This is a genomic window from Spirosoma endbachense, from assembly GCF_010233585.1.
Lineage (GTDB): Bacteria > Bacteroidota > Bacteroidia > Cytophagales > Spirosomataceae > Spirosoma > Spirosoma endbachense.
This window is the reverse complement of sequence record NZ_CP045997.1, coordinates 2,559,049-2,748,068: the sequence shown is the minus strand read 5'-3', so window position 1 is coordinate 2,748,068 and position 189,020 is coordinate 2,559,049. Positions and strand designations below refer to the sequence as shown.

The window sequence follows — 189,020 nt, the reverse complement described above, 5'->3', positions numbered from 1 at the left end:
GAAGCCTTAGGCATCCCCCAGGCGCCCTTTTGCTGCGTATGTATTGCGCTACTACAATTTCTTGTGTATCTTACCGTGCACCATGAGTCACCTCATGATGCAGTTTCTCCCTGTAGGTCAAAGAACATATGAACCCGTTGGTTCATGTGGAGAATAACGGATTCGAACCGTTGACCCCCTGCTTGCAAAGCAGGTGCTCTAGCCAGCTGAGCTAATCCCCCATATTTTCAGTGTGCAGTTGGCGGTTAGCAGTATGCATACAAATTGCTTACTGTTAACTAGTTACTGCCAACTGATTTGTGGGCCTGCGTGGACTCGAACCACGGACCTCTACATTATCAGTGTAGCGCTCTAACCACCTGAGCTACAAGCCCAGCACTTTGCATATTGACATCAATGGTAGCACCTAATGGCTCCAGAAAGGAGGTGTTCCAGCCGCACCTTCCGGTACGGCTACCTTGTTACGACTTAGCCCCAGTCGCCGAGTTTACCCTTGACCGACTCTTACCTCGGTCTTCAGGTCCCCCCAACTCCCATGACCCATAAATGTTTACCTATAAAACCAGGTGATTTCATAGGACCGTGCGGGTTTACCCCAGCTTTCGCCGGGCTATCCCCCAGTATGAGGCAGGTTGCTTACGCGTTACGCACCCGTTTGCCACTGACCTTGCGGCCCGTTCGACTTGCATGTATTAGGCCTGCCGCTAGCGTTCATCCTGAGCCAGGATCAAACTCTCCATCGTAAATATTTGTGTGATTAAACGAGTTAATCACGTTGTCATTAGCCTTATTTGGTGCTAACCTATTTGATGTCAATACGTCAAAGAACTGTCTCTCTTTCGAGATGGTGGCCAACCGTTGTTGGCCTTTCTTATATTTCGGAGTGCAAAGGTACTACACTCTATCTTTCTTGTCAAGGAAAAGTTGAAATTTTATTTTAACAACTTTTCAAAGCCCTATATTTAACTCATTGATAAAAAGACTGTTATCTAATTTAGAAGACCGTCTTTCCGTGTTTGGGAGTGCAAAATTAGGAGACTTATTTTCTTAATGCAAGTCTTCCGCAAAACTTTTTTTTAAATAATTAGTCCGCCTGTAGGAATGAATAAGCGAAGTGCCTGGGAGTCACATAGGTTTCCTTAATTGTACGTGCAGAAACCCAGCGATATAAATTTAAAGCCGATCCCGCTTTATCGTTCGTTCCCGACGCTCGCGCTCCCCCAAATGGCTGTTGTCCTACTACTGCTCCGGTTGGCTTATCGTTAATATAAAAATTACCGGCGGCATTCTGGAGTGCTTTCGAAGTATGTTCGATCACATATCGATCCTTCGCAAAAATGGATCCCGTCAATGCATAAGGCGAGGTACTATTTACAATCTGTAGAATAGATTCGAACTCCGATGGTTCATACACATAAACTGATAATACCGGCCCGAATATTTCTTCACACATTGTTCTGTAGTTCGGATCATTTACCTGAAGCACGGTTGGCTCGATAAAATACCCCTTAGAACCGTCGTAGTTCCCTCCTGCCACGATTTTTACCTGATCACTCTGTTTAGCGGCATCGATATAAGCTGTGATCTTTTTGAACGAGCGTTCGTCAATAACGGCATTGATGAAGTTGGTAAAATCTTCAGTTACGCCCATTTTTATCTCGCTCAGAAACTCTTTTACTTTCGTTTCGATAGCCGGCCAAAGCGATGATGGAACATAGGCGCGTGATGCAGCGGAGCATTTTTGCCCCTGATATTCAAATGCTCCGCGAACCAGGCCGGTGGCTACTTCATCGGCATCAGCGGACTCATGAACAAGTACGAAGTCTTTCCCTCCTGTTTCACCAACGATCCGTGGATAGGATTTGTACTTGTGTATGTTCGCGCCAATTGTACCCCAAATCGCTTGAAATACGCCAGTACTACCCGTAAAGTGTATGCCTGCAAAGTCAGGATGGTTAAAAATTATATCGCCCGCTACTGGGCCATCAACATAGATCAGATTTATGACGCCATCGGGTAAACCTGCCTCCATTAACACCTCCATAATAACTTTAGCCGATAGAACCTGCGTATAGGCTGGTTTCCACACTACGGTATTCCCCATCATAGCGGCCGATGTGGGTAAGTTGCCGGCAATAGCGGTAAAATTGAAGGGAGTCAGGGCAAAAACGAATCCTTCGAGGGGACGGTACTCCAGTCGGTTCCAGACACCCGGCGAAGAGTTTGGTTGCTGCCGGTAGATATCCGTTGCATAGTGGACATTGAATCGTAGAAAATCGATCAGTTCACATGCAGAGTCGATTTCAGCCTGAAAAGCGTTTTTCGACTGACCAAGCATTGTTGCAGCATTGATTCGTGCCCGATATGGTCCAGCGAGTAGATCAGCCGCTTTTAGAAAAATGCTGGCCCGGTGCTCCCAGGATAAACTCGCCCAATTATCTTTTGCAGCTAATGCGGCTTCAATTGCCTGTTCAACATGTTGAGCATCGCCTTCATGAAAATAGCCGAGTGTATGCTGATGATCGTGGGGTGGAGCTACCCGGAGTTTACGGTCTGTTCGAACCTCCTGGCCACCGATGTACATGGGAATGTCTGTTTCTACCGAGCGAAAATCCTGCAAAGCTTTTTTCACTGCTTCGCGCTCTGCAGAACCAGGACGATACTCTTTTACCGGCTCATTAACCGGCGTTGGAACGTTGAATAATCCAAATGACATAATTGATTGCTGATTACGAGACGTTTTGTAGTTTTTTTGCAAATATCATCCTGCACTTCGACTATTTCGACTCTTTTCTGTTGTGAAGTTTATTGGTCTGTAAAGGTACGTATTGGCCTACTTATCCACTAATCCACATCACTTTTCCACATTTTCAATGGCTTAAGTTCGATTCATTGAACTGATTTACCGTACTTTGTAGCCTTATTTTGCCTTTTCATATGCGTTTTTATAGCACGAATAATCCTCAGACTACTGTTTCTGTTGAGGAAGCCCTTTTTCACAGCCTACCTGCTGATAAAGGGCTGTATATGCCAACCCCTCTACCTCATTTAGGCACTGGTTTTTTCGAAAAAATTGCTGGACAGTCTTTAGCAGATATTGGATTTGAGATCAGCAAGGCACTGTTTAGTGATGATATAAGCACGGCTGATCTGGAAAATCTTACGCATCAGGCTTTTCCATTCGATACACCAGTTGTTGATCTGGAGCCAGGAAAAACAAGTGTTCTGGAGTTGTTTCATGGCCCATCGCTGGCTTTTAAGGACGTTGGAGCTCGTTATATGGCAGCATTAATGTCTTATTATTCAGGCCGTAACGATAAAGAAGTAAATATTTTGGTAGCGACTTCGGGCGATACGGGCGGGGCTGTTGCAATGGGCTTCCACAATGTTCCTGGCGTTCGCGTTTCAATCCTTTACCCTTCTGGTCGGGTTAGCGATCTTCAGGAAAAACAATTGACAACGCTTGGTGGCAATGTTCAGGCATTTGAAGTAGATGGATCTTTCGACGATTGCCAGGCGATCGTGAAGGAAGCATTCGTCGACACTGATCTAAACACTCATTTGTCGCTTTCCTCTGCGAATTCGATCAATATTTTCCGATTGATTCCACAGGGGTTTTATTACGTTCGGGCATACGGTCAGGTACGTAAATCTGGGAAACCCGTTATTTTTTCAACGCCCAGCGGAAATTTCGGTAATCTTAGTGCTGGTGCTATGGTTCAACAAATGGGCTTGCCTGTTGCTCATTTTGTGGCAGCAACTAATCTAAATCACGTGGTGCCGTCTTACATAAAAACGGGAGTGTATACGCCTAAAGCCTCCATTGCGACGATCTCGAATGCGATGGATGTGGGGAGTCCAAGCAACTTTGTTCGTTTGGCTCAGCTCTACGGCAATGATTTTGATCGTTTCAAAGAAAACGTTTCAGGTTATTTTTATGACGATGACGAGACACGAGCGGGGATGAAACGCATCTATGACCAATTTGGCTATGTCGCTTGTCCTCACACAGCAATTGGTATTCTGGGTTTACAACACTACCTGCTCGACAGTAATAACGATTATACGGGTGTTGCATTAGCTACGGCTCACCCTTCAAAATTTAAGCCTTTAGTTGAAGCGGTATTGGGGCAACCTGTTCATGTTCCTGACAGGCTGGCCAGTTTAGCTGGTCGAGATAAAAAAAGTATTCGCATTCCTGCTCAATATGAGGCTTTTAAAGAGTCACTGCTTCATACAGTTCTCTAAAAGTTATCCACAAAAAAGGCCCGAAATGCACAATTTCGGGCCTTTTTTGTGGATAACTTTTCAGGAAATCAATTAACGGTATCACCTCGTAAGGCTCTGAACCGCTTACGAGACTCAGCTCCGTAGATACTACCTGGATATTGTGTTAATACTTTTTGATAGGCTTCCATGGCAGCTGTCTTATCTTTTAAACGCTCTTCATATATTTTCGCCTGCGTAAACAGGGCATCATCCCCTAATATGTCAGTTGAGTAGCTGGCTGTTATCTTTTTTAAGTCTTCAAGTGCTTCGGTATTCTTACCTTGCTTCATGTATGTATTCGCCCGAAGCCAGAGAATTTCATCGGCTAGTGGATGATCAGCATATTTCTTCCACATTTCATTGAGCGCTTCAATGGCTTCATCTGTTTTATTCTGGAAGAGTAGCAAGTCAATTCCGGCATATTCCCGCATTGCGGCTTCAGTACTGTCCATGCCGGTGTTATCCACAATTAATAAACTTAACTGCTCGGCATCGTTGGCTATTTCTCGTGATGTAGCCAGTTTAAGTACATCCAAAATATCTTTAGCCACGGCCAGATTTCCCCGATAGTAGTGAAGTTTTGCGTTTTTAAGCTTGGCTTCATACCCTAACAATTCTTCTTTCTGCGATTTTTCAACCTGAGAGTACAACAGCGTCGATTCCCAGGGCTCACCTTTCAGCAGATAGATATCCCCTTTGTCAAGCTTACAACGATCCACAAAATTTTTGTCGGTTTTTCCCAACTCAATGGCCAAATCCAGCACAGTTAGCGCAGTGTCTTTGCTGTCGAGATAATTTCCGTATAGATTGGCCGTGCTCCGGAGCGCTTCAAGTGTTTTAACGTTTGTCCCGATCTCCTGAAGCATTTTTTGATAATCACCAATCAGCTTACGGATTTCTACCTTATCGACAGGATACGTGTTTTTTACCTGTTCTTCGCGGGCCTGGATAACTAACCGGCGTGCGAATGGATACAGCTGACCCTGTGGATAGGTAGTGGTTATGTATTCGAATGATTCGGCGGCTGTTTTGTATTCTTTGTTGTTCATCGCCAGCATTCCCAGGTCATAAACGCGGCTACCGTTCAATTTTACGCGTTTATCCGTTGCTTTTTCCTGTAGCAACGCCCGGCCGAATTTTTGTTTCTGCACAAAGTACCAGATCAATAATTCATTATAGGAAAGCTCATTGGGTTCCAGCTGAATTTTGCTGTATAACGCTTTTTCCACAAGTGGCTCATCTTTTGTGTTGATAAATCCTTGTAGTGCGGCCAATACGGTTTCTTTTTTATCAGGCTGTTTGCCGGTCGTTATAATTTCATTGATCGATTTTTCAGTTTGACCCGTCGCCCTGTAAAGGCCCATTAGATCCTCGCTGTAGGCCGTAGGCTCCTTACTGACCTCTCGGGCCATCTCGAGCGCCCGGACCGCCCAGCGAGGCTCTCCTGCTTCGTTGAAGGCACTGGCGATCCGTTCGAGCTTGCTGGTCGACGATTTGCTGGATTGTAAGGCGGCCGTGTATTGATTGCTCGCCAGGACTGTATCGCCCTGCTGGGTGGCGAGTTGCCCAATGAGCAATTGGTAGTATGCCCGGTTGGGTTCGTCGCTGCGCTCCTGCTTGCGCAAATATTTTACGGCCTCCTCTGCCTTGTTACTTTTTTGCAGGCTATTCACATAGCGGGCCAGGCGAACCCAGGTCACATCAGTTTTTAACAGCTTCGCATATTCGTTGGCGGCTTTTTCAAATTCGCCCGCTTTAAAATATTCTTCGGCCAACGTCGCTCCCCCCTGCCCCCAGGCGAGTCCGGCTGACAACAGCCACATCAGCGCAATAATGACTTTTGACCTTATTAACATTTTATATAAAAGCTTTTTAAAGAAACGTTATTATAACCATTAGCTATGTGGAAATGTGTACAAATAAGTTGTCCACTGATGAAGATACAGAATGTGGATAAGAACCGCAACATATCCACTCACTGTTTTCAAGTTATCCACTTATAACCATCTTATTCTTAGGTAAATAACATTTTATCCACATTTTATGTGCAATACGAATGTGGATTTGTGAATAATTTCTGTACACAATTTTGAGTGGGGAAATTGTGTGGGTTCAATCGTGATATGTAGTTGTTTCTCCACATCAACAGGCCGAAAAAAAAGTGATGTGGATTACTTCGATATTCATCCACATCACTTTCAGTCCTTATAAACAATTTATCCACTTGTAAGCCAGAGTTATACACATGGTTATTCACATAAAACTTTAACTTTTTTAATTTAGAATTGACCTTTACCTGTCAACCGAAAAAATGGCCATTCTGCTTAGAATCAGCGCAATTATCAGGCCTTCTTAAATAGATAGATTAAACTGGATGAGTTGCCTGTTTGTTTGGCTTGCTGATTAGAGGTAAGTCCTACCCGCACACTTCTTAGATAATCTGTTTTGCCCGTCTTGTAACGCGTGCTAAGCATAGCAATATAGAAAGCATCAAACACCATTGGCTTCTGCTCAATTAATGTCAGGCCATGCTTCTCAAATAACGGCTTGATGGTCGATGGAGTGAAATGTTGTAAATGACGAGGCACATCATAGGCTGCCCAATATTCTTTAAAATAGTGCGCATCGTAAGAATCAGAATTGGGAACGGCGATCAATAATGTTCCCTTCGGACTAAGTAATTTATTCAGTTGGGGCACTGTCTCATTGAGGTCAGGAATATGTTCGAGCACATGCCATAAGGTAATTATGTCGAAAGGTAGTGCCCCGGCCAATACCTTAAGATCAGGCTGGATGTCGGCTTCTAATTTTTTTTGAGCAACAGCGCGAGCATCTGGATCTGGTTCCATACCTGATACTTGCCAGCCTCCCTGTTTACAGGTATCGAGGAACGCACCAGTGCCACAACCTACGTCGAGAATTCGGCCTGGCCCACCATTAAGCTTTTTGATGAGATTTAATTTTGACCGAAGCGTGTAATTACGGACTAACCGATAAGCCGTATTTATTAGGCCACTGCTCTCGTCATTGTGTGATACATACTGCTCCGATTTATAATATAATCCAATCGTTTTTTCGTCGGGCCGAGGGTTGGTCAATCTAAAACTGCAAGTATCGCATTGCTCTATGGTAAAGTTTTGATTGCTGACCAAATAATCTTTACAAACTAAAAAGGGAGTAAATTTTGTACTGCCGCAGACTGGGCATGAATTGACGGTTTCCAAGTTAGCGAGTTAAATTGTGTGAAAACAAAAAGGCGCTGATTGCAAAGAAAGCAATCAGCGCCTAATTAATTAACGGCCCATATAGACCAGAAGAATTGAAACATCAGAAGGGCTTACTCCGCTGATGCGGGATGCCTGACCAATCGTTGCTGGCCGAAGTCGCTTCAATTTTTCCTTTCCCTCAAATGATAATGCTTTAAGGCGGTCGTAATCGAATGTGGGATTAATTGCCAGACTTTCCCATTTATCTAATTTCTCGGCGTTCAGTTTTTCCCGATTGAGATAATCTTCATACTTGATTTCGATTACTGTTTGCTCAATCGTCTCCTCCCCTACCCCAGGTATTTCTGGCAGGAGGTTCAGCAGTTCTTTTACGTCGGACTGATCAATTTCTGGCCGTTTGAGTAAGGTATACAGACTGCTTTTTTCGCGCAACGGCGAACTTCCCTTAGTCTCTAACCAACCATTTACATCTTCGGGTTTGAGCTTTGCTGTCCGGATTGCTTCGGTTAGCTGAGCGATCCCATCCCGTTTGGTAACCATAGATTCATACCGTTCCTGCGATGCCAATCCGATTGCGTACCCCTTTTCAGTGAGCCGTAAATCGGCGTTGTCCTGACGTAACAAGGTGCGATATTCTGCCCGGGATGTAAACATCCGATACGGTTCTTCCGTCCCTTTAGTTATCAGGTCATCAATCAGGACGCCGATATATCCCTCCGACCGTTTGATTGTAAACTCAGCTTCTTCATTCTTATTTCGATGCGCATTAATACCAGCCATCAGTCCCTGGCAGGCTGCCTCTTCATAACCAGTTGTCCCATTAATCTGTCCAGCAAAGAACAGATTTTTGACCAATTGTGTCTCTAGCGTTGGCTTTAACTGAGTTGGCGGAAAGAAATCATATTCTACAGCGTATCCGGGTCTGAACATTCTCACGTTCTCAAATCCGGGTATTTTTCGTAATGCGTTATACTGAACGGTTTCAGGCAATGAGGTTGAAAAACCATTTACATACACTTCAACAGTATCCCAACCTTCTGGCTCTACAAAGATTTGATGTCGATCTTTATCCGCGAATCGATTGATTTTATCCTCCACCGATGGGCAGTAACGAGGCCCAAGTCCTTTGATCCGCCCCGTAAACATCGGTGATTTTGCGAAACCAGTCTTGAGCTCATCATGAACTGCCTGGTTCGTATAGGTGATCCAGCAACTGCGCTGTTTCGTTAATGCTGGCGTATTCGTGTAGGAAAACTTGCCGGGTTTTTCATCACCCAATTGTTCTTCCATCAACGCATAGTTCAGGCTCCGACCGTCTACACGAGGAGGAGTTCCGGTTTTCATCCGGCCCGATTCAAAGCCCAGACTAACCAACTGTTCGGTTAAACCGGTTGCTGATCGTTCGGCTGTTCGTCCCCCACCAAAAACTTTTTCTCCGATAAACATCCGGCCGTTTAAGAATGTGCCATTCGTCAACACAACAGCTTTGGCAAAAAAATCCACTCCCAAACTTGTTCTCACACCAGCAACCTGACTGTCCTTTACAAGTACTTCATTTACTGTATCCTGCCAGAAATCAATATTTCTGTTTTCTTCCAGCGCTTTTCGCCATTCTGAGGCAAATACATTTCGGTCGCTTTGGCATCTTGGACTCCACATGGCTGGACCTTTCGAACGATTTAGCATTCGAAATTGGATCATGCTTTTGTCACTTATGATTCCTGATAAACCACCCAGTGCATCTACTTCTCGTACAATTTGTCCTTTTGCAACTCCGCCCATGGCTGGGTTGCAGGACATCTGGGCAATGGTCTGCATGTTCATCGTAATGAGCAGAACCTTAGAACCCATTGTGGCAGCAGCACTGGCTGCTTCACAACCGGCATGCCCTGCCCCTACTACAATGACATCGTATGAAGAAAACATTTTTTGAAGACTTTTGAAAAATGTTTCACGTGGAAACTTTTCACAAAATTGATGAAAGTTGTTGAAAAGCGAAAAACGTGAGGTTGATTAATAGTAAGGCAACAAAAAACCGTCAGCCTTTGTGCCAGACTGACGGTTAAAAGATGAGTTTAACTATTTACTTACTTTTTGCAAATACTGGTTCGCTTCTTTTTTATAGAAGAGATTATAGTTGGGAGTTACTGACCGAAGTACTTCTACCTGTTTGGTCTTATTCTGTAAATTGGTAGAATCAAAGAAAGCAGGGGTGCTATGCTTTGTTGATTTGGCAGCTTCAGCTTGTCGTTTTGGATCTTCTTCCTGTTGTTTTAACGCTTTTTCAGATTCAAGTAAACGGGTTAAAATTTCGTTCTGACGGTTAATAGTATTTGGATTCACCCGCTTGTTCACTAAATCTGTTTCGGTTTCATCCATTTTTTCCATCAAATCTTTAACCTGCTTTTCTTGTTGCTTACCCGCTTCTGTTCCCTTTGAACTCTCCTCTAATTTCTTGAGCATATTTCGAATCATAGCTTGCTCAGCAGCCATTTGAGAAAGTTCTTCTGACAATCCCCTACCCGATTTGCCACTTTTCTGGAGTTGCTGCATTTTAGCGTTAAGCTGTTTTTGCATCTCACCCATACCACTTGGATTCTCGCCTTTCTTGCCGCCTTTCCCCTTTCCGGGCATAGCCATAGCATTCATTTGCAGTTGCATATTCTTCAATACATCGCTCAGCATAAGGGCAAGATTATTAATAGATGTCATGGCAAACTGCTGTTTGGAAGCGGCCATACTTAGCCGACGATCCCGTAGCTGCTGGACACTTTCGTCCATGTACGACTTCATATTTGTCAACTCTCGGGTAACGAACGACTGAATTTGGACAACCCGACTAGCCAGTGCATTGAGACTATCTTCAATGATTTTGGCATCATCCTGAAGCTTTAACTGCTCCTGAGAAAGCTTTGTAACGCGAGGGTCCTGAAGGCTCATACCCCGAAAATCTTTCATGACGCGCTCCTGACCAAATGACAGCGTTATCAGGTTTTCAAGGATATTACGAAGATCATCCATGTTCTCCTGCATCTCCTGCATCTCCGATGATTCCATCGACTCTTTCATTTGCTTACTCATCTGACGCATCGATTTGGCCGATTTACTCTGCGATGAAGCTGCTTTCTTACCCTGGTTTTGCTTCATCTGCTTCATAGCCTCTTCCATTTCTTTCTCAATCTCCTTTTGATCCTGCTCCGAAGATTCTGGTTTATTGAGATCGTCTTTCTCTGCTTGTTTTTCCAGCTCCTTTAGTTGCTCTTCTGTGTTCTTAAAATCTTCCTGAGACTTTTCCTGTTGTTTGTGCTGGTCCTCAGAAGTCTCATTTTTCTTCGCGTTTTCTTCGGCTTGCTTGTCTAATTCATTGGCCTGTTTTTCCAGATTCTCAGCAATATTATTAACCTTTTGCTCCAACTGCATTTGCTTGAAGAGCTTCAGGGCCCGATCTAGGTCGCGCTCCAGATTACGTTCTTTCCGGCTTAATTTATCAAGCATTTCAGACGCTTTCTCATCTTGTTTACGCTCTAGTAACTGCTTCAACTGCTCATATAATTGCTTCGATTCCGGGTCGAGCAACTCATTGAAGAGTTTTTGCAACTGCTGCATTTTATCCTGCATTTCCTGATTTTTCTCAGCAAAACGCTGTTGCGTGTCGTTCGTCTTCTGGAATTGTTCCTGCAGTTTCTGAACCTCTTTCATCAATTCTTCTCGCTTCTGAAGAATGTCCTGCAACTGTTTTTTGTCCTGGAAGTCAGAGGACTTTTTCGTGCGCATTCTATCTTCCATGGCAGTCAGCTCTTTTTTGATTGCCTGGGTTTTGCTTAACGCATTATCGATCTGTTGCTCGGTTTTCTCGGCCGACTGATCGACCTGCTTCTGAATCTCAGCGTTAGAGGGTATAACAAAATTCAGCTGATTTGAACGACTTGATTTAGGACCGTTCACACCATCATTATCCCACACCTGAACAAAGTATTCCAGGCGATCCTCCTGACCAAGCTTTAAGCTGTCGAGCGACCAGTTATAAACAAAGTTCTGTGAGGTTGTTGACCGGTTAACGGGGATGTCTTTACTGTACTGGGGTGAGGCCTTCCCGTTACGAGTGATCTTATAATTCAATCGCATTTTTGAAAACCCGTAATCATCTGAAACCAGACCGGATAACGCGATATAATTGTAGGTTACCGTGTCCTGAATGCGGTCAACGGAAATTTGTGGAAAACGATCAGGAATAACCTGAACATTGTACTGAATGGTTGACGGGGTTGCAATCTGTCCATTTTTTAACGAGACTGTATAAGTGGCATTTTGCATCAATCGCCGATTCACAGTAAATGTATTGGCCTCAGCCAACCGTGCCGGTGTCGCTTTTGTATCGGTATTAAACCGTAATAAAAGTGAGTCTGTATGGTCAGCGGCAAACTCCCAGTTAACTACCGTTCCTTGGGGGACAAGCAGATTTCCAACATTAGCTAGTTGTTCGGTAGGCTTATTCAAGTAAGCAGGATAATCGAGTCTTACGTTGAACGAAAGGACAGCAGGCCGATCAATGAGAGAAATTTTGTAGGCAGGAGAGTTAAAACCCGATGCTTCTAAATGAAAGTTCAGATCTCTCTGGAGGTTATCAAAATTATAGGTAAACCGATCTCCTTTCTGATCAAGTTTAAAGCGAGTGCCGTTTGTTACTACATAAACTGCCTGAGGCAATGCATCGCCCTTTAATTTAACAGAAAGCGGAAAGTCTTCATTTCGGAATGCCTTCATCGATTTGTTTTGAATAACAAATTGAAAAGGAGCTTCTTCTACAAACTCTTCATTATAATTTACCAAACGCGTCGAAGAGTTTGTAAAAAAGGTAGGGTTTATCAACAGTATCAATAAGATCAGGGCAAGCGGTGGTATTGCATATTTCAAAAACTGCCGGTTCCGGCTAATCTGAATCGCATTGGCAAAACGATTAATTAGCAACTGTTGCGAGCGCTGATTCAAACTTGCCTGAAGCAAATCACTTTGATCAGAGGAGATACGCTGAAGCTGTAATGTATTCAGCAGCTTATCCCCTACCTCAGGGAAATAGAGCCCGATTTGTCGGGCAGCTTCATCGTTCGACAATGGTTTATTAAGCCCATATAGGCTCATAAGTGGCCGTACCACGAGCATGTATAAACCCGCAAGTACAGTCAGCAGAAAGCCGAAAAATAAGATTCCTCGACCTACCGAGTTGAATCGCCCGATGAATTCGGCGGTATTGATAAGTAAGTATCCACTTCCAAGCAAGGCAACAAAGAATAAAACGCCTTTGACCAATTGATTCTGGAAGTAGCGTTTTTTGTATTCTTCAATGCGTTGCACTAACATCGTGTAAGAGTTTGACGAGTGCATAGGTATTCAGGTTGAGCGGTTAAACTAGTTCAGACTGGAAGTAGGAAATCACATGTTCTTTCAAAAAAATCTCTTGCGTTAATAAATCAGCATGCGGAATTGGCTTCATCAATGTCCATTGTGGCCAGCCATCTTTGTCATAACCCTCGAAGGTATAATAACCTGACTGGCTCAAAACCCGACAAACAGCAATGTGCATTAAGTCCTGTTTTACTTCTTTCGAAAATCGTCGGGGGCCCTTCCCCAGCTCTTGTACGCCAATCAAAAACAATACGGCGTTGAGGTCTACGGGGCGCTTGCCAACCAAAATTTCGAGTTGGTTAAGCAGCTCATCCCAAGCCTCATTTATATTTTTTATATCCACAACAATCTAGGCAGTTATTGTTCTCTCTAATTTACAACGATTTCTTTTAACTAACGAACAATCACCATGTTTCGGTTTATTCGGACGCTTGTAGCTGACTTTACGGACCTGCTTTTTCCTGTGCTCTGTCTCGGTTGTAGCCGGTCTTTGGGTGATAACGAAAAGTTACTTTGTACACACTGCCGAATTAACTTACCAGAAACAAATCAACATCGTCTGCCCTATGATCAAAATCTCCTCAATAAGTTCGCCGGAAAAGTCCCTATACATTTTGTGGCTTCTTTTGTCCTCTACTCAAAGGCTGGTACAGTACAAAAACTAATCCATCAGATTAAATATAAAGGCCAAAAAGAAGCTGCAAAAGAAATAGCTGGCTGGTACGGTTATCAACTCAAATCGGAAAGTGAACTGATAAAAGAAATAGACGTAATAATTGGTGTTCCGTTGCATAAGAGTCGCTTACAACAACGGGGTTATAATCAGGCCGATTGGATTGCCGAAGGACTTTCTGAAGCACTTAACGTTCCTGCCAGAACCGATATACTTATTCGGAAACGGTTTAAAGAATCACAAACCCGGAAGAATCGTCTGGAACGATGGGAAAACGTAAAAACAGTATTTGCCGTACCAAATCCAGAAGAAATTGAAGGGAAAAATATCGTTATTGTCGATGATGTATTAACGACGGGATCGACTATAGAAGCCTGTGCAATTGAGTTGTTACGAGCTGGTTGTAAATCAGTTGGGGTATTGACTCTTGCGACGACGCGTTAACTAGAACTGTTTTCAGAGACTATCAACAAAAAAGCGGCCATCCATTGCTGAATGACCGCCTTACTATTTGGTAAGTTGTCTGTTTATTTGTTTCGGCCAACACCGATCATAGCACAGCGGAAACCAATCATTGCAGTAGCTGAATCCTGATCCAGGAATCGGCGAGTCCCTGGTGATAGCCAATAGGCAACGTCGTTCCACGAACCGCCTTTATAAACTCTTAGTTTGTCATCAATCAACGACTGCTTATTCTTGGAGTCGTAATTCTTGGCCTCATCCATATAGCCGTTCCGGCGAATCGGGTTCAGGTCATTTACATCCTGATAGGATAGCGGACGATAAACGTCGTATACCCATTCGTTTACGTTACCGGCCATGTTGTAGAGCCCAAAATCATTGGCTGGATAAGAATAAATCTCAGCTGTGATAATAGCACCATCGTTTGAGCGGCCAGCAATACCGGCATAGTCACCGCGTCCACGCTTGAAGTTAGCCAGCATCTGGCCCTGTTTGCGGCCTTTCTTTGGATTCCGGACCGAAGAACCATCCCAGGGGTAAATCCGCTGATTAATTTGATTCTCGTCCATGTATTGCGTTCCAATCAGGGCTTTGGCAGCATATTCCCACTCGGCTTCGGTTGGTAACCGATAATCGGGCAGCACCATGCCACTTTCCAGGCTTGGTTTTGGCGGAGCTGTCGATGCAGTTGCTTCAGCAAGTGCAGGTTCTGCTTCTTTTTTTGATTTACGCTTCAGCGAGAAACCGCCCCCTTTTTTCTTGGTTCCACCTTTTGCCAGTTCGTTATTGACGGCATTCGACCGCCAAACAGCGTAATCACTAGCCTGTACCCACGACACACCCACAACTGGATAATATCGGAAAGCTGGATAGCGAAGATATTGGGTAACGTACGAATCGTTGAACGAGAGCGGGTTTGCCCAAACAGTCGTATCAGGCAATGCTGCTTTTACTACTTCTTCCGAAGAATCGCGCGTGATTGCGTTCAAATATTCGAGATAGTGAACGTTTGCGATCTCAGTCTCATCCATATAAAAAGACTGGATCGACACTGTGCGCTCCCGGTTATCGCGGCTATTCATTACATCTTCTTCGAGAGCACCCATCGTGAACCGGCCACCTTCAACAAAAACGAGGTTTGGACCAGCTTTCTGTCCCGCAAATTTCTTTACCTGAAAACCGTCTTTCTGGTTGTAAGCAATCCCCGTCGCCGTACTCTTCTTCCCTGGCTGCACGCTGGTCGGGTGCTTGGACTTACAAGATGCAAGGGCCGCCATTGCCAGCAGCACATAAGCCACTCGTTGCAGGTGATACTTTTGAATCATTGCTCTATTTTGTGTAAAACGTAGGTGCAAAAATAATTTAAGATAAAGGATTTAAGACACACGATGAAAGACTTTCGGATTATTTGATTGATTATACGTCTTTTATCTGGTCTTACCTCTCTCTTTTGCTACTATTCACTTGTTAAATTCCCCATTATTTCATTAAGCTGCTCAACAGAGTATACGTTGTTGTGCGTAATAACAAGGCGGTTTTTCGATTCCTTCAACGAACAGTGGGCCGGATTTCGTTTAATGTATTCAATTACCTTGCCAAACTGATCGGATTTGAAGAAGTCATCATTCCCGTTAGAAACGAAGTAGCCTTTAAGGATATTATTCTTAAGCGTCAGTTTTTCAAGGTACAACCGTTCGGCTTTCCAGCGAACGTTAACCAATTTGATTAGATTTTCGACCTCTTCCGGCATTGGACCGAAGCGATCGAGTATTTCCTGGTGAAATGCCTGCAATTCTTCGGTGTTCTGGATACTGTCCAATCGGGTATAAAGCGCCAGTCGCTCAGAAATATTGGAGACATACCGTTCAGGAATAACGACTTGCAGGTCGGTTTCAATGACGGTGTCGGGCAGAGCCAGCCTCAAGTCGCCAGGCTTCGTCTCAAACAGATCTTTAAATTCATTTTCGCGCAGCTCCTGAACGGCTTCATCCAATATTTTATGATACATCTCAAAACCGAGATCGTTCACAAAGCCGCTTTGCTCGGCTCCCAGCAAATTTCCGGCACCCCGAATGTCGAGGTCGCGCATGGCAATTTTGAACCCTTCGCCCAAATCCGAAAAATCTTCAAGTGTCTGAAGGCGTTTCCGGGCATCTGACGTCATAACAGAGGGTGGGGGCGTAAGCAGGTAACAAAATGCTTTCCGGTTAGAGCGCCCTACCCTACCGCGCATCTGGTGGAGATCGGATAAGCCGAAGTAATGTGCATTGTTGATCAGAATCGTATTGGCGTTTGAAATATCCAGTCCAGACTCAATAATATTGGTGGATACCAATACATCATAATCGCCCTCAATAAATCGCGTCATTACCCGTTCCAGCTTATCGCCATCCATTTGACCATGCGCAACGCCGATGCGTGCTTCGGGTACAAGCCGCAGAATCAGATTCCCAATCGATTCGATATCATTAACCCGGTTATGAACAAAAAAAACCTGGCCACCACGCCGAATTTCATAACTGATCGCATCACGGATGATCGTTTCGTTAAACGGATGTACCTCTGTCGTAACCGGCTGGCGGTTAGGCGGGGGCGTAGCAATGACCGAGAGGTCGCGGGCACCCATGAGCGAAAAATGGAGCGTGCGCGGAATGGGCGTAGCTGTGAGTGTTAGTACGTCTACTTCAACCCGCATTTCTTTCAGCCGATCTTTGGTTTTAACCCCAAATTTCTGCTCTTCATCAATCACTAAAAGCCCTAAATCCTTGAATTTGATGTCTTTATTGACAATTCGATGGGTTCCAATGAGAATACCGATTTCGCCTGAGCTAACACCTTTCAGAATTTCTTTCGTTTGGGCAGCTGTTCGGAATCGGTTGATGTAATCAATTTTTACCGGGAAATCGGCCATTCGCTCACTAAACGTCTTAAAGTGCTGCATGGCCAGAATGGTTGTAGGCACCAGCACAGCTACTTGTTTGTTGTCCGTAACGGCCTTGAAAGCGGCACGGATGGCAATTTCTGTCTTGCCGAAACCAACATCACCACAGACCAGCCGATCCATTGGGTGTGGCTGTTCCATATCGTCTTTAACGTCGTTAGTCGCTTTGGCCTGGTCGGGCGTGTCCTCATATAAAAAGGATGATTCAAGTTCAGCCTGCAAAAAACTATCCCGACTGTAGGCATAACCGGGTGCGGTTCTACGTTTGGCATATAGGGCAATCAGTTCGCGGGCAATGTCTTTTACCTGCTTCCTGACACGCGATTTTTTCTGTTCCCACTCCTGCGAACCAAGTTTACTCATGGTTGGCGGGCCGCCTTCCTTGCCACTATACTTCGCAATCTTGTGTAGACTGTGGATACTGACTAACAGAATGTCATTGTCTCGGTAAATGAGCCGAATCGCTTCCTGCTCATTCCCGGCATGGTCTACTTTCTCTAAACCAGCAAAACGGCCAATACCATGATCGACGTGGGTAACGTAATCGCCCGGCTGAAGTGTCTTTAATTCGCGGAGGGTCAGCGCCTTAGACTTTGAAAACTTGTCCTGAACACGGTATTTGTAATAGCGGTCAAAAATCTGGTGATCTGTGAAGCATGCGATTTTAAGTGCCTCATCAATAAATCCCTCACGCAAACCAACACTCATTGGCTGAAACTTCACGAATGGGTCAAGTTCCTCAAAAATGGTCCGAAGGCGGTCGAGTTGTTTGAATGATTCGGCTGCAATGATATTGGTAAAACCCTTTGACTGATTTTCGCCCAGTACATCGACCAATCGTTTAAAATCTTTGTTAAACGACGGTTGCGGTTTGGAGCTATACTGCTGTCTGCCTTCGGTTTTGAAGTAGAATTTACGGCCAAACTCAACCGTGCGGAACGTTTTTAGTTCATTTAAAAACGTTCGGCGGGTTTCAAACAGGTCACCAGGGTCAGCTACAATCTGAATTCCTCCGCTGTTTGCCAGAACTGTCGCGAAACTCTGTTCAGCTTTTTCAAAGCATTTCTCGATGATTTCGAGCGTAAACTCAGCATCTTTTGCCCAGATAGTCGTGCCTTCAGGCAGGAAATCGAAAAAAGGTTCGCGGGTTTCCTGGGTGAGCTTAGTTTGAATATTGGGAATAATATTGATGAAGTCGACGGGATCGGTAGAAAGCTGTGACTCAGGATTGAATTTGCGGATACTTTCGACCTCGTCGTCGAATAAGTCAATCCGAAACGGAAACTCGCTGGCAAATGAAAACACATCAATGATTCCCCCACGCACCGAAAACTGACCAGCTTCATATACAAAGTCCGTTTTTTCAAACTCGTAATCGTTAAGTAGTTCTGCAACAAAACTGGTATCCAGCTTCTCTCCTACCCGGATGGTCAGTGTGTTGGCCTGCAACGATCGCTTATTTATAACTTTCTCCGACAGCGCTTCCGGATAGGTCACCATCAGTAGTCCATCCTTCGGAGCCGGATTGAGCTTATTCAGGACTTCAGCCCGCATCAGTACATTCGCATTCTCGACCTCTTCATACTGATAGGGTTTCTTGTATGACATCGGGAATAGCAACACCTCACGTCCAAGCAGATTTTGCAAATCGTTGAAAAAATAAGCGGCTTCGTCCCGGTCAGTCAGGATATACAAGTGATTGCCACCAACCGATTTATAGATGGATGAGGCTAATACGGCATCCAGACTCCCTGCCAGACCTTTGATCTGCAAGCGTTGCGGCTCGCTTGTTGGCTTATGACTGAAGGGTTCGGCTAGCAGTTTTATATAACTATCGTCGGCATACAGGCCGAGCAATTCTTCTGGTTTCAAGCGACGTTCAGGTTGGAATGAGCAAACACGAAAAGCCGCTGGAAGGGTATTCCGGCGGCATACTAGTGTAACAGCAGGTACTCAAAATTTGTTGCGTTTAGATCTTATTTCAACTCCGACATCAGCTTATAGTCGATATTTTCCTGTTCCAGCAGCTTCCGGATTCGACTACTATCTTCAAAGACAATAATTATTTCTTTTTTCTCGGTTGTTTCATCGTCGTCATCGACCCATTTCCAGTCTTCGGCCGTAGCATCCAGAATACTTAACACACTCCCTAATTTCGCTGGGTCGCGTTCCTTACTGATAAACTCGTTACTGCTGGTTACGTAAATAACGATCCGTTCATCTTCCAGCCACTGCAAATCGTTGAGGGAGTCGTTGAGGGCATCCAGGTTAAAACCGAAGTCAGGGATCTCCAGCAGGTCGGCAATTTCCTCGTAAAATTGACGAAGTGTTTGCGCCTTTTTGCCATCGATATGAGCTATAAAATCAGTTGAGAAAAGGACTTCAAGCTCTCGCTCTGACTGACAGATAAGTATGTTGGGAGTCATGTGTTTCTTATAAATTGGCAGTTCAACTGTGCATAAAAAAATGTTTCCACGTGGAACTGATAATCAAACAGTTATAAAATTATGTAACCAGTTAAAACCCGGTTACTTATGCATATTTGGGTAAATGATGCCTGCAAAAGTACAATTTACAGGACAAGAAAAAACCCTTCGTGAAGAAGGGTTTTCAATTCATTTAGTTCAATGAGAACAATGGAATTCGGGCGGCCACCATATTGTGAAACATCAATTCGGTGATCATCGGTGTCATATATTTTATTAGCGGAAACTCCGAGATTGACTCCATAACTTCCAGCTCCGAATCGGCTTTGAAGATGCACCATAATTTCTGGCGATCTACAGAAAGTGAGTATGAGAGCAGGAAGCCTTTTTCCATTAATTCCTCCACTTTGAGCCGTTGGGCAGGAATCCGGTTTGTGAACCCATCATCCATAACAGCCGGAAGGTCAAATTCAACCATATACTGGCTCATAGGCAAATTTGTTAAATGTTGGCCGGACGATTAACTGTCGGCTATCAGCAAATTAACAATGTTTAGCTCATCTTCGTTAATTGTGTGCGGAAAATTTGGATACAATTTTGCCGTAACGCTAGCTCCCATCTGTTGAAATACGCGCTCTGATTCCAGAACACGCTCTTTTGGTATGTGAGCATCCCGATCACTACAGCCTAAAAAAATCGGTGTATTCCCGAAAGATCCCTCATACTGGCGTGGCGTTTCATCAGGTCCGATCAGTCCGCCACTGAGCCCAAATACGCCACCATACTCGGTAGCGTTACGAGCTACGAACTCCAGCATCAGACAGGCACCCTGCGAAAAACCGAGCCAGTAAATCTGGGGTAGCTTAAAATTAAAGTCAGCTTGTAACCGACCGCGCAGGTTTGCCAACACTTCGAGACCCGATGACAGATAGGGTTCGTTTTCCTGGATTGGTCGTAAAAATGAATAGGGATACCAGGTATTACCCTGTGCTTCGGGCGCGATAAACGCGAAATCCTTATCAGTAATGTATTGAGATAACGATAGAATATCACTCGCTGACCCGCCCCGTCCATGAACCATGATCATCACTTTCGATGCTTCTTCGAGCGGCTTACCGGCAGTTCGGATGTTATTCGGGTTGTGAATCATAACCGTATAAATGCAAAGGTATATTTTAAACGGGGAGCCAAAAGGACACAGAGAAATTACTTTATAAACCCTGTGCGTCTTTTGGGCTCCCTGTTCATCAATTTATTTTATGATAATCTTCGGTAATTCAGCTTCCAGCGCTGCCCGACGAGGTTCGTATTGAGCGGGTAATTTAAGGTTTGTTCCCAGTTCAGAAACAGGCTCATCGACGGCAAATCCAGGAGGGTTCGTGGCTACTTCGAAAAGAATACCACCTGGCTCACGGAAATAAATGCTGTTAAAATAGTTACGATCCTGCACAGGTGTGACATGATAGCCAGCAGTTAGCAATTGCTCCTGAAGGATCAGTTGCGTTTCATCGGTATCGGTCGAGAAAGCGACATGGTGTACCGAACCTGCGCCCTGTAACGACCGCACATCAGTAGGTGAATGCAGGACGTCTACGTAGTTTCCCGAACCGCCATTAGCGGCTTTAAACCGGAAACGGCCTTCCTCCTCTCCTACCAGTGTATGCTGTAGATTTTCGGTCAGCAGTTTTATGGTTCGATCCGGATTTGATTCGTTGAGGGTAACGGTATGAAAACCACGCACAGCAAACTCAGCCGGAATTCGGCCGTTGTCCCAACCGGGGCGCTGATCATCGTCATTAAAGACTAGTTCAATACCCATGCCATCAAAATCTTCGAAGCGCAGATAGGTTTCCGAAAAACGTTTGTACGGACCAGCATAAGGAATGTTACGTTCATGCAACCGGTCCATCCAGAAACGAAGTGATGCGATTGGTGCCGAAAAGGCTGTGTAGGTCAACTGGCCAACTCCCTTCCGACCGCGTGGTAAATTGCCATACGGGAAGAAAGTCAGTATCGTTCCTGGCGAACCTGTCTCGTTACCATAATATAAATGATAGACATCCGGAGCATCAAAATTGACCGTCTTCTTTACTAACCGAAGACCCAGAATGTCTGTGTAATAATCAACATTTTTCTGTGTATCGCCTGCCAGCGTTGTAACGTGGTGAAGTCCGTTTATGAGCGTTTCCATGAATTTGAACGTGGTTAACTGGTTAATTAATTTCTAGTTTGAATTTTAATGTTGCTACATTTAATGTATATACAATTAAATATAGCAAAGAGTTCAACAAAAAAACCCGAGACGATAAGTCCCGGGTTTTGAGAAAAGGTAAGGGTATACATTGCGATCATTATTCCATCAGGAATGGATAATCCTGCTGCATATACACATCTTTAAATGCTTCTTCAGGAGAAGGATAAGGTGACTCTTCAGCAAATTTAACTGACTCCTCAACGATACCTTTGATCTTCTGATCAATAGCAGCAAGCTCTTCTTCTGTTGCGTGACCAAACTCTAGAATTTGACCCTTTATATGCTCGATAGGGTCACGTTGCTTGTATTGTTCAAGCTCATCTTTTGTCCGGTATTTCTGTGGGTCGGACATCGAATGACCACGATACCGATACGTGCGAAACTCTAAGAAAGTAGGACCTTCACCAGCACGAGCGCGTTCAGCTGCGCGGCTAACCGATTCGTGAACCGCTTCAACGCTCATCGCATCGACTGGCTCGGACGGCATATCATACGCTTCTGCGAGGGTATATAAATCAGTTACGTTCGAGGTGCGGGCAACGGATGTTCCCATTGCATAACCATTGTTCTCGACAACGAAAATAACCGGCAGTTTCCAGAGCATCGCCATATTGAACGCTTCGTGCAAGGCGCCTTGCCGCACAGCACCATCGCCCATGAAACAGATGCAGAGATTGCCAGTCTTATTATATTTCTCGGAGAAGGCAATTCCAGCTCCCATCGGAATCTGCGCACCAACGATACCATGACCGCCAACGAAGTTAACCGACTTGTCGAAGATGTGCATGGAGCCCCCTTTACCTTTTGAGGAGCCGGTTTGTTTTGCAAACAACTCTGCCATGATGGCTTTTGGATCAGAGCCTAAGGCCAGTGGGATACCATGGTCACGATAGGCTGTAATCCATTTGTCATCTTTAGTGAGGGCCGAATAAGACCCAGATGAGCAGGCTTCCTGACCAATGTAAAGATGGCAGAAACCCCGAATTTTCTGTTGTCCGTAGAGCTGTCCGGCTTTCTCTTCGAATTTGCGCTGTAACTGCATAGATTCATACCAGTACATATAGCGCTCTTTGGGGTGCTGTGTTTTTGCAGCTGCTGGAGCTTTGCCGTTCTGTTTTGCGGTTGTTCCCCGCTCGGATTTCTCTTTGACGCTTGCCATGAGGAATGAGTTCAATATAAATCAGCAATCGCTTTTAGCAACTTGATGAGACTCTGTTTACCTAACAAACCGCCTGTATCTTTGTTGCCAATATCAATTGCTCATGTAGTACACTTAACTGAATGAGCGATTAACTGCTGCGAAATTACGCATTATAGCGTTATGCAATACACCTATGCACCTGGAAAAGCTGAGCCTGACCAATTTTAAGAACTATGAAGATGGCCGGTATGCGTTTGGACGACAGGTGAATGTGATTGTCGGGCCAAATGGTAGTGGTAAAACGAACTTATTAGATGCCGTTTATTTTCTGGCATTAAGCAAAAGTGCGTTTCAGAGTCAGGATGCGTTGAGTATTCTGCATGATGCCGACTATTTTATTATTGATGGTATTTTTGAAGAACTCGAACGTACTGTACAAATTACCATTAGTTTACAGCGGGGGCAGCGGAAGGTATTGATGGCCGACAAAAAGCCGTATGAACGCATCAGTGAGCACATCGGTCGTTTTCCGGTCGTGCTGGTTGCTCCCAATGATACAGACCTCGTGCGAGAGCATAGCGAAGACCGTCGTCATTTCTTCGACGGCGTATTATCGCAGCTCGATGCTGAATACCTTCGTAATTACCTGACCTATCAGCAGGTGCTCAAGCAGCGGAACAGCCTGCTAAAACTCTTTGCCGAACGAAATCAGGTCGATAACGATTTGCTGGACACCTACGACGAACCCTTGCTGGACCTGGGACAAAAAATACACGACCGTCGCCAACAGTTTGTAGAAGAGTTCCTACCTAGCTTCCAGGCACACTACGCGTATCTGAGCGACGACCGGGAGGTTGTCAGTATCGTGTATGAATCGGAGGTTAGCAATCCGGACTTTGCCGAAGAGTTTCGCCATTTTCGTCGGCGCGATACGGTTTTGCAACGCACCACGATGGGCGTTCATAAAGATGATTATGCCTTCATGATCGGTGATCGTTCGGGCGAGCCGGTTGCTCTGAAAAAATTTGGCTCTCAGGGACAGCAGAAAACATTCGTCATTGCGCTGAAGCTGGCCCAGTTTGATCAATTGCAGGCCGAGAAAGGCGTTAAGCCAATTTTGCTTCTGGATGATATTTTCGACAAACTTGATGACCGACGCATCGGCAAGCTCATCAAGCAGATGGATGAAGGCGCATTCGGCCAGCTATTTATCACCGACGCCCGCCCGGAGCGTACGCGCGAATTACTTACCAATGTGAAAGCTGATGTGCGTTTCTTTCAGATTGGCGAATAGTATTTTTTCTATACAGGCAACTCGCCCGGTTTCTTTAATCTACTCTTTCTATCCCCGGAATACGGTCCGAAGAGCCGCAAGTTCATCGGGCTTTTTCGGCGGTTCACTCCGGTATTTGGGCCGTTCGTCATATAACCAAAAATAAGCCGGAAACTCCGAACTATATTTGAGTTTCCAAAGTTCACCCCGTAAAAGTTCTATTTTCACATAATGAAAGAACGAATTCTGGCGGAGACTGAGCGGTTGTTTTGGAAGTATGGAGTTCGATCCGTAACGATGGAAGATATAGCCAGGCAACTCGGCATTTCGAAGAAAACCATCTATCAGCATTTCGCTGATAAGGAACAGATTCTTTATCAGGTTATGCGGGACAAGATGGTTAAGAATCAATCGGAAATGGAATGCATGACCATTAAGACAGACAATCCAGTTGAGGAAATTCTGCATGTATTGACAATGATGCAGAAACATGCCGATCAGGTCAGTCCCAATTTATTGATTGATATTAAACGTCACTATCCACAGGCATTTGCGTTGTTCCGGCAGTATAAAGAACAACATATTATGCATTCTATTCTTGAAAATATACAAAAAGGTATTTCTCAAGGATTGTATCGATCAGACATTAATCCAACCCTTTTAGCCCGTTTGCGGGTCGAACAAATTGAGCTAGCATTCAACAATGAAATCTTCCCCACAGACCAGTATACGATGCTGGAAATTCAACATGAACTGATGCACCATTTTGTGCGCGGCATGCTGACAGAAAAAGGATTTATCATTTACAACCAGTACGTTAACCACCACAGTTATGATAACAAGGAGTACCAAGCGGACAGTAATGATCTGGCTCCTCAGCCTGCTGAGTAGTCCGGGTTTATTGTTAGCTCAGGACCGACAGAATTTTTCGCTGAATGAAGCGATTCGGTTTGCCGTAGAACACAACATCAATGTTAAAAACTCGGTGCTGGATGCTCAGAGCGCCGAAGGTCGTATTCGGGAACTGAGAGGTGTTGCACTTCCTCAGGTTAGTGCTTCTGGCCAGGTAATGGATAATCTGATTATTCAGCGCGTGTTTCTACCGGCAGTCTTTTTCGACCCTAAGGCATCACCAGATGCACCGGCCGTTCCAGTACAGTTTGGCGTAAATTACTCGGGAAGTTTAACGGGCAATCTTAGCCAGCTCTTGTTTGATGCGTCGTATCGACTGGGGTTACGGGCAGCTGATACCTATCGGCAGCTGGCGCAGAAAAATATTATGGCTTCGAAAGTAACCGTTGCTGAACAGGTGGCCAAAGCCTATTATAGTGTGCTGGTTAATGAGCAGCAATTGAAACTGCTGGATCTGAACATCAGTCGGGTCGATACACTCTATCAAAATACGCTCGGCCTGAATAAACAGGGTTTTGCCGAAAAGATCGATGTGAGCCGACTTGAAGTGCAGGTCAATAACCTGAAAGCGGAGCGGCAGAATGTGCAGAACCTGATCGAGCTGAGCTATTATCTGCTTAAGTTTCAGATGGGCCTTGGCATAAACGACAACATTGCGCTAACGGAAGACATAAAGGACATCGACCTTGACGAAGTAGAACGGACAACGGTTCAGCCAGTAACTGAACAATTTGACTATAATCAACGGATTGAGTTTGCCACATTACAATCGCAAATCGAACTGGCTGATCTTGACGTTCAGAGCGTAGCCAAACGCTATTATCCAACATTGTCGGCCTTTGCCAATTACGGCTACAATACGGGTAGGAATCAATTTAGCCATTTATTCACCGATGCCTGGTTTAACTCATCAGCTGTAGGAATCAACTTATCGATTCCAATCTTCGATGGCTTTCAGAAGCGTTACCAGGCTCAGCAAAAGCGGTTTACGTTGCAGAAAACGCAGAATAGCAGTATTCTTTTAAAGAACTCAATTGATCTGCAAATTCGTCAGGCGTCGGTAACGATCAAAAACAGTTTACAAACGTTGCGAACACAAAAACGCAATGTTGAACTGGCAAAAGAGGTTGCCCGGGTAACCAAGATTAAATATCAGGAGGGCGTTGGCTCAAACATTGAGGTGCTGGATGCTGAAAATTCGTATCGGCAGGCGCAGAATAACTACTTCGTGTCGCTATACAACTTTTTGCAGACGAAAGTGGATGCCGATAAGGCTAGCGGTAAATTGTATTCTGGCCAGTAACCACCCCATAACACCCCTCCCACAACACGACATAAAAATAGATCTACAATGAAAGCATATTATGCCATTGCCATAGCAACAAGCCTGTTAATAGCTTGTTCGCAGGAGAAAAAATCAGATTTGCAGGGTAAGCGTGATGAGCTCGCTGATCTGAAAAAACAGGAAACCGAGCTGGCGACAAAGATCAAAACCCTGGAGGGCGATCTGGCAAAACTCGAGCCCAAAAAAGAAGAAGAAGCCCGCGTTAAAGATGTTACGGTAGCTCCTGTTTCGGCCACGACATTCCGCCACTTTGTTGAATTACAAGGTACGATTGACGCAAAAAATAACGTGCAGGTTTCGCCGAAGTCGGGCGGGGTCATTACGGCTGTTTACGTCAAAGAGGGTGATAATGTTCGGGCTGGATCAGCCATTGCTCAGGTCGATGATCAGATTTTGCGGGAGTCGATCTCCGAAGTGAAAACCCAGTTGTCACTGGCAAACACGGTGTTTGAAAAGCAGTCTGCGCTCTGGAAACAACAGATCGGAACGGAGATTCAGTATTTACAGGCTAAAAACAGCAAGGAATCGCTGGATCGCCGTTTGTCAACGCTGAACGCCCAATTGGGTCAGTCTACGGTTACGGCGCCAATTTCGGGCGTTATCGATCAGGTAAGTGTAAAGGTTGGGCAGTCGGCGGCACCGGGTATCGGTTTAGTTCGGGTCGTCAATCTATCGCAGCTCAAAGTGGTTGCCAAAGTATCGGATACCTATTCGGGTAGCGTACGAAAGGGAGATGCCGTTATGGTTCGTTTTCCGGATTTAAACCGGGAGTTGAATTCGCGCATCAGCTTCGTGTCAACGACTGTCGATCCACTGAGCCGGACGTTCACGATTGAAGCTCCCCTCCCATCCGATAATAGCCTGAAGCCAAACATGCTGGCACAGATAAAAATCAATGACAAAACCTTGGGGAATGCTATTGTTATTAACCAAAACCTGATTCAAAGTACAGAAAGTGGACAACTGGTTTATGTGGCGGTCAATGAAGGAGGCAAGAAAATAGCAAAAGCACGGACAGTGAAAACGGGTGAATCTTACGGAGGCAAAATTGCGATTACGCAAGGGTTGCAGGCGGGCGATCAGATCGTTACTGCCGGGTACCAGGATTTAGTTGACGGACAACCAATCAATTTCTAAGTGAGGTTTCAGTTTACGGTTTTTCAGCTTTTAGGTTGATAATCGGGCATTTAACTGAAAACTAAAAACTCATTTTTTTATGAAATTTGAACATTATAAAACCCTCGGATTCACCAACTGGTGTGTGGAGAACCGAACGGCGATTTACATTTTCACCTTCCTGATTACACTCGGTGGGCTGTTTGTGTACAATAATCTGCCGAAGGAGCAGTTCCCGGATATCAAAGTGCCGCAGGTGTACATCAATACGGTGTACGTAGGAACAGCTCCTGCCGATATCGAAAATACAATCAACAAGCAGATTGAGAAGCAATTGAAGTCCATTTCGGGCGTGAAGCGAATCAAATCGAATGCGTTGCAGGACGTATCGGTCATTCTGGTTGAATTCAACCCGGACGTGCAAACCGCCGAAGCTTTGCAGCGTGTTCGTGATGCCATCGACAAAGCGAAACCTGATCTACCGCAAAAACTCGACTCTGGACCGACGGCACAGGATGTGAACTTCTCCGAGTTCCCGATCATGAACATCAACATGGCCGGTAATTTCTCGCTGAAGCAACTCAAAGAATATGCCGAAGACTTACAGGATGCTATTGAAGCCATGCCTGAAATTCGGCGCGTGGATATTGTAGGCGCATTGACGCGGGAGATTCAGATCAATGTCGACCTTCCCCGAATGCAGTCGGCGGGTCTGGCATTCACGGATATTCAGCAGGCCGTTCAGGGCGAAAATATCAACGTATCGGGTGGAGAACTGAACGTCGATGGTGTTCGCCGGACAGTGCGGGTGAAAGGTGAATTTACGGATGTAGATCAACTTCAGAACCTGCAAATCCGTACGGCGACGGGTGCAACTGTGCGGCTTGGTGATATTGCCGAAGTACGGGACAATTTTGAAGAGCAGCAGGATTTTGCCCGTCTGAACAACAAGTCGGTTATAACTCTGAACGTTATTAAGCGCTCGGGAGCTAACCTGCTATCGGCGGCTGATAATATCGAAAAAACCATTGAAGAATACCGGGATACCCGTTTTCCGCAGGGGCTTGATGTGAAGGTCACCGCAGATTCATCGGAACCAACCCGCGAAAATGTCAATGACCTGATCAATACCGTTGTATTAGGTTTCATCTTCGTGGTACTGATCCTCATGTTCTTTATGGGGGTTCGCGATGCCGTTTTTATTGGATTATCGGTGCCACTGTCGGCGCTGGTAGCGTTTGTGGTTATGCCGGTGGTCGGCCCCGTTGTTGGAACGGCCTTTACCCTGAATACCATTGTCTTATTTGCGTTCCTGCTTGGCTTGGGTCTGGTGGTCGATGATGCCATTGTGGTTATCGAAAACTCGCACCGACTCTTTAACGAAAACAAAGACTGGAACATCAAACAGGCCGTAAAGGCAGCCGCTGGTGAGGTATTTGTACCGGTGTTCTCCGGAACGCTGACGACAATTGCGCCGTTTTTTCCGCTGCTTTTCTGGCCGGGTATTGTGGGCGAATTCATGAAGTTTCTGCCTCTGACGCTCATTTTAACCTTGTTTGCTTCGTTGTTTGTGGCGTATGTGATTAACCCGGTTTTTGCCGTCACATTCATGAAGCGGCACGAAGACGATAACCACGAAGACAAACAGAGCTTTGATGAAATCAAACGTCCGCTCATAATCATGACGGTGCTGGCGGGCATTGGCTACGTGATCGACCGGGGTATTGGCAACTTGTTCTTGTTGTTCATTATCCTCTACGTGTTCAACCATTACATACTGACCCCAAGATTGATTACGCCTTTTCAGGAGCGGTTGCTACCGGGTCTGAAGAATGGATATCGTCGCTTGATCTCATGGATTTTAACCGGTTGGAGGCCTGTAATTGCGATTCTGGCAGCCTTTAGTCTGCTGATTCTGACGTTCTTTATTACAGGAATTGCGCAGCCCAAAGTTATCTTTTTCCCGAGCGGTGAGCCCGACTACATTTACGTTTATAATGTAATGCCTGTCGGAACTGACGCACGCGTCACGGATTCGGTAACCAGAGTGATCGAAAAGCGAGTGTTTAAAGTTCTCGCCGATAATAACGCTACCGATGTGGTGAACTCCGTGATCTCTAACGTCGGTAAAAACGCGGGCGACCCATCAAATCCTGACCGATCTGCCACACCTCAAAAATCGAAAGTGACAATTGCGTTTAAAGGGAACGAAGAACGAAAAGGGATCTCTACTGATTCGCTGCTGGCCAAAGTTCGGGTTGCCATGAAAGGCTTACCGGGTAGCGAAATTTCGGTAGAACGCGAAGCCAACGGTCCGCCAACGGGTAAACCAATTGCCATTGAAATTGCGGGCGATGATTTCACCGAATTGAGTGCACTGGAAAAACTAGTCCGGCAAAAGATTAGTAAGTCTGGCATTAAGGGAATAGATCAGCTCAAATCCGATCTGATTACGAATAAACCCGAAATTGTTATCGACATCGATCGCGATAAAGCCGAACGGGAAGGTATTTCGTCGGCGCAAATAGCGATGGCCATCCGGACTGCATTGTTCGGACTGGAAGTATCGAAGTTCCGGGATGCGAAGGACGAATATCCGATTATGGTTCGGTTGAAGCCCGACGACCGTAGCCAGATTGACCGACTACTAAGCCTGAATATCGTGTATCGCGACATGGTAACGGGCGGGCAATTGCGGCAGGTTCCGATTACATCAGTAGCCAATATCAGCTATTCGACGACGTTTAGCCAGATTAACCGCAAAAACCAGCAGCGTATCGTTACCTTAAGTTCTGACGTGGTGACGGGCTACAATGCCAATGAGATTGTGGCTGAAATTCAGCAGCTTGTGAATGATATGGAAGTGCCGAATGGCTACACTATCAAAATGGGCGGTGAACAGGAAGACCAGCAGGAGTCGATGAACTTCCTGGTTTCTGCTTTCGGTATCGCTATTTTGCTGATTTATCTGATTCTGGCAACGCAGTTTAACTCAGTGGTAAAGCCATTGATCATTTTTACGACGATTCTGTTGTCGCTGATAGGGGTATTGCTGGGCTTCATCATTACCGGAAAAACGTTCTCAGTTATCATGTCCGGGGTTGGTATCATTGCGCTAGCCGGTATTGTGGTGAAAAACGGTATTCTGCTCATTGAGTTCATTGAGGAATTGCGCGGGCGGGGTGTTCCGCTGCGCGAAGCCATCATTGAAGCGGGCGGTATTCGTTTGACGCCCGTATTGCTGACAGCTTCGGCTGCCGTTCTGGGGCTGATTCCGCTGGCTTTTGGTCTGACTATCGACTTCGTTACGCTCTTCCGTGATTTTGACCCACACATGGTTATTGGTGGCGATAGCTCTGTATTCTGGAATATTCTAGCCTGGACAATCATCTACGGTCTGACGTTCTCAACTGTGCTGACACTGGTCATTGTACCGTGTATGTACTGGGTGAACGAGCGAATCCGGATGAAGTGGTTTGGTAAGAAAGATCCTGCACTGGAGCGCAGAAAGCAACTTGAAGAAGAATTAGTTTAGGGTCAGTAAACAGAAAAACAGCAGGGAGCACAACGTTTAATACTGTGCTCCCTGCTGTTTTTCTGTTTTTAAACTATTGCAACCAACCATGCGTTTGCCATACATCCATAAGAGCCCCCTATGAATCGTACAGCCTTATTTTTTATTCTGCCGGCAATTTTATTGCTCATTGATACGTACGTCTATCAGGCGATCAAAACGCTAAGCCGATCAGCCAGTGAAAGCACCCAACGAACAATTGCGCTCATCTATTGGGGCTTTACAGCCTTATCAATTCTATTATATGTAGTCATGCAGTTTTTGCCGCCTGACTCCATAAGCCGGAATACGCGTACATTCCTATGGGCAGCCATCGCCATTCCGTATTTCTCGAAAATTTTCGCCGTATTAATCATTTTCATTGACGACATCGGGCGATTTTTCCGGTGGATAGTCTCCCTGTTCTACAAGCCGGAAGTTCGTGAGGCAGTTGAGGATACGACCACCAAGACTTTACCGGCCACCGATGCGATTCCCCGTTCGGAATTCCTGATGAAAACAGCTCTGGTTGTTGGAACAATTCCGCTGGTAGGTTTTACATGGGGTATTTTGTCGGGAGCGCATGATTACCGCATTCGTCGTGTTAAACTCCCGCTGAAAAACCTGCCTTCAGGATTCAATGGCATGACCATAGCCCAGATTTCGGATATTCATTCGGGTAGTTTCTTCAATAAAACAGCCGTGCGGGGGGGCGTTGAGATGCTCCTCGGGCAGAAACCCGATATTATCTTTTTTACGGGTGATCTGGTCAATAGCCATGCCGAAGAGGTAAATAGTTATATCGACGTATTTGATAAGCTGAAAGCTCCATTGGGTGTTTATTCGACCCTTGGCAATCATGATTATGGCAAATATGTGCAGTGGCCGAGCGCCCAGGCCGAACGGCAGAACGTTATGAATGTGGTTGCCGCCCATAAACAGATGGGCTGGAATATCATGATGGATGAGAATAAGATTCTGGATATGAATGGCGATAAACTTGCCCTCATCGGTGTACAGAATCTGGGTTTTGGCCCGGCGGCCTTACGGGCAGGTAATCTGGCCAAAGCCTATCAGGGTACCGAAGAATATCCGGTAAAACTTCTTTTGTCACATGATCCAACGCATTGGGATGCTGAGGTTCGGCCAAAATATCCTGATATCGACATACAGTTCAGTGGTCATACCCACGGGGCACAGTTTGGTGTAGATCTTGGCGATGTAAAATGGAGCCCTGCGCAGTATTTTTATAAACAATGGGCTGGATTATATCAGGAAGGTAATCAACGGTTGTATGTTAACCGGGGATATGGCTACATCGGCTATCCTGGGAGAGTTGGAATTCTGCCAGAAATCACAATTTTTGAGTTAATAAAGGCTTAATCCGGTGAACGTGAAAAATGGGTAACTTGTGTGCGCAAAGCAGACAGCTTACCCATTTTTCATGGACTCGCTTAACTAATGCCTTACTCATTCAGTTACCTTAATCTACTAAACAAATAATCACCAAACACTCATGAAAATCGTTTTCATAACCGGACTTTCGTTTTTTATGTCGCTTGTTTCCTGGCTGACTCCAAAGCAGGAAGAGACGAAAATTCCACTTTGCCATACAAGTGGTAATGACATGTCGGTAATGGCGGCTGATCCCGCTTTTCAGCGCCTGCATGAAGCTCCCCTACCCTTTACCTACACGGGTGCTGGCGAGATGGTCAAATTTTCGACCCCCGATGGTCAGTCAGCCAATGGGTTTTTATTGAAAGCCAAAAAGCCATCAGACAAATGGTTGTTGGTGTATCAGGAATGGTGGGGACTGAATGACAACATCAAGCAGCAGTCTGAAACGTTCTACAACGACCTTAAGGATGTAAATGTCCTGGCAGTTGATATGTATGATGGAAAGGTTGCGACCGAACCCGCAGAAGCTGGCAAGTTAATGCAGGGTGCCAATAAAGATCGGCTTGGCAGTATTATGAAAGGGGCAATTGCCTATGCAGGTCCAAAAGCTGAATTTGCCAGCGTAGGCTGGTGCTTCGGTGGTATGCTGTCGCTGCAATCGGCTATTCTGGAGGGCAAGCAGGCTAAAGGCTGCGTAATGTATTATGGTCGCCCTGAACAGGACGTAGAGAAGCTGAAAACGCTTGAAACGGACGTGCTGGGTATCTTTGGTAGTCAGGACAAAGGCATTACTCCAGAGTCGGTAAAGATGTTTGAAGAAAATATGGGAAAAGCAGGTGAAAAAGTGACCGTGAAAATGTATGATGCTGGTCACGGTTTTGCTAACCCCAGTAATCCGATTTACAATAAAGAAGCCGCTGCCGATGCCTATAAACTGGCATTAAGCTACCTGAAAGGGAAGCTGAAGGCGTAATCAACCTAGTCGAGTTTTATTAAAAAGGCCTGTTCATACAACTATGTTCAGGCCTTTTTAATAAAACTTTAACCACAATATCTTCGTTTTAATTAAACGCAATGGGTGTAGGCCTGTCTAACTTACAAATCGGGTGAAAGCCCACCATGGCGATGAAAACGACAAAATGGAGTGCATTGGTAGCTGGTCTTTTGTTGGGAGTAGCTACTGTTAGTTTCGGTCAGGGATATGGGCCTGGATACGGTCAAACATATCCGAATAATGGCTATAATCCGAACTACCCGAATGGGTACGGTAATGGATATGGTCAGAATTACCCGAATCCGAATTACCCAAATGGCTATGGTCAGAACTACCCGAATGGAAATGGCTATAACCCGAATTACCCAAATCCATATGGTCAATATGACCAGTATGGTCGGCCTTATCCGCCAGTGCAGCCTCCGGTCGTGCTTGTTCCGCCACGGGTTGTGCTTGCTCCCCCGGTCGTTGTAGCACCACCAATCGTTGTCCGGCCCTATGCAAATTATGGGTATGGTTATGGACACCGAGCCTGGCGTGGTGGTTACGGTAGACGACGTTGGTAAACGGAGTCGACCTCAAACCAAACGGTTAATAGATGGTTCAATAAAAATAAACAGTGAACAGAAATCATGAAAACTATAAAATTAATGCCTATCCTAATGGCTGGTTTACTGGTTGTTCTGATGGCAAGCTGTGGTCCCGCTTATGTAAATACAGGAGTTGGCTATGGCCCTCGTCCTAATTACGGCTATGGCTATGGTTATAGCCCTTATGGTTATGGATACCGCCCCTATGGCTACTATCGCCCACCAGTGGTAGTAAGGCCACCGGTAGTAGTGCGCCCGCGTTATTCAGGACCGCGTTACTACAATAGCCCAAACGCCCGTCAGGGCTATGGAAATAATGGTGGTGGTTATCGGGGCGGAGGACGCGCCAGAGGTCCGAGGTAATCGCCATTAACCAGCAATAAAAAATCCCGGTACTGTCGAGTATCGGGATTTTTTATTTTTCTATCGAATCTTACCTTGACTGGTTTAAATAGTGGCTGTAATCACCTGATTCAATGAGTGTTTTATCTTCTGACGGGTGATTATAAAGGTATACCCAACAATCGATAAGGGTGCCTTTACAACGAACGGGAACAATCGCCCGAATATATTCGGTTGGTGACTCAAATTCTGATCCAACTCCTTCATAATAGTCCAGATAAGTGAGCACTGTTTCGCTGTTTTTACGGATATCATACACGGTTCCCCGTACTGTTGCTGAGCTGGTTCGGTCATAAACAGCACCCGGATAACTTCCCAGATCGAGAAGCTGACCCGGAAACCAGCCGTCGCCCATATAGTGGGCGCGTTGACGAAGATATTGGGAAAATGCGTTGTCAAAAGTTGGTCGCAGCGTACCATACACGAACAGAAAAGTAGACGTATCGCTCATAATAAGCTAAATAATAGATTTTTAGCCATATTTGCGACTAAGAGCACCAAATTTGCGTTATGGACAAAACAGGTTGAGGCTATGAAAAAGACGAAAATACTTTTACTGACCGCCGTGTCACTGATATTGCTTGAGGTGCCTATCGAAACAATGGCTGCTGCCAGTAAGAATACCACCGAAACAACAGCCATTGGGCGTAAGCGTAAAGGGTATAAACCCAAACGTGGAGGCCTGTTTAACACCGGATTATTTCGAAAGAAAAACCCCTGTGGTTGCCCGAATCATTAAGCAATTGTTAAGAAATAGGATTTATATTATAGTTAGGCCCTCCCTTGGGCCTTTTTTCGTTTTATTAGTTGTAAAATTCTGTGTTTCAGCGTAAAATTTTGTATCTTTGCGGCAAAATTAACTGTCTGGACTGTGATTCGTGTGATTGTTATGATTACGCTGATCTGGATCGATCATAGTTCATCAGGATAATCAGAAGACTATCAGTTCAGGACTGTATGCAAGCAATACGCAACATAGCAATCATCGCCCACGTCGACCACGGTAAAACTACCCTGGTTGATAAAATTATTCATGCGTCTAAGCTCTTTCGGGATAATCAGGAATTTGGCGACCTGATCTTAGACAATAACGACCTGGAACGGGAACGGGGTATTACCATCGTTTCTAAAAACGTATCGGTTCGCTACAAAGACGTTAAAATCAACATTATCGACACACCGGGCCACAGTGACTTCGGCGGTGAAGTTGAGCGCGTTCTTAAAATGGCCGATGGCGTTTGTCTGTTGGTGGATGCCTTTGAAGGTGCCATGCCGCAAACACGCTTTGTGTTAGGTAAAGCGCTCTCATTAGGGCTGAAACCCATCGTCATTATCAACAAAGTTGATAAAGAAAACTGCCGCCCCGACGAAGTACACGAACAGGTATTCGATCTGATGTTTAACCTGGGTGCCACCGAAGATCAGCTCGACTTCCCAACTGTTTACGGTTCGTCGAAACAGGGATGGATGGGGCCGGATTGGAAAACACCAACCGATAACATCACGTATCTGCTCGATACGATTGTTGAACACATTCCGTCGGCTCCGATCAGAGAAGGTCTGCCACAGATGCAGATTACTTCGCTCGATTATTCGGCTTTCGTTGGTCGGATTGCTATTGGCCGCGTACACCGCGGAACGCTGAAAGAAGGTGCCAATATGGCCCTTGTAAAGTCAGATGGATCGATCAAGAAAGTTAAAATAAAGGAATTACACACCTTCGAAGGGTTGGGTAAACTCAAAGTATCGGAGGTTCAGTGTGGTGATATCTGTGCGGTTACGGGTATTGAAGAGTTCGAAATCGGAGATACACTGACTGATGCTGAGACGCCAGAGGCACTTGATCGGATTTCGGTGGATGAGCCGACCATGAACATGCTGTTCACGATCAATAACTCGCCATTCTTCGGTAGAGAAGGAAAGTTTGTGACCTCCCGTCACCTGCGCGACCGGCTTTACAAAGAAATCGAGAAAAACCTGGCTCTGCGCGTCGAAGCAACTGATAGTGAAGACCGGTTCCTGGTATATGGTCGTGGTATTCTTCACTTGTCGGTATTGATCGAAACCATGCGTCGTGAAGGATACGAATTGCAGGTTGGTCAGCCACAGGTTCTTTACAAGGAAGATGAGAATGGCCACAAACTGGAACCCGTTGAGATCCTTGTTGTCGATGTACCGGAAGAGACTGCTGGTAAAGTAATCGAACTGGCTACGCAACGGAAAGGTGAACTGCTGATTATGGAACCGAAAGGCGATTTGCAACACCTGGAGTTTGAAATTCCGTCGCGTGGGTTGATCGGTCTGCGCTCGAACGTGCTGACTTCTACATTTGGTGAAGCTGTCATGAGCCACCGTTTCAAAGAATATCAGCCCTATAAAGGTGCAATTCCGGAGCGGATAAACGGTTCGCTGATTTCAATGACCAGCGGTGTAGCTACGGCTTACTCCATTGATAAACTTCAGGATCGGGGCTCTTTCTTTGTTGAACCCGGCGACGAAATTTATACGGGTCAGGTAATTGGCGAGCACAATCGCCAGAACGATATCGTTGTAAACGTGCAAACGGCAAAGCAATTGACCAACATGCGGGCCTCTGGTTCGGATAATAACGTTAAGATTGCACCGAAAATCTCGTTTTCTCTCGAAGAATCAATGGAATACATCCAGAAGGATGAATACCTGGAAGTAACGCCAAAGGCGATGCGAATCCGTAAAATCTACCTGGATGAGAACGAGCGCAAACGCAATCAAAATAAGTTCGCGATGGCATAGCCTGCGCTGAACTAACCTGATACTAAAAAAGCCTCTCAGAATATTCTGAGAGGCTTTTTTAGTATTGGTTATTACCTAAAGAGGTTGCACTAATCGAAAGGCAACAGTCTGTTTGATGTTATCTGGAACAACTTTGGGTGTCGTAGCATAACCAGAATTCGATAAGGCGGCTTGTGCGGTAACATATGCGGTCTGTCGGTGAGTGTGGCGATAACCTGCTACAAAGAGCGTTATCCCAACTACAATCATGGCCATTTTTCTCATAACGTTTTTTATAGCACTCAAAAGTTGAATTTCACTTGTAAACACCGTCGGTTCTAACACCACTGCCTCACTGGCCCTAGAATCTGGAAACTGCCCACCAAAGCCACGTGATAAGCCGCCTGTTGCCTGTTGGTTAGGTTCAGTGGGAAGAACGTCCCAATTTTCCTGCTGATGAGAATGCCAGTATACAGACTCCATAGTTCTTCTCTTTAGTTCGTTAGCTTATCGTTTGATTGCGAACACCCGTCAAGGTTTAAGACAATAAAACATATTGAACCGTTGTAACCACTTGAAAATATTTTCCTGAAGCAGAATTGCTCTGGAAAAATAGATCCTGTTCCACTAATAGCCCCTATAAATCAGCGCAATTGAAGTCAGAGACCGGAACCTATAACACAGCAGATCCACGAATTGTTAAGACACCTGTGTTAACGGTATATAGTGAGACGCAAAATAGTCATTTGGTCATCCTTAAAAGCTAATTCCTAATCGAACGGTCATTCGATTATAGACCCGCGTTTCATGTTTGGCGAGTTCATTCCAGAATAGTGGTTTATCTGCCTCTGCTTCCTGACGTTTATAGCTTAGTGACATAATGAAATTGGCGCTGGTTGGCTTTCCAACCCGGAAGCCAATACCCGGCGAAATCACCCAGCCACCCGTTGTTTTATAGCCGGTAGGGTCTTCATTCAACCAGGTAAACCCCCAACCTGTATCGAGGCTTGAGAACACCCGCAGATTTTTCTGTCCCGGCCGGGCAAGGTCATATCGGACACCGGCGCACACGGGCATGATCAATGCTGAATTATACCAGTCAACCCCGATCGTACTGCCAATTGCTAAGCGTGGCCGTAACTGAACACCGTTAAATGACTGAGCAGTGAGATTAACCCGCTTCGCTACTGATTCAGCGGCTTGTATGCCATATCGAACCTGCCCAAAAGAAGCGCCAAACTCCGTCATGTTCGTAAAAACGGGCTTGAATCGCTCGGGTTGCCCAGCGACTAGTGTAGGCACTAACCCCAACAGCATGAGTAGTATCTTTTTCATGGTAGCAAAAGGCGATTTAGTAAGGCCGGCTTACCGCAATTTTGCTGATCTGCCGCAACTGGGCCGGATTCGTATAATCGAACTGGTAGAGTCCGTCGCGACCGATCATGAGCAGTGTTTTGTCAAGCGGAATCACATCGTAGGCATTCATGCCGGTCAGATGCTCCCGTTGTTTGATATCCAGAGCCGATTGCGCATCGAACGTTTTTAAGCCGTGCACACCTTCGCAGATAAAAAGATTGGGAAAATCAATGCCTATGCCGTGTGGATTCTGCATCGGATAACTTTTAAGCAACCGTGGATTCGTCAGACTGGTTATATCGACAACGTCTAATTGATTGGTAAAACCGCCACATTGCGTCCCATCGCGGAGGGTCACGTAGGCAATGTTATCATGAACCACAACCGGGTCGCATACCCTGGCGTGCTGAAACGTAGATAAATGGACGGGATTGGCCGGGTTCGCATTGTCATAAATATGCATGCCTGTCTGTGAGCCGATAAACAATTTATCCTTGTAGGGGAAAATAGTTTCTATGCCCCAGCCCATAGAAATGCGACTACGAGGTGTTGGTTTAGCCGCATTCTGAATGTTGAACAGTTGCATATCTGACTGACTTACCGTATACAGAAAATTGTCGTAGAGGGCAAATCGGGCCATTGATCCGGCTGTCCCATTGGTATTTGGCGCCGATGGGCTTTTTGATGAACTATTGAGCGCATCAAAGACAAAACAGTTTGGACAGTTGTTCGCCCACTGCCCTACGGCATCGCAATCGGTTTTAACGGTTTCTGTTACGTATTCGACCCGTTGGTCGCTTAACATAACGGTTTGTGGATTGACACTCCACGAACCACCCTCAAACTGGCCGCTGGAGAAAATAGACTCTACACGACTCACCTCCTGGGGGTGGGTTGGATCGCTGATATCAAAGGCTACCAGATCCATGTAGCTATCGGCGTAGAGGATATTGTTTCGGACAGCCATATCGCCATTCCCCGGAATGCGCAAAAATGCTACCGGCTGTGGCGATGCAGGATTTCTGTTATCAATGAGATGAATTCCTTCTTTGATCTCGTTGATGAACAGATAGCCGTCTTTGGTATAAATCTTGCCGGGGTTCTGTAACGTTCGGGCGCCTTCGACACGGACACCCTCGCGAACCTGGCGCAGGGTAAGCGTAACGGGTATAAAGCGTTTAAATGTGCGGGTTTCTTCGCATTTGTCCGTGCAACCTGTTAACGCAAAAATAGATAGTACGAACAGGAAAAGTAAACGATTCGCTTTCATAGGCTTAAGGAGTTGAGGTTTTAATTGCAAGACCCTCAACGTATTGAAAGCGTTGGCGCGGTCTACAAATAAAATTACCCGGCTGTCCTGATTACGGCCGGGTAATATTGATCTTACACAAAAAGTTAGCAATACTTAGTCAAGATTTGCCAGTTAGAAATTGCTATAAATCATGGATACTATCGGCTACTGGCTACCGATTATCGACTGTATTCATACGTTGCTCCATCAGCAATGGCAACACCCCTTGGGCTGCGTTCTGACAGAAATAATTTGTTTTCCGATAGCCGAAACGATTGCTGCGTCGTATCGGTCTGATAATAAATTAAGCCGTCACTAATGCCACCATTCGGAAATGCATAGGTGTAAGCGCTGGTTTGAACAGGAATCCCATTTCTACTTTGCTTAAAGCTACCATTAACAAACGAAATCGTCTCGGTATAACCTGCTTCGGCTGGTGTGACTGTTTTCTGGGTCAGCCCATACGTTATTTTTGTAAGGTTCCAATCACCTTTTAATGGCGATTCTGGAAACACGCATCCACAGACAGGTTGCTCCGAACAACTGAATATCAGTGCTATAAGAACGAGCGAAGAAAAGGCAATTCGTAAGCGATTCATGGGGTCAGGACTTTTTTGTAGACTAAAACACCCGCTTTCGGCCCACCGTGGTAAAGACGGAGCTGGGTTTCGGTTGGTGACTCGAAACGGGCTACAGTCTTCAGCTTAGCGTAGTAGTCCTGCTCGAACTGCATCGCTGCGGGCGGACCAGCCTTTTCCGTACTTACTACTTCATTGATCTGCATTGTGCCGTCAATAGTGGCAAACATCCGTGCTGAATACTCATTGACCGATGATTTTCCGCTTGCTAAATAAGGTGTTATATCAATGGGCGGGTTTCTCGTATCATAAGCAAACTGCAACGTGATGGCGTAGGAAGAATCAGGTTCGATCAGCTTCCAGGTGCCAACCAAATTTGCCAATAATGGAGCAACTTCAGTCTCCCGTTTGCCACATCCAATGGTCATGACAAGAATGAGCAGGGAGATGATTAAGCCGTTTTTCATGAATTCGTTTTTGTTGGATCTGCAATTTTCCCAACAAATAACACAGTTCCTGAGGTTTTTTCATGAATAACAAACACAAATGGTCGATCACAGAGCTTAGGAATTGGCATTGACGTTGTAGAAATGCCTCCCGTTGTAACAGCAGCCGCTTCCGTACCTTTCTCATCAACAGCAACAAACGTGTTCTGCTTCACAAAGCTGAGCGTTAAGCCACCGTTTGCGTTCATTTTTGTAAAATCAGCATGATCGGTGAAGGCCGTAGGCATTCCCATACCACTCAGTACACTGTTTAATTTGACTTCATAGGTCAACGTAAACTTTGGTAGGCCAAAATCCAGCACGCCTGCCGCCATATCCTTCTGGAGTTGAGTCCAATCCGAGCCACTGAAATTTTGCAACAGATTATCAGCAGTACTGGATTCGGCCGGTAACAGAACCGTCATGGCGTATTTATCATCACCATAGGGCAGCTCGAACGCCGAATACGATTGTCGAAAAGCCTGGCGTATTGTGCTGTTGAGCCGCATCATGCGTACTGTTGTTTCACCACCCGAGGCCAGCTTGAAAGGCGCGTCGATGGTCTGTTCGGGCTTAAACTGGGTTTTCCAGTCACCCTTAAAATAAAGTGCATTCAGCAGAAACATGACATTATCAGGCTGAATCTGGTCGATTACTTTAGGAATTCGACCATTCGTTTTCTCGCTGGCCCAGGCATTGATTTTACCAACTGTGCTCGGATCATCAAAATTCTGCGCCGAAACCTCAGCCTTAAATTCCTGTTTCAATACATCCTGAAAAGACGTTGCTACCTGAAACGTATTTCTATACCAGACCGAATTGGCTAGTGAAACGGTTACTTTCGGATCGACAATGGGCAGATTTTCCATTAAATTCTGATACGTTTTATTGGCTTCTGCCAATGTCTGCGCATCCAGTTTCAAGGTTTTCTGAATCTCCTGAGCTGTCTGTCCATTCGCACCGTTCAAAATCATGCCGAGTGCGATATGAAGGCTTAGTGGAGAGATAAAAACGTTTTTAGCCTGTCCTTCCTGGGCATTTACCCGTTTCGCCAGATCGAAAGCAAACTGAGTAGTCTGATTTGCGAAAGGAGCTGATACGCGCAGATCGCCGGTTGGTGCATCAGGCGAAGGAGAAACAACGCTGTTCGTGCAACCAACGGCCGTTACTAAAACACCAGTTATAACAGCAGCCAAACTTGAAAAAAGGGTCGTTTTCATAAATGATTGGTTTAAGGGATGCGTTTTTGCCCTACAGTGGCCAGTTGTAAGGCAAAATCCGCCATGGATTATTAGTTACACTCTTTAAATGCATTTCGCTGGGCTCTTAAAGCCTCAACAAGCGGTTCAAAACCCGGAATGGTACTGTTATACTCAAACGTAACCCGGTGTTTCTGATCGCCAACCTGAAGCTCTATGTACTCGGCTCCCCCATCAGCGCAGTCGGGGCAACCAATTCGTTCGGGCTGTTTATTGAAGTTATCCACATTTGCCAGCGCTTTCAGCGCATTCCAGTCAGCCTGACTAATTGTAGTCTGACAGGTTTTGGCTGGGTTTTTTGGCACCCTGCTCGATTCTTTGCGCGTTAGTGTGACTGATGTGCCACTGAAATCATAATCAGATACGCAATAGCCCACACACATCCCGAATGACGTTCCGGTGTGAATCGTCAAGTCATCGGCTACCTGCTCCGTTTGCGGAGAAATGCTCGTACAACCGCCGAGTACCGCAAAGAGCACTATATTGATGATGCGAAGTTTCATAGTCGTATGCTTTAAAAATGATAATTAAGCCCAAAACTCATTCCTGCCGAAGTTGGAGAGCTCTGCACCTGTGACTGTGGTCGGGTACTTTCTCCTAACGTGGGCTGATACATACCGGCCAGCGATGCCGACCAGCGACCTGATGGCCGGTATCGGAACCGGGCTCCCATGGATGCAGCCCAGGATACTGGTCGATAAACGCCATCTTTCCCGGTTATAACAAGATCATCGCCAATCGTGTTGCGCACAAAAATATTGGTTAACAAACCGCCCAGTAGTGCCATGCTCAGGCGTTTGTGTGGGCGTAACTGATAACCCAACTGGATCGGTAGCTGAACAAATTCAAAATTGTTCGCCAACTCTTGCTGGTATGGGTTGCTATAATTCTGAAAACCGTTAGCAGCCGCCAGGTTGTCGTAATTGGCTTTGGGTACATTACTAACCGATGCACTGCTAAGCATTCCAATACTTACGCTATTTCGCACAGCGTTTGCATACAAATTACCTGCTGACGAAGCCCGATCGGTGGCAGTTGTTACTAAACTTATAGTCGATCCTCCGCCAGATTGACTTGGACTTTCAACGGTTGAATGACCGGATAGATAACCAATGCCCGACTCTAGCGACCAATGGTCAGATAGTTGAACACCGGCGCCTGCCTGATAGGCTACCGAGAAATTAGCCCGGTTGTTAATTGTAGGCTGACTGCTTTTGGAGGCATTTGAAAATGCGGCTGTTTGCGTCGAACGAAGCGAAACAGAAGGATTGAATGATCCCGGCATCATACTAACCGAAGCCCACACTTCCCGGGATTCACGCTTTGACTTGGTTTCTTCTGGCTCTAATGGCAGTTCGGCTGGCCGGAACCACACGATCCGTTGAATTCCCGATAATGACCGCAGCTTCATGGGTCGCAGGGCGAGTTTTTCGATTATCAGTCGCTGCGCCTGATCAGCCTCGCTGATACTCATGACACTTGCCGGAGCTGATGTTGTAAAAGCCACAGAAGCAGCCTCCTGCCCCGGTTGTTGAATGAGACCGCTCTTAATTCGGCCTGATCCCTTCGTAATAGCTCTGGAACTAAACCGTTGCTCCTGAGCTGGATTGTATGACCGATTCGGTCGATTGAAATGCTGAGCAACCAAGGGCTGATCAGCAGCGGGTTTTGTTATGGATGATGCTTTTTGTTGAATTGCCAGCGGATTGCTTGTACTTTCTGGATTATTCGCGCGCTTTTCTACAGCGGCAAGCGCTCTTGCTGGTTGATGAGTAGACGGCTTATTTACTGGTGAAGTGGCCAGGTGATCAGGAGCCGTTTGCGGTTGTTCCTGCTGAATAGACCGTTGTGTCCGGGCAATTGGTTGGTTCACCGGTTGGGTACCTGTCAGCCACCAGCCAACTAAAAGTACAGCCACCGCAGCCGCAACACCAAGTCCCCAGGTAAATGGTTTTGACGAAAGTAAACTCCCCCCCCAGAGTGGTAAAATCCGGGAGTCTTCTGATTCATCTAACCGACGTTCGATGGCGTTCCACACACGGGGTGGTGGTGATTCGGAGGCTTCGTCGAAAGCCTTTCGCCAAAAATCGTCCGGTATGTTTTTATCTAATTCATCCATCTCATTAGTATTAGTCACTAGGGTCGACCCAATGCAGGATGCCCATCTGATTGTAGTTTCTGTTGTAAGAGACCCCGAGCGCGGGCATATTGCGATTTCGACGTTCCTTCAGCAATGTCGAGCATTTCAGCAATTTCGGGGTGGTTATAGCCTTCAATAGCATATAAGTTAAACACCGTTCGGCAACCGGGCGGCAGCTCCTGAATGAGTTGTAGCAAATACTGGTAATTCAGGGATGGCAAACTTTCATCGGCCTGAGGAAGTACCGGAGCCAGGTCCTGCACATCAGCGGTATTTTCCCAGGGCTTTAACTTTCTTAGTTGCTTGAGGGCAGTATTAATAACTATACGTTTCAACCATGCTTCCAGCGGACATTCGAATCGGAATGAATCAATGTATCGGTAAATCTTTACAAACGAATCCTGCAAAACATCTTCTGCTTCGTCGGGATCACGGATATACCGTTTGCAAACGACAAAGAGCTTCCCCGCGAATCGCTCATAAAGCTGTCGCTGCACAATCCGGTCCTGTCGTCGGCATCCTTCGACTAATGCGTATTCATCCTGCATATCCTGTTGACAAACCTAATGACCTCCCTCTCAATGAAACAGTTGGAATGAGAGAAAAATTTTTCCAGAATTTGAGAAAAATGACAGTAAAAACTAAAATAGGATAATTTTTACCGGATAAGTTAATAAACGTATCTTTGAAAAATCCTTACTATTGAGCTACTATGAATCGTCGCAACGCCATCCGATACTCGTTGGGTGCCGGTTTAGTGGGGCTTTCTTCCCCGTCCTGGCCAACGGAAGCTCCCCAAAAGAGCCGTTTCAGAATTGGTGCCTGCGACTGGTCGATTGGTCCGGCGGGTGATTCAAATTCATTTGCGATGGCCAAAAAAATTGGTCTTGATGGCGTTCAGGTTAGCTTAAACACAAAGGCTGATTATGAACATCTTCGTCGCCCCGATGTCCTGCAAGCACATAAGGAAGCCGCTCATCAGGCAGGAGTAGACTTCAGTGGTCTGGCCATTGGTTTACTCAACGAAATTCCGTACAAGTCAGATCCCCGAACCGAAGCCTGGGTGCAGGATAGCATTGATGTTGCCAAATCGTTAGGGGTAAAAAATATTCTGCTGGCGTTTTTCTCGAATAATGACTTGAAAAACGATTCGAAAGGCACAAAAGTTGTTATTGAGCGATTGAAAGCCGTTGCGCCAAAAGCCGAAAAAGCAGGTATTGTGCTGGGTATTGAGTCGTGGTTATCGGCTCCGGAGCACCTGGCCATTCTGGAGGCTGTGGATTCTCCGGCCGTAAAAGTCTACTACGACGTTTGTAATTCGTCGGTGATGGGCTACGATATTTTTAAAGAGATTCGGGATCTTGGAAAAGACCAGATCTGCGAATTTCATTTGAAAGAAAATGGCTTTCTGCTCGGCAAAGGTAAAGTAGACCTGATGAAAGTCAGACAAGCGCTGGACGACATTGGTTACTCGGGCTGGCTTCAACTGGAAGGTGCAGTGCCGCCGGGAAAACCGATGCTGGAAAGTTATATCGAAAATAATAAGACTGTGCGATCGCTGTTTGTGTAGAGAGTAACCGTTATGAGAACAACCTTTTCCTTTTCGGCTGGCCCACTTTTCCTGGCAACAGCTTGTTTGCTTTATCTGGCTGGTCAATTAATTCGGCAGCCAAACTCCACTGGAGCATCTTCGCCCGAGAGCGAACCAATCCGGCAACGTAGTATTGTCGTCGGTGCCGATTCGAACACATTGTATGTACCCGATGACCTGGAAGCCACCTTGTGGGCTGAGGCTCCGATGTTCTATAATCCGACCAATATGGATATTGATGCCAGAGGTCGGGTTTGGATTACGGAGGCCGTGAATTACCGAAAATTCAATAATAAGCCGGAAAAAAGGCTCGATCACCCTGAAGGTGAGCGTGTCATGATTCTGGAAGATACCAATGGTGATGGAAAAGCGGATGCCAGTAAGGTGTTCGTGCAGGACCCGGATCTGGTATCACCACTTGGTATTGCTATTATTGGTAATAAGGTTATCGTATCGTGCTCGCCGAATGTAGTGGTTTATACCGACGAAAACGGAGACGACAAGCCCGATCGGAAAGAAGTGTTGCTGACCGGATTTGGTGGTTTAGATCACGACCACTCACTTCATGCCGTGGTAGCGGGCCCCGATGGCAAGTATTATTTCAATACGGGAAATGCTGGGCCGCACGTGGTAACTGATAAAGACGGATGGACACTTCGATCCGGTAGTTTATACGTCGGAGGAACGCCCTATAATAAGATCAACCATGGTAATCAGGTCAGTGATGATGGCCGCGTTTGGACGGGTGGTATGGCCCTACGCGTCGATCCCGACGGCTCGGGCCTGAAAGTTATGGCGCACAACTTCCGGAATAACTACGAAACGGCGCTCGACTCGTATGGCAACATGTGGCAGAACGATAACGACGATCAGGTGGTTGCCTGCCGCACAAGCTGGCTTATGGAAGGGGCTAATGCGGGCTATTTCAGCAGTGATGGCACTCGCTATTGGCAGGCTGACCAGCGCCCCGGCCAAACGATCCCAACGGCTCACTGGCATCAGGAAGATCCCGGTGTCATGCCTGCGGGCGACATTAGCGGAGCCGGATCACCAACCGGCGTGGTTGTGTATGAAGGCGACGAACTTGGTGCCCAATACCGGGGTATGCTGCTGAGCGCTGAAGCTGGCCGAAATGTTATTTTTGGCTATAAGCCTGAACCGTGGGGAGCCGGTTTCCGGCTGCCGCGCACAGACTTTATCAGTACATTTCCCAAAGTCGACGATAATTACAAGTGGAATGATGTTGAGAAAGATACACGCAAATGGTTCCGGCCAAGCGACGTGTCTGTTGGGCCTGATGGAGCCATCTACATTGCCGATTGGTATGATCCCATTGTGGGGGGGCACCAGATGCAGGATTCTAAAGGCTACGGGCGTATTTACCGGATTACGCCCAGAGGAAAAAATCTCAAAGTCCCTAAAATCGACCTTAAATCAACACAGGGGCAAATTGCTGCCTTGCTCAGTCCTGCCGTTAATGTTCGAATGCTGGGTTTTGAGGCACTTCAGGAACAGGGCGACAAAGTCGTCGAGCCAGTAATGGCCCTGTTGTCGTCGCCCAATCCGTACCATCGGGCGCGGGCAATTTTCTTACTGGCTCATCTTGGCTCTGAGGGCCAATTTGAAGTTGAGCGGCTGCTAAAAGCTATTGATGCGCCCGTACGGCTGATAGCCTTGCGGGCCTTACGGAGCATTACCCCGGAAAATTCGAAGAGCAATCCGGCGCTAACGGCATCGCAACGGGCTCTCCTACCCCTGCTCGGAAACCTTTCCCGTGACCCAAGCGCGGCTGTTCGGCGTGAAGTAGCCATTGCGTTACGAGATGTTCCGTTCGCCGATTGTCGACTTATGTTGCTGAACCTGGTCAAAGGCTACGACGGGCAGGATCGCTGGTATCTGAATGCATTGGGGCAGGCTGCCGATGGAAAGGAGGAAGCCCTCATGGCCGATCTGCGGCAGACCATGCCTGAGAATCCGGTTGAGTGGGATCAGCGCACGGCTAATCTGGTTTGGGAACTACACCCCGCTTCGATGGTTTCATCGCTGAAAAAACGAGCCGAAACACCAACCCTCACCGCTGATGCGCGTCGTCAGGCCATAGTCGCATTGGGCTTTATCAAAAGCCTGCCAGCCGCCAAAGCAATGGTCGATTTAACGAAATCGGCGGATAAAGAGATCGCTGATCAGGCAAACTACTGGACTGGTTTCAGACGCGGAAACGATTGGGCTACGCTTCTAAACTGGGATGAAGTCATGCCCATAAAAATAGCGGCTGAGGAACAAAAGATGCTGGATAAACGGCAGCAACTACTCGATGAACATGTGACAGACGCCGAAAAGCGAAAACTCGCGATCGAAATGTCACGCGATGCCGAAGGCGCTAAAGTGCTGATTGGCCTGGCGGCCGATAATAAATTGTCGTATGATTTAATCAAAGTTGCCGGACCCGGTATTCGTACGAATAAAGATCAGACAGTTCGTACAATGGGTAAAGAATATTTCCCCTGGAAACAGCAATCACCAACGGCTTCTGCTACGGCCGCTGTCGTTACTCCTTCTACGCCAGTTGTTTCGAGCCAAAACGAACCAGCTAAAACAACGGTAAGTGAGCCAATCGCACTTAAAATAGCCAATTCGTCAGAACCAGATTCGCCGATTGCTAAAATAGCGATGCTAACAGGTGATGAACGGGCAGGCCGAACCGTCTTCAGAGCGAATTGTATCACCTGCCATCGGCACGGTCAGCAGGGAAATGATATCGGGCCTGACTTAACCCAGATTCACCAGAAATTTGATAAAAATGGGCTACTGGATGCCATTATTAATCCAAGTGCTGGTATCGCATTTGGTTATGAACCCTGGCTCATTACCACTAAAGGTGGGCAAACCTACTACGGTTTTCTGGTTAGCGATGGAGAGCAGTCCGTTGTCATAAAAGGTCTCAAGGGGCAGAAACATTCAATTCCAACGAATCAGGTTTTTTCGCGTCGGCAATACAAGACCAGTCTCATGCCTGACCCTACAGCCATGGGGCTGACTAACCAGCAATTAGCTGATTTGTCGGCGTTTCTGTTAAAGCAATAATAAGAAAAAAGGTGATTGGAAAACGGTTCTTCAATCACCTTTTTTCTTAATCACTTAACTACATAACCAAGCTTTGCCAACTCCGGAGCGGTGAGATTAATGACGTTGATATCCAGCTTGATCGGCGATAAGGGCGTATCGGTAGTATCGGTTTTTACCGCAACAATTGCATCGATCACCTCCATCCCTTTAAAGACCTGTCCGAATACGGTAAATTTATCATCGAGACGGTGTTCGCCTTTTTTGTTTTGTACGATGTAAAACTGACATCCTGCTGAAAGCATTTGCGGATTGTTGTCGCGGCCAGCGCCAACGGCTCCATATATGTGCCGAATCGCTGGCCTGAATTCTGGTTTCAATAAATAAGGGGAGTCGGCAAAGCCAGCCGGTGTATCCGGGCAGCCACCCTGTGCCACAAAATTTTTGATTACGCGGTTAAACGTTAGTGTGTCCCAATAATTCTGATTAGCAAGCTTCATGAAACTGGCCTTATGGTTGGGAGTTTCGTCATAAAGCCAGAAAAGCACCTCGCCCATGTTGGTTTTTATCTGCCCAATCGGGTAGGTTTTGGGGGGCTTTGATGGTGTCGCCAAAGAAATGATGTAGACGAGAAGAAGCAGGACGTTTGGCATAAGCACATAAAGTTAGTGTAGCGAGTTATACAGACTTTAAATATACCGAGGGAAAAGCAGGATATTAAACCCTCTCCCTCAAATCAGAATCATAGTGGCAAGCGTTGTGGAAAAACAACTGTACTTTCATCTATCCCAACGACCTACCTTCGCTGTAAGCTATGAATCCGATTATGACTTTATTTTTTGTTCTGCTGGCGCTGGCGGCTTCAGCCCAGAAAAACCAGAACACTCCGGCAAGTCAGCCTGATTATGCGCGTGACTGGAAACGGGCTGATTCGCTGGCAGCTAAAGGCTTGCCCAAATCAGCACTCGACATAGCAACCCGGATTTATAAGGAAGCTAAAGCAACCCGCAATTACCCGCAAGTGGCCAAAGCGGCCATGCACCGGATGATTTTCCGGAGTTATTCCGACGAAGATGCTTACGTGGAGCTTGTACGATCACTTCAGAGTGATATTCAGGATACACCCGAGCCATCAAAGTCGGTCCTGCAATCGGTGCTGGCCGACATCTATTGGCAGTATTTTCAGCAAAATCGCTACAAATTTTATGATCGCGCCACGACAGGACGGCCCACCAAAGGTTCAGGTAGTGCTGTTTCGGATAAGCCTGAAAAAACGACTGACTCCACCGCTGATTTCAGAACGTGGGATGCCCAACGGCTTGTTGGCGCGGTAACGACCGCTTATCTGGCTTCCGTTCGGGCAAAAGACCTACTACAAAAAACACCGCTTGCCGAGTTTGACGCGCTTCTGGAAAAAGGCGATGCTGATGCTCGTCCACTTCGGCCAACGCTTTACGACTTACTGGCGCATCGGGCTATCAGTTTCTTCCAGAATTCGGAACCTGATTTGTTGAAGCCTGTTTTCAAATTTGACCTTGATAAACCTGATTACCTGGCCGGACCAGATGTATTTGCGAAGCTGATTATTCAAAGTCAGGACTCATTGTCAGGGCGTTATCACGCACTGCTCTTATACCAGCAACTCGTAACTTTCCACTTGCCGGATAGTAACCCAGCCGCGCTGGCCGATGCTGATGCGTTACGATTGGCGTTCGTACACCAGCATAGTGTTGTGCCCAATAAGGATTCGTTATATAGTCAGGCGCTCGAAAAACAGGTTACACAGTATAAAAATCAACCTGCTGAAGCGATTTATGCGTATCAACTGGCGGAGTTTTTGGCAAATTTTGGCAGCCCTATCCGGCCACTGGACGATGAGGATGATTTAACAACTGAGTCCGTAGATCCTGGTCCTTCGCGTTGGAACAATAAACGGGCCGCCGATATCTGCCGGGATCTCGTCAGGCGGTTTCCTAAAACATTGGCTGGGCAGCAGACTTTTCAGTTGTTAAATCGGCTCCTTACTCCTTCGTATACCGTACAGGTAGAGCGGGTAAATGCGCCAGACCAGCCATTCAGAGCCTTGGTAAATTACCAGAATGTGAGCAAAATCACCTACCGGATTATTAAGCTGACGGTGTCCGAACTGGATACGTACCGCATTAATAATGGGGACGATGAGCAACGAAAAAAGTTTACTGCCTGGCTAAAACGTCCCGTTATCGCTGAAAAATCAGTGACGTTGCCCGATGATGGAGACCTCAATCGTCATTCTGTTGAAATGCCACTGAAAGGGTTGCCTGTTGGGCACTATTTACTGTTGGCGATAACCGATGATAAGTTTCAGGAGAAAGCAGAATCAGTTCAATATTCGACCTTTTCGGTCTCCCGACTTGGCTATCTGCTTCAGCCAATGAACAACGGTGAAGCATCGCAAAAGTTAATCGTAACGAATCGTTTGACAGGTGCTCCTTTACCGAACGTGTCTGTCGCCATAATTGAATCACCCAGAACGGCCTCTGGTAAGAAACAGGTTCGAACAGATACAAATGGGCAGGTTAGAATTTCAGTAAGTGAAATGCCGGCACAAACGGCATTCTCATACCTGATAGCGGAGGGTAATGACACGCTGCTTTCAGACCGGCAATATCATTATAGCTACAATAATCGCCAGAATGGCGAGCAGCCCCGTATCTATGGACACCTGTTCACCGATCGGGCCATCTACCGGCCAGGTCAGCTAATTTATGTGAAGGGACTGCTGTATGAAGGCCAGATGAATCAATATGCTGTCGTGATGAACCGGGACGTAAAGCTTGAATTGATCGATCATAATGGCGAACGGGTAACTCAACAGACGCTGAAAACGAACGAATTCGGCACGTTCAATACCAGTTTTACGGCACCCGTCGGCAAATTAACGGGCACAATGACCATTCAGACATCCTTTGGGGCCGCCAGCATTCGGGTTGAAGAATACAAACGACCAACATTTGAGGTCAAGGTTAAGCCGATCAAACAATCGTTTAAGCTCGAACAAACGGTTAGCCTGACCGCAGAAGCCAAAACATTTTCCGGGGCTGTTGTCGATGGGGCCGATGTTCGCTATCGAATTGTCCGGAAACTTCGGGAACGCTGGTATTGGTGGTATGATCACAGGGGCGGAGGTTCTCGCACTACAAATCAGGCCGAAATTGCCAATGGAGTGGCTCAAACGGATGCGAAAGGAAATGTTGTCATTGCCTTCACGGCGGTGCCCGATCGACAAAAGGCGCGTCAGGATAATCCCGTTTTTGAGTTTGAAGTAACGATCGACGTAACCGACCGCGCTGGCGAAACCCGAAGCACTACTCAAACGCTTCAGATTGGTTATTCGGCTTTACAGGCCGAATTAACGATTCCGGAGCAGGTGGAGAAAGATAAAGCTGCTGCTTTTCCAGTAAAAATCACGAATCAGTCGGGTGAGAAGGTATCCGCGAAAGGGCAACTCACGGTTTACAAACTCCAGGCACCAACGCGTCCTTTACGTAATCGGCTCTGGGCACGTCCCGATCGTCAGTTGCTGAGTCGGGAAGAGTTTGAACGACTCTTTCCAAATGACCTTTACGCCAATGAAAACGATCCCCGTTCGTGGCCTAAAGGCGAAGTTGTGCAGCAACAATCCATTACAACCCCGGCAGATTCACTAATCAAGCCCGATTTGAACCGCTATGCCGTCGGAGACTATGTGGCAGAACTGACAGTTAAGGATTCGGCGGGAGAGACAACGAAAGAGCGGGTATTTTTTGCAGTTGTAGACGATAAACAACCGATCGCATCCACACGTACGGATGGATGGGTACAGGTTCGCAAAGCTACTGTTGAACCCGGCGAGGAAGCGATCTTTCTCGTTGGTACGAGTCAACCCGGTTGGGTGTTGATGACTGTAGAAGAAAATCATGTCATCGTGAGGGAGGAATGGTTTAAAACCGATGGCCGTCCCCGGCGTATAAGTCTGCCTGTTACCGAAAAACAACGGGGTGGATTTGGGGTCTATTGTTCAATGGTACAAAATGGACGCCTGTATCAGAAATCACAGCCAATAACCGTTCCGTTCACCAACAAGCAACTCACCATCGAAACCCAGACGTTTCGGAATAAACTCAAACCAGGCCAACAGGAAGAGTGGATACTAACCATTGGTGGTCTTAACGGCGTGCCAGCTGAGATGGTAGCTACTCTTTACGATGCATCATTGGACGCGTTCGATGTGCTTAACTGGCCAACATCTGTTTATCATCCCTATTTCCCTACGTTTTATGGCTGGCAGTCGGGAAGTTTCAGCACCCAATCAAGTAGCTTCCTTATCGCTACTTACCATCCGCAGTCACCTGCTCCGGTTCGGCACTACGATCAGTTAGGATGGATGGGATACCAGTTTGCGCCCTATGGCAATCGACCATTCGTTCGCAATCCTGTTGGCCCCAATGGCTCGTCAGACGGTGCGATTCAGGTAACGGTTCGACGCTCTGGGAAGGCCATCAACGGCACAATAAAGCAAAAAAATGGGACGGCCGTAGAAGGTGCCAACATTTTGATTCGCGGTACGGTTAACGGAGCTATATCTGATAAAAAAGGGAACTTTGCACTAACTGCTGATTCAGAAACCGGTGAGATCACATTGGTTTTTTCGCAGATCGGTTATATAATCAATGAGGTGACAATCAAACAAAAAGCGATATCATTTCAATTGATGCCCGATGCCCGTGCGCTGAATGAAGTCGTTGTGGTGGGTTACGGAGCCCAGAAAAGAATGGAGGCAGCAGGGGGATCTATACGGGCTATGGCGGCTCCCGCAGCGGCCTCAATGGCCGATGGATTTGCTCCGGGGCAAGCTTTGGCAAAAGAAGCTGCTCCGGACGAAGCGCCTAAAAAGCAAACGGAGCTAATCAACCCCCGCAAAAATTTCAATGAAACAGCCTTCTTCATCCCTGAAATCAAAACGGATGCTCAGGGGAGGGTTGTTTTGAAATTTACGATGCCCGAAGCTCTTACACGCTGGCGTTTGCTGGCCTTTGCCCATACGAAAGACTTGAAAATAGGCACGCTGGAGCGTGAGATCGTAACGCAGAAAGAGCTGATGATTACGGCAAATGCCCCCCGCTTTCTGCGCGAAGGCGACACCATTCGCGTAACGGCCCGCATCAACAACCTGACCGACAAGGTCATGCCCGTGTTGGCGAACCTTAGCCTGTCAGATGCATTGACGGGTGAGCCCATCGATCAGAAACTGGTGCGCACAAGTCTGCAAACGTCAGCTACGGTAGCCGCCGGACAAGGACAAAGCGTCGGTTGGACGCTCGTTGTTCCGGCGGGTCTGGAAACCGTGACCTGCCGATTGACCGCCCGATCGGGTACGTTTACTGATGGCGAGGAATTCACTGTACCTATATTACCCAATCGGATGCTCGTAACGGATACGCAGCCATTTTGGGTAAATGGCCGGGAAACGAAAGAATTCAAGCTTAAAGGGCTGACAAACTTAAATCCTGAATTACCCGTCCAGCACGAACGGCTAACGGTTGAGGTAACGAGCAACCCAACGTGGTATGCCTTACAGTCGCTGCCGTATCTGATGGAATACCGTTACGAATGTGCCGAACAATTGTTCAGCCGTTTGTATGCCAATAGCCTGGCAGCTCATATTGTTGGTAGCAAACCAGCCTTTAAACAGGTCATCGCCGAATGGCAGAAAAATCCGCCTAAAAGCCCACTCCAATCGAATGAAGAACTAAGAGCCGTGGCCCTCGAAAATTCACCGTGGCTGGCCGACGCCCGGTCAGAAGCCGCGCGACAATCGCAATTGGGCCAATTACTCGATCAAAACCGGATGGCGGCTGAGCAGGAAAGGGCCTTTGAAAAACTACAGCAATTACAAACGTCCGGTGGAGGCTTCCGGTGGTTTGGTGGTATGGAGCCAAGTCTGTCTATGACTTTGCATGTTCTGAGCGGATTCGGGCATTTGCAGAAGCTGGGCGTTCGTTTTCCAGATGATATGCAGACTAGCCTGAGCGAGATGCAAACGAATGCCATTCGCTATGCTGATGCCGAAATGAAGCGTTGGGTTCAGGAGCAGAAGAAAGACAAAGCGGCCCCATTTCGGTATTTTTCGGCCATTCAATACCTATACGCCCGCAGTTTTTATCTCGACAAGCCAGTGGATAAAGACATGCTCACGTTTCTAAAACAGCGTGTGTCCGACGATTGGCTGAAGCAAAGCCTACAGGGTCAGGCACTCTCGGCAATGGCGCTGTATCGGTTTGGTGATAAAGTGACACCAGCCGCTATTTTACGATCACTGCTCGAACGGACGCGGCAATCGGAGGAGTTAGGTACCTATTGGCCCGATAATACCAGCGGGTTGTACTGGTATCAGACGCCTATCGAAACGCAGGCTTACCTGATCGAAGCGTTTGATGAGATCAAACAGGATCGCGCTGTTGTCGATAACATGAAGCGTTGGTTACTCCGTCAGAAACAGACGCAGTCATGGTCATCGACTAAAGCCACCACGGAGGCTATTTATGCATTGTTGCTCCGGGGCAGCGACTGGCTCGATACAAAGCCGAATACACAGGTAAGCCTTGGTGGACAATCCATCGAAAGTCGGGTAACAAAAACCGAGACCATCACCGGGTATCAGAAAGTGACATACGCTGCGTCTGAAATCAAACCGGAGATGGGCGTTATTCAAATCACCAAAAAAGCTGATGGTCCAGCCTGGGGTGCCTTGTATTGGCAGCATTTCGAACCGCTCGACCGGGTTATGCCCGGAAGTGCCGGGCTATCGGTTCAGAAGACCCTTTATGTTCAGCACGATTCTCCAAAAGGGCCTGTGATAGCGCAGGTAACCCCGCAAACAGCGCTCAAGCCCGGCGATCTGATCAAAGTTCGGTTAATTCTAAAGACTGATCGGGCGATGGAATACGTTCATCTGAAAGATGGCCGCGCATCGGGTTTTGAGCCCGTAGCCGCATTATCGGGCTATAAGTATCAGAATGGATTGGGCTATTATGAATCTCCCCGAGATGCCAGTACCGATTTTTTCATGAGTTACCTCCCCGTAGGAACGCATGTATTCGAGTACGATCTGCGGGTAGCGCAAACGGGTGACTTTTCGGCGGGTGTCGCTACGGTTCAGTGTTTCTATGCGCCGGAATTTGCGGCTCATTCCGCTGGCGAACGGGTGAAAGTGAAGTAACGCGTGGAAGCCATTGCTCTCTATAGGGTGGCAATGGCTTCTAGTTCAATACCAAATCCATAATGGAGGGGTAGGACAGGTACAACCGATCGAGCCGGGCGATGGTCGCCAAAAAATTGGGTATACACTTGATTGACGGTTCCCCAGGCACTGATATCGGCAATAAATACGGTAACTTTTATCACCTTCTCCCGGGTGCTGCCAGCAGCTTGCAGAATTGCGTCCAGATTTTTCAGGATCTGCTCCGTTTGTTCCGAAAAAGTGGCGTCAGTAAGTTTTTCGCCGGAGGGCGTAATTGGTAAAATGCCGGATAAATACACTAAATCACCGTGCACAACAGCCTGTGAATAGTGACCGCCTGGTTTAGGCGCATTGGGTGTTTCAATGAAGGTCATGGTGAGCAGACTACGTTGTAAAAAGAGTTCGAATGTAAAAAAGCAATCCGGGCAAATTGGTTCGTTTGATACCTGTTTGCCCGGATTGCTTTTTACTGATAGTTATGCCTTTGGCTTCAAGCCGTGCCACGGTTACTACTGATACGCAAACAAACCGTGGTACGGCTTGAAGCCAAAGGCATAACTGTATATTTCTTGCTCAAATAATAGCATCAAGTAAGGCTGTTACCAGCGAAACAACAATACTGAACAGTAAAGCGGCAATGAAGCCGCTCACGTGAAATCCACTAACGAGCGAGTCAGTTAGATACACCATTAGCACATTGATAACGATCAAAAATAAACCGAGCGTTATAATCGTAATGGGAATGGTCAAAACGGTTAAAATCGGCTTGACAAAGGCATTCAATAAGCCGAGAACGATCGCTACGACTAAATACGTGCTGGCTCCGCCCGTTACCGAGATACCTGGAATGAATAAACTGGCGACATAAACGGCCACCGCGCTGATGAGAATACGAATAATCAGTCCCATGAAAAGAAGCTTGTGTTTGGTGAGCAACGTTGCTCAATCACCGCTCTGGTGCGTGACAACGTCGAACAACAAACCGTAAACCCGAATCTATTGTTTTTGATGGCGTGACTGTAATACGGCTACAATGTCGTCCAGATGCATATTTTTCTGTTCCAGAAGAACCAGAAAATGAAATAGCAAGTCGGCAGCTTCGCCTTTAAACAAATCGTCGTTGTCGTCTTTCGCTTCAATGACCAGCTCAACGGCTTCTTCTCCTACTTTCTGCGCAATCTTATTTACCCCCCGATTAAATAGTGTTGTTGTATACGATTTATCGGACGGATTAACCTTGCGGTCATGAATGATGTTTTGTAAGTAGTTCAGAAACTGACCTTTGCCTTGATTCACTTCGTCAAAACACGTATCGGCACCCGTATGACAAACGGGTCCGGCCGGGTTAGCTTTGATTAATAACGTATCGCCATCGCAGTCTACCAGAATTTCGCGAACGTGTAGAAAATTGTTCGATGTTTCGCCTTTCGTCCAGAGCCGCTGTTTGCTTCGACTAAAGAATGTTACAATCTTATCGGTAACGGTTTTATCGTATGCTTCACGATTCATGTAGCCCAGCATCAGCACTTTGCCGGTTTCGGCATCCTGAATTACAGCGGGAAGGAGACCGTCGGACGATTTATCAAAATTTATATCAGCATTCATGCTACAAAGGTAAGGTGCTAGGCGCGAATCGTCTGCACAAAGGCCCGAATGCTCTCAGCCGAAGTACCTTTTTCTTCCAGATGCCGGATAAAAGCACTACCAACAATGGCACCATTGGCATATTGGCTGGCCGTATCAAAGGTTTCGTGGTTATTGATGCCAAAACCGATCAGGCGTGGATTCCGAAGATTCATGGCCTGAATTCGTTCGAAATACGCCTTCATAGGGCCAGTAACACCTTTTACAGAGCCGGTAATGCTGGCCGATGAAACCATATAAATAAACCCGTCCGACTCTGCGTCGATGTGCCGGATGCGGCTTTCGGAGGTTTGGGGTGTAATCAGGTTCACATTCAGAATCCCATATTCGCGGAAGGTCGGTGCATATTCCGTGAGGAAGAGATCAAGCGGAAGATCAGGCAGAATGACGCCATCTACGCCAACTTCCTGGCATTTTTGGCAGAAGTTTTCCACGCCGAATTGGAGAACAGGATTGATGTATCCCATTAGCAGAATCGGTACGGTTATTTCGCTTCTACAACCGGCTAACTGAGCAAACAGCGTTTTTAGCGACATCCCGTTATGCAGTGCTTTTCCATTGCTTTGCTGAATGGTTTCGCCATCGGCAACGGGGTCGGAATAGGGCATTCCTATTTCAACAATATCCACCCCGGCTTCCTGTAAGCCGCGTAGAACAGTTATCGTATCAGCAAGTTCCGGGAATCCGGCTGTGAAATATACATTCAACAACCGTTCGCTTTTCTGCGTAAACAGTTCGATGATGCGGTTTTGAGTCAATTCTTGTGTCATTGTAACGCGGGTGAAAACCCGTTGTTATAGGCAATTACTAACCATTGCAGATTTTCGCCCGCCCGTCAATGGCTATAAATACTTTGAATACGTACTTAAATCTTTATCACCCCGGCCCGACAGGCAAACAACCACGACATCTGTCTGTTTTAGTCCCATTTTAGACAGGGCCGCCAGCGCATGGGCTGATTCCAGTGCGGGAATAATCCCCTCGAGCTTACTCAGTTCAAACCCAGCCTGTAGGGCTTCGTCGTCCGTGATCGCGTAAAAATCACCCCGGCCAGAATCAAACAGATGAGCATGAAGAGGGCCAATTCCGGGATAATCCAATCCGGCCGAAATGGAATAGGGTTCAATCACCTGACCATCTTCGGTTTGCATCAATATTGTGCGACTTCCGTGCAATACCCCCGGTTTGCCGAGAGCTGTCGTTGCGGCCGAATGCCCCGATGTAACACCCTGCCCTGCCGCTTCTGCTGCAACCAGGCGCACCGACGGTTCATTCAGATAGTGGAAAAATGCACCGGCAGCATTACTGCCTCCACCAACGCAGGCGACGACATAATCTGGATTTTCGCTACCCGTCTTGACAAGCAGTTGTTTCTTGATTTCCTGTGATATCACCGACTGGAATCGCGCGACCATGTCAGGATAAGGGTGCGGACCAACAACCGAGCCAATGATGTAATGCGTATCGACCGGGTTGTTGATCCAGTGACGCATGGCTTCGTTGGTCGCATCTTTCAAGGTCTGGCTACCCGATGTGGCTGGTATGACGGTAGCGCCTAGCATCCGCATCCGGTCAACATTGGGCTTCTGCCGTTCCATATCAATGCTGCCCATGTAAACAATGCATTCCAGACCCATCAGGGCACAGACGGTGGCCGTAGCGACACCATGTTGCCCGGCGCCCGTTTCGGCCACGATTCGTTTCTTACCGAGCCGTTGTGCCACCAGCATCTGGCCGATCGTATTATTGACTTTATGCGCTCCCGTATGGCACAAATCCTCCCGCTTGAGGTAAATCGTTGCGCCAATTTTCTCGGAAAGCCGCTTGGCCAGAAACAGAGGGGTTGGCCGGCCGACATAATCTTCCAGCAATTGCCAGAACTCAGCCTGAAATGCAGGATCTGCTATAATCTGAAGGTAATTCTGCCGTAGTTCTTCGACATTTGGGTAGAGCATTTCAGGAATAAATGCTCCGCCGAAGTGGCCGTAAAAGCCTTTCTCGGTAACCTCAAAAGAGGTTGTTGGTTCAAGAGTGGTTTGCATGATAATCAATGCTTTACTAAACGCAATCCCAGAGCTGGGAGGTGATTGAAGTCATTATCGGTTGTGTGTAGTTCCAAATCCAGATAGAGCGCGGTAGCAGCAATCCAGATATCGTTTTTGCCCATGTTGCGGGCGGAAGATTTGAGTGGAGTGTCTGTAGCTTTCCCTGGCTAAAAGCATCTATCTGGGCATAGACAGGAATAATATCCAGTTCTATATCTGAAATCGGATAGCGGTCAATCATATACCGCATAAAATCTATTTTCTGAGCGCCCCAATCTGCTTTTAATGAAAAAGCCTCTAACTCACCGATAACCACAATAGGAATTATGGTTTGTATGGGAGGTAAATTCCTTGTTCGGATATGATTGATCAGAAGATTTGTATCATAAATCATACAGTCCCTCTGTCACTAACCGCGAGCAACTCATCCATACGCCTATTTTCGTCTTCAGTGAATTCCGGGAACTCTAGCAAAAAAGGTTCTCGTATAGCTGTTTCTTCAAAAAATCGTTCGGCACCCCAGCGTTTTATATCACTGGGCTTATAGATATTCAACTGCCCTTTTTTCATAGGCGGAATCGGATCTTCTATATGCTTCGTCGTTTTCATCAGCGTTGTTGTTTAGGCATTTAACACGAGAAACTAACTAACAGTTGCCCGTTCCGCTTAGACTGTTTCTTCTTCCTCGATTGGACGAAGGCGGGCGATGAGTTCTTTCACTTTAGCGACGTCTTTTATTCCTGGTGAGATTTCGACCTGGCTATTAACGTCTACACCGTAGAGCTTCAACCCTTTCAGAGCCGCCAACTGATCAAGGTTATCCAAACCAATGCCGCCACTGATGAAAAAGGGTTTTTCGTTATCGTAACGTTTCAGGATGCTCCAGTCGAACGTGACGCCGTTACCGCCCGGCTGATCTCCTTTGGCATCGAACAGAAAAAAGTCGCAGTGAGCTTTATAATTGTTCAGCATCGAAAAGTTGAACGACTCATCGACCCGAAACGCTTTAATGAGACTCAGCCCCCGATTCCGCAGGCTCCGGCAATATTCCGGATTTTCGTTGCCGTGGAGTTGAACGTACTGAAAATCGTACTTCTTAACGCTACGAAGAATATAATCGGGACTAGCGTTTACAAACACGCCCACTTTCCGAATCGATCGGGGTAAGGCTTTGACCACTTCTTCGTTTAGATCATCACCTACGAAGCGGGGCGACTGATCGTAGAAAATAAATCCGACAAAATCGGGGCCAAGGGCGGCAATCTCTTTCAGGTTCTCAGCGTCTCTCAGACCGCACACTTTTATTTTCATGACGTAAACGAGTTTGCAAAGGTGGGCATGCGTGAAGTAAAATCGGTTACTATCGATCGTAAAGCAGCGGCTGGGTCGGCGGTTTTCATAAATGCTTCGCCAATCAGAAACCCATCGAAACCTGCACGAAATAATGTATACATGGTTTCTGCGTCGTGCAGACCGCTTTCCGTTATCTTTCCAAACGTGTCAGGAATCCGCTCAACCAGTCGTAATGACGTATCGATGGACGTAGTGAACGTCTTGAGATTACGATTATTGACCCCAACCAAATCGACACTGACACACAGCGTCTGGTCGAGTTCGTCTTCATCGTGAACTTCGAGTAATACCTGTAACCCGAGATCCTGTGCCTGCTGGCTAAGCTCCAATACTTCGGCAGGTGTCAGACAGGCAGCAATCAACAGCACCAGATCGGCTCCCCAGGCTTTGGCTTCGAGAAGTTGATACGGGTCAATAACAAAGTCTTTCCGAAGAATCGGCGTCAATGGGTTGGCCAGTCGGGCGGCTTGCAGATCGGCAGGAGTGCCGCCAAAAAAGGGCTCGTCGGTCAACACCGACAACACGGCAGCACCAGCCTGTACGTAACCCTGAGTCGTGGTGGCTACGTCGGCCTGAGCGTTAATAATTCCTTTGGAAGGTGATTTACGCTTAAATTCGGCGATGATACCCGTTGAATGCAAACCCTGAATCGCTTCACGCGCCGATAGGGGCTGCCGTTTGAAGTCGGGCATCTGTTCCAGCACAGAGGCTGGAGTGGTAGCTTTGCGCTGCTCTACTTCGATTCGCTTTTGGGCAATTATTTCGTCAAGAATCGTCATATGGAGTAAGAGGGCGTAAGACGCTGGACGAAAGGCGAGCTCATCTGTCGGTTGTCTGTGTGCTTTTCTCTTGCGTCTAATTAGTTTATCAATTTCTTAAAACATGCCAACGCCCGTTTGCTTTCCAGCGATTCGCGAGCCATAGCTACAGCGTCTTCCCGCGTAGTAACCTGCTCAGCCGCCAGCAACGCCATCGCCGAATTGGCCAGAACAGCCTGTTTCTGAGCTATTGTCGCTTCATCGTTAAGCACATTCATGAATATCTGTGCCGACTCATCGAGTGTTTGCCCACCTGCCAGCAATTCAGGCGATAATGTGCTCATTCCCAAGTGCTCAGGCATAAGAACCTGCTCTGTCTGATTGCTGATGACCTTAAACGCACCCGTCAGCGAGATCTCATCGTAACCGTCGAGCGCATGGAGTATCATAAAGCGCTTATCGGTTTGCTGATAAAGGTACGCATATAATCGCGCCAATTCAAGGTTAAACACGCCAACGAGCTGTTTTTGAGGCCTTGCAGGATTAATCATTGGACCCAGCACATTGAAAAATGTCTTTACTCCCAGATCCCGTCGAATAGGAGCCACGTTTTTCATAGCCGGGTGAAACAGGGGCGCGTGGAGAAAACAAATACCGGCTGTTTCCATCTTGCGCTGCAACTCACCCACATCGTTGGTAAACTGGTAACCGAGCCGTTCCATAACGGTTGATGAGCCAACGAGCGATGACACGCCATGATTGCCATGCTTCGCCACACATTGACCTGCGCCCGCAACCACAAAAGATGATAAGGTCGATATGTTGAATGTGTCCTTGCCATCTCCTCCCGTACCGCAAAGATCCATGGGATCATAAGCCGCAAGATCGACCGGAAGGCATAGTTCAAGCATGGCGTCCCGAAAGCCTTCCAGTTCTTCCAGACGAAGGCTTCGCATCATATAAACAGTCAGAAACGACGCGATTTGCGCCGGATTATATTCACCCCGACCAATACCCAGCAGCACTTCGCGGGCCTGGTCTTTGGTAAGGAATTTGTACTCAAACAGGTGGTTTAGAATGGCTTTCATAGACCAGGGGTAAAAGAGAAAAACGATTAATCCGCTCGTTTGGTTAGGCGCATCATTTGGTACGCTCCTTTTTGAAAATGATAATCAACAGGTATAATATCGACCTGAATGCCGTTGGCCAGACAGGCGGCCGAAACTCGATCCAGGTAAGGCGATGGCTCTCCAGTTAGCGAAATCAGTGGAAAAATGCGGATTTCACTGGCGATTCGACTCAGTTCGGATATTGACTCCAGATGAAACGCTTCCGATAGCTGTTCTGAATACAGGAAAAGCAGATGCGAACACAACACCAAGTCAAACGACTGATCCGTAAAAGGCAGTTTAGGCAACTGATTCGACAGGTAGCGACCCTGTTGCTTTCCATGCTCGTAATCGCTCAGAAATAGATTCATTGCCTTCATTCGTTCACGACCCAGTTGATCGACATCTTGAAAAGCTGACCAGTTATAGTGATCCGCATTTTTATGCATTTGTTCAATTACTGTCCCGTACGTATCGCTAATCCGTTTTTCAAGCTCCTCTGCTGAAAAAGTGTAGATCGGGTCAATCGAAACCACCGAATGGCCAGCCGCTGCGCTTTCGGCATTGAAACTGGCCGGTCCATCACCAACTCCCAGTATGCGTTTTGTCAAATCGCTGGCAGTCAGGTTAAACATTCGCTGGTACTCATCCAGTGTTCGGCCCCAGGGAACGATTTCGTTCAGTTTCATGCAGTCAGCCAGTTCTCGATCATCTTCACCCCGTTCTCGGTCAGAACGGATTCTGGATGAAATTGAAGCCCTCTCACGTCGTGACGAATGTGTGTCAGGCCCATTACACGACCATACTCATCTAGGGCTGTGATCCGAAGATCGGCAGGCATTGAATCTGGAACAACGGTCCAGGAATGGTAACGACCTACGGTTAATACATCGGGAATGTCGGTAAAGAGACGCTCTGATGAATCGGTTACGGTAGCGCGGTGGGCGACGCCATGTAGTACATCGCCGAGGTTTTCGAGCCGGGCACCATAGGCCTCACCAATACCCTGATGGCCCAGGCATATGCCGAGAATGCTCTTGGTTGGCCCATATTCGGTTACAAGATCCTGCATAATGCCCGCTTCAGATGGAATGCCCGGCCCTGGTGAAAGCAGAATCTTGTCATACTGGCCGACTTCCTCAAGGGTGATCTTGTTGTTCCGAATCACATCCGGCTTTTCGCCTAATTCCCGCAGAATATACACGAGATTGTAGGTGAAGGAATCGTAATTATCTAAGACTAGAAGTTTCATGGGATTAAGCGTGAAGAGTAGATTTTATATAATGAACTTATTCTACATTCTTCATTGGTTAAAGTGTTTTTGCCTGTTCAATGGCCATCCGAAGCGCGGCCAGTTTATTATGTACCTCCTGTAGTTCACTTTCAACGACCGACTTGGCAACCACTCCGGCACCGGCCTGATAATAAAGCGTATTGTCTTTACTCATAAAGGTCCGGATCATGATACAGTGGTTGAATTCACCGTCGAAACCCATATAGCCAATACTTCCCGAATAAAAACTCCGGCTTAGGTTTTCGTAACGGTCAATCAGTTGCATCGCCATATGTTTGGGGGCTCCCGAAAGTGTTCCGGCCGGAAACGTTTCGGCCACGATTTGGAGCGGATCGGCGGTTTCGGTTAGGTTACCAACCACTTTCGAGACAAGGTGAATGACGTGCGAATAGTACTGAACCTCTTTAAACGTTTCAACTTTTACGACATCACAGTTGCGACTGAGATCATTGCGGGCAAGGTCAACCAGCATCACATGCTCAGCCGATTCTTTGGGATCGTCATAGAGTTTCTGAGCCAGTTCGGCGTCGTGAAGATCGTCGCCGGTGCGCCGGAAAGTACCGGCGATGGGGTAAATGGTCGCCTTACGGTCTTTGACGACGATTTGTGATTCGGGTGATGAGCCGAAGAGTTTGTAATTGCCGTAATCGAAATAAAAGAGGTAAGGGGAGGGGTTCAGTGATCGCAGGGCCCGGTAGACGTTGAACTCATCGCCCGCAAAGGGTGTCGAAAAACGGCGTGATAAAACGATCTGGAACACATCGCCCCGCTGGCAATGGTCTTTCCCTTTCTGAATAACCGACCGAAACTGATCGTCGGTAAAATTCGATTGTTCGGGGCCAGCCGGCGTAAAGGAATAGGTTGGGTAATTGCGTCCCGTGATCAAATCGCTGATGTAATCGAGCGTGCTCTCCGTTTGCGTATCACCGTTACTGAGATAGCTGTGCTCAAACAGATACAGCTCGTCTTTGAAGTGATTGATAGCCAGCACGTACCGGTAAACCATAAAAACCGCTGCCGGAATCTGGTTTTCTGTTGGAATGGGTGCATGAAGGCTAATGTCCTCAAAGCTTTGTACTGCTGGATAGCCAAAGTAGCCGAACAGCCCATTGGTAATGAACGAAAACGGAGCCTTCTCGTGCTGAAAACTATCCTTGAATTGCTGAAGCGCATCCAGCATGTCTTTATGTTCCGATAGTTCACGGGTCTGTTCGTCTTCACCCGGCATTTTGACGGTCAGCTTTCCGACGTCATAGGAAAATCGGGCAACCGGATCAAAGGCGATATAGGAAAAACTGTTGTCATTGCCGTGATAGTCGGAGCTTTCGAGCAGAATGCTATTCAGAAAGCGGTCGCGAATGCGTAGGTAAATGCTAACCGGCGTGATAATGTCGGCCAGCATCCGCTTGTGGCGGCTAATGACCCGGTAGGCGGTTGAGGTAATGGGCTCCATAATTAATCGGTTTGTCAAAAGCTGTTCAATTGGGTACAGTTAGGGCACAAAAAAAGCTCACCGGGATGACGGTGAGCCTTACTTATATTTGTTGATAAACAACAATAGCGGCAACCCTCATCCCCAGTGAGAAGAGTGCCACCACCAAATCATGTTGTTAATCGAGTTATTCATGGCTTGTCTTGAGTATGCTTTCGATACGTTACATTCTTGCTGCTGTCGGGGTGGCGGGATTCGAACCCACGACCTCTACGTCCCGAACGTAGCACGCTACCAGGCTGCGCTACACCCCGAAGGGAGGCCACAAAGATAAAGCGATTGTTTTATTATGGCCAAATCAAAGCGCATTTTTTCTGGATAAAATCCGCTAATGTGTCCGGAGTCTCCCAGGGAAGCAAGTGGCCAGCTCCTTCGATGGTATCTAACGTGGCATTTTTTAGAAAAGGTATTACTAATCTGGTCTGAACATCAGGCGGCAACGCGCGATCTTCAGTGCCGACAATTATAGCGACTGGAACATGAATCAAATTCATACGATCGGAAATGTCCTCCTTACTACCCGCCAGAAGCCAGGCGTTCCAGGCTGATTTTGATGTCCGCAGGTTGTCAGTAATAATCTGCTCCTGAACTGTCGTTGAGACTGATACCGCTATAATATTCTTAAGCGTCTGCTCTGCCGATGAACGCTTGCCGTATCCTTCCAGCAATTTTTGACGCTCGTCGTCAGGAATTGGCTCGGGTACGGGCGGAGACGGTGATAGGAGTATCAGCGACCTGAGACCAGAAGGCCGACGAGCAGCCAGTGCCAGCGCCACTTTGCCGCTCATGGAATGGCCGACCAGAACGAAATCCGTTATATGTAAAACCTCTAACAAATCGGCAATATCGTCGGCCATGTTGTCAACGGAGTAACCCGTATTCGGTGCATCAGAATCACCATGACCGCGCACATCGACCGCTACGCAGCGATAATGGACAGACAAGCTGTTTAGCACAGACTGCCATTCGAGGGCAGAGCCGCCGAAATAGTGCATGAACACAAGCGTTAGCGAACCGCTTCCCTGTTCCAGAACGTTGAGTTGGTTATCATTGACTGAAATACGCATTGTAACGGGCTGAATCTGACTATTAAACCTGTGTTTTGAGTCTGGCTGGCTGATCGGTTATTTCAAGCATTTCGCTGTATGGAACGATCGTAATCTGACCAAACTCTTTCAGCAGGCTTTTGTAAGCTTCGGCCACAGGTCGGGGCTTGCGGTTGAGGTCATATAGCCCGCAGGCGTTGACATTGTTGTTAACGACTGACAATTGCGAATCCCAGTCGATTTGATCGATCAGGCTATACCACGTAAACCCCAGTACCGGTACCCCGTCCCGACGCATTCGCAGCACGCTAACCCATTGTTTATACAGCCAGATTGGGGCCTGGTCGGCTTCAAACACATTCGTTTCCGTATGCATGACCGGCATCCGGTAGCGTTCGTAATAATCTTTGGTAATTTCGTACCATCCCAGCACATCCATCGACGTTTTAATGGAGCCATCAGGAAGTTTAATTCGCTCATTACGACCATAATAGTCATTGCCCATAATCTGGTAGCCAGGCGGTTTGCCTGCCATAAACCAGTTGTATTCTTCGCGGGTAAGACCGTTATCCATCATATACATCGCTACCGTAGCGGAGGGTGGATGGGCGTATAGAAGATCGAGCGACAGGAATCGAAGTTCGTTATCTAAATTGGTTTGAAAAGAAGGCGTTGCGCAGAGTTCATGCGTATATTCGGCACTTTCGCTCTGCACAATAACGCAATCATTTCGATGCTTGGCAATCTGTTGATTTGCCATTATACTGGCAGCTACGCAGTGTTTGAGCGCCGTGACAAAGCCTTTGTCGGTCTTAAGCTGCTCGTTCCAGACGCCATCTTTGCCACTGATTCGGGCCGTGACGTAAATCTCGTTGACAGGTGTGTAGTAACGAACCCACGGGTAGCGCTTAGCAACAGCTTCGGCATATTCAGCAAAATGAATGGGCAGTTCGGGATTCTGAAAATCACCAACCCAATCCGGTACGCCAAAGTGCATCAGATCAAGAATGGGGATGATACCGAGTCGTTTGATTTCGGCCATTGCCAGATCAGCAAAGGTCCAGTCGAATTTACCCGGACCCAGATGAATGCTGTAGTAGGGAAGGCCATAGCGCAATACGTTTAGACCCATCTCTTTTACGAGCCCCAAATCTTCCTGCCAACGATCATAATGACCACACTCGCGGAGTTGATCGCGCCGAACCGTACCATTCTGAATCGTTGGATACGAGCATTCGATGCCCGTTGCGAACATAAAATTACTCGGATTGGCGATTGGCAGGCCGCTTCCATCGTGACCTCCAGCTCCGCCGAATTGGTCGCCTTCGTAGCTGCCGTCACCAAACGTCTTTCTAATGTTTTCTAAAAACCCTTTTTGTTTCATAACGTTGATGTGCGGGAGGAAGCCCACAATTGGTCATACTCTGGTGCGGGCTTCCTCCCGCCTTATTTCCACTGCTCCAAAAAGCGATCTGCTGTTCGGAGGGCCAGCGCCATAATAGTTAGTGCTGGATTGACGCTGAGGGCGCTGGGAAATGTTGAATTATCGCTGATATATAAGTTCGGAATGTCGAACGATTGCCCATTGGCATTGACAACGGCCGTGCTGGCGTCATTGCCCATACGACAGGTGCCAATGACATGTGCATTTCGGGGAAAAGCCCAGATATTTCTGGCTCCGGCAGCCCCCCAGATAGCCCGCATGACCTTATTGGCATGGGCAGTCATGCGTTCTTCGCTTTCGCCGTTCGAAAAGTAAATACGAGGTTTGGGTAGTCCACGGATGTCTTTTTCGTCCGATAATTCCAGATAATTGTGGTCGTAGGGGAGGCAATCGCCCAGAATGTTGATGCCAGCTACGTGATTGTAAGCCAATGCTGCCCGTTTAAGATCCTGTCCCCACAGTCCCCTGCCCCGTGCCATTTGGCTTACGTACGTAACCGGCATGACACCGATGGACTGAAGCAAATAACCGCCAACAAAATCAGCGTCGGCTGGTCGGTGCATGTCTTCCGAAATCAGAGCTCCGGGAATACCCTTGTATGGTCGAATGTCTTCATCAAATTCGCCCCATATTTGCAGACCCGGATGGGCCATAACGTTTCGGCCAACCTGTCCGCTGCTGTTGGCAAGGTCATTCAGAAGCAGCAATCGCGCTGTTTCAATCGTTCCCGCGCAGAGAAATACAAACCGGCACCGTTGTCGCTCTTCCTGCCCGTTACGCATATAAACCACCTCGCTTAGAATACCAGCTGGACTTTTGACGAGTTGTGTCACGAAGCATTCCGGCCGAATTTCGGCCCCGTAATGAACCGCCAGGGGGATATATGTTACGTCCATGCTGGCTTTGGCCCCAATATTACACCCCGCCTGGCAGAAACCACGGTTGGCACAAGCCGGTCGGTGACCGACTCCCTCCTGATAATAACCTGCCGATAAAGCCGCATTGGCCGCCGGGGATGTCTTGATACCTACCTCCTTACAACCTCGCTCCATTAACTGGCCTGCGCCATTGACAGGCAGTGGGCCTAACGCATAAGCCTGTTTACGGGCAGGCCCCCAGGGGTAAGGTGATGGCCCCGAAACACCTAGAAACTGTTCGACTTCGTCGTAGTACGGTTCGAGCTGGTCAAAACTGAAAGGCCAGTCTTCGCCCACGCCAAACTCCGTTCGAATACGGAGGTCGTCGGGTTGGGCGCGGGGAGTGTAAGCGGTATAGTGAAGCGTAGAGCCACCGACGCCCGTTCCGGAATTGTTACTTCCGAATGGGATTGGATCATTTCCAGCACTTAGCCGCTCATCATTCCAGAAGAGTTTAGCCTGTGCCTTTTCATCGGTTGGGAAATCATGAGCCGGATTCCATTGTTTGCCCGCTTCAAGCGCCACAACTTTCAGACCTGCTTGGGCCAGACGTGCCAGCAAAGGGGCACCGCCCGCGCCAGTTCCGATCACAACGGCATCAACGATTTCAGAGGTTTTATAGGGCATTGTGTAATGAATAATGTAGAATTGATCGTGGGAGGAGTATAATTCGCCGAACTGGCGGGCGTTTATGAACAATTAGTCAGTAGCCATTCGTGGTTCGCGATCTTCCAGCTGGTTCAGGCCCAGGCGTTTCCAGCCGGGCGTGTCGGCCATACCAACATATCCGATTTCTTCCTGAGCTACTGGATGGCTGTAATAATTCTCGACGGCTTCGGCCAATAGTTCTTCAAAAAAACGATCCGCAGGCAGATTCTGCCAAACCTCGCCGGGGGCTTCCATCACCTGAACGGCTTTCAAAATCTGGTCCTGTTGATCGCCGGATAAATTGAGAAATGGCTGTTGGAATATAACCAAAGCGCTTTCGTTTATGCCCTTCAGCCCCAGTTTAAATGCATCGCCGTCGTTCGGCATGCTATCATACCGCCAGCCATTGGTTGTATTTTTTGACAAACGCTCGTCGATACCCTCGGCAACGGGAATACGCTTTTCCTGCTCATCCTGAGGAATAAGTCGGTTGCAGACAGCATCCAGCAATGCAAAGTCGTCCGCTGAAAAGAAGGTTGGCTCTCGAAGAGGTGCATTCAGCCGGTCAGTCAGGGCCTGTCGCGTGGCTTCGGTGACTAAGTCGGTCGTAAGTAGGGTACGGACGGTGCCTTCGGGATAATGAGGGAGCATGTGAGCGTTTGACATGTATGGTTCAGAGAGTCTGCAAATAGGGTGATCTTACTGACAAAAAGATTGATGGCCGTTTACTATAGACAGAATACGGTTAATTTTTTTTAGCCCAGTTTCCCCCCTGTTACCTCAACGATGCTACCGGTAATGAAACTCCCTTCGCTGGATGCCAGCAGCACGTAGGCGGGAGCCAGTTCTTCGGGTTGTCCGGGCCGGGCGAGGGCCACCTCATGTCCAAAGTTTTTAACTTCATCTTCGGGCATCGTTCCCGGAATGTTCGGTGTCCAGACGGGGCCCGGCGCGACGCAATTTACGCGGATGTTCCGTTTCCCCAACTGAATGGCCAGCGATTTGGTAAAGGCATGGATCGCTCCTTTCGATGCGGTGTAATCGATCAGGAGCGGATTGCCGACAATACCGACAATACTGCCTGTGTTGACGATGGCATCACCGTCGTGCAGATGGGGGAGAGCTGCCTTTACCATAAAAAAATAACCGAAGATGTTGGTTTCGAACGTTCGGCGAAACTGTTCTTCGCTTATGTCTTCAATGTTTTCCTGTGCCATCTGGTAGGCCGCGTTGTTGATCAGAATATTTAGTTTGCCATAATGATCGACAGTTTGCTGTACGGCGGCTTGACAGGCGGCTGCATTACGGACGTCGGCCTTGATGATCAGGCACGATCGGCCTTTGCGCTCAACGATTCGCTGTGTGTATTTGGCATCATCCGTGTTTTCGTTGTAAACAATGGCCACGTCAGCACCTTCCATGGCAAAGGCAATGGCAACCGCCCGGCCAATGCCCGAATCGGCTCCGGTAATCAGGGCGACTTTATCGGTGAGTTTGCCCGCCGGTTTATAGTTTGACAGATCGCTGTCGGGGGCTGGGTTCATATCGGACTGCCGGGCCGGGTAGGGGAGTTGCTGGCCGGGAATATCATCCGATGCGGGTCGGAATTCTGTTTGATTCATTGTGATGTTGAGTAGGTTAGCGGCAACGTAAGCTGCGTAATAGAGTAACCGGATGTTCCTGCGTTTTGTTGATGCCATAAAAAAGAGTCGCCCGCTAATCCGGCGACTCCTGACAAACAAATCCGATGAAGCGTTCTGGCTGGGAATTATGAATTGGGAGGTTCAATGGTAAACATATTTACTTTTTCTTCCCGTTTACGAATGCCAAAGTTGTAACGCAGGGTTATTCCAAACCGCCGGGTATCGTTCCGGCGAAGGCCATTGGCGACAACGCTTCCCTGTTGCAACGTAAATTGGTAATAGTTTGTAAAGAAAAGGTCGTTGGCCGTTAGCGTTACCAATAATTTATCCTGCATGAATTTTCGGTTCAGGCTCAGGTTTAACACTCCAAAATTGCTTAGTTCGTAGAATTGAAGCTGCCCGCGAGTCCGGATAAAGCCGTTCAGTGTTGCCGTCGAGCGTTTATCGATTTTGAAGGAATGAAACGTGAAAAACGACCAGCTGCCCCGCTTGAAATTCAGCGGGGCATTTTCATAAACACCACTATACTCATTGTAATTGAATTGAGCACCGACAACAAAAAAGTAGCGATTGATCGGTGGAATTGCGCCCAGAACACGGAAATAGGTCTCCCGGTTTGTTCCAAGATTGTCGTACGTCCGATAGGCGATGCGTCGATTTTGTGGGTCCTGATACACCACATTCGTGAAAATATCCTGTGTGTGGTTTCGGCCAATGGCAAAAATCGGACGGTCTTCCACACTAATATTTAGCTCGTAGTTTTCGGTAAACTGAGGGCGCAGAGCCGGATTGCCAGCCTCATAAAGATACTGATCGACATAACGGGCAAACGGGTTCAGGTAATCGTAGGTAGGCCGGGTAATAGACCGGCGATAAATCAGGTAACTCCTTAATTCATAACCGGCAATTTTGGCCACCTTACGACTCAGGAATAGGTAAGGGAAGAAATCGGTGCGATTAATCCGGAATGAGGTATCAGCCGGGATTCGCTGATGCCCATCCATGTTCGTGTTTTCGAGCCGCACACCCCCTTTCAGCAGAAACTGGCCAAATGTTCTGGACGCCTGAACATAAGCCGCGTTGATATTTTCCCGATAATCAAACATATTGGTTCGGGCGCGATCCGGTAAACGATTGTTACCGACAAGATTGAAATAGGCCGCATCGCTGGTAAAATATTGACCGGTAGCCTTGAGGCCCGTTTCGAGGGTAACCGCTTTAAGGATTTTATACTTTAGATCAACCTGAGCGGCCAGTTGATGGCGTTGACTGGTGAAGTTGCCGTCGCCAGACGTGCCTGCCCGTTCAGGAAGCAGGTATTGCGTCGAAAAGTCCTGCAAGCCGCGCGTACCATTGAAATTATACGAGATGTCGGTGATAAGTTCAGACCCAAGCGTATCCAGTTTGTACTTGGCGTTAAACCCCTGGCTGAATGACAAAAGGCGGTTTTTGTTGGTTACCTGGTTGAGGTTCTCAGTCAGCAATCGCCCGGTGCTGATCTGGCTGATCAGGTTGTCATTGCTGGCCTGAGAATTGGCCTGATTCCAGGAAAACCGACCATCGAGACTAACATCCCACTTACGGGAAAGCTCATAACTAAGACCATAGCCAACATACACGACCTGAGCCGGATAGGTTGTGTAAGCATCCTGCCGAAGTACAGAATCGGCTGTGAAATTTCGATTGCTTTGAACCTGCTCATAGGTGTTCCGGTTGGTGTAGTTCACATTTAAGTAGGCCGACCGTCCGTTTTGTGTATTGTTGATGTTTATTCCGGCAAACTGATTACCAAATCGCCCCTGGTTGAAGCCTGCATTGATGGAGCCCGTCAACCCAATTTTCACGCCTTTTTTCAGGATTATGTTCACAATACCTCCGCTCCCGCTGGCATCGTATCGGGCTGATGGCGTCCGCATGATTTCCATACGGGCAATGCTGTTGGGCGGTAAACTCTTGAGCATCGAAGCAATGTCGGCCGCACTCATTTTCTGCTCTCGTCCGTTAATGTAAATCGTAGCCGGAGTCGTGCTGCTTAAGTAAACATTGCCATCGGGGTCCAGAAAAATGCCGGGCGTTTTCTCCATAATTTCGTAGGCACTTGTACTGGTGTTGGCAATGGGTTCAGGATCAACAATGGTCTTGTCGTCTTCCTGCTTCATGAGTGGTTTGGCTGCCGTAACCGATACACCCTGAAGCATAATGTTGTCCTGCTCGGCTGTTAAGGTCAAAACGGATTGCCCGGCGGTTGGCTTAATCAGTTTGTGAATGGGCTTAAAACCAACCGATGTTACCAGCAAGCTATACGTTCTGTTGAGAGCAAGCTGAAACGTGGCCGTGCCTAACGTATCGGTTAATGCGTATAAGTGTCGCGTGGTATCGATGCGATCGGTTAACTGGAGCGTTGCCCCCACCACGGGTTGCTGACGGGATTCCTGCAAGCGAATACGTAGTGGAATAGTCTGTGCCTGAAGAGAAGGGAAAAGTGCAAAGCTTACTAAAATGAGAACAGTTATGCGGTGGATTGACATGGTGCCGGGATTTGTAGCACAAAGTTTAGGGCAGAACAGGGCATGATCCATCTATTTATCAGTAAGATAAATTACTTACATTTCCATCATACTTATTCGAATCGCTTTATTTTCAGTAAGCTCGAAGGAACATTGATCGAAGCTGGGCGGCCCCATTAGCCTTGTGACATTTGAAAAACCGAATGGCTCGGCAGGCATCTGACCAGAAAAATCTAATTTCTGATTGCTATTAAGATCCTGGTACAATCGGACGGCATAGCGGCCTGCTGTCAGACCATCAAATGTTACCGTGATTTCGCCTGAAGCTGGCACATCGATAGCTATATTCTTAACGGATTGTCCTTTGAAGGTAGTCTCATCGTTTGCCAGACCAATGTATAATTTACCAGTTCGGTTGTTAACGTCCGATACGACAACCGTCAGTTTATACGTTGCCTAGTCGGCTGTAGGGGTGACGCTTTTGGCAAACAGGCCTGTAACCAGGCTGAGAACCAGAAGGAGTGTAGCGGCTGTCGTTTTCATTGTGTGCAGTATCTGAAGTTATAAGTCTGTGTCGTCTTTCGACAGAACAAACATAGCAACTCCCGAAAATCTCCTGCAACTGGAAGGGACGTACAGCACGAATCTGGGACAAATGGCAAGGAATGGGCTAAATGGGAGCGAATGAGGGATAGTTGAGCAATCGGCCGGTTGTCAACTACTCAGTTATCAAGGTAGCTATTCACCGCTATTCAACGTGAGATTCCCGTTTTTTGTGTACCGGATTTCTTCTTCGGCCAGCATCTGTTTTAGTGTTTGAGCAAGCGCATCGGCATCTGTTTGCGAAAAATGATGAGCCAGCTGTTTAGGGGATACGCCCGGACCATTCGCTAAGGCAACATACTCGCGCACCTGTTCCCGCATGACCGACGAAACAACTTCCTGGCTCTTTTTCTTTTTAATGCAGTTATCGCAGATGCCGCAGGCTTCACCGGGTTTTTCTCCGAAGTAGGATTGTAAAAGCCGGGTGCGGCATTGGGTCGGATGTTCGGTATAGATAATGGCCGACTGCACTTTTCGCAAGGCTAATTCTTTCCGACGATTGAGTTCCTGTACGTTGATCGGGAGGGTTGGTGCGTCGAAGCGTGGTGTCAGAAATGTTAGCTGCGGCTTGTCTTTCTGCTTTTCGTAGACAACAACGTTTCGCTCGTGAAGCTGCTCCAGCAGTGCCACAATTTCACGCTGATTGACCAGAAACGTGCGGGCGAGCGCAGACTCTGAAATGGTGATAAAATCGGTGAATACTTCACCACCATACATGCGCAGAATCAATTTGAGAAAGGGGTCAAAGCGCGGATTTAAAACCTGAAACTCATACAACTGCCGGTTGTCCAGCACCATCAGCAGTCGCGATGGGTGAAAATAATTTTCGCTTAACTGAATAAATCCTTCTAACTGAAGTTGTTTCATCGCATAATGCGTTTCCTGTGCAGGAAGATTGAACGTATTGGTAAAGGCGTTCAGATCGAAGTCATAGCTATTGAATAAACCACCCCCAACCGGTACGGCCGTATAGTTTGACAGTGCCTGGTAGACCCGACGCAGCATGTCGACGGGTTGATAGAGCTGCTCGGTTCGGAAGCGCAGGTTGTCCAGATCGCTGTTCGAATAGAGCATGACCGCATAAGCTTTCTGTCCATCGCGCCCAGCCCGTCCGGCTTCCTGGTAGTAGGCTTCGAGCGAATCGGGTACATCTAAATGCACAACGACCCGTACATCGGGTTTATCGATCCCCATGCCAAAAGCGTTGGTTGCTACCATGACCCGAATTTGATTCTGAATCCATCCATCCTGCTTATCGGCGCGCTGTTGGGTAGTTAAGCCTGCATGATAGAAATCAGCCGAAATGCCTTGTCTGTAAAGCAACTGGGCTATCTGCTGCGTTTGCTTACGACTGCGCACATACACGATGGAACTGCCGGGTACATTCTGCAATACCTTAAATAACCGGGATTCTTTATTTTCTTCCAGAACGGCGGAATAGGACAGATTTGGCCGCGCAAATGTCTGCCGAAAGACCTGAACCGGGCCGCCATTACTGCCGCGCAGGGCCAGTTTCTCCTGAATATCAACCTGAACATCGGGCGTGGCCGACGCCGTCAGGGCAATGATGGGCGTTTCTGGAATTAGCTCCCGAAACTCCGCAATTTGCAGATAAGGTGGCCGGAAATCATAGCCCCAGGCCGAAATGCAGTGCGCTTCATCAACGGCGAGCAGGCAAACCGTCATTTGTTTGGCACGCTCAATGACAATCTCGGTCCGGAGTCGCTCCGGGGACACATACAGGAATTTAGTATTCCCGTAGATGCAATTATCGAGCGCCGTATCAATCTCGCGATAATGCATTCCCGAATAGATGGCGGTTGCCGGAATGCCTCGTTTGCGCAACTGCTCGACCTGATCTTTCATGAGGGCGATCAGGGGGGTGACAACGATACAGACACCCTTCATCGCCAGGGCAGGCACCTGAAAGCAGATTGATTTTCCTCCGCCCGTTGGCATCAGAACGAGCGTGTCCTGCCGATCCAGCACGGTATTAACTACCTCTTCCTGCATGGGTCGGAAAGTAGAATAGCCCCAAAATTGCTGTAAAATCTGTCGGACAGTCAATGAGTTTATCGTTTATAGCCTATGGTTTTCCGCATTTGGTCTTTGGTTTATTCATCGAAAACCAAAGACTACAGGCCGTAAAACCTCAATCCAGTTGCGAATTTACGGTGTAGTAAAGACAAATCGGATAAGATGATGTTTTACGTTTATAGCTATGTATTCAACTAAAACTAAAAACAGGTATGATTCAGAAGGTTATTAAGTCCGATGAAGAATGGCGTCAAATCCTGACGCCAGAGCAATATCGTGTGGCGAGGGGGAAAGGGACTGAGCGGGCTTTTTCGGGAGAGTACTGCGAAGCACATGATCCTGGTTTGTATGCCTGTGTGTGTTGTGGAACGGAATTATTTGAATCCAAAACCAAATTTGAATCAGGAACGGGCTGGCCAAGTTTTACGGAGCCTATTGAAGAAGAACGCATTAGGCTCGAAAAAGACTATAGTTATGGTATGTTTCGGGTAGAGGTTTTGTGTAACATCTGCGATGCTCACCTGGGCCATGTTTTTAATGATGGACCTCAACCGACGGGGTTGCGCTACTGCCTTAATTCGGTGTCACTGGTCTTGAAACGAACGGCTGATACAGAGTAAGTAAACTGAACGGTAGATAGGATGGACTTTTTTTCTAGCGATCTGATGGCTACTTTGGTCGCTGGAAGAAAAAAATAATGTTCAGACAGCCATATTCTGTCAGCAAATGCCATTTGCTGACAGAATATGGACTATTAAATGCAACTAATTGACTTGTAATTCTATTGTTCGCATGCGTTTACGGGAATCGTCAGTACGCGTCCTCGCGGCTGGTATAGCATTGGCTGGTTCGTTGCTGGCCAATTCAGTAATTGCGCAAAAAAATACAGCTTCATCAACGGCTTATGGTCAATTTGTGCAACGAATTCGAACCAACTTACCTGCTCCTAAAACCATTTGCTATAAGTCGGATCAGGATTTCTTTACACGAATAGCCGCACCCGAAGCATTTCTGAAAGCGCGCCAGAACCCAAACCTGCGGAAGACTGCAACCTCCAGTTTTATCGTTTCGTACAACAATTTCACGCCCGAAGCGCAAAAAGCATTTCAGTATGCAGTCGACATCTGGGCGAGCCTGATTTCTTCACCCGTTCCGATTCGGATTAAAGCAAACTGGATTACCCAGAGTCCGGGTGTTCTGGGAGCAGCTGGTCCGGCCGAAATCCGGTTAGGGGCCGAACTGGATTCGGGCGGGGCGCAAAAAGCCTATGCACTCTATCCTATTGCTTTAGCCGAAAAAATAGCCCGGCACGAAATAAATAGCCCTACCGATCCGGATATTACGGCCGATTTTAACCGAAATAATAACTGGTATTACGGTACAGATCAGAAAACCCCCGCCGGACAGACTGATCTGGTAACCGTTGTTTTACATGAAATTGCGCATGGGCTTGGTTTTATCGGCTATTTTGCGACGAACGGGCCTGAAGGCATCTATCGCACCGATCCATATCTTGCTGTTTACGACCACTTTATTGAGAACGGACAGGGTCAGAAGCCAGCCATTGAAACCACGACTTTTCCCGTCAATACGAACAAATTATTCCAGCAATTGACTGGTAATAATCTGTTTTTGAACGGTCCAATTATGCAGCGAAAAGTAGGAAAACGCGCCAAGCTGTATGTTCCGTCATCATTCGACTTAGGATCTAGTCTCTACCATCTCGACGAGAATACATACCCGCAGAAAGATACTAATTCCCTAATGACTCCCAGGGTCGGCAATGCCGAAGCGATTCATTCTCCTGGTCCACTGGTGATGAATTTCCTGTACGATCTTGAATGGAAAACGACTTCTTTGCTTCATCAGAAGCCAGTCAATAGTGAAGATGAAAAAGATGTAGTTTTTCAGGTTAAACTGGTCAGTGACACAACCGTAACGCCTGGGTCAGTTCGGCTTTATTACCGGAAAAGTGCACCGACGGGTACTGATACGACCTTTACAATGGTTACGCCCACGCTCATCGCCGGGAGCACTTCTGTATACGCCTATACGATGCCCGCAAGCGTAGCCAAAGGAGATATCTGGTATTACTTTAGAGCACAGGACGCATCGGGACGAACGTTTACAAACCCCGGTCGTACGACAAATAACACACAGTTGCTTCATACGGTCCGGTTTGGTGCCGATCGATTACCACCAACCATTTCGTTTAGTCCGGCCAAAAATTTTATTTACAACCCCGCACTGGTCGATAGCCTTCCCATTTATGCCCGGATATCGGACGATCGGAGCGTGGCTTTTGTGAGCACCAATATCGATTCGGCTTATGTTGATTACCAGGTAAATGGTGTGGCCCAGCCAAAACTGATGCTGCGACCTGGTTCGCTGACGGTTAATGGTGTTCAGTACGACAGCATCTATAGCAACCGGATTACAATTCCGGCCAATTCGCTAAAAGCTGGCGATAAGATTAGCTACCGAATTGTTGCCCGAGATGCATCGAAGGCGAAAAATCAGACGATTAGCCCCCAGACGGGTTTTTATGAATTAACGGTCGTAACGCCAAAAGCGGCCGTTGATCGGTATACCAACACATTTAATAATGCCGCCACTGCCAGTGATTTTGCCGGTTTTCGGTTTGGACTGGCAACGCCATCGGGTTTTGCAGACCCCGCTATTCATTCTGAACATCCCTATCAGAACGGATTGGATTTTAAATCCCAGAGCAATTCTGAATATGTGCTGTTATCGCCCATTAAGATTAAGGCCAATCCGGATAGTGCAGTGATGCGCTTTGACGAAATTGTACTGGTCGAGCCAAGTGAAGCGGGTAGTGGATTCGGCAGTTCGGGTTTCTATGATTACGCGGTGGTCGAAGGATCGAGCGATAATGGGCAAACCTGGAAACCGCTGGTAACCGGTTATAATTCGAATAGTCAGTATGACTGGTATGCGGCTTATACAAATAATCTTGTGGCAGGTTCAACCGCAGATGAGAAAAATTCAGCAGCCGTGGGGTCACCTGCGCTGTTTAAACGCCATGAAATTTCTTTGTTGGGAAACGGTACATTTAAAGCCGGTGAACAGATTTTGATTCGCTTCCGGTTGTTTGCCGATCAACTGGCGCATGGCTGGGGTTGGGCCATCGATAATTTACAGATTCAGGTGCCACCTCCTCCGCCGGTTCTGGCCAATGAACCAGTTAGCGCCGGAACGTTTTCGGTCTATCCAAACCCCGTCAGTAGCGGTACGATCAAGATTGAAGCTGAACTGACCAGGCCCGTTGCCGAAGCAGGACTTTCCATTGTGGGAACAACTGGCCAGCTACATCGGCAGCTAACGCTAAAAGTAGGAGGGAGGAAGATAAGCGAACAGTTTGATCTAAGTCAGCTACCTACCGGGTTATACTTCCTAAGGCTTAAGGCGGGCGATTCAGTACTGACTCAGAAAGTCATTATTGCCCGTTAGTTTGTAGGTTTACGGTAATCGGGTTTGGGTTGTAACACATAACTTATGGCCCGGATACTGTAAATCAATGAACATACGGAAGAAAGTCACCCTATTTCTGCTTATCGTTGGACTGCATGTCGCTTGTTCCCCCGCTCATCGGATCACCCGCGACTTGCAAAAAAAATCGACGTATACCGATCACTTTACCGGCATTGCCCTCTATGACCCGATACGACAACGGACGTTGATTCAGTATAACGCCGATAAACCGTTTACGCCCGCATCGAACACCAAGTTATTTAGCTTTTATGCTGGATTACTTTCGCTTAGGGACTCGTTACCGGCGTTTCGTTACACCATTCGGCCTACTGCTGCTCAGGGCGATTCGCTGATTTTTTGGGGAACGGGGAACCCCCTGCTACTCCATCCCGACTTGTCAGACACAACACTACTGGCCTTTTTACGCAATCGTCCGGAGCAATTATATTACTCACCGGCAAACTACACTGGCCCACGTTTCGGACCGGGATGGGCCTGGGACGATTATAACGATGATTATTCACCCGAATTGGCTCCATTACCCATTTACGGTAATGTTGTTCGGGCAGTCAATAAAAAGGTTAGCCCGCGACGGTTTGCTGATAGTATTCGGGTTGTCAATAATGCCAGACCAGGCTTACGTCGAAATGAATTCAGCAATCAGTTTGTCCGTCCGGATAGCGATCGACCTGCAAGACAGGATGTCCCATTTCGATGGGTGCCGGAGCTGGTCGCCCAGTTATTGGCCGATACATTGCATCGTCCGGTAGGAGTCGTACATCTGCCCGTATCAGCTGATGCCCGGCTGGTGCGCGGCATGTCAACCGATTCGCTTTACAAACGGATGCTTCAGGTGAGCGATAATCAGTTTGCTGAACAAGTGCTGTTTATGGCTTCTGCCGAACGAACAGGGGCTATGCTTGAACCAATTACCGAGCTACAACGCACTGCTGATAGCTTACGTTATCCAGCTACTTCGGCCAAGTGGGTCGACGGTTCTGGTTTATCGCGGTATAATCTTTTTACGCCCAATGTGCTCATCGACCTACTGAAAAAAATTGCCCAGAAAGTACCGCAAAAACGGTTATTCGCCCTGTTGCCAGCCGCTGGCCAGTCGGGCACGCTGCGTTCGATTCCTACCGCCGATAAACCCTATATTTTTGCCAAATCGGGCTCAATGAGTGGTGTCTATAACCTGAGTGGTTATGTGTTGACGAAGCGTAATAAGGTGCTTTATTTTAGTATCATGCATAATAATTTCACGCAGCCCGTCAGCGAAATGCGTCGGCGGACAGCAGGATTATTGAAAGAGATTCACCAGAACTTTTAAAATCTCATCGGGAGGGTGTTGTTGCTTGATTTGCAGGCCGTTATTTCTTTATGAGCAAATAAGCCGGGTAACTAACCGCAATGAACCCAATGGCATACAGGCTACTGGAAAAATCGCCGATGACAACGCCCGCCAGAAACGCCAGCGAAGCAATAAGCAGCGACCAGGTCGTGAAGGGATAACCCCAGGCTCGTACGGGTCGGGGCAGTTCCGGCTCCGTTTTCCGCAAACGGATCAGCGCGGCAAAACTCGATGCATAACATAACACGAAGAAAAACGTAGCGATATCCGACAGTTTACTGTACGTGTTGGTTAGAATCAGTATAATAGAGGTTACTGCGGTCAGGATTGTCGCGTTGAGGGGCGTACCTCCTTCATTGACTTGCGTAACAAAAGGGAAAAATAATCCATCGCGGCCCATCGCAAAAATAACGCGCGGATTAAACATAATCTGGGCGTTGATAATACCCATAATTGAAATCATCAGCAGGAACGTAACGACCTGCGCGCTGCCCGGTCCAAACAGCACCTGAACGGCATCGGCAGCCGGTAGCTTCGAGCCTGCCAGCGCCGATACGGGCAGAATATACAGTAGTGCCAGATTGACCAGTATATAAATGCCAATGATCAGCAAGACCCCACTAATCATGGAACGCGGCAGATTACGGCTTGGGTCTACGTCTTCTTCGGTGAAGTAAGCAGCTGTGTGCCAGCCATCATACGTATAGAATACGGATTGTAAAGCGGCCAGAATACCGAGCCAAACGCCACCCTCGGCCACCGGCCGGATTGCATCGGCTGAAATCGCTACAGGTTTGTCGGGTGTTATAACAAAGCAAACAACCACAAAAGCCAGAAGTCCAACCGCTTTCAATACACTCATGACCTCCTGCGCGCGACTGGCCAATCGAACGCCTATCGAATGAAAAGCCACAAAGGCTATCAAAATGCCAATGGCTATGACTTTTTGATAGGGAACGAGCGAGGGGGAGAGCAGCCCTGTATATTCACTCATAACGGCTGCGCCGAAAGCCATGGCCGACACGCTGCCTAACCAACTGCTTATGCCGATGATGAAACCGGCATAGTTGCCAAAGGCGCGCCGGGCGTATACGTACCAGGCTCCGGCTTTCGGGAGCATGGTTCCTAGCTCCATGACCGACAGCGATCCAATGAGGGCGTATAAGCCAACGGCCAGCCAAACGGCTATAATAAGCGTAGGGTTACCAATATCCTGTGCAATAGGGCCGGGTTTACGCAAAATACCAGTGCCGACAGTACCGCCGATGGTTACGGCCACGCCGAAGCCGACGCCTAAGAGTTTTTTAAGTTGGTTCTGAGCCATAGGAAGGCGGAGCAAGGGGATGCTGAGTCTGCAACGGCGGACCGTGCTGGAGTGGGTTATCTTACAATGATAGCAAAAAAAAGGCTTATTGGGGCTGCTCGCAGGAGTTTGGCGGAATCGCGTAGGCGTTTTTTCGTAAGTTTGTCCACATGAGAACCTTGCTGACTCACCCTTATGTGCTGGTCTTTGCGGGTGGTGGTGCAGGAAGCCTGGCTCGCTATCTTGCCGGGCGATTTATTCCGGCCACCTTATTCGGCTCCCCGTTTCCAACCGCTATCCTGCTTGTAAACATAGTAGCTAGTGCTATTCTGGGCGTAGTGGTGGGTTGGGTTCTGGTGAGGACAACCGGCGAAGAGGCTCGCCTGCTGATTGGGGTCGGTTTTTGCGGAGGCCTTAGTACGTTTTCAAGTTTTAGTTATGACACCGTCGTTCTGCTGCAAAACGGCCGCACGGGTATCGCTTTACTCAACATTATTTTAAATGTAATCCTATGCCTCCTGGCTTCGATGGGGGGGGTATTGATTGGACAGAAACTATAAAACTGCCCGAAATACAGATGCATTGACTTGAATAGTTTTTACCCGTATCGGTTAACTAGTCACTCAACCCTCTGCATCTGCATTTCTAGTATTATTGCTGATGATGTCAACTGATTCTCAAGCCCAGAATGTCGCGCGTCGACTCCACGATACGCACAATACATATAAAGAAAAGACCTTCACTGTACGTCGATTCAAGCACAAAGATATTGTCCCGGTATTGAATGCGTTGGATGGCCAGGAGCCTTTCGAAGTCAGCCAGGTAGGCGAATCGCTTGAGAAGCGGACGATTTATCAGGTTAAGGCCGGAACGGGGCCAAACAAGATTCTGCTCTGGTCACAAATGCACGGCGACGAAGCCACGGCGACTATGGCGCTGTTCGATATTTTTAACTTCCTGAAAGCAAATAACGACGAATTTGATGCGCTTCGGCAGTCGATTCTTAGCCATACAATGCTGTATTTTGTGCCGATGCTTAATCCGGATGGGGCTGAACGATTCCAGCGTCGAACCGCAACCGACATTGACATGAATCGGGATGCGCTACGGCTCCAAACACCGGAGGGTGCGCTGCTCAAAAATTTACAACAGACATTACAGCCGTTGGTCGGCTTCAATCTCCATGACCAGAATCCGCGCTATAGCGTGGGCAAGACCGGAAAGCAGGCTGTAATGTCCTTTCTGGCAACTGCCTACGATGAAGATCGGAACATCAATGAGGTACGCGAACGATCGATGCAACTCATCGTAGGTATGAACCGGGTTTTGCAACAATTTATCCCGGAACAGGTCGGACGTTTCGACGACGAGTTTGAGCCGAGGGCGTTTGGCGACAATATCCAGAAATGGGGAACAACCTTGGTTTTGGTTGAGTCGGGAGGCTTCAAAGGCGACGTGGAGAAAATGACAATCCGGCGACTGAACTTCGTAGCCATCTTAACGGCTCTGGCGGCTATTGCCGACGGGTCATATAAACAGGAAAATACGGCCGATTATCAGGCTATTCCCGAAAATGGCCCACTACTTTTCGATGTACTGATACGTAATGCAACGGTTATTCGCGAAGGCCATTCCATAACGATCGATATAGGCATCAGGCACATCGAGGTCAATACAGACGATGAAGGATTTCGCTATAAAAGTGTGATCGATGATATTGGCGACCTTTCTATTTTTTATGGATTGGAGGAAATCGATGCGACCGGGTTAACGTTGACTCCTGTTCGTATTTACACGGATACGCTTGACTCGGTTGATGCAATCACCCAGCTTGATTTACCCGCGCTCCGGAGTCAGGGCATCGTTGCCTTTAGGGTGCGTCAGTTGCCTGAAAATAGCTTTCATGACCAGCCGATTCATATTCTATGTGCCGGTGATTTGCCTGCACAGCCGTTACAGGTCGATCAGATACCAACGTTTCTGTTGATGAAAGGCAACGAAATTTTGTACTATTTTGTGAACGGATTTTGGGAATTTACTCCTGATACCTCCAGAAGGCAAGGAAAGATGTTTAATGGGGTGGCCGAATAAATTCGACTTAAGTACTGCTTTTTGCCAAATTGTATAGATTCTTTCAGAGCTGGAGCAGAATTAAAATCAGTTCTAATGCTGTTTTGTAAAATATTGATTTTTAATAAGTTATGGCTTTTGGCAAATATAATCCAAGCGTAACATTGGGGTAACGTTGGCGTAATATTGGACTGGTAGCTTTGCGACGCTTAAAAGCGACTCCAATCTACCAATATGAACCGAAACGTATTACTTATTCTCTTCTCACTCTTCTCGACCGCCGTTCTGGCGCAGACAGGTACTGTTAGGGGTATCATTAAAGACAGTAAGACAAAAGAAGCCCTTATCGGCTGCACCGTGCGAATTGATGGTACCCAACTTGGTGGTACTACTGATGTTGAAGGAAATTTCTCCATTGCCAATGTTCCCGCCGGTACGCAGAAAGTTGTTATCTCCTACATCTCGTATCAAACGAAAGAAATTCCAAATGTTCGGATTGAGTCGGGCAACACCACGGCCATTGAAACCGAACTGGACGAAGAGGGCAAGTCTTTACAGGAAGTTGTGGTTCGGGCCAACCGGGCAACCAACACTGAAGTAGCGGTTATCACCGAAATCAAACAACTGAAACCGATAGCGGTCGGTATTTCGGCCCAACAGATCGTAAAATCGCAGGATCGTGATGCGGCAGCGGCCATTCGCCGGGTTCCGGGTGTAAGTATTGTCGATAACCGCTTCGTACTGATTCGCGGTCTGGCTGCCCGGTATAATTCGGTGTTAATCAACGATGTTATCACACCATCGACCGAAGTAGATACGCGGTCATTCTCTTTTGATTTAGTACCTAGTAATATCATCGACCGGATGATTGTCTTTAAATCCGGTTCGGCTGACCTTCCCGGCGACTTTGCGGGTGGTATCGTTAAAATATATACAAAGCGCCGGCCCGAACAGAATTTCTTTGACGCCGGACTGACGCTCGGATACAGGTCTAACACAACCTTCCAGGATGTACAGACTCATACGCGTAGTGGGCTAAACTGGTTAGGACTATGGGGTAAGGAGCAACAGATTCCAACCAGTTTTCCAACCAAGCTGGGCGAGTTTAATGGGCTAAATCCGTTGCAGCGGGCAGCTTATGCCCAATTGCTTCCTAATTCATGGGGTATTAAAAATTTCTCAGTAAATCCTGATGTACGATTGGCATTGAATTTTGGTCGTCGGTTTGACGTAGGTAACATTCGCGTCAGTAACCTGACAAGCGTAAACTACGCCAGTACCAATCAATTCTCTGCTATTGATTTTAAACTGTACGACAACGGGAGCGCGGCAAACGCGGTTGCAGAGCAATATAGTGATGCAAACTATGCGCGCCAGTCACGCTTAGGCATATTGCATAACTGGTCAGCGCGGTTTTCACCAGCATTCACCCTGGAGTGGAAAACGTTGTTTAATCAGCTTAGTACAACCGAAACGGTAGTTCGTACGGGCCAACGCGTTCAGGATGGCTTTGATGTACGCAGTTATTCGGAGCGATTTGAAAACCGGAGCATTCTGACGACCCAATTGGCCGGTGAACATTCGGTTAATGAACTGACGAAAATAAACTGGATCGCTAGTTTTGGCTATACTGGCCGCTGGGAGCCAGACTGGAAGCGAGTTCGTTATCAGCGCGTTACGGGCGCCACTGGCGCAGATGGACAACTTCAGCAATTTTCCATTGCTGCGCCAAATGACCCTAACCCAATTGACGTTGGCCGGTTCTATTCCAAGTTACATGAGTACGTCGTATCGGCTATTGGTAATGGAGAACATACTTTTGGCAACCCTACTGATCGTGAGCCTAACCGCATCCGGTTTGGGGTATACGCCGAACGTAAAAACCGCGACTATGCGGCCCGCTTCTATGGATATCAGGGTGTAGGTAATAGCACTGTTGCCAAAGCAAGTGACATCAATACCGCATTTAATCCTGCCAACGTAAACGGTCAAAACGGGTTTTCTCTATTGGATGGAACAAAGCCTTTGGACTCGTATAAAGGCTTGAACACCTATCTGGCCGGTTATGTAAGTGGCGATGTTTATTTTGGGCCAAAAGCTAACTTAACCGTTGGTTTCAGGGGCGAATACAACGACCAGGGTATCCGTGCTACTCGCACCACTGCGGAAGAACAACTGGTATCGAACAAAGTGTTCAGCCCGCTTCCTTCCGTTAACTTCACCTATAAAGTAAGCGACCGTACGAATCTGAGGCTCGCCTATTCATCGTCAGTAAACCGCCCCGAGTTCCGTGAATTAGCCCCATTCAGCTACTTCGATTTTAATCTGCTGGCAGATATTCGCGGAAATACCGACCTCAAAACGGCTAACATCCAGAATGCTGATGTGAAATGGGAATTCTATCCGACGCCCAACGAGCTTATCTCAGTGTCGGGATTCTACAAACATTTCAGCAACCCAATCGAGTCGTTTCTGTTGCTTCAGGCTAATGGTTTAGCATACTCGTTCATCAATGCGAACTCAGCTCAAAACTACGGTATCGAATTAGAAGTGCGGAAAGGATTTCAGAATTCTTCAAGCGTATTTCTGCAAAATCTATCCGTAGTGGGCAACGTATCGCTCATTAAAAGCACGGTTAATATTGGTGACTTTGTTACCCTTCCTGATCTCAGTGGAACCGTTAGTACTCTTGATGTTCGGGGTATTGTCGATGCTAAGCGAGCTTTGGCAGGACAATCGCCTTATTTGATTAACGCTGGCCTATATTATACAGCTCCCAAGTCAGGCTGGCAGGCTAACATTCTCTACAATGTATTTGGTCAGCGAATTTTTGCAGTTGGGAATAAGAACAACCCAACGATTTACGAAATGCCCCGTAACGTAGTGGATTTGAACCTAACCAAACAAGTCAGCAAAAAGCTGGAAATGCGTCTGGGCATTCAGGATATACTCAATCAATATGTCCGATTTGTTCAGGATTTCAACCGGGATGGCAAAATTGGCAGCGACGTAACCTCGCAAACAGCTGATGCTGATCAAACCGTTCGTCGATTTAAACGGGGTAGTTATTACACCTTAAGTGCCATTTACACATTCGGCCGCCGAACAATTATTCCATAAGTGCGCCAAGATCAATACAAACTCAATTCAAACGAAAAGCAATGTTTATGCAAGTTAACCAATTGCGCCGTCGGTGGCACGGCATTCCTTCTGGCTGGGCACATCTGCTGATTATTGCACTAGGCTTATTCTTAGTTGTATCGGCCTGTAAGAATGAAGATACGCCAGCTCCGGTTCTGAGTATTACCAGTTTTTCACCCGCTTCAGCTCCGGTTGGTTCGACAGTGGTTATAACAGGTACCGCATTCAATGCTACACCAGCCAGTAACACAGTAACGTTCGGTGCTGTACCCGCAACCGTGACGGGTGCTTCGACGACCTCATTAACGGTCATCGTACCTGCTAATGCAGGCACACCAATCAGCGTGGCAACCGGTGGCGCAACCGTAACGAGCACAACCGCTTTTGCACTGGGAAATAAACCCGTTGTTACAGTCGCTTCTAATATTACGGCCACAACTAACTGGACGGCTGGTACTATTTATGTGATTCAGGGTTTTGTAAGCGTTACTTCGGGTGCTACATTAAACATCGAGAAAGGGACAATTATTAAAGGGGCCGCTAAGGAGCAGGATCCGTCAGGTCAGGCAAAGGGGGGTACGTTGATTATACAACCTGGAGCCAAAATTAATGCTGTTGGTACTGTTGATTCGCCGATTATATTCACATCGAGTAAAGCTGCTGGTTCACGTAATTACGGCGACTGGGGTGGCGTTGTATTGATAGGAAAAGCACCAACAAACCAGCCGGGTGCAACGGCCTTTGAAGGAGGAATTCCGGGTACGATTGGAACGTTTAGCGATGTCAATGACAATTCAGGGGTGATGCAGTATTGCCGTATCGAATTCGCAGGTATTGCACTGAGTAATCTGGCAAACAGTGAAATCAACGGACTTACGCTCTATGGTGTAGGGGCTGGTACAACGATTGACCATATTCAGGTTTCCTATAGTGGTGACGATTCGTACGAATGGTTCGGTGGTACAGTCAATTTGAAGAACCTTATTGCTTTCCGGGGCTGGGACGATGATTGGGATACGGACTGGGGTTATTCGGGTAAGGTACAATATGGCGTGTCATTGCGGGATCCAGAGGTAGCTGACCAATCGGGTTCGAATGGCTTTGAGTCAGACAATTTCAATCCTGGAGCGCCTGCTACGGCTGCCAATAACGGATTGCCCTTAACATCAGTGGTATTTGCCAATATGAGTAACTTCGTATTTACCGGTACCCCTTCAAATGCAGCTTCTCCCAAAGGAAGTGGTCCTTACCAATCTGGAATGCACCTACGGCGCAATACATCGATAAGCATCTTTAACTCGCTGCTATACGGCTATCCAGAAGGGTTGCGGTTAGACGCTCAGCCTGGTACGACCAACACATTGGATAATGCTACGGCTGGTAATCTTCAATTGCATGGCGTTATTGTTGCTAACACAACGACTCCTGTTCGCGGATTTCAGGCTATTACCGACGCTCAGGCGACAACGTTCTTTAATACAGCCGCTTATAAGAACCAGATTATTGCTAGTGCAGACCTGGCAAAGTTGTTGCTTAACTCAGCCAACTTTAATCTGACTGCTCCCAATTTCCTACCCCAAACAGGTTCTCCTTTGTTGACGGGCGCTATCTGGGATGGTAAAGGGGCTGATGCTTTCTTTACAAAAGAAACGTTCATTGGTGCCTTTGGTACGACCGATTGGACTAAAGGCTGGACCAACTGGGACCCGCAGAATGCTAATTACGATAAATAAGCAGTTAAGTTAATTTTCATATTGGTGTCGCACGAAAGGGCCGGGGCTTTGCACCGGCTTTTTTCTTGTTTATTACTCTATATCGAATTCTTCAACGTGACTCTACTATTGGATGAAAGGGTCAAAGAATAGCCAAAGGTGACAGGTGGAGCCGTATATAGTAGTACGTAAGGACGTAAACAACTAAACAGGTTAAGGGTATTTCATCGAATGAGTGACTTCTATAAAAATAAATGTACTGATTTTTAGACTGTTGCGCATTTGAGGCTTATCGGAAAATGACGCATTTTATTCAAATAATTGATCTTATTCGTTATATAACATACCCAAAAGTTCGTAGGTTTGCATGAATTACTTACTATTATCCATCAAAATAGGATAGATAGTATATAAATAAGCCATTAATTGTGTTACTTGGAAACTCAATACTCGTCTAACAGCCAATTAATCCTATTGAACTCTGAGACAGAGTTGCTAAGCGATTGAATAATCAGTTGACCACCTACAGGATAGGTGATGGTAAAGTTGATTGACGCGATTTTAGTCATTGAGTATTGAAAAATGTCGAATCTTTAGCGCTTACCAAATTGTATTAATCTAGTATAGGTTATACAGCTACCCAAGTAACATTGTCAAACCCTAAAGTCACCGTAACAGATGATTTCAAAAAAAGCTAAGTACGCCATTAAAGCCCTTAAGGTTTTAACCGAAGAGTATGGGAAAGGCCCTGTGCTGATCTCCTATGTTTCAGCTAAAGAGAATATACCTAAGAAATTTCTGGAAGCTATACTGCTTGAACTCCGTAACCATGGGATTCTTCAGAGTCAGAAAGGCAAAGGAGGAGGGTATCTATTGCGTATTGATCCGAGCCGGGTTAACCTGGCCCAGGTTTTGCGGGTTATTGATGGGCCAATTGCGCCAACGCCTTGTGTATCATTTAATTTCTACGTGAAATGCGATGATTGTAATGATGAAGTAACCTGTGCACTAAGGCCAATTATGGAGCGAGTTCGGGATGCAAACCTGGACGTTTATGAAAATACCACGTTAGTGACGTTCCAGAAAACAGAGTCAAATCCAACAAAAGAAATTTCCATTGGAGCAGAAAACGGTGAGTTCGCCGAAGTGTCGGGTAATCGGATCACTGCTTAATTTTTTGGCCCTATAAAACCGTCGGGTTATATGCGTATAAAGATCTGGCCCTTTATTCGCATATAACCCGACAATGTTTATGTGGTTAGCTCGGCTGGTGTTCTTTGCGGAGCAGATCGTTTACCGTTTTGACCGGGTTGAACGTGATCAGAGGAACCTCCACAAAAATAGTATTCCAATCAGCCATTGCGCCGTTCCAAAGGCCGGGCAGTTCCTGTGCTTTGAGGTCTTTCCCATCCTTCGATTTCGCCGTAATGAATCCGGTGAGTGGATCGCGATAATTCGTCAGATCATACTTCCGGCCATGATGGTCTTTCAGGCCGCAAATTAAATCGACTGGATTAAAATGCGTTGCTTCGTCGAAGATGGCTTTCTGCTCACCATCGGCCAAATCGATTTGAGCTGATTCCACCACTTGCAGTGATACGGAACCATCCTGATTTTTTGCCCAGAAAGGTCCTCCGCCGGGTTCACCTACGTTCTTGACCATACCACAAACCCGTACCGGACGATCTAATTTCTGCCGGAAATAAGCCAGTTTTTCCTCTTTCAAGAGACTGTCGAAACCATCGGGGGGGAGTGTGAACAACGTCCGGCGGAACAGTTCGTCGGCTTCGGCCAGATAGCCTTCGCTCACATCGCTGGACTGGCTTTCCAGTAGGCCCTGCAAACGGGCAATCTGTTGCTGGGCGTCGAGAAGGACAGCTGCTAATACTTTTTTATAGGTGATCGTCTGTTCTTTAATATCATCCGGAACAACATTGTCGATATTCTTAATGAAAACGATATCGGCATCAATGTCGTTAAGATTCTCAATTAAGGCGCCATGACCTGCTGGCCGGAATAGCAGTGAGCCATCGGGATTCCGAAATGGTGAATTGTCAGGATTGACGGAGATTGTATCGGTCGATTTTTTCTGCTCCGAAAAGCTAATATCGAACGTTACCCCAAGCCAGGCCTCATAGTCCGCTTTTTGTTCTTCGATCAGCTTCTCAAAACGGTCGCGGTGTTCGGGCGAAACGGTAAAGTGTATCTTAACCAGACCATCCGAATTCGCGTAAGCAGCTCCCTCAACAAGATGCTCTTCAACGGGAGTCCGTGGGCCATCGATATAGCGGTGAAATTTCAACAAACCTTTGGGCAGACTGCCATATTCCAACCCTTCTTCCGTCAGTAGAAATCGCAATACTGTTTGCCGTTCATTTGCGGCAACGGCTTTATCCAGATCCTGACCTTTGGCAGCCATGGCATCCTTCAGATCTTCATAAAAGGCAAAGTCGGTTAATCGGGCAAATACTTCATCCGTTGATTTATCGGATTTTCCATCAAGGGCCGCAAACAGCGACTTAAACATACGGGTAGCGGCTCCGGAAGCGGGTACAAACTTAACCAGATCGCGTTCGTGAGCTGCAGCATCGAAACGATGAATATAGGCCGACAACTGATCTTCATCAATACGTACAATGCCATCGCCTATAGTAGCCGCTTTGATGACGTTGAGGTAGGGAAAACCGTTTACAAAGTACTGTATCTGCTTGTCGATCTGCTCAGGGGTAACGCCCTGCGCCAGAATCTGGTCGTGATCTTGCTCGGTAAATTGCATAAGGTAACGGGAATAATAGCGTTAGGAACGGGCGGCAAATTGGCTATTTCGACAATGTGACGCAAATCAAATTTTAAGGAAGTCTGGCAATTTAGTAATTGGCCAATTAAGTAAACCTGAAATTGAGGTCAGTTATCAAATCGGAAATTTAGTAAAGAGACATTTTTTTAATTAGCCAGTTACCTTTGTTCCCAAACTTATGCTACAACTATGAAACTGATAGCTTTCGATGCGGACGACACACTTTGGGTAAATGAACCCAACTATGTCAATGTTAAGGAAAAACTATGCGAACTGTTGTCGCATCATATTGATCAGACAACACTGTCGCAACGGTTTTATGACGCGCAAATGCGTAACCTTCGGGTATTTGGCTATGGCGCCAAGAGCTTTATTCTTTCCATGATTGAGACTGCCATAGAGTTGACCAACGGAGCCATTACAGGATCAGAAATTCAGCAGATCATTGACGTTGGAAGAGAGTTAGTGGAATTTCCAATTGAAGTATTTGATGGGATTCATGAAGTGCTGGAGACGCTTTCCCAACAGTTCGATTTAATGGTGTTGACCAAAGGCGATCTGTTCGATCAGGAGAGTAAAATTGCCCGCTCCGGCTTAGGACACTATTTTAAGCACGTCGAAATTGTCAGCGAAAAGAACGAGCAGGCCTATCTGGGAATTCTCAAAAAATACAATCTGCAACCCAGCGAGTTTATCATGATCGGTAATTCGCTGAAATCAGATATACTTCCTGTGGTGCATATTGGGGCACGTGCGATACATATCCCCTATGCCATTACGTGGGAGCACGAACGGGTAGGAGAGGAGTATCTGGAAGGGAAATCCTTTACAACGGTAGACAACGCCCGCGAACTCGTAGGTTTATTAGAGAAAGCTAAAACTAGAGAGATAGCGTAAAATCATCGGCATCCAGATTGGCCGGAAACTTTTCGCGAAAGGCACGCAGGTCATCAAGTGATAAACGCTGCTGGTGAATGATTTCGGTGTCTGCCTGTCGGAACAGAACGTCACCTTTAAAATCGATAACTGCCGAGTCGCCGGTATAAGGATGCTGATTGCCGTCGTTGCCAACCCGATTGACGCCAATTACATAGCTCAGATTTTCGATAGCCCGTGCCTGGAGGAGTGTATTCCAGGCATTGCGCCGGGGGGCTGGCCAGTTGGCAACGTAGAGTAACAGATCGTAGTTAAAATCGGTCGATGCCAGGCTACGATTGCGGCTCCAGACCGGGAAGCGAAGGTCATAGCAAATGAGCGGACAAATTCGCCAGCCTTTCCATTCTTTGATAATTCGCCGGGTTCCGGCGGTGTAAACGCCATCTTCGCCCGCCATACGAAAAAGATGGCGTTTGTCATACGTATCAAACTGTCCATCGGGTTGCATCCAGATGAGCCGATTGAAATAACTACCGTTTTCCTGAATGACATAACTCCCCGTAACAACGGCCCTGGTTTGGGCCGCCATCTGCTTCAGCCACCGAAATGTTGTTAGGTTCATTGGCTCCGCTACAGCACGTGCATCCATCGTAAAGCCAGTTGTGAACATTTCGGGCAAAACAATAAGGTCCGTCGCGTCTGGCAGCGAAAAGATATGCTCCTCCAACATAGCCCGATTAGCCACAGGATCATGCCAGTATAAATTAGGTTGGAGGAGGGTGATGTGCACGGGAAATGAGTCGTATAGAATGAATAAGGCAGAATGAAATGAACTACTAAGTATCCATTATTAATTCTACAGTCCTCATTACTTGGGAAACTTCATTCGATATTCTGCGTCTGTCTTGCCTTTGGTAATATCGGCCAGCTTTTTCTTGATAAGCTGACGGCGCAACGTAGGCAGATAGTCCGTAAAGAGTTTTCCTTCCAGGTGATCGTATTCGTGTTGAATAATACGGGCTGCCATGCCTTCATATTCTTCTTCGTGCTCGTTCCAGTCGGTGTCGAAATAACGGATTACAATGATCTCTGGCCGGAAGACTTCACCCCGAATGCCAGGAATACTTAGGCAACCTTCCTCAAAACCCCAGTCATCACCAGCTTCTTCAATAATTTCGGGATTGATAAAGACTTTCTTAAAACCAACCAGACTTTGATCGATGTCTTCCTCTGGTTCATCTTCGTTCAACGGTTCACCATCTACCACAAACATGCGAATGCTCTGGCCAATCTGCGGTGCTGCTAATCCAACACCTGAGGCCGCATACATGGTTTCGAACATATTTTCACTCAACGTCTTGACGTCAAGGCTACCGGGCTCAATGTTCTTAGCCCTTTTTCGCAGCACTGGGTCGCCGTAGGCAATTATTGGGAGAATCATAATTCAGTTTACAGTTCACACTATATAGTTTTCAACTCAGGCCGAAAACTGCATACTGGAAACTATTTTTTGCTTTCCATATATGATTGGAGAATGATAGCCGCACTGACTTTGTCGATGTTGCCCTTCTCGCGTCGATCTTTTTTACTGCTTCCGCTGGCAATCATGGCTTGCAGGGCCATAGCGGATGTAAAGCGTTCATCATGCCAATAAACCGGAATCTCGGGCAAAGCGTTCTGCAAATGCGTGACGAACTTCCGAACACGGGGTGTATTATCCGTATCGGTTCCGTCTAATCGTTTGGGTAGCCCAACGATAAAAGCGTCTACGGGCTCTCGCTGAACATACGCTCTGAGGTATTTTAACAGCTCATGTGAGGGCACTGTTTCCAGAGCCGAAGCAATGAGTTGCAACGGATCTGTTACGGCAATGCCGGTTCGTTTTGCGCCATAATCGATTGCCAGGAGTCGTGCCATATCAGACGCAAAGGTACAACATTGAGGCTAGTTTGGCGTCTTTTTGTCGTGTAAACGGAATTGCGGTCTGCCCCGAATCGATTGATAGCTGCTTTGGAGACCGAAATACGAGGTAGATTAAACAAATACCCTCAGACGATAGGCGTCAGTTCGGGTTTAGGAATCCTGCCTGACTCGATCAGCTGAGGGTAGCTCTGGCAAGTTTATAAACCAGCCTTAAATGGATTCAATCGTAGAGTTAACAAACGTTACCGGTTGGCTGGCACTTGTCTGGTTGTTGGTTAGGCGCTCATGAATTGGTCCGGATTTATCTTTGAGGAAACCTCCCGACCCGTTCGTGAAAAAGGCCTTTATTTCGGCCATAATTGACAAGGCAATCTCGTCGGGAGTCTCAGCGCCCAGATCGAGGCCGATAGGGGCATGGACCCTGGCAAGTGCCGCTTCTGAGAAATTCAGCCCATCTTTCTCAAATTCAGCCTGCATTTTATCAAATCGTTTGCGTGGCCCTAACATACCGATATAAGGTACATCGGTCGCCAGCAAAGCCTGTAAAACCGCCCGGTCGTAATTGAAATTATGAGACATCAGGACGGCTGCTGTTCGGCTCGTAATGGTGATCTGATCAAGAACGGCCTGACGGTCGGCATAAAGTACGCAGGTGGCGACCGGAAAACGCCTGGGCGACAAATGCGCAATACAATCGTCGGTAACGGTAACCTGCCAGCCAAGATCACGGGCGAGTTTGGCCACCGGAATGACATCATACCCAGCTCCGAAAATAACTAACTCAATACCAGGATCAATTCGCTCAATAAACACTTCGGCACTTCCCGATTCGACAAAATAGGTCTGCGTGAGTGGCTTGCCGGTTTTGAACGTAAGCTGCATGTCGTCCTGCAACCAGTCGGGCAAAAGACTTGCCGATTGATCGGTGAGAACAAACCGGTTGCCCGGAACCAAACCGGTTGTCTCGTCGCTTTTCAGAATCGTAGCCAATACGCGTACATCCCGTTTCTGGATAAACTCATGTAATAAGGCCACAGGATTCTTTGGATCGGCCGGATCAATTGGTTCGATCAGAATGTCAATGATACCGTTGCAGCCTAATCCTACGCCGAAACTATTGGCACCGTCGTCCATTGTGTCGTATGTAACAACGATCGGTATACCATCGAGCATGACCTGGCGGGCTTTTCGGAGTGCATCGCCTTCCAGACAGCCACCGCTGATTGCACCTTCCCAGCGGCCATCATCCGTAATGAGCATCCGCGCTCCTGGCCTACGATACGACGAGCCTTCAACCCATACCACAGTTGCCAGAGCTACCTTGCGCTGTGAGAAGTCAATTTGCTCAAAAACCTCAACGATGCGAGCTATTTCTTTCATGCTGTGTCGATATACGGCCTCGTGGTTTACGGGATTCGGTGATACAGACTCGTTCGGGAGTCGCTCATAACCAAATAGTGTAAACCGTAAACTGTGCCCGCTGTTTATACTTTCGCTAAATCAAAGGGTAACCGTCGGATGCGTTTGCCCGTAGCCGCAAAAACTGCGTTCGCTAAAGCCGGAGCCAAAGGCGGTAATCCGGGTTCACCAACACCTTTGATTTTGGGACCTCCTTCGGCTAATATAAGTACCTCGACTTCAGGCATTTCATTGATACGAAGCATACGGTTTTTGTCGAAATTAGCCTGAACCGCGCGGCCATGCTCAAATGTAATTCCATCTTTAGTCGCAGCCGTTATCGCCATGGCAATGGCTCCTTCAACCTGTGCTTTGACAGTATCCGGATTAACGACCGTACCCAAATCAATGACACAGTATACCTTGTCAACTTTTACGCCACCATTTTCTGTTCTGGAGACTTCTACCACCTGACCCGCTAAACCGGCAAAGAACTCCCACTGGGCAACTCCCCGACCTTTTCCGGCGGGTAGCGGTTTATCCCAGCCCGAGAATTCTTTCAGTTTGGTCAATACCCGCTTCGTGTCTGAGTCTTTCGTTAACATGGCCAGCCGGAACGCCATCGGGTCCTGCCCTGCTTTATGAGCCATTTCGTCGAGAAAACATTCGTGCGAGAAAGCCAGCGTTGAACTCGTCACCGAACGCCAGTAGGAAAGCGGAATGTGAACCTCAGCATGCACATAGCGCGTGTTTACATTCGGAATCTCGTATTTCTGTTCGTTCGTACCTTCAAGCATGGTGCCGTCGGGCTTGGCTTTATCGTATTTTTCGGTTTCGCCCATTGTTGCATCAATGGAAGGCGAAATGACCTTATGTTGAAGAGCCACGGCCTGCCCATCACTCGACAATGCTCCGCGCAAAGCCGAATAGGTCATCGGACGAAAAGGACCGAGTATCGTATCGTCTTCGCGTGTCCAGACCACTTTAACCGGTTTTCCAATTGTTTTGGAAAGCAAAGCCGCTTCGCTGGCAAAATCCTGGGTTAGTCGCCGACCAAAGCCTCCGCCATTGAACATCACATGCACTTTTACGTTACTGGCGGGCACCTTAAGCACCTTGGCAACTTCGTCGATAACCAGATCACCACCCTGCGAAGAAACCCATAGCTCAACCTTGTCGCCGGGTTGATAATGGGCTAACGCATTCATTGGCTCCATGGTCGAATGGCTGACAATGGGTGTTTCATAGAGTGCTTCCAGTTTAACCGGGGCATCGGAGTAGGCTTTATCGAAGTCACCCAGACTATGGCCAACGATACCATCAGTTTTGGCCAGTTCACGGAGCGAATTGTCAAAATCAGTTGAATTGAATGTGTCGTGTCCCTGATGGTCCCACTGAACCTTAAGTGCTTTTCTACCCTTCAGGGCCGCCCAGTAATTCGTGGCAATAACGGCTACGCCTTCGTATCGGTTTTTGCCAACGACCCGCTCAACCTTCACGGCCTGCTGAACACCTTTGACTTTTAATGCCTGAGTGGCATCAAAGCTTACCAGGTTGCTGCCGAGTACGGGGCAACGCTCGATCGATGCGTATACCATTCCCGGTGTTTTGGCATCGATACCAAACTGTGCCTGTCCCGTAACTTTTAGGGGTGTATCAGGGCGCGGTGCCGATGTGCCCAGAATTTTAAAATCCTTCGGATCTTTTAACGCCGGTGTTTTCGGAACATCGAGTTTTGATGCTATTTCCGCCAATTCGCCATACGACGTTTTTTTGCCCGATGGTCGGTGGATGATTTTCGCGTCTTCCGCGTAACATTCCTCGATCGGTACATTCCATTGCTGACTAGCGGCTTTAATAAGCATTTCGCGGGCCGACGCTCCTACTTTACGCATCTGGGTATAGCCGCCCCGGATGGAGCCGCTACCACCTACGGCCTGCGACCACAAACCACCGAATTTGCTTTCGCCACCGGTTTGTTTGATCACAACCTTGTCCAGCGATACTTCCAGTTCTTCGGCAATGAGCGCCGGAACCGACTGGAATGTTCCCTGACCAATTTCGGGACGGGGATTCATGAGCGTAATTCGCCCCGATTTTTCGATAATGATAAAGGGAGTCAGTTCGACCGATTCAGGGGCCAATCCAGGCTGGGCCAATCCAGGCTGGCCACTAAGATTCAGTACAGGTCCTGCAATGGCTTCAGTTGATGAGAGCCCTAAGGCAAAGGCCGCACCAGTCAAACCGGCCGCTCTCAGAAAGCCCCGGCGGTCAATGGCCGTTTGTGTTGGTTTCGCGCTCATCGTTTGCCGATTTTAGGAGTTGACTTAGGGACTTTCGGGGCCGACGCCATATCGGCGGAAGCGGTATGAATGGCCTGCCTAATGCGATTATAGGTACCACAACGGCAAATGTTACCCTGCATAGCCGCGTCGATATCGTCGTCGGTTGGTTTAGGTGTATGTTTCAACAAGGCTACCGCCGACATGATCTGCCCTGATTGGCAATACCCACACTGGGGCACCTGATGCTCGATCCAGGCTTTCTGAATAGGATGGTCACCATTTTTAGAGATGCCTTCGATGGTTGTAATCTTATGACCTACCGCTGCCGAAACAGGTAAACTACAGGAGCGAGTGGGGCTACCGTCCAGATGAACGGTACAGGCACCGCACTGCGCAATACCGCAGCCGAATTTAGTGCCGGTTAACCCGACTACATCGCGGATGGCCCATAACAGGGGCATGTCAGCATCGACATCCAGAGTATGGGGCTGATTATTGATGGTCAATTTTACGGAAGACATAGCCTAAACAGTATAGGATAAAGAGCGATTTTTCAGCGCTATGTTGCGCTGACGGGCAGAAAAACGCAACGAAAGTTAAGCAATTAAGCCCGAAGAACCACTTTGCTTCTTAATTACTTAGTTGATGAGATTGTGCCGGCAGCTACCGTTACAACACCAGTTTCGGTGAGTGCTTTGGCCTCGGCATCGGGTACATGCCATGATTGATCAAAATAGCCGGATACAATAGGCGTTTTACTGGATTCTTTAAACAAAACGAAGTCTTTGAAGCCATTGATTGCATCCAGTGCCCGGTTCGTGAAATAATTGGGGTTTTCGGTGCCCGCCCACCAGGGTTGTCCGGAACTGATGGCTACATAGTGATTATTCATGGGGAAGACGTAAAATAAGCCGTATTCGGTGGCTGCCGACGATAGCTGAATGGGCAATCGATCGCTGTATTGGCTCACCAGCTTATTGGTTTCTTTAGTGCCAAATAGAATCAGATTTGAACTTTCCAGATCGCTTGGTCGAACATCTTTATCGGCCACAACATGCGGAAATACCATAATACGCCCTAGAAACTCACCCCGATAGGTAGCCCAGTTGGCCGCCTGAGTCGCGATTTCCTGTCGCGTTTTCAGCACGTCGGCTGATGGGTTATCGGCTGTGCCATAAACATACAGATGCCGACCGGCAATGGCAGCACTGATGGGCCCTTCTGCCCCTGCGTGTTTAGCCGTAACTGTGGGTTGGTAAGAACCCGCTTCCCAGCCCCCTTCGCGTTTGACAAGGGTAAGCGAGTCGCTCACCTGAACATTAATAGCCTTTCCGTCAATAACGACATCGACTGGCCGTTTTGCTTTGAAATTAGGATGCCCTGCCAGTTTAAGCGTTAATGCGCCCAGGTTTGCCGTCGTGATATCGATGTGGTTTGCACCAGAAAACTTTGCGTCGACATTGGCAAGCATACCGGGTGTAAGCTGGTCAATTCGAACCCAATAAGCCGATGGATATTTGTATTGCCGGGTTGAAAAGCGTACTCGCTCAGGAAAACGGTTCCGCTTAAACTGATTGAACCAGCCAAAAATAAACTCGTTCTCATAGGCCTGCACCCAACTGTCGTGTTTAACGCCGGGATATTCTTTATAGGTGACATTGACGCCCAAATCCTGAAAACGTTTCACCCATTGCCGGGTGCCTTCTGGTTTCACCGCCGGATCAGCATCCCCCTGAAATAGATGAACCGGGAAATTAGTTGCATTCGCTGCCAGATCGTCGGTGCCTCTGGGTGGGGCCGGGCAAACCGGCGCAATAGCCGCCCAAATATCGGGTCGACTTAGCCCAATCCAGAGCGTACCACCCCCGCCCATCGACAGGCCGGTTAGATAAGTGCGATCTTCATCGATGTTGAAGCGTTTTTTGACATCTGCTACGACGTCATAAACATCTTTTTCAGGAATTCCCTGATAGCCAGCAGTGCCACGAGCAAAAGGGGAGGCTACAATATAATTCACGTCGGCCCATTCCGGGAAATAACGTGTGGCTTCTATATCGGTTTCGCCCTGTGCATTGCTCTTGCCAAATACGCGCCGGAGCGACAGCCGATGATTCGAGCCTGCACCGTGGAGCATGATAACAAGCGGATATTTTTTCCTGGGATTATAATTCTTGGGGACATATAATCCATATGGCTGTTCGGTATCATCAACATCCGAAAAGAATGTTACTACCTGAGGGCCAGCGGGTAGTTTTTGGCTGTAGGACGTTCGTGGTAAAGCCAACGTGGCTACCAGCGAGAGCATTGTCAAAGACCGAATGAATGGCATTAGGAAGGTGATTTAGGAGATAACAATTGCAAAGGGAACAAGGAGAATAGCTGATTTCTATTGATTAAACCAGAAATTACAGGTAATTATACGTGATTGTCTTATTATGTCATAATAACATAAAGGGAAATTTATATTTCTACATGACCTATACTGAACAGCTGAATGCCTTTTATAAAATGGTGTCCGATGAATGCGTACAGGGTGTATCGCTCGACTGTGTAATCTTTGGTTTTCATGATACACGCCTGAAAGTGCTGCTCTTACGATGGAAAGGCACGCATGAGTGGTGTTTGCCCGGCGGCTTCATTTATAAAACAGAATCCGTCGATGTGGCAGCCGAACGGGTGTTACGTGAGCGGACCGGTTTAGATCAGTTGTTTTTACAACAATTTCATCTGTTTGGCGATGCTGTCCGGTATAACCGGGAGGATACCTGGCAAAGGCAGAAAATGCCAATGCCATTTGAGAGTCGTGGATGGCCCGAGCGTACACTATCAATTGGCTATTATGCCGTGGTCGATCAGACAAAGGTGATGCCTACAGCTGATTTTATGACGGATGAATGCCGTTGGTGGGAGGTCAGCGATTTGCCTTCTTTGCTCTATGATCACCGGCATATTGTAGAAGTGGCCTTGCAAACCCTTCGGCTTCAACTTAGCTGGCAGCCTATTGGCCTGAATCTGATGCCAGAAAAGTTTACGATTCCTGAATTGCAGCGGCTCTATGAAGCCGTACTGGGGAGATCGCTGGATGCCCGAAATTTTCATAAAAAAATTATGGGGTTACATATACTGACCCGATTAGATGAACGCCGAACCGGTAAAGCGCATAAATCGCCCTATTTATACCAGTTTGATCGGGAAAATTACAAGAAAGCCCTTATCAGTGGTAATTTGAGCTTTGTTTAGCGGGCTGCGTAATAAGCCTCCGGAAACCTGATCACCTCATCATGGCTCAAATGAATTATTGCCCTCAGTGTGCCAGCCCATTAGTTTCGGGAATGGCTGGTGGGCGCGAGCGCCTTGTCTGCTCGAAACCTTGTGGTTATGTATACTGGAACAATCCACTGCCTGTTGTTGGCGCTATTGTTGAGTATGACAATGATACCGTTATCCTGATTCAGAATAAAGGCTGGCCTGCCGAATGGTTCGGGCTGGTAACGGGATTTCTCGAAAAAGATGAGGAACCCGATGAAGCCGTACTTCGGGAATTGAAAGAAGAGTTAGGATTGGATGGGCAGGTGATTGACCGGGTAGGGATTTATACGTTTCATCAGCGGAATGAACTCATCATAACGTACCACGTTCGGGCAACGGGCGAAATCAGGATGGATGAAGAAGAGTTACAGGCGTATAAAATCGTACCCATCAATCAGCTTCAACCCTGGCCGTTTGGTACCGGAAAGGCCGTGAAAGAATGGTTGGCTAACAGATGATACTTATCTGGAAAACTAGTTTCGTGCCAACATTAAGGATGTTCCAGCGGTTGTCTCTATGGATACAACTCGCAATACTATGGAAACAACCGCGCCAAAAGAACGCGAAATCGGAATAGGAGTCATTGGAATGGGCGGTTTTGGCCTGTTTGCCGTTCAGCAATTTGTACAGACACCCCACGCTAAATTAGTGGCTATTGCCGGGTCGAAACGCGAAGAAGCCATTCGAACGGCTAAGCGCTTTGGTGCTGAACAGTTAGCCAGCCTTGAGGAGTTAGTCAACCACCCGGAGGTTGATGTCGTCTACATCGCTACACCGCCTTTTCTGCACTATGAACAGGCTATGCTGGCGCTGAATGCCGGTAAACATGTTATCTGCGAAAAGCCACTGGCCATGAATCCTGAACAGGGCCGGGAGATGATCGAGACCGCCCGGCAAAAGGGATTGCTGATGGTCACGAACTTGATGCAGCGATACAACCCCATGTTTGCCCGTATTAAACACCTGATCGATAAAAAACTGCTTGGCGAATTTCTGCACGGCTATTTCGAAAACTACGCTGGCGATGAAGGGCTCTCCCCCGAACACTGGTTCTGGGATCGTAGCAAAAGCGGAGGCATTTTTATTGAACACGGCGTTCACTTCTTCGATATGTTTGCGGGATGGCTTGGTGAAGGAACGGTTAAAGCTGCGCAGATTGTGAAGCGGCCAGATAGCAATGATATTGAAGATCAGGTGCAGGCAACCGTTGAGTATGGCGATGATGTGACTGGCCGAAAGCTGGTCAATTTTTATCATGGGTTCACACAGACCGGCCGGATGGATCGCCAGGAAATGCGGTTGCTCTTTGAACGCGGTGACGTTACACTTTTTGAATGGGTACCTACCCGAATGGTGATGCGTTGCGTAGCCGATGAAGAAACAACCCGTGCCCTGATGGACCTATTTCCGGGTGCCCAGCTAAATGTAACTGCCAACATTGGTGGTAAGGATCAGCCTTTACGCGGACGTCACAAAGAATTTGAGGCTTACCAGCAAATCGAGATACGATTCGGTTTTGAGGCAGAAAAGCAGCACCTCTATAGTGAACTGCTTCGGCTCATGTTCCGGGATCAGGCTACAGCCATTCACTACCCGGATACACACCGGATCATTCGGGAGGAAAATGGATTACAATCGCTGCAAACCGCCGTCGACGCCGATCAGTTGGCCCGGCAGTAATCGCATTCCTGTGCACACGTTTGCATATTTATAAAAAAATTTAAAAATATGGCCGGCTGAACGGCACATATCATGCGAACTCCCTGATTTTTTGCGACATTTGCGGAGTCATACTAACCCCTCCGCATAGCGCATGATCTCGGAGTCACAACTACTCGACAATCCAGACGGGCAATTGTCAGGCGAGCCCACGCTGGGCCTATCCGCCACTGGTGGTCCGATCCAGTCGGCCATCACTTACGAAAAAATTCCTACGCACATCTACGCTGACGCAAAAGATGCGTCGCGGGCGGTAGCACAGGAAATCGCCGACCTGATCCGGCAGAAACAACGTGAGGGCAAACCTTGTGTATTAGGGCTGGCAACTGGCTCATCGCCTAAAACGGTTTATGCCGAACTTATTCGGATGCACCGCGAAGAGGGCCTGAGTTTCCACAATGTTGTTTCGTTCAATCTGGACGAATACTATCCGATGGAACCTGATTCGCTGCAAAGCTATTGGCGATTCATGCGGGAGCAATTGTTCGACCATGTCGACATTCCTCAGGGAAACTATCACGTTCCCAAAGGAACGCTGCCAGTCGATAAAGTTGCTGAATTTACGAAGCAGTACGAAGCCGCCATTGAAGCCGCCGGTGGCCTTGATTTTCAGTTGCTCGGAATTGGCGGTAACGGCCATATCGGATTTAACGAACCGGGCTCACTGATCAACTCGCACACGCGTTTGATGATGCTCGATAACTCGACTCGGGCTGCTGCGGCTGCCGATTTCGGTGGGCTTCCTAAAACTCCTCGTAAGGCCATCACTATGGGCGTTTCCAGCATTTTGGGAGCCCGTCGTGTCGTTCTGCTGGCGTGGGGTGAGCGGAAAGCACCCGTTATTCGTGGTGCGGTCGAAGGTCTTGTCACCGAGCTTAACCCGGCGTCGTATTTACAAACGCATCCAAACGCGTTGTTTGTAATCGATCAGGCGGCTGCTTCGGAGTTGACCCGTATAAAAACACCCTGGCTGGTAGATTCAGTCATATGGGACAACAATATGAAGAAGAAGGCTGTCACCTACCTGTCGGTAGCACTTGGCAAGCCCATACTGAAATTGACTGACCGTGACTATAATGACAACGGTATGAGCGATCTGCTGGCTCAATACGGTCAGTCGTATGACATCAATATCGACGTTTTCAACCAGCTTCAGCACACCATTACGGGCTGGCCGGGTGGTAAACCGAATGCTGACGATACCAATCGGCCTGAGCGTGCTCAACCGGCTAAGAAACGCTGCCTGATCTTTAGCCCGCATCCCGACGATGACATTATTTCGATGGGTGGTACATTCCAGCGTCTTGTCGATCAGGGCCACGAAGTACATATCGGGTATCAAACCTCTGGCAATATTGCCGTGGCTGATGATGAAGCATTGCGCTTTGCCGATTACGTAGTTGATTTCAATACGAAGTTTGGTATTGACAGCCCCGAGGCTACCCGGATTTTCCAGGACGCAGCCGCTTCGTTGCGTGAGAAGAAGGATAGTGAAATGGATACGGTTGAAGTACGGTATGTGAAGGGACTGATTCGCATGGGTGAAGCCAAATCGACCTGCCGCTTTGTCGGTATTCCGGTTTCGAATGCCCATTTCATGAACATGCCCTTCTACGAAACGGGGAAAGTGGCTAAAAAGCCCCTGAGCGAAGAAGATATCAGGATTACGATGGCCCTGATCGAAGAAGTTAAGCCACATCAAATCTATGCGGCTGGTGACCTTGCCGATCCGCATGGTACGCATAAAGTCTGTTTAGATGCCGTTCTGGAAGCCGTTCGTCGCCTGAAACAGGCCGACTTTATGAAAGACTGCTGGATATGGCTTTATCGCGGTGCCTGGGCTGAGTGGGATATTCACGAAATTGAAATGGCCGTCCCAATGTCACCCGATCAGGTGACGAAAAAGCGGTTAGGTATTTTTAAACACCAGTCTCAGAAAGACGGCGTGGTCTATCAGGGCACCGATTCGCGGGAGTTCTGGCAGCGTGCCGAAGAGCGTAATCGGGGAACAGCTGAACTCTATAACCGGTTAGGTCTGGCGGAATACGAAGCCATGGAAGCGTTTGTGCGCTGGCGGTTTTAAAAAATAGTTGTTACCAAAAAAGCCCTGTATGCTGTCGGTATGACTCATGCAGGGCTTTTTTTGTGGTCAGTGCTTTAGGCGTTAACCAACGTTGATTCCGAGCGGAGAACACGTTGTTCCCGTACTTTGGTAACCTCCCATTTTAGCCCCAGAACCGTTAGTGCGTAAACACCGGAAACAACCAGAGGCAAGATTGTAAAGCGATCATTGGGGAGTAGATACCAGCAGGCTACCACGAGCAAAGCCCGGATTAAGGCGTGCAGCTGGCATACTTTACTATCATAAATCCAGCCAATGATGGGCCAGTGGATGCTCATCCCGATAGCGAGGCAAAGCGGTGCAAATGATTTATCGAGGCTACTGGCCGGAACGGTAATGGCCCAACTCAGCATCATCGAAAAAAGCGCATAGGGAATAAGGCTTGATAACGGCGTTTTCACCATCAGGTTTGATTTGAACGGCTTTTGTAGAGCCAGACCCAGCGGAAACAATAAACCGCTTGTGCAAAAAGCCAGCAACATCCAATAACCGGGTTTTAAATAAAAGCCCGCTATGCCCAGAATAGCCCAGTAGATAGTGCCAGCTACAGGTAACGAAAGCCCAGCATTGGCATCCACAAAATAATTTCGTTTCTGATTCGTAAGCGCCTGATCGAAATCCATGAGTAGAATAAGGTTGATATGATTAATAAGAGGATGAGTCAAAAGTAGTTACCCTAAATCCGGAGTCAGCGTAGAATCTGATGAATCACGAAAAATGCCGTATAGACTTCCAGCTAAAGCCGACGAAAAGCCTGTGTAGCAAATTTGATTTGCTACCCGAATTGATCCGGAGTCATTAAAATGTCAAATAATTGTTTATTGTAATATAGATTTTAGATATAATTGCACTGATATATAATAGTTGTATTATAATTGGCCCTTTGTCAACAAGATGACGCGACAAAATAAGCAGAGAACGCTCCGACTATTTGCACTCCATGAGTTTATTCAGGATCACTTCACGAAGTCTGACTGGATCAAAGTAGCCTACCTGACCGACAGCCTCGAACTGATTGAAGATCATCCCCGGTTGTTGCGCAGTCTAGATTTTAAAGACGATGATTATGAGGGGAACAGCCTTCAGGTTTTGTCGAAACTAATCAGCGAAAGCAGTGGCAATCTGTACGAAATTGAACGCTTCGTCGAAACAAAAAAAACAACGATGAATCGATCCATCCGGGAAGTACCTGATTTCATTTCTACCGTTCAGGCCGCTGCACCCGAACGCGTTATTACGTTTGCGCCGGATGTTTTTCGTATTCCGGATAAACTCGTTGAGTCGAATGTGCTTTCGGTAATGATGCCGTTCGAGGGTAGATTTGCCGGAACCTACGCGGCTATTCGGACCGTGTGTGCTAAACTCGGGATCGAGTGTAAACGAGCCGACGATATTTGGGATAACAGCATTTTAATTCAGGATGTATTCGATCTGATTTATACCTCAAAAGCTGTAATCACCGATTTTACGGATCGAAATCCGAACGTCTTTTACGAAACGGGAGTAGCGCATACACTCGGTAAGATCGTGATTCCTATAACACAATCCGTCGGCGACATTCCGTTCGATTTACGTCATCATCGGGCGTTGACCTATCTACCAAATGCTGAAGGTTTATTGAAATTAGAGACGGATTTAGAAAAAAAGCTGGTGAAAGTATTCCGTTAAACTTTTAGCCCTACTTGTTGTATCTTCGGGAAACCCTTCGCTTCGGCGATCCGCCCCGGCTTTTTATGCAATCATTTGTTTCAACAAGTACGGCTAAGTTCCAGAGTGTTCCGGTTGCATCCGGACGGCTGCTCTCGCTCGATTTCTTTCGGGGTCTGACTGTCGCGGCTATGATTCTGGTCAACAACCCTGGCGACTGGGGCCACATCTATGCCCCCCTGGAACATGCGCCCTGGCATGGCTGGACACCCACCGATCTGATTTTTCCGTTTTTCCTGTTTATTGTTGGCGTATCGATAACGTTTGCCTTGGGGCGGCCCGATGGAGCCAGAGAAGGAGTGATTGGCAAGATCGTGAAACGAAGTGCAACGCTTTTTCTGCTGGGCCTGTTTTTGAATTTTTTCCCCAGATTTGACATCTCGATCGTACGAATTCCCGGCGTATTGCAGCGCATTGCTCTGGTGTATCTGGCCTGTTCACTTATTTTCCTGAAAACAACGCCACGGCAGCAAATCACACTTCTGGTCATACTCCTCATTGGGTATTATCTATTGCTTACAGTCATTCCGGTTCCGGGGGTTGGGTATGCCAACCTTGAGCCCGAAACAAATCTGGCAGCCTGGTTCGATCGAACATTTATTACGCCGGCCCACGTCTACAAACCTGCTAAAGTCTGGGACCCCGAAGGACTCTTAAGCACCTTACCTGCCATTGGTACGGGTTTGCTGGGCCTGCTGACCGGCACCTGGCTGCGTTCCAATCGTTCGGCTGCGGAGAAAATAGCCTGGCTTTTTACCGCTGGCTGTCTGACTACCCTGGCTGGCCTGATCTGGAATGGATTTTTTCCAATCAACAAAGCCTTATGGACCAGTTCGTTCGTGCTGGTGGGGGGTGGTTTGGCCATGCTTGGACTGGCGCTAAGTTATTGGCTGATCGATGTTAAAGGCTATCGGCGGGGTGTGCTCCCTTTTGTGGCGTTTGGCGTCAATGCGATCACTGTATTCTTTCTATCAGGGCTGATTCCGCGGATCATGAACATGATTCATGTTGCTCAGACTGATGGAACCGAAGTGGGGTTGAAAGAATACCTCTACCGATCATTCATTGCACCTCTTTTTGACAATCCTACCAATGCGTCGCTGGCGGGTGCTTTGACGTTTGTACTGATCTGGTTCGGAATTCTGTGGTGGATGTATCGAAAAAATGTTATTATTAAGGTGTGAATCAGCACACTACTGATCTTAAATATCAAATTGAACGCATTCTGCTGTGGGAGCCATCATCGCACTGGCGATCGCAGGATTTTGTACACTTGAGTGAGCTTGTGTTTACCTATACGCAGCGGCAGGTAGATGCTCAGCATTTAGAGGCATTCTGGCAAACCTCCGCTATAAAATCACCTGACTTGCTGGATACGCTCGCCTGTTTTGTTGATTATATTGATTGGGATGACTTTTGTGTCCGTAATTTTTATGGTGTCGTTGAAGTTGATGAAGAAACCCAACTGACGCATCCGCCGATGTGGGAAATCCCAATGCGATGGGTAATTATTATTTGCTGGTTTTCTGTTATCGTGTCAATAGCAGTGGCAATTTTGTTAGTATGGAAGCGATAGACGTTTCAACTCTCCTCAGCGTTATTATCCCATAATTCAGTTTCAGATCTATTAACCCAACCCAAACGACCGAATGGTACGTTTTTCGCTCACACTGAGCGCATTGTTCAGTGTTACGCTGGTGTTGGCGCAATCTGCGCCCAAATCATCAGCAGTTAAAGTGGCTACTACAACGCTTAGTAGTCCAATTCCGACTGATCCGGCAGTAAAAGTGGGTAAACTGCCCAACGGCCTGACGTATTATATCCGGAAAAATGCCGAACCGAAAAACCGGGCCGAACTGCGGCTGGTTATCCGGGCGGGTTCGGTACTGGAAAATGACAATCAACAGGGGCTGGCGCACTTCATGGAGCACATGGAGTTTAACGGCACAAAGAATTTCCCGAAAAACGAGCTGGTTAATTTCCTGCAATCTGCCGGAGTTCGCTTTGGGGCCGATTTAAATGCCTATACAGGCTTTGACGAAACGGTCTATCAGTTACCCGTTCCGACTGATTCGGTCAAGGTATTTCGGCAAGCATTCCAGATTCTGGAAGACTGGGCTCATAATGCCACTATCGACCCAACTGAAGTAGACAAGGAGCGCGGTGTTATTCTGGAAGAACGACGGCTTGGGCGCGGGGCAGGCCAGCGGCTGCGCGATCAATACTTTCCGATATTGCTCAATAACTCGCAATATGCCAAACGATTGCCAATTGGCACCGAGCAGGTTCTGACTACGTTTAAGACCGAAACGCTGCGACAGTTTTATCAGGACTGGTATAGGCCCGATCTGATGGCAGTCATTGCCGTTGGCGATTTCGATACGAAAGAAGTGGAAGGGATCATTCGCGAGAAGTTCGGGCGAATCCCGGCGGTTAAAACCCCAAAACCTCGTACGGAATATGAAATTCCTCCCCATAAAGACACGAAAGTCGTCATTCTGACAGACCCCGAACAACCGAACACGGTGGTACAGGTTATTTACAAACGACCTGAAATCAAAGAGAAAACCCTGAATGATCTGCGGGAAAGCATCAAGCGAGGTCTGTTCAACACCATGCTTGGCAACCGGATTCAGGAATTAACACAGCGGGCTGATCCACCATTTTTGGGTGGCTACAGTAATTACAGCGATTTTCTGGGGAATCTGGATGCATTTACGTCCATTGCCGTTGCCAAAGAGGGAAACGTGGAAAAAGCTATTCGGGCGGTGCTCGACGAGAATGCCCGCGTAAAACAGTTCGGCTTCACATCGACAGAATTGGATCGTGCCAAGCGGGAGTTTATGACCAATGTGGAACAAGCCTACAGCGAACGCGACAAAACCCGGTCGGCCAATTATGTTAATGAATACGTTCAGAATTTTACGGACAAAGAGCCTTACACGAGTATTGAGTTCTATTACAATTTTCTCAAGAAAGAACAGGATGGTATCAAATTGGCAGAAGTGAATACACTGGTTGACCAGTTTATTCATAATGATAACCGGGCGGTTATTGTTCTGGCTCCTGAAAAAGACAAGGCCAAATTGCCTACCGTTGAGCAGATCCTGGGCTATGTAGACAATGCGGGTAAAGGCCTGACCGCTTATGAAGACAAAACGCTTGACAGCCCCTTATTAGCAAAGCTGCCAACTGGTTCTCCGGTTGTGAACGAGAAACAAATCAAGGACATTGGCGTGACAGAGTGGCGACTCAAAAACGGGGTTCGGGTAGTGCTGAAACCGACCAATTTTAAAAACGACCAGATTCTGTTTTCGGGCAGCAGTTTCGGCGGCACATCACTCTATGACCTGACTGATTTCATGTCGGCCCGGTTTTCGTCTACGCTCGTGGCTATGGGCGGAACTGGCGACTATAATCAGATTCAGTTGGGCAAGTTTCTGTCGGGTAAACAGGTAAACGTCTTTCCGTTTGTGGGCGAATTGAGCGAAGGTATTAATGGTAGTGCAGCTCCGAAAGATCTGGAAACCGCACTTCAACTGCTTTATAGTTACTTTACCCAGCCCCGGAAGGATGTTGATGTTGTAAAAGGGTTCCTGTCGAACCAGCGAAGCGCCTTGCAGAACCAGATCAATACGCCAACGCCAGCGCGTGTATTTCAGGATACAGTACAGGTAACACTAGGGGCCAACAACCCCCGGCGGCAACCGCTTAAACCCGAAGATCTGGACAAAATTGATCTGGATAAAGCGTTGAAAATCTATCAGGAGCGATTTGCCAATGGGGGCGATTTTACGTTCTATTTTGTCGGCAATTTTAAAGAAGATCAGCTAAAGCCGCTGGTTGAAAAATACCTTGGCGGATTGCCATCGACCGAGACAACCGAGAAGTTTAAAGATCTGGGCATTCGTATTCCATCGGGGCAGATCAGCAAGACTGTCTACCGGGGCGTTGACCCGAAAGCTTCTGTTCAACTGGTATACAGCGGTGATTTAAGCTGGTCGCCGGAAACGACAACGCAATTGGACGCTCTGGCTGAAGTGCTGGAAATCAAACTGATCGAAAAGTTGCGGGAGGAAGAAAGCGGTGTTTATGGTGTTGGTGCCAGTGGAGCCTACAGTAAATATCCAGTATCACGGTATACGTTCCGGATTAGCTTCGGTTGCGCACCGCAAAACGTCGAAAAGCTCATCGCTAAAACGCAGGAGTTGATCAATGATCTGAAAGAAAAAGGTGCGTTGCCCGCCGATATTGCCAAATTTAAGGCCGAAACCCGCCGTGAAACCGAAGTGCAGTTGAAAGACAACCAGTTCTGGCTTGGCTATCTCCAAAACCAATACTATAATGGCGACGCTCCGGACGAGGTATTGCATGAAAACGAACAACTGGACAAAGTAACCGTCGAAAGCACCAAAGCCGCAGCCAATCAATACTTCGGACCGAACTTTATTCGGTTAGTGCTTTTGCCGGAAAAGAAGCAATAATAAACAGGACAACTAATCAATAGTCGTTGGCGAACGGTGCTTTAACCAGGTATCGTTGGTCAACGACTTTTTTGATTTTAGGTACCCGTCCAGGTAAATTAGAATGTCTGAAAACGTACAGAATCGATTCAGAAATAGGGTTATACTTTCACCATTTACTAAATTTCGGCTTTCGAATTTCTGGCGAAATAAAGATATTATTCAAGTAATTGCTTATCAGAAATCACCGTTGGCTAAGCCGTTGATTCTATATAAATAAGAACTTATTACATTCACAAACTGGTTTGCATGCCCTTTTTTTCTAGCTCAACGCCCATGAGCGCAGTTTGGGAAATGATTTTTAGAATTTGATTTATCAAAGAAATGAGGGGTAAGGTTTTTAGGGATTAAATTACCCTTTACTCAATATGTTCGTTTACATTAATTACAGTTTATAACTTTCTGATAAACAATAAGTGCCTGATTAATCGGCAGTTGATCATGACGATCAGGTATAGAGGTAATTGATCGATTTAAGTAATTGATGACGTAGCGTTGGATAAACTTGCCTGAATCAATTATTCATTCGTCAAGCGGTGCGTAGTATGCAGTATTAAATTATCAGGATACAACCATTATTGCCAGAAAATAGATGTAAATATTCCTTATTCACCTTTTAACTATTCCTGTCAAATGATTTACAACATTACTCGCTCAATTTGTCTGCTGGCAATTTTTCTGGTTATGAGTTGTCAGGATCACATTATCCCAACTCCCTCTGCTCCCGCGTTAACCCCCCGAATATTGGCCACCAAGCTGGTTGCTCCAATTAGTGTTGAGACGGATGCCAGCGGACGAGTTTTTGTGGCTGAGCAGGGCACGGGTCATAATGACGGTAGTGTATCCGAGATCACACAGGATGGTGTACGGCATCCAATTATTACCAACATTTATTCGGTAACCAACACGGAGGGCGATCTTGATGCCGTTGATCATTTGCTGGTCGTTGAGGGAACGCTTTACTTTTTGAATCCGAAGGGGCTTTATAAGTTTGATCTCTCCTCCTACAAAACTGGTGCATCGCCCATTATGGCGTCCAGTCTGATCCCTGAAGACATTCGTAAATTTGTACTCGCCTATAATTTTACGAACGACACGGGTGAATCACACCTCTATAATTTGACTTTAGGTCCCGATGGAGCCCTGTACATCACCGACGCAGCAGCCAATGCCATCATTCGCCGATCAAAAGCCGGCGAATTGAGTGTAGTAACTGAAGTTCCGGGCATTGTCAATCCAAATCCGGCGGGCCCACCTCCAGGCCCACCCTTCATTCAGGCCGTACCAACCAGCATTACGCACGATGGTCGCCAGTTTTTGATTACTACCTTACTGGGCTTCCCTTTCCCGGCTGGGCGGTCAATCATTTATCAAATGGACCTTTCTGGAAAACTCACAATTTATCAGCAAACGTTCAACAGCCTGGTCGATGTAGAGAACGATGGCAACGGGAAACCGTTAGTGCTTGAGTTCGCCCTATTTGGACCGATGGGTTTTACGCCAAATACGGGCCGGTTGTTACGGGCAAATGGAACGAGCAGTACGGTTTTACTCGATAAACTGAACATGCCGACAGATCTGAAAATAAGCAATAGCCATACCGCTTACATAACAAGTATGGGCGATGGAGCGTTGCTAAAGATTACGTTCTAAGTAGGCAGTTTTTACCGGTTTCCGGCATTCGGGGTTAGCGTTGGTTTCAGGCAGGCCATTGCTAATCCCGAATTCGTTTTATGGTGGCGTTTAGAGCCTGTTTAAAATAGGCTGATTCTACTTTTTAGTACTGAGTTATCGTTTTTAAGCAGATTCTTAGTTTCGTGTAGCATATCGGTTAAGTTTTTCTAACATTTTAGTCTGTTTATAGCGTTCGGCAATGAGTAAGGCATTGGTTATCCCATTTAATTTTGTGGGATGTAATGTTTTTATGTCAGGATTTTTAGTTAATAGAAAATCAAAAATTGCCTCGTTATTGCCAATAATTGCATTTTCTAAATTCGTATATTCATCAGAAGACGCATTGACATCAAATGGATAGCTGAATAAAAATTTAAGGAACGGTAAATTGCGATTATATATAGCCCAATAAACCAATCTGTTATCGGATGGATCTATTGAAAATCCTTTATCGATCAAAAAACCAACCGATTCTATATCGTTTTTTTGCACAAGCCAATAGAGGGTTTCACTGGTTTGCTTTAAGTCTTTAGTAAGGCCATTTTTAATAAGATAATCTAATAACTTTTCGTTGTTGTGGTGCATAATATTTTGAGTAATAAAACTCACTGAACTGTTAAACGTTGGGTGATATTTTTCTACGATGGTTTTTACTAATTCAGCTTCATCGTGCTTGGTAAGTTTCTCAACTATCTGATTTATGCCCATGCCATCGTTAATAAGCAGTTGAACCATAGCAGGGCTTTTTATATGCCACTCAAATGTATAGCCAAAAAGCTCTTTATGGTCTTTGACCAATATATGTACCAAGGCTATTTTATCACCAGCTACTAAATAATCTAAAAGTGAGTTTTTTTCGTCGGGCAACACTACTTTCCAAAGCTCGGTTGTCTCATCATTGATTTTTGTAAAAGCTTTACTATCGTCAGTAGTTATAGCTTCTCTAATAGCCGCTAATTTCCTGTCATTCTGAATATCATTGACATAATCGGCCCCGTCGCTAATTAATGGAATGGCTGCGAAAAAAGCGACGGTTATTGAATAGATAATTGCTGTGATGATTTGAGGTTTTTCAAAAACAAAATCTGTAGAAGCAGCATCGCTAAAAATAAGCTTATTGATGCCTGTAGCTGTAAGCATTATGATCACTACAACTAGATTAATAACTAGTGTTATGGCATAAAATAGCGTTGAGTCACCAGAATTACTTCTGTTCAGGGATTCTTCAAGAAAAGAGAACATGAAAACAAATACGAGCAAAGCTGCGGCAACTGCTACGATCCAGGTCGGAAAATGAAGATGAAAAAGTTTATTGATCAGGCTAAATAATACAGCCGCCACTACCATAAAAAAGACATTGAATGGTACGTAGATAAGAATAAGAAAAAAGAAACTTACACCGTCCTGTAAGGGGTTTGATGAACTGTTCATGCGTGTGCTTAATTCTGTAGTGCGTTTTTTATCCATTCATGGCGTTCACGATAACCTTCTATGGCATCGGATACTGACCAGTTTACTACGATACCACCTATAGCAGGTCTAAAAATGTCGCAGCTTTTTAGATTTCGTTGCCATAGCCTGGGATTTGCCGTATTTTCTTTAGCGATTTTGAATTTATCAGACAGCAAATCGACGTCTATTTTTTCGTTGAAATAATAGGAGCACTCTACTGTAATTCTGGTCGTTTTACCGCTCGGTGATGAACTGTATCGTATTGCCATCACAAATGGAATAGTTTGCTGGTAGCTGGTTAGCTCACCTTTATAGGGTAAATGGCGTAAAATAGTACTGGCCGGTTTATTAAACAGGGTTTCTACAAAAGGGAATTCCATTCGCCTAAATCCAGCGCTAATTAGCCAATTATGGAGAGCTAGATCTCGTGCCTTTCGTGATTGTATAATGACTATGAATACAGCTACAATCCCTAATGCAAGAACGAGCAGAAGATATTTCTCTACTAGTTTAATGAAGCTAAGCGCGAAACCACAAGCGACAATAAGTAATAATATAGTAGCGTGTTTGGGACTGTTTTTGAAGGTGAGGTAATAAAGCCCTCCAATTAATACGAAAGAAAGAAGATTGCCGATTAAAATACCGCCTACCATAGTCATCCTTTATTTAACTAGTACTGAATTTGAAGCGCCCGGACATCCTGATTAATAAAAATCGTAATCCCTTTTACTTTGAACTTGGCTGAATAAGCTATTAATCTGTTTTTATAAGGAATAATCAGATCGCCAGATTCGTAGCTTTCAATATCTTTCCATGGAATAAAGAGAGGATTATGGCCAATGGAAAATAAGTTTATAGTTTTTAAATAAAGCCCTTCTTTTGTAGAAGCGTATTGTACAACACCATTGTAACTACTGGATTTTTGAAAAAGACAGTTACAGTTTTTTGTTTGATTGGGAACGTACGATGTCGAGTACGTTTCAGCTAACTTTTGCCAACCTGAAGCATAACTAATCGTATAAATAATACCGCACCAAAGCAGGATAAAAAAAGCTACTGCTCCTAAAGCAATGAGGATAGCAATTGATTTATGCATAGGTAGGCTTAGTTATAACCGAACACAGGGCTTTCTTATAAAACAGCCTCCACTTGCATAAACTGAATTAGTGAAGAAAATTCATCGGCAAAATTGTCCAGTTGAGCTGCCATATTCTTCGGCTTCAATCGATGCAGTAGATTCATTGTCAATGCCATCAAGGTCTGGCTAGAAAAACACCTGCTGAGGTGTACTGTACTCCTTTGCAAGTCGACGTAGAATCGGAAAACCTCAATTAAAAAAAGCAAAAACTGGTCCTAAATATAGGGAGCACTATATTATATGCTCAGTAGTTAACGAATGAATCGGTTCTCAAGCTGGCTTAATAACAATAAAGACCCGTTCCGCTGCGGGCCCGGTGCGTTTATTGCCCCAAAAGAAGTTTAAAGTCGTTCCTATATCGTTTTGCCCCATTTTCCCTTTCTCAACCACAAGCGAATCCCTTGTGCATCACCAATAGTTATATGGCGATAATTGCTGGGAGAGTGGCCGCGAAGCCTGTCCGCTTCAGCGCAGTAGACAGTACATAAGTTGTATATTTCGGAGATAGTGGCTCAGAACTTCTATCTCCGAAATCTCCACAAATAGGCTCAATTCGAGCGCGATATATTAAAAAAGGCAGTCAGCATCTTTTCCAGGGGCGACCGCGCGGCGGACCGTGGGAGATATTCCGATTTATTAAGGAACATGCCAATCAGTTTCCCGTTGAGAAGATGTGTAAAGTAATCAAAGGGAGCAGCAGTGGCTACTATTATTGGCTCAAACATCCAGTCGGAGCCCGGCAGCTTAAGACACAACAGTTTTTGACTCAAATCCAGCAGGTTTACGATCGCAGTCAAGCGCGTTATGGTAGTCCACGCATTGCCGATGACCTTAACGAATCAGGTGTGAAGGTATCCCGTAATCGAGTAGCCAGACTGATGAATAAAGCGAGCATAAAAAGCATCATGTATAAAAAGTACTGCGTGCAAACCACGGACTCAAAGCATGATTACCCAATCGCTAACAACCTGTTGAACAGAGCGTTTTCGGCCGAAAAGCCAGGCCAAAAATGGGTGTCAGCTATTACTTATATCCGAACCGGCGAAGGCTGGTTATACTTGCCGGCTATTTTAGATTTAGCCGATAGAAAGGTGGTGGGTTGGGCTTTAAGCGATACGTTGAAAGCCGTTGATACCAGCATTGCGGCTTGGCTAATGGCCCTTAAAAACAGGCCATTAGATGGTGAACTACTTTTCCACTGCGCCGGCAGCCCGGTCTGATCGGGGTGTACAATACGCCTGCATTGACTTTCGGGACCAATTAAAGGAGTTGCCCGCCCTGCAAAGTATGAGTCGAAAAGGTAACTGTCGCTTCGGCGATCCGATGGGCCAATGCCGTGGCCGAGAGCTTTTTCAAAACCCTGAAATGTGAGATGGTTAATCATGTTAATTTTGAAACGCGCCACCAGGCAAAGTTGGCTACGTTTGAATACATCGAGGACTGGTACAATCGTCGGCGAAAACATTCAACGCTTGACTACCAAACTCCTTTTCAATGCGAATCTTATTTTTTCATCAGCTCAATGGCTGCCTAAAAAATCTCTAGTATACTATTGCAATTCCAGTGCCACGCACGAATCCATTATTGGAGGAACCATTCGTACACCTTCTTCTGTAAAGCTGAGCGCAGCCCGACCGGTCACTGGAGTCGTAAGCGCTGTGACGCTGAAATTCACATTATATGCTCTACTTTACAGTTTAGTTAGTACTCTTTTGGATAGAAGAATAGGAACGCTTATATGTTAAACTTTTCCAGCCTGCCTTTTCGATAGACATAAACTTCGTACGAATGTTTATCGATGCCAAACACTTCTTCCAATACAACGTGATCAGACCCCTGGCTGAGTTTCTTCGCTTCAACTTGCTTGTCTTGAGGTAGTCCACTGAGTGGAATAGTGTGTTCGAACTCGAAGCCTTCATCGTATTCAAACTCAAGCGAAAACAGTTTATTGCGCCATTGGAGTTGCGTACTCATACCATTGGCAACGGGAGAGTAGTCGATGCCGATAGGTGCTTTCGTAACGACCTGCCCAGCCGCTTCGATAAATAAACTTAACCCAGAAACGACCATAGCCGCATAACCAACTCGTCGGAAGAGGCTTTCACTCAGGCGCGGCAATAACCATTTCATGCCATAAGAAGAGATCATCGCAGCTACTGCGATCACTGCCCCCAGTGTAAGTGCCTTGCCCGTCAATAAGCCAAAGGAAGCATACAAGGCTAGTTTTACCAGATGTAGCATGACCTCATTGGCTGCACGAGTCGCCACAATTTCCTCTTTGGTCATACCGTAACGTAGGTAAAATCGGTTAAATAATAAACCAACGGCACCCGTCAGTCCTGAAACAAAGCCCGCTGCTAATCCAATGATGGCCAGATAGCCTTTGGGTAATGGATGGACTTCTTCCAGGTCTTTAGTAGAACGAAAAATCAACGGTAGATTGGCCATCAGAAATAAGCCCATCAACAACTCAAGATAGAGGGGATTGATATAGGTAAGTAGCTTAGCACCAATCCAAACGGCGGGTAGGGCGGGTGGAACAAACCAAACAACGACATCCCAGCGAATACGGGGCCAGAAGGCAATGATCCGGGAAATAGAACTGGAAACTGTACCAATGGACAGCGCTGCCGGAACCTGGGCACTTGGTAAAAGAGAGCCAAGTACCGGTAATAACAACAAACCAGCCCCACCACCGCAAACCGCACTGAGCGAGAAGGCCAGCAAGGCGCAGCCAAATAGAAGCAAACCGGATAAAAACATGAATAGAATGAATAATGAAACAAGCTGGATGCTAAGTCACATTAGCTGTATGAGTTGTCCGTTGCCATTCGGTGAGCACAATACCTACGATGAGCCAACAGGTGCCAAGCAGATAGCCACCTAACACATCGCTTAAAAAATGGACGCCCAGATAAATTCGACTGAAGCCAACCACCAGTATTAAGCCAACAGCGCTGATACCCACCAGCCACCGGTTCCGAATACGACGACGCCCCCGGACTAACCAATAGCTAAGTAGTCCATAGAGCGTCATCGCTGTGGCTGAATGACCACTTGGAAAAGAATAGCCTGATTCCGTATAATAAGCCACTTCTGTTGGTCGATTTCGAATAAATGTTCGTTTACCAACCTGTACAAACAGTCCGACACCTGCCATTAAAATCCACAAAATCACAATGTTGCGCCCCTTTTTTTGATGGTACAAAACCAGTGATCCAATTAACGCCAGACCTATTGTTACATAAGCCGAACCCAACCAGGTTAGTGCATATAGCATCTGGCTGATCAGCGTACTGCGTCCCTGAAAAAGCCAGTGCGTAAATCCCAGATCAACTTGGACCATCGATTCGGCGTTGACCAGATTTTCGGCGATTTCAGATAGAACCATCACGTTGACGATTAGTAATCCGGCAAGTACTGTCAGGGGTAAACCTCGGAAATGTTCGGTTGTCAAACGTTCGGCCAGCCAGCGAACAAGCCCCGGATAGCGGGTGGCTAATCGACCGAAGCGATGATGAATATGGTGTTGAAGTTGGTACATAGTCATTCGGTAATGGTTTAATCTGCCTGCTGCGATAACGATTGCAAACTAACAGGGATATTCTGAAGAGACTTTGAAGTGCCTCCCGTTTATAGGCCGCCTTATTAACCATTGTACAGGGCGAAACCCCATTGCTAAAATTAAGCTTTGCCCTTAATTGGCTCAATTTTTTAGGATAAATGTTGGAATAGTTGGAACTATTGAGAGAAGAGGATCAAATCTGCGCGAACTTCAGATTTGCTTCAAAATTGACCATCACTTTTGTAACCACGATGAAACCAGGATTTCCCGTTCTGTTGTATTGAGCTAATCCATAAAAGATAAGCTCGACTAGTGAAGATTTTACCAACTAACTAAACTAACCATATCGCAGCCATAACCGCTAGGCATGCCTTAAATGGCAGTCGATCGATTATGGCTTTTGTTATATAATAAATCAATGTTAATTAATTGTAAATTGCTTATTATCAAATAATTAATTTGAATTTTGAGGTCGTTATATCTTAGAAATAGTCTATAAGTTTGCTGGCGAAAAGGATCGAAACTGTTTCCTCTTCATGCTACAACTTATGGTCTCTTTAATCAAAAAAATTGCTGTTACTGCCTGCCTATTAGGCACTAGCCACCTACACGTTACCGCGCAGATTACGCCTGTGTATTCTTTTATTGAGAAAATTAGTCTGCCTACGGGCGACGGTAAATGGGATTACCTGAAAATGGATGGTGAACGCGAACGGCTCTTCGTGTCGCACTTCGACCGGGTACACGTCATTGATTTAAACACAAACAAACAGATCGGTGAGATCACTGGTCTGAAAGGCGTTCACGGTATCGGTCTGGCTAAAGATCTGAACAAAGGCTACATCACCAACGGAACGGATAATACGATCACAGTCTTTGATTACAATACATTCAAAGTCCTGCAAACGATATCGGTCACGGGCAAGAAGGCAGATGCCGTCATGTATGATAAGGGCACAAAGCGGATTTTTGTCTTCAACAATGGCAGTGGAGATGCAGTAGCCATCGACGCCACAACTGACAAAGTGGTTGGAACTGTGGAAATGGGTGGTGCACCAGAGTTTGCCGTGGCCAACGAAAAGGGAAGTGTCTTTAATAACAACGAAGATACCAACGAGATTTTCGAGATTGATACGAAAACGCTCAAGGTAAAAAACAAATATTCTGTGGCTCCCAATGGCGGTGTACCGACCGGGCTGGCCTTCGATGCAAGTACGAACCGATTGTTCTCCGTATGCCGTAAGCCACAAGTGCTGGTAGTGATGGACGCTTCGACCGGGAAAATCGTCCAGACAGTGCCGATTGGGGGCGGTGTCGATGCAGTGGTTTACGAGAAAGATCTAAAACTGATCATGACCTCCAATGGAGAAGGCAACGTCACTATTATTCATCAGGATTCAGCTGATAAATATTCTGTTGTTCAAACGCTTACAACAAAGCCAGGCCAGAAGACAATGGTTCACCGGGGTACAACGCACCGGATTTACCTGAGTGGAGCCGAGTATCAGGCCGACGGTAAAACTCCTGCACCCGGTACGTTCGGGGTGTATGTTTACGGGCCAAGTCCAAAGCAATAACCGTTCGAATAACCAATCTCTCGACTACTCATGTTGTCTTTCATTCATAAAGCCTTAGTGGGGGCTTGTCTGGCCACGCTTTGCCCGTTACTTACCCAGGCCCAATCGGTCAAGCCAACCATTCCCCGTGTTTTATCGGGCTTAAACTATAGTGAAACGGGCCAGCTGGTCCTGACCCGAAATGGTCAGAAACTGGTTGACCTGGATAAAAAAGATGCCTTTTCTTTGACTCAGATGGTGGGCAACCCGGTAGGTAATGAAACGGGTATTTTACTTGATTTCAGCAAGCCGGGTTTATCGGGAACCGTAGCGTATGGGCCATACAATGAAAAGGCCGAATACCCAGCCGTTGCATTTCTGCCCCGTACGGTACCGATCCAGGATGGAAAAGCCCTGCTGGATATCAAAGGTGCGGTTAAAGCCGTAAATGATTTCTTTAAGCTGAGTGAAACAGGCCAGGGCGTTATTGGTTACCGGGTACTTGACAATGCCGGACGGATCGTCTACGAAGGTCGGGTTGCGTTCAGTGGCAAAGGGCCATATACTGCTTTGCCGACAGTTATCGAAGGGCCTTTTATCAATGCATTGACGTCGACAGGTTGCATCATTTCGTATGAAACCCAGGTGCCTGTAAAGACAACCATTACGGTCGGTAACCAGACATTCAGCGATCCGAAGGAAACAACACACCATGAGATTACGGTCAGTGGGTTAAGACCTGCAATGGATTACGTATATACCATAGCGTATGCGAATCGGAGTGACCAGCATCACTTCCAGACAGCGCCCGCTTCGGGAAGTCGCAAGCCGTTTACGTTCGCGTTTGCCTGTGCGAATCGAGGAACATCGGGTGGGGGAGAACGTGATTTCGGCGGAACGAATTACCAGTCGTCGCGGGCAATTATGGCAGCCGCTTTACTGAATGGAGCCGTTTTTATGCAGGCCACTGGCGATCTGACTACTGGTGGAAATCCGAGTGAGGATGGGCATCTGATGGAGTATACGAATTGGAAGCGGGCGATGGAGCCGTTCTGGCACAAGATTCCGGTATATACGGGTATGGGCGATCATGAAGTGAATTACCTGACGTTCGCACCGGACCCGGAGACGAAGAAAAACCCGAAGATCGACCGGTTTCCGTATCAAACCGAGTCAGGAGAGGCCACGTTTGCCCGCGCCTTTGTTCACCCAACCAACGGGCCATCCAGTGAAGATGGGGCGAGTTACGACCCTGATAGCAAACAGGTTGACTTTCCAACTTATCAGGAAAATGTGTACTACTACTTCTACGACAATGTGGGAATGATTGTGCTGAATACCGAGTACTGGAAGTCGCATTATCCGGGTGTTGATGGGTCGCCAGAAGGTTACATCATGGACCAACAGGTCAAGTGGTTAACCGAAACCATGCAAAAGCTGGAGAAAGACCCCGCCATCGACCACATTTTTGTCAGTGTACACAGTGCCGTATTTCCAAATGGTGACCATGCGAACGGTGCCATGTGGTATGAGGGTAATAACGACGAACGGCCAAAAGTGGCAGGAACACCAGTGAAAACGGGTATTCTCGAACGTCGCGATCAACTTCTGGATTTGTGTGTCAACAAGAGCAAAAAGTTTCTGGCTTTCATTTCGGGTGACGAACACAACTTCGCTTTCCTGCACGTAACGCCCGATACGCCGATGTATCCCGATAGGTATACGTTGCCCAAATTGAAACTGAGCCGTCCGTTTTATCATCTCAACAATGGGGGAGGAGGGTCGGCACCTTACGCGATGCTGGCAACGCCCTGGATGAAACAGTTCCAATACTTCACCGAGCCGCCCGTGCTGGCTCTGATTTCGGTGAATGGTCAGACTGTCACTTTAAAAGCATTCAATGCCGAAACGTTTGGGACCGTTTGCCGTGATGTAAAACTGCGGTAAGCCAATCCATTTAATGATCCACTTTACAACGATGAGACAAGTACGATTTTCTATACTACTGGCTTTTACTGCCTTGATGCTGTTGGGTGCCTCTAGCCAGGCCCAACAGGCACCTTTCAGTTTTGTGGCTTTCGGCGATATGCCATACAACCTTCCTGAAGACTATGGCCGTTTCGAGAATCTGATTCGGGATGTGAACAAACAGAATCAGGTCTTCAATGTGCACGTCGGCGATATCAAGTCGAGTGAGAATGATTGCTCAGATGCGTATTATCAAAAGATTCACGGCTATTTCAACCAGTTTGACAAGCCGCTGATTTACATCCCAGGTGATAACGAGTGGACGGATTGCAACAAACATACACCGGGTAAATACAACATCGATGAGCGACTGAGCACCATCCGGAAACTGTTCTTCGACGGCCAGAGCAGCCTGGGCAAATCGAAACTTTTGATGATTTCACAGGCGAAACATCCGGAGTTTGCCAAATACGTTGAAAACAATCGCTGGCAATATGGCAATGTCCAGTTTGGAACAGTCCACATCGTAGGCACAAACAATAATTTTTACCCCAATCCCAAAGGCGATAATGCTGAGTTCTACGACCGGAATAAAGCCAATTTAGCCTGGATCGACGAAGTTTTTGATCAGGCGAAAGCCAGCAATGCTATTGCGGTGGTGCTGTTCACGCAGGCCGATATGTACAATTCGGCGAAAGATGCTAAAGAAGCCAATGCATTCACAACTTTAAAAGACAAGCTTCAGGCCCGGACCGTGGATTTCAAAAAACCGGTGCTGTTAGTCAATGGCGACTCGCATATTTTTCTGGTCGATAAGCCGCTGTACGTAAAGGGCGGAAAGGGCAAGAAGGATCTCGACAATTTCACGCGGCTACAAACCTTCGGAGAAGATAATATCCATGCGGTAAAAGTGACGATCAATCCAGCCACGCCGGGGCTGTTTCAGATTGAGCCGCTCATGGTGCAGGGCAACTAACGAACGAACACCTACGATTGGAGGGCATAGCTATGAAATTTACGCTTTACACATTACTGCTGCTGGTTGGATCACTCACGGTGCAGGCGGCTACGCTAAAAGGCTCCGTGATGGATGCACGCACCGGTGAGCCACTTATTGGCGCGACCGTAAGCCTGATCAATACCAAATTCGGTGGAACGGTCGGACTGGATGGTAGCTACCTGATCAAAGGTGTTCCCGCCGGAACGTATACCTGTCTGGTGCAGTACGTCAGTTACCAGAAAACCCAGAAAACGATTACGATCAACAGCGAATCAGTCGTTCATAACTTCGCTCTGGCGGAAAGTAGTCACGACTTAGCCGAAGTAATCGTGTCAGCATCTGGTGATCGGGAGAGTGACAATAGCACTCGTAAAACCGAACAGAAAGCCGATAATGTCCTGAATATCATTGGTGCCAAAGCCATTTCGCTGCTGCCCGATGTTACGGTGGCCAATGTGTTGCAGCGCGTGTCGGGTGTTTCGGTAGTACGAAATGCTACTGGCGATGGGCAATTTGCCATCATCCGGGGAATGGACCGTCGGTATAATTACACGCTGGTCAATGGGATCAAAATTCCCAGCCCGGACAACAAAAACCGCTTCGTGCCGATGGACATTTTTCCGGCCGATCTGCTCGAACGCTTAGAGGTGGTAAAAGCCCTTACACCCAACATGGAAGGCGATGCCATTGGTGGTTCTATGAACATGATTATGCGGTCGGCTCCTGATTACCTGGTAGTGAATGCAACCGCATCGGGTGGATACAGCCAATTGTTCAGTAGTCGCCCGTTTTCGGGATTCAGCACGGCTGATATTAATTTTCGCTCGCCCTCCGAGATAGCAGGAAGCAATCGGTACGCGGCTAAACCGAGCGATTTCTCCGTACGAACAGCGCAGTATCAGGATGTGCAATTGCCCATAAACGGGTTAATGAGCTTGTCGATTGGTAACCGGGTATTCAATAAACGGCTGGGGTTTCTGGTTGGTGGTTCTTACCAGCACACCTATCGGGGCAGCGAATCGTCGTTTTTACGGCTTTACGGTCAACCCTCGCCCGATCCTGTGCCGAACACGCCCATCTTCGAATTTGTGGAACAGCGTAAGTATTCAAACGAGCAGGGACGATTAGGATTGAATCTCAAGGCGGATTACGAATTTAACCGTAACAACAAGCTAAGCCTGTACGGGCTGTTCATGCAGCTCGATGACAAGCAACACCGAACCGTGCTGGGCAATCAGTTGGTACAAATCGGTGACGTGACCACTACCGACAGGTCGGTGTTCCGGCGGCAGAACATCTATAACATTACCCTTCAGGGCGACCATGCCCTGATTCCAAAACCAGGCGTGGGACGATTGCAACTGAATTGGTCGGCGGTGTACTCGCTGGCTAAAAGCCAGACCCCCAACTGGACCGATCTTTCGGTGACGAGCCGCACCAGCCAGGGCGCTGATGGCAAGTCTGTTTCGACGCGGTATATTGACAACATGAGTTATATCTGGACGCGTAACAACGACCGCGATCTGACTGGCTACGTGAATCTAACCTATATGCTTTTACCGACGTTTGATGTGTCTGTGGGCGGTATGTATCGGGCTAAAAATCGGGATAATTATTACAACGATTACCAATTAGCGACGGTGTTGCCAGGTGGCGACCGGCAGGTGTTTACGAGCGTCGACAAAGCAATTTTCTCATTCCGCCCAGAATCTTATGCGTATCCAGACAGTACTAACGCCAACAACTATACGGCCAAAGAACAGATAACGGCTGGGTATATACAAGGCAAGTATATACGGGGGAACTGGCAGGTGGTCGGTGGTGTGCGGGCCGAAAATACCAATCAGTCGTATGTATCGCAGTTACCGGTAACCGCAACCGGCAAAACGGGACATGTCAGCTATCTGGATGTATTGCCCAGCCTGCACCTGAAATACCAGTTATCGGACCGTGAAAACCTGCGGCTTTCCTACTTCCGGGGCATCAGTCGGCCGGGTTATTTTGAGATTGTACCCGCTGCGTTCCCTGGCGACTTTTTCACCGAGACGGGTAATTTTAATCTCAAACATACAGTGGCCGATAACATCGATCTGCGCTACGAACTCTTTCCGAAAGGCAACGAGCAGTTACTGCTGGGTGCGTTTGTCAAAAATCTCCAGAACCCCATTGAATACGGATTCAGCCAATTAGCTCAGAACAACATTGTTTACCAGCCCATCAATTACGGTACGGCAATCAACTACGGGGCCGAACTGGTGTTTGCCAAATATTTCAGCAACTGGGGTGTATCGGGCAATTACACCTACACGAAGTCGAGTATCACCACCACCAAGCGGGTTTATGGCCGCGATGCGAATGGCAGTACTGTGGTGACCGATGTGCAACAAACCCGGCCATTACAGGGCCAGTCCGATCATATCGCCAACCTGTCGCTGATGTACAAAAACCAGCGCATTGGCTTCGACGCGCAATTGGCCTGGGTCTATACGGGTAAGCGAATCAATATCGTGTCGGCTTATAAAGACCTTGACTACTGGCAGCGGGGTACCTCGCAGGTTGACTTCTCGGCCGAAAAACGCTTTCACGGCGGTCGGCTGAGTGTGTTTACCAAGCTCGCCAACCTACTCAATAACCCTATCATCGTAGACATTCTACGTCCTAACACCCTGAGCGGTTACCCCGACCAAGACCGTAGCGACCGGATCACCGTACAGAAAGATGTGTTCCAGCAGTCTTATCTATTTGGGCTACGATACAAGCGATAACAATCGCTCAATCAACTATTTACCTTTTTACTATTTAAAATTCAATTCGAATGAAACGTCAGATTCAACTGGGCTGGTTAGCCGTCGTGATGATTGCAGGCCTGTTTGCCGGGCTGCAGAGTTGCAGCAAATCCGAGGATGTGCAGGTATCCGCTCCACTTTATCAGGTAGGGCAGGCCGTTAGTACCAAAATACCCTTACAGGGATCGATTAAAGGCACGCTGAAAGCGGATTCATCCTACAATGTTACGGGCGATGTGTTCATCAACGAAGGTGACACGCTGCTGATCCAGCCGGGTGCCAAAGTCCTGTTCGATGGCAAGGGAGCCTGGTGTTTTGTGGTGAAAGGCTCGCTGCTTTCGCTGGGTACACAGGATAAACCAATCTATTTCACCGTACCAGGTTCCGTAGCCGTCAAGAACGAAACGTTAGGTTCTGACCCCACTGCCGACCCAGCCTACAAAGGATTCTGGGGCGGTATTGCGGGAGAAACGATGTTTAAAAACATCATTATCAAATGGACGCACCTCGATTTTGGCGGTGGTAAACTGGGTACTTCGCCCGTATCGTTCCTGGCCAACGGTGCCAATGCGTACACCCTGACGTCGAAAAACTCAGACGGCATTGTGGTTCTGGAAGATTCCTGGGTATACGGTTCGGTTGACGATCCAATGCGTCCGTTCGGTGGTCGGTACAACGTCATGCGGAATACCTTCGAAAAGTGCGGTTTTACCGGTGGCGAAGCGTGGAACGTTAAGGGTGGAACGGTTGGTAACTTTGCGTACAACCTGGTCATCGGTATGGCCACCAACGGTCCGAAAGCTTCGAATGACGGACAGGCTACCAACCAGCCTCAGACGAACATCCTGATGTATAACAACACGATGGTTGCGAACGGCTACCGCCGGTCGGCAGACGGCCGTGGGGGTTCGCTCAACTTCGAAAACGGAGCGAAAGGTGGGTACTACAACAACCTGATGGTCGATTCTAAATATGGCCCACGGGTGGTTGGCGCTACGGCTAGTTATGCTGGTAATGCACTGGTAATTGCCGATACGGCCAACATCAAGTATGGTTATAACTACAACTACGTTGATTCGCTGAAAATGGCGAACCAGATTTATCCGACTGGTTTCTATACCAAGCCCCAGACGACTGATATTCCGGCTCCTTCGTCGTTTTTACCCGCCAGCTACAAATTGGGTGCTGTTTATGACGGTTCGGCGGTTGTGCAGAAAAACAACCCCTTGTTCGTAAACTTTCCATTGCCTTACGTGGCCACCAAAAAAATAGCCGATGCCAGCTTTGTGGGTACATGGAACTTCCGACTACAGCCAACTTCGCCCGCTCTTGGCAAAGGAACGACAAGCTTCGGTCCATTGACCGTAGTGCCGGTTAGCGAGCGGTATGGCTCCACTGAAATTACGCCACCAAGCACTGATATTGGTGCCTATCCAAGCAACGGCAAGGGTAATCTGCACTAAAAAAATAGAAAGCCTACACCTCAAAAAAACTCGAAGCTGAAGGTTTTTGAGGTGTAGGCTTTAATCTTCTACCAGACTGGCATGAAAAATAAACTAGTACTCCTGTTGTTGCTGATTCAGATTGTCCTGACAGGAACCTGTTCAGCGCAGGACAATAAAAAGGATGACCCGTTCATTGCCCGGCCTTATCTTCAGATTGGTCGCACGCCCTCTGCCGAATCCCTTCAACTGCTTTGGCATGCACCAGACGCTGGTACCGATTGGACGGTTGAGTATCAAACCAAAGCCAATGGTCCCTGGAAAAAAACGGAAGCGCCTACATCTGTTCGGGTGGCAGTGGCTGGTATTGAGCCGCACCGGGTTTTTCAGACGGCTTTCGCTGGTCTGACGCCAGGCAGTAAATTCAACTACCGGGTGTCGAAAGCAGGCAAGGTGGTGTTTACGGCTGAGGGACAAGCCTCGAAAAAAGCCGATCAGCCGTACCGTTTTGTCGCCTTTGCCGATATTGGTGCCGAGACACCCGCCCAGAAAAAGCTGGCTTCCCGCGCCTATTTGGCGAAACCCGATTTTGTGGTCGTTCCGGGCGATATTGTGTACGAACGTGGCTTAATCTCAGAATACCGGTCCCGCTTCTGGCCAATCTATAACGCCAACCGGGTCGATACGACAGGTGCGCCTTTGCTACGGTCGGTACCAATGATTGTGGCTCCCGGTAACCACGATACCGATACCCGCGATCTGGACAAATACCCCGATGCATTGGCGTATTACTACTACTGGAACCAGCCATTGAACGGCATCACCGGCACGGAGGGTGGGCCACTTGTTCCAACGATGACGGCTTCGGCCGATAACCGCAAAGCGTTTACCGATGCCGCTGGTGAGGCTTACCTGAAAATGTCGAATTACTCATTCGATTATGCCAACGCCCACTGGACGGTGATCGACTCGAACCCCTACGTTGATTTTACGGACAAAGCGTTGCAGGATTGGATTGCTGCTGATTTAGCCAGTGCCAAAGATGCTACCTGGCGGTTTGTGATGTTCCACCATCCTGGTTTCAACTCGGCACGAGAGCATTATGAGCAACAACACACCCGACTCCTGTCGCCAATCTTTGAAAAGGGCAATGTCGATGTGGTCTTTACTGGTCATGTGCATAACTACCAACGTACTTTCCCAATGACGTTTGTTCCCGACAAAAAAGGCGTTCTTCTGGTCGCGAGTATGGGAGCCAAGATGGCTCGTGGGCGGGTTGTAAACGGCCAATGGACACTCGATAAATCATTTAACGGCAAGACAAATACCAGACCAAAGGGAATCATTTATCTGGTAACGGGTGCGGGTGGTCAAACGCTTTATAACCCCGAGCAGAACAACGATCCCGACTCGTGGCAGCGATTTACGGATAAGTTTTTTTCGAATGTCCACTCTCTCACCGTAGCTGATGTAGATGGCAAGACGCTGACTATCCGCCAGATTGACGTCAACGGCAAAGAACTCGACTCGTTTACGGTAACCAAGTAATTTAACACTAGCTAATCGGAATAGAGATTTGAGAGATTTTCCCTGGTCGAAAAAAATGCCACAACTCGTATGGGTTGTGGCATTTTTCATTTAGCGTGCTAATCATTAACTCATGGTTTATAAAATAAGCACCAGCGTACCACCAATGATCAGAATCGCCCCGATAGCGGCCTTCCAGGTTAAGACTTCTCCCAGAAATATAACCGATAATAGAATGGCGATGGCTACGCTAAGCTTATCGACAGGAGCTACCTGCGAAACTTTGCCTAACTGTAGCGCTTTAAAATAGAAAATCCAGGAAAAACCAGTTGCAAGTCCTGAACAAATCAGAAATAGCCAGTTCTGGCGGGTGAGCATGGGTAACGAATCGATACCGCCCCGCCAGAACACCAGGCCCCAGGCCACAAACAGAATGACGACGGTTCGAATGGCTGTAGCCAGATCGGTATTAACTCCTTTGATTCCGGCTTTAGCCAGGACCGCAGTCAAAGCGGCAAACAAAGCCGAGAGTAATGCATAAATCCACCACATAGTTATGAGATTATCCGAGTGATAACGTAATAGTGCCTATAGTGATCTGTCACAAATTTCTCTGAATAAAGGAGGTCGCTGAATCAGGTGATTTTTTTAAGGAAATTATCCCGGTAAAAATCGCCAATGGGGATGTCCACGGCTCCAATCTGAATGCGATTTCGGTCCACACTATCAATTTTATGAAGTGCGACGATAAAGGAGCGATGCACCCGTAAAAAATGGCTGGTCGGTAATTTACCTTCCAGGTTGTTTAAGGTGAGTTGCGTTATCAATTTTTTTTCGCGGGTGTGAATCAGCACGTAATCCTTCTTCCCTTCCACAAAGAGGATATCCGCTAAATCGACGCGTACCATTTTGTACTCGCTTTTTATGAAGATGCTGTTCGAACTACTATCAGTTAGTTCGAACGGATGCGAAGGGACTTCTCGGGGGGATACCTGAAGTCGTTCCTGAACCTTATGAATAGCTGTCAGAAACCGCTCAAAGGGGATTGGTTTAACCAGATAGTCGACCGCATTGACTTCGTAACTCTCCAGTGCAAACTGCTGATAAGCAGTCGTCAAAATGACAAAAGGCGGATCTTTGAGGGTTCGAAGCAATTGAAGCCCAGTTAGCTCCGGCATCTCAATGTCTAGTAGGAGCAGATCAATGGGTGTTTGGGAAAGGACCTGCAACGCTTTCAGTGGACTGCTACACAGGTGTACGAGTTGAAGGAAAGGTACTTTTTCTATGTAGTTTTCCAGTACTTCAAGGGCAAATCGCTCATCATCGACAACCAGGCATCTAATCATAATTGCTTCATTTACAGGCTTATACGCAAGTTGGTCCAGAGTTGTTCGTCTTTTTCTTCCAGTGCCAGCTGATGACGGTCGGGGTACAGAAATGCCAGTCTCCGTCGAAGATTCGTCAGGCCAATTCCTCCAACTGATTTCACTTGATTCGTTCTAATCCCATTACAGGTACGCATTTGTAAGGACCCTTCCTGTACGACGATATGGATAGATGCGTGAAAATCACCATGTTTAAATATATTTTCAATGAGTGGTAAGAGTAGCAGCGGTTCTAGTCTGATTTGCTCTGTCGGACCATCGACCTCAAACTGAATTGAAAAGTGGGCAGGGAGTCGTAATCGTTGTAAATCCAGGTAATGACGAATGAACTCGATTTCTTTGCTTAGCGTAATCCGCTCCTCGTTGGTTTCATACAGCATATAACGCATCAGTTGGGATAATTGCATGATTCCCTGCGAGGTTTCGGGGGCCTGTCGAAGCGAGAGGGCATAGAGGGCATTGAGGATATTAAATAAAACGTGGGGATTCAGTTGGGCTTTTAGAAACGCTAATTCGGTACGTAACTGAACATTTTCCAGTTCCTTTGCCTGTTGCTGGTGAATAAACCAATCGCCAGTGAAGCGAATTAGCCCCGCCAATACGACAAACAGAATCAGCTCAAAAAAACGTAGGACAAACTGGGTTGAATATGGCAGCGGGAAAGTCGTTATGGCTGAGCCCAGGTATTGTGCTCTCAGCCAGTGATAAAGCTGAATAAACAGGATTTCCAGCAGCAAAATACTGATCAGATTGACTACCAGAAACCGAGCAATGTTCATCCGGCCCAGTACCCTGGGGATGAGGTAGCAGTAATTCAGGTAAAAAATAACCAGCTGACTCAGCAAGTGCACACTGGGATGAGCCAGAAGGACGGGAATTCCTTGATAAGCCGCTACATAGACGATGAATACGACATAAAGTAGCCACACGATCCCATGTAGCCAGGTGGACCAGTGCGTCTGCCGAAGAAAAAAAGGTCTTGAACGGGCAGGCTTCATACGCAAACAAGGTACAAAAGAACGTGTTTTTTATCTCCGATCAGGAATAGACTGGCAAAATGAGGAGGTAAACGGACCATTTTTACCGACGTATCGACCTGCGCCGTGGTTTCGAGAGTCTGAGGAGAATATTAGGCGTTTAGTCTACTTTATTTTTTGCCGGTGTGGAAGTCTTGTTGTTTTGGGAAAGCACACAACTATGACTTCCTACATCATCCAAACACATCAATTGAGTTATGCCTATGGTCGGCACCCAGTGTTGCATGAACTCAACTTACAGGTACCCTCCGCCAGTATCTTTGGGTTTCTGGGACCTAATGGTTCGGGAAAAACCACGACCATTCGATTGCTAATGGGGCTAATTCATAGCCCGCCGGAGACTGTCCATTTATTCGACCAATCGATCCGTACCAACCGGCTGTCCATTTTAAACCGGGTAGGGTCCTTGATTGAATCGCCCTCACTCTACAACCATCTGTCGGGCCGGGATAACCTGGAAATTATTCGACGGGCGCGTCAGGTGGATCGACTACAGATCGATCAGGTTTTGGCGATGGTGCAACTCACGAAGGATGCGCATCGGAACGTGAGCGAGTACTCTCTGGGTATGCGTCAACGGTTAGGGATTGCGATAGCCTTACTGGGTAATCCTGACTTATTAATACTGGATGAACCGACAAATGGATTAGATCCGGCTGGGATTCGACAGATCCGGGAATTACTGGTCGCGCTAAGCCACCAACATGGTAAAACGATCTTCGTGTCAAGTCATTTGCTGGGAGAAATGGAAAAAATTGCCACGCATCTGGCTATCCTTAATCAGGGCCATTTATTGTTTCAGGGAACAATGACTCAGTTGCGAGCGCTTCAATTACCCATCCTGTCTATTGATACCAACAATAATCAGGTAGCCCGCCAACTCCTGCTGGATGCCCAGTTTCGATTACTGGACGCAGTCTCTGATCAGCTACAAGTGGCGATTAGGGATCGGGTACAAATTGCGAGCATTAACCAATTGCTGATGGATCAGGGGCTGGCCGTATATGGTTTACAAACCAATCAGCAGACCCTGGAAGAACTGTTTCTGACCCTTACTCACGCTCATGCCTAACCGATCAACGAACCATGTCTATCCAATCTTATTTTACCCGTAGTTTGACCATAGAAATTCTAAAAGCCAAAGGTACGCTGGTGCTGTGGCTGGCACTGGTGGCTCCGCTTTTTGTCGTTGGAGTGGCCTTTACGGCCAGTTATCTGGAGGGTTACAAATTTTATCATAAAGGCGTCAATCCCTGGATTGAGTTTACCGGCCATATTTTGGTCGGGTGGTCTCTGTTCATCTTTCCCATTTATGTCAGCCTGCAATCGGCCTTAGTCAGTGCCATTGAACATCAGGCTGATACCTGGAAAAGCGTCTATAGTTTGCCCCTTCCTAAATGGAGTGTATTTTACGCTAAACTGGCCTTATTTACCGGATTACTGGCCATTAGCCATCTAGTGTTATTTGGTTTTGCCGAAGGCGCCGGCTGGCTTTTGAGTGAACTGAAACCACACTATAATTTTCAACTATTTACCATTCGACCTGTGTTAGCTCAGGCATGTTTCAACATCTTGCTGAGCGGCTTAGGAATGGCCAGCCTTCAATTTTATATCGGCTTACGATTTCGCAGTTTTATCATTCCGGCAGGCTTTGGCTTGTTTATTACGTTAGCAGGTGTTATCTCCAGGTCCCAGCCTATAAGCAGGGCTTCGCCTTATTTATCGCCTATTAACTTTTTTCATAATGCAACTCAGGCCGATGGTTGGCACTATGGTTACGTTTATATAAGCCTGCTGACGTATATTCTGGGTGCTATTGCCGGTTTTCTGAGTACTTCTCAACGCGATGTTGTGTAAATCCATCATTAGTAAATTTGAGTTTGCAAACGGTTTTCTAATTATAAACTGACCGCAACCTGTAAACCCCACTCCGGCGTACCGTGAAAATTGTGGCAGGAGTGGGGCCCTTGGTGGAGAACCGCACTATGACACCTGGCGGTTTAAAACCTCATCCCACGGAAATTAATACAACACGATTTCCAGTGGCTTGAAACCCTTTTTGTAGGTTAAGTCTTCCCGTTTGCAACTTTCCCGAAACTAGTCTGTCTAATCCAGTAAGTGGACCAGAAAGAAGACCATAAACGAACAGACCAGACTGTGGTTGAGAAGGTATTACGTGGCGACACGAAGGCCTTCTCGGTGATTATTAAAAATACAGAAGGATTAGTGGCGCAGATTATTTTTAAAATGATCCCCAATCACGATGATCGAAAAGATATTGCCCAGGACGTCTATTTAAAGGTGTTTCAAAAACTAGCTAGTTTCAAATTTGAAGCGAAACTGTCAACCTGGATTGGGCAAATCACGTACAATACCTGCGTCAATTTCCTTGAAAAGAAAAAACTGCCCTTAGTCGATATCGCAACCTTAGAACAGGAGACAGACGAGGAAGGGGCAGATCGCTGGAATAACCTGCTGAACCCATTTGACAACGACATTGAAAAGTACCTGATTAATAAAGAATTTTCTCAAATTCTGGCTGTTGGAATCGACCGACTTCCCCCACTTTATAAGACCTTAATTACCCTTTACCATACTGAAGAATTAAGTTGTGCAGAAATCGCTCAAATTGTTCAACTGCCGGAAGGAACGGTAAAAAGCTATTTATTCCGGGCCCGCAGAGCCCTTAGAGATCAGGTAGTACGGATTTATAATAAAGGAATGCTATGAGCAAGACCCATCTTTCGGATAGCGAAGTCCAACAGTATGTTTTCCACACGTTTAGCTGTAGTGAACAACTGATTGATCACATCACTCATTGTGAAGACTGTCGGCGGAAAGCACAGCTTTACAGCGTGTTACTGGATGGTGTAAACCAGCAAAACAGGCCGGTTTTTGAGTTTAGCCTGTCAGGCTTAGTAATGGGCCAGTTGCCTCCTGCCAAAACCAAAAATTCATTTGATAACGTATTTATTTTCTGCCTTATCACTAGTGCGGTCTTCTTGGTTTGTATCGTATTTTATCGGATTGGTAGCGATTTATTTCAGGTCGTTTCAACCATTACTCCCATGGTGGTCTACCTGCTTTACACCATCGCCAGTTTTTCGTTCCTGTTTCTATGCGTGGCGATGTACGTAGAATTTCAGCGGAAAATGAAAACGTTACATTTTAGTTGATTTTTTGCAACGAGCGTTGGAGGTTACTGTCTAATGAGGTATAACGTGTTAATCGAAACAAAATGAAACAGTTGATCCGTGTGCTGACCGCACTTGCTACGCCATTAACCGTACAGGCCCAAACTACTACGCCTTATATTGATCGGGATCTTTTTGCGGTTTGTGTGACAATCGTTGGCGGTGGATTCGTACTGCTATTTATCCTGGAGGTCATCAAACGATTATTTGATTTTCTACTTAAACGCAAAGCCCTCGAATTAGGACTTCAGCAAGCTCCCACCACTTCTCAACCCAATTATACTAGCCCGATCAAATGGTTCGCCATCTGGATAGGTTTAGGCATTGGGCTTACTATCATTTACTATACGTTCCCCTTAGGTATCCACTCGTTAGCGATCATGTCCTTCTGCCTGGCAGCGAGCTTCCTAAGCTATTTCATTTTTCTAAAGCAATCTGCAAACAAGTAAAACCTTTCCCTAACTAAGTCTTACCATGAATCTTACCAGCGTTCGCCCTATATGGGTAAGGGATTCTATTGTCGTAACCATACTGTTTTTTCTACAGATAGGTTGTTCAATAGCTCAGAATAAGCTCCCCCTGATAAGGGCAAGCTCAACGAATGTCCTGATTAAAGATGGCTACGTCATTCGGGAAGGGATATGGAGTTTATCGCCTGAGGCTAAGCCTGATATTTACACGTCAGTAGAACCAATAACGAATAAATCAATTACATTTTACACCGATCTGGACTCTATCTCGTTCAAGGTTACACCGGGCAATACGTATGATTTTATTATACTACTAAACCAAAAGGACACATGTTTAACCCGGATTTCAACAGGCGCGATGCCAACGAATCTGTATACAACCACACGTTCACTAATCCCAATACCTACGGAGTTATTGGCGATGGATTTTGTGGTTTTCCGTGAGGTCCTGAAAAATAACCATCCCGGATTGTACCGCTATCAGACGAAATGGAAAGTAGATAAATTATTGGATAGTTGCTTGCTTTCCATCGACCGACCACTGACGCAGCTTGAGTTTGCCAAAAAAATCCTCTTTCTAATCAGCGCCATTCAGGATGGTCATACTGGAACGAATATTTCATCCCTTTTAATGAAGAGCTATCAGGAGCGTACCAAACTCGTTCCACTTTACCTCTATTTTGCTCAAAATAAAGCTTTTATCAGTTGCAGTCGGCATAAGCAATTCCCGGTAGGAACCGAAATTTTATCCATTAATCATAAAGCGGTTTCTGAGATAAGGAAAGAATTGTTCCGCTATTTACCCTCTGATGGAAGCATTGAAACCAAAAAAAATCATACAGTAACGACTAACGGAGCGTTCCCATTTCTATATAAATGGATTTTCGGGCATGGCGATTCGCTTGTTGTCAACTACAGAAATCGGCAAGGGAAACTAATGACGACTATCGTTGCTGCTCAGCTCGCCAGGGATTTCGAATGCGAATCGAATAGTAGACAATCGAGCAGAAAAGAGTTAAATTTAAGCTACCCCCAACCGAACGTCGCTTTACTGACTATAAAAACGTTTGATGAAAATAGATTGAGAAGAGCTGGTCTGGATTTCAAGGTGTTTCTTCGTGAATCATTTTCTGAAATTAGCGAGAAAAAAACGGCCAATTTGATTGTTGATCTTCGCGGTAATGCTGGTGGGCTTGATGAATACGGGCCATTACTTTACTCTTATCTGACCAATAAATCATTCAGGTATCTTGCCTCGGTAGAATCCATAAGTAGAAAATTTACGGTATCGGAAAATAGGCTTCTCAGTTTACTGCCACCACAAGAAAATAACTTCAAGGGGCGGGTCTTCTACCTGATTAATGGCTTATCGTTTTCCACAACCGTTGAATTCTGCGCAATTGCAAAAAGTAATGAACGGGGGGAATTTATTGGCGAAGAAACCGGGGGCGGGTACTATGGGAATACGTCCGGGCAAACCATAAAAATTGAGTTGCCACATAGTAGACTCAACGTGATTATTCCCCGATTTAAATACGTTAACTATGTGAAAAAAGTAAGCTATAGGGACAGAGGTGTGTTGCCTGATTATACGATCACCCCCACGGTCAATGACCTGGTTCAGCAGACCGATGTGCAACTAAAGTTTGCACTTAAATTAGTTCATAAGAACTAAAAGGTACTATTCCAGGACTATGCTAAAGCCGATGTGTCGTGGCTTTAGCATGGATAATACCCATGTATTCCTATCCATTGACCGACATTTAGACTAGTTGAATACACATATTCCGTATCATCATTAGTGAATTTCGAGCTTGTTATATGGCATTCTTGTTCATCCAAAAACGAAGCGTGTTGCCGTCTGGGTCTTTGAAACTGGCAATGTAGGCTCCCTCCCCTAAGTCCATAATAGGATGAATCAGCTTAATATCGTGTGTGGCTACAAAATTTTCTATATCATCCACGGCGAAAGAGAGTACGATATTCTCGTTTGGTTGCTCGTTCGATTTTCGCTTAAGTACGGCATAGTGAATACCATTATACTCGCACTCCCAATGTTCGGGCATATTGCCATGACGATTAAGCGCCAGTGGTATGCCTAATACCTCTTTGTAAAATTTGACTAACCGTTCCGGCTCGGCAGATGACATAATCATCCCACTTAATCCCTTCACGTATAAATTTTCCATAATTATATCATATATGATGTTTATATTGCAAATGTATAGCATTAATGATTAAATTAAAATCATTAATGCTATTTAATTTTAGTTTTACATCAACTATGATCTATATGAATAAAACGGTAGAACTGCTTAACCTCTGGGCGAAGTACGAAGAGGAAAATCCAAAGGCTGAACTAAGTCAGTTTTGTCAGGCTTATCTGGTGAATCAGGAGAAAAATAAACAAAAGACTGGCTTTTGGCAATCCCCAGTTCCTCCTGACAGCGTAAGTATGCTCACCAAGCTGGTAGGAAGAATTGTCAAGCTTCATTCTATATATAGTGTAGTCGCTTTTAAAGACTGCGGTATCAGTAGCTTCGACGAATTTTTATATCTCAACTCCATTGCCAACTCCTCGAACCCAAAGAAAACCGATGTCATTTGGGCCAATTTCAATGAGCTGTCATCAGGCCTATTGATTCTTGACCGATTAAAGAAAGCTAACCTGATTGTGGAACAGGGAGATGAGCTTGACAAGCGGACTAAACGGTTAGAGATAACCAAAGAAGGAGCAAGTGCATTAAAGGACTGTTATCAAAAATTGACTGAAGTGAACGAAACGTGTTTTGGCGGATTAGCTGAAGAGCAAGTACAATTGTGCATTCAGGTATTGCAGCCTGTTGAAGCTTCACTTGCCAGACAATGGTTAGAGGACAAAAAAAAATAGCGGGGAAATGCGGCAGGTTAAGTTGGTCCTTTCACACGGGCTTCAGCAAATGGTATGACAATACACGCTTAATTCGTTCGTTGTTTCTCCTCTTCGGCGCTCCCTACGGTATTCCGTTTTCGGGCGTTAGCTTCTTTGCCAAAGCGGTACATAAAGGAGAAACCTACCCGGCGTGTATCACCTTGCCGGGTGTAGAACGCCGAAATATGGTTAAGAGCAACGGTTTGACTGTTCATGACCAGGGAATAAAAGATGTCGTTTACGGTTAAACGCAGCGTTCCCTGCCCCTGGAGAATGGTTTTTTGCAGACCAGCACTGATGTTATAAATCGAACTGCTTTTGGTCTGAGCAAAAAATTGGTTACCTGGAAAAAAGCCGGTCAATTCGGCACTCCAGCTTTTGCTCAACTGAAACTGATTCACGGTTTCTACTTCATGGAGGTTCGATTGTTGGTCAATCGTCACGCCATCTGTTTGACCCCGATTCCTGATGGCTAATAAAACGGCGCTAATGTTAACTGTCCACCAGCTAGTGGGCGAAAACGATATGTTGGGTATTATGCCCAGAGATTGGCCCTGATAAAAATTTTGGGGTCGGGTTATAAACTGATCACCAACGACCCTGGTGATGGGGTCGATACCATCTTTATCCCAGCTATAGCTGAGCGTAACACCCACATATTGCTTGAAGGTATAGCGTAGATCAATCGCCTGGCCATAGCCTGGAATCAAATTCGGATTGCCACCCGAATAGGAGTATCGATCCCGGAAAAACAGAAACGGGTTAAGTTGCTGGTAGCCGGGCCTCCGTATCCGTTTGCTATAGCTCAGAGCAAGCGTATTATCGCCACGCTTATCTACCTTATACGACAGGTATAACGATGGAAACAGCCAGCTATAGCTTCTGTGAAACGTGGAATCAACCGTTGTCGGATTAGCCAGTTGATGACCTTTTGATTGGGTATTCTCTAGCCGGAGACCCGTCTGAATACCCCACCGAGACCACTCTTTTTTCAGGTTTACATAGGCGGCATTGATGGATTCGGTGTATTGGAAATGATTACTTTTTCCGTAATCTGGGACTGGGCCATCGCCAGTCTGGTTGAGCCAGTTCGATTCTGTATCGGTCATCACATAACTCGATTTAAGACCCGCACTAAATTCGGATTTACCAGCTAAGGGCTGCGTAAAATCCACTTTACCCGCGTAAATCCGAACCGTCGAAGGAATTGCAAAAAATCGCTCCTGTGTACCCGCTAACTGACCATCAGGCCGATACGTATCAATCGGCGAAAACTGGTTCGTACTGGACTGAAAATTCAGATAGTCTATATTGGCAGTCAATAGCTTACCCCTGTTGTCGAATTTATGAGACAGGTTTACATTTATACCCGTATTTTTGGATTGATAGAGTCCATTGATATATCCTCTCGACACCGAATCAAGTTGCATCAACTCCGTATATTGATTGCTGGTATAATCAAGTCGGTCGGATTTAGGACGGGTAGAACCGGTAAACAGAATGCCAATGGTTATTTTAGGCGACGCAAAATAATCCATTCCGATCCGGCCATTCCAGCCGTTTGAGGTATAGCTGGAACGGCTGGTTTGCAGGATGGTAGACTGAAGTGATTTCGCATCCGAATAAAAATAGCGGCTATAAGTTTCCTCGCTGAAATTTCGGTCGCGGCTGTAGCTGCTGTTTGTAAAAATGTTGAACTTCTTCGTGCGGTAATTCAAGAGTAACGAGTTGTTGCTTCGACCATATACGCCCTGATTATAGCCCAGATTTAAACTGCCATTAAAGCCAGTCGCTCTGTTTTTTTTCAACACGATATTGATAATGGCGCCCCCTGCCGCATCATACCGGGCTGGTGGATTACTGATCAATTCGAGCTTATCCAGCAAACCGCCGGGCAGGGACCGTAAATAAGCGGCCAGGTCCTGTGCCGACATATAGGTAGGTCTGTCATCGATCAGTACCAGCACATTCCGTTTGCCATTTAGGCTGATATCATCATTCGTGTTCACCATCACGCCGGGGCTTTTGGCTAATACGTCCAAGGCATTGCTACCTGCTGCGGTAAGCATGGCATCGACGTTCACAATGAGTCGATCTATTTTTTGTTCAACCAAAGGCTTTTTGGCGGTGACTACCACTTCGCTTAAGGTCTTTGGCGTAGAGGTCTGCAAAATAATGACGGGCAGCTGCAGGACAGGCTGTGTTTCTGTGATCGACAAAAGCCCGCTTTTATAAGGCTGAAAACCAACATAGGAGCAACGTAATAGATAGTCGCCTTTGGGCAGGCTTTTGAACGCAAACTTACCATCGGCGTCGGAAAGGCCTGCTTGGTGGGTTGTGGAGTCCTGCCTTTCCTGCAAGATGACCGTGGCACCACTCAAGGCTCTGTTTTGGGTATCCCGGATCAATCCACCGATTTTTCCTCTGATCGATTGAGCTTTGGTTGGCGTACTGAGGGTTACCAGCATAGCGAAAGGCAACAAAACATAAAGTTTCATGGGGTAGGCTTATTCGTGAAGAATCCTGCCCAAACGTCGATCCCATTCAGGACGATCTCAATTTCCGGGGACGGGAAGTGGGGAATGGGATGTGGAATGGTGTTTTCGGTGGGTAAGCCATTTCGTCAACCGTTAGCCACAACTCGTCCCCCAATAAGGCGAAGTGGCCCCCCGAACTTTTTCGGTAACTGGATTCATCGATCTTTGACACATGAAAACCGTTCAGCAGCTCATCAGCGGAAACAAGCTGACTCTTCATCTCATTTTCTCGCTCTCCGTTCTGGCCGGTTTGTGGGTAGGATGGTATTTGATGCATCTGCAAGGGTATCGATTTGAGAATAACTGGTCGACAAGTATTGATTGTCTATTCTTCCTGCTCTGCATCTATACGGGGCGCTGGCTTTTCGGTCGGTGGTATCTCCGCCAGGAACTGGTCCGTTTTATCGGCTATACCCTACTATCAACCCTCGGTTTACTTATTCTCAAATGGTTATTCGTCCGGTATGTATTCAATCACCCATATGCGGAATTGGGAGAACTCGGCGTTGCCATTATGCCTTTCTTTTTGATCGGGCTGATTATGGGTATGTTATTGAAACTGATCCGGGCGACGGTACAAAAGGAGTTGCAGGATGTCCAGATCAAAGCCGAACAAAAGCAAAGCGAATTCAACCTGCTACAAGCTCAGTTAAGCCCGCATTTTCTGTTCAATGTGCTGAATAATCTATATGGCATTTCAATCGACGAGCATGAACGGATACCGGCTTTACTGCTTAAATTGTCTAATCTTTTGCGGTATTCGGTGTATAGTGCCAAGAAGCCATTTGTGCCCCTCGTGGATGAGCTTGACTATATTCAAAACTACATTGATTTCGAGCAAATCCGAATCAGTGATCGGCTCGTCCTGCAAACGAATATGGAGCCAGTGAGCGGACCGACAATTAAGATTGCCCCACTGGTGCTGATCGTTTTTGTGGAAAATGCATTTAAACACGCTAAAAACACGCTGGTGCCGCAGATTCACCTATCGATTTCCTTAAAAATTGCAGATAACTTTATCTGCTTTGCCGTAAGTAATTCGTATCAGTCTGAAAAACAGGACGATCGCTTGCTGGACGAAGGCTCAGGGGTTGGGCTGGCCAATACGCTCAGGCGGCTTGAGCTATTGTATGGGAATGACTATGCGCTGAAGCAAGAGGCTGAAGATGGCGTTTATACCGTTGAACTTCGGGTAAAAATAAAATAGGAGCGCCATGATCAACTGCCTGATCGTCGATGATGAACCGGTTGCCAGAACCATTCTCCGGAACTATTGTAGCCATCTGCCGGAGGTACATATTGTTGCCGAATGTGGCCATGCACTGGAAGCTAAAGTGATCTTAGCCGACCAACCGATCGATCTGCTCTTTCTGGACATTCACATGCCGGTACTCACCGGTATCAGCTTTGTAAACACCCTGAAAAATCCGCCCCAGGTTATCTTCACAACGGCTTATGAGGAGTATGCAGTAACGGCGTTTGATCTGGCTGCCTGCGATTATTTACTCAAGCCATTTTCGCTGGAACGTTTTATTGTGGCCGTTGATAAGGCGAAGGAAAAACTACAGGGAAGTCAAAAACGGGTTGCCGAAACCAATCAGCTGGCCCGGCAAACGAATTTTTTTATTAAGGCAGCAGGCAAGATTTACAAGGTTGCTTATGCGGATTGCCTGTACATCGAAGCGCAGGGCAACTATTCGAAAGTGGTCACTGTTGGGTCAACTTTTTTACCAAAAATGACCTTCTCCGCCTTGCTCGCTTTACTGCCAGACGATTTATTCATTCGGGTTCATCGGTCCTTCCTGATCAATAAATCGATGATCAATCACATTGACGGCAACCGGGTGTATGTTCAGCAAAAAGAAATCCCCATTGCCGAAACGTACCGGGATTCGTTTTTAAGCAAGCTGGGTTTATGATGTTTTGCTGATTGTGTAGCAAGCAGCTGGAGGGTCAGTTGGTTGAAAGTGAGATTGTTCGTTTAATCGACACCGTGAACTTTGCTAGCGATATGCTACACGAAAGAAGACGAACGTATGCAACACCTTGACAGATTTTCCCTCTTTGGTGAAATCCTGGACCTATGAACTATTACCTGCTCTTTCTGGGTATCACTTTCACTTTACTCGGGTCTACGCTGATTCCACAGCCCGACGATTCGAACCCGGATGAAATCATTCGTCGACTCAAACGGGAGAGAGAGATTACTGCCAAACGAACGCTGATTCTCCAACTAGGGGGTTTCTCTGACCAGCAACTTCCGGTCAATAAACGAAACACCGTCATACCTCTGCTGCTGAATTGGTACCGTATCGATCCAGATCCGGGTATTCATTCGGCTATTGACTGGCTGCTGCGCCACGGTCAACAGGGTTCTATTCCCCGAAAATTGAATTGGCAACAAGCCGATGCCCTGGAGGCTGCTGATCGGGCGTTATCTGGAAAGCCAGCCGGAGGGCGTAAATGGTTTGTCAACAAACAGGAACAAACGCTGGTCATTTTTCGGGGGCCAGTAGAGTTTCAGATGGGTTCGCCGGTCGCAGAGGGATATACCGATGAACTCCTTCACCGGGTTCGCATTCCTCGCTCATTTGCCATCGGCACCAAGGAGGTGACGGTCGCTCAATTTCAACGATTTCTACAGGCTCACCCCGAAGTTATAGCGCAAAATGCGGAGATAGCCAGTAAAGATCCCAGGCCCGGTGGCTCCAGAGCGATGAAGTCATTTGCTCCTGAAGGCAATTGTCCGCAAATTCTGGCTAACTGGTACGAGCTGGCTCAATACTGTAACTGGCTGAGCGAACAGGAAGGGTTACCCACCAGTGAATGGTGTTATCCATTGTATAGCGAGATTAAGAGTGGGATGAAGCTTCCGGACAATTACTTACAGCGAACGGGTTACCGACTACCCACAGAAGCGGAGTGGGAATATGCCTGCCGGGCAGGTACGACTACTAGCCGCTTCTACGGTTCAGATACGATTTCCCTGAAAGAATATGCCTGGTATTTACGGACGCCGACCACCACCGGTCAGGAACGAACCTGGCCAGTGGGTCAACTCAAGCCAAACCCATGGGGATTATTCGATGTATATGGGAATGTCTGGGAATGGTGTCAGGATCGACGAGTGGATTACCCCAAGAGTAGCGAGTTGACAGAAGATAAAGAAGATAGTGTTCAGGTGGTCAACGATACCGGTGCTCGTACACGACGCGGAGGGTCGTTTGTTTATAATACGGAGTCGGCCCGTTCGGCACATCGTGGAGTGACAAACTATCTGCCCCAGCAGCGACGAGATAATGTTGGACTTCGAATAGCCCGAACATATCGGTAACTTGTGGCCCAGCCTAGCCAATTCGTTTCATCAACTCGTCCCGCTATATCTCGCCAATGGGGAGCGTGACCTGACCAATGTGGATTCGATTGCGTTCGATGCTGTCGATTCGGCTTAAGGCCACAATGTACGATCGATGCACCCGCATGAACTGGCGGGCTGGTAGCTTTTCCAGCAACCGACTTAAGGGCAGTAAAGTCATTAACCTGGTTTAGCGGGTGTGAATCTGAACGTAATCTTTCATGCCTTCCAGGTAAATAATGTCCTGAATATCAATTCGCACCGTTTTGATGAAGCTGTATTCTGGTTCGTCCGGCGGTGCCGTTTCTGTGAGTTTCTCAGGTATCGTTAAATTGGTTTGTATCCGACTTTGCGCTTACTGAACAGCACTTACGAAGCGTTCAAACGGAATAGGTTTGACCAGATAATCAATGACTGGTTCTTTGGCTTTCACTGGCCATTCCGTTCCTGACTATTGGCCTGGATCTGGCCATCTACTACTATCGAGGAGAGGAAATGCTACAGTGAAGGCACGGATAGACATCCTGGCATCATTTTACATTTCATATGATGGTTATGTGTGTAGACGATGCTGATGCTGCCCATGTATAGCAGCTTGCAATCGGCTCTGGTCACGGCACTTGAACATCTGGCCAATGCCTGGAAGTACATCTACAGTTTACCTATTCCGAAATGGAGTATCTACTTCAGTAAGCTCTTCTTTTTTGTGGGCTTATTTTTTATCAGTTCGTTAGCACTGATTGAGTGTGCTGAATTAGCGGGTTGGCTGCTAAACTGGCTGAAACTGGAACTAAAGATTGACTCCTCGGCAGATCCGTGGTTTCTGGTCCGGAATGTGCTGAAAACGTTTCTGATTGGGTTAGGCACGACGGCCATCCAGTTCTATTTAAGTTTTCGATTTCGCAATTTTATTGTCCCAGAGGCTTTGGGCGTCTTTATAAGCCTGATCGGCATTGTCATTAAATCCTGGGAGTACAGTTATGTTTCGCCTTACCTCTGGGTTTATTTAGCCATTCGAGATCATATCTATGAAACAAAATGGCTTAACAGCTATGTCTGGGCGGGCTTGCTCACCTTTGCGGTTGTGGCCATAGGGGGCTTAATCGCTACCTATCGCCGGGATATTGATTAGCAGTTGTTTGACTTAGTGGTGTCAGGCTAAGAACATAACGTCGCAAAACTCCAAATCGCTTCTGTACAATCTGAATGCGAATTCATTATCGGGTTTTACCCGTTGCCAGCTATAAAGCATCTTGCCATTTGTATCAATGAAGCCCATTCGCACACTATCCGCATTCATCGAAAATACAGAAAAACCACCGCTAGATCGGGCAAATTGGGTTTTGGTAGAATTTGCAATGGGTCCAAGTGAAGCACCACTGCCCCCGGCTATGATAAAGTCCGTTTGGCCTACCGGTGGCAAATGTTGACGTGTATGAGAATGGCTGCACAGGTACAACTGAACGTTGTATTTCTGAAGCAGTGGGCCTAACTGCTGTACTAATTCAGCCTGATTGCCGTGATCACCCCCGACCGAATACCGTGGATGATGGCCAACCACAATTTTCCAGGGCTCCGAGGTATTGGCCAGCACACTGTCGATCCAGTGCAATTGCTTCCCGGTATCCTGCAGGATGTCGGGAAACGTTGCCGTGTTTTGTCGGTATTCCTGAACAAACGGGTTGGTATCAATGACAATGTTCTTCAGGGCACTCTGGTTGTTGATCGCCATTCGCCGGGTGTATCGAAGAACCAGCGTATGTCTTCAACAACCTCACACTGAGTAGGTCCGTCGAACGATCCTGGAAAAAGTGGTTGTTTCGGGCAGAGCCCTTTATCAGTCCGCAACTTCGCCCGGTTGGTTATAAATCAGATGATCTTTCCTGGGGGACAAATCTCCAGATTCTTTATCGACTGGGGAAGTGAGTTATTGAAGAAGACTGAGAAGGCTAATTGATCGAGCCGAAAGAAACGATTAATCGCAAATGCGTGTTATATTGCAATCAAATGATTCTCTAGATTATGGCAGCGCAGGCATTGCTTCCAGATACGAGCATGTATTCTTCTGGCTCTCTCACACCCCTTCAGTTGATCGATCGATCGCGGCAGGGTCTGTCAGGTACCGAAACGGGTCGGGTAGCGGAACTGCTTGGCGTTACTGATAAAGAGATGGCCCGCTTGCTGAATCAATCGGTGGCGACATTTCACCGACAAGTCAAAATCCTTCAACTCGATGCAGCAACCTCCGAACGATTACTCCTCCTGACCCGGCTGGCTACCTACGGGTCAACCGTCTTTCAGGATAAGGGCAAGTTTACGCGCTGGCTTCGCCGACCGCTCCGACTCCTAAGTGATCGCTCGCCGTTAGATCTATTGGATAGCTCAACTGGTGTTCAACTGGTAGAAGACATTCTGGGGCGTATTGAATACGGTGTCTTTAGCTGATGCCGACGACATTATACCGAATTCAAACAGACAGCCATCGTGATACTATTTTAGAGGGCATTGGTGCCCAGTTGCGGGGTGGTCGCTGGAATGTTCGCGGGCGACCAATGGTGTATACGGCCACAACCCCTGAACTGTGTTTTCTGGAATACATGGTGCATTTGGAGGGGACACCCCTGGCCGATTTGCCACCCTTGATTCTCTACGAAATCGAAATTCCTGATGAGTCTACTGTGTGGCTGGAAGCCCACCAATTGCCCGTTGGCTGGAACGATCCGTATGTCACGCCACTAGGTTTACCCCAATTTGCTGACGCCCAATTTCGACAGCATAATACATTGTGTCTGGCTTTACCATCAGCGGTGGTTCCTCTATCGCCATCGCGCAATGTATTACTGAACCCATTGCATCCGTTACGGGCAGAGTGTCGCGTTCTTCGGATTGAACCTTACCCAGTTGATCCAAGATTGCCAGCGGCTACGCTATGATTGTTAAGTGGTTGATAAGAGATTTATCGTAGATATGGCCATTATTGATCAATTGAAGGCCATATCTACAATACTTATCATTTAGCCGCGTATTCCAGCACCATGAATGTACCCGGCTTCACCGCAGGGCGGGGCTTTGGGTTTTCCGTTGTGGCAGCTGGGGCAGGGCCGTACTCGGCGGTTGTTACAAAAATGTGATGACTCATTGGGTCGATGGTAATGGTGCGGGCACCGCGCATGGTCGTTACCGTTTGAACGGCTTCAAATTTGCCAGGTTTTACTTCCTTCACAACCGTTAACGTGCCTTCGCCGTTGGAGCTGATAGCTGATCCGGTTGAGGTGTCGAATACGGCTCCGTCGGTTCCGCTTCCGGTTGGTACTTCTGCCAGCACTTTACCCGATTGCGAATCCATTACCACCATGACCTTATTGCAGGTGCTGAACAATTGGTGATGGGGCTTGTCAAACGCAAGGCCAGTAGGCTCTTCGCCCTTGCCTAACTTCCAGTGATGCTTGACCGCCAGTGACTTGGCATCAAATACAGCCACTTCATTTTTGTCTTCCAGATTCACGAAAATCGTCCCGTGATCATCGCTAACGGCGGCTTCGGGTGCACCGCCCAACTCGACCGTTCCGGCTACGTTACCCGTAGTTGCGTCTAATACAGTTGCGCTATTGCCCTCATTATTGAAGATGAAGACCCGCCTGGAGAATGCATCGTACATGATCGCGTCGGGATTTTTCCCCGTCGGAATATCTTTGGTGGCTTTGAGGGTCTTCGTGTTGAACATGGTCGCCGTATTCGGGCGGCCGTTGGTCGTGTAACCGATTGTTGTACCTGGAACAACCGCTATGCCGTGAATACCTTGTGTAGGCGTAATGACACCTACTTTCTCATGACTTTTCAGGTCGAGTACTTCCACCTGCGTACTGTGCGAAACGTAGAGCCGACTACCTTGTGGGTCGGCCATCAGGTAATCCCAGCCACCTTCGCCCCCGATGGTGGTTTTCTTGACGAGGTGATAATTCGTCGATTGGGCGCAGAGCGAGCCTGTTAAACACAGGCATACGGTAGAAATCCAGACGGTTTTCATACTGATCAAATTTGGTTTATTGTTATAAAAATTGATTAAACTGCTGCTGGATTATCGGGCTTCATTACGTAATACCGGATATTCCGCAAACTCCAGCAATTGTTTATAGTATTGCCTGGCCTGCTTTTGCTGCCCTTGAAGGGTGGCTACTCTGGCTAATACCAGATACGCATAGGCCCGCACAGATTCATCCCGAACCGAACTGCGAACCACCTCTTCGGCATAGGTTTGGGCGGTTGATCGTTGCCCTTTTTCTAACGCGTAACGAGCCTTGAGCAGCGCACCCATCTGATGATAAACGATCTCCGGAGTTGATTCCAACTGGCTGATTTGGTGGGGGATAGCATCTAGCTGGTGTGCGTTAAGCAGGGCTTCTGCATACTTGAATCGCCAGTACGGATTATTCGGATAAGTCACCACCAGTTGGGCCAGGTACGGTAAGGCATCAGTGGGTTTATTTTCGTAATCCGTTAGTAAGTGTGTGAGATAAAGAATGGCTTCCGTACGAACAAATAAGGCTTGTTTGGTCGCCAGTTGAAGTTGAGTCATTCCCAATTTTTTATCTCCAGCGACCATCACCCAGGCAACGGTTTTATAAAATGGGTGAATTTCCGGATAGACCTCGCGATAGAAATTGTAGAGGCCTGTGGAAAGGTAAAAGTCCGGGTATTGCTGCTGGAAAGTCTTGCCTTTCTGGATGTACGGGTATGCATTCTTGGCGTGCCCAATAGCCGCGAACGGTTCATGTTCGAAGTGACTGATTTTAGCCAGCATAGCCTCGGCAGTGAAGTATAGAAACATCGCTTCAGGCTGGGCAGTTGCACTGCGATCATTTAGTGTCTTTTGCCAGCCATCGGCTTTATTTGCCGCCAGCTCTAACTGTTGTATACACCGTTGCTTCAGTTTTACATCGGCGCGGGCCGGAAACCATTGATAGTATAAACAAACGCCCCGGAGCAAATCGATAGCCGGGTGTTTGGGCGCTAGTTTCTCCAGTTGAATAAAGGTGACTTCGGCAGCAGAAAACTGATTATCATAGACTTGGTCCAAACCCGCTGTCACCAAACCCCGAGTGGTTGGATTGCTGTTTATCATCGGATATTGCGCCAGAACACGACCCGTAAACAGAATGAAAACGGAGATGGACGCCAGCGTATACAGATGGAGATTTCGTGACAACATAGTTAAAAGGCTTCGGATATATTGACGTAAATGCCGTGTGTTTGCTGCCCCATGGCCACATCGAATCGCCGGTTCAGGTGTTCTTTGCGGCTAATCAGGAACCGGAGTCCGGCACCACCTGCCACTTTCCACTCTAAGGGTGAAAATTCAATCAGTACAGTCGCTACGTTGCCTGCTGGTGCAAATACCGTACCCCCAGGCGTCCAATTAATCGTTGCCGGACTTCGGCCTGAAATGCCAGTGCATTGTTGTCGCGGTAACGCCCATTGTAATAGCCTCGCAGCAAAAAAGACCAGCCAAACGTAGCCGCCAGCTTGAACGGGACTTCGCCAACATTCAGATTCGCAAAACCCGGCAACGCCAGAACTGTGTGAGGAGCCAGCAAGTTGTAACGCCGAATGTCCACAGTATAGTTAGTAAAGGCGAACTGACTGCCCAGCGCCTGACCGTATAGCATGCTGGATACATCTGCAAACCAACCCCGGAGTATCACGTGTATCCCGAACGGCCGCCACACCGACTCCATTGACCACACTACCAAGCCCGCCAATCAACGTATTCATCGGAAATGGGGCCTCCGACGAGCGGTTAACATCGAACGTTTTGAAAAATTGTTGTTGTAAGCCGACAAACAGACCGGGCCGAACTTGCCGAAGAAATCGATTGTAGGCCCGCAAACTTTTGTAGGAAATCAATTCCTTCTGACTATCGGTTGTTTCATTTCCGATGCCGTAATAAAATTCCGGAAACAGTGTGTAGAGAAACATACCCCGTGGTAAATAGTGTTCACGGTAGGTAAAAACGGTGTACCTTGGCTCTACAACAGTTTGCCGGTTGAGGGTGTGGATTTTGCCATCATCCACATTTGACGTTCGGGCAGAACTGTCTGTCCGAAAAAGACAAACGCCCAAAAGGTCGTAGCCCAGCCTTGTTTCGGGTGTATAATAAAGGACGGGTAATTGAATAAATTGAGCCTGTCTGGAATGATCAGGATCCGGCCTGGATTCTTGAGCGCTTACCTGAAGGGAGAAGAGCAGCAAGCCGAACAACAGTTGTTGAATCATAACCGCGCAGAGATGAGTTGATGCAAAGCTGATTTATGCCGACCCAGTTTCCGCTTCAACCACGGATAGACATGGTACGCTACTTCGGTGGAGAGTAACCCGATACCCGCGCCAACCAGTACATCCGATATCCAGTGCTTATCATTAGTCATCCGTAAGATTCCAGTCGATGTGGCCATGGCATACCCACCAATGGGAATCCAGGGGCTGACCCCTCTAAATTCCCGATCCAGTAAGCCAGCTCCCGTAAAGGCATCGGTGGTATGTCCCGATGGGAAGGATAGGGAATTGGACCCATCGGGCCGAAGCTCATTCGTGGTATGTTTCAGGCCCAATACAACTACAGAACTGATCCCATAAGCTAGTACGCCAATAAACGCCCGGTCGAGGGGATTCGATCGACCTTTCACGCCCGCCAGACTCAATCCGGCCCAGGCAACGGCTGGTCCATATTGTAGGTAATCGTCTGCATGAGTACGGAAATGGATTTTATCCTGAATCTCACCTCGGACGTAAAAGCGATCTAAATGACTGTTCGGGTAATCAGGTAATAAAGCCAGTCCAACGGGAATTAGTACGGCTGGAGCCACCCACCGGAATGCAGTGGGACTAGCCGGAATCGTATCCCACGACGTTCGCTGAAATACGGTATTTACTGGTTGCCCATAGGTTGTGAGTAGTGGAAATAAAAAAAGCCAACTGAGCAGTACCCAGCAGGAAAATGGAGAATCGAATTGCCCCTTTTGTTTTGTCATTCGGTTATTCATATGGTCTATTCACTAGTCACTACGCGCCGGGAGCTGTAAGGGTGGGGTGGCTACGGCGCTTTATAGAGTCGGGCAGGTAGGAGGGTAGCGTAAAGGAACGGAGGAAACCTAAAGAGAATCTGAAGTTGAAAAGCGAATACCTCCAGCAGCAAGACCAACTTCAAAATGTATTCAGTTTTGGGACAGTACTTTGAAGAAATAACCCCAAAACAGGGATCATGAAAATTTTGCTGATTGAAGACGAACCTTCGCTACTGGTAGCCATGCGCCACTATCTGGAGAGTGAACACTACAATGTATCGACGGCGAATAATTTCCGTACGGCCTCCGTGAAAGCGCATGATTATGAGTACGATTGTGTCGTGCTGGACATTACGTTGCCCGATGGCAATGGGCTTGCGATTGTAAAAGAGTTGAAGGAAGCACATTCGCAGGCGGGCATTATCATCGTATCGGCAAAAAACTCTCTGGATGATAAGCTCTCCGGGTTAGAGTTAGGGGCCGATGATTATATGACCAAACCCTTTCATCTACCCGAGCTAAACGCACGCATCCGATCGTTGATGCGAAGGCGTCAGCATGAGGGGGAAACCCAACTCGTTTTCGGGGCCATTACCCTGGTGCCTAACCGCAACCAGGTCCTTGTGGAAAATCAGCCAGTAGAGTTGACGGTTAAAGAATACGAATTGCTCTTATTTCTGGTTACCAACAAAAATCGACTCTTATCCAAAGCGGTCATTGTCGAACACGTTTGGGGTGATTATATGGATGGGATCGACTCGCATGATTTTCTGTACACACATGTTCGGAACCTGCGCCGGAAACTATTGGATGCCGGTAGTCCGGATTACATCACAACACGCTACGGAGCTGGTTATATTTTCACGCCAGGCGAATGAAACTGCTCTATAAAACGGCACTCTACCTGCTGCTGGCAGCCTTCCCGATCGCTCTCGGTGGTATTTTTCTACTGAATGCATATATTCACCGGGACATGCTGCATGAAATAGATGAGTTGCTGGCCAGTGAACTCATTCAGGTCAAGGAACAACTCCGCCTTCACCCACCCGATGCTGATGACCTTCCGGGCTGGGACCCAAACGTACGGATCACCCTGGCTCCATTATCATACCAGACCGTACCTGCCTATTCAGATACAGTAGCCTTCAGGCATCGGGAAAAAGAACGGTCGCCCGTTCGGATGCTTCGTTCTACGTATGCCGTTGATGGTCAGAATTATAGCATAAGTCTTCAACAATCGTATCTGGAGTTTGATGAAATCGCCAGTGTGGTTTCGGTAGGTGTCATCGTTTGTTTTCTGATCGTCGTGGTATTGCTCGTATTGGCCGACGTACTGGTTACCCGTCGCATCTGGCAGCCATTCTATGGGATCGTTCGTCAGTTACAATACTATCGGATCGATGGCCCCGATGAGGCTGAATTTCCATCGAGTGATGTGCATGAGTTTAAGCTATTGAGTCAGTCGCTCGATGAAATGAGTCGCCGGACTCGCCATCAATATGCTCAACAAAAGCAGTTTACCGATAATGCATCGCACGAAATGCAGACACCCTTAAGTGTGCTGTCCTGCGAGTTAGACCTATTGCAACAGTCGGAGGGTTTGAATGAATCTGATTTGGATCGGATTCAGCGGTCACAACAGGAAGTAAAGCGATTGTCCGCCATGAATCAATCCTTGTTGTTGCTGGCCAAGATTGATAACCACCAGTTTGCCCATAATGATGCCGTTAATATCGGCGAGTTGGTCAATCAACTCCTGACTAACTACTCGGATTATGTGTCGCACCGAGGCATCGCTATTAGCCGGATGATTAAAGATGGGCCCGTTAAATCCCTAAACCGACAATTAGCCGATGTACTTTTTTCGAATCTGATCAAAAACGCTGTCCGGCACGGCGATGCGGGCAGTTCTATTTTCGTTCAGGTAGGCAGCAATTGTTTTATTATCACCAATGAAGGTGATCCGTTACCATTTCCCGAGGACCAACTTTTTCGGCGGTTTGTCCGCAACCAGGCGCTTCCTCAGTCTACCGGTCTGGGATTAGCCTTAGTGAAAGAAATTGCCGCGCAGTATGGAATGACTCTGAAATACGACTATGCTTCGTCGATGCGTCGGCATATGTTTCAGGTTGATTTCTGAGGGATTTTAACTATGGAGTCTATTGGCAATAATTCACAGAAGCTAACCCTGGCCCGTATGAAAGAGTACAAACCTGCCCTGACGTAACCCGATATAAAGGGGAATGTCGGGGCGGGTTTATTATATTTTTAGTACATCTCCTACTCGTAGGACTAAGCTAATCGACCTGCGGCAACTTCAAAATTGCTTTAGAATCCAACCGTAATTTTGATCCATAAACAAAATCATTAGAAGCACATGTATACACTATTGATAAGTGGTCTGATCATATTCACGTCGGCACACGTTGCATCGGTTTCTCTGAGGAATTCCATAGTTAATTCAAAGCCTGCAATAACTGTATTGACGATTGATGTGCCAGCGGCTGCCAAAGCCACCGTTGCCCGTTTATATCCAGGAGCGAAAGCCGTGAAATGGGAAAAAGAAGACGGGAATTATGAGGCTGGTCTGACCCACAACGGAAAAGAATTGTCGCTGGTTATTGATGCTAAGGGTAATGTACTCGAAACAGAAATGACCATTGCCGAATCGGCTCTGCCTGCATCGGTGCGGGCGTATGTAGCTAAACACCATGCAGGAAAGACGATTAAGGAAGCAGCTGAAATCGTCGATGCAAAAGGTAGGAAAACCTACGAAGCAGCGGTAGGTGGCAAAGACCTGATTTTTGACGAAAAAGGTCAATTTATTAAGTAAACCAGTGTATTGACTAAAGCCGTGGCCCGCTTATCGACGCAAAATAAGCAGGCCATGACTTTGAACTCAGGCAGTTATTATGGCCATTCAACCACATATAAAAGGCATTAGCCACGTTTCTTTTCGATTCACCAATGGCCAGTGGCAATTTTGTTCAATCTGGCAATAGTCAAATTTTCACGATCAGGATATGTGGCTTAGAACTACAGTTTATTTATTCTTACTGACGACCACCGTTACGTTCGCTCAACTATCGGGCGGTACACCCAGCCCGTCGGTTCCGGCTCAATCAAGCCAACCCTCGACTATTCCAGTAGGAGAAACTTCATCAAAAGGCAACGCAAAAATTTCGGGCTATGTCGTAGACTCTACCTTGACAAAAGCGGTTGAGTATGCCAACATTGCCGTCTATAATACAGCTACCGATAAACTGGTTGACGGCACTGTTGCCGACGATAAAGGTAAATTCACACTCACCAAGTTAGCCCCAGGTAGCTACAGACTGTTGGTCTCTTTTCTGGGCTACAATGCCAAACCGATTGATAACGTCGTGATTGCCAAAGGTCAGACAAAAGACATGGGTGTTATCCGACTCAGTGCCAGCACTCGTACGCTCAACGAAGTAACGGTGGCAGGAACGAAAGCTCTGGTGGAAGATAAGGTCGACCGATTAGTCTATAACGCAGATGTCGATCTAGCAGCTAAAGGCGGTGATGCGACCGATATTCTTAAAAAAGTGCCAATGCTGTCGGTGGATCTGGCAGGTAATGTATCTCTACAGGGCAGCTCCAATGTGCGCGTGTTGATCAACAATAAACCTTCATCCATTCTGGCCGGAAATCTGGCGGATGCCTTGCGGCAGATTCCGGCCGATTTGATTAAAACAGTAGAAGTTATCACCTCGCCTTCAGCTAAATACGATGCCGAAGGTTCGGGTGGTATTATCAACATCATCACCAAGAAAAATACGTTACAGGGGTTGCACCTCGATGTAGATGGAGGTTCGGGCAACCGAACCTCTACGCTGGGGTTGAATGGTAGTTTCCGAAAGGGCAAACTGGGTGTAAGCCTGAACGGTAATGGCCGGGGAGTGTATAACCCATCAGGCTCAGATTTGAATCAGACTACCTTTCTGGGTGAATCCATTGCCCCCGTCCGGACTCGTCAGCATTCGGATGGATTCGATAAGGGCCTCTTTGGGCAGTATGCCCTGGGGCTGGACTACGATATCGCTAAAAATCAATCGCTAACCGGCGGTGTTCGGTTTGGGGTGCGCAACTTAAGTCGTGATCAGCACCTGGCAACCAGTTTGCTCAAGGGAGACATCGTAGGAGCACCGTCGAGACGGGATGTAAATAGTCAGGATTTGTCGAACTCGGTCGATATGAACATCGATTACCTGCATACCTATCCAGGCACGGGCGACGGACCTCAACGGGAATTAAGCATTTCGACCCAGTATAGCCAGAATCACCTGACCAATAATTTTGACGCGAATAATCTGGATACGCTGGGCATCCTGACCACCCGGCAGCGGAACCTGAACTTCAATACCAGTCAGGAGTTCGTTCTGCAAGTGGATTACCAGACGCCCATCAGCCAAGCCCAACAATTGGAGTTTGGGGCCAAAGAAACCTATCGGAGAGTCAACAGCCAGTATCAGTACTTACTGGCGGGACCGACCTCCGATTATGTGGTTGACAGCCAGCGACCGGATGGCTCCTTGCTTTATGATCAGAACATTGGGGCAGCTTACCTATCGTATACACTAACGACCCATAATAAGATCACGATTAAGGCTGGAACACGGTATGAATACACCAGTATTCAGGCGTCTGCTGGCGGGCAAGGACCGATTTCCATTCCGAACTACGGCAAACTGGTTCCAAGCATTAATCTCTCGAAAAAGCTTAACGAGTCAACCACGATTAAACTGGCTTACAATCGCCGGATTCAGCGCCCGAATGTTCAGGATCTGAACCCCAATTTCAACGCAGCCAATCCCTATAATGTTTCCATCGGCAATCCGTATTTAAAGCCTGAAATAACCGATCGGATTGAATTTGGGTATAGTACATACGTCAAAAAAACCTATCTGAACCTAACGCTTTACTCCCGACTCAACAGGGATGATATTCAGTCGATTAGTCAACGGTCGGATACCCTGATTGGTGCAGTAGTAAGCCGCCGGTCTAACATTGGCAAGGAGTATAATTACGGCACCAACCTGTTTGCTACGGTGAATATTACACCCCGATGGAGCGTCAATACGAACATTGATATTATGTACCGCTACATCAGCGGATTGGCACTGGATGTGTCGGGGTTGTCCATTCCGCTCAGTAACACTGGTGTTCGGTGGGGTGGCCGGTTCGATACCCAGATTCAATTTGACAAAGGCTGGGCGATTCAGGCCAACCTCGGCTATCGGGGTAAGGACATCGCGCTGCAAGGCTATCGGATTGGGTTTGCTCAATATTCGTTAGGTGCCCGCAAAGCCTTCACTAATAAACGGGGTAGCATAGGCTTAGCCGCCGAGAACTTCCTGACCAACGGTATGGGCTTCACCTCGGTGTTGAACTCCGCTCAATTTAACCAGGATTTCCGTCAGTATATCTATAACTCCAGTATCCGCTTGACGTTCAGCTATAAAATCGGGAATTTGAATGGGGCCAAAGTGAAGAAAGGCAAATCGGCGAGTGGCGAAGAAGAGAATTCATAAATAAAACATGCCCATTTGAACGATTACAAGGAACCGTCCTATTCACTGGCCGTGTGGTCGCTAAGGTTTTACGTAGTCATAACCAATACATCTATTAATTAAGCAGTTGCTTTTTGAACATATTCGGGCTGATGCCCACTTCTTTCTTAAACAAGCGGGAGAAGTAGGATAAATTGTCAAAGCCTAACCCATAGGCAATTTCAGAAACAGACTGCTCTTCCCCTTTTAGTCGGTTTTTAGCCTCCGATATTAAATACAGATGGATATGTTCCAGAGCGGTTTTTCCACTTTCCTGTTTGAGCAGGTCCGTTAAATAGCCAGCAGAGAGATGGAGTCGTTCGGCTAGATACTGAACAGAAGGTAGACCTTTAACACCTAAAAATCCACTAGCCACGTAGGCGTCTATTTCTGCATAAAATTTAGTGACGGTTTTGCCTGAAATTTCTGAGCGGTTAATAAACTGTCGTTTATAGAATCGTTGGGCGTATTTCAACAGTGTATCAATGTTGGCTAGAATGATTTCGCGGCTGTATTCATCTTGGTTATTATTGTATTCGTTTTCAATTTTACGATATAGCTCCCAGGTTATCTTTTCTTCACTTGGTGATAAATGCAGGGATTCATTGGTCTCGTAATCAAAAAAATGGTACTTCTTTATTTCATGGTGCAATGGGTGGCCGTTCAAAAAATCTTCGCTGATGAATACCAGGAATCCATCTTCATCAAATTCCAGATTGTTCATCTCAATTACCTGATTGGGTTTGAAAAACATCATTGACCCAGATTCATGATCATACTTTGTTCGACCATAGAGCACAACGCCAGACTTTATCTTCTTAAAGCCGATCATATAAAAATCACTCGTAAATTCCCGATCGCCCATTGTACAGGTCTTATCACATTGATAGATACTGAAAAGTGGATTTTCCGGGAGAGGAAAGCCATTTTCGCGATGCAGATCATTTAGTGTTTTAAAATGTTTCATGGCTAAAAATGAAAGTACAATCTACTCTTTTGAGGGAGTAGATTGTAACAGATAAACTTAAATTTGAGTTGCAGGATCAATGACCGTGGGCATCGACTGAAACGTCTTTCCACTCTTCAAACTCGGCAAGCCGATCTGCATACACCTGTTTAACGCCAGGATAAGCAATTTTTCCCAATAAGAAATGCAAGGGTGGATTTGGGCTGTCAATCAGCTGCAAAACCGCAGCCGCTGTGGCTTCTGGTTTGCCCCAGGTATCGGGGGTTGCTCCATCGGCAAATGCTTTTTTAATGGGTGCGTACACTTCATTTGGCTCTGTCTGGAAAGCGGACGCGCCCGACCAGTCCGTTGAAAAACCATTCGGCTCAATCAGGCTTACATGAATCCCGAAGCTTTTAACTTCAGTGGCCAGGGTTTCGCTTAGCCCGTTAACGGCATATTTGGATGCATTATAGAGCCCTAAAACCGGCAAGGTGACCAGGCCCAGGAAGCTTGATACCTGAATGATATGTCCACTTTGTTGCGCTCTCATGATTGGAACGACAGCCTGTGTCACCCAAAGGAGGCCAAAAAAGTTAGTTTCCATCTGGGCGCGGGCCTGTTGCTCGGTTGTTTCTTCAATGGCGCCGAATAAGCCAAAGCCAGCATTGTTAATCAATACGTCGATACGACCGAAGTATTCCGTCGCTTTATTGACGGCCTCAAAACAGGCCGCCCGGTCATTTACATCAAGTTGAATCGGAAGAACTGCGTCGCCATATTGCGCAACAAGATCTGCTAAGTCGTCTAGTTTTCGGGCGGTTGCCGCCACTTTATCACCCCGTTCCAAGAGGGCTTTTGCCCAGATTTTACCAAATCCCCGAGAGGCTCCAGTGATCAAAATTATTTTTGCCATGATACTAATTCGTTATGCATTAATCTGCGACAAAGGTATTGGTGCCCCTTGAGGAGGATTTATACAAAACCCGGAATCATTGACACATTTCTAGACTGAGTTTTCGACTCGACCGATTTCGACTAACAGAGGTTTTTTTGTTTACTAAACTTGACCGTAAAGGTACCATTGCCACCCAAAAGCGGATTCATTCTTCCATCAGTCTGGATGCCGAAGAACGGTACGATCTGCTGACTAAGACGTATCCTGAGTTTATCAGGCGCTTCTCCCCAAGTATGATAGCCTCCTACTTGGGTATTTCACCCGAAATCCTGAGCCGGATTCGAAAAAGAACGCTGCACAGGTAAGCCCTTAATGACAAGAGTCTCTTCAATTGATCAGTTTTCCGGGGCATCCAAAAATAAATGAAGTGACTTTATTTTGTGATTGTCAATAATGGCAACATCCATTCCGGTTGCCACCTGCGCCTGACCGGGAACGCCAAGTCGCCAGGCGATGTGCTGAACCTGGTGATTCACCTTTGCCGGGCCGGTGAGTTCAAATTTGAACGCTGATGGCCATTGGGTCTGCAATCCTGAAATTAGCTCATTTATGGCCTGGTAGCCAGTAATGGGCTGACCTTCGTTTGTTTCATAAAAAATAATGTCAACGGCATAAATCTCATTCATTGCTTCAAGTCTGCGTTCTGTATTTCTATCATTCCAAATGACGAGCAGGCTGTCTTCCAAAAGTTTTGCGGAGGTTTCCATGTTTGTTCGCTTGTTTTTAAGTGACTCAAAATTACGGGTGTGCAAGCGAACATAAATTGCGCTAAATCAAGAAAAAGGATTGACAAATGTTAAGTGATATGCCCAACAGTACCAGCGACCGTCTGCAGTTGGATTACTGCCGCCAGCTTACTAGTTTTTCATACACCCGCTTTTGGCAATACCGTGCTAGCAGTTGGTTTTCTTAAGGTTAAGTCCCGCATTTTCAAAAGCTGTACTTTTCATGATAACTGTCTAGGAAATACGAATGGCTTTCTGGAACACATGCAGAAAAAATTCAGAATTGGCCGGGAGTTTTGGCATACAATCATTGACTGGCGGCTTTGGTCACCCACTCCGAACAGAGTATGCCTACATCCTGCAAGCTATTTTCTTATATAGTCCTTCTTTCAACGGTCATTGTCTCCTCTTGCGCGACTGCCGATACCAGCACGACGAAAACGCAGCCTATGACCTATACTGTCATGAAACTGGCGCCCAGAAAGGCAGAAACAAATACCGATTATCCGTCCTCCATACTTGGAATTCAGAATGTCGAGATTCGGGCGAAGATCGACGGGTATGTCGAAAAGATTTACGTCGATGAAGGGGCTGCCGTTAAAAAAGGGCAACCCCTGTTTCATATCAATGCCCCGTAATATGAGCAGGACTTACAAACTGCTGCAGCGAATATCAAAATTGCGCTTGCCAATGTGAATGCCGCCCAGATGCAGGTGGACAAGGTTAGGCCGCTGGTTGAGCAGGATATCGTTAGCGATTATCAGTTCAAAGGGGCTCAATATACACTCGAATCCCAGCAGGCGGCTCTGGCTCAGGCGAAAGCTGCCTTCAATAATGCCCGAACGAATCTGAGCTAAACCACCATTTACAGTCCAGTCGATGTCCCGTGATCCTTGTTCTGGCCAATGGCGTACAGCTTCCTACAAAAGGCAAAGTAGAAACCGCGAGTGGGCTGATCAATTCGTAAACCGGGGCCATCAATATGCGGGCGACCTTTCAGAATCCCGGCGGACTGGTACGTAGCGGTAGCAGTGCGATTGTCCGTATTCCAACAAAGCTCGATTTGGCCATTCTTACGGGGTGCAAATTGCTGACGGCCCCATGAAAGGGTACTTAAGTCGTGTGGTAATCGTAGTGAATCCTGAAGGAAAAATCGTTTACGAACAGCAAGTGCCGGAAATAGGGCAAGAACCTGATTATGCGGCTGCAATGGCTGATATCAAGTAGGGTCCAGACTTCTTAGCCCGAAAATTATCGGTTGTGGCTATTGCACAACTCCTTTCGGGTTAAGCCTGTGACTGATATAGCCATATACTTGGTCAAATTCTGAATATGTTGGCAAAAAACGGCTCTGCCAGCAGCCTCAAATCAGCGAAGTCTACTCCATTAGCGTTGTGCAACAGCCACGGAGGTTTAAATGATCGGTTTTGATAGGTGATTATCAGACGTTCAATTAATGATGATAAATGCCCTTTTTATGAACGATTGCAAATGATCTGGATTATACAATATGCCAATACAAGTTACGTCTTAAAACTAGTTAGTTGCCTGGCTAAGAATGCAACAAATTGAAGAGCTGATCATGAATAGAATGAGATCCTCAGATGAACTTCAACTGTTATCTTTGTTTGCACTTGCTTAAGATCCGAATGTCCTGGCAAAATAGGATATCATTTCTGGCAGGCCCATACCTTAATTCAGAGAGTGTTCTCCTAGGGGTGGTAATTTTCGTAAGGGTAGCCGATCTCTATCTAGGCTGATTAGCAGCCTGATCATCGTTAAATTTCATAATGGAAGAGTTTAAGCAGTACCCAGAACTACTTTAACGGGTTAAACAACAGATTCAACAGGCTCCAGTTAAAGTAGCAACATCGGCCAACCAACAACTCTTACTGTCCTATTGGCAGGTGGGTAGTTTAATCTTATTTTTTCAACAGCAACAAGGCTGAGGTGCCAAAATAATTGATCGCCTTTTGGCTGACATTCGCCAGGCGTTTCCGGGTGTTGCGGGCTTTTCAACCCGCAACCTGGGTTATATCAAGAAATTTGTGATGGCTAATCTGCCCTTAATTTTGCAACACCCTGTTGCAAAATTACCTGAAACCTCTCAGGAGGCCATTGATGTCGCCCCCATTTTAGACAATGCAGAAAACTTCGAGCAATTATTCCTGCGCTCAGTATTGTCAAAAATTACGTGGTCACACCACATTATCCTGCTAGACTAGGTTAAATACGCTCAGCAACGCCTTTGGTATATCGAACAGACATTGACGGGAAGCTGGGGACGAAACGTACTTCGCCATCAAATTGAGATGGATTTGTACAAGCGTCAGGTAAGGACACCCAAACTGACCAATTTTGAGCATACCCTGGCTAAACCTCAGTCTGATCTGGCCACTCAACTATTGAATGATCCCTATGTATTCGACTTTGTGGTAGCCACGGCCAAAGCCAAAGAGCGCGATGTGGAAAGCCAGTTAGTTCAGCAGGTGAGTAAGTTTCTGCTGGAATTGGGACAGGGCTTTGCCTTTGTTGGTCGCCAATATCCTTTGAAAGTAGGGGATGGGGAGTACTTCATTGATTTGCTGTTCTATCATATTCGCTTACGTTATTACGTAGTCATCGAACTAAAAGCCAGAGACGTTGAACCGGGGGATGCTGGCCAGATTAACTTCTATGTGAATGTGGTCAACGACTATCTTCGTACCAAAGAGGATAATCCAACGATTGGTTTACTCTTATGCAAAGGCAAAAACCAGGCCTTGGCAGAGTATGCGCTGGCTGGAATAACCAATCCCTTAAGTGTCGCTGATTATGAATTAACCAGATCGGTACCTGAGGAATTGAAATCGCTGCTACCTTCCATTGAAGACCTTGAACAAGAGTTAAAAAATGAAGGAGAAGGGCTGGAATAACTGACCCTCATACTGTATCGATGGAGTCGAAGAATCGGATGACTTTCCATACACTTTTAGTAGCCATTTTATGACTTATAGGACAAAAAGTATCTGGGCGCTTTTGTCTGGTTTGTTAACCACCTGCGACACCGGAGTTCGGGAGTCGGATTTCGCGAGCAGGTAGCTACAGTTGGGAAATTTTACGATTCATTATAGGCCAATGCCTTGTTTTAACCAAGCCGATACAACTGTGGTCATGGCTTTGTGTTTTTCGACTAAATAGACTAAAATACACAACGTCATGGCAAATAGGACGCTGGAAAAAGTCGAGAAAGAATACGAAGGCCAACGCATAACTGGCAACCAGGATAACGGCACCGACCGCGGCAGCAAAGGAAATGGACGCAGTTCTACCTCCCACAAAAGTTCATCCAAAGGCAGCAGCAATGCAGGTGGATCAACGGGAGGTAGTAAATCAGGGCATAGCAAATAACCTGTGATACCTATCTTATCAAGTCGGTTCGGTATCGGCGGAGTTAAGCAAACCCGCCGATACCGTTAATTCGCCCGATTGAGGATCAATCAGACCATTACGTTCTTCTTCAATGTCAGTTGCCTGCGTATAGATATCACCGGCAACCGGATACTGCCGTAAAGCCTGTTTAAAGAGACGAATCTGTTCCGTACGGTCTTGAGATTCGTTTGGACCACCATAGTTAACAAATCCAAAACCGCCCCATTCGCTGACGAGCAAGGGTACCTGGCACCGGTAAAAAAACGGGTCACCGACCACCAGCGGGAACGCAGCTACGCCAGTCAACTCACCCTTGGTTAGTCGATCCAGCAAGGCTTTCCATTGATCCAGATCGGCTGTATACAGGTGAGCCGTCAATAGGTCGGACTTTAAGCGACCTTCGAACGAGATATGATGCCAGCCATCGTTATCCACGATCAGATACTGTGGGTAAGCCAGTTTCATGTAATGATACATATCCAGGATGTACTGCCGTGTTTCGGGGTTGGTAGCTATATCCTGAGCGCCCCAGTCTTCATTATAGAGACTCCAGATAACCACCGATGGGTGCGTACAGATCAACGACACCATACGCAGCAGCTCAGCCCGGTGATTCTGACGACTTCGGGGGGTTGAACTGTGGGGGCTGGGCACTTCTACCCAGAGCAACAGACCCAGTTTATCGGCAAAATTATAGATACGAGGGTCAACACCCGCTATGTGAACCCGGACCAGGTTGCAACCCAGTGCTTTCATGGCTCGCATATGGGCCTGCATTTCTTCGTACGTGGCCGTACCCGGCTGATAGAGAATCCCATCCAGATAAATTCGCTTATTATTCAGATAAACGTAGCGCCCTCTGGCTTCAATTTTGCGTAGCCCGAAGCGGGTTTCAATCTGAGCGATATACCCATCCGAATCGATTAGTTGCGCAATGAGTTTATACCGTACCGGCGACTCAGGCGACCAGAGTTGAGCTCCTTCCAGATCAACGACTACCCGCTGTTGCTTCTGGCCAGCTTCCAGCCGAAGGGGGAAGTCGGAGGTAACCAGCGGCTCGGTCGAATGTAGGTCAAAGGCCTGAAGCCGAAGCGTATAGTCACCCGGATCATGAATACGTGTTGTTACGCTAAACCGCACCAATTGGTCGTCGTTTTCACTGACCACGCCGATTCGTGAACGTAGCCGGTTTCGCTCGACACTTTCGATCCAGACACTCCGGACGGCACCCGTATAGGTCTGATACCAGATACCCCCTCGTTTGTAGACGTGGGATTCCTGCTTGCCTCTGGGAATTTCTGCATCCATCGTGTCAGCAATACGCACCGTCAACCGATTCGTTGGGCGCAGGAATTCTTCCGGAAATTCGTAGGAGAAAGAGGTATATTCACCAAAATGAACCTCTTCATCTTCAATTGTATGAAGCGGATACCCGTTCAGCCAAACCCGGGTTTCGTACCCGCATGCGCCGAAGGTAAGCTGAATCATGGATCGGGCCGTGGATTCACTGCGATCCGGTAATATAAACTCCCTTTCATACCAGGCAACCACTTTATCCTGCCAGCCGGTGGGCATCGATTGCACCTTAGCCTCGGCCAGATGCGCTTCGATTGACCCTGGCCAATGGGCCACTCCCTCGAATGTATGCCGTACATACCACTGTTGGTGAATGCCCTGATCGTTGGGGTCCAGCGCGAACAGCCATTCCCCATCCAATACCATATAATTGTTGGGACGAAGAACCGCCCGGGGAAGTAAATTTTCCGGTTCGGCTTCGGTTTCGGGTCGACTGGCTGAAAAACTGGTATTCGGATGCTTAGTCTCCATATTTAATAGCAAAAAAGAATATAGGAACCCAGTAAGAAACCAGGCGTTCAGTCATAAAATTTACGACCGCCAAAGCAAGTCCCCGACCATCTTCGATACATCTGTATAAACGGAATGAGCAGAGTTTGTTTAAAAAATGGGCTGATTTGGCTCCTTCGTTTCCTTTTTTCAAATTGGAGAAAAGCGACCAGTTTACCCAATAAAGGGTTAAGTGACTAGTAAATGCAGCACCTGATCAGTGCATTACAGCAACTATTTTCCTGTACACCTCTACGTTTATTCGTCAAAATCGATCCGCTTTATAGCAAATTGGTTTCATCATACCTTCATCTGTATCCTACTGTCGAAGGTAGTGCCGTTGTCTCATTTCCAGTTTATCAGAACAGTCATCGGGCATCGGAAGGGAGATAAAAGGCAACCACGTTAAAAACAAGTGGCCATCGTAAGAGAGCAATCCGTTTACGCGGTTTCGGGAATTTAAGCAGGCATTTCAGTACCCTACTTACCGAGAAACCGCTTCCCAGATACCTTTGAATAGTAACGCATCCGCTCTCATCTGACTATTATTAAAGAAGACATAGGCAGGTTTGTCGGCAGGTAGTAATTCCATTAAATCAGCTAATTCAGCGGTCTCATACTGATAGCGCCATCCCTGTCGGCCATGAAGCCGAAAGTAAACGTGTTCCGGAGTTACAGTCGTACTGGAAAAGGGATCAACCACATGCCACAGGTGAAGGTCTTCACATAACGCTTTGATCACATGGTTGTCCCAGGAGCCGCGGGGCTCCCAGCAACAGGTCAGCCCTTTCCGCTCAATTCGGGAGAAGAAGTGAACCAGATTGTGAATATGCTCAGGCGTTTGGGTAAAACTGGCCGGACACTGAAACAGGATAGTTCGAGCACCCAACGCCTGAGCACAAGCCAGGGTGTATTGCCAGGCCTCATCAACAACAGTAGTCGGTTTGAAATACCCGGCCTCTGACCGCTCCAGTTCCGAAAGTTTTCGTTTAAGCCGGTTGTAGGTTGGACTTTTTGCTGAGTGCGTAATAAGTTGCCAGGCTTTCAATGTGAACTCGAAATCAGTCGGCACCTCTCGTCGCCAACGTTCCAGGGTGGCAAGCTGGGGCGGCTGATAAAAGGATTGCTGAATTTCGACACAGGAAAATAGGCTTGCATAGGCAGCTTTAGAGCTACCAGGGCCACAGGTACCAATTTGTACGTTACTCTTCATATCGCCTATGGTAGCCCAGACTCCGTGCGCAGGTCCTTAATCAGATTGAACGCCGGGGTGGGGTTGCCTGATGGTATTCCCAAAACCACAAACTTCTATATGATTACAACCCAATCGAAACGACCTGTTCGCTCACTATACGTCGCATGTGTCGCCAGGTTTGATCCCAGGACTGCTTCCGTAAAAATTGATCCAGTGCTACTTCATCACTGCCCAGTGGTTTTTTCAAGGCCAATTCGATGCCCTGCTGGAAGGCTGACACGGAATCAGCAATTACAACCCGATCCCAGCCGCCATAGGTACGTACAACATCCTGGATAGGGGTAGACACGACAGGTAAACCAGCTGCTAAGTATTCCGGTGTTTTTGTTGGACTGATAAATCGCGTGGCTTCGTTGATAGCAAACGGCATCATAGCTACCTGCCAGTGGCTGAGATAGGCTGGTAATTCCTTATAATTTTTCATGCCCAGAAAATGCAGGTTTGATCCGGTTGGTAAAGTAGAAGGGTCTATCTTGACAATCGGCCCCAGGAAAATAAACTGCCATTCAGGCTGCTGTTGAGCCAATTTAGTCAGTAACGCAATATCCAGCCGCTCATCGACGACTCCGCTGTATCCGATTCGGGGTCCCTGGATAGCCACCTGATCGATGGGATCATCAAATCCCGCACCAGCAAGGGAAGAGCGGGCTTGGGCGAAGTGATCATAATCGATACAACTTGGAAAGGCATAGACGTTAGGATGAAGCTTTTGCTTGGCTTCGTACAGGCTGTATCCACCGGTAAACACAAGATCGGCCCGTTTCAGCAGCCGTTGTTCCTGTTCAATAAGTTGGGATGAGGCTCCCAAAAAGGCCGATAGTTCATCCATACAGTCATACACAACCAGGGTTGGGTGAAGGTGGTCCGTAAAGGGAAGCGCCATCGGTGTATAATACCAACTGATGAAGTTGGTGATTTGCTGTTGTTCGATTAATTCATTGAGTAACTGTCGTTGTAGCTGACATGCCATTTGTTCATCAATGTCATTAGGCAAATGGGGCACCACAACGAAGAGGTTTTCGGCTACCGACCGAATCTCCAGATAAAGTTTATCCTGCCAGATTGGCTCTTCTACATACCAGACTTTACATTGACGGGCGGCCCGGCTAAGCAAATGTTGTGGCCGCTGATAAACAAAGTTCCAGCGAAGATGGGCAAAGCAAAGTAGATGTTCGAAATCAGGTTGTGGCGATTCCCTCTCAAACGAGTCGTTGTTTAATCGTTGAGTTGATCTGTCAGTGAATACATGTTGAGGTCGGCTCGTCTGGTATGGGATTGCCGAGACTCCTTTTAAAGGATTGCTCATCGTCGAAAGCGTTGCGTTTTGATTGTCTGACCCTAATCAAGGGCAGGCTTGATTGGTAGAGATATATAAACTCAACCAGGCAAGTCCGATTTTATCGTGCTTATTTGACCGACGAATGAGGAAACGGTTCCCGTAAGTACCAGGCAGTACAACGGTATTAATTTTCAGGTCTTTTAATTATAAATATATGATTAGTAATGCCTTATATAAGTGTATATTTGTTACTGAACATCCCTACTCAGCGTATGCATAGTCTTACAAAAACAAACATATCAGTTCAGTCTAACTTCAAGAATGCCAATGTATTGATCATTGACGATAATCGGGACCATGGGATGATTATGCAGGATACGATGAGTCAATGTTTACCTGAAATACTACCCGTTTTAGTCCATTCAGAGGAAGATGCATTAGCCTATCTGAACCAGTGTAGCCGTGAAGAATGGACGTTGCCTAAACTAATTCTTTTGGACTTGTATCTACCCACCCGACAGAATGGCTGGCATTTGCTTGAACAAATTAAAGCATTGCCAGCAGCTATGGGTAAAATACCGGTTGTTTTGCTAAGCCAATCAACGGATAAGCGTGATATTCGGGAAGCCTACCAGCGAGGTTGTTCCTCATATTTAGTTAAACCCCTCCTGTCGGCGGATTGGTTACAGCAATTTCAGGCACTTCGGGCTTATTGGTGGGAAACGGTTACCCTACCGAAAATTGGCTATTCCCTTTTTTAACCCGGAACCATCTGATTACGTGTACAATTGTACGATCGTTAACCAGTAATAAAGCAATTCCTTAATCGTCTTGACAAAGGCAGTCGGTTCTTCGGAGACGATGACAACAGAATTGGCATCCAACAGGTAAGCCTGCATCATATCCTGACCGGGAGCGACCAGCCAAATAACAGGAATGGCCCGTAACTGTGGATGACCTTTGAGGGTCTGTAACGTCAAAATTCGATCTGCCCGGTTGGTTCGGGCATCGATCAGAATCAATACGGGCCATTCTTCAGGGGCGCTAAGCAGTATCGCGGAAGCCAGTTCGACGCCAAATTGAGCTGACTGCAACCTACAGGGTAAATTTAATTCATGGAGTCCATGCTGGGTCAATAGTAGCGTGTCGCCTGACATGATTGTCTGCAGCAAAAAGGGTTCCAATGCCTTTTCAGGAGCCATGTCGCATGTTGACTGGTTTGTACTTGAACTGTCTGTGGAATCAACCAGACCGCAGTCGGTTTGTACTGACTGAAACACTTTAGGCCAACGCCTACGGCTTACCGGCAACTCCATACCATCCACTAACCGCACCGATCCCGCCATTTTGGGGCGAGGAGGAGGTTGCAGGCTGCTTATACAAGCTGGATTGATCAGGGCCGTTTTGTGGATGCGAATAAAAGTGGGTAGCCTTTCTTCAAAATACACCAATGGTTTAGCCAGTAATCGTCGTTCACCATTTCGAAATTGAAGCCAGGCATAATTATCGGCCCCCGTAAAATAAGCGAGTAATGACGGCTGTTCAAGGAGTTGATGGATGAGTAACACGGGAGATTTTGTTTCAAATCAGTTTCTAACTTATTTCGCTCGTTTTCTTTTGGCTGCTTAGTAAGGAATTGGTCCATTTGTATTAACCCAGTAAGAACAGACCTGGTTGAATAAAAGCTGCATAGCCTCTATGTTCATGGGCTTTGCCAGACAGGAATTTGCTCCGGCCTCGTAACAGGCCTGAACTTCCTGATCGGATGCGCCATTCGTCACCATAACAACGGGGATCGGCTTCCAGTCTAATCGTTGCTTAAGCCCCCTCAACGTTTGTTGTCCGTTCATGATGGGCATGTGCAGATCAAGGAAAATTAAAACGGGATGCTCAAGTCCTTTTTGTAGGTTACCCATCATGACCTCACCATTTTGAAATACAGCGATTGAATACTGGGGTAGAAATTCAGCAAATACAAATTGAACCAGCGTTAGATAGTCAGCCTCGTCGTCTACTACATAAATTAATTGCTTCTTCATTCCTGTGTGTTTTTCATTGGTAATGATTCCGCACGAATGCGTTAAACGAACAAGTTGACTTGCCATTACCATCGCTTAACCCCCTGAATGGCCATAATGAAGTGGGAAGCGGATTCGGAACAATGTACCGCGTCCGGCAATACTTTCTACTTCCAGACTTGCCTTTAATAGTTCACATAACCGTTTGACGATCTGAAGGCCTATTCCTTCGCCTTGCGTAGCCCGTTGAGCCATCTCGCCCAATTCCGCGCTGCCCGGAATCGTTGGCACGTGTTCTGGTAAAACGGTCACTGGTTCTCCAGCGTCGACGGACAGCACACTGGTCGCTTCGACTGTGGGCCTAAGTTGATCACCAAAGACACCTGCTAAGCTAGACGGCAATCCTGGACCCGAATCCTGAACACTGACCAGCCATCGCGCTTCATTTTCTAACGACCAGGATATGGATATAAAGCCAGTTGGGGTATACTTCAAGGCATTGAGAAGGAGATTTTGTACAATCCGTTGCAGTTTGATCGGGTCGGTTTCAACGGATAGCGAAGCAGGGCCATTGGCGCGTAGTATTAATCGACGCTCATGGGCTAGCGTCTGACCACTTTCCACTATTTCACTCAGTAACAGGGACACATCAACGGACTGAATCTGAAGCGTTTCTTCGCCCGCTTCGATTCGGGATAAATCCATCAACTCGGTTAACATGACTTCTACACTAGCCAGGTTTCGACTGAGCATGGCCAGATACTGCTCCCGTTTCTCGTCGCTTAACCCTTCCAGTTTCAACATATAAGCCGCTCCGTTGATGATGCCCAGCCCTCCCTGTAAATCGTGGGCAGATGTTCGAAGTAAATTCACCCTTTCCTGGGATAATTCGGTCATCTGCGCGAGGGCTTGCTGTAGTGTGGTCGCCCGCTGAACCGCTTCCAGCCGTTGCAGTTCATCAAATTTAAAGACGCTACCCTCCATGGTTTCCTGCATAATCTGGGCAATTTGTTGATGCACCTGAAGCAACAGACTAGCATCCGTCAGTGGGAAAAGGCCTTGAAAGACTCTGAGCTCACTATACAGAATTTGGGTTAAATGAGACAACTCCCGCATCGTGTTCAGGAGGTCAAAGGATTTTTGCCAGCGGTGTAAACCATGCGCCTGAGCTGTTATGGCAGCATCAGCGATTGGTTCCTGTCCCTGCAAACGTGCTTCAAGGATATCTAAAATAAGTGGCAGAAGATTATTAAATTCTTCCCGGCTCAACGATAATCCTTTACTTAAGGATGGATCGGCCTGACAAGCAGTCCGCCATTTATTTAAGATCGTTTCCCGCTGTGCAAATAAATAGGAAACGATGGCCGATAAGGACTGGGGTAAATCAGGGAAAACAGGTTCCATAGGAAAATCGTAAAAGTCTAACTTACTGTTAGAAAAGTTTGACTATATAAGTAATGCTCCGCTTGCGAAATTTCGATGGTAAATGGAATAAAAAACTCCATAAACAGCCAACACATTTGCACCATGATCGTCCTGAAATAGAAGTCATTGTGTGAGGCATCGGTCCCAATGGGTTTGGTGAAAACTGTCTTCAGCCATTAGACGAAATTTTTGAGAAATTTCAGCTCTATCCATCGTCCTGGTACCGTTTCCTTACTCCTATTAACAGCATAAGCGCTAAGTGCTTATGCTTTAAGGTTAATCCAGTGTGTAAATAGCGCATATGTAAACCAACTCAACGGATGAAAAAAATAGCAATGACGATTGCCATGGCCTTACTTAAAGATACACTCCTATGCTAGCCATGAATTATAGAGGCCCCTATCGTGTCAGGGCCGCTCAAAAACCCTATCCGGAAATCCTTCATCCCGGTGATGCGATTGTTCGGGTAACCCGCTCCTGCATTTGCGGATCGGATCTGCACCTATACCACGGACTTGTTCCGGACACACGCGTAGGCATGACGTTCGGTCATGAGTTTATCGGTGTTGTCGAAGAAATTGGCTCCTCGGTTCAGAAACTGACCGTTGGCGATAATGTCATCGTTCCCTTCAATGTAGCCTGCGGAACCTGCACCTTTTGTAAGCAGGGGCTTTTTGGGAATTGTCATGAATCAAATTCACAGGCCACGGCCGTGGGAGGCATATTTGGCTATTCTCACACAGCAGGTGGCTACGATGGAGGGCAGGCTGAGTTTGTCAGGGTACCTTATGCCGACGTAGGCCCAACTATTATTCCGGACTGGATGGACCATGATGATGCGGTTCTACTCACAGATGTAGTGCCAACTGGCTATCAGGCTGCCGAGATGGGTGGCATTAAGACAGGCGACACCGTGGTCGTTTTTGGGGCTGGACCCGTTGGTATTATGGCTGCTAAGTGCGCCTGGTTGTTTGGGGCTGGTCGTGTCATTGTCATTGATCACCTGGAATACCGACTTGATTTCGTGCGGGACTATGCCCAGTGTGAAGCTTACAATTTCCGGTCGATGGACGACCCCGTCCTGTTTCTCAAGAAAACTACAGACTGGTTTGGGGCAGACGTTTGTATCGATGCCGTAGGCGGAGATGCCTCGGGCAGTGCTTTGCAAACCATTACGGGAAAAAAACTACTGCTACAGGCAGGCTCAGCCACGGCGCTACACTGGGCGATTAATTCGGTTAAGAAAGGCGGCATCGTGTCGATTGTGGGTGTATATGGCCCCACCGACAACCTGGTCCCCATTGGGAACGTCGTCAATAAAGGCATCACCATTCGGGCCAACCAGGCATCAGTTAAACGCCTGCTTCCCAAACTCATCGACCATGTTCAGGCCGGGCGACTGAATCCAAAGGCTATCATTACGCACCGCGTACCTTTAGAAGAAGTTGCTGATGCCTACCATATTTTTTCGGCCAAACTGGACAATTGCATCAAACCTATACTTATTCCTCCTTCAGCCAGGAAATAACTCATCGAATTATGGAACAAACGCCGAACGAGTATTCGCATATTAAGGGGTGGGGGGTAGATGCCGACCCGAAAAATGAGCCTACCTACCCAATAAAAAACTATACGGGTGACGATCACCAGCGACTTAACTGGGAAAGACCCCCGCTTCAGGCCGTAACTGTCGAAATACTTAAATCCAATGAACGACCTAATCTTTCGGCTGTTTTTGGTACTTCTTCACCACCTTCTGGTCTGAGTGGCGCCATCCGACGGTACGCTTTCAAATCAAGTGAGTCCGAATACGGGCACTGGCTTCCTTTACTGCTGGCCGATCGAATCAATGTGGTGGAAGGGATCGTTGATGATCTCCGACAAGGACATATACCGAATATTTTTGCGGAAAAAGGCTGGAAAGCGGACTGGAAATACAACCGGAAAGGATTAGTACAAAACGTACTGATTGGCGTCGTCGTCACTACGGCACTGGTAGTTTTGTTGAATTGGAAAAAAAAGAGGTTGGCCGCTTAAAGAACACCAACGACTGATTTTTATCATAACGGATGACAACGTTATACCTATGAAACGCAAAACGATTGTTGAGAAGATTCGATACGAAAGTAAGGTCGTTCAGGGTGAGGCAACCAAAGACAGTATCTATGTCAGTTACACTACGTTCCCGGATGAATTGACGTCCGGGAACGCTTTTGCCTCTTCCGTAGCGAAACTATTGAATGTGAATGGCTGGTCGGCTCTTTCGAGCATTGCGGCAGATTTCGCGCTTTACGACACGGTTGGTAAAGCCAAACCCGCTGGCCCGGTCGATGTAGGCGATTTTATTCAGATTGTATTACCCGGCCCAACACCAGAAAATTGGGTACGCGTCATCCATAAGACACTGGACAAAAAGCTTGCGGAGTTCACTGTTCAACCCAGTACTGATCCGATGGCCAGTAAGCCAGGCCAGATCGACCATTTTTTTAATCAAGAGGCTCGCAGCACCTTTCGGGTAGAATTAGTGAGTTGTACCCTGAGGGCATTCCAGATTGGGCAACAGGAGGGCATTAACAACCAGCAGCCACAGGCCGGCGAGCGTGCCCTGATTAACACGCTCATTGCTGAAACAGGCTGGCTATTTTATCAGAAAATCCAGTGGAAACTTCTGACGGATTACCTGGTGAATGTCTAGTTCATCGAACACTAGTTAGCGTAATTACCGATGCGGAGTAAATCGTACAACAGTCCCACTTACTGGCAACCTTTCACCGAAACCGAAGAAACATCCCAGTGGGTAAGGGGACTTAATGAACAGCTTAAACAGGCCACACACCGGGCTGACGCCCGGGTACAACTTGAACAGGGCTATTTGGGCGTCTGCCTGACGACGAATTCATTCTGGCTACTGTATAACTTTGGCAAGTCGGGAAAATTAGCGATTCGAACATGCTTTGATCCTCAGCTGATCAAGGGGTTCAGGGTTGGGCGAAACAGTAAAACAAAAGTCGACTATCTGGTAGAGGGTGCCCTGGGGCAATTTCGTGTAACAGTCGAACTGCCCAGGAGCGATTATCCGCTACTCCGCTATACGACCACACTAATACCTAACCAACCCTTTACCATTCAGGCGTTTCCCCGGGATGTGTATATACTGGATAACGACTATAATCCGGCTACAACACAGGGTATGGTCTATGTCACCCAGACCGGGCCAACCTCCGGCCTTGCTTATCTGTCGGTGACCAAACCGGCCGAAGGATCGCTCCTATATTTCCAGAACTTTACGGCCCTGAATGACTATTTTCAGGCGACCCAAACCGAACCCTCGGGTACGGTCAGTGCTCAATGGCCCGAGGTCGGCTTTGCTCTGCCGGGCACTACTTCGCCTTTGCCAGCCGGAAGCGAAATAACGCTCTCGGATGCCTTTCTCTATTTAAGCGATGTAATTCCCGAAAGCGAATTTGAAGCTGCTGATCAGTTTCTGGACGCAATGGCCAGCATTTATCTGCACCTTCCCAAGCCCCAGACCCAATATTATCACTGGCCTAAAGCAGCCGAACGCACGATTCAGGCTTTAAGTGAATCGTCGGGCTGTGGGCGTATGATTCAAAAAAACTTTTACCTCAATGCCTACGTCGACGCTACCTATAAACCTCCCGAAAGCATGGTGCAGCTGGCCATCCTGGTACCGCTCTGGGAATACCAGCGCTGGGGCGAAAAATCGGTACCGCTGGTCGAGAGCCTCCAGCAGAACCTGCCCTCGTTTTATGATGAGAAACAACAAACGCTCATGCGGTGGTTACCAGGCGGTACATTTAAAGAGGATATAGATGAACGTAGTGAGGAGCAGGACCCGGCGAAAATTGATTCCTGGTATTTGTTACATACACTAATGAATCTGGGCCGATTAGCTGATCAAGGCAATACAGAGGCCAAAGACCTCCTGTTTAATTCATTGAAATTTGTCATTAAAGCCGCTCATCACTTCGGATACGACTGGCCGGTATTTTATGACATTCGAACCCTGGAGGTCATAAAGGCCGAAACCGATACAGGAAAAGGCGGAGAGTTGGACGTAGCGGGTCTGTATACACACGTCATGGTGCAGGTCTATGAACTTACGAAAGAAGTTCGCTATCTGGATGAAGCCATTGCCTCGGCTGAGCGGCTCAGGGGTAAAGGATTTGAACTGCTCTATCAGAGTAATATTACCATTATGAGTGCGCTGACACTCGCCAAGCTCTGGAAAATTACCGGCAACCGACTGTATTTCGATCAGAGTCGGCTCGGTCTGGCCAACGTCATCGCCCGGTTATGGATCTGGGATTGCCAATTCGGCTTTGGCAAGGATCGGAGTACGTTTTTGGGCGTGGCTCCCCTCCGGAATGCTCCGTATCTGGCCGCCTACGAAGAAGGCGAAATTGTGGCCACCATGATCAACTATCTCAAGGAAGTAGACCGGGATGTTCCTGATTCCATTAGACTGTTCTTTTCGGAGTACATGAAGTATTTGCTGCACAGGGGTCGGTATTATTATCCGTCGGAACTAGCCGCGGATTCCGTCTGTCAATCCCCCAAAGAAGGGCGAATCATCCGGGACTTACCCATTCCCCTGGAGGACATATCGACGGGTTGGAAGCAGGCCGGAGCTGTCGGGCAGGAAGTATATGGGGGAGCCTTAGCGTATATCCTGACAAGTTATGCCTATAAACGATTCACCGGCGTGCCGGTCGTTGTCTTTGCTGACTACCCGATTTATCAGGCTGACTATCAGGTAACGAGAAAAACCAGTGGCTATCTTATTATACGTCTGGCCGGTACTGCCTCCTGTACTTGCCGGGTTCGGTTGTTGGCCAAAAGCGGAACGCTGCCCACCGTACAACTCTTTGATGAGGACATTCCCGCCAGTGAGCCGCTCAAGCCCAGCGAAACTGCCAAAACGTATCAGGAATATCAGGTTCAGGGACATCAACGGCTTCGGCTGGTATGGACAAGGGAAAAGAATGCCCGATAAAGCGTTCTGCCGATACACAACGAGTTTCACCTGCTTAACAGGTACTCTGTGTATCGGCAGACGTTAAATTTCGGAGGCTTAATACTCGTACTTAATCCCCATTTTCTTAGCCATATCGGCAAATACCTGCGGATCAAAATCATCCGCGCCTGGTGCGTTGAGTTGCGGTTCTTCTTCTAAATCTGGTACGGGATAGCCCGGAATCGCTCCCTCGATCACTACGCACTCCTGACCATCATCGGGGTGAGGACCATTCCAGATCAGTCCCGCCTGCTTATAATCCTCCTGACTAAAGGTATACAACTGCAAATGCAGTTTCTGATCCATAAACTTCCTGGCTTCGGGAAAGGCGTTGTTGCTTAAATCCGGAATTGGCAGGAGCTTGGTAACTTCCACCCCAGTTAATTTCTCTAATGCTTTGGCATAAGCAACGATATGTAGGCCGCCCCGTACTAGCAAATAGCCCACCATCGTGCGTGCCGTTGGGTCAGTTACCATTTCATAGGCGCGCATTTTATTGCCCCGTGCGCCACATTCCAGAAAAAAGTTATGCAACAAATCCAGTTTCAGATTACCACTACTGAATACATTCTGGCCGTTCCAGAAATTACCCATCGAATCGACAGGGAGTGCTCCCTGCCCACTGGCAATGTAATGATACGTATTCCGGGCATTAGCCGCATCGGCAAGGGGGCCGGATACGGGGTCATGCCCCCGCTTGGTAACACCCGTCAGCAATAGATTGATGGCGTAGGATACAACTTCAATATGGCCATATTCTTCGCCTGCAATGCTGGCGATCACATCATAAAAGGGCCGAATTTTCTTGCGTCCTCTAAAGTTAAACGACTGGAAAGTGTAATTCATCAGCGTAGACATCTCGCCGAATTTACCACCCAGTAGTTCCTGAATGGCTGCGGCATCATTGGCCGATGGGTTTTTGGGTATGGGCAACTCAATAGGAAGCCGGTCCATTTTTAAAATCATAACCTTGTGGTTTAGTTCGGAAACCTGGAACACTTGTTCAAGAGTCCAACCTACCCCTACAACGTATAGTTGAAAAATAGGCGCCTTCTACGAGGCAACGGCCCTGGCCAACGGTTACAATTTACAGCGACTTGTAAACCGACCATTAAAAAAGGGATAACAAGTTTTGTTACCCCTTTTTTAATGGTCGGCGACTTATCCTCAACGTTTATCCTTGATTTGTTTAGCCACTGTTAAATGGAATTTTATTAGAGGGTGAGCCGCTTTGGCAACGCCTATCAAACTAGCATCTGATGCATTTGATTCAACTGTTGACATCACTTTGTCGAGTTTCTGATGGCCTTTCACACCACTTTCGCTGACATACATCTTATCGAGCGCTACACCTGACATACTCTGTAATTTAGTTACCATTGCCTGAGTTTCTGGGTCAGGAGACGCCGGTAAAGTAATCCCTTTGGCGTCAGCAATTTCTTTCAGCTTTGCTGATAATCCCGTTTGTTCATCGACTTCGGCCTGCGCCAATTCACGTACTTCTGGATTGGTAGCCTTTTGCAGTGCCACTTTACTGACTTCCAACTGCATCATACCCCCCATGGCTACTTCCAGCATTAGTCGCTGATCCGCTGAGGAAAGCTTTGCGCCTGTTGCTGAAACCGCGCCCACGGCCGCTGCCCCTTTCTGGTTTTGGCTATCGAATTCCGATTTACTTTCTTTGCCCACGTTGGCAGTTGTACCTGCATTCATGGTGCCACTGTTCTGCTGGGCTAGGGAAGCGCCTGTTAGGAACAAGATCATTAGAAAGCTCAATAAAATTGACCGATTTTTCATAACGTATTGTGTTTTTAAGATAGGTAAAACCATACTAGCTATGGCCTAAAGACTTGCTTAAGATGACTGTTTCGCCATTATCCGAAACATATTGAAATGATCCTGACAGATAGCTTATGAGTCAAGTTGATTACGATTGAGCTGCTTTTAGGTTGACCGAACTCAGGGCAATGTACGTTAGCTTCTCATCAGCCGCTTTCTCTTCCTTGAGGGTGGTCTCCAACAAATTGGCAATCTCCTCCAGGCCGGTTTGCAGGGCTAGTGTCCGTGCCGTACCATAACTGGCAATCTCATAGTGCTCCATTTTCTGGGCAGCACCAATAATGGCCACATCGACCAGTGGGCCATCCTCTAATTGAGCCAGCAAGTCCTGAGCTTCTTCAATTAACCCTTGCATTGCCATACACATTTCGCCATCGGGGTCAATACCTAGTTGCTTGGCAATCTGCTCCAGGCGGGTTACCTGACTTTCAGATTCGCGTTGATGGACCTGCAACGCCTGTCGAAGTTGTTCACTTAGTACCCGCTTAACAATCTGGGGCATCGCTTCCAGCGCTTGTTTTTCGGCAGAGTATAAATCCTGAATCGTGTGTTCAAAAAATTCATCTAATGTTTCCATACGTCGATCGTCAAGTTCATTTGTTCGCATTGACTAAAGGAGAACTAGGACTGGGGATCTACCGCTTTATTGTAATCTCCTCGAGTGAGGCAGCGGTCTAACCCTATGAGTCGACGTAGGTGGCGGGCTTAATTGATTTGTTGCAGAAGCTCGAGATCACTCCTATCGGGCATATTTATTTCTGTAATAATCAAAAACAAGGAACCACGTTTAACTCCGTACTGATGACTGGAGTAGCGCATTTTTTTAGCGACTGGCTGGGCGTTAAAGAGTTTCTTGGAGACGATATACTGCAATACGATTCGTATGCTACGGTCTGGAATTGACAGATATTAAAATTAGAAACAGGTAATTTTGGTCGTATACTATCTGAATTAAAAGCTGCGTCTAGCTTTTGCGAGCACGGCTTCTCAGTGGAGTGATTTTTTCGGTACAGTCAGTTTGAGAGGCAATGAAAATAGTATTTCATTCCCCATTTTATCTAACCAGCCTAGACTGTAATCGGACGTTTTTCTGAACAAAAGCAATCCAATTGATCATTTTTACGATAACCCTATTCCTGTCTTGTCTTTGCTCAGTCTCCGATCATAAAGCAATTTCTTCGCTCACTCTGAGCGTAACGACTTGACCGGATTGACTAAGGCCGCTCGGATACTCTGAAAGCTTATCGTGAATAAGGCAATGCCCACTGCTAGTAGCCCTGCCAAGGCAAACATCCACCAATCAAGCTCCACCCGGTAAGCGAAGTCGGCTAACCAGCGCTTCATGGCAAGATAAGCCAGGGGTGTCCCAAGCACCAGGGCGATAAAAACCAATTTTAAAAAGTCCCTGGACAAGAGTACAACAAGACTGCTTACACTGGCACCCAGCACTTTACGCACGCCGATTTCTTTCCTTCGTTGCTCGGCGGTGAAGGTCGCCAACCCAAATAAACCCAGGCAGGCGATAAAGATAGCCATGCCTGAAAAGCCGAGAAACAGCTTGCCTTTGCGTTCATCAGCCCGATACTGTTGGGCAAACGTCTGGTCCAGAAACGTGTACTCAAACGGTTGGTTGGGATTCACGCGCTCATAAATGCTCCGGATGTAGGCCAACGCACCCGGTACGTTCTGGGGGGCCATCCGGACCAGCAGTTTATCACCCCTGTCCTGATTCAGGACCAAAACGAGCGGTTCAATTTTGTTCCGAAGGGAACGCATGTGGAAATCACGGATAACTCCCGCAATGGGGATGCGCTTCGTGTCGAGCTCCACCAGACCGGCCTTGCGGTTTTTCCAGCCCAGCCGTTTGAGCATCGCTTCATTGACCAGCACGGCATCGGTCGAATCATTGACCAATTCGGGCGAAAAATTATTCCCTTCTTTCAAGCCGATCTGTAATACGTTAACAAAATCCTGATCGACGGAGAAGTATTCGGTGCTAATGGACTGTTCTTTGCCGCCCGCGTAGAAACTAAACGTGGACTTATCATTCATATCACCACCGACTGACCCGTTTGTTAGGCTTACGCCTTTAATAACAGGATTTCGCAGGAATCTATCTTTCAGTACAGTAGCCGTCCGTTGAATCGCTGGTGCTTTCAGTGGCAGAACCAGAACCTGTTCCTGATTGAAGCCTAACTGGGTGTGCCGCATGTACTGCAACTGCTGATAAACAACGAAGGTCCCCACGATCATCACACTGGAAACCGTAAACTGGAAGACCACCAGCGACTGGCGCAGCAGAATTCCGCTACTGCTGGCGGTGAAGGTTCCTTTCAAAACCGCTACTGGCTTAAAGCGGGATAGCAGGAAGGCGGGATAAAGGCCGCTCACCAAACCGATCAGCAGGCTGAAACCGACGAGTACACCCATTATTTGGCTATTCCACAGATCCATGAGTAGACTCTTGGCCGCTATGTAGTTAAAGAGTGGGAGCAAAACCTGCACCAGTATCAGACTGGTCAACAGAGCCAGTAATGAGAGCAGGGTTGACTCCGTCAGAAACTGCCCAATCAACTGTGTACGTAATGATCCAATGGCTTTGCGTACCCCAATTTCCCGGGCGCGACCTGTTGACCGGGCCGTGGCCAGATTGACGTAATTAACGATGGCAATCAATAATATAAACAAGCCAATGGCCGAGAAGGTGTAGACGTAAGCGATGTTGCTTCCTTTTTCCTCACCCAGCAAATGGCTTGAATGCAGGTGCATGTCCGTCAGGGGCTGGAACCTAATGTCGAACGTAACGCCTTTGCCCGTAGCATCACCGATAGCCTGGGCAATGTACTTTTTGTAGAAAGCGGGCATTTTATGGTCCAGCCTGCGTACATCGCTGTTGGACTGAAGCAGTACGTAGGTAGACGTGCCGAAGTTATCCCATTTGTCTAGATTGACCTCGTTGAGTTGCCGGTTGACGTAGGGAAGAACAGCCTCAAAGCTCAGATGGTGGTTGGCAGGCGGGTCCTGGATAATACCGCTCACTGTTAAGGGGTGTTCATTTTTAACCTCAATCACTTTACTCAACAGGCCATTGGTCCGACCAAACAGGGCCAGAGCCATTTTCTGAGTCAGGATGATGGTGTTGGGTTGCAATAGAGCCGTTCGCGGGATGCCGTCGATAAATGAATAGTCGAAAAATGAAAACAGGGTCGAATCGGCGTAGATAAAATCCTTGGCATACAGGGCTTTCTGGCCAACCCGAAACAACATATCATGACTGGGTATGATCCGTACGACATTCCTGATTTCGGGGAACTCCTGTCGGAGGGTTGGGCCCATCGGGGCGGACCCGACGCCCATGTTCAGCTCATTGTCGCCCCACTTGACGTGCACATTCAACCGGTAAATATTAGCTGCGTTGGTGTGGTATCGATCAAATGTCAGCTCATCATAGACATAGAGCCCCAGTAACATGGCACAGGTCATGCCACTGGCCAGCCCCAATAGCGTGAGTAGGCTATAGGTCTTATTGCGGATTAGATTCCGCCAGGCAATTTTGATGTAGTTTAGGAACATGATTGGCAACAGCTAGCTAGCGAGTTGCTTCTAGCTCGTCAACAATTGTACCACAGTCTGAAAAAAGCGTTTAGGAGCTGGAAAGGTATTTTTGGGAAGTGGGTATGTCCGAAGGTGGACAGGTTTTGTCCATTAATGAACGCCGTCGAAAGTCAGGGTATGAAAGCCTGAATTTAGATCGGGCCCTATCCTGACTAGAATGGGAATGGGGTATTGATGCTTGGCCATTCGATGTTCCGGTGGGAAATGTCACGTTTACCAAGGGCATATTCTCTTGATGCGCTACCAATGTATCGGGTTTGCGATTCGCTTCCTGGCGGAATGACAGCGATTTAGGTAACTTGTTTTTAGCGCCCCATGCTCATAGTATATTACAATTTTCTATCGTTTTCATCTATGGCTAGATCGTTAATACTGGCAAAGCGTTTTTGCATCAGCCCGTTTTCGTCGAATTCCCAAAGTTCATTACCGTAGCTGCGATACCATTGGCCAGCCGCATCATGCCATCGCACCGGCGACCCGGTCATACTCAAAGCGAACAGCCATCCTGTTATCTTTAAACCCCAAAAGCTCCTTTTTCAACTTATAATCCAGTTCTTTCTCCCATTTCCGCGTCAAAAATGCCTTTACTTCTTCACGGCCAGTAAAAAACTCTGTACGGTTTCGGCATTCCGTGTCTATTGTATACGGAAGGCATACTCTTTCAGGATCACGTGTATTCCACGCATCTTCTGCCAGTTGTACTTTTGCAACGCCTTCTCCATATCGAAAGGCGGTAAAGGATGTCTCTGTTCCATATCGAATTAACTATCAGGCCGCGATACCGCCCGTTTGAATTGATTAAAGTATTGGTATAATAGTTACAGTTACAGCAGAAAAACCGACAACTTTAACTGGATGCCAATCGCAGCTCCTTATACGACGCGACTAATGCCTCCAAGCTAAATCCCCTGTTAAGACCGCTTGGGTTAGGTAATACCCAGACCACCGCTCCTTCAAAATCCTCGTCCTGATGTCCCCACGTTAACTTCTTTTTCCCTGAAAAGGCTTGATAGGCAGGTTTACCCAAGAAGGCTATTTGCCGCGGCTTATAGGTTTTCATTTTCTGCCTGAACTCACCAATTGCCGCGTCAAATTCCTCTTTAGCTAATTCATCGGCACGAGACGTCGGTCTCGCCACTGCGGTAGTCAACCCATATCCATAGTCAAGAATTTTCCGGTCTTCCCGGGCGTTAATTTCATGGGGAGTAAACCCAGCGAGATAGAGTACCCGCCAAAACCGATTACTCCGGCCGGAAAAATGATGTCCGTCAAGGGCTGACTTAAGCCCGGGATTAATCCCACAAAAAACTATACGCAAATTTGCGTCGAGAATATCTTTTAATGAATTAACCATTATCAAGAACTTACTTAAGCCGAATCTCGCTTACACTTGATCCTTGCGGGATTATCGGAAATACATTGTTTTCTTTGGTTACGGCTACTTCCACCAAAAATGCGCCTTTATGGGCCAGCATTTCAGTCAGTGCGCTTCTTAGCTGACTTCGATCGGAAACGGTTGTCGCCGATATACGATAAGCACCCGCCAAAGCTACAGAATCCGGACTTTCAATGTCCAGAAAGGAATATCTTGAATCGTTGAACATTTCCTGCCATTGCCTGACCATGCCCAAGAAGCGATTATTTAAGATCAGGATCTTTAAATCGATACCGGTTTGCATAATTGTTTCTAATTCCTGTAAGGTCATCTGAAAACCCCATCACCAACTATGGCAATGACAACTTTATCAGGAGCGCCAGACTTCGCACCGATTGCCTCCGGTTATGTTGCTGCGGGTATGGGTAAAGTTGGTGTATCGACCTGTAACCATCTGGTTTTGCCCCACGTCGGACACGATAACCGCTTCACCGCCTGTCAGTTCACTTAACACACGAATGACTTCACCCATGGTAATTCCTCCTTCAATTGGATTTAGCTAATCTTTAATAACGGCTTCGAATTCCTGTTGGTAAAGGGTTTTAAATCGGCTTAGCCAATTCCCATGATCGCGCTTATTGATCTTATCCGTGAGTAACGGCAATGTTTGCTTACAATCGCCACAAAGGGCGACTTCGGCTATAACATTTTTGTCAATCTCAGCGCGATCAATGTCTAGATGGATAATTTTAGCCTGTTTCGCATAGTTATCCAGACGTCCGGTCACGCGATCATCAAAGCGCATCCCAACCGCTATCAGCACATTGCATTCATTAGTCAGTATGTTGGAAGCATAGTTACCGTGCATACCGAGCATACCGACATTCAACGGATGGTTGGTTGGTATTGCACCCGCCCCTAAAATGGTCCATGCCGCTGGCATACCCGCTTTTTCAATGAACGCTTTAAATTCTTCCTCGGCCTTACCTAAGAGTACATCTTGTCCCCAAGCACTAAAGGCCTCGCAGCACGATTTATCAATTCTGCGGCTTTTGAAACCGCATCCTGTTTAACTACTCAATAGTAATTTAAGCTTGGTTAGCACTTAGTGATCTATGACCACACCGTTCGCCTATCGAGAATATTATACCACCCCTCCCTTGAGTCAGTTTATCCGTAAGATTTGGGTACTGGATAATACGACCAATCCCCACCCGATTTCAGACAAGAATGTATTGCCCAATAGCTGTTTTAATTTGGCCTTCGTTCATGGAAACGGCTTAACGATCCATAACCAAAGGGGCCATTTAGACATGCCCCAAGACCGCTACTTCTGCGGACAAGCACGCTACCGGGTAGAGGTCATCATTAAGCCTTTTACCCATGTGACTATGGTACAACTTCACCCTTGGACTCCTTCTAGCTGGACAGCCGATTCGTTAGCCCACACGGTGGATAATATAGTACCCCTGAGAAACATTTTACCTTTGGTGGACAACCTGTTTAGCGGTTACGATCCAGTGTCGATCCAAGCGGCTTATTCTGAAACCTCACTAATTGCGTTTACCCAAGCGCACTTTGCCCAGCTGCCCAACTTAGCCAACTCAACTTTTCCTTTACGGCAGGCTTGTCTACGTCTACAGCAAACGAATGGGTGTTTACGCATCGCTGATCTGGCGGATGAACTACAGTGCTCAACGCGCCAGTTGGAAAAGCAGTTTAAACGTTATTTGGGGTTGACGCCAAAAGAATTGACTCGTATCCTGCGGATACGGGGCGTAATTGATACGCTCCAAACTCAGAAGTCCGCTCATTCGCTGGCCCAAGTAGCGACTGAGTTTGGCTTTTACGACCAAGCCCATTTTATCCGAGTGTTCAGGAACATGATTCGACATGCACCTGGTGAATTTAGGGCGGTTGACTACTTATTACCCCTAAGCGGAACCGGCTATTGATCCGTTCGCATTTGTACAATCCATTCCCTAGAAATAGCCGTAGTTTTGTCCAATTCACTTCTGCTATCTTGCTATGAAATCATTCATCGCTATCCTATCTTTTCTATTAATCTGCTTTTTGGTTGCATCTGGCGTTAAGGCTTGTACCGTTTTTGTCTTAACCGATGGGAAACATACGTACTTATTCAATAATGAGGATTCTAACAATCCACAAACCCGATTATGGTTCATTCCAAAAGGGAAAGGCTTTTACGGATGCGCTTATGTGGGCTATAATGATGGGGAAGCCCAAGGCGGGATCAATACCGAAGGGTTGGCCTTCGACTGGGTTACCGTGGAGGAAGATAGCTATCCAACGGATCCAACTTATGTCCCCGAAAGCCATCTAACCCGTTTACCAGACAATTCCAGTCAATGGATGCTGGAACGGTGCAAAACGGTAGCGGAGGCTATTCAATTTTATAAGACCTACCGAGAAGCTGCCTTCGCAAAAACGACATTGGTTGTTGCCGACAAGTCAGGGGCTTCGGTGGTGATCGGCTCCAAAGACGGTAAAATCTACTTTAATACCACGTTAGTGACCAGGGGATTAGGCTACGGTGAAGCCACCTTCCAAAAGCTCTATGGGACCCAAAAAGCCATTACGATGAACAATGGCGCTCAAATCTTGAGGCAATGTCTGGCACCGGGCGAAGGGGGTACGAAGTATTCGAATGCCTACAATCTCACCAAGGGGGAGATCGTCTTTTACCAGTTCGCACAGGCGATCCAAACGACATCGCTGAACTTAGTCAAGGAGTTAGCCAAGGGCAGTCATTACTACGAGACTCCAACCCTGGCTCAACAAATTCAACGGCCAGCGCTCCCGTTGGCACTGAATATGAATCGGCATATCACCTCGATTTACCAGCCTCTGACGAACCAAGAAACCCTCGTAACCGCTAAAGTCCAACACTTATTTAAGGACGTAACCCTTGGGAAATTGGCATACGATGACTTGTCAGCCCATTTAGCTACCGATCTAAAAAAGGACTCCATGAACGTAAAATCAGTGATGGAACGCCTGGGAAAGCTCAATTCTTTAGAACTTATTCACAAGGCGCAAAACCAGGACCTTACCGACTATAGCTACATTATGAAATTCGACAAAGTGACGATTCTTTGGCAGTTTCTTTTCGATAAGGAGGATAAAATAAGCGATTTCAACAATTTGAGCGTGAGTTGGATTCGGTAAGATCGGGTCTATACAGAAATTTTTCAAACCGTGTGACCCAGTCGAAGGCCAACCCTTCGGTTTTGATCCCGCCTTCGGCAATACCCGAACTGTCCCTGCTAACCGAAACAATCAGACAATAGTTAACGCTATTAAAAGATATGAAGCGACAACTTCTTGCCCTCTTTCTTTTGTCCTTATCGTTCTCCACCTATTCACAAATGAAAGCTATCCCGAATCTTCCGGCTATTAGCCCGGAGGATGCTGGTTTCAACAAAGATTCCATTAATGCACTTACTGATACGCTTTCCAAATTCAAGCAAAGAGATTTCCGGGGATTGATTGTTATTAAAGACAATAAAATTGTACTGGAGAAGTACGTCAATACATTTTGGCGGAATCATATCCATGATATCCGGTCGGCGGGCAAGAGCATTACTGCTTTGCTCCTGGGCGTTGCGATCAAAGACGGATTAGTACAAAATTTAGATCAGGATGTTTACTCTTTTTTTTCTAAAGAGAAGTACCCTTCCATGCACGAAGATTATAAAAAGGTTAAGCTGATTCATTTGCTAAATATGGTTTCAGGTTTAGATGCCGATTCCGATAACCCTAAAACGCCAGGTAGCGAAGGGAAATGGGTAGCAAAGGACGAATGGATAACCTATTTGTTAAGCATTCCATTATCAAGCAAGCCTGGTGAAAAATGGGTCTATGCAGATATAAATGCTGTTTTGATTGGGGCGATCATTGAAGAAAAATCGGGTATGAGTCTAAGGGATTTTGCCAGGCAAAAAATTTTTATCCCTTTGGACATTAACGAGTTTTACTGGTACACGAATGCAGCAAATCAGACGGGTGCTGCCGGCAATCTTTACATTTCCACACTGGACTTTGCAAAGTTGGGGTTATTGGTTGCGAATAAAGGGAAATGGGGCACTACGCAATTAGCCGATTATACTTATATGAATCGTTTATTGAGCGAACAATCTCCTGCCATCGGGGCCTATAATCCGTTGGCCGACGGATATGGGATGCTTTGGTATCGATCTAAACGAAAGTTTGGCACAAGAGAAATAGACTATCTCTGGGCATCCGGCAATGGCGGAAATCATTTGGTGGTTGTTCCGAAAGAAAAAATGGTCATTGCCATGACCTCCGGCGCATACGGCAACTGGTACCCCCATGCAAGGGCCTATTTTATACTTAGTAAGCTATTGCAAGGATTAGAAAAAAATCACTAGCAATCAGCAGGTACCCCTTGTATTGGCCATATGGCGACGGACGGACATAAGCTCGATAGTTGTGCTACTAGTTAGCTTTTGTCCTATTCGGCTAACGGAATTCTATTACCTCCACAACGCCGATGCTTCAACTTTACCATTAAGGCCCAATGACGACACAAGTGATTGTAAGCAAAATTACGATAGAGGTATATAATCTGACATTTGAGAATTGAGTAGTAAATAAAAATTTTACGCGAAAATTGCGACGGTTTTTCTCTCTTTTTTTACATTATTCTTGGAAGTCGTTTTGTACCACTACATACGACCGCTTACTTGTGTTCAATTCAACAAAGCTGAAATGGGCATTCTTGGTTTGTAACTATCACATTAAAAATTCTTACAAAACGCTCCTACAGGAGACGATAAAACCATCATGCCTCTTCTTCAGGAAATGGGGCGTAATCTGAGACATTAAATATGATAAAGATAAAGTTCTCAAAACCGTTCCATAGATTTACAACCCGTTTAATTTAGCGACAAACCAAACCTTTACAACACCCAAAATGGCTAACCCTCGATTAGCAACCCGTCCGTCTGGTTTGCTCACGGTCGTGGTGACAAGCCTAGCTCTGGTAGGGTTTTATCTCGAAATCAACTCCCGGACTTTTCAGCTTTTCGGCAATCTGATCTATCGGGTAGAAACCGATGTTAAAGTGGTCGCTCTGACGTTTGACGACGGACCCACACAGTACACCGGCGAACTGGTCGACCTATTACAGCAGCAGGGTGTAAAGGCGACGTTTTTCCTGATTGGTAGTAACCTCCAAAAGAACCCCGCTTACGG

At 47.1% G+C, this 189,020-nt stretch carries 166 protein-coding genes, 3 tRNA genes, 1 pseudogene and 1 other annotated feature (1 of these 171 running past the window's edge); of the genes and pseudogenes, 75 read left to right on the top strand and 95 right to left on the bottom strand.

Translation table 11 applies throughout. The annotated features are described in order from the left end of the window. Positions 1-147: 147 nt before the first annotated feature. From GJR95_RS10860 to pruA, 3 genes are all read right to left on the bottom strand, one after another. Positions 148-221 (bottom strand) — tRNA-Ala (locus GJR95_RS10860). Positions 222-300: 79 nt separating this feature from the next. Next, a tRNA-Ile gene (locus GJR95_RS10855) sits at positions 301-374 on the bottom strand. A 45-nt stretch (positions 375-419) separates the two neighbouring features. After that, positions 420-743: a sequence feature (16S ribosomal RNA rRNA prediction is too short), on the bottom strand. Positions 744-1,084: 341 nt separating this feature from the next. Then, a complete protein-coding gene (gene pruA, locus GJR95_RS10850; RefSeq protein ID WP_162385886.1) occupies positions 1,085-2,716 on the bottom strand; it encodes an L-glutamate gamma-semialdehyde dehydrogenase in 1,632 nt (543 codons plus the stop codon). A gap of 221 nt (positions 2,717-2,937) precedes the next feature. Between pruA and thrC the strand changes: the two genes are divergently transcribed. After that, entirely contained in the window at positions 2,938-4,248 is a 1,311-nt protein-coding gene (gene thrC, locus GJR95_RS10845) for a threonine synthase (protein ID WP_162385885.1), read from the top strand. Positions 4,249-4,316: 68 nt separating this feature from the next. Here thrC and GJR95_RS10840 read toward each other — a convergent pair whose 3' ends face one another. The 5 genes from GJR95_RS10840 to GJR95_RS10820 form a co-directional block, all read right to left on the bottom strand. After that, positions 4,317-6,125, bottom strand: a complete 1,809-nt coding sequence (locus GJR95_RS10840) for a tetratricopeptide repeat protein (RefSeq protein ID WP_162385884.1) — start codon at positions 6,123-6,125, stop codon at positions 4,317-4,319. 486 nt (positions 6,126-6,611) lie between these two features. Beyond that, complete coding sequence (locus GJR95_RS10835) at positions 6,612-7,367, bottom strand: class I SAM-dependent methyltransferase (RefSeq protein ID WP_317167056.1); 756 nt, start codon at positions 7,365-7,367, stop codon at positions 6,612-6,614. Between the two features lie 195 nt (positions 7,368-7,562). Further along, positions 7,563-9,422: a tRNA uridine-5-carboxymethylaminomethyl(34) synthesis enzyme MnmG gene (gene mnmG, locus GJR95_RS10830; RefSeq protein ID WP_162385882.1), complete on the bottom strand. Its 1,860-nt coding sequence runs from the start codon at positions 9,420-9,422 to the stop codon at positions 7,563-7,565. A gap of 153 nt (positions 9,423-9,575) precedes the next feature. Continuing rightward, complete coding sequence (locus tag GJR95_RS10825) at positions 9,576-12,878, bottom strand: DUF4175 family protein (protein WP_162385881.1); 3,303 nt, start codon at positions 12,876-12,878, stop codon at positions 9,576-9,578. 19 nt (positions 12,879-12,897) lie between these two features. Beyond that, on the bottom strand, positions 12,898-13,242 hold the full coding sequence (locus GJR95_RS10820; protein WP_162385880.1) for a hypothetical protein: 345 nt from the start codon (positions 13,240-13,242) through the stop codon (positions 12,898-12,900). Positions 13,243-13,308: 66 nt separating this feature from the next. Between GJR95_RS10820 and GJR95_RS10815 the strand changes: the two genes are divergently transcribed. Continuing rightward, positions 13,309-14,016 (top strand): ComF family protein, encoded by a 708-nt coding sequence (locus GJR95_RS10815; RefSeq protein WP_162385879.1) that lies wholly within the window; start codon positions 13,309-13,311, stop codon positions 14,014-14,016. A gap of 83 nt (positions 14,017-14,099) precedes the next feature. On the opposite strand, the gene GJR95_RS10810 is transcribed toward GJR95_RS10815, so the two are convergent. The 7 genes from GJR95_RS10810 to pdhA all read right to left on the bottom strand — a co-directional run bounded on the left by GJR95_RS10810 (position 14,100) and on the right by pdhA (position 22,814). Next, positions 14,100-15,359, bottom strand: coding sequence for an SUMF1/EgtB/PvdO family nonheme iron enzyme (locus tag GJR95_RS10810; RefSeq protein WP_162385878.1), 1,260 nt, complete (start codon positions 15,357-15,359; stop codon positions 14,100-14,102). A gap of 131 nt (positions 15,360-15,490) precedes the next feature. Next, a complete protein-coding gene (gene mfd / locus GJR95_RS10805) occupies positions 15,491-18,847 on the bottom strand; it encodes a transcription-repair coupling factor (RefSeq protein WP_162385877.1) in 3,357 nt (1,118 codons plus the stop codon). 104 nt (positions 18,848-18,951) lie between these two features. Further along, entirely contained in the window at positions 18,952-19,401 is a 450-nt protein-coding gene (locus tag GJR95_RS10800; RefSeq protein ID WP_162385876.1) for a barstar family protein, read from the bottom strand. Positions 19,402-19,594: 193 nt separating this feature from the next. Continuing rightward, positions 19,595-19,891 carry a muconolactone Delta-isomerase family protein gene (locus tag GJR95_RS10795; protein ID WP_162385875.1) on the bottom strand — a complete coding sequence of 99 codons (297 nt, stop codon included), beginning with the start codon at positions 19,889-19,891 and terminating at the stop codon, positions 19,595-19,597. 30 nt (positions 19,892-19,921) lie between these two features. Beyond that, complete coding sequence (locus GJR95_RS10790; RefSeq protein ID WP_162385874.1) at positions 19,922-20,551, bottom strand: alpha/beta hydrolase; 630 nt, start codon at positions 20,549-20,551, stop codon at positions 19,922-19,924. Between the two features lie 102 nt (positions 20,552-20,653). Then, complete coding sequence (locus tag GJR95_RS10785) at positions 20,654-21,592, bottom strand: ring-cleaving dioxygenase (protein ID WP_162385873.1); 939 nt, start codon at positions 21,590-21,592, stop codon at positions 20,654-20,656. 160 nt (positions 21,593-21,752) lie between these two features. Further along, a complete protein-coding gene (gene pdhA, locus GJR95_RS10780; RefSeq protein WP_162385872.1) occupies positions 21,753-22,814 on the bottom strand; it encodes a pyruvate dehydrogenase (acetyl-transferring) E1 component subunit alpha in 1,062 nt (353 codons plus the stop codon). A 175-nt stretch (positions 22,815-22,989) separates the two neighbouring features. On the opposite strand from pdhA, the gene recF reads away from it, so the two are divergent. Next, positions 22,990-24,090, top strand: coding sequence for a DNA replication/repair protein RecF (gene recF / locus GJR95_RS10775; protein ID WP_162385871.1), 1,101 nt, complete (start codon positions 22,990-22,992; stop codon positions 24,088-24,090). A gap of 48 nt (positions 24,091-24,138) precedes the next feature. Here the strand turns inward: recF and GJR95_RS10770 are convergent, their stop codons facing one another. After that, complete coding sequence (locus tag GJR95_RS10770) at positions 24,139-24,297, bottom strand: hypothetical protein (protein WP_162385870.1); 159 nt, start codon at positions 24,295-24,297, stop codon at positions 24,139-24,141. A gap of 3 nt (positions 24,298-24,300) precedes the next feature. On the opposite strand from GJR95_RS10770, the gene GJR95_RS10765 reads away from it, so the two are divergent. The 8 genes from GJR95_RS10765 to GJR95_RS10730 all read left to right on the top strand — a co-directional run bounded on the left by GJR95_RS10765 (position 24,301) and on the right by GJR95_RS10730 (position 34,340). After that, the gene (locus tag GJR95_RS10765; RefSeq protein ID WP_162385869.1) at positions 24,301-24,960 is read left to right on the top strand and encodes a TetR/AcrR family transcriptional regulator; all 660 of its coding nucleotides are present in this window, start codon (positions 24,301-24,303) and stop codon (positions 24,958-24,960) included. Further along, entirely contained in the window at positions 24,902-26,284 is a 1,383-nt protein-coding gene (locus GJR95_RS10760) for a TolC family protein (protein ID WP_162385868.1), read from the top strand. The genes GJR95_RS10765 and GJR95_RS10760 overlap by 59 nt, the downstream gene beginning before the upstream one ends. Positions 26,285-26,332: 48 nt before the next feature. Then, a complete protein-coding gene (locus GJR95_RS10755; protein WP_162385867.1) occupies positions 26,333-27,463 on the top strand; it encodes an efflux RND transporter periplasmic adaptor subunit in 1,131 nt (376 codons plus the stop codon). Between the two features lie 79 nt (positions 27,464-27,542). Further along, positions 27,543-30,977 carry an efflux RND transporter permease subunit gene (locus GJR95_RS10750; RefSeq protein WP_162385866.1) on the top strand — a complete coding sequence of 1,145 codons (3,435 nt, stop codon included), beginning with the start codon at positions 27,543-27,545 and terminating at the stop codon, positions 30,975-30,977. 120 nt (positions 30,978-31,097) lie between these two features. Next, positions 31,098-32,378: a metallophosphoesterase gene (locus tag GJR95_RS10745; RefSeq protein WP_162385865.1), complete on the top strand. Its 1,281-nt coding sequence runs from the start codon at positions 31,098-31,100 to the stop codon at positions 32,376-32,378. A gap of 133 nt (positions 32,379-32,511) precedes the next feature. Next, positions 32,512-33,366 (top strand): dienelactone hydrolase family protein, encoded by an 855-nt coding sequence (locus GJR95_RS10740; protein WP_162385864.1) that lies wholly within the window; start codon positions 32,512-32,514, stop codon positions 33,364-33,366. Between the two features lie 152 nt (positions 33,367-33,518). Next, entirely contained in the window at positions 33,519-33,953 is a 435-nt protein-coding gene (locus GJR95_RS41830) for a hypothetical protein (protein WP_198424833.1), read from the top strand. 66 nt (positions 33,954-34,019) lie between these two features. Further along, on the top strand, positions 34,020-34,340 hold the full coding sequence (locus GJR95_RS10730; protein WP_162383925.1) for a hypothetical protein: 321 nt from the start codon (positions 34,020-34,022) through the stop codon (positions 34,338-34,340). A gap of 70 nt (positions 34,341-34,410) precedes the next feature. Here GJR95_RS10730 and GJR95_RS10725 read toward each other — a convergent pair whose 3' ends face one another. Continuing rightward, positions 34,411-34,830, bottom strand: coding sequence for a gamma-glutamylcyclotransferase family protein (locus GJR95_RS10725; RefSeq protein ID WP_162385863.1), 420 nt, complete (start codon positions 34,828-34,830; stop codon positions 34,411-34,413). A gap of 81 nt (positions 34,831-34,911) precedes the next feature. On the opposite strand from GJR95_RS10725, the gene GJR95_RS10720 reads away from it, so the two are divergent. Together GJR95_RS10720 and typA are read left to right on the top strand one after the other, a co-directional pair. Beyond that, positions 34,912-35,118, top strand: a complete 207-nt coding sequence (locus tag GJR95_RS10720) for a hypothetical protein (RefSeq protein ID WP_162385862.1) — start codon at positions 34,912-34,914, stop codon at positions 35,116-35,118. A gap of 218 nt (positions 35,119-35,336) precedes the next feature. Next, positions 35,337-37,151 carry a translational GTPase TypA gene (gene typA, locus GJR95_RS10715; RefSeq protein WP_162385861.1) on the top strand — a complete coding sequence of 605 codons (1,815 nt, stop codon included), beginning with the start codon at positions 35,337-35,339 and terminating at the stop codon, positions 37,149-37,151. Positions 37,152-37,226: 75 nt separating this feature from the next. Here typA and GJR95_RS10710 read toward each other — a convergent pair whose 3' ends face one another. The 9 genes from GJR95_RS10710 to GJR95_RS10670 all read right to left on the bottom strand — a co-directional run bounded on the left by GJR95_RS10710 (position 37,227) and on the right by GJR95_RS10670 (position 44,787). After that, complete coding sequence (locus tag GJR95_RS10710) at positions 37,227-37,613, bottom strand: hypothetical protein (RefSeq protein ID WP_162385860.1); 387 nt, start codon at positions 37,611-37,613, stop codon at positions 37,227-37,229. A 273-nt stretch (positions 37,614-37,886) separates the two neighbouring features. Continuing rightward, on the bottom strand, positions 37,887-38,465 hold the full coding sequence (locus GJR95_RS10705) for a hypothetical protein (RefSeq protein WP_162385859.1): 579 nt from the start codon (positions 38,463-38,465) through the stop codon (positions 37,887-37,889). A 16-nt stretch (positions 38,466-38,481) separates the two neighbouring features. Beyond that, positions 38,482-39,756 carry an LVIVD repeat-containing protein gene (locus GJR95_RS10700; protein ID WP_162385858.1) on the bottom strand — a complete coding sequence of 425 codons (1,275 nt, stop codon included), beginning with the start codon at positions 39,754-39,756 and terminating at the stop codon, positions 38,482-38,484. A 200-nt stretch (positions 39,757-39,956) separates the two neighbouring features. Beyond that, positions 39,957-40,376, bottom strand: coding sequence for a lipocalin-like domain-containing protein (locus tag GJR95_RS10695; protein ID WP_162385857.1), 420 nt, complete (start codon positions 40,374-40,376; stop codon positions 39,957-39,959). Next, a complete protein-coding gene (locus tag GJR95_RS10690) occupies positions 40,373-40,822 on the bottom strand; it encodes an META domain-containing protein (RefSeq protein WP_162385856.1) in 450 nt (149 codons plus the stop codon). Before GJR95_RS10690 ends, GJR95_RS10695 begins: the two co-directional genes overlap by 4 nt. Next, a complete protein-coding gene (locus GJR95_RS10685) occupies positions 40,819-42,060 on the bottom strand; it encodes a serpin family protein (RefSeq protein WP_162385855.1) in 1,242 nt (413 codons plus the stop codon). The genes GJR95_RS10690 and GJR95_RS10685 overlap by 4 nt, the downstream gene beginning before the upstream one ends. 71 nt (positions 42,061-42,131) lie before the next feature. Beyond that, positions 42,132-42,602 carry a hypothetical protein gene (locus GJR95_RS10680; RefSeq protein ID WP_162385854.1) on the bottom strand — a complete coding sequence of 157 codons (471 nt, stop codon included), beginning with the start codon at positions 42,600-42,602 and terminating at the stop codon, positions 42,132-42,134. Positions 42,603-42,613: 11 nt separating this feature from the next. Beyond that, positions 42,614-44,236 (bottom strand): hypothetical protein, encoded by a 1,623-nt coding sequence (locus GJR95_RS10675; protein ID WP_162385853.1) that lies wholly within the window; start codon positions 44,234-44,236, stop codon positions 42,614-42,616. Next, positions 44,236-44,787 (bottom strand): RNA polymerase sigma factor, encoded by a 552-nt coding sequence (locus tag GJR95_RS10670; RefSeq protein WP_162385852.1) that lies wholly within the window; start codon positions 44,785-44,787, stop codon positions 44,236-44,238. The genes GJR95_RS10675 and GJR95_RS10670 overlap by 1 nt, the downstream gene beginning before the upstream one ends. 164 nt (positions 44,788-44,951) lie before the next feature. Here GJR95_RS10670 and GJR95_RS10665 point away from each other — a divergent pair, with 164 nt between their 5' ends. Beyond that, a complete protein-coding gene (locus GJR95_RS10665) occupies positions 44,952-45,809 on the top strand; it encodes a sugar phosphate isomerase/epimerase family protein (protein WP_162385851.1) in 858 nt (285 codons plus the stop codon). A gap of 12 nt (positions 45,810-45,821) precedes the next feature. Continuing rightward, on the top strand, positions 45,822-48,914 hold the full coding sequence (locus GJR95_RS10660) for a PVC-type heme-binding CxxCH protein (protein WP_162385850.1): 3,093 nt from the start codon (positions 45,822-45,824) through the stop codon (positions 48,912-48,914). Between the two features lie 50 nt (positions 48,915-48,964). Here the strand turns inward: GJR95_RS10660 and GJR95_RS10655 are convergent, their stop codons facing one another. Beyond that, the gene (locus GJR95_RS10655; RefSeq protein WP_162385849.1) at positions 48,965-49,546 is read right to left on the bottom strand and encodes a peptidylprolyl isomerase; all 582 of its coding nucleotides are present in this window, start codon (positions 49,544-49,546) and stop codon (positions 48,965-48,967) included. Between the two features lie 161 nt (positions 49,547-49,707). Between GJR95_RS10655 and GJR95_RS10650 the strand changes: the two genes are divergently transcribed. Continuing rightward, positions 49,708-56,133, top strand: a complete 6,426-nt coding sequence (locus GJR95_RS10650; RefSeq protein ID WP_162385848.1) for an alpha-2-macroglobulin family protein — start codon at positions 49,708-49,710, stop codon at positions 56,131-56,133. A gap of 20 nt (positions 56,134-56,153) precedes the next feature. Here the strand turns inward: GJR95_RS10650 and GJR95_RS10645 are convergent, their stop codons facing one another. From GJR95_RS10645 to GJR95_RS10540, 22 genes are all read right to left on the bottom strand, one after another. Next, positions 56,154-56,528 carry a RidA family protein gene (locus GJR95_RS10645; RefSeq protein ID WP_162385847.1) on the bottom strand — a complete coding sequence of 125 codons (375 nt, stop codon included), beginning with the start codon at positions 56,526-56,528 and terminating at the stop codon, positions 56,154-56,156. Positions 56,529-56,727: 199 nt separating this feature from the next. After that, entirely contained in the window at positions 56,728-57,063 is a 336-nt protein-coding gene (locus GJR95_RS10640) for a phage holin family protein (RefSeq protein WP_162385846.1), read from the bottom strand. An 87-nt stretch (positions 57,064-57,150) separates the two neighbouring features. Next, positions 57,151-57,759 carry a bifunctional phosphoribosyl-AMP cyclohydrolase/phosphoribosyl-ATP diphosphatase HisIE gene (hisIE, locus tag GJR95_RS10635; RefSeq protein WP_162385845.1) on the bottom strand — a complete coding sequence of 203 codons (609 nt, stop codon included), beginning with the start codon at positions 57,757-57,759 and terminating at the stop codon, positions 57,151-57,153. Between the two features lie 17 nt (positions 57,760-57,776). Next, positions 57,777-58,568 (bottom strand): tryptophan synthase subunit alpha, encoded by a 792-nt coding sequence (trpA, locus tag GJR95_RS10630; RefSeq protein ID WP_162385844.1) that lies wholly within the window; start codon positions 58,566-58,568, stop codon positions 57,777-57,779. Positions 58,569-58,640: 72 nt separating this feature from the next. After that, positions 58,641-59,840: a tryptophan synthase subunit beta gene (gene trpB / locus GJR95_RS10625; protein WP_162385843.1), complete on the bottom strand. Its 1,200-nt coding sequence runs from the start codon at positions 59,838-59,840 to the stop codon at positions 58,641-58,643. Between the two features lie 16 nt (positions 59,841-59,856). Then, the gene (locus GJR95_RS10620) at positions 59,857-60,237 is read right to left on the bottom strand and encodes a PIN domain-containing protein (RefSeq protein WP_162385842.1); all 381 of its coding nucleotides are present in this window, start codon (positions 60,235-60,237) and stop codon (positions 59,857-59,859) included. Continuing rightward, positions 60,234-60,452: a hypothetical protein gene (locus GJR95_RS10615; protein WP_162385841.1), complete on the bottom strand. Its 219-nt coding sequence runs from the start codon at positions 60,450-60,452 to the stop codon at positions 60,234-60,236. The genes GJR95_RS10620 and GJR95_RS10615 overlap by 4 nt, the downstream gene beginning before the upstream one ends. A 57-nt stretch (positions 60,453-60,509) precedes the next feature. Further along, a complete protein-coding gene (locus GJR95_RS10610; RefSeq protein WP_162385840.1) occupies positions 60,510-61,154 on the bottom strand; it encodes a phosphoribosylanthranilate isomerase in 645 nt (214 codons plus the stop codon). After that, positions 61,151-61,975 (bottom strand): indole-3-glycerol phosphate synthase TrpC, encoded by an 825-nt coding sequence (gene trpC / locus GJR95_RS10605; protein ID WP_162385839.1) that lies wholly within the window; start codon positions 61,973-61,975, stop codon positions 61,151-61,153. The genes GJR95_RS10610 and trpC overlap by 4 nt, the downstream gene beginning before the upstream one ends. An 80-nt stretch (positions 61,976-62,055) precedes the next feature. Then, positions 62,056-63,042, bottom strand: coding sequence for an anthranilate phosphoribosyltransferase (gene trpD / locus GJR95_RS10600; protein ID WP_162385838.1), 987 nt, complete (start codon positions 63,040-63,042; stop codon positions 62,056-62,058). Positions 63,043-63,068: 26 nt separating this feature from the next. Further along, on the bottom strand, positions 63,069-63,752 hold the full coding sequence (locus tag GJR95_RS10595; protein WP_162385837.1) for a class I SAM-dependent methyltransferase: 684 nt from the start codon (positions 63,750-63,752) through the stop codon (positions 63,069-63,071). After that, positions 63,749-64,315, bottom strand: a complete 567-nt coding sequence (locus GJR95_RS10590; protein ID WP_162385836.1) for an anthranilate synthase component II — start codon at positions 64,313-64,315, stop codon at positions 63,749-63,751. The genes GJR95_RS10595 and GJR95_RS10590 overlap by 4 nt, the downstream gene beginning before the upstream one ends. A 58-nt stretch (positions 64,316-64,373) precedes the next feature. Further along, complete coding sequence (locus GJR95_RS10585; protein WP_162385835.1) at positions 64,374-65,810, bottom strand: anthranilate synthase component I family protein; 1,437 nt, start codon at positions 65,808-65,810, stop codon at positions 64,374-64,376. A 219-nt stretch (positions 65,811-66,029) separates the two neighbouring features. Beyond that, a tRNA-Pro gene (locus tag GJR95_RS10580) sits at positions 66,030-66,103 on the bottom strand. Between the two features lie 33 nt (positions 66,104-66,136). Next, on the bottom strand, positions 66,137-66,916 hold the full coding sequence (locus GJR95_RS10575; protein ID WP_162385834.1) for an alpha/beta fold hydrolase: 780 nt from the start codon (positions 66,914-66,916) through the stop codon (positions 66,137-66,139). Positions 66,917-66,938: 22 nt separating this feature from the next. Next, complete coding sequence (locus tag GJR95_RS10570) at positions 66,939-68,279, bottom strand: family 1 glycosylhydrolase (RefSeq protein ID WP_162385833.1); 1,341 nt, start codon at positions 68,277-68,279, stop codon at positions 66,939-66,941. A gap of 62 nt (positions 68,280-68,341) precedes the next feature. Next, the gene (locus tag GJR95_RS10565; RefSeq protein WP_162385832.1) at positions 68,342-69,883 is read right to left on the bottom strand and encodes a GMC family oxidoreductase; all 1,542 of its coding nucleotides are present in this window, start codon (positions 69,881-69,883) and stop codon (positions 68,342-68,344) included. A 72-nt stretch (positions 69,884-69,955) separates the two neighbouring features. Then, positions 69,956-70,570, bottom strand: coding sequence for a gluconate 2-dehydrogenase subunit 3 family protein (locus tag GJR95_RS10560; RefSeq protein WP_232541149.1), 615 nt, complete (start codon positions 70,568-70,570; stop codon positions 69,956-69,958). 89 nt (positions 70,571-70,659) lie between these two features. After that, positions 70,660-71,526 carry an SDR family oxidoreductase gene (locus GJR95_RS10555; RefSeq protein WP_162391659.1) on the bottom strand — a complete coding sequence of 289 codons (867 nt, stop codon included), beginning with the start codon at positions 71,524-71,526 and terminating at the stop codon, positions 70,660-70,662. Between the two features lie 146 nt (positions 71,527-71,672). Then, positions 71,673-74,075, bottom strand: coding sequence for an outer membrane beta-barrel protein (locus GJR95_RS10550; protein ID WP_162385831.1), 2,403 nt, complete (start codon positions 74,073-74,075; stop codon positions 71,673-71,675). A 75-nt stretch (positions 74,076-74,150) separates the two neighbouring features. Next, positions 74,151-74,498, bottom strand: coding sequence for a DUF2141 domain-containing protein (locus GJR95_RS10545; protein WP_162391658.1), 348 nt, complete (start codon positions 74,496-74,498; stop codon positions 74,151-74,153). 294 nt (positions 74,499-74,792) lie between these two features. After that, entirely contained in the window at positions 74,793-76,724 is a 1,932-nt protein-coding gene (locus GJR95_RS10540) for a RecQ family ATP-dependent DNA helicase (protein ID WP_162385830.1), read from the bottom strand. 182 nt (positions 76,725-76,906) lie between these two features. Between GJR95_RS10540 and msrB the strand changes: the two genes are divergently transcribed. From msrB to GJR95_RS10525, 3 genes are all read left to right on the top strand, one after another. Continuing rightward, on the top strand, positions 76,907-77,314 hold the full coding sequence (msrB, locus tag GJR95_RS10535) for a peptide-methionine (R)-S-oxide reductase MsrB (protein WP_162385829.1): 408 nt from the start codon (positions 76,907-76,909) through the stop codon (positions 77,312-77,314). Between the two features lie 172 nt (positions 77,315-77,486). Continuing rightward, positions 77,487-80,165, top strand: a complete 2,679-nt coding sequence (locus GJR95_RS10530; RefSeq protein ID WP_162385828.1) for a T9SS type A sorting domain-containing protein — start codon at positions 77,487-77,489, stop codon at positions 80,163-80,165. A gap of 67 nt (positions 80,166-80,232) precedes the next feature. Beyond that, positions 80,233-81,516 (top strand): D-alanyl-D-alanine carboxypeptidase/D-alanyl-D-alanine-endopeptidase, encoded by a 1,284-nt coding sequence (locus GJR95_RS10525; RefSeq protein ID WP_162385827.1) that lies wholly within the window; start codon positions 80,233-80,235, stop codon positions 81,514-81,516. Between the two features lie 40 nt (positions 81,517-81,556). Here the strand turns inward: GJR95_RS10525 and GJR95_RS10520 are convergent, their stop codons facing one another. After that, entirely contained in the window at positions 81,557-82,861 is a 1,305-nt protein-coding gene (locus tag GJR95_RS10520) for an APC family permease (RefSeq protein WP_162385826.1), read from the bottom strand. A 149-nt stretch (positions 82,862-83,010) separates the two neighbouring features. Here GJR95_RS10520 and crcB point away from each other — a divergent pair, with 149 nt between their 5' ends. The 5 genes from crcB to GJR95_RS10495 all read left to right on the top strand — a co-directional run bounded on the left by crcB (position 83,011) and on the right by GJR95_RS10495 (position 90,936). Beyond that, positions 83,011-83,400, top strand: a complete 390-nt coding sequence (gene crcB / locus GJR95_RS10515) for a fluoride efflux transporter CrcB (RefSeq protein ID WP_162385825.1) — start codon at positions 83,011-83,013, stop codon at positions 83,398-83,400. A 100-nt stretch (positions 83,401-83,500) separates the two neighbouring features. After that, a complete protein-coding gene (locus GJR95_RS10510; RefSeq protein WP_449618981.1) occupies positions 83,501-84,931 on the top strand; it encodes a M14 family zinc carboxypeptidase in 1,431 nt (476 codons plus the stop codon). A gap of 213 nt (positions 84,932-85,144) precedes the next feature. Further along, on the top strand, positions 85,145-88,030 hold the full coding sequence (locus tag GJR95_RS10505; RefSeq protein WP_162385824.1) for a TonB-dependent receptor: 2,886 nt from the start codon (positions 85,145-85,147) through the stop codon (positions 88,028-88,030). Between the two features lie 41 nt (positions 88,031-88,071). Beyond that, complete coding sequence (locus GJR95_RS10500; protein WP_162385823.1) at positions 88,072-89,784, top strand: IPT/TIG domain-containing protein; 1,713 nt, start codon at positions 88,072-88,074, stop codon at positions 89,782-89,784. A gap of 657 nt (positions 89,785-90,441) precedes the next feature. Next, the gene (locus GJR95_RS10495) at positions 90,442-90,936 is read left to right on the top strand and encodes an RrF2 family transcriptional regulator (RefSeq protein WP_162385822.1); all 495 of its coding nucleotides are present in this window, start codon (positions 90,442-90,444) and stop codon (positions 90,934-90,936) included. 85 nt (positions 90,937-91,021) lie between these two features. Here GJR95_RS10495 and GJR95_RS10490 read toward each other — a convergent pair whose 3' ends face one another. Next, positions 91,022-92,539, bottom strand: a complete 1,518-nt coding sequence (locus GJR95_RS10490) for a DUF4301 family protein (RefSeq protein ID WP_162385821.1) — start codon at positions 92,537-92,539, stop codon at positions 91,022-91,024. A 210-nt stretch (positions 92,540-92,749) separates the two neighbouring features. Between GJR95_RS10490 and GJR95_RS10485 the strand changes: the two genes are divergently transcribed. Next, entirely contained in the window at positions 92,750-93,457 is a 708-nt protein-coding gene (locus GJR95_RS10485) for an HAD family hydrolase (protein WP_162385820.1), read from the top strand. Here GJR95_RS10485 and GJR95_RS10480 read toward each other — a convergent pair. The 7 genes from GJR95_RS10480 to GJR95_RS10450 form a co-directional block, all read right to left on the bottom strand. Beyond that, the gene (locus tag GJR95_RS10480) at positions 93,441-94,226 is read right to left on the bottom strand and encodes an amidohydrolase (protein ID WP_162385819.1); all 786 of its coding nucleotides are present in this window, start codon (positions 94,224-94,226) and stop codon (positions 93,441-93,443) included. The two genes, GJR95_RS10485 and GJR95_RS10480, sit on opposite strands and share 17 nt — an antisense overlap. A 78-nt stretch (positions 94,227-94,304) precedes the next feature. Then, on the bottom strand, positions 94,305-94,877 hold the full coding sequence (gene def / locus GJR95_RS10475) for a peptide deformylase (protein WP_162385818.1): 573 nt from the start codon (positions 94,875-94,877) through the stop codon (positions 94,305-94,307). A 62-nt stretch (positions 94,878-94,939) separates the two neighbouring features. Next, entirely contained in the window at positions 94,940-95,353 is a 414-nt protein-coding gene (gene ruvX / locus GJR95_RS10470) for a Holliday junction resolvase RuvX (RefSeq protein ID WP_162385817.1), read from the bottom strand. A gap of 216 nt (positions 95,354-95,569) precedes the next feature. After that, positions 95,570-96,739, bottom strand: a complete 1,170-nt coding sequence (locus tag GJR95_RS10465; RefSeq protein ID WP_162385816.1) for an XdhC family protein — start codon at positions 96,737-96,739, stop codon at positions 95,570-95,572. Positions 96,740-96,843: 104 nt separating this feature from the next. Continuing rightward, positions 96,844-99,060, bottom strand: a complete 2,217-nt coding sequence (locus GJR95_RS10460) for a xanthine dehydrogenase family protein molybdopterin-binding subunit (RefSeq protein WP_162385815.1) — start codon at positions 99,058-99,060, stop codon at positions 96,844-96,846. After that, complete coding sequence (locus tag GJR95_RS10455) at positions 99,057-99,563, bottom strand: (2Fe-2S)-binding protein (protein WP_162385814.1); 507 nt, start codon at positions 99,561-99,563, stop codon at positions 99,057-99,059. The genes GJR95_RS10460 and GJR95_RS10455 overlap by 4 nt, the downstream gene beginning before the upstream one ends. 113 nt (positions 99,564-99,676) lie before the next feature. Continuing rightward, entirely contained in the window at positions 99,677-101,371 is a 1,695-nt protein-coding gene (locus GJR95_RS10450; RefSeq protein WP_162385813.1) for a carboxylesterase family protein, read from the bottom strand. Between the two features lie 143 nt (positions 101,372-101,514). On the opposite strand from GJR95_RS10450, the gene GJR95_RS10445 reads away from it, so the two are divergent. From GJR95_RS10445 to nagB, 4 genes are all read left to right on the top strand, one after another. After that, positions 101,515-102,282: an NUDIX hydrolase gene (locus tag GJR95_RS10445; RefSeq protein ID WP_162385812.1), complete on the top strand. Its 768-nt coding sequence runs from the start codon at positions 101,515-101,517 to the stop codon at positions 102,280-102,282. 41 nt (positions 102,283-102,323) lie between these two features. After that, positions 102,324-102,809 (top strand): NUDIX domain-containing protein, encoded by a 486-nt coding sequence (locus GJR95_RS10440; protein ID WP_162385811.1) that lies wholly within the window; start codon positions 102,324-102,326, stop codon positions 102,807-102,809. A 79-nt stretch (positions 102,810-102,888) separates the two neighbouring features. After that, complete coding sequence (locus GJR95_RS10435; protein WP_162385810.1) at positions 102,889-104,031, top strand: Gfo/Idh/MocA family protein; 1,143 nt, start codon at positions 102,889-102,891, stop codon at positions 104,029-104,031. Between the two features lie 133 nt (positions 104,032-104,164). Beyond that, positions 104,165-106,153, top strand: coding sequence for a glucosamine-6-phosphate deaminase (gene nagB / locus GJR95_RS10430; protein ID WP_162385809.1), 1,989 nt, complete (start codon positions 104,165-104,167; stop codon positions 106,151-106,153). Between the two features lie 74 nt (positions 106,154-106,227). Here nagB and GJR95_RS10425 read toward each other — a convergent pair whose 3' ends face one another. Then, positions 106,228-106,815 (bottom strand): DUF7010 family protein, encoded by a 588-nt coding sequence (locus GJR95_RS10425; RefSeq protein WP_162385808.1) that lies wholly within the window; start codon positions 106,813-106,815, stop codon positions 106,228-106,230. A 271-nt stretch (positions 106,816-107,086) separates the two neighbouring features. Here GJR95_RS10425 and GJR95_RS10420 point away from each other — a divergent pair, with 271 nt between their 5' ends. From GJR95_RS10420 to GJR95_RS10400, 5 genes are all read left to right on the top strand, one after another. Beyond that, entirely contained in the window at positions 107,087-107,860 is a 774-nt protein-coding gene (locus tag GJR95_RS10420) for a hypothetical protein (protein WP_162385807.1), read from the top strand. A 65-nt stretch (positions 107,861-107,925) separates the two neighbouring features. Then, a complete protein-coding gene (locus GJR95_RS10415) occupies positions 107,926-109,083 on the top strand; it encodes an acyltransferase family protein (RefSeq protein ID WP_162385806.1) in 1,158 nt (385 codons plus the stop codon). Further along, positions 109,080-109,475: a hypothetical protein gene (locus GJR95_RS10410; protein ID WP_162385805.1), complete on the top strand. Its 396-nt coding sequence runs from the start codon at positions 109,080-109,082 to the stop codon at positions 109,473-109,475. The genes GJR95_RS10415 and GJR95_RS10410 overlap by 4 nt, the downstream gene beginning before the upstream one ends. A 73-nt stretch (positions 109,476-109,548) precedes the next feature. Next, the gene (locus tag GJR95_RS10405) at positions 109,549-112,383 is read left to right on the top strand and encodes a M16 family metallopeptidase (RefSeq protein ID WP_162385804.1); all 2,835 of its coding nucleotides are present in this window, start codon (positions 109,549-109,551) and stop codon (positions 112,381-112,383) included. A 672-nt stretch (positions 112,384-113,055) separates the two neighbouring features. Further along, positions 113,056-114,075 carry a ScyD/ScyE family protein gene (locus tag GJR95_RS10400; RefSeq protein ID WP_162385803.1) on the top strand — a complete coding sequence of 340 codons (1,020 nt, stop codon included), beginning with the start codon at positions 113,056-113,058 and terminating at the stop codon, positions 114,073-114,075. Positions 114,076-114,231: 156 nt separating this feature from the next. Here the strand turns inward: GJR95_RS10400 and GJR95_RS10395 are convergent, their stop codons facing one another. Genes GJR95_RS10395 through GJR95_RS10385 form a run of 3 tightly spaced genes read right to left on the bottom strand, consistent with a single transcriptional unit; the run spans position 114,232 to position 116,644 of the window. Then, the gene (locus tag GJR95_RS10395; RefSeq protein WP_162385802.1) at positions 114,232-115,563 is read right to left on the bottom strand and encodes an ankyrin repeat domain-containing protein; all 1,332 of its coding nucleotides are present in this window, start codon (positions 115,561-115,563) and stop codon (positions 114,232-114,234) included. After that, on the bottom strand, positions 115,536-116,201 hold the full coding sequence (locus GJR95_RS10390) for a hypothetical protein (RefSeq protein ID WP_162385801.1): 666 nt from the start codon (positions 116,199-116,201) through the stop codon (positions 115,536-115,538). Before GJR95_RS10390 ends, GJR95_RS10395 begins: the two co-directional genes overlap by 28 nt. Positions 116,202-116,218: 17 nt before the next feature. Beyond that, a complete protein-coding gene (locus tag GJR95_RS10385; protein ID WP_162385800.1) occupies positions 116,219-116,644 on the bottom strand; it encodes a hypothetical protein in 426 nt (141 codons plus the stop codon). Between the two features lie 584 nt (positions 116,645-117,228). On the opposite strand from GJR95_RS10385, the gene GJR95_RS10380 reads away from it, so the two are divergent. Both GJR95_RS10380 and GJR95_RS42775 read left to right on the top strand, forming a co-directional pair. Next, entirely contained in the window at positions 117,229-117,906 is a 678-nt protein-coding gene (locus GJR95_RS10380) for an IS3 family transposase (RefSeq protein WP_162391656.1), read from the top strand. Positions 117,907-118,004: 98 nt separating this feature from the next. Further along, positions 118,005-118,220: an IS3 family transposase gene (locus GJR95_RS42775; protein WP_394370001.1), complete on the top strand. Its 216-nt coding sequence runs from the start codon at positions 118,005-118,007 to the stop codon at positions 118,218-118,220. Between the two features lie 200 nt (positions 118,221-118,420). On the opposite strand, the gene GJR95_RS10370 is transcribed toward GJR95_RS42775, so the two are convergent. Further along, a complete protein-coding gene (locus GJR95_RS10370) occupies positions 118,421-119,449 on the bottom strand; it encodes a sulfite exporter TauE/SafE family protein (protein ID WP_162385798.1) in 1,029 nt (342 codons plus the stop codon). 31 nt (positions 119,450-119,480) lie between these two features. Further along, positions 119,481-120,230, bottom strand: coding sequence for a phosphatase PAP2 family protein (locus GJR95_RS10365; protein WP_232541146.1), 750 nt, complete (start codon positions 120,228-120,230; stop codon positions 119,481-119,483). A 569-nt stretch (positions 120,231-120,799) separates the two neighbouring features. Here GJR95_RS10365 and GJR95_RS10360 point away from each other — a divergent pair. The 6 genes from GJR95_RS10360 to GJR95_RS10335 all read left to right on the top strand — a co-directional run bounded on the left by GJR95_RS10360 (position 120,800) and on the right by GJR95_RS10335 (position 130,551). Next, positions 120,800-121,828: a YncE family protein gene (locus GJR95_RS10360; RefSeq protein ID WP_162385796.1), complete on the top strand. Its 1,029-nt coding sequence runs from the start codon at positions 120,800-120,802 to the stop codon at positions 121,826-121,828. A gap of 30 nt (positions 121,829-121,858) precedes the next feature. Beyond that, the gene (locus GJR95_RS10355) at positions 121,859-123,754 is read left to right on the top strand and encodes a purple acid phosphatase family protein (RefSeq protein ID WP_162385795.1); all 1,896 of its coding nucleotides are present in this window, start codon (positions 121,859-121,861) and stop codon (positions 123,752-123,754) included. A 31-nt stretch (positions 123,755-123,785) separates the two neighbouring features. After that, complete coding sequence (locus GJR95_RS10350) at positions 123,786-124,751, top strand: metallophosphoesterase (protein WP_162385794.1); 966 nt, start codon at positions 123,786-123,788, stop codon at positions 124,749-124,751. A 32-nt stretch (positions 124,752-124,783) separates the two neighbouring features. Beyond that, the gene (locus tag GJR95_RS10345; RefSeq protein WP_162385793.1) at positions 124,784-127,540 is read left to right on the top strand and encodes a TonB-dependent receptor; all 2,757 of its coding nucleotides are present in this window, start codon (positions 124,784-124,786) and stop codon (positions 127,538-127,540) included. Positions 127,541-127,590: 50 nt separating this feature from the next. Further along, the gene (locus GJR95_RS10340; protein WP_162385792.1) at positions 127,591-129,024 is read left to right on the top strand and encodes a hypothetical protein; all 1,434 of its coding nucleotides are present in this window, start codon (positions 127,591-127,593) and stop codon (positions 129,022-129,024) included. 81 nt (positions 129,025-129,105) lie between these two features. Next, positions 129,106-130,551 carry a metallophosphoesterase gene (locus tag GJR95_RS10335; protein WP_162385791.1) on the top strand — a complete coding sequence of 482 codons (1,446 nt, stop codon included), beginning with the start codon at positions 129,106-129,108 and terminating at the stop codon, positions 130,549-130,551. A 117-nt stretch (positions 130,552-130,668) separates the two neighbouring features. Here the strand turns inward: GJR95_RS10335 and GJR95_RS10330 are convergent, their stop codons facing one another. The 3 genes from GJR95_RS10330 to GJR95_RS10320 all read right to left on the bottom strand — a co-directional run bounded on the left by GJR95_RS10330 (position 130,669) and on the right by GJR95_RS10320 (position 132,913). After that, complete coding sequence (locus tag GJR95_RS10330; RefSeq protein WP_162385790.1) at positions 130,669-131,082, bottom strand: EamA family transporter; 414 nt, start codon at positions 131,080-131,082, stop codon at positions 130,669-130,671. A gap of 83 nt (positions 131,083-131,165) precedes the next feature. Next, on the bottom strand, positions 131,166-131,876 hold the full coding sequence (locus tag GJR95_RS10325; protein WP_174260202.1) for a LytR/AlgR family response regulator transcription factor: 711 nt from the start codon (positions 131,874-131,876) through the stop codon (positions 131,166-131,168). An 11-nt stretch (positions 131,877-131,887) separates the two neighbouring features. Continuing rightward, positions 131,888-132,913 carry a sensor histidine kinase gene (locus tag GJR95_RS10320; protein ID WP_162385789.1) on the bottom strand — a complete coding sequence of 342 codons (1,026 nt, stop codon included), beginning with the start codon at positions 132,911-132,913 and terminating at the stop codon, positions 131,888-131,890. A 199-nt stretch (positions 132,914-133,112) separates the two neighbouring features. Here GJR95_RS10320 and GJR95_RS10315 point away from each other — a divergent pair, with 199 nt between their 5' ends. The 6 genes from GJR95_RS10315 to GJR95_RS10290 all read left to right on the top strand — a co-directional run bounded on the left by GJR95_RS10315 (position 133,113) and on the right by GJR95_RS10290 (position 138,291). Next, entirely contained in the window at positions 133,113-134,024 is a 912-nt protein-coding gene (locus GJR95_RS10315) for an ABC transporter ATP-binding protein (protein WP_232541145.1), read from the top strand. A gap of 14 nt (positions 134,025-134,038) precedes the next feature. After that, complete coding sequence (locus GJR95_RS10310; RefSeq protein ID WP_162385788.1) at positions 134,039-134,809, top strand: ABC transporter permease; 771 nt, start codon at positions 134,039-134,041, stop codon at positions 134,807-134,809. A gap of 261 nt (positions 134,810-135,070) precedes the next feature. Then, positions 135,071-135,682, top strand: coding sequence for an RNA polymerase sigma factor (locus tag GJR95_RS10305; RefSeq protein WP_162385787.1), 612 nt, complete (start codon positions 135,071-135,073; stop codon positions 135,680-135,682). Then, positions 135,679-136,128, top strand: a complete 450-nt coding sequence (locus GJR95_RS10300; protein ID WP_162385786.1) for a hypothetical protein — start codon at positions 135,679-135,681, stop codon at positions 136,126-136,128. Before GJR95_RS10305 ends, GJR95_RS10300 begins: the two co-directional genes overlap by 4 nt. 62 nt (positions 136,129-136,190) lie before the next feature. Further along, positions 136,191-136,595, top strand: coding sequence for a hypothetical protein (locus GJR95_RS10295; RefSeq protein WP_162385785.1), 405 nt, complete (start codon positions 136,191-136,193; stop codon positions 136,593-136,595). Positions 136,596-136,620: 25 nt separating this feature from the next. Beyond that, positions 136,621-138,291, top strand: coding sequence for a S41 family peptidase (locus tag GJR95_RS10290; protein WP_162385784.1), 1,671 nt, complete (start codon positions 136,621-136,623; stop codon positions 138,289-138,291). A gap of 142 nt (positions 138,292-138,433) precedes the next feature. On the opposite strand, the gene GJR95_RS10285 is transcribed toward GJR95_RS10290, so the two are convergent. Then, positions 138,434-138,805, bottom strand: a complete 372-nt coding sequence (locus tag GJR95_RS10285; RefSeq protein ID WP_162385783.1) for a VOC family protein — start codon at positions 138,803-138,805, stop codon at positions 138,434-138,436. A 44-nt stretch (positions 138,806-138,849) separates the two neighbouring features. On the opposite strand from GJR95_RS10285, the gene GJR95_RS10280 reads away from it, so the two are divergent. Continuing rightward, positions 138,850-139,506 (top strand): MarR family winged helix-turn-helix transcriptional regulator, encoded by a 657-nt coding sequence (locus GJR95_RS10280; protein WP_162385782.1) that lies wholly within the window; start codon positions 138,850-138,852, stop codon positions 139,504-139,506. A 68-nt stretch (positions 139,507-139,574) separates the two neighbouring features. Here the strand turns inward: GJR95_RS10280 and GJR95_RS10275 are convergent, their stop codons facing one another. After that, positions 139,575-142,025: an outer membrane beta-barrel protein gene (locus GJR95_RS10275; RefSeq protein ID WP_162385781.1), complete on the bottom strand. Its 2,451-nt coding sequence runs from the start codon at positions 142,023-142,025 to the stop codon at positions 139,575-139,577. Between the two features lie 211 nt (positions 142,026-142,236). Here GJR95_RS10275 and GJR95_RS10270 point away from each other — a divergent pair, with 211 nt between their 5' ends. The 3 genes from GJR95_RS10270 to GJR95_RS41825 all read left to right on the top strand — a co-directional run bounded on the left by GJR95_RS10270 (position 142,237) and on the right by GJR95_RS41825 (position 145,398). Continuing rightward, a complete protein-coding gene (locus GJR95_RS10270) occupies positions 142,237-143,271 on the top strand; it encodes a sensor histidine kinase (RefSeq protein ID WP_162385780.1) in 1,035 nt (344 codons plus the stop codon). A gap of 7 nt (positions 143,272-143,278) precedes the next feature. Then, positions 143,279-143,983 carry a LytR/AlgR family response regulator transcription factor gene (locus tag GJR95_RS10265; RefSeq protein ID WP_162385779.1) on the top strand — a complete coding sequence of 235 codons (705 nt, stop codon included), beginning with the start codon at positions 143,279-143,281 and terminating at the stop codon, positions 143,981-143,983. Positions 143,984-144,147: 164 nt separating this feature from the next. Further along, positions 144,148-145,398, top strand: coding sequence for a formylglycine-generating enzyme family protein (locus tag GJR95_RS41825; protein ID WP_198424832.1), 1,251 nt, complete (start codon positions 144,148-144,150; stop codon positions 145,396-145,398). Between the two features lie 43 nt (positions 145,399-145,441). On the opposite strand, the gene GJR95_RS10255 is transcribed toward GJR95_RS41825, so the two are convergent. Next, complete coding sequence (locus GJR95_RS10255; protein WP_162385778.1) at positions 145,442-145,600, bottom strand: LytTR family DNA-binding domain-containing protein; 159 nt, start codon at positions 145,598-145,600, stop codon at positions 145,442-145,444. A gap of 387 nt (positions 145,601-145,987) precedes the next feature. Here GJR95_RS10255 and GJR95_RS10250 point away from each other — a divergent pair, with 387 nt between their 5' ends. After that, positions 145,988-146,551, top strand: a complete 564-nt coding sequence (locus tag GJR95_RS10250) for an ABC transporter permease (RefSeq protein ID WP_162385777.1) — start codon at positions 145,988-145,990, stop codon at positions 146,549-146,551. A 21-nt stretch (positions 146,552-146,572) separates the two neighbouring features. Here the strand turns inward: GJR95_RS10250 and GJR95_RS10245 are convergent, their stop codons facing one another. Then, positions 146,573-147,151 carry a metallophosphoesterase gene (locus GJR95_RS10245; RefSeq protein ID WP_162385776.1) on the bottom strand — a complete coding sequence of 193 codons (579 nt, stop codon included), beginning with the start codon at positions 147,149-147,151 and terminating at the stop codon, positions 146,573-146,575. Positions 147,152-147,441: 290 nt separating this feature from the next. On the opposite strand from GJR95_RS10245, the gene parS reads away from it, so the two are divergent. Both parS and GJR95_RS10235 read left to right on the top strand, forming a co-directional pair. Then, on the top strand, positions 147,442-147,864 hold the full coding sequence (parS, locus tag GJR95_RS10240) for a type II RES/Xre toxin-antitoxin system antitoxin (RefSeq protein ID WP_232541143.1): 423 nt from the start codon (positions 147,442-147,444) through the stop codon (positions 147,862-147,864). Next, positions 147,864-148,352: an RES family NAD+ phosphorylase gene (locus GJR95_RS10235; RefSeq protein WP_162385775.1), complete on the top strand. Its 489-nt coding sequence runs from the start codon at positions 147,864-147,866 to the stop codon at positions 148,350-148,352. The genes parS and GJR95_RS10235 overlap by 1 nt, the downstream gene beginning before the upstream one ends. 77 nt (positions 148,353-148,429) lie before the next feature. Here the strand turns inward: GJR95_RS10235 and GJR95_RS10230 are convergent, their stop codons facing one another. From GJR95_RS10230 to GJR95_RS10210, 5 genes are all read right to left on the bottom strand, one after another. Continuing rightward, positions 148,430-149,446 (bottom strand): beta-propeller fold lactonase family protein, encoded by a 1,017-nt coding sequence (locus GJR95_RS10230; RefSeq protein WP_162385774.1) that lies wholly within the window; start codon positions 149,444-149,446, stop codon positions 148,430-148,432. A gap of 51 nt (positions 149,447-149,497) precedes the next feature. Continuing rightward, on the bottom strand, positions 149,498-150,628 hold the full coding sequence (locus GJR95_RS10225) for a tetratricopeptide repeat protein (RefSeq protein ID WP_162385773.1): 1,131 nt from the start codon (positions 150,626-150,628) through the stop codon (positions 149,498-149,500). 163 nt (positions 150,629-150,791) lie between these two features. After that, a complete protein-coding gene (locus GJR95_RS10220; protein ID WP_162385772.1) occupies positions 150,792-151,034 on the bottom strand; it encodes a hypothetical protein in 243 nt (80 codons plus the stop codon). A 7-nt stretch (positions 151,035-151,041) separates the two neighbouring features. Continuing rightward, positions 151,042-151,692 (bottom strand): hypothetical protein, encoded by a 651-nt coding sequence (locus tag GJR95_RS10215; RefSeq protein WP_162385771.1) that lies wholly within the window; start codon positions 151,690-151,692, stop codon positions 151,042-151,044. Next, a complete protein-coding gene (locus GJR95_RS10210; protein WP_162385770.1) occupies positions 151,689-152,447 on the bottom strand; it encodes a phosphatase PAP2 family protein in 759 nt (252 codons plus the stop codon). The genes GJR95_RS10215 and GJR95_RS10210 overlap by 4 nt, the downstream gene beginning before the upstream one ends. Positions 152,448-152,677: 230 nt before the next feature. Between GJR95_RS10210 and GJR95_RS10205 the strand changes: the two genes are divergently transcribed. The 4 genes from GJR95_RS10205 to GJR95_RS10190 all read left to right on the top strand — a co-directional run bounded on the left by GJR95_RS10205 (position 152,678) and on the right by GJR95_RS10190 (position 158,035). Further along, positions 152,678-153,358 carry a response regulator transcription factor gene (locus GJR95_RS10205; RefSeq protein ID WP_162385769.1) on the top strand — a complete coding sequence of 227 codons (681 nt, stop codon included), beginning with the start codon at positions 152,678-152,680 and terminating at the stop codon, positions 153,356-153,358. After that, positions 153,355-154,620 carry a sensor histidine kinase gene (locus GJR95_RS10200; RefSeq protein ID WP_162385768.1) on the top strand — a complete coding sequence of 422 codons (1,266 nt, stop codon included), beginning with the start codon at positions 153,355-153,357 and terminating at the stop codon, positions 154,618-154,620. Before GJR95_RS10205 ends, GJR95_RS10200 begins: the two co-directional genes overlap by 4 nt. Before the next feature lie 237 nt (positions 154,621-154,857). Beyond that, a complete protein-coding gene (locus GJR95_RS10195) occupies positions 154,858-155,313 on the top strand; it encodes a PepSY-like domain-containing protein (protein WP_162385767.1) in 456 nt (151 codons plus the stop codon). A gap of 190 nt (positions 155,314-155,503) precedes the next feature. Next, positions 155,504-158,035, top strand: a complete 2,532-nt coding sequence (locus GJR95_RS10190; RefSeq protein WP_162385766.1) for a TonB-dependent receptor domain-containing protein — start codon at positions 155,504-155,506, stop codon at positions 158,033-158,035. A 94-nt stretch (positions 158,036-158,129) separates the two neighbouring features. Here the strand turns inward: GJR95_RS10190 and GJR95_RS10185 are convergent, their stop codons facing one another. Continuing rightward, positions 158,130-159,020 carry a helix-turn-helix domain-containing protein gene (locus tag GJR95_RS10185; protein WP_162385765.1) on the bottom strand — a complete coding sequence of 297 codons (891 nt, stop codon included), beginning with the start codon at positions 159,018-159,020 and terminating at the stop codon, positions 158,130-158,132. 76 nt (positions 159,021-159,096) lie between these two features. Then, positions 159,097-159,915: an SDR family NAD(P)-dependent oxidoreductase gene (locus GJR95_RS10180; protein ID WP_162385764.1), complete on the bottom strand. Its 819-nt coding sequence runs from the start codon at positions 159,913-159,915 to the stop codon at positions 159,097-159,099. A 137-nt stretch (positions 159,916-160,052) separates the two neighbouring features. Here GJR95_RS10180 and GJR95_RS10175 point away from each other — a divergent pair, with 137 nt between their 5' ends. Next, positions 160,053-160,262: a cyclic nucleotide-binding domain-containing protein gene (locus GJR95_RS10175; protein ID WP_162385763.1), complete on the top strand. Its 210-nt coding sequence runs from the start codon at positions 160,053-160,055 to the stop codon at positions 160,260-160,262. 30 nt (positions 160,263-160,292) lie between these two features. Here GJR95_RS10175 and GJR95_RS10170 read toward each other — a convergent pair whose 3' ends face one another. Further along, on the bottom strand, positions 160,293-160,664 hold the full coding sequence (locus GJR95_RS10170) for a hypothetical protein (RefSeq protein ID WP_162385762.1): 372 nt from the start codon (positions 160,662-160,664) through the stop codon (positions 160,293-160,295). 365 nt (positions 160,665-161,029) lie between these two features. Between GJR95_RS10170 and GJR95_RS10165 the strand changes: the two genes are divergently transcribed. The 6 genes from GJR95_RS10165 (at position 161,030) to GJR95_RS10145 (ending at position 164,072) form a co-directional block, all read left to right on the top strand. Continuing rightward, positions 161,030-161,320 (top strand): biotin/lipoyl-binding protein, encoded by a 291-nt coding sequence (locus GJR95_RS10165; RefSeq protein WP_162385761.1) that lies wholly within the window; start codon positions 161,030-161,032, stop codon positions 161,318-161,320. A 54-nt stretch (positions 161,321-161,374) separates the two neighbouring features. Beyond that, positions 161,375-161,539, top strand: coding sequence for a hypothetical protein (locus GJR95_RS10160; RefSeq protein WP_162385760.1), 165 nt, complete (start codon positions 161,375-161,377; stop codon positions 161,537-161,539). 244 nt (positions 161,540-161,783) lie between these two features. Next, a complete protein-coding gene (locus GJR95_RS42770) occupies positions 161,784-161,909 on the top strand; it encodes a hypothetical protein (RefSeq protein WP_394369990.1) in 126 nt (41 codons plus the stop codon). A 746-nt stretch (positions 161,910-162,655) separates the two neighbouring features. Then, positions 162,656-162,907 (top strand): DUF1016 N-terminal domain-containing protein, encoded by a 252-nt coding sequence (locus GJR95_RS41815; protein WP_198424831.1) that lies wholly within the window; start codon positions 162,656-162,658, stop codon positions 162,905-162,907. A gap of 87 nt (positions 162,908-162,994) precedes the next feature. Continuing rightward, positions 162,995-163,597 carry a DUF1016 domain-containing protein gene (locus GJR95_RS41810; protein WP_198424830.1) on the top strand — a complete coding sequence of 201 codons (603 nt, stop codon included), beginning with the start codon at positions 162,995-162,997 and terminating at the stop codon, positions 163,595-163,597. A 283-nt stretch (positions 163,598-163,880) separates the two neighbouring features. Beyond that, the gene (locus GJR95_RS10145; protein ID WP_162385758.1) at positions 163,881-164,072 is read left to right on the top strand and encodes a hypothetical protein; all 192 of its coding nucleotides are present in this window, start codon (positions 163,881-163,883) and stop codon (positions 164,070-164,072) included. Between the two features lie 18 nt (positions 164,073-164,090). On the opposite strand, the gene GJR95_RS10140 is transcribed toward GJR95_RS10145, so the two are convergent. The 3 genes from GJR95_RS10140 to GJR95_RS10130 all read right to left on the bottom strand — a co-directional run bounded on the left by GJR95_RS10140 (position 164,091) and on the right by GJR95_RS10130 (position 168,499). Continuing rightward, a complete protein-coding gene (locus GJR95_RS10140; RefSeq protein ID WP_162385757.1) occupies positions 164,091-165,920 on the bottom strand; it encodes a glycoside hydrolase family 2 protein in 1,830 nt (609 codons plus the stop codon). 502 nt (positions 165,921-166,422) lie between these two features. Beyond that, positions 166,423-167,151 carry a DUF72 domain-containing protein gene (locus GJR95_RS10135; RefSeq protein WP_162385756.1) on the bottom strand — a complete coding sequence of 243 codons (729 nt, stop codon included), beginning with the start codon at positions 167,149-167,151 and terminating at the stop codon, positions 166,423-166,425. Between the two features lie 103 nt (positions 167,152-167,254). Then, complete coding sequence (locus GJR95_RS10130) at positions 167,255-168,499, bottom strand: glycosyltransferase family 1 protein (protein WP_162385755.1); 1,245 nt, start codon at positions 168,497-168,499, stop codon at positions 167,255-167,257. 245 nt (positions 168,500-168,744) lie between these two features. Here GJR95_RS10130 and GJR95_RS10125 point away from each other — a divergent pair, with 245 nt between their 5' ends. Then, positions 168,745-169,233: a response regulator gene (locus tag GJR95_RS10125; protein ID WP_162385754.1), complete on the top strand. Its 489-nt coding sequence runs from the start codon at positions 168,745-168,747 to the stop codon at positions 169,231-169,233. Positions 169,234-169,248: 15 nt separating this feature from the next. Here GJR95_RS10125 and GJR95_RS10120 read toward each other — a convergent pair whose 3' ends face one another. The 3 genes from GJR95_RS10120 to GJR95_RS10110 form a co-directional block, all read right to left on the bottom strand. Then, positions 169,249-170,040: a LytTR family transcriptional regulator DNA-binding domain-containing protein gene (locus GJR95_RS10120; RefSeq protein ID WP_162385753.1), complete on the bottom strand. Its 792-nt coding sequence runs from the start codon at positions 170,038-170,040 to the stop codon at positions 169,249-169,251. A gap of 57 nt (positions 170,041-170,097) precedes the next feature. After that, positions 170,098-170,511: a response regulator gene (locus GJR95_RS10115; RefSeq protein WP_162385752.1), complete on the bottom strand. Its 414-nt coding sequence runs from the start codon at positions 170,509-170,511 to the stop codon at positions 170,098-170,100. Between the two features lie 75 nt (positions 170,512-170,586). Beyond that, entirely contained in the window at positions 170,587-171,894 is a 1,308-nt protein-coding gene (locus GJR95_RS10110; RefSeq protein WP_162385751.1) for a sensor histidine kinase, read from the bottom strand. 394 nt (positions 171,895-172,288) lie between these two features. Here GJR95_RS10110 and GJR95_RS10105 point away from each other — a divergent pair, with 394 nt between their 5' ends. Genes GJR95_RS10105 through GJR95_RS10090 form a run of 4 tightly spaced genes read left to right on the top strand, consistent with a single transcriptional unit; the run spans position 172,289 to position 176,932 of the window. Then, positions 172,289-173,443 (top strand): zinc-dependent alcohol dehydrogenase, encoded by a 1,155-nt coding sequence (locus GJR95_RS10105; RefSeq protein ID WP_162385750.1) that lies wholly within the window; start codon positions 172,289-172,291, stop codon positions 173,441-173,443. 11 nt (positions 173,444-173,454) lie between these two features. After that, positions 173,455-173,952, top strand: coding sequence for a hypothetical protein (locus GJR95_RS10100; protein ID WP_162385749.1), 498 nt, complete (start codon positions 173,455-173,457; stop codon positions 173,950-173,952). A 49-nt stretch (positions 173,953-174,001) separates the two neighbouring features. Continuing rightward, positions 174,002-174,610, top strand: a complete 609-nt coding sequence (locus GJR95_RS10095; RefSeq protein WP_162385748.1) for a hypothetical protein — start codon at positions 174,002-174,004, stop codon at positions 174,608-174,610. 30 nt (positions 174,611-174,640) lie between these two features. After that, complete coding sequence (locus GJR95_RS10090) at positions 174,641-176,932, top strand: hypothetical protein (RefSeq protein ID WP_162385747.1); 2,292 nt, start codon at positions 174,641-174,643, stop codon at positions 176,930-176,932. 78 nt (positions 176,933-177,010) lie between these two features. Here GJR95_RS10090 and GJR95_RS10085 read toward each other — a convergent pair whose 3' ends face one another. From GJR95_RS10085 to GJR95_RS41795, 10 genes and pseudogenes are all read right to left on the bottom strand, one after another. Next, positions 177,011-177,919, bottom strand: coding sequence for a manganese catalase family protein (locus tag GJR95_RS10085; RefSeq protein ID WP_162385746.1), 909 nt, complete (start codon positions 177,917-177,919; stop codon positions 177,011-177,013). Between the two features lie 201 nt (positions 177,920-178,120). After that, the gene (locus GJR95_RS10080) at positions 178,121-178,783 is read right to left on the bottom strand and encodes a DUF4142 domain-containing protein (protein WP_232541142.1); all 663 of its coding nucleotides are present in this window, start codon (positions 178,781-178,783) and stop codon (positions 178,121-178,123) included. A gap of 97 nt (positions 178,784-178,880) precedes the next feature. Further along, positions 178,881-179,369, bottom strand: coding sequence for a ferritin-like domain-containing protein (locus GJR95_RS10075; protein WP_162385745.1), 489 nt, complete (start codon positions 179,367-179,369; stop codon positions 178,881-178,883). A 605-nt stretch (positions 179,370-179,974) separates the two neighbouring features. After that, the gene (locus tag GJR95_RS10065) at positions 179,975-182,365 is read right to left on the bottom strand and encodes an ABC transporter permease (protein ID WP_162385743.1); all 2,391 of its coding nucleotides are present in this window, start codon (positions 182,363-182,365) and stop codon (positions 179,975-179,977) included. Positions 182,366-182,736: 371 nt separating this feature from the next. Then, positions 182,737-182,892, bottom strand: a complete 156-nt coding sequence (locus tag GJR95_RS42655; protein ID WP_317167055.1) for a DUF1348 family protein — start codon at positions 182,890-182,892, stop codon at positions 182,737-182,739. Continuing rightward, positions 182,864-183,103, bottom strand: coding sequence for a DUF1348 family protein (locus GJR95_RS42650; RefSeq protein ID WP_317167091.1), 240 nt, complete (start codon positions 183,101-183,103; stop codon positions 182,864-182,866). Before GJR95_RS42650 ends, GJR95_RS42655 begins: the two co-directional genes overlap by 29 nt. A 151-nt stretch (positions 183,104-183,254) precedes the next feature. After that, a complete protein-coding gene (mug, locus tag GJR95_RS10055) occupies positions 183,255-183,761 on the bottom strand; it encodes a G/U mismatch-specific DNA glycosylase (protein ID WP_162385742.1) in 507 nt (168 codons plus the stop codon). A 10-nt stretch (positions 183,762-183,771) separates the two neighbouring features. Then, positions 183,772-184,136, bottom strand: a pseudogene (locus tag GJR95_RS41805) (thiamine pyrophosphate-dependent enzyme). Between the two features lie 16 nt (positions 184,137-184,152). After that, a complete protein-coding gene (locus GJR95_RS42765) occupies positions 184,153-184,314 on the bottom strand; it encodes a thiamine pyrophosphate-dependent enzyme (RefSeq protein ID WP_394369989.1) in 162 nt (53 codons plus the stop codon). Between the two features lie 27 nt (positions 184,315-184,341). Continuing rightward, complete coding sequence (locus GJR95_RS41795; protein ID WP_198424876.1) at positions 184,342-184,824, bottom strand: hypothetical protein; 483 nt, start codon at positions 184,822-184,824, stop codon at positions 184,342-184,344. A 73-nt stretch (positions 184,825-184,897) separates the two neighbouring features. Between GJR95_RS41795 and GJR95_RS10045 the strand changes: the two genes are divergently transcribed. The 4 genes from GJR95_RS10045 to GJR95_RS10030 form a co-directional block, all read left to right on the top strand. After that, entirely contained in the window at positions 184,898-185,737 is an 840-nt protein-coding gene (locus GJR95_RS10045; RefSeq protein ID WP_162385741.1) for an AraC family transcriptional regulator, read from the top strand. A gap of 73 nt (positions 185,738-185,810) precedes the next feature. Next, the gene (locus GJR95_RS10040) at positions 185,811-186,971 is read left to right on the top strand and encodes a hypothetical protein (RefSeq protein ID WP_162385740.1); all 1,161 of its coding nucleotides are present in this window, start codon (positions 185,811-185,813) and stop codon (positions 186,969-186,971) included. 140 nt (positions 186,972-187,111) lie between these two features. Further along, on the top strand, positions 187,112-188,194 hold the full coding sequence (locus GJR95_RS10035; protein ID WP_162385739.1) for a serine hydrolase domain-containing protein: 1,083 nt from the start codon (positions 187,112-187,114) through the stop codon (positions 188,192-188,194). Positions 188,195-188,739: 545 nt separating this feature from the next. After that, positions 188,740-189,020: the 5' end (the start) of a polysaccharide deacetylase family protein gene (locus GJR95_RS10030; RefSeq protein WP_162385738.1), read on the top strand. It continues 445 nt past the right edge of the window; 281 of the gene's 726 nt are visible here — the first part of the coding sequence; the start codon lies at positions 188,740-188,742; its stop codon lies beyond the right edge, outside the window.

Coding starts and splice junctions, on each gene's coding strand:
- hisIE (WP_162385845.1), bottom strand. CDS start 57,759: ATGAATGCTGATATAAATTTTGATAAATCGTCCGACGGTCTCCTTCCC.
- trpB (WP_162385843.1), bottom strand. CDS start 59,840: ATGCAAACCACTCTTGAACCAACAACCTCTTTTGAGGTTACCGAGAAA.
- GJR95_RS10680 (WP_162385854.1), bottom strand. CDS start 42,602: ATGAAACTTCGCATCATCAATATAGTGCTCTTTGCGGTACTCGGCGGT.
- GJR95_RS10435 (WP_162385810.1), top strand. CDS start 102,889: ATGGAAACAACCGCGCCAAAAGAACGCGAAATCGGAATAGGAGTCATT.
- GJR95_RS10615 (WP_162385841.1), bottom strand. CDS start 60,452: ATGAAAACGACGAAGCATATAGAAGATCCGATTCCGCCTATGAAAAAA.
- GJR95_RS10745 (WP_162385865.1), top strand. CDS start 31,098: ATGAATCGTACAGCCTTATTTTTTATTCTGCCGGCAATTTTATTGCTC.
- GJR95_RS41810 (WP_198424830.1), top strand. CDS start 162,995: ATGGATTTGTACAAGCGTCAGGTAAGGACACCCAAACTGACCAATTTT.
- GJR95_RS10390 (WP_162385801.1), bottom strand. CDS start 116,201: ATGGTAGGCGGTATTTTAATCGGCAATCTTCTTTCTTTCGTATTAATT.
- GJR95_RS10405 (WP_162385804.1), top strand. CDS start 109,549: ATGGTACGTTTTTCGCTCACACTGAGCGCATTGTTCAGTGTTACGCTG.
- GJR95_RS10395 (WP_162385802.1), bottom strand. CDS start 115,563: ATGGATAAAAAACGCACTACAGAATTAAGCACACGCATGAACAGTTCA.
- GJR95_RS10440 (WP_162385811.1), top strand. CDS start 102,324: ATGGCTCAAATGAATTATTGCCCTCAGTGTGCCAGCCCATTAGTTTCG.
- GJR95_RS10345 (WP_162385793.1), top strand. CDS start 124,784: ATGAAATTTACGCTTTACACATTACTGCTGCTGGTTGGATCACTCACG.
- GJR95_RS10335 (WP_162385791.1), top strand. CDS start 129,106: ATGAAAAATAAACTAGTACTCCTGTTGTTGCTGATTCAGATTGTCCTG.
- GJR95_RS10685 (WP_162385855.1), bottom strand. CDS start 42,060: ATGAAAACGACCCTTTTTTCAAGTTTGGCTGCTGTTATAACTGGTGTT.
- ruvX (WP_162385817.1), bottom strand. CDS start 95,353: ATGGCACGACTCCTGGCAATCGATTATGGCGCAAAACGAACCGGCATT.
- GJR95_RS10035 (WP_162385739.1), top strand. CDS start 187,112: ATGAAGCGACAACTTCTTGCCCTCTTTCTTTTGTCCTTATCGTTCTCC.
- GJR95_RS10415 (WP_162385806.1), top strand. CDS start 107,926: ATGCAATCATTTGTTTCAACAAGTACGGCTAAGTTCCAGAGTGTTCCG.
- GJR95_RS10645 (WP_162385847.1), bottom strand. CDS start 56,528: ATGACCTTCATTGAAACACCCAATGCGCCTAAACCAGGCGGTCACTAT.
- GJR95_RS10445 (WP_162385812.1), top strand. CDS start 101,515: ATGACCTATACTGAACAGCTGAATGCCTTTTATAAAATGGTGTCCGAT.
- GJR95_RS10700 (WP_162385858.1), bottom strand. CDS start 39,756: ATGAAAGCGAATCGTTTACTTTTCCTGTTCGTACTATCTATTTTTGCG.
- GJR95_RS10750 (WP_162385866.1), top strand. CDS start 27,543: ATGAAATTTGAACATTATAAAACCCTCGGATTCACCAACTGGTGTGTG.
- GJR95_RS10815 (WP_162385879.1), top strand. CDS start 13,309: ATGTTTCGGTTTATTCGGACGCTTGTAGCTGACTTTACGGACCTGCTT.
- GJR95_RS10460 (WP_162385815.1), bottom strand. CDS start 99,060: ATGAGCGCGAAACCAACACAAACGGCCATTGACCGCCGGGGCTTTCTG.
- GJR95_RS10565 (WP_162385832.1), bottom strand. CDS start 69,883: ATGCCCTATAAAACCTCTGAAATCGTTGATGCCGTTGTGATCGGAACT.
- GJR95_RS10550 (WP_162385831.1), bottom strand. CDS start 74,075: ATGTCAATCCACCGCATAACTGTTCTCATTTTAGTAAGCTTTGCACTT.
- GJR95_RS10450 (WP_162385813.1), bottom strand. CDS start 101,371: ATGCCATTCATTCGGTCTTTGACAATGCTCTCGCTGGTAGCCACGTTG.
- GJR95_RS10490 (WP_162385821.1), bottom strand. CDS start 92,539: ATGCAATTTACCGAGCAAGATCACGACCAGATTCTGGCGCAGGGCGTT.
- GJR95_RS42770 (WP_394369990.1), top strand. CDS start 161,784: ATGAAAGGGTACTTAAGTCGTGTGGTAATCGTAGTGAATCCTGAAGGA.
- GJR95_RS10355 (WP_162385795.1), top strand. CDS start 121,859: ATGTTGTCTTTCATTCATAAAGCCTTAGTGGGGGCTTGTCTGGCCACG.
- GJR95_RS10125 (WP_162385754.1), top strand. CDS start 168,745: ATGCATAGTCTTACAAAAACAAACATATCAGTTCAGTCTAACTTCAAG.
- GJR95_RS10590 (WP_162385836.1), bottom strand. CDS start 64,315: ATGAAACTTCTAGTCTTAGATAATTACGATTCCTTCACCTACAATCTC.
- GJR95_RS10225 (WP_162385773.1), bottom strand. CDS start 150,628: ATGTTGTCACGAAATCTCCATCTGTATACGCTGGCGTCCATCTCCGTT.
- GJR95_RS10090 (WP_162385747.1), top strand. CDS start 174,641: ATGCGGAGTAAATCGTACAACAGTCCCACTTACTGGCAACCTTTCACC.
- thrC (WP_162385885.1), top strand. CDS start 2,938: ATGCGTTTTTATAGCACGAATAATCCTCAGACTACTGTTTCTGTTGAG.
- GJR95_RS10205 (WP_162385769.1), top strand. CDS start 152,678: ATGAAAATTTTGCTGATTGAAGACGAACCTTCGCTACTGGTAGCCATG.
- trpD (WP_162385838.1), bottom strand. CDS start 63,042: ATGAAAGCCATTCTAAACCACCTGTTTGAGTACAAATTCCTTACCAAA.
- GJR95_RS10425 (WP_162385808.1), bottom strand. CDS start 106,815: ATGGATTTCGATCAGGCGCTTACGAATCAGAAACGAAATTATTTTGTG.
- GJR95_RS10200 (WP_162385768.1), top strand. CDS start 153,355: ATGAAACTGCTCTATAAAACGGCACTCTACCTGCTGCTGGCAGCCTTC.
- GJR95_RS10660 (WP_162385850.1), top strand. CDS start 45,822: ATGAGAACAACCTTTTCCTTTTCGGCTGGCCCACTTTTCCTGGCAACA.
- GJR95_RS10800 (WP_162385876.1), bottom strand. CDS start 19,401: ATGACTCCCAACATACTTATCTGTCAGTCAGAGCGAGAGCTTGAAGTC.
- typA (WP_162385861.1), top strand. CDS start 35,337: ATGCAAGCAATACGCAACATAGCAATCATCGCCCACGTCGACCACGGT.
- GJR95_RS10065 (WP_162385743.1), bottom strand. CDS start 182,365: ATGTTCCTAAACTACATCAAAATTGCCTGGCGGAATCTAATCCGCAAT.
- GJR95_RS10325 (WP_174260202.1), bottom strand. CDS start 131,876: ATGATTAGATGCCTGGTTGTCGATGATGAGCGATTTGCCCTTGAAGTA.
- GJR95_RS10505 (WP_162385824.1), top strand. CDS start 85,145: ATGAACCGAAACGTATTACTTATTCTCTTCTCACTCTTCTCGACCGCC.
- msrB (WP_162385829.1), top strand. CDS start 76,907: ATGATTCAGAAGGTTATTAAGTCCGATGAAGAATGGCGTCAAATCCTG.
- GJR95_RS10720 (WP_162385862.1), top strand. CDS start 34,912: ATGAAAAAGACGAAAATACTTTTACTGACCGCCGTGTCACTGATATTG.
- GJR95_RS10810 (WP_162385878.1), bottom strand. CDS start 15,359: ATGATTCAAAAGTATCACCTGCAACGAGTGGCTTATGTGCTGCTGGCA.
- pdhA (WP_162385872.1), bottom strand. CDS start 22,814: ATGGCAAGCGTCAAAGAGAAATCCGAGCGGGGAACAACCGCAAAACAG.
- GJR95_RS10740 (WP_162385864.1), top strand. CDS start 32,512: ATGAAAATCGTTTTCATAACCGGACTTTCGTTTTTTATGTCGCTTGTT.
- GJR95_RS10495 (WP_162385822.1), top strand. CDS start 90,442: ATGATTTCAAAAAAAGCTAAGTACGCCATTAAAGCCCTTAAGGTTTTA.
- GJR95_RS10165 (WP_162385761.1), top strand. CDS start 161,030: ATGCCTACATCCTGCAAGCTATTTTCTTATATAGTCCTTCTTTCAACG.
- GJR95_RS10110 (WP_162385751.1), bottom strand. CDS start 171,894: ATGGAACCTGTTTTCCCTGATTTACCCCAGTCCTTATCGGCCATCGTT.
- GJR95_RS10640 (WP_162385846.1), bottom strand. CDS start 57,063: ATGGGACTGATTATTCGTATTCTCATCAGCGCGGTGGCCGTTTATGTC.
- GJR95_RS10080 (WP_232541142.1), bottom strand. CDS start 178,783: ATGGTTTTACCTATCTTAAAAACACAATACGTTATGAAAAATCGGTCA.
- GJR95_RS10215 (WP_162385771.1), bottom strand. CDS start 151,692: ATGATTCAACAACTGTTGTTCGGCTTGCTGCTCTTCTCCCTTCAGGTA.
- GJR95_RS10560 (WP_232541149.1), bottom strand. CDS start 70,570: ATGTCAAACGCTCACATGCTCCCTCATTATCCCGAAGGCACCGTCCGT.
- GJR95_RS10145 (WP_162385758.1), top strand. CDS start 163,881: ATGGCAAATAGGACGCTGGAAAAAGTCGAGAAAGAATACGAAGGCCAA.
- GJR95_RS41825 (WP_198424832.1), top strand. CDS start 144,148: ATGAACTATTACCTGCTCTTTCTGGGTATCACTTTCACTTTACTCGGG.
- GJR95_RS10275 (WP_162385781.1), bottom strand. CDS start 142,025: ATGAAACTTTATGTTTTGTTGCCTTTCGCTATGCTGGTAACCCTCAGT.
- GJR95_RS10270 (WP_162385780.1), top strand. CDS start 142,237: ATGAAAACCGTTCAGCAGCTCATCAGCGGAAACAAGCTGACTCTTCAT.
- GJR95_RS10455 (WP_162385814.1), bottom strand. CDS start 99,563: ATGTCTTCCGTAAAATTGACCATCAATAATCAGCCCCATACTCTGGAT.
- GJR95_RS10310 (WP_162385788.1), top strand. CDS start 134,039: ATGTCTATCCAATCTTATTTTACCCGTAGTTTGACCATAGAAATTCTA.
- GJR95_RS10825 (WP_162385881.1), bottom strand. CDS start 12,878: ATGCACTCGTCAAACTCTTACACGATGTTAGTGCAACGCATTGAAGAA.
- GJR95_RS10330 (WP_162385790.1), bottom strand. CDS start 131,082: ATGTGGTGGATTTATGCATTACTCTCGGCTTTGTTTGCCGCTTTGACT.
- GJR95_RS10595 (WP_162385837.1), bottom strand. CDS start 63,752: ATGAAACTGAACGAAATCGTTCCCTGGGGCCGAACACTGGATGAGTAC.
- GJR95_RS42765 (WP_394369989.1), bottom strand. CDS start 184,314: ATGGGTGAAGTCATTCGTGTGTTAAGTGAACTGACAGGCGGTGAAGCG.
- GJR95_RS10085 (WP_162385746.1), bottom strand. CDS start 177,919: ATGATTTTAAAAATGGACCGGCTTCCTATTGAGTTGCCCATACCCAAA.
- GJR95_RS10265 (WP_162385779.1), top strand. CDS start 143,279: ATGATCAACTGCCTGATCGTCGATGATGAACCGGTTGCCAGAACCATT.
- GJR95_RS10340 (WP_162385792.1), top strand. CDS start 127,591: ATGAAACGTCAGATTCAACTGGGCTGGTTAGCCGTCGTGATGATTGCA.
- trpA (WP_162385844.1), bottom strand. CDS start 58,568: ATGACACAAGAATTGACTCAAAACCGCATCATCGAACTGTTTACGCAG.
- GJR95_RS10195 (WP_162385767.1), top strand. CDS start 154,858: ATGTATACACTATTGATAAGTGGTCTGATCATATTCACGTCGGCACAC.
- mnmG (WP_162385882.1), bottom strand. CDS start 9,422: ATGTTTTCTTCATACGATGTCATTGTAGTAGGGGCAGGGCATGCCGGT.
- GJR95_RS10140 (WP_162385757.1), bottom strand. CDS start 165,920: ATGGAGACTAAGCATCCGAATACCAGTTTTTCAGCCAGTCGACCCGAA.
- GJR95_RS10690 (WP_162385856.1), bottom strand. CDS start 40,822: ATGAAAAACGGCTTAATCATCTCCCTGCTCATTCTTGTCATGACCATT.
- GJR95_RS10570 (WP_162385833.1), bottom strand. CDS start 68,279: ATGAAACAAAAAGGGTTTTTAGAAAACATTAGAAAGACGTTTGGTGAC.
- GJR95_RS10795 (WP_162385875.1), bottom strand. CDS start 19,891: ATGAGCCAGTATATGGTTGAATTTGACCTTCCGGCTGTTATGGATGAT.
- GJR95_RS10180 (WP_162385764.1), bottom strand. CDS start 159,915: ATGGCAAAAATAATTTTGATCACTGGAGCCTCTCGGGGATTTGGTAAA.
- GJR95_RS10485 (WP_162385820.1), top strand. CDS start 92,750: ATGAAACTGATAGCTTTCGATGCGGACGACACACTTTGGGTAAATGAA.
- GJR95_RS10295 (WP_162385785.1), top strand. CDS start 136,191: ATGAAACAGTTGATCCGTGTGCTGACCGCACTTGCTACGCCATTAACC.
- GJR95_RS10695 (WP_162385857.1), bottom strand. CDS start 40,376: ATGAATCGCTTACGAATTGCCTTTTCTTCGCTCGTTCTTATAGCACTG.
- GJR95_RS10045 (WP_162385741.1), top strand. CDS start 184,898: ATGACCACACCGTTCGCCTATCGAGAATATTATACCACCCCTCCCTTG.
- GJR95_RS10105 (WP_162385750.1), top strand. CDS start 172,289: ATGCTAGCCATGAATTATAGAGGCCCCTATCGTGTCAGGGCCGCTCAA.
- GJR95_RS10040 (WP_162385740.1), top strand. CDS start 185,811: ATGAAATCATTCATCGCTATCCTATCTTTTCTATTAATCTGCTTTTTG.
- GJR95_RS10115 (WP_162385752.1), bottom strand. CDS start 170,511: ATGAAGAAGCAATTAATTTATGTAGTAGACGACGAGGCTGACTATCTA.
- GJR95_RS10755 (WP_162385867.1), top strand. CDS start 26,333: ATGAAAGCATATTATGCCATTGCCATAGCAACAAGCCTGTTAATAGCT.
- GJR95_RS10655 (WP_162385849.1), bottom strand. CDS start 49,546: ATGCCAAACGTCCTGCTTCTTCTCGTCTACATCATTTCTTTGGCGACA.
- GJR95_RS10420 (WP_162385807.1), top strand. CDS start 107,087: ATGACGCGACAAAATAAGCAGAGAACGCTCCGACTATTTGCACTCCAT.
- GJR95_RS10320 (WP_162385789.1), bottom strand. CDS start 132,913: ATGAAGCCTGCCCGTTCAAGACCTTTTTTTCTTCGGCAGACGCACTGG.
- def (WP_162385818.1), bottom strand. CDS start 94,877: ATGATTCTCCCAATAATTGCCTACGGCGACCCAGTGCTGCGAAAAAGG.
- GJR95_RS10400 (WP_162385803.1), top strand. CDS start 113,056: ATGATTTACAACATTACTCGCTCAATTTGTCTGCTGGCAATTTTTCTG.
- GJR95_RS10185 (WP_162385765.1), bottom strand. CDS start 159,020: ATGAAACATTTTAAAACACTAAATGATCTGCATCGCGAAAATGGCTTT.
- nagB (WP_162385809.1), top strand. CDS start 104,165: ATGATCTCGGAGTCACAACTACTCGACAATCCAGACGGGCAATTGTCA.
- GJR95_RS10285 (WP_162385783.1), bottom strand. CDS start 138,805: ATGGAAAATTTATACGTGAAGGGATTAAGTGGGATGATTATGTCATCT.
- GJR95_RS10665 (WP_162385851.1), top strand. CDS start 44,952: ATGAATCGTCGCAACGCCATCCGATACTCGTTGGGTGCCGGTTTAGTG.
- GJR95_RS42655 (WP_317167055.1), bottom strand. CDS start 182,892: ATGACCGGGTCGCCGGTGCGATGGCATGATGCGGCTGGCCAATGGTAT.
- GJR95_RS10370 (WP_162385798.1), bottom strand. CDS start 119,449: ATGTTTTTATCCGGTTTGCTTCTATTTGGCTGCGCCTTGCTGGCCTTC.
- pruA (WP_162385886.1), bottom strand. CDS start 2,716: ATGTCATTTGGATTATTCAACGTTCCAACGCCGGTTAATGAGCCGGTA.
- GJR95_RS10135 (WP_162385756.1), bottom strand. CDS start 167,151: ATGAAGAGTAACGTACAAATTGGTACCTGTGGCCCTGGTAGCTCTAAA.
- GJR95_RS10255 (WP_162385778.1), bottom strand. CDS start 145,600: ATGACTTTACTGCCCTTAAGTCGGTTGCTGGAAAAGCTACCAGCCCGC.
- GJR95_RS10365 (WP_232541146.1), bottom strand. CDS start 120,230: ATGTACCAACTTCAACACCATATTCATCATCGCTTCGGTCGATTAGCC.
- GJR95_RS10670 (WP_162385852.1), bottom strand. CDS start 44,787: ATGCAGGATGAATACGCATTAGTCGAAGGATGCCGACGACAGGACCGG.
- GJR95_RS10620 (WP_162385842.1), bottom strand. CDS start 60,237: ATGATTTATGATACAAATCTTCTGATCAATCATATCCGAACAAGGAAT.
- GJR95_RS10575 (WP_162385834.1), bottom strand. CDS start 66,916: ATGCGTATTTCAGTCAATGATAACCAACTCAACGTTCTGGAACAGGGA.
- GJR95_RS41830 (WP_198424833.1), top strand. CDS start 33,519: ATGAAAACGACAAAATGGAGTGCATTGGTAGCTGGTCTTTTGTTGGGA.
- mug (WP_162385742.1), bottom strand. CDS start 183,761: ATGGTTAATTCATTAAAAGATATTCTCGACGCAAATTTGCGTATAGTT.
- GJR95_RS10230 (WP_162385774.1), bottom strand. CDS start 149,446: ATGAAAACCGTCTGGATTTCTACCGTATGCCTGTGTTTAACAGGCTCG.
- GJR95_RS10760 (WP_162385868.1), top strand. CDS start 24,902: ATGATAACAAGGAGTACCAAGCGGACAGTAATGATCTGGCTCCTCAGC.
- GJR95_RS10785 (WP_162385873.1), bottom strand. CDS start 21,592: ATGGAAACGCTCATAAACGGACTTCACCACGTTACAACGCTGGCAGGC.
- GJR95_RS10730 (WP_162383925.1), top strand. CDS start 34,020: ATGAAAACTATAAAATTAATGCCTATCCTAATGGCTGGTTTACTGGTT.
- GJR95_RS10510 (WP_449618981.1), top strand. CDS start 83,501: ATGATGTCAACTGATTCTCAAGCCCAGAATGTCGCGCGTCGACTCCAC.
- GJR95_RS10075 (WP_162385745.1), bottom strand. CDS start 179,369: ATGGAAACATTAGATGAATTTTTTGAACACACGATTCAGGATTTATAC.
- GJR95_RS10300 (WP_162385786.1), top strand. CDS start 135,679: ATGAGCAAGACCCATCTTTCGGATAGCGAAGTCCAACAGTATGTTTTC.
- GJR95_RS10840 (WP_162385884.1), bottom strand. CDS start 6,125: ATGTTAATAAGGTCAAAAGTCATTATTGCGCTGATGTGGCTGTTGTCA.
- GJR95_RS10235 (WP_162385775.1), top strand. CDS start 147,864: ATGCCGACGACATTATACCGAATTCAAACAGACAGCCATCGTGATACT.
- GJR95_RS10555 (WP_162391659.1), bottom strand. CDS start 71,526: ATGAATCAAACAGAATTCCGACCCGCATCGGATGATATTCCCGGCCAG.
- parS (WP_232541143.1), top strand. CDS start 147,442: ATGGCAGCGCAGGCATTGCTTCCAGATACGAGCATGTATTCTTCTGGC.
- trpC (WP_162385839.1), bottom strand. CDS start 61,975: ATGACGATTCTTGACGAAATAATTGCCCAAAAGCGAATCGAAGTAGAG.
- GJR95_RS10315 (WP_232541145.1), top strand. CDS start 133,113: ATGACTTCCTACATCATCCAAACACATCAATTGAGTTATGCCTATGGT.
- GJR95_RS10585 (WP_162385835.1), bottom strand. CDS start 65,810: ATGGAGCCCATTACCTCAACCGCCTACCGGGTCATTAGCCGCCACAAG.
- GJR95_RS10170 (WP_162385762.1), bottom strand. CDS start 160,664: ATGGAAACCTCCGCAAAACTTTTGGAAGACAGCCTGCTCGTCATTTGG.
- GJR95_RS10190 (WP_162385766.1), top strand. CDS start 155,504: ATGTGGCTTAGAACTACAGTTTATTTATTCTTACTGACGACCACCGTT.
- GJR95_RS10250 (WP_162385777.1), top strand. CDS start 145,988: ATGCTGATGCTGCCCATGTATAGCAGCTTGCAATCGGCTCTGGTCACG.
- GJR95_RS10130 (WP_162385755.1), bottom strand. CDS start 168,499: ATGAGCAATCCTTTAAAAGGAGTCTCGGCAATCCCATACCAGACGAGC.
- GJR95_RS10500 (WP_162385823.1), top strand. CDS start 88,072: ATGTTTATGCAAGTTAACCAATTGCGCCGTCGGTGGCACGGCATTCCT.
- GJR95_RS10765 (WP_162385869.1), top strand. CDS start 24,301: ATGAAAGAACGAATTCTGGCGGAGACTGAGCGGTTGTTTTGGAAGTAT.
- GJR95_RS10530 (WP_162385828.1), top strand. CDS start 77,487: ATGCGTTTACGGGAATCGTCAGTACGCGTCCTCGCGGCTGGTATAGCA.
- GJR95_RS10465 (WP_162385816.1), bottom strand. CDS start 96,739: ATGAAAGAAATAGCTCGCATCGTTGAGGTTTTTGAGCAAATTGACTTC.
- GJR95_RS10290 (WP_162385784.1), top strand. CDS start 136,621: ATGAATCTTACCAGCGTTCGCCCTATATGGGTAAGGGATTCTATTGTC.
- GJR95_RS10280 (WP_162385782.1), top strand. CDS start 138,850: ATGATTAAATTAAAATCATTAATGCTATTTAATTTTAGTTTTACATCA.
- GJR95_RS10095 (WP_162385748.1), top strand. CDS start 174,002: ATGAAACGCAAAACGATTGTTGAGAAGATTCGATACGAAAGTAAGGTC.
- GJR95_RS10525 (WP_162385827.1), top strand. CDS start 80,233: ATGAACATACGGAAGAAAGTCACCCTATTTCTGCTTATCGTTGGACTG.
- GJR95_RS10360 (WP_162385796.1), top strand. CDS start 120,800: ATGGTCTCTTTAATCAAAAAAATTGCTGTTACTGCCTGCCTATTAGGC.
- GJR95_RS10210 (WP_162385770.1), bottom strand. CDS start 152,447: ATGACAAAACAAAAGGGGCAATTCGATTCTCCATTTTCCTGCTGGGTA.
- GJR95_RS10520 (WP_162385826.1), bottom strand. CDS start 82,861: ATGGCTCAGAACCAACTTAAAAAACTCTTAGGCGTCGGCTTCGGCGTG.
- GJR95_RS10725 (WP_162385863.1), bottom strand. CDS start 34,830: ATGAGCGATACGTCTACTTTTCTGTTCGTGTATGGTACGCTGCGACCA.
- recF (WP_162385871.1), top strand. CDS start 22,990: ATGCACCTGGAAAAGCTGAGCCTGACCAATTTTAAGAACTATGAAGAT.
- GJR95_RS10710 (WP_162385860.1), bottom strand. CDS start 37,613: ATGGAGTCTGTATACTGGCATTCTCATCAGCAGGAAAATTGGGACGTT.
- GJR95_RS10350 (WP_162385794.1), top strand. CDS start 123,786: ATGAGACAAGTACGATTTTCTATACTACTGGCTTTTACTGCCTTGATG.
- GJR95_RS10790 (WP_162385874.1), bottom strand. CDS start 20,551: ATGATTCACAACCCGAATAACATCCGAACTGCCGGTAAGCCGCTCGAA.
- GJR95_RS10245 (WP_162385776.1), bottom strand. CDS start 147,151: ATGGCGATCAACAACCAGAGTGCCCTGAAGAACATTGTCATTGATACC.
- GJR95_RS10385 (WP_162385800.1), bottom strand. CDS start 116,644: ATGCATAAATCAATTGCTATCCTCATTGCTTTAGGAGCAGTAGCTTTT.
- GJR95_RS10610 (WP_162385840.1), bottom strand. CDS start 61,154: ATGAAAATAAAAGTGTGCGGTCTGAGAGACGCTGAGAACCTGAAAGAG.
- GJR95_RS10100 (WP_162385749.1), top strand. CDS start 173,455: ATGGAACAAACGCCGAACGAGTATTCGCATATTAAGGGGTGGGGGGTA.
- GJR95_RS10650 (WP_162385848.1), top strand. CDS start 49,708: ATGAATCCGATTATGACTTTATTTTTTGTTCTGCTGGCGCTGGCGGCT.
- crcB (WP_162385825.1), top strand. CDS start 83,011: ATGAGAACCTTGCTGACTCACCCTTATGTGCTGGTCTTTGCGGGTGGT.
- GJR95_RS10705 (WP_162385859.1), bottom strand. CDS start 38,465: ATGAAAAAGATACTACTCATGCTGTTGGGGTTAGTGCCTACACTAGTC.